The organism is Enterococcus sp. MMGLQ5-1 (assembly GCF_013155265.1).
Classification (GTDB): Bacteria; Bacillota; Bacilli; order Lactobacillales; family Streptococcaceae; genus MMGLQ5-1.
This window is the reverse complement of record NZ_JABJXU010000002.1, coordinates 1-230,686: the sequence shown is the minus strand read 5'-3', so window position 1 is coordinate 230,686 and position 230,686 is coordinate 1. Positions and strand designations below refer to the sequence as shown.

Sequence of the window (230,686 nt, the reverse complement as noted above, 5' to 3'; positions counted from 1 at the left end):
CATATCGAAGTAATGGTTCGTCAAATGCTGCGCAAGGTACGTGTTATGGATCCAGGTGATACAGATATCCTACCGGGTACCTTAATGGATATTTCTGACTTTACAGATGCTAACCATGAAACCTTGATTTCTGGTGTGACACCTGCAACAGCACGTCCAGTATTACTTGGTATTACCAAGGCGTCACTTGAAACGAATTCATTCTTATCAGCAGCATCCTTCCAAGAAACAACACGTGTCTTGACTGATGCCGCAATTCGAGGTAAGAAGGATCACTTACTAGGCTTGAAGGAAAATGTTATCATTGGTAAGATTATTCCTGCTGGTACTGGTATGCGTCGCTATCGCAATATTGAGCCAGAAGCTAAAGTAGAAACAATCCCATCTATTTCGGATATTGAAGCAGAGCTTGCTGATGTGCAGGACTATGCGAGTCATTTTGAAGCAGATGATTTAGTTTAATTTTAAAATAGAAGATACCTCTTGCGTAATTGTGAGAGGTATTTTTTTATATTAAAGAAATAAAAAACATTTTTGAAAACGCTTGCAATTATACTGGAATATGCTATAATACAAAGTGTAAGGGGTTAGGATTCCCAAACAAAAAGGCAGTTAGAAGAAACCTTAAAGCAGGTGGCTGCGAGAGATATCAGATGTAACATCCAGGAGCGATATCTGATATGGAAGAGAAGATAGAGAAAGTGGTGGGAATTTGAAGAACGCCTTATGTTCAACAAAGAGCCATCTGATAGGTTAATCATTCGTGTAAGTAATAAAATCACGTCGGAATGAAATTAGCTTATTGGATGGTCTTTTTGTTACTTTAAAATTTTTAATGAAAACGCTTGCATTTATTTTAAAATGTGCTATAATATAAATTGTAAGGGGTATAAGAATTCCCGAACAGTCAAAGTAATTGTTTGACTGTAAATACCAAGGTTGTTTATAAAAATCCTTTGGTGAACATATTATTGAAAGTGGTGGGGATTTGAAGCACTCCTTAATCATTAGGCTATTCGACTGATTGATCATTCGCTAAATACAAGAAAGTAAAGTTGTATGAAGGAGAGAAAATTAATCGAATAGCTTTTTTTATGCAATAGATGCTAACATTTTTAATAATTTTATGTTAAGATGAAGTCACATTGATTATAGACTGTCTGGGGTGCTACATAGCTGAGATAATACCCATTGAACCTGATCTAGTTAGAACTAGCGAAGGGAGTATAGTAATTGAAATTGTTTAGCCAAGGGCTAGGCTTTCTTAAAGTATACTTAAATCATGCCGCCAGTACAGTAACTGTACTGGCTTTTTGTCATTGCTAAACTCACTAAGCTTCAGGAAAATTGCTTAGCAATTTATTGGTTTAGTTGACTTATCGATGATAAAAGAATGTCTCATGAGCGCGTTGTCAAGCACTCGAAGCTAGATTATTTAAAAGGCTGAGAGAACTCACTTGCACAGCTGATAATAAGACTAAATAAAATTTTAATGGCGTTTGCTCACATAAATAATTTTTTCTTGTACTGAGTATTTCACGCCGTTAAGGCTAGATTATTGGCAAAGGAATAGGATTATTTTTAGCGTAAAATCTAGTTGAGCCTATAATTCGATGAATATTAATTTTGGAGGATTGATTGAATGTCATATACTGAAGATTTAAGGAAGGGTGTCGATTATTGGTGGGAAAAAAGCTTTAAGCATCCATTCATTCAACAGCTCGTTGATGGTACACTGGAGCCAAATATTTTTCGTTTTTACTTAATTCAAGATCATTATTATTTAGCGCATTTCGCTAAGGCGCATTATCGACTAGCGATGAAAACAAAGGATAAAGCAGTTAAACAATTAATGTTGGAAGGTAATGAAAGCTTGGCGGCAGGTGAAATAAGTGTCCGGGAATCGTTCTTTGAAGCTTTAGAAATTAAAGCAAGCGAGCTACAAGCGATGGAAATTGCGCCAACAAACTATGCTTACGTATCACATATCTATCGTCAATTTGTTGAGCAAGATGAGCTAGCTGTTTTAACAAGCCTTTTACCATGTGCATGGCTTTATACAGAAATAGGGCAACGCTTTAAAAATAAAAAAAGCCCTGAACCAATCTATCAGTCCTGGCTGGATACTTATGGTGATGATGAAATGATGGATTTTATTAATGATTATTGTTCAGTAGTTAATCAATTGGCTGAAAATGCCAGTGAAGCTAGCTTGATTTCTGCTGAACAAGCCTTTATCAAAAGCAGTATTTATGAATATAATTTTTGGGAAATGTCAATTCAGCAGGAAAAGTGGGATTCGCTAAATCAAGTGGAGGTAGGGATTCAATATGGAGATTAATCAAACGCCACAGGCTCTGACCATTGCTGGCTCTGATTCTGGTGGTGGTGCAGGTATTCAAGCCGATTTGAAAACCTTTCAGGCACGTCAGGTTTTCGGAATGTCAATTATTACGGCACTAACTGCCCAAAATACATATGGTGTGAAAGGTGTCTACGAGATACCACCTCGTTTTATCACTGAACAATTTGAGGCGTTGGCTGCCGATTTTGAGCTTGGCGCTTGTAAAACGGGGATGCTTGCAACTGCTGAAATCGTTCAAGCTGTTGTTGAAAATTATCAGAGGGTTAATTTTGGACCATTAGTTGTTGATCCAGTGATGGTTGCCAAGGGTGGTAGTCGTTTATTGAGTCCATCGGCGATTGATGCGGTTAAAAATGATTTGCTGCCGATTGCAGAACTTGTAACGCCAAATATACCTGAGGCGGAAGCATTAGTTGGTTACTCAATAAATACTGAAAAGGCAATAATTCAGGCGGCTTATGATTTAAAGCGTCTAGGGGCTAATCAGGTGATTATTAAGGGCGGTCACAGTCAGGATTCGTTAGCCTCTGATTTCGTACTTTTTGCTGACGGTAGTGAAATGTGGTATCAGACACCTAGAATCGATACTTTACGAACTCATGGGACGGGCGATACTTTTGCTTCATGCATCGTTGCTGAGCTGGCTAAGGGAACCCCAGTTAAAATGGCCGTTAAGATTGCTAAGGCTTTCATTTATGCAGCCATTAGTCAAGCAATTTCAGTCGGTCATGATCATGGGCCAACTAATCATTGGGCAGCTATTGACTTAGAAATTGTTGAAATGAGTAAAGCATGCCTTCATGATTCAAGGTAAGTTTTGGTGCAATGGTTAGTTATGGATTCAAAAGTTGATAAAATTATTTATGGAAAGAGGCTTATTTATGTATGATGCTGTTCAAAAGGCAATCACCGCAGTCTGTGTGGAAAATCCAATGGTTCATTCAATTACTAATAGTGTTACGGTTGATTTTGTCGCAAATGCCCAATTAGCTGTCGGTGCGGCAGCAGCAATGACCGAATTTACTGGTGATTCAGCCTTACTTACGCAATTTTCTAGGGCAACCTATATCAATATGGGGACTTTATCAGATGAGCGTCTGATTTCAATTCCAGAGGCAATTCAAGCAGGAGCTTCAGCTGATGTGCCACTCTGTGTCGATCCGGTTGCAGTTGGTTTAGGTATGAAAAGCGATGAGCTGATTATTCAGCTAAAAAATTCAAAGCCTGCATTATTTCGTGGCAATGCTTCAGAAATTATTGCTGTTGCCAAATTATGGGGATTAAGTGATGAAAACAGTCAGGGACCAAAAGGTGTTGAGTCAGCTGATGCGGTTGATAGCGCAAAATCAGCTGCCATTGCCATTGCGAAATACACAGGAGGTGCTGTTGCCGTTTCAGGAGCGATTGATTTAGTGACTGATGGTATTAAAATTTTCCGAATTAATGGTGGAAATGCATTAGCAACCAAGGTGACTGGTTTTGGCTGTTCTTTGGCAGGTGTTTGTGCGGCCTACTTAACGGTTACATCCCCCTTGGTAGCAGCATTAACGGGAACTTTGATTTATAATCTTGCACAAAATGAAGCTCGTTTAGTTGCCAAGGGTCCTGCAAGCTTTAAGGTTGCATTTATTGATAGCCTTTATCAGCTGACACATAAGTCAAATTTATTCAATAGCTTGGATTATACAGAATATGTTGATGAGTCGGAGGCTAAGCATGCCTAAATCATTTGATTTAACCGCCTATCTTATTATCGGTTCAGAAAATACCCTCGGGCGTCCTCTATCTGATGTTGTCTGCGCCGCCCTAGAGGGCGGTATTACATTTTTACAGCTGAGAGAAAAGCATTTAGCTACACGTGATTTTATTGAATCAGCAGTAGCAATTGCTCAAATCGTGACTCAATTTAATCAAGAGAATAAAAAATCAGTTAAGTTTGTAATAAATGATCGTCTTGATGTCGTTTTGGCTGCCAAGGAACTTGGTGCTCAGGTTGATGGGATACATATTGGACAAGATGATATCTCACCTAAAATTGCTCGAAAATTATTAGGCGAAGCGGCAATTATTGGACTGACCTGTGATTCATTAGATTTAGTTTTGGCTGCAAATCGAGAATTTATTAAGACGATTGATTATATTGGTGCAGGACCAATTCATGCAACACCGACAAAAATAGACTGCGGACATGGCTATGTTCAAGGTGTACAAGGGATTGCTAGCTTGGCATTAAAATCAGAGCTGCCGCTCGTTGCGGGTGGTGGGATTAAAGAAGCAGACCTTGAAGCACTTGCAAAAACTCAGGTAGCAGGCTGGTTTGTTGTTTCGGCCATTACAACAGCAGAAGACATTTTCTTGACCACTCAAAGCTTGATTCAGTTATGGCAGAAATATCGTAGTGAGCTTGTTTAGATATTGATCTTTGATTCATCCAGAGTATTAATTAATGAATTTTTAATTAATTAAAAAAACGATAAAACTATAGCTTAATTTGTGGGATAAAGTTAAGATAGTAATAGTTAGTTGACGCCTCAATTTAAGCTAAAGCTAATTGAAAATCTATTAATAATATTTTTGGAGATAGAAAAAGGGGATACTTGAATGACTTTAAAAAAGGTTAAAATTGATCAATTGAATTTCAATCCTTTCACAAAAATCGGTAAGGAATGGTTTTTGATAACTGCTGGTGATTCGATAAAAAATTGTAATACAATGACTGCGAGTTGGGGAACGATGGGGGTTCTCTGGCATAAGAATATCGTGACGGTGTATATTCGACCACAACGTTATACTAAGGAATTTATTAATCAGTTTACTCATTTTAGCTTATCTTTTTTTGACGCTAGTCATCGAAAGGATTTAAATTATCTAGGTAAGGTTTCTGGACGTGAAAAGCCGGATAAAATTACTGAAGCCAATTTGCAGCCAATTGAAATTGAGCAAACAATTAGCTTTAAAGAGGCTAATTACATTTTTATCGTCAAGAAGCTATATCACGATCAATTAGAGCCGGACTCATTTCTTTTTGATGATTTAACGACAAAATATTATCCAGAGCATGATTTTCATGAAGTTTTTGTAGCTGAAATTGAAGCGGTTTATACTCAAGAATAGTTGAATCGTGAGGTAATTTTATGAAAGATTATGAAAAGTTAAGTCAAGCGTACTACAATAAGATCGCAGATCGTTTTGATTATTCAATGGATGGTCTATTTAGCTATCCATTTAAAAAGCTAATTACACATGAGCTAGCAATTAATTCTGGTGAGCGGGTGTTAGATGTCGGGTGTGCGAATGGACGATTGTTAGCATTTTTGAATCGAAAGCGAATTATTAACGGCTATGGAATTGATATTTCTGAGCAATTTATCGAGATTGCTCGGAAAAATTATCCTCAATTCAAATTTTATCAGGGGAGTGCTTTAAAGCTCCCATTCCCAGATGATTTTTTCAATGTTTTGATTTGTTCGGCTAGCTTTCACCATTTTCCAGCGCCTGATGTTTTCCTTGAAGAGGCCAGACGAGTTTTGCGCAAGGGTGGGCGGCTTATTATTGCAGAAATTAATATTCCGATATTTCTGAACTTGTATAACCAATATATTGATAAATATAATCAAGAGGGTGACGTTAAGGTTTATTCGGTCAAGGAATTGAAATCACTTTTAAATCAGGCTGGCTGGCAGATTATCAAAAAGCGGATCTTCTTTCAGGTACAATATTACGAATTGATTTCAAACGGTCAGTCTGCGACGATGACCAGTAGCTGATACTGATTTTACTAAAATAATCAATAGATTATTAGGCAGCCGTCTTCGGACGACTGCCCTTTTGGCTTGCCCAAACTACATAGAATGCTGTAGTTTGTGTGCCTCTATTGCGAAAATGCTTTTGCAAATATAAAGGAGATTTCATTTTAGAATAAGATTTTTTATCATTTCAAGATAAATAAAAATTAAAATAATACTTTAAAACGATAGCTTTTTGTTATCGTTTTTTTGTTTTCAGCAAGCATCTTATTGATAGACAAAAATTATCTTTTTGATAAAAATGCGATATCATAAACGGTTTAAAAAATAATAAATTGCATTTTGCTAATGAATCAATTAAATAACAAAATTTTGAGGCGGTTAAAAGATGGAAAATCTATCACATGATTATTTTTATATATTATTCATCGGTAACTAGTTCATGTTTTAATGAATCAAACCAAGAGAGAGGAGATATGCATTGAAAATTAGGACTCCAAATGAATATATTGTTCGTGAGAGCATATTAAGTGATTTAGGCAATTATGTCAAAAAGTATGGCGATCGTATCGTTATTATTTCATCTAGCAATGGCTTTACACGTTTTCAAGCTCAATTTGAAGCTAGTCTTGATAAAAATGAAATCAGCTGGAAAAAATTTATATTTTCAGGTTTTCCAACCTTCGACAATGCCCAAAGCTTATCAACCTTTGCAAAGACGAATCAAATCCAAGCAATTATTGCATTAGGTGGTGGTCAAATAATAGATACGGCGAAAATAGCCGGGAGCTATGCCGAAATACCTGTGATTGCTGTACCAACAATTGCTGCAACCTGTGCCTCTTGGGCGGCAGTTTCAATTGTTTATGATGATAGGGGGATATATCAGACTGCTTATTTTAATCAAAGCTGCCCTGTGTATGTCTTAGTCGATTTAAGAGTTATCTTTTCTGCATCTAAGCGTTACTTATTTTCAGGAGTGATTGATACTTTTGCCAAGTGGTATGAAATCTCACCCTATCTAAAACATGCCAATCCAGCAGATGCTTCACTAAAAACTGTTGTCAGCATTGCAAAAGAGGCATTTTCTATTTTAAAAAGACAAACTGACTTGGCACTTAGTGAGGCGGCAGATGGTATTTATAATGAAAATGCTCAGGCTGTAATTGATGCCATTATTTTTCAAGCAGGATTAACAGGGAGCTTGGAATCGGGTAAATTGTATCAAGGAATTGCTCACCCATTTTATGATGCCTCTACACAGATTATCAATTCAAATCGCTATTTACATGGGGAAAAGGTTGGGTTTGGTTTATTAATTCAAAAGTATTTAGAACGAGCCGATGAAGTGGAATGGCAAGAAACCTTAGCATTATTCAAACATTTTAATAATGTTCTGACATTGCAAGATTTAGGTATCACTGATCAAGAGGTTCAATTGATCGCTAAGCATATATGGGAAAATCGGAGGGAACAGCTTTTAGCCTTAAATTTAGCAGCAAGCCAAGAAGAAATCGCAGAAGGTATAATTCAAGCAAATCAAAGAATTGAGAAATGGTTGGTGCAAAATGGGTGAGATACAAATAAAAAATACTTTGCAAGGATTAGAAAACAAGTATATCAAACGTGAATTAAAAGATAGTAACGAGAGTAAGGAGCAATTATTTATTCAACTTGATCGTAACGAAAATAACTTTGGATTTTCAAAACAGGTACCAGGTGCAATCAATCAGGCTATTTCAGAAAGCTATATCTATACTAATGTCTTTGGTGAGCCCTTGAGGACTGAGTTAGCACATTATCATCAAGTTTTACCAGATAATATCCTTGTTGGTAATGGTTCATTTGAATTAATTTCACTCATTGCGCAGGTGTTTCTTGATTCGACTTCAATAAGCCTAACGGCTACGCCCACCTTTGCTTGGTATCGAGCTGCTAGCTTGCTTGTTGGTGCGAAAGTTAAAGAAATTGCCTTAAAAGAGCACGCATTTCCGCTAAGACAGCTTATTGAGCAGGTTGACAGCGATGTAAAGCTTATTTGGTTATGCAATCCTAATAATCCAACCGGTACATATTTTTCATATCATGAGCTAAATGATTTTTTAAAGGAAATACCTGAAAATAGCTTAGTTGTTGTCGATGAGGCGTATATTGATTTTGTCACAACGAATGAGAATTATTCTGTTGCTAAATTAATCCATAAATATAAAAAATTAATTATTCTAAGGACATTTTCCAAAATACATGGTTTGGCAGGCCTTCGTGTTGGCTATGCACTTGCAGATAATTCTATTATTGAACAATTGTTTTCGTTCAAAATCCCGCCAAATACCAATCGTTTAGCTTTAGCCGCTGCAAGAACAAGCTTGAAGGATAGGACTCATTATCAATATGTTCAACAGGCTGTTAATGTCGAAAAAAAGTATTATTACGATGAGCTGTCAAAGCGCCAAATTCGATTTATCCCATCGGTAGCTAATTTTATTATGATAAATTTTGAATTGGATTCTGAAGAAGTCGTTGCTTTTTTTCAAACAAATCATCTTTTAGTTCGTGGTGGTAAAGAATATGGCTATGATCAATGGGTTCGAGTGACAATAGGTAAACATTCTGAAAACGAAAGGTTTTTCAAGGTATTAGATCAACTAATAGATAGAGTGAAGGTGAAAAAATGACAGTTATACGCGTTAAGAGCACCGCTGAGGTATTCGATGTTTATCGAATTCGTTATCAGGCATCGGTTATTGGACAAGGTATTCCTCAAGAGTCAGAATTTGATGAGCAATTTGGTCAAACCTATCCCTATCTCTTAATCCGAAATGAGCAGGCGCCAATCGCAACAGCACGACTAAATTTTACCAATAAAGCATATGCCAAAATTGAACGAGTTGCTGTCTCACCAAAATTTCAAGGGCACGGCTTTGGTCGTCAATTGATTGAAGCGGCAGAGGAGTGGATTTTGGAATTGGGATTTAAAAAGATTGTAATTACGTCACAGCTTAGCGCGGTCGAATTTTATCGAAGCCTAGGTTATCAAATTGGTACATTAATCAGTGATAATGCTGAAATTCAAACAGTTTATACAGAAAAGCAATTAGTCTAAATTATAGAATGGAGTAAGAAATGGTAGATTTAAAACACGTTTCAACACATGAATCTGAGCATGAAATAACAAAGGATGGTTCCTTTAACCGTCAAAAAAATCGTTTTACCACAGCGTTTGGTCATGGTGCAGGAGAATTACCAGTTGAAGCTGGTCGTTACCGCTTACTTTGGGCAGAAATATGTCCATGGGCGCATCGTTCAGTGATTGCTCGGGAATTATTAGGCTTGCAAGACGTGATTTCATTAGGCACCGCAAGTCCAGTAAGAACTACTCAGGGCTGGGAATTTTCATTAGATGCTGATGGTGTAGATCCGATTTTAGACATTCGATATTTACCGGAAATCTATTTGGAAACAGATCCTGACTATGACGGTCGTGCGACTGTACCGACTGTGGTAGATGTTAAGACTAGAAAAGTTGTTAATAATGATTATTTTAGATTAACTAATTATTTAGAAGATGCATTTAAACCCTTTCACAAGTCTGGCGCACCTGACTTATATCCAGTGCAGTTAAGAAAAGAAATTGATGAATTGAATGAGGTTATCTTTCATGATATTAATAACGGTGTTTATAAAGCTGGTTTTGCGCATTCGCAAGCAGCTTATGAGAAGGCTTATGACCAGCTTTTTAAGCGCTTAGATGAATTGGAAGAGCGATTGTCGAAAGGTCGCTATTTATTTGGTAATCAATTGACTGACTCTGACATTCGGCTATATGTTACCCTAGCTAGATTTGATGTGGCATATTATTCAGTATTCCGAGTTAATCGCAATCGTCTTATTGATTTTCCCAATTTATGGAATTACGCAAAAGACCTGTATCAAACTGAGGGCTTTGGTAGTACGACAAATTTTGATGCGATTAAACGAGGCTATCAATTAGGCAATCACGCTAATAATCCTTATCAAATTTTAGCCAAGGGACCAGATATTTCGGTCTGGAATCAAAAGCATGACAGAGAAAAATTTAATGATTAAGGGAGAAACAATTGAAAAAAGCTTTAAAGGTTTTCATGAGTTTACTGATTTTTGTATTTAGCTTTTCACTAATTAGCTGTAGCAAAAAATCAACGATTAGTGATAAGCCAAAAATTACGATTGCAACTGATGCTGACACTAAACCGTTTACTTATTCTGATGGTGAAAATGTTACAGGCTATGACATTGAGGTTGCACGTCAAGTTTTTACCAAGGCTGGTTATGAGGTTGAAATTATTGTAACTGATTTTGATTCAACTTTGGCAGGACTTGATACTGGCAGATATCAAGTCGTTGCAAATGATATTGGCTATAATGAAGGGCGTGCGGATAAGTACTATTTTTCTTATCCATTGTCCAAATCAAATAATGCTGTCGCTACTAAAAAGGATGTTAAGGCTGTAAAATTATCTGATTTAGCTGGCAAAACAACAGAAGTTCTACCAACAGCCAATTTCACTAAAACACTTCAAACATATAATGAAAATAATCCAAACAATCAATCAATATTACAATACGTCGATGCAAATTACCCAATTGCAAGCCGTTTATTAGATGTTGAATCTGGTAAGATTGATTTTATTTTATATGATGCGATTTCATTAAAAACGATTATTCAGGATCAAGGCATTGATTTAAGTGTGCAAAATATTGAATCCGAAACACAGGATACGCATGATGGTTATGAGTATTTTGTTTTTTCAAAGGATAAAGCGGGAAAAAAATTACAAGAGCAAGCCAATCAGGCACTTAATGAATTACGAAGGGATGGTACGCTGAAGTCACTTTCCGAAAAATTCTTTGCTGGTGATTTTGTTCCCGATGCAGAGGCATATAACTAATATTTAAAAATTCAGAATGGATGAGAAAAGGAGAAATTATGAAAAAGGGACTATTTAGAAAAGGTATTTTATTATTCGGTTGTATTTTTGCAGTAGCCTTAATTGTAACAGGATGTACTAATAAAGAAGCAGCAGAAACTGCAGAAACGAATAAAGAAACTGTTTTAGTAGGGACGGGTGCTTATCCGAGACCCTATACCTATGAGGACGATAATGGGAAATTAAAAGGATTTGATATCGATTCATTACGCGCTATTTTTAAGGGCAGTGACGAGTATACAGTAGATTTCCAAAAGGGAGAATTTGAATCTGTTCTAGCTGGTGTAGATACAGATCGTTATCAAATCGGCGCAAATGCCTTTTCAAAGACGGCGGAACGAGAAGAAAAATATCTATTTTCAAAACCAGTTTATCGTAATCCATTGGGATTGGTCGTTCCAAAGGATTCAACAATAGACAGCATTGATGACATTGCTGGATTAACAACAACTGGCGAAGCTGCTGTTAGCTATTCTATTATCATTCAAAAATATAATGAGACGCACGCTGATAACCCAGTTACTCTCAATTATACTGACAAGGACTTATCCTTACAATTTCAAGACGTGGCTGATGGTAAATCGGATTTTAAGCTTGAAAGTGCAATTATCGCAAAATATACTTTAGAATCGCACGGCTTAGATAAGGATTTGAAGGTAATTGAATTACCAGAGGATGCGGTTAAGGATCGATCTGCATTTAGCTATTACATTTTCCCGAAAAATGAAAGTGGTGAAAAATTGGTTAAGTATGTTAATGAGCGTATAGAAGCGGTACGTGAAGATGGTACTTTGAAAAAACTAAGTGAAACATATTTTTCTGGCGATTTTGTACCGACAGAAGCAGAATTTAATTCTAAATAAGGGTTTATTGTAGCTTTAACGACCAGCATCTAGCAAATTAGATGAAATTTAGTAAAAATAAAAATCATTTCATCTAAATTTCCCTAAATTTGTACGATGCTAAACGGTCGTATCAGCTTTATAGACAATCTGGCTTTAACGACCAGCATCTAGCAAATTAGATGAAATTTAGTAAAAATAAAAATCATTTTATCTAAATTTCCCTAAATTTGTACGATGCTAAATGGTCGTATCAGCTTTATAGAAAAGGATGATTTTATGGAAATCGATACGCTTGTAGTAACTGGTATTTCATCAAAGGAAAATCCGCAGCATGCCGTTGTACCACCAATTTTTTTAACAACTACCTATGCTCAGGCTGGATTAGAGGAATTTGGTGCTTATCAATATTCAAGAGCACATAATCCAACCAGAACTCAATTAGAAACACTCGTAGCAAGGCTTGAGCAATCCGAATTTGCCTTTTCCTTTGCTTCAGGAATGGCAGCTAGTAGCGCTTTTTTTAGCCTATTTCAGCCAGGAGATAAAATTTTAATTAACAGTAATATTTATGGTGGTACATTTTCTTATCTTAAAACATATTTACCGCAATATCAGATTGATTACGAGTTAATTGATGACTTGAATGAGCTGAGTACAGCGCATTTTTCAAAAAATATCAAGGGTATTTTTATTGAAACACCCTCAAATCCACTGCTACGCGTCACAGATATTGCAAGAGTCAGTCGGCTTGCTCATCAGCAGGGGGCAATTGTCGCTGTTGATAATACTTTTTTGACTCCCTATTATCAAAGGCCGCTCGAACTTGGTGCAGATCTTGTCATTTATTCAGCAACAAAATATTTTGGCGGGCACGCTGATGTGATTGCTGGCTTAGTTACAACAAATGATGCGAGCCTGGCAGATAAAATTCGTTTTTATCAAATAAATCAAGGCGCAATTCTAAGTCCATTTGATGCATATTCCTTGATTAGAGGTATTAAAACACTTGCCATTCGTCTGGACCGTCAAGCCCAAAACACAAAGGCAATTATTGAATTTTTAACTGCACACCAAGCAATTGATCAGCTTTATTTTGCTGGTAGTTTTTCTGATAATGAACAAACAATTCAAGCACGCCAAGCAAGTGGAATAGGTGCTGTGATTTCATTTTCTTTAAAACCAGCCTTTTGTGTTAAAAAATTCTTATCAGCGCTCGAACGTTTTGACTTAGCAGCTAGTTTAGGTGGTGTTGAGAGCTTGATTGAGCATGTTGCCAGCATGAGTCATCAATCATTTAGTCAGGAAATCCTAGAAAAATTAGGAATAACAAACCAGCTGGTTCGTTTAGCGGTTGGTATTGAAAATAAAAATGATTTAATTGCTGATTTAAAGCAAGCATTAGGTCAAGCAGAAAAAGAGGTATGAAATGAGTTATCATAAAAAAATTACTGATTTAATTGGTGAGACACCGTTATTGAAGCTAGAGAATCCAGATAGCAATCAGTATGCAGATGTTTTTATTAAGCTTGAATATTTTAATGTCGGTGGTAGTGTTAAGGATCGGATTGCACTAAATTTAATTGAAACGGCAGAAAAATCAGGCATTCTAAAAACTGGGAAAACAATTGTTGAAGCAACGAGCGGTAATACAGGAATTGGTCTGGCGATGGTGGCAGCAGCTAAAAATTATCCTTTAATTGTTATTTTACCAGATGCAGTTAGCAATGAACGCAAACAGCTTATTCGCGCCTATGGTGGAACAGTGCTAGAAACACCAGCAATTGGTGGGATTAAAGCAAGCTTTGATAAGCTAGAAGCGCTACTTGCAGAGAATTCTGATTTTCTATCGCTTAGACAATTTGAAAATGAAGCAAATCCAGCAATTCACTATCAGACAACAGGTCCAGAGATTGTTGCTGACTTAGGGCAGCTTCCTGACGCTTTTGTTGCTGGCGTTGGTACCGGTGGTACTTTAACCGGTGTAGGCAAATATTTACGTGAACAGTCAAAGGATATTCAAATTTTCGCAGTTGAACCCAAGGATTCAGCCGTTTTAAGTGGCGGAATAGCGGGACCCCATAAAATACAAGGTATTGGGGCAGGATTGATACCACCAATTTTGAATCAAACAGTTTATGACTCGGTGATTCAGGTATCAAATGAACAAGCAATTGATCAAGCTCGCTCAATCGCTAAGAATACTGGCGTATTACTTGGTTTTTCATCTGGTGCTGCCATTTATGCGGCTTATGAAGCTGCTAAGCAGTTAGGGTCGGGGAAAAAGGTAGTTGCGATTGCTCCAGATAACGGCGAACGCTATCTATCAACTGATTTGTTTGAGTGATATAGCTGATAAATAATTTGACAACGAACCAAATTTTTTTAGCTAGTCCAGCTTCAACGGCTTTGCAAGTAGCTGCATGCAATTTCATTTTGAAAATCAAAATGAAATGTAGACAATGTACTTTTGAGTTAAGCATTTGCTTCAGTATATGTTAAAGGCTTAAAAAAGAAAGTCTACCGTTCGTAGTTATCAAGGTGAACCCGTTTCAGCTTTTTTTAGATAGGAGTAAAAATGTCAGGAAAAATTTTCGATATTGAGGCTGTTTGGTCAGCATTTCCCAAGCTGATTAAAATGATTCCAGTAACACTTGAAATTACCTTTATTTCAATGTTGATTGGACTCGTACTAGGCTTAATCTTTGCAGTAATTAAGATGAATAAAATTCCAGTCCTATATCAAATCTTGTTGGTATTTGTCAGTTTTATTCGAGGTACTCCAATTGTAGTTCAATTATATTTAACTTATTCCGGGATTCCTTTATTCTTAAAATATTTAAATTCAATCAATGGCACAAATTATAATATTAACGCTGTACCCGCATTGCTTTTTGTATTAGTTACTTATGCATTGAACGAAGCAGCCTATCAGTCGGAGACGATTCGATCAGCCTTGCTTTCGGTGGATCGAGGTCAAATTGAAGCTGCGGAGAGCTTAGGTATGACTTATCCTCAAATTTTAAGACGTATTATTTTACCAGAAGCAACAGTGGTTGCTGTGCCACCATTGGCAAATGCATTAATGGGCTTATTAAAGGGCACCTCACTGGCATTTGTTGCAGGCGTGGTTGAGATGACTGCTCAGGTTAAAATAATCGCAGGTAATAATTTTAGATATTTTGAAACCTATATTGCCGTTGCCTTAATCTATTGGCTATTAAATATCGTGATTGAATTTTTGGTTCATCTGTTAGAAGATAAACTGGATATTAAAGATTCACGTGGGAAAAATAAGCTTGGAAAAAATCCGTTCAGTTCTAAGGGAGGTGGAGATACTGTTTTTAGTTGAAAATCTAACAAAAAAATTTCATGACAATGTGGTATTAGATAATTTAACATTATCGTTTGAAAGAGGTGACGTGATTGCCTTGATTGGTTCATCTGGTGCTGGTAAATCTACGTTTTTAAGAAGCCTAAACTATCTTGAAAAGCCTGATAATGGGTGCTTAACTTTAGAAAATCAGACCTTTGATTTTTCAACCATTAAAAAGCAAGAAATTTTAGAATTAAGGCAGCAAACAGCAATGGTTTTTCAGCAATTTAACTTATTTGAGCGTAAAACAGCACTTGAAAATGTAAAGGAGGGCTTAAAAATTGTCAAAAAACTTTCGGATAAGGAAGCGGGGGAAATTGCTAGCTTTGAATTAGATAAGGTTGGCTTATCTGATCGAAAAAACTATTTTCCAAAGCATTTATCAGGCGGGCAAAAGCAGCGTGTTGGGATTGCAAGAGCTTTGGCGATGAATCCGAAATTATTATTATTAGATGAGCCAACCTCAGCTTTGGATCCAGAATTAGTCACCGAGGTGCAGATGACCATTCAAAAAGCGGCCAAAGAAGGTCAAACAATGCTTTTAGTTTCGCATGAAATGGCGTTTGTTAGAGAGGTGGCGACTAAGGTTATTTTTTTAGAAAATGGTCAAATCATCGAGAGTGGGTTGACTGATGATGTTTTTAATCGACCAGAAAATGTGAGAACGAGAGAGTTTTTATCGCAAAATCAGCAAAAATTTGAGCCAGAGTTTGTTTTATAAAAAGTTTATTTGACATGACTTGGAGGTGTAAATGTTAGAAAATTGGCAAACCTTTGAGGATGAGCTAGTAAAAATTCGTCATCAGATACATCAAAATCCAGAATTATCCAATCAGGAATTTGAAACTACGAAGCTTATAAAAAATCAATTAGATAAATGGCATATTAAAATAGTTGATACCGTTTTAAAAACGGGGGTTATTGCTGAAATTGGTGATGGCAGTAATGGCGCAACGATTGCCCTTCGAGCAGATATTGATGCCCTACCAATTATTGAAAAAACAGGCTTAGCATATTCATCCAAAAATATAGGCGTTATGCATGCCTGTGGTCATGATTTTCACCTAACTAGTTTGCTTGGGGCAGCAAGGCTATTAAAGGCTAATGAAGGTCAGCTTAATGGGTTAGTTCGCTTGATTTTTCAACCTGCCGAAGAGAATTATCGAGGTGCTCTAAAAGTAATCAAGGCGGGGCATCTAAAGGATGTTAAGGCGATTATTGGGGATCATAATCATCCGCAGCTTTTACCAGGGGAAATTGGTTTGATCACAGGAGGCATTATGGCAGCAGTTGATCAATTTATGGTAAAGATTATTGGCGTCGGTACTCATGCAGCTAATCCACACTTAGGGAAAGATGTTATTGTCGCTATGAGTCAGATGATTAATCAATTACAAGCAATTGTCGCTAGAAATGTTTCTCCAGCAGATGCTGTCGTGATTAGTGTTACTCGTATTGAAGCAGGTAATACATGGAATGTTTTACCTGATACTGCAGTATTTGAAGGAACAATTCGTAGCTTTAGTAATCAAAATCGACAATATGTCAAGGACCGCTTTAGTACAATTGTTAAGCAAACCGCTGAAATATATGATGTTTCTACTTCGATTCGCTGGATTGAAGGGCCCGGCGTTACAAATAATGATATAGAGCTGACTAATGTTATTGTTGCAAATTCTAAAAAATTTGCAAAGGTGTTTAAAGCAGCGCCTTCAAATGGCGGCGAAGATTTTGCAGACTATCAAGCAATTCTTCCGGGTGTTTTTGCTTTTATTGGCAGTAACGGCAAGCCTAATGCTAGTGGCTGGCATCACAGTGATTTTACGGTTAGAGATGAGGGATTAAAAACAGCCGTTTTATATTACGTTGAGAATAGTTATCGTTTACTTGAATATTTTGACGAAAAGTGAGGAATCTAATGGTTGAAAATAAAGTGAGTCAGTCAATTGAAATTGCAAAGGATGGTCGGTTTATTCGACAAACGAATCAATTTATTGCCAAATTTGGTGATGGTGCAGATGAACTGCCAGTTATTGCGAATAAATATCGCTTACTATGGGCACCTGTTTGTCCCTGGGCGCATCGGGCAGTGATTGTTCGGAAGGTTTTAGGGCTTGAAAAAGTGATTAGCCTTGGTACAGCTGATCCAATACGACCGAAGCTTGAACATACAGACTGGTCATTTACATTAGATGAGGGTGATGTTGATCCGGTTCTTGGCATTCATTATCTGAGCGAAGTGTATCTTAATGCTGATCCAGAGTATACGAAACGTCCAACAGTACCAGCACTTATTGATATTGAAAGTAAAAAGGTTGTTGAAAATGATTATCATAATTTAACCTATTATTTTGAACGAGACTGGAAGAAATTTCATAAGAAGGATGCCCCTGATCTATTTCCAGTTGAGCTAGAGGCGCAAATTCGTCAGTTAAATGATATTATTTTTCATGAAATTAATAATGGTGTTTATAAGGCAGGCTTTGCGAAAAGCCAGGCTGCTTATGAAGCTGCCTACGATACTGTTTTTGAACGTTTAGATTGGCTTGACAAGCGACTAGCGAATCAAAGATACCTACATGGCAATCAGCTGACAGACAGTGATGTAAGATTGTATAGCACTTTAGCACGCTTTGATGTTGCCTATTATGCTGCTTTCAATGTGAATAAAAAACGATTAATTGATTATCCAAATCTTTGGGGGTATGCAAGAGATTTATATCAAACCTATGGTTTTGGTGATACAACAGATTTTGCAGCAATAAAAAAGCATTACTTCTTATCGATTCATTTAAAACCACAGGAGTCACATCAAAAAATTTTACCAAAAGGACCAGATGTTTCAGTCTGGTTAGAGCCTAGCGACAGAGTGACAAAATTTAGTTAGGAGTGCCTATGTCAGTAGATAAAGAGTTAACTTTTGTGATAGAAGATAGTAAAATTGATTATCAGCAGGTCAAAAATTTATTGCATCATTATGGTCTAACTGACCTACCAGCTGAAAAAATTGAGTTAGCCTTTAAGAATAGCTTGTATCAAGTTTTTGTACTAGATGCCGATAGCTTAGTTGTCGGCTGTGGACGTGCGATTTCAGATGGCGTTTCGCACGCCGAAATTTATAATATCGCCTTGCTAGAAAAATACCAGCATAAAGGCATAGGTCAACAAATCATTCAAAATTTGATTAAGCAAGCTCATGGACAAATTATCACATTATATACAGCACCATGGTCAGTTGATTGGTATATCAAGCAAGGGTTTCGAAGGCTTAATACCGGCTTAATAAGATTTAGAGCTCATGAAATTGAATGGATGACAGAAAAGAAATTTATTGAATAAAATATATGATACACTGTTAAAATAGTATGCTAGCTTGATTATCGGTAAGCAAACAAATGAGTGATTGCGTACGAGTTGATAGTTAGGATTGACAATTCATCATTTCTTTTATATGATGGATTTATTGATAAACGGATGGTTATTATAACTTATGGTATAAGCCAAACCCAAACAAAATAATTTGGTCTTTTATTGACCTGATCATTTTTGTTTGGGTTTTTATATTTTATAAACAATTTATTTAAGGAGGCAATAGTGGATCAAAAAGTGGTATTTTTAGATGTTGATGGAACAATTGTAACTTATGAGAATGTGATCCCAGCCAGTGCTATCGAGGCAATCCGAGCAGCACGGCAAAATGGGCATCTCGTTTACATGAATACAGGTAGAAGTCGTGCTGAAATCCCTGAGGCGCTTTGGGAGATTGGTTTTGATGGTCTAATCGGTGGTAATGGGAGCTATGTGGAGTCTCAAAATCAAATCATTATGCATCAAGTGATTTCTGAAGCTGATAGTCGAGCAATTGTTGATTGGTTAATCGATCGCAAGCTTGAGTTCTATATTGAAACGAATGATGGCCTATTTGCAAGTCATAATTTTAAGGAGCGTAGTCAAAGCACCTTTTATGAATATGCAAGGGGTAAGGGAATGGCGGAAAGTGAGGCTAAGGCGCTAGATGCCACGACTGCATTGCACGGGGTGGTTTTTGACGGTAATTTATATCGAAATGATGTGAATAAGGTTAGCTTTATTTTAGAAAGCTACGAGGACTACTTAGCAGCAAAAACCGATTTTTCACATTTAAAGGTTGGTACCTGGGGTGGATTAGGTGAAAAAGCTTTATTTGGTGACATAGGTGTTGCTGGTATTGATAAAAAAATAGCGGTTAAAGCATTAGTTGAGTCTCTTGGTATTGATCTTAGCCAAACAATCGCCTTTGGCGATGCTAAAATAGATATCCCAATGCTTGAAGTAAGCCAAATCGGCGTTGCAATGGGGAACGGTGGGGCTGAAATAAAAGCAATGGCGGATTATATCACCGATGATGTCGCTGAGAATGGTTTAAAGAATGCATTCGTTCACTTTGATTTAATTTAATTTTAAAATTGATAGGAAACTGAGTTCAACTCGGTTTCTTTTTTTCCTTAGTAATACGGAAAAAGTACAACTGGCGAAAAAATGTAAGCGTTTTATAATTGAATTGTAATACAAATAGATTTTAGCTAGGGAGTGATTAGCAAATGAAAAAAAGGTTAGCTAAAGATTTTTTATGGGGAGGTGCCGTAGCCGCTCATCAGCTAGAGGGCGCGTGGAATGTTGACGGTAAAGGAATGAGTGTGGCCGATGTCATGACTGTCGGAGGTGTGAATCAGCCAAGAGAAATTACTAAGGGTATTGTGGCAGAAAAAAATTATCCTAATCATGAGGCAATTGATTTTTATCATCAGTATAAAACGGATATCGCCTTATTTGCTGAAATGGGCTTTAAATGCTTTCGGACCTCTATTGCTTGGAGTAGGATTTTTCCAAATGGTGATGATGAAGCACCCAATGAGGCAGGCTTAAAGTTTTATGATGATTTGTTTGATGAGTGCTTAAAATATGGAATTGAGCCAATCATTACTTTATCACATTTTGAAATGCCCTATGCCTTAGTTGAAAACTATGGTGGCTTTAGAAATCGCCAAACAATTGATTTCTTTGTTAGATTTGCAGAAGTATGCTTCAAAAGATATCGTGATAAGGTCAAATATTGGATGACCTTCAATGAAATTAATAATCAAGCGAATTTTAACGAGGATTTTGCGCCATTTACCAATTCAGGAATTGTCTATAAAGCTGGTGAAAATAGGGAAGCAATTATGTATCAGGCTGCTCATTATGAACTCGTAGCTTCAGCAAGAGCTGTTAAAATTGGGCATCAAATTAAGCCCGATTTTGAAATCGGCTGCATGATTGCCATGTGTCCGATTTATCCAGCGACTTGTCATCCAAAGGATATCTTAATGGCACAGCGGGCAATGGCTAGCCGCTATTACTTCGCAGATGTGCACGTTCATGGTAGTTATCCCAAATGGCTAATTAACTACTGGGAAAGAAAGGGTTATCGCTTAGATATTACCAGTGCTGACTTAGAAGAGCTTAAAGCAGGCACTGTTGATTATATTGGCTTTAGCTATTATATGTCCTTTGCAATTGCTCATCAAGCAGGGCAGCCAGACTTTGAATATGATGAGAGCAAGTCACTGATCCGTAATGAATTTGTTGAAGCATCTGATTGGGGGTGGCAGATTGATCCTGAAGGCTTGCGCTACGCTTTGAACTGGTTTACGGATATGTATCATTTACCCCTGTTTATTGTTGAAAACGGCTTTGGTGCCTATGATCAGGTCGAGCTAGATGGTTCAATTAATGATGACTATCGAATTGATTATTTAAAAGCTCATATTGCGGAAATGAAAAAGGCTGTCCTAGAGGATGGTGTTGATTTGATAGGCTACACACCTTGGGGCTGTATCGACTTAGTTTCTGCAGGTACTGGGGAGATGGATAAGCGCTATGGCTTTATTTACGTGGACAAAAATAATGATGGTGAAGGTACACTGGCTCGTCGAAAGAAAAAGTCTTTTGCTTGGTATCAAAGGGTGATTGCAACAAATGGTGACTCGTTATAATATTCAGAATTTTAAGAAGGGTAGTGATGAAATGAAAAAAGCATTAATTATTTGTGCCGCTGGTATGTCATCTTCGGTAATGGCCAAAAAGACAACCGAGTATTTGCAAACAAAAGGAGAGTCAATTGAAATAGATGCGGTGTCTGCGACTGAAGGCAATAAAATGATTGCCAATAGTGATTTTGATTTATTTTTAATCAGTCCCCAGACAAAGATGTATTTTAAGCAATTTGAAGCAGAAGGACAAAAGGTTGGTAAACCAGTTATTGAAATTCCTTTTCAGGCTTATATTCCAATCCCGATGGGTATCGAAAAAATGGGTGATTTGGTTTTAAAAAATATTAAATAAGCTTGTAGCTAATCATGAAGCAACTAAAAAAGGGGTGATTTTGTGCTTAAGGATAAAGAAATTGAACTTATTCAATTACTCTATCAGTCTAGAAATTCACATATTACATCAAAAATACTGGCGGAAAAATTGAAAATTTCTGATCGAACTGTCCGGACTTATATGAAAAACATTGAGGCCCTAATTGAAGTCAATGGTGCCAAAATTAAGTCTAAGCAAGGCTTCGGTTATTGTCTAGAAATAATTCAGCCGTTAGAATTTGAAGCCTTTTTGAAGAAAAATAAACCACAACACATTTTAACCAAAGAGGAAAGAGCGATTGCTCAAACTGTGAATCCGCAAAATTACCTTTTAAATCAATTGATTCTGAATAACGCCAATTTAAGATTTGACGATCTAATAGATTTATTATTTGTTAGTCGTTCCACCTTATCAAAGGAATTTTCTAAAATCAAAGAGCTGTTAGAGCCATATCACTTAACATTGCATTGGAAAGCAAAATCAGGCGTTTTTGTCGTTGGTAGCGAACGTGATAAGCGGCATTTTATCATGTCATATTTTTTCAATCAAAATTATATGACTCTATTAGAAAGTCATATCGGCAACCAATCCTTTTTCAAGGAAATTCAGCTAGAACAAATCACAATGATTGTGATTGAAGAATGCCGTTTTGAAGGCTTGAAGGTTTATGATTTCATCATTCAGAACCTAGTCTTGCATCTTGCTTTAAGTATCAAAAGATTTCAAAACGAATTTACGATTAAGACAAATGAAATAATTAGTTTAGATGAAAACAGTAAAGAATATCAGGTTGCGAAACGAATTGTTAATCGAGTTGAGCAATTACAAAATATTGAATTTCCAAAGGAAGAGGTTTATTTTTTAGCACTGCACTTATTTTCTAAGCTTAATCGTCAGGAGAGTGAGATTAGTGATAGTGACTCGATGCAAGAGCATCAGCTGGAAAATGAATTAAAGGCAACACTCTTGGCAATTGAGCAAAAGCAGCATTATCCAATTTCAAATGATAATCAGCTCCTTGAAGCACTATTAACACATATTTATACTCTAAAACTAAGAATTATAAATGATATTAAAATGATTAATCCGCTGCTGGATAAGATAAAAAATGATTTCGATTATGAATTTATGATTACCAAGCAATATTTTAGTCAGCTCGATTTTTTTTCAACTTATGAAATTTCAGAAGATGAGTGGGCATATTTAACCTTGCATTTAATGGCAGCTATTGAGCGCAATAAGATTGCGACAAAGATAAAGGTAATAGTCATCTGTGCAACTGGTTTTGGGAGCGCACAGCTTTTACAAACGCGTTTAACTAAGGAATTCAAAGAGAGAATCGAGATCATTGGTATTTATGGTTATTTCGAGCTAAGTCTGGAGGTTGTTCAATCGGCTGATGCGATTATTACGGCAATTGATTTATCACAGCTTGTTTTTGCAGTTCCGGTGATTCATGTGAGCGTCTTCTTTGATGAAAGTGATATTTCAAAGGTCAGATTAGCGCTGGATCGACTAGAACCACAAAAAAAATCAAAAATTTATAATCATCAATCGAAAATGTTAGTTGAAAAAACACAATTATTTCACCAGGTTTTCTCAGAGGCAGCTTTTTTAGTGGTGGACGAACCCACTACTCGAGACATTGTTATTAAGCAATTACTTTTACTTTTAGAGCAGGCTGAGTCCAAGGATTATCTTGAGCAAATGCTGACACAGATTCATACAAGAGAACAATTAGGAACAGTAGCCTTTAGCTCGCAAATTGCAGTACCTCATCCAGTAGTACCACAGGGGCGGTTTCCCAAAATCGCAGTCGCCATCGTTCCAAAGGGAGTCCGTTGGGATGAAAAATTTCCTAAGATTCAATTAATTTTTTTATTATCACCCTCACAGTTTGATAATAGCTATTTTACTATTTTTACTAAGGCGGTTGTTGAGTTACTTGATATGGCTGAAGTTAGAGAAAAGATGATTCACGTAAAAAGCTTTTCTGAATTTCAAGATATATTTATGAAATTAATCTAAGAGAAAGGAACAATTGACATTTATGAATGAAAATATACAGGTTGTTGCTTTTGAATTAATCCTTCATAGTGGCAATGCAAGAACATTAATTCATGAAGCATTTGCAAATATGGAGTGCGGCGAATTCGATGAAGCTGACACAAAATTAGAGGCCGCAAATGATGAATTATTACTTGCACATCAGGGGCAAACAAAATTACTACAGGATTATGCTTCTGGCCAAGAAATAGTTATGGAAATAATTATGGTACACGCACAGGATCATCTTATGACAACAATGACATTGAAGGAAATTGCATTACGGATGAAAATCCTTTATCAAAGAACGAATACTTGATTAGTTAATAGCGTCAGTTTGCAAGAAAGGAAATGATGATGAAAGGTACAGGAACTAAATCAATTAATCAAAGAAAATATGAAAATGATCGCCAAAAAATGAGCTTACGAAGTATGTATTTTAATCGTTTTTTATTAATTCGTTATACTAGCGCATTATTTATTTTTATTAATTTATATGGCTGTATATTACTTGGATTAAGTGGTTCAGCTGGTATTGTGATACCGGCAATTTTATTAATTCTCGGTTTTATTGTTATGTGGGAGCAGATGAAATTATTTAGTACACCTAAAAATACGGCAAGCAAAACAAAGTATTTTTATCGCATTCAGCTTGTTGGCTGCATTCTGGTGCTAGCTAGCATTTTTACCCCATTTTATTCAGTTTTTTTTACCTTTCTCAAGGCTAGCATTCAAATAAAAATAGCTGTTGCCTTTTTTACGGTTATCCTTGCCCTCATTTCAGCTGGCGTACTTTATAGGCTAAAAAAAATAGAGAATTTAGAAGATCGTCAATATCAACGCATTATTGCATATCAAAAGGCAATCAAATCATAAAATTTTTATTAATTAACTTTCTGGTAAGTAGTCTTTAAAATTTAAAATTATAAGGAGGCAATAAATGGATAAAATTTTTGGTGTTTTGGAAAAATATTTGATGGGACCCATGGGGAAGATTTCATCCTTCAAATTTGTACGAGCAATTATGGGTGCCGGTGTCGCAAGTATTCCGTTTACAATTGTCGGTTCAATGTTCTTGGTTTTTAATATTTTACCATTAACCTTCACAGGTTTAGAGGATTTTTTTAATAATACTTTTTTTAATTTCAGCGATCTTTATATGATTGCAAATAAGTGCACAATGGGTATTTTATCGCTTTACTTTTCAATTGTAATTGGTTATGAATACACTAAGACTTTTGAAGAGGAAGGCGTAAATGTTAATCCGTTGAATGGCGCTTTACTGTCAGTCGCCGCATTCTTTATGTGTATTCCAGAATTAGTTTTTGAGAAGGGAAAATTTGTATTAGTACAAAGCATTACTGATTCTGAATCAGTAATTGGAGGCTGGCGTGTTGGTGGCTCAAGCTTAGATCGTTTGGGCACCTCTGGTATTTTCACAGCGATTATCATGGGTGCAATTGCTGTAAATCTCTATGTATTGTGTGTTAAGAAAAACCTAGTTATCAAAATGCCAGAGGCAGTTCCACCAGGTGTTTCACGAGCCTTTACTGCCTTAGTTCCAGCCTTTGTCATTACCTTCTCTGTTTTAATCATCAATGGTATCTTGGTAGCACTTGGAACTGATGTCTTTAAAATGGTTGCTATCCCCTTTGGCTTTGTTACAAATATGACCAATACTTGGCTAGGAATCGTTGTGATTGAATTCTTGATTCATGCACTGTGGGTGGTTGGGATTCATGGCGCGAATATCATTGGTGCCTTTATTACACCAATTATCTTAACCAATATGGAGCAAAATATTTCTAATGGGGCTCGAATTCCCTTTGCAGGTGAGTTTAATAATTCGTTTGTCATCATGGGTGGTAGCGGTGCAACTTTAGGCTTATGTATTTTTATTCTGATATTAGCAAAAAGTGAACAATTAAAGGTTCTCGGTAAAGCATCGATCGTTCCGGGGTTATTTAATATTAATGAGCCACTTATTTTTGGGCTACCAATTGTTTATAATCCGTATTTAGCTGTGCCGTTTTTCTTAGCACCAATTAGCTGTGCCTCTGTTGCCTATTTTGCAATTAAGGTTGGCTTAGTTAATCCAATTATTGCGCAAGTGCCCTGGCCTTCGCCAATTGGTCTAGGTGCATTTATTGGAACCGCAGGTGACTGGCGAGCAATTATTCTAGCTGTCCTAATGGGGATTTTAGCTTTCGTTATTTATTTCCCGTTTATAAAAATGTATGATACTAAATTGGTAAAAGAAGAACAAGCCAATTTAGCTGCAGAATAATTAAAATTTATTTTTTCATAATGAGGATAGCCTATACATATAGCCTATCCTTTTTGCACTGAGCTTAATCATTAATTTAGTCATAATAGTCATTATTCTCGTAGCATTTTTTGTTATAATAAAAATGAAATTAAATGGATTGCGCAGCAAATAAAACTTATAAGAAATTAAGGAGTTAAGAATAATGACAGAAAAACGTCCAATTATCGCTTTAGATTTTGCAACTCAAGATGAGGCTGCTCAGTTTTTAGCAGGCTTTCCGAAAAACGAGGCATTGTTTGTTAAAATTGGGATGGAGCTTTTTTATCAAACGGGTCCTGCGATTGTGACTTGGCTAAAAGGCTTAGGTCACGACGTCTTTTTGGACTTAAAATTACACGATATCCCAAATACCGTTGGTCAAGCAATGAAGGGAATTGCCAAGCTCGGTGTTTCGATTACTAATGTTCATGCTGCTGGAGGTGTTGAAATGATGCAGGCGGCAAAGGCTGGTTTAAAGGCTGGTACAATAGCTGGTCAAGCGATTCCTAAGCTAATAGCAGTTACCCAATTAACCTCAACTAGTGAAGTGGCAATGCGTCGCGACCAATTAATCGAAGTGCCGTTAATTGAAAGCGTGAAGCACTATGCTACCAGAACAGCTGAAGCGGGCCTTGATGGTGTTGTTTGTTCTGCGTTAGAAGTGGCAGCGATTAAATCAGTCACGCCATCCGGCTTTTTTTGCTTAACACCGGGTATTCGACCTCAATCGGCAGCGATTGGAGATCAAAAGAGAGTCGTAACGCCTTCACAGGCTAGGAGGATTGGTTCAGATTATATTGTGGTAGGTCGTCCAATTACCCAAGCGGAAAATCCCTATCAAAGCTATTTAGAAATTCAGGCAGAATTGCAATCAATAAATGATTAAAGCCGAACTTTGTACATACAATAACTAAAAATATTCGTTATCAAGTACGCACCGCTTGATTTTCTGCTAAAATATTACTGTTAGTGGTTTTAAGCTGGTAAAAGGCTTTAACCATGAATAATGGATTTTAAAGGAGCTCTTACATGATAAGCATTGTAATGGGAAGTATTAGTGATTGGTCAACAATGAAGCACGCCTGTGAGGTGCTCGATGAGTTGGAAATCGCCTACGAAAAGCAGGTCGTATCTGCACACCGAACACCGGATTTGATGTTTGATTTTGCCAAAAATGCGCGTGACAATGGGATTAAGGTAATCATTGCTGGTGCAGGTGGTGCGGCGCATTTACCGGGAATGATTGCTGCGCAAACAACATTGCCAGTAATTGGTGTGCCAATTGAATCAAAGGCATTAAAGGGAATGGATTCCTTGCTATCGATTGTGCAGATGCCTGGTGGTATTCCAGTCGCTACGACAGCGATTGGCAAAGCGGGTGCAATTAATGCGGGCTTACTTGCTGCACAAATTTTGTCAATCGAAAATACAGCAATTGAAGCAAGCTTGACTAAGAGAAGAAAGAAAATGGCAAAAGAAGTGATAGAAAGTAGTGAGAAACTTGTTTAAATTAAAACCGGGCAGCACCATTGGCATAGTAGGTGGTGGTCAATTAGGTAGAATGATGGCAATTAGTGCACGCTACAAAGGGTATCGTGTTGGCGTTTTAGATCCAGTTATTGACTGTCCAACCTCACAGGTAGCTGATTTTCAAATTATCGGTGCCTATGATGATAAGGAAAAATTAAGGGAGCTTGCTGCCAATTCCGATGTTGTGACTTATGAGTTTGAGAATGTAGATGTTGATGCAATTAATCATATTATTGAATTGGTACCAGTGCCACAGGGTGTTGATTTATTAGCGATTTCTCAGGATCGACTATTAGAAAAGGAATTCCTTGAATCACAAGGCATTGTCATTGCACCTTATGCAACCATTATTCATCCAAGCGATGTTGCGAGTTCAGTTGCTAGCTTAGGCCTTCCTGCAGTTCTAAAAACAACACGAGGTGGCTATGATGGTAAGGGTCAGCACGTGATTTATTCTCAATCAGATATTGCGCCTGCCTTGGAGCTTCTCCGTTCAAGCACCTGTGTGCTTGAAGCAATGATTGCCTTTGAAAAAGAAATTTCAATCATTATTTCCGGCAATGGCAATGGTGATTATACTGTCTTTCCAGTTTCAGAAAATATTCATCGAAATAATATTTTATTTGAAACAATTGTGCCAGCAAGGGTTGATGACGAGGTCGCAGCAGAAGCTAAACGAATCGCTAGACAAATTGCCGAAGGCCTTAATCTTGCTGGTACACTTTGTGTTGAAATGTTCCTCACTCAAGAGGGTGCAATTTATGTAAATGAAATTGCCCCAAGACCTCATAATTCTGGTCATTATTCAATTGAGGCTTGTTCGCAAAGTCAATTTGACACGCATATTAAGGGGATTTGCGGCTTAGAGCTAGGTGATGTTCATTTATTATCACCAGCCCTGATGGTCAATATTCTAGGTGATGAATATTATCAAACGATTGATTTAATTGATGACAAGCCGAATTGGAGCTTTCATTACTATGGTAAGTCTGAGGCTAAAAAGGGTAGAAAAATGGGGCATCTCACCATTTTAACTAAAAATATTTCGGATACGCTAGAAGAAGTTTATCAGACAAAAATTTGGGAATAAGGTATAAGAACTTAGTGATAAATAATTAAATGCTACTTATATAATGTTATTAATAATATTAATATCAATTATTTTATTAATTATAAAATGGAGGAATTTTAAAGTGATCGATCGTTATACTCGCCCAGAAATGGGAAATATCTGGACAGAAGAAAATAAGTATCGTGCCTGGCTAGAGGTTGAAATCTTGGCAGATGAAGCGTGGGCAGAGCTTGGAGAAATTCCAAAGTCAGATGTGGTAAAAATTCGTGAAAATGCTGACTTTGATGTTGCTCGCATTTTAGAGATTGAAAAGGAAACTCGTCATGATGTCGTGGCCTTTACACGTGCTGTTTCTGAAACGTTAGGTGAAGAAAGAAAATGGGTTCACTTTGGTTTAACCTCAACAGACGTAGTCGACACTGCCTATGGCTATCTCCTCAAGCAAGCGAATGATATTTTACGTGAAGATTTGGTGAAATTCACAGAGATTATTGGTGAAAAGGCAAAGGCACATAAATATACAATTATGATGGGAAGAACCCATGGTGTGCACGCAGAGCCTACCACCTTTGGTTTAAAATTAGCCCATTGGTATTCTGAAATGAAGCGCAATATTGAACGCTTTGAGCATGCAGCAAAAGGAGTTGAGGCTGGTAAAATTTCTGGTGCAGTAGGTACTTTTGCTAATATCCCTCCCTTTGTTGAGGCTTATGTTTGCGACAAGCTCGGCATCCGTGCTCAAGAAATATCAACGCAGGTTTTACCAAGAGATTTACATGCTGAATATGTCTCGTCAATGGCTTTGATTGCTACTTCAATTGAAAGAATGGCGACCGAAATTCGTGGCCTACAAAAATCCGAGCAACGCGAAGTTGAAGAATTCTTCGCCAAGGGTCAAAAGGGCTCATCAGCAATGCCTCACAAGCGTAATCCAATTGGCTCAGAAAACATGACTGGCTTGGCAAGAGTGATTCGAGGTCATGTTGTTACAGCCTTTGAGGATGTTGCACTTTGGCATGAGCGTGATATCTCGCATTCTTCTGCTGAACGGATTATCTTACCTGATACAACCATTTTATTAGATTATATGCTTAATCGTTTTTCAAATATTGTTAAAAATTTAACAGTTTTTCCAGAAAACATGAAGCGAAATATGAATGCAACCTTTGGCTTGATTTATTCTCAGCATGTTATGCTAAGCTTAATTGAAAAGGGCATGACTAGAGAAGCTGCTTATGATCTTGTTCAACCAAAAACAGCAGAAAGCTGGGACAATCAGGTTGATTTCAGACCATTACTTGAAGCAGATGAACGTGTAACCAATCAGTTATCTGAAGCTGATTTAGACGCAGCATTTGATCCAACCTATCATTTGAAACGGGTAGATGAAATCTTTGAGCGTGTTGGCTTGAGCGAAGGTAAATAAAGAGCTGGAAATGTGCTAAGCATTATTATGCTGATAATTTTAAAGCGGCGACACTAAATATTTAGAAACTTTCGACCATCAAAATAATATGAGTTTAGTGAGTAGCAATCTTGGCTACTCACTTTTTTTATTATTCAGTTTCACTTTATTATCCTACGAAATTTTAATTGCTTGCGTAAAGCTCGGCTTTTTTTGTTTTAATCAAAATCAATCGTTTTTTAGCTAGTAACAAAAGAAATTAAAAATATCAAAGATAATAGTAGCTTTTATTATATTTCCCTTATCTTAAAAGGATGCTGTGATAATCTTATTATAAATTATTAAAAATGTTATTTATTAAATCAATTAATAGATTTATGGGATTATTAATGTTTAAGGTTGCTGTTGATCATTATATCGACTTATTGACATACCAGCTAATTATGAAGCGCAATATTTTAGGGCAGGAGGTAGTGAAAAATGATGGGACAAATGCTGTTTAACAACGTAGAAAAAGGGGCAAGTTGTTGACTCGTCAAAAAATCATAAACCAAGGTGCTTACTCCCCCTGATTAAGACTGCATAAATAGACAAGTCCTGCGTTTAATCAATCAGATGCTTTCTGTCTGACCGAATGACGTATCTATTTGAGCAGTACTGAGTGAGGAAGACTGCCAAACAAGCTAATTTCACGTATATTTATTCAGGTATATTTCTACAACAACAAGATATTAAATCAATTTCTCTCAGAGAAATGCGGACAAGCAAGACGTACTTGCATCGTTACTTTGCTAGTTGATTTAGCCAATTAACGCTAAACGGTAATTTCAACTTTTTAGATAATGTTTGGAAATTCGTCTATTTTCCTATGGTATTGAAGCTGTCGCATTGTCTCCCGTAAATTCCGAACATGCAAAAAGGATTGGAACCATTGTCCCAACCCCTTATATTATTTTGAATTATGATTTTTTTATTCTTTATTATCGATATCTTGAGCTCTGAACATTTGATTATAGCGTTCTTCATCTTCTTGATTATCTCGAATAACTTTAGACAAAGTAAAGGAAGAGGAGATAAGCCCAACAGAGCCCATCAAATAATAGCCTTTAACCATCAGGGGTTCTTTCAAGGTATATAAACCAATTAAAATAAGAATACAAAAAAATAAAAATGCACCCCAAGCCATCATGACAAATGCTGGTGTATTTCGATAGGCCTTTTTCTTAATATTATTCATATTGATTAAAACCCAAAGCTTTGTGCATCTTGTGCATCACGTTCCGCTACAGTATCCGCATATTTGTTGAGCTGTTGGTTAATATTTTCAAGTAGCTCTTCGAATTTCTGAACATCTTTATAAAGCTCATTATACTGCTCAAGATAGGCTTGAAAAGCTTGACCTTTCCATTCTTCTGCAATTGTTGAATTCATGCTGTTAACAGTTTGAATAGCCTGTTCGATTTGTTCCTTAGAGCTAATATAAACCTGCGCTTGTTGTTTCAGCTCTTCTGGTGTAACGCTAATTTGTGACATAAATGCCTCCTAATAAGTTGATAAATATATAATAACATATTAATTTATTATTTTAAACTTATTTATACTAAAACAGCGTAATTATCATGATATCACCCGGTATTTTTGGGAATGCATGAGACACTGGTAATCACTTCGATAAACCCAGTGAAAGTAATAATTAAAGGGGTAGCTGAAGTATTTTATTGCTATACTCTAGTAACAGAAGGTTGTTAGATATAACAGAACAAAGAAACCCGATTGTTTAAATGATAGTAGAACGACGGTGATGGTTCTTAAAGACTTGCGTAGACTAATAACTTTATCAAGGCTTGATCATCGCTTTTTACTGCTGGTGTAAAATTAGGAGTGCTAAGCATTTTTTATTTTCCAGTATATCCTTTATTTCATTATTGTTTGTTGGGCGATCGCTTCTTTTCGATTTATGTCCGTTGTCATTTTAACTAAATCATATAATACGCGCTAGTGCCCTTATTATTAGGCATAGAGCTGTTGTTTTCAACGCTTAATTGTCTTATATTGTGCTAATATGAGCAAATTATTGAGCAGCTCTATCTTGATATAAAAAAGAGTAAGAAAATTTTTAAAAAAATATAAAATATTTTTTTAAGGCTTAATCAATTATTCAATAGGCAATAGATAAGTTCTCAGCTTTTGTGTTTTTACTAGAAATATAGTAACATTCTAAATAGCTATAAGACCTAGCCTAATAGGTTTAAAAGATGCTATTTAATAATTAACCTATTTAAAACTATACATCTCTTTTTGCTGAAAATTGACGATTATTTATTGAATTTTGATGGGGGCTGTTGTAATGAAGAAATGTAAAGTATTGTTATTTAATGATTTTGAGACTTTAGATGTCTTTGGTCCTGTCGAAGTGCTTGCATATATTAAAGATATTGATGTTGAGCTTAGTTCAATAACAGGTGGCTTGATTAAGGCCTATCAAGGCTATGAGGTAAAGACGACCAAGCTGGATAATTCGCCCTTTGATATTTTATTAGTACCTGGTGGGCAAGGGACAAGGCAATTGGTAGATGATTCAGCATTTCTAGCTATGCTCGATAAACAAATTGAATTAAGTGAATTCGTGCTTAGTGTTTGTACAGGTGCTGCTCTATTAGCTAAAACAAATTGGCTGGACAATAAAGCGGCCACAACCAATAAACAGGCTTTTAAATGGGTTTCAGCCCTGAATTCAACGGTATTGTGGCGTCGTAGGGCACGATGGGTGGTTGACAGTCCGATTTATACCTCCTCTGGTGTTTCGGCTGGGATTGATATGACCTTAGGCTTTATTGCAGAGCAGTACGGTTACAATATAGCCAAAGAGATTGCCAATTCAATTGAATATATATGGAATGAAGATGCTGAGCAGGATTTTTTTGCAGTAAAATAAGCTAATAATCTAAAAAAGGGGTTGAGACAAAAGTCCTAACCCCTATTGTATTGTTCGTAATTTGCGGGGGACAATGCGACAACGACTAAGCAGAAAATCTGCTAAGGCACATTGCCACTAGCTTTCCCGCTCGGGCGAAGTACGCCCGAGTAAATAAACGCGAAATTAGCTTGTTTTACGATTTTTCACGAGGCAATTTAGCATATTTTCTACGTCGTTAAACGTCTTTTGTCCCACCTCCTTTTAATTTTAGAAGCTTCGACCGCCACCGCCAAAGCTACCACCGCCAGTGCTATGTGTCCCACCGCCAAAGCCGCCACCATTGTTTGAAGGTGGCTTTGGAATAACACGAGTGGTCACAAACGAGCGGATGAGCTGATCGTTATTTTCAATTAGCTTAATATGGCTATTCTCTTGATAATCATAATGATAGTTACCAAGCTTAAGCTGGTATTTCAAGCGTGTAGTTATAAAAAATGCACCACTGGCAATTAGGCCAATTAGGGCGGCGATAGTGGCTTCTGTTAAGCTAATCGCTTTTTGAATGACCAATTTACCATTTGCTGAAATGTGATAGCTTTTACCGGGAATTCCTTCCTTGCGGTATTTGGAAACCCTCTCAGTAAATAATGTGACTGCGGCATCATACTGACTCGCCTTTAGGTCTTCTTGAATTTCATCTAGTGTAGTATTTAAACGGCTTTGAGTCCAAAAATCAATCATTAAACCACTTGTAGAAATGTGCATATTCCGAATATTCATATTGATTACCAAAACAATACCATTATTATTATAACCAACCTTGCTTGCTAAGTAATTATCCGAGTATGTTTGGTTATCATCGGTGGCATCATAAGTTGTTAAAATATAAATGCCTGAATGTAATAGCTCGGCTTCAGTAGTCATTTTTTCAAGTAGCTCAGCTTCAACGGAGTCATCGATTAAGCTGGCATCATCCTGTATGCCAACCTCGGCTGCAGAAGCCTTTGCAGCGAAGGTCAAGGAGAGTAGCAGTCCGATTAAAAAAAATATTTTTTTCATATTAAATACCCCACAATCAAACCAATCGCTAAGATTAAGGAAAATAATAGCAATGTATGGCAGACTAACTTGAAGTAGTTAACAGGAAGAATGCCAGAAATTTTCCCCGTTTGACCATTGATAGCAAAATAGAAAACTTTTTTATTATGATGATAAGTTAAAACCCATAATGGTAGCAAAAGGTAGCTTGGACTGATTTGATCATTAAAGTCAAGCTGTCCGTTGGATATACTTTGATAATCAGCATTGACTTGAGCTTGAATCAAATCCTGACCATAGCCCGCTAGCTCAGCTTTAACCTTTTCAGAGATGGTGTTGTATTCAATATCTCTTTTTTCAGCCTGAAAGCCAGCCAGATATGGCGTTTTAAAATCAACCAGTGCCTTAAAATCAAAGGGCTCAACATTTTCAAACATTTTTTGCTGCATATTTTTAGTCAAACCTGATTTAAGCAAGTGATAAAATTTTAAATAATTTTTTCGATGAACTGCGTATTCTTTAGTTTCCGTATATTCAACATCGCCGACCCGCCAAATTCTGATTTGTCTAGCATTTGCTGAAAAGTCACTATCTCCTTCAGATTGTACATACCAAAAGGGAAAATAAACGCCGCTTAGCTTTTCAATTTGTTCTTGATTGTAAAAGTTCTTATCAACGTAATGCTTACGCTTAATCCAATTTGTGAAGGCTGCTCTAGCCTCCTTTTGATCCATTTGAAATGGAATTAGCTTTTCTGGCGCAAATTCACCTGAAAGACGATCAACTAAAACAACTGGATTGTGGCAGTAGTAGCAAAAGGTTGCCGCGGTTGTAGCATCGGTATATATTTCAGCGCCACAGCTGCTGCAGCGATATAAGTCAACCTGTTGGGTCGAATCTATTTTAACAGTATCCGCTACATCAGCGTCTTCAACGATTTCAGGATTTGCTTTTGCAAAGCTAGTGATTTCAGCCTCAGTGAAAATACTCAAGCAATATGGACAGTGAAATTTTTGATCGTTTGGGCTGAAGGTTAAAAAACCGCCACAATTGGGGCACCGATGTGTTTTGGCATCAGTCATCTAATCACCCCAATGGTTTTGCAACAAAGGGCTGACCACAATTGGCACAAAATTTAGGAATACCTGCTGCCAAATTAACAATTGCACCACAATTGGCGCAAGCCATCTCAATTTTTTGCTGCTCAGCTGGTTCCGCCTTTGCTGACTGTTCGTTTGGCTTATTATTTTGTGCATTGTTTTGGAAAAAGGCACCTGAGCCAGCATTCATCCCCATTCCCATACCAAAGAATGCGTTGCCTGCGCCAGCAGCATTGCTACCAGCATCCTTTAGACCTTCAGCAATCGAGCCTTGGACGAAGCCTTCTCGAATTGAGGGATCGCCAAGCATAGCGCCTTTATTGCGCATATTGATTAATTCCTGTGAGTCTTGTGTATAAGAGATACTTTCGACTGCGACTGAAACAACTTCAATGCCTCGTAAGCTCTTCCAAGATTCATCAAGCGTCGTTGACATAAACTGAGATAATTCAGTTGATTTAGATGGTAAATAGGAAATGCGCATGCCCTGTGTAGATAGCTGATTAATCGAAGCTGTTAATGCCATGATGAATTCTGATAAAAATTGAGCATTGATGTCATCGATGGTAACACGATTTAAATTTCTTGGTACAGCATTAGCATAAAATAGAATTGGATCAGAAATTTTAATAGAGTAGTTACCAAAGGCGCGCACAAATAATTCAGCATTGTAAAAATTATCAAAATATTGTAAAGGACTCGGGGTGCCAAATTTAATCCCTTTGACTTCTGCAAGATTGATAAAAAAGACCTGTTGCTTTTGAGGTGTAACGCCACCAAATTTAAAGCGTTTAAATGCTTCGTCAATTGAGCCCTTTAAATTGCCAGCAAACATACTTGGTGCACTATCATTTTTGACGGTATAGTAGCCTTCCTCAGCTGAGTAATCAATAACCTTACCACCATCGACTAAAAGCATCATTGTGTTGACTGGAACATGAATTACAGAACCATCAGTTAAGAAATCAGCTGTCCCTTTTTTATTACTGCCCCGTTTATCGTCCCTGCGAACTGCAATACCATTAGTTAATAAGGTATCTTGTCCTAAATCATTAGGCTCGATGACCTCTAACCAGCTATCTGCTAAAGCGCCCCCAACCATGCCTGTTGCTGCCTTAATAATTCCCATGAATAGACCTCCCTAAGTTATTTTAGATACACTCTTCATTTTACACGATTAATTGAAATATAAGTAGTTATACAGAGTAAAAATCTTGAATGCTTAAATTTACTTTTAGAAAACGTTTTTTTAATTTTGCTCTAAAAAAAGTGACACTTTGATATGTTATAATGATATCTAAGTGAATATGAATTTAGAAATTTAGAGGTGGCTATGAGTTATCAGGCATTGTATCGAAAATATCGTTCTCAAACCTTTTCAGAGATGGTTGGGCAGGAAAATATCTCAAATGCTTTAAAAAATGAAATAAAGACGGGAAAAATTTCTCATGCTTATCTTTTTTCAGGTCCAAGAGGGACAGGGAAGACGAGTGCAGCCAAAATATTTGCGAAAGCTGTTAATTGTCCGAATCAGCAGGATGGCGAACCCTGTAATCAATGTGAAGTTTGCCAGCAAATTACCGATGGGATTTATGATGATGTCTTAGAAATAGATGCGGCTAGTAATAATGGTGTTGATGAAATCCGTGAGTTAAGGGATAAGGTCAATTACGCGCCAACACAAGGGCAATATAAGGTATATATTATTGATGAGGTGCATATGCTTTCTACCGGCGCCTTTAATGCTCTGCTTAAAACCCTAGAGGAGCCACCGGCAAATGTTGTGTTTATTTTAGCAACCACTGAATTACATAAGGTGCCTGCGACAATCCTGTCACGCGTTGAACGATTCCAATTTAATAGTATTCAGGTTGAACAAATTCAACAGCATTTAAGCCGAATTTTAGATGAAAATCAAGTTCGATATGAGGATGATGCCATTGTAGCTATAGCTAAGGCAGCTTTAGGTGGAATGCGTGATGCGCTTTCCTTACTTGATCAGGCCTTATCGTTAGATGATAAGCAATTAACAACCGACAATGCTTTAATTGTCAGTGGTTTGCTTTCTGAGCAATTTAAGGATGATTATGTTTCAGCCATTATCAATCATGATGCAAGCTCTGCGATTGAAAGCTTAAACCAGTTATATGATGAAGGTGTCCAGATCAATCGAATTGTGGATGAATTGCTGGCTTATCTTAGAGACCTGCTCTTATTTCAAAAGACAAAGCATTTACAAGTCGTACCGACAGAAAAATTTCAAATAAATAGTAAGGCAAGCACTGAATTAATTATTAAATTGATTAATCAAGCCAATCAAGCACTGGAAAATCTTCGTTTTTCGACTCAGCCGAAGTTAATTGCTGAGGTTTTAACAATTGAATTAGCCAATCAACAGCCATCGGTGCAGGCAAATGATGAGTCCCTTGAAGGTCATGCATTAATCCAAAATTTAAAAGAAGAAATTGATTCACTTCGTCGAGAGGTGAACCAATTAAAGCATAATCAAAGCCAAAATGCTGAAAAGCCTGCTGCCAGTCCAAAGCAATCAATCAAAAAACCGTTAGCTAAAGTAACCGTCTCTAAAGATGAAATTGTTGCAGTTTTAAAGGCTGCTGAAAAGCAAAAGCTTTTAGATGTCCTCCGTGTTTGGGATGAATTTTTAGCTCATTTATCGCCTGTTCAACGAGCGTTATTGAACGCTAGTCAGCCTGTGGCGGCGAGTCAACATGGCGTCGTGCTTGATTTTTCAGAAGAAATTTTGGCAAAAAAAGCGATGGAAAACGAACAATTACCTGATGAATTTGAAAACCTACTTAGTAATTTAGTTGGATTTTCACCTAAAATGATTGGGATTGGACATGATAATTGGTTACCTATTCGTGATCAATATAGAGCTCAATTCAGAGCAAACCAGAAGGTGCAAAATGATTCAGAGCAAGATGATGCAGTAAATGACAGGTTAAAAAAAGAGGCTAGTGCGCACCAAGCGTTTGTTGATGAGGCAAAAAATCTTTTTGGCGATATCGTGACTGATGTAGATGAGGTAAAATCATAAAATGAGATTTAGCTATCAGAGTATTATCAAAAAATTACTGAGGAATGCCGTAGAGAAGCTACTACCAGCAAGTGATGTTGGAAAGGATTTATTTGAAGGCTTTCAGCCCTTTGAAAGGATCAGGGTTAATCTGGTTCGAGTGGTTGATGGTGACACCTTAAAATTATCCTATAAAAATACTCAATTTCGAGTGCGTTTGCTGATTATTGATACACCAGAGTCAGTAGAGGCAAATCATCTTATAATGCCAATGGGTAAGGAAGTAGCCTATTATACAACGAAGCAGGCAGCTCAATCAAAAAAAATCGAGATTGCCTTCGATCTTGGACAGCGTAAGGACCGCTTCGATCGCTATTTAGTTTATCTATACATAGACGATAAGCTACTACAGGCTGATTTGCTTAAAAAGGGTTATGCGATTGTTCGTTATGTTGCTGAAGGAAATGATTCAAAGGTGGATGATTTTTTAAGCCTTCAACAAGGTGCACAGGCTAAAAAAAGGGGTGTTTGGCAAATTCCTGGCTATGTATACCGTCAAAATAAAAAAGAGTATAACTTTAAAAAATAATAGGAGATTCCATGGAAAAATCAATTTTTGGCATTTTTACACTGATTATGTTAATTGCCTGTTTAATTTTTGGCACCAAATCACTAAGACAGAAAAAATATGCTTTAGCAATTGTCTTTTATTTGAATGCGATTTCAAATTTAGTCAATTGTATCCATGCATTTAGCGGGATTATTTAAATATTTAATCAAATAGGCTGTAACAAAAGACGCTTAACGGCGTAAAAAAGGTGCTTATTCACTCTGACTGGATGGTGTTTCTATTTGAACAGTTTTAAGCTAGAAGGTCTGTTAGACAAGGTGCTTTCTAGCTATGATTAAAACTGTGAAAAATAGCCGAGTCATTCGTTTATACAGTCAGATGCTTTCTGTCTGACCGGATGAGAACAGTTTTAAGATAGAAGGTCTGTTAGGCAAGGTGCTTTCTAGCTATGATTAAAACTGTGAAAAATAGCTGAGTCATTCGTTTATACAGTCAGACGTTTTCTGTCTGACCGGATGACGTCTCTATTTGAACAGTTTTAAGATAGAAAGTCTGTTAGACAAGCTAACTTCATGTTTATTTAATCGGGCGTATTTCGCCCGAGCGGGAAATGTAATTGTTTGAGATGCTTAGCTAATCTAGCTTAATCGACTTAAAATGTTCGATACAGGACAAGAAAAAATAATTTGCGATAAAAGATATCGCTATAATTATTTTTAACTTGGACTCACATTTCAGAACAGCCATTTACGCTTTTTAGGCAATTTAGCCTGTAAATTATGAATATTATGAAAGGGTTGGGATTTTTTGTCCCGCTCCCTTTTTATTTTGAGCCGTTGCCTTAAAATAGCATTTTTTTATAATTTTATAGTAAACATTATTTTTAATATATAATAAATAGAGTATAATGAGTTAAAATATGAGAAGCTATATTAATAAGTTGCTATTTAAATATTAAGTAGGAGGTATATTGTCTTCTGATAACCAAGAGATTTTATCTAAACTCAAAGTGAGCGTGCAAAAATGGCGTCAGACATATCTAACAAAAACATTAAATGGTGTTTTTGTGAACAGTGCTGAGCTAGGTCCTGCGATTTGTGTTTCCGAAGGACAGGGCTATGGAATGCTGATTACTGTAAAGGCTGCACTATCTGACTGGTGTTACCAGTCAGATTTTGATTTGCTAGTAGCCTATTATTTAAAGCATCGAATTAGCCCTGCAAATCCATTAATGTCTTGGCGACAAGCACAATCGGAATTTGGCATGGTGACTGAAATAAGTAATCAGACCAATGCAACTGATGGAGATATGGATATTGCCTATGCCCTTTTTTTAGCTGCTGAGCTATGGGGCGATAACGGAAGATATAATTATTTTCAGCTTGCTTTAGAAATTTTGAACGCACTTTTGCAGCATTGCTTTCAGCATAAAAATAAGCTTTTAATGGTTGGCGCATGGGCAAAACAAGAAAAAAGCTATGATTGTTTAGTTCGAAGCTCAGATCTTAATCTGCATTATTTTGCATACTTTTATCAAAAAACGTTAAATGAGCACTGGTTAATGATTAAAGAAAAATCGGAATTTGTACTGGATTATGCTAGCCGTTTAACACTAACAGGGTTAATTTCTGATTTTTTGTGGGTAACTGCTGAAACAATTAAAGTTGCCAAGCCTAATTCATTAGAGGGTCCCCATGATAATGCTTACTATTGGAATGCTAATCGTTTACCATGGCGACTTTCGACTGCTGCTAACCTTGTGTCAGGGAAGGTTTGCTCTAAGATGTTGTCATTTTTTGAACAGCAGCCGATCATTTTGGCAGGTTATCAAATTTCAGGAATACCTCTTGTTACATATAGCTCGCCTGCTTTTTTTGCCCCTGTAGCTTTAGCTGCTTTACGTTGGTCTAATAATGATTTTTTTAAAAAAAGGACCTTTGAAAATGTTTTAAACACAAAAATTCAAGGAAAGTATTACGCTGATTCTATTAATTTGTTAGTATTATTGGAAATGTTGAAGGAGAGTTGATGATTACTCAAGGATTTATTTTTTTAGCGTTATTTATTGTATTATTATTTGTCATTTTTGGCTTATCCAAAAAAAATAATTTTTTTAGAAAAATTTTGATAGTTAGTTATATTATTTCAATGGCAGTCTATCTGATTTGGCGAATATTCTATACACTACCTGATATGAATGCAATTAGCTTTGTTCTTGGAATATTGCTTTTAATTGCTGAAATCGGTGGCTTCTTACTATCATTTGTTTTCTATTTTTTGTTTTTTAACGAGAATCAAAAGGAAAAGAAAAGCTTAGAGGATTTAAACAATCAATACCCAAGCATAGATGTCTATATTGCAACCTATAATGAAGATGAGCTCATTTTAAAAAGAGCAGTTCTGGCAGCTAAAAATATGCGTTATCCAAAATTGGAGCAATTGCAAATTTATATTTTGGATGACGGTAGTAGACCTACAATTGAAGCTTTGGCAAAGGATTTAGCTGTTAATTACATCAGTCGAGAAACGCATGAGCACGCTAAGGCAGGTAATCTTAATCATGCGCTAGCTTTGACAAAGGGCGAATTGATAGTAACCTTGGATGCGGATATGGTCCCGAGAGTAGATTTTTTAGAGAAGATGGTTGGTTATTTTGCTAATCCTAAAATGGGCTTTGTTCAAGCACCACAAACTTTTTTTAATGATGATCCTTATCAATTTAACTTTTATGCACGGGATTATTTAAGCAATGACCAAGATTTTTTTATGCGTCGTATTGAAGCTCAAAAGGATATTTACAATTCGGTTATGTATGTTGGCTCGAATGCAATTTTTAGTCGACAATGCCTAAAGGAGATTGGTGGCTTTTCGACAGGGGTTATCACAGAGGATATGGCAACCGGTATGCTAATTCAAGCTAAGGGCTTTGAAACACGTTTTGTTAATGAAAATCTTGCTAGTGGTTTAGCACCTGAAACCTTTGGCGATTTGATAAAACAACGTGACCGCTGGTCGCGTGGTAATATTCAAGTTGCTCGAAAATTTAACCCTTTAAAAATGAAGGGATTGAATATGATTCAAAAGCTCTTATATGCGGATGGCATTCATTATTGGTTTTCTGGTATTTATAAAATGATATTCCTACTTGCACCAATTTGGTTTATCTTACTAGGCTTTTATAGCTTAAATGCTGATTTCAATGGTATTATTTATTTTTGGTTACCGTCTTTTCTCGTATCTCAATTAGCTTTTAATCGCATTAGTCAGGGGAAGCAGGCGGTATTGGTCTCAAATGTTTACGAAACCGTGATGGCACCTTTCATGTCCTATGCAGTTATTGGTGAAGCAGTTTTTAGGACAAAGCATCAATTTGTCGTCACTAATAAAGGGAAAAATTCACATAAGGCTTTTTATAATTGGAAAATTGCTACCCCCATTTTAGTGCTTCTATGCTTATCATTAGCTGCTTTAATTAAGTGTATTTTAATATTAACTAACCATTTAACCTTTAATGGACCTGATCAAGCGATTTATATTAATTTCTTTTGGCTGTTATATAATCTAATCGCTTTAAGTCTTGCAGCACTCTTGCCGTTTGAGCGACCACGCTTTAGAAAAGCAGAACGCTTTTATTCTGATAAACCAGTTGAAATTTTTGATGAAGCAGCCGTTTCATTAGTTACAGGACAATTAATTGATTGGAATGAACTTGGCGCAAGAATAAAAATAAATGATAAGAATAAAGAGATTTTTAATAATGACCAAAAATTATTATTAAAAATAGATGGATACTTAATAAATAGTAAATTTATAAGAATTAGTGATTTATCTGAGTCGGCTTATAGTATTAGTATTATTTTTGAATCATTGTCCGAAAAAAACTATGCCTATATTGTTGAACAGACGTACGCTAAACCCTCTGATGAAATTCCATTAGAAGATAAAACAAATCGAATTTCATTAATTATTTATGCAATTTTAATACAAAATTGGCGAAGCTTTAAAAAGGTAATCCTTCGTCAATCATAATCCTTAAATTTTTAAAAGTTATGGAGGCAAAATGATTGTAAGTATTTTGGCTGATATGGCAGTTTTATTAATTGTTCTAATATTCTTTTTTCTAACCAGAGACGAAGCAGCAGTCAGCTCAATTGATCATTCACCTAAAAGAAGGTTAAATTATATTGTGATTGTTATAGTTGTTGGTTTATTATTATTACAATTCTCTGTTGTTGTTGACGGTGCACACTATGATTATCGATTTTTACTTTATGTTTTTTCGATAAAATACATTGGACCTCGGGTTACTCTGCCTAGTATTTTCATTATTAGCATTTTTCGTTTCCTGTGGAGTGTCAATCAAGCAGCAATTAACTCATTTATTTATGGTATGATTTTGATTGCCACGCTATTTTTTGTTTATCGATTCTTAGAAAAAAGAATTAATGATTTTGGTCAGCTCATTATACTTTCTCTTTATACGTTATTTGTCGGCGCCTTTATTAATTTAGTTGTTTATGGCAATTTTTTTAAGGATCATCAGATTTACCTTGTTTTAATCATTTCAAGCAGTGCCATGATTATTGCATTTTTATGGATTATTCACCAGATTCGGAGCATCAAGGAAAAATCTGAATTTGACTATTTGACAGGCTTAAAAAATAACCGAAGGTTTTATTTAGATCTTTCTAGATTAAAAAACGAATCGACCTACCACCTATCAATGATTGATATTGATTTTTTTAAATCAATCAATGATCAATTCGGTCATCTGACTGGTGACGAGGTATTGAAAGCAATTGCTAAAATTTTCATGTCCTATCGTTCGGATAAAGTGAGATTTTATCGGACTGGTGGGGAAGAATTTACTATGATTATTGAAAACTATAATGATGAACAGGCCAATGAATTGATGGCATCAGTTTTAACAAGCGTGGCAGCAATTGATTATGATTTAATTGATAAAAATGGTCAGCCAGTTGCGATTACGATTTCTATTGGTATCTCTAATTTAATTAACATTGAAGAGGCACGTTCAGCGATTCATAGAGCGGACCTAAATTTATATAAGGCCAAAGCAGCTGGCAGGAATCGCATTATATTTGATTGAAAAATATAATGACGAGAGGAGAATAGCTATGATTGAAATGAATTGTGTTAGCGAACAGCTTTATTTTGAATTTCAACCAATTGTCAAAGTGGGACAAAAGGGTGAATATCAATCTATTTATGCCAAGGAGGCCTTGTTACGCTCAAACGCTACAAAAAGCTTTCCAGCAAATTTTTTTAATGCTAGCACAGAATCTGAAAGGGAAACCCAACAATTATTTGATAAGTTTTATGAAATGGTTGTCAATTTTTTTGAAAATAATCAGAAAATAAGACTACATGTCAATATCGATCCTAAGCAGATTAAATTATCAATAACCGAGGCCAAATTACAAAAATGGCTACCTTTTGCTAAATCGGTAACAATCGAGCTAACTGAAGGTCAAATGACCGATGGCGTTCGGAATATTGAACAGCTTGCCTTAATTGAGACCTATCTTAATAAGATGCAAAACCTCGGGTTTCAAATTGCGCTTGACGATATTGGAACTGGGGAAAATAAAATGAACCTTGCTCAAGCATTAAAGGGCTATGCTGATTTAATTAAATTTACTTTATTACCCTATCACACTGGTCAATCCTATACTTGCTACGAAGAGTCGTTGCGAGAGTGGCAGCGCTTTTCTGAGACCAATCAGCTTCCCTTAATCATTGAAGGTATTGAGACGAAAGCACAAGCTGAATTTTTTGCAGCTCAAGGTATTCAACTACAGCAAGGATTTTATTGGGATGACTATATTAAGACTTTAAATGAATAGGCTCTATAATAAATTGGACTGATAAATATTTCGGTCCAATTTTTATTTATCTTAAAATGATAAAAAAACTGCGTGAATTTGGGTTTGTTTCTGGGAAATATGAGGTAATAGGCATGGGATTATATTTTGAATTATTTTTAAAACTGCAGCATTCCATGTAGTATGAGCAGCCTCAAAAGCAGTCATCTGACGACGGCTGCTTGATATCCATATTGATCATTTTTAGTAAAATTAGTCTGATTTGACATTGAACCTTTATTATTTTAGTTCAACCTTGCGTTTTTTATCATCAACAGCCCGCGAAACTTCTTCTGCCAGAATAGCTTCAAAAGTTGGCAGCTGTATAGCCGAGCCATATTTTTTAATTAAAGCAATTTTAATTAGTCGATAGGCTAGCTTTGCATTCCTAGACAAAATCGGCCCATGAAAGTAAGTGCCAAAGACATTTTTATAATGAACGCCCTCTGTACCGTCCTCGTTATTATTGCCTTGACCATACTTGATGATGCCTAGTGGTTTTTCGCCATCACCAAGAAAGGTTCGCCCCTGATGATTTTCAAATCCATAGTAGGTTTCATCAAACTCTTCATTATAAATTTCAATATCGCCAATAAAACGATTGTGATCTTGATTTAAAGTATAGTGTGGCATTGCATGGATGCCTTCAATTCTTCGACCGCTTGCCTCGATATAATATTCTCCAAGTAGCTGATACCCCCCACAAACTGCTAGAAGCGGTTTATCATCATTAATATAGGCTGTAATTTCCTTCTTAATATTTTGAATATCCTCGGATACAATAAATTGCTCATAATCCTGACCACCACCGAAAAAAGCTAAATCATAGTAGTCAGATTTAAAATGGTCTCCCAGCGAAACAATTTCAAAATTCATGCGAGCATTCATTTTTTCACCCACATATTTTAACATTAAAATATTACCGTTATCGCCATAAGTATTTAATAGGTTGCCGTAAAGATGGCAGACATTTAATTGATACTGAAAATTTTGATTCGCATCGCTTGCTAAGCTTTGAAAGACCATCCTACATTCCTCCTTTAATAAATCCATTTTCGGCCAAATCGCTACGCAAACCTAACATCGCGGTGTAAGTTGCTAAAATGTAGACATGCTCACTTGGTGCGGCTTTAATTTGATTGATAAGTGTTTCAAAATCAGTTCCGATTTCGCTGATTTGTGCACTGGAAATACCTGCAACTCGATAGCGTCGGGCGATTTCTTGGTGTCGTTGTCCACCGGCAATCACTAAAGGTACGGCCATTGCTTTAACTGACTCAAAGTTGGCGTCCCAAATCCAGCTCGTATCAATACCATCAGCATAATTAGCATTTAATAGGGTAACCAGGGTAAAAGGATAAGGCGCCTTAGCAATCATATCTAATACTTGATTAGTGCCAACTGGATTTTTAACTAAAATCAAAGTACACTGCTTATTGCCAATCTCAAATTTTTCCTGACGTCCAAAAACTTTTTCATCATAGCTAAGTCCGGCTTGGATGATTTCTGGTTTGATTTGATAGTACTCAGCAACCGCTGTGGCTGCAAGGGCGTTATATATGTTATATAAGCCACCAACCTCTAAATGGATTGGGATGCGATCAATTGTAAAATCTGAGCTTTCATTAGTCATTTTGTTTAATTCGGTCAGCTGATAGGACAATTCAGGTCGTTTAAAATCACAATTTGGACAATAGTATTTGCCTAGATTGGCGTATGTAATCATTTGATATTGTAAAATATGCTGACAGTTTGGACAGAGGACACCCTCGGTATTATAATGTGCCATTTGCTCATGATTGGCTAGGTGATTAAAGCCGTAATATCGAATTGGATTGACGATTTCCTTTGATGCAAAAATAGGAGAATCGCCATTCATTAAAATCGTGGCATTCGGTGCTTTAGCGGCACCTTTAACAATCAAATCATAGGTTGTATAAATCTCACCATAGCGATCCATTTGATCGCGAAAAATATTGGTGAACACAAATAAATTAGGGGTCAAATATTCGGTAACCTTGGGCAGACTAGCTTCATCAATCTCGAGGACGGCAAAGTTTTTTTGATTTTTATGCTTTTTAGCAGTCAAAAAGGTCGAAGTGATGCCTTGAATCATATTAGCACCAGTAGGATTGGTTAAAACGTTACCATAGGCTCTTTTTAAAATTTGAACAATCAAGGCGGTAGTTAATGTTTTACCGTTTGTGCCAGTCACAACTATGATTTCATAATCCTTTGCTAATATTTCTAAAATGGCAGGATCGATTTTTAAGGCTAGGCTACCAGGATATGAGCTGCCGCGTTTGAAAAAGGTTTTTAGAATTTTGCCGGCCGACTGGCCAACAAATTTAGCAGTACTTGATTTTAAAGACATAATTTACTCCGTTCTTTCACTCAATAATTCTATTCTACCACATTCATTTTGGCGAAAAAAGATTTGTATATTTTATGGTAAAATAGCTAAATGGAGGTGTTAGCTTGAAACAATTACTTTTTTTGGCAAAATATCAATTCCTACAAATTGGCGATTATCTTTTGCGACCGGTTCAATTACATGATAGTGAAGCAATGTTTGAATATGCAAGTAATCCAAAAATTACAAAATTTCTCAGTTTTAATGCCCATCAAACAATCGATGAAACAAAACGTATAATTGTCAGCTATTTCATGCAGGAACCATTGGGCAAGTGGGCAATTGAATCTAAAAAGGATGCTAAGATGATTGGGACGATTGAATTGCGCTTTAGCAGCCAATTAGATTGTGCAACCTTTGGCTACGTTCTTAATGAAAGCTACTGGGGCAGAGGTATTATGCCACTCATTTTGAATCAGTTAATTAAAATAATTTTTGATGAGCTACCAGTCCAAGAAATATATGGTGAATTAATCAAGCAAAACCTTCAATCAGAGCGTGTAATGCAAAAATGCGGTTTAAAATTTAAGCGGCAATTTAAGGGCACGATAAAAAATCGTTGTATTCAGTCTATAGCTGAATATGCAATTACTCGTCATCAATTTATGCTAAAAAGTCATATTAATAATTTATAATTGATAGTTTAAAATTATTCAAGGAGGAGAGCTTAGTGTTTGATACAGATAGTTTTAAGGTTTTTGAAATTGAGGGGCTAGCGCCGCGAATGATAGCAATTCGCCAAGAAATTCAACCGATTTTTCAAAGCATTGGCGAAATTTTAAAAGAACGAATTGCATCGTCAATTGGACAATCGTGCTTTTTACATATTGCTCAGCATCGAAGAAGAACAGCCTATGCACCAGACAATACGTGGTGTGCGATTTCAACGCAAAAAAGAGGCTATAAAATGGAACCGCATTTTCAACTCGGTATTTGGCAAAATTATGTCTACCTGTATCTGTCAATAATTGATCAGCCAAAATCAAAAATGCTTGCAGCGAATTACTTAGCGGAAAATCCAGCGCTATTGACACAATTGCCGAAGCAGTTTGTTTTTTCAAAGGATCATACGGTACCCAGTTTTCAATCAATCACTGAGCCAGCGTTTCAACAGGCCATTTTACGTTTTCAAAATGTCAAAAAAAGTGAACTCGAAATTGGTAAGGTTTTTTTAAAATCCCAATTTGAAGCTACCTCAGATCAGCAAATGATAACTGATTTTTTAAATGTGATTGATCAGCTGTTACCACTTTATCAAAAATTATTAATCGTTACTTCTGATTATTAAACGATTTTAGGAGAAAGCTATGTCAAAACATCAGGAAATAATTGATTATATTCAGTCTTTAAGCATTGGCCAAAAAATTTCAGTCAGAAGCGTTTCTAGAAAGCTAAAGGTTAGTGATGGCACAGCATACCGGGCGATAAAATCGGCAGAAAACGAGGGCTTGGTTTCAACGATTCCTCAGGTTGGCACTATCCGAGTGGAGCGTGAGCGTCAACGAAATATCGACGAGATGACCTTTGAAGAGGTTGTTAAAATTGTTGAAGGTAAAGTGCTAGGTGGCGCAGCAGGCTTAAAGCAAGAATTTAGCCAATTTTTAATTGCTGCGATGGAGCAGGAATCAATCAAAAGCTATCTTTCGCCCAATAGTTTAATGATTGTTGGTAATCGAAGTGGTATTCAAAGATTTGCCATTGAGCATCAAACGGCAGTGCTAATTACAGGTGGCTTTTCAGCTGATACAGCAGTCATTGATTTAGCCAACCAGCATAAAATTCCAATTATTCAAACCGAATTTGATACCTTTACAGTTGCAAGTAAGATTAATCGTGCGATTACAGATCAGCTCATAAAAAAAGAAATTTTAGTCATTGATGATATTTATCGACCATTTGAACGAATTAATTATTTACGTGGCACGCAGTCTGTTAAGGATTTTAATGAGCTAGCTAAAAAAACTGGTGAAACACGCTTTCCAGTAATTAATCAGCATTTTATGGTCATTGGCATCGTCAGTCAGCGCGACTTAAAAGGCAAGAAAAAAAGTGATGTCATTGATAAAATCATGACCAAAAATCCGATTGTTGCACGTAAAACAATGAGTGTTGCTAGTGTCTCACATCAGATGATTTTTGAGGATTTAGAAATGATGCCTGTTATTAATCAGGACTACACCTTAGCAGGCATTGTTGAAAAAAGAGAAGTCATTGCAGCAATGCGCACTAACATTAAAGCACCACAAGGTATGGAAACCTTAAGTGAGCAAATTTTAAATTCGATTGTTGAAAAGGATGGCGCCTATCAAATTCAAGTAACGCCCAAAATGATGAATGCTTTTGGGGATTTATCATTAGGTGTAATGACAGAGGTTTTAAGTGATATTGCTTTAAAGACAATGAATAAAAAAGCTGTTAAAAATGCGCTGATTGAGCAAATCAACTTTTATCGGCTGCACACGGCTCAATTAGACCAAGTGCTTGAAATATATCCAAAAGTAATTGATACTAGTAGGAGGACGGCAACGATTGACTTTGAGGTCTATCATTTATATCAAATTATCAGTAAAGCTGTTATGATTTTACAAATTGCGGAGAATAATTAACAAATAAAAATTAATAGTGGAATTGTTAGTATTGCTCAGTGATGGAGGTAGCGATGAATCTTAATTGTTATATTGCGCAACAATTTGCTAATCCAAGCGGTTTTGGCGGTAAAATAATTACTGCGATTATGAATCAACAAAATATGCCAATGTATGAAGCGACAATTGCCTTTTTATCTCCCAAAATAAATGATGAAATTTTAGATATTGGTTGTGGTAGCGGTTTAGTTTTAAATAAACTCGCCAAGCAGTACGATATTAAGCTTGTAGGGATTGATATTTCGCCAAGTATCCTAAAAATAGCAATGAGAAGAAATAAGCTATTTGTGGCTAAAGGAAGGCTATCCTTTCAACATGGAGACATATTAGCATTGAAATTTCCAGCAAAAAGTTTCGACAAGATTTATTCAATTAATGTTTCTTACTTTTGGGATGATTTAGCACCTAATTTTAAAGAGATTAAGCGAGTTCTGAAAGCAAAAGGGCTTTTCATCAATACAATTTATACTAACCAAACGCTTAAAAACTTTTCGCATACCCAGTTTGGCTATCGGAATGATACTGTTGCAGATTTAATGGCTGTTGGTGAGTCTCAAGGATTTAAAGTGACTGTCAATTCAATATTGAACGGCAAAGCATTGTGCTTTGTTTATCAATTGAAATAAAAATATCATTATTTATTATTGTTTATTTACAGTATTACAATAACCAATCAATTTTTAGGAAGGAACAATCAATATGTCTTTATCTGAACAAATCTTATCAAAAATAAAAGAATATCAAAAAATCATTATTCATCGGCATATGAATCCAGATCCAGATGCATTAGGCTCACAATTGGGATTAAAAGCGCTTATTAAAACCAATTTTCCAGAAAAAAAGGTGTTCGCTGCAGGAGGACCAGTTAATGATTTGGATTTTTTGGGAGTGATGGATTCGGTTGAAATTGAAGATTATCAAGATGCATTAGTAATTATTTGTGATACAGGCAATACGCCTAGAATTAGCGGAGCTGAATATCAATATGGCGCTTACCTGATCAAAATCGATCATCATCCGAACGATGATCCCTATGGTGATTTATTATGGGTTGATACGACCTCAAGCTCTACTAGTGAATTAATTGCTCTGTGGGCAAGAGAACTGAATCTAAAGCTTACTCAAGAGGCGGCACGTCTACTTTATGCAGGTATCGTTGGCGATACAGGTAGATTTTTATATCCAGCCACGACCTCAAGAACGCTTCAATTAGCTGCGGACTTAATTTCAACAGGCTTTGATTTTGCCAAGCTAAATCAGCAGATTGATGGTATCAGCGTTAAAGTTGCCCGCTTAATTGGTTATGTTTATGAAAATCTAATTTGTGATGAATATGGTACTGGCAAGGTCATCTTATCACAGGCGATACTTGATGAATTTCAATTAGCAGATCATGAAACCTCAGCGATTGTTGGTGTACCTGGACGAATCGAAACTGTATTGACTTGGGGCATTTTTGTTGAACAAAAAGACGGTCATTACCGTTGCCGCTTGCGTTCAAAGGGACCAAGGATTAATGAGGTGGCTAAGCGCCATGATGGTGGTGGTCATCCATTAGCAAGTGGGGCCAATGCCAAGGATTTAGCGGAAGTCGAAGCAATTTATAAGGAATTGCAAGTATTGACCAAAGAATTTAATTATAAAGGGGAATAATAATGAGTTTACCAGCATGTCCAAAATGTCAATCAGTTTATACCTATGAGGATGGAAGTGGCTTGATTATCTGTCCAGAATGCGCATTTGAATTTAAAGCCGAAGATTTAGCTGCTGCTGAGATTAAAGATGCAGTCGGCAACGTATTAAGCGATGGTGATACGGTAACAATTATTAAAGATTTACCAGTTAAAGGTATGCCTAAGCCAATTAAAAAGGGCACGAAGGTCAAGAATATTCGTTTAGTTGATGCCGATGAAAATAACGGGCATGATCTTGCTGCTAAGGTCGATGGCTTTGGCGCAATGAACCTAAAATCTTCAGTTGTTAAGAAAAACTAGTTAATAATATTTAAGGCAAGCTATAAAGGAGAAAAAATGGACCCAATTTCTAAGGATTTAATCAAAAATATTAGCAATCAATACCAAGAAAACGACAAGTATCGTGCAGTTGAAAATGCAATCACAAAAAACGGTATTTTAAATAGTATCGAACAGACCGCAGCTCATCGTGAGAATTTACCAATTTTTAGTGTTGATGTCAAAACTGGTCCCGTTACCAACCAGAAGCAATCGGGTCGTTGCTGGATGTTTGCGGCGATGAATACCTTTCGTCATCGTGCCTTGGAAAATTTAAAGCTCAAGGAATTTGAATTTTCACAAAGCTATACTTTTTTCTGGGATAAATTTGAAAAATCTAACTGGTTCTTTGATGCTATCTTAAGCACTGCCGATCAGCCATTAACTGATCGAACAGTCAAATTTTTGCTTGATACACCTCAGCAAGATGGTGGGCAATGGGATATGATGGTTTCTATTTTTCAAAAATATGGTGTCGTACCCAAGTCAATCTATCCGGAAAGTGTGGCATCTTCGTCAAGTCGTGAGCTAAATCAATACCTTAATAAGCTATTAAGACAGGGTGCAGAAAGATTGCGTCGCTTAGTCAGTCAACAGGCCACCCTCGAACAGCTTACCGAGACTAAGACAGAGCTATTAACTGAAGTTTATCATTTACTTTCTGCCGCCTTGGGCACACCACCAGAAACTTTTGATTTTGAATATCGAGACGATGACAGTGAATATCATCGCATCGAAGCAATTACGCCAACCGATTTCTATCAAAAATTTGTTGGCGTTAATCTCGATGATTATGTAAGCATCATTAATGCACCTACTGAGGATAAGCCCTTTCATCAATCCTTTACCGTTGAATTGTTGGGTAACGTGGTTGGTGGAAAGGAAGTAAAGTATCTTAACTTACCAATGTCAGAATTTAAGGCCTTGGCAATTCAGCAGCTAAAATCAGGAGAATCTGTTTGGTTTGGCTGTGATGTTGGTCAATTTTCTAATCGAAAAGATGGCATTATGTCAATGGATATCTATGATTTTAAGACTGCTTTGGATATCGAGTTTACAGCAAGCAAAGGCGAAAGACTTAATTACTCTGAAAGCTTAATGACGCATGCTATGGTTTTGACCGGGGTTGATTTAGTGGATGAAAAGCCAATTAAGTGGAAGGTCGAAAACAGTTGGGGTGATAAGGTTGGTGATAAGGGCTTTTTCGTTGCAAGTGATCAATGGATGGACGAATATACTTATCAAATCGTGATTCATAAAAAATTCTTATCGGCTCAACAGCTTTTAGAGTTTGAGCAAGCACCAGAAGTGCTTACACCTTGGGATCCAATGGGTGCACTCGCTTAATGATAACATTTGCAATTTAAACGAGCTTTTTTTATAATTATGGGATATGATTATTCATATCCTTTTTGTCCTTGTCACTTACGCTTCGAAAATTGTTTGCAATTTGAGGTAGTTAGTGACAAAGGTATGTATTTGAACAGTAATCCAAGGTGTTTTAAAAACTTAGTTCAAAGACTCAATACCAAATCAAAAAGGAGATTATTAATAATATTGATTATTTATTATGGGAGTGGTTTATGGAGTTATTTTTAAAATTATTTATGTCATTTATTATTTACTCATTTATCGGTTGGCTCTGGGAAACCTTTTATTGCTCACTTAAGGCCAAGCATTTTGTATATCGCGGTTTTTTATTAGGTCCTTATTGTCCAGTTTATGGCTTTGGTGTGACACTTGTTTTACTGTTAGCCCCAAAGGGTAATGAGCCTTTGCTAAGCCTATATTTTAATGTAATCGTTATTGTGACCTTTGTTGAATTTATTGCAAGCTATTTATTAGAAAAAATCTTTAAATTGACACTTTGGGATTATAAGGATATTCCCTTCAACATTGAGGGTCGAGTTGCAATTCCAGTATCACTATTTTGGGGAGTTGGCTGCTTATTTTTAATTAAAATTATTAATCCAATGATTAATGATTTAATTGGTAATTTTTTAGAAATGACGAATAATTGGGGCGCTTATATTCTGTTATTGCTTTTCGCTTCTGATGTTGTTTCTACAATATCCTTCTCTTTGAAGGACAAGGTGTTAATTGCAAATGCTTTGCCAGATCATGCTGAAAATCAAAGTATTAAAGAGTTTAGATTTAATAATCTCTTTAAGCATCGCAATCATAAAAATCGGCAAACACTTAAGGCATTTATTGAGGATATTAAAATCAGAAGTCCACACATTAAGCATTTAAATCGTTTGATTAATAACTATCCAAATATTGATTTTGTCAAAAAGTTAAAAAAATAAATTAAAAAGGAGCTATTGTTATTTCAATGGTTTCTTTTTTTATTTATTTAAAAGCTTAGCAAATCTAAAGAAATAGGCTTAAATAGCTTTAAGTAAAGATAGGGTTTTACGATACGCTTCTATCAATTATAATAATATTATTAATAAAATTAAAATGTAATTTGAAAATAATTAGAATTTAAGGTAGAATATGCTTATCTATTTCAAAGATTAGGAGAAAAAATGAAAATAATTATTATCGGTGGATCACATGCAGGTATTGCCTGCGCAATAAGAGCAAGAGAAGAGTTTCCAACGGCTGAAATCACAATCTACGAGAAGCAAAAAAAAATTGGTTTTATTGCGCAAAGTATTCCGCTTTATTTGTCAGGCAATGTTAATTTTTTAAAGATGTCGAGTTATACAACAGCTACTGAGCTAGAGGGTTTAAACATTGAGGTATTGACGCAGGTTGCGATTTTAGATATTGATAGTGAAAATAAATCACTCTTATTCTTTGATTTGGTCGACCATATCGAAGGTGAGGTAAGCTATGATAAGTTGGTGCTAGCAACAGGCTCATATCCATCATTGCCTTTGGTGAAAGGCGTGTTTAGAGATAAGCTTTACGTGATTAAGAAATCGGATGATGCTGAAAAAATTAAAAAATTTATGAATGAATCACGTAGTGTCATTATTATTGGAGGCGGCGCTGTTGGAGTGGAGTTGGCTGAATTGATGAAAAATGCACATATAAAAACAACACTGATTCATCCTTCTGGGTATATTTTAAATCGCTATCTAGATGAAGCGGTCGCACTTGAGGTACAAAAATCCTTAATTAATCGTGAGATTGAAATTTTTACAGATACAATCGTTACCAGCATTCAGGAAGAAACAGTGGATCTTTTGACAAAGCAAAAAAAAATAAGTCATGTTTATACTCAGGATGGTCGTAAGCTGATGGCTGATGGCGTTATTTATGCGACAGGTTTTCGTCCAAGCACCTTCTTGGTTGCCGACAAGGTCACATTAGGCGATAAGGGCGCAATTGTGGTAGATGAATATATGCAAACGAGTCAGCCAGATATTTTTGCCATTGGAGATTGCGCAACTACAAGATTAACTAATGTTAAAAAGCCTCAATACATTCCTCATGTTAGCGATGCCATTCGTCAGGGAGAAATTGCCGCAGTCAATTTAGTAGCACCTAAAATTAAACTCAATCAGTCTCAGGGCACTTACAAATTAAATTTTGCTGACAATATTGTGCTTTGCATGACCGGTTTGACCCTGAAAAAAGCCAGATTAGAGGGGTTTGATTGTGAAATGGTATTTATTCACGACCAGTATGTTAATAGCGATGAATATTATGAGCTTTGGCTAGTTTACGAGAAAGAAAGTCGGCGGATATTAGGCATGCAAAGTCGGGGGACAGCACCAGAAATTGCTGCACAGGCCGATATTATTTCACTTGCCATTCAAAATCAGATGACCGTTGATGAAATTGAGTATACGGACTTTTATTATAAACATGGGTTTAAAAATCCAAGAAGCTTTACTAAAATTATCGCCGATGAAATACGCCATCAAGCAAACCAGCATTCTAGTAAAGGAGGCTGAATTTGACAAAATCAAAAATAAATGACCTAGACTATTGTTATGCAGTTTGGCAAATTTTGATTGGTTTAGAGGAAAATAGCTTTGAGCGAAATGAAAGAATTAGAGCTTTTCAGGTAAAAATTCGCTCGAAAGAGACCTCATTTTTTTGTAGTATTGCTCTAGTGCCGATTGTCGTTTTATGGCTAAGGTTAATTCGACTAGAAATTATTTCCTATAATGAGAATGCTTCATTCGTAAATTTGAGTACACGTCTGTTTGGCTTATTAATAATCAGTACTTTTTTGTATTTATGCTGTTTTCTAGCTATAAAATTCCTAAGTAAGCATTTTCCAATTTCATTATTCAAGCTTAAGCTTGAAAAAGCTAGTCGTCGTCAATTAATTGCGGACCTTAAGCAAATAGATTTAGAAAATACTGCTTTGCTTAATGAGCTAAACGCCGAACAGCCTCGTCTACCAGATAATTTTTTAGCTGCCGAGCTGCTTGAAATACTGATTCGTTATTTTGAAACAGAGCAGGCATTGACAATAAATGAAGCCATTTATTCATTAAAGCAGGAATTAAATAATACGGGCTATCATTCAAAGCTCTTGCCACAAGAAACGCTGCCAGAAAAAGTAAGCAGCTATTTAACCCAACAGAAGCAGCTTTTTGAACAAATAGAGAGAGGAGAAATCTAATGTGTCAGTCGGAAAATAACCCTAATCTTAAAAATGAACGTTCTTTACAGACAACCAATTTTATCCAAGATGATTTTTTTGAAAAGGGGCACTGGTGGTTAAAATTTAGGCAGGTCCTTTTAAATTTAGTTTTTAGTCTTTTCCTAATTTTACCAATTCTAATTTTATTTAATTCAATTTCAGAAGAAAGAATTTGGTCAGCAATTTATTTTTGGCAATATGCTGATGGTTTTCAGCTATCAAACTATTTAAAATCTTTTATTTGGATTGCGTTTACTGTTATTCTTGTATTCAGTCTCATTTTTTTATTTCGAAATAATTATCAAGAAAAGTATCTGTATCCGCAGCAGATGACCTATGATGAAGCAAAATTGGAAAAAAGAAAAAGAATTTTAGAGCAATTATATAGTGAACGTTTTGGTACAAGGGATTCGAGATATAAAAGCAAGTATTATGTCGTTAATAGCGAGCAAAATTTTTCTGATACATTGATAACGGATATTTTTAAACAAGAAGGGGTGGCGATTAAGTAATGCGTTTTTTAACCCTTTTTGTTCAATTAATTACTTTGTATCCAATTGTTGGTGCAATTGCTTGGACAATTGGTGGTTTATTTTATCGAACGCTCTATGTTGGCAAGTATTTAGCGCACGATTTCAAACGATTATCTTTAGCAGATGCACCGTTTATTTCAATTATGATTCCATGTCACAATGAGGAGGTAATGATTGAAGAAACAATTGATTATTTGATGAATCAGCTAGATTACCAAAATTACGAGGTTTTAGTCTGTGATGACGGCTCGAAGGATACGACACCCGAAATTTTAGCACGACTAAGCATGAAATATCCTAAATTAAGAGTGTTACGTATCAATAAAAATCAAGGAAAGGCGCATGCCTTTAATTTAGGGCTTTCGTTTTGTCGGGGTGAGTATATTTTAAGCAATGATGCCGATACAGTACCTGCAAGTCATGCTTTATGGCAATATATGAATTATTTTCTAAGACAGGGAGGACAGAATATTGCGGCCGTTACTGCCAATATGGATGTGCAAAATCGCTCACTTTTAGTTGAGAAGTCACAAACGGTTGAGTTTTCAAGTATTGTTGGCGTTATTAAACGGTCGCAGATGGGCGTTCTAGGCAATATGTATGCTTATTCGGGGGCAAATACAATGTATCGAAAGGCTGCAATTTTGGATTGTGGTGGCTTTCGACAAGATCGGGCAACTGAGGATATATCAATTGCATGGGATCAGCAGTTTAACGGCTGGCGGGCTGTTTTTGCGCCTGAGATTATGTTTTACATGAATGTGCCAAATACCTTTAGTATGCTTTACAATCAGCGCAAACGCTGGGCAAAGGGTGGTACAGAGGCATGGCTAACTAATTATAAACGAATTTTCAGGCGACCAATTAAGCATTTACCAAAAATTGTTATGCTGTTGGATCAAACAGGCAGCATTATCTGGAGCTTTTATTATTTAATTTTTACGCTTTGGTTAATTATTAAAATCTTTTATTTTATGATAACAAATAACACTGAAGAGCTTGTCCATACATTAGATATGGTTTTCATTTTTTCAGCTTTTATTTCAATGGTTGGTATTTGGCAACTGGTTGCTGCGTTAGCCTTAGACAATCATGGCGCAAAGCTTAAGTATTTAATTTTCGCACCCGGTTATATGGTCTGGTATTGGCAAATGAATGCCATTACTATTGTGACTACCTTTATTCCCGCAATCAAGGCAGTACTTGGCTTTGCTGGTAAGGGAACTTGGGTCAGTCCAACGCGAACTAAGATGACGAAAGGAAAGAATGAGTAATAAAGTGCCTAGCGATATCGATGCCACGTACGACAGATACTTCTTTTTTTAATAACCATGTGACTGCTTTCTTTTTATTATTGACTTTGTTAATAGGTTTGCTTTTTTTGTTTTTGGTCTTTAAACAAAATTACGAGCATTTTAAACAGCAGCTTCAGCAGGAAAAAGAAGAAAAATTACAAAAAATAATAAAAAAAGAGTTTAGAAATAGCAGTTTAGTTTGCCTAATTATTTTATTAGTAATAGTTTTGCTGATTGTAAAAATTGGCTCAGGCTAAGTTTAAAATTGGCAATAAAATAGTTCAAATAAGAAATATTGTTAAAATAAATTGCTAAGTTGTTCTTGTGATTTTGTAATAATATGTTCATTGTTTATTGATAAGAAACAATATTCTCTGTATTCATCTTATTGATACATTTGTGATTGATCCCTTAAAGTTGTAGACTATTTATATTAGTTTTTATTTAAAAATTAGATAGTTAATTTTTTAAGGAGATGAAATGATTATGAATATTTCAAAAGTTGCTGATTTGATGGATTTAACACCTGTAACCTTAAGATATTATGAACGTGTTGGGCTAATTCCTCCAGTTAATCGGAAAAATGGAGGTGTTAGAGACTATCAAGATGAAGATTTAAATTGGGTTGAATTTATCAAATGTATGAGAAATTCGGGGCTTTCGGTTGAAGCATTGATTCAGTACACCTCCTTATATCAGCTTGGTGATGTTACGCTTGATGATAGAAAAACAATTTTAGTTAATGAGCGAGCAAAATTAATTGAAAAGTATGAGGCGCTTGGCAGCACGATTAAGCGTTTGGACCGAAAAATTGAAGATTATGATCATGATAAAATGCGCCAATCTGAAAAGAGGCTATCAGATTGGAAGAAGGCAAATCAGCCTTAGATCGCTCTTAAAATCAATTATGTATATTTTATTATTAATAAAAAACTCACTAAAACTTCTAATTAATGTTTTAGTGGGCTTTTTTGGGCTGCAGTCACTTTAGTGATTTTATAATAGCTATTCGATTTTAGAATATTTATTTAATAATTAATCGATTAATAAATTTAAAATTAATTAATCATTTTTATTGACTTAACCTTGAGGTTAAGTATTAATATTATGATTGTGTATAATGCTTGATTTATTAATATGTGGCTGTATAGTGGCCTTTTTTTACTTTTTACCAGATAAAAATGAAAAATAACAAGATAATGGTAGAATAGTACAGGCTTTAGTTTTGATTAGAATAATAGAATTAAAAGAAGTGAGGTATGATAAATGCGTGTATTAATTATTGGTGCGAATGGAAAGATTGGACGACAATTGGTATCTGAAATGCAAAGTGATTCTAATTTTTCACCTGTAGCGATGGTTCGTCAAACGAATCAGTATCAAACTTTATTAAGTCAAGGTGTTGAGACTGCATTAGGAAATCTGGAAAGCTCTGTTGACTCGCTCTCTAAGCTCATGATTAAAAATAAAATCGAAGCTGTTGTGTTTACCGCGGGCTCTGGTGGACATACGGGTGCTGATAAAACAGTATTAATTGATTTAGATGGTGCCATCAAATCAATGAAAGCTGCTAAGGAGTCGAAAATAGAGCGCTTTATCATTATCAGCTCATTTGCAAGTAACCTATGGCATGATAATCATGTGCCAGAGTCCGTAAAGTCACTTGGCTATTATAGTGCAGCCAAGTTTTATGCGGATGAATGGCTGAAAAAATCAGGCTTAGACTATACGATTATTCGTCCAGGTCGTTTAACAGATAATCAAGCAACCGGACATATTCAAATTGGTCAATTAACTGAAGCTTCAGAGGTATCTCGTGCGGATGTTGTGAGTGTGATTATTGAGGTTTTGAATAATGAGCAAACAATCAAAAAGGATTTCGACGTAGTTAATGGTAGTACGCCTATTGCATTAGCTTTAAGGGAAATGATTTAAAATCAATTGATAAATGTTATTTTAGATTAAGGAGAAAGTTATTCTATGGTATACGCTCTTGAAATTAAAGATTTAAAGAAAAGATATAATTCTGGCGTGGAAGCATTAAAGGGAATTGATCTGACTGTCGAAAAAGGAGATTTTTATGCCTTATTAGGACCTAACGGGGCTGGCAAATCAACTGCGATTGGGATTATTACCTCACTTGTAAACAAAACGTCTGGAATAGTAAAGGTTTTTGGCTATGATATTGATCATGAATTAGTTAATGCCAAGCAGCAAATCGGTTTGGTGCCCCAGGAATTTAATTTCAATCCCTTTGAGACGGTTGAACAAATTGTTGTCAATCAGGCTGGTTATTACGGTGTTTCAAGAAAAGAAGCGCTCGTTAGAAGTGAAAAATATTTAAAGCAATCGAACTTGTGGAAAAAAAAGAACTCGCCTGCACGAATGCTGTCTGGTGGTATGAAACGACGTTTAATGATTGCCCGCGCATTAATGCATGAGCCGCATTTATTGATCTTAGATGAGCCAACAGCAGGTGTTGATATCGAGCTTAGGCGAGAGATGTGGGATTATTTAAGATTATTAAACGATAATGGTACAACTATTATTTTGACAACGCATTATCTGGAAGAAGCGGAGATGCTTTGCCGAAATATTGGCATTATCCAAGCTGGCGAGCTAATTGAGAATACGAGTATGAAGGATTTGTTAGCTAAGCTACAGTTTGAGACGTTTATTTTTGATTTAGCGCCTAATCATCAAGCAATTGAAATTGTGAATTATAAGCATGCGTTTGAAGATGCGCAAACCTTAGTAGTAGAGGTAGAACGTAATCAAGGCATTAATAGCATATTTGAACAGCTTTCTAAGCAGAATATTAAGGTGCTCTCCATGCGTAATAAGTCCAATCGATTAGAAGAATTATTTTTAAGTATTACTGAAAAAAAAGATACTCTGGAGGCTGAACATGTTTAACTTATATTTTACGGCATTAAAAAGCCTTGCCATTAAAGAGACAAATCGCTATTTACGTATCTGGCTACAAACCTTGGTGCCGCCTGTCATTACAACATCACTCTATTTTATTATTTTTGGCAATTTAATTGGTGGACGTATTGGGGAAATGTCTGGATTCTCGTATACTGCATTTATTGTGCCTGGATTAATTATGATGTCCGTCATCACGAGCTCCTATTCAAATGTTTCTTCCTCATTCTTTTCTCAAAAATTTCAAAAAAATATTGAAGAGATATTAGTAGCACCAGTACCAACGCATGTCATTATTTGGGGCTTTGTGATTGGTGGTGTTGGCAGAAGTATTCTAGTTGGAATTTTAGTCACAATAATATCATTACTTTTTGTACCGTTACAGGTTTATTCATGGTTATTTGTTTTTGTGACCCTGATGATGACTGCAATATTATTTTCGCTAGCTGGTCTATTAAACGGTATCCTTGCCCGGTCCTTTGATGATGTATCGATTGTTCCAACCTTTGTTTTACAGCCGTTAACTTACCTAGGTGGTGTTTTTTATGCAATTTCAATGCTACCACCGTTCTGGCAGGCTATTTCTAAAATTAATCCAATTGTTTATATGATATCTGGATTTAGGTACGGCTTTCTCGGTCTAATTGATGTTCCAATTTCTTTATCAATCACTGTTTTAATTATTTTCGTTATTGTTTTATACAGTATTTGCTGGCGATTGATTGAAAAGGGACGTGGGTTAAGAAGTTAATACTTGTCTTAACCGACGGAGTAGTATTCCTATTTTTTGTTATTATTAATATTGACAATTTATTTTCTTATTTTTTTCTGCTATATAAACTGCGTCGTATTAATCATTATTATTAGCGGTAGAAAAGCATTGAAAAATAGCAAAATTTCTGTTATAATACAAATACATGTTGAGAATGAACGTGAGTGGTCTTTAGGCGACTCACTTTTTTATGCATTTTTCCTATTTGATGAAGGAGTCAAAAAGGAAAGCGGTATTATCATGGAAAATCTGTGCAGTTTGATTTATTAGGTGTTTTGGAGGTGAAGTATGAGTCAAAAAATAATTAATTTGGTGACAGAGCTTGTCTTACCAATTATTGAGGAGCATGAATTTGAGCTATCAGCAGTTGAATATGAAAAAATGGGTCAAGATTATATTTTGAGAATATTAATTGATAAACCGGGTGGTATCACATTAAATGATACGGCAGATATTTCTGAAGAAATTGCACCGCTTTTAGATCAAATTAAACCCGATCCTTTTCCAGAGCATTATATGCTGGAGGTGGCGTCCCCGGGCGTTGAGAAACCAATTAATAAAGCAGCTGATTGGGAAAGCGCACTTAATCAATATATCCATGTCAGCCTCTATCAAGCAATTGAAGGTGCGAAAATATTTGAGGGTGACCTGATAGAAAATAACGACGAAAAAATTGTTCTGTCTTATCTTGATAAGACACGTACGAAAACAGTAACGATTCCCAAAAAACTAATCTCCAAAGCGAGACTAGCGATTAAATTTTAAGATAAGGACGAAAGAAATTGAGTAAAGAATTAATCAATGCACTAAATATTTTGGAAGAAGAAAAGGGTATCAAAAAAGAAGTTGTAATCGAAACTTTAGAAAATGCTTTAGTTGCGGCATATAAAAAACACTATGGTCAGGCACAAAATGTTGAAGTTAAATTTAATGAAAAACGTGGCACGATTAAGGTTTATGCCGTTAAAGAGGTTACAGAAGAGGTTTTTGATTCTCAATTAGAAATTTCAATTGAAGAGGCTTTAAAAATTAATCCGCATTATGAATTGGGCGATAAAATTAAATTTGAAGTAACACCTAAGGATTTTGGTCGAATTGCTGCACAAACTGCCAAACAGGTTGTTGTTCAACGCTTACGTGAGGAAGAACGTTCAATCATTTATAATGAATATTCTCAATATGAAAAAGAAATTTTAACAGGCACTGTTGAACGTAAGGATCATCGTTTTATCTATGTTAATTTGGGTAAAATTGAAGCAGTGCTATCTAAAAAAGATCAAATGCCAAATGAAGAATATAATGCACATGATCGAATCAATGTTTATGTTTATAAGGTTGAAAATACGAGTAAGGGGCCTCAGGTCTTTGTCTCACGTTCTCATCCAGATTTGCTTAAGCGAATGTTTGAAAAAGAAGTACCTGAAGTTTTTGATGGTACCGTCGAAATCGTTAATATTGCGCGTGAAGCAGGTGATAGAGCAAAGGTTGCTGTTAGAAGCCACCTTGAAGGTGTTGATCCTGTCGGCACAATCGTTGGGGTTAAAGGTAATCGAGTACAAACGATTGTCAATGATTTGAAGGGAGAAAACCTTGATATCATTGCCTGGGATGAGGATCCAAGGATTTTTATTACCAACGCACTAAATCCTGCTAAGGTAATTGATGTTATTTTACATGAAGACCAAGGGAAATCGGCGACAGTTATTGTGCCTGATTCGCAATTGTCATTAGCAATCGGTAAACGTGGACAAAATGCACGCTTAGCAGCTAGAGTGACTGGTTATAAAATTGATATCAAGCCTGAAAGCGAAGTTGACTATTTACCCGAAACTGAGATTACAGAGGAGGAATAGCCTTTGAAAGCAAAACGAAAAATTCCTTTAAGAAAATCAGTTGTATCTGGTCTACAATTGCCTAAAAAAGAATTGATCCGTATTACACGCAATAAAGAGGGCATTGTGGCAATTGATCCAACTGGAAAAGCAGCAGGACGCGGTGCTTACATTGGTATTGAGCCTAAAGAAGCTGAAATGGCAAAGAAAAAGGATATTTTAAGTCGTGTTTTGGAAGCAAAAGTCAGCGATGAATTCTATAATGAATTAATTGAATATGTGACGCACCTAAAAGCACGTCAAGAATTATTTAAAGATGATGATGAATAATAAGAAACTAAGTCTACTTGGAATGGCTCAGCGCTCTGGTAATACAGTTAGCGGTGAAGAATTGGTTATAAGAGCAATTCAAGCTGGAAAAGCAAAATACATTTTTCTAGCTAAGAACATTGGACCTTCCACTAAAAAGAAAATAGAAAATAAAAGTAAATATTATCAAGTTCCAGTTAATAACGAATTTGAATTTGAAGAATTATCGACTGCTATTGGTCGGGCAAGGAAGGTTATCGCGATTACGGATAGCGGATTTGCCAATAAATTTAAAACTTTATAAGTGGTATTTACCTTCGACAGACAGCTTGGTTTCCAAAATTTACGAAAGTGAAGGTGGAAAATTTGACAAAAATTAGAATCTACGAAATCGCAAAAGAGCTCGATAAAGCGAGTAAAGAAGTGGTTGAAAAAGCGCATCAGCTTGGTATTGATGTGAAGAATCATATGGGTGCTGTTGATTCGGCACAGGCAAGTCAAATCAAAAATAGTTTTAAACCGGCAAAGACGATTGCCAAAAAAGTTGATTCAAACCCCCAAGTCAATCAAAAGAAGACTGTTGAACAACCAAAACATGCACAGAAGACAACAGCAAAATTTGAAGTAAAAAATTCCCAACCTCAGCAGGCTGCTAAAAATCATTCAGGCAATCAGCAGCAAAGGACTGAACAGAAAGCGAATCATTTGAATAAACCACAAAATAATCAAAATCGACAACAAACAAATACTGCCAACAAGCAGAACCAAAATAATCGAAACACCAATAATAATGCTAATCGCAATCAGCAAAGCAATAATAATACGGTTGGTAATAATAACAGCAATAACAATCGTAACAATAATCAAAATCGCAATTCTAATCAAAACCGTAATAATAATCAAAATCGATACCAGCAAGGCAATCAAAATTACAAAGGTAAGCGTGGTAAAAAAGGTAAAAAGAATTTTCAGCCAGCTAGTAATAAGCCTGCAGTGCCAGCACGTAAATTCCACGAATTGCCGAAGGTATTTGTATACTCGGATGGCATGACCGTTGCTGAAATTGCCAAAAAAATCAAGCGTGAGCCTGCTGAAATTGTTAAAAAATTATTTTTAATGGGTATTATGGCAACGCAAAATCAATCGCTTGATGCTGAAACGATTGAATTGCTGGCAATGGATTATGGTATGGAAACTGAGCAAAAGATTGAAGAAGACATTGCTGATATCGAAAAATTCTTTGATGAAATCACAGCTAATTCTGATAATCTTGTAGAAAGACCTCCTGTTGTAACCATTATGGGACACGTTGACCATGGTAAAACAACCTTATTGGATACCTTGCGTAAGTCTCGTGTTGCGAGCGGTGAGGCTGGTGGTATTACACAGCATATTGGTGCCTACCAAATTAAGGTTGCGGGTAAACCGATTACTTTCTTGGATACGCCAGGACATGCTGCCTTTACTTCAATGCGTGCGCGTGGTGCTTCGATTACTGATATTACAGTTTTGGTGGTTGCAGCAGATGATGGTGTAATGCCACAAACGATTGAGGCAATTAATCATGCGAAGGCTGCCAATGTACCTATTATTGTCGCTGTCAACAAGATTGATAAGCCCGGTGCAAACCCACAGCGTGTGATTCAAGAGCTTTCTGAATATGAATTAATTCCTGAAAGCTGGGGCGGGGAGACTATCTTTGTTGAAATTTCGGCAAAATTTGGTCAAAACATTGATGAATTACTTGAAAATATTGTCTTATTAGCGGAGGTTGAAGAGTTAAAGGCTGATCCGACACGAAATGCGATTGGTACAGTAATTGAAGCTAAGCTAGATAAAGGCAAGGGACCTGTTGCGTCACTTTTAGTTCAACAAGGTACTCTGCGTGTTGGTGATCCTATCGTAGTTGGTAATACCTTCGGGCGTGTCCGGACGATGACTAATGATATTGGCCGTCGCGAAAAGAATGCAGGTCCTTCAGCGCCAGTTGAAATTACTGGTTTAAATGATGTCCCTCAAGCAGGTGATCACTTTGCGGTCTTTGAGGATGAAAAATCTGCTCGTGCTGCTGGCGAGGAACGTGCCAAACGTGCGTTAATGGAGCATCGTAAAATTTCAAGCCGTGTATCCTTAGAAAATCTATTTGATACCTTAAAAGACGGTGAAATCAAGGAAGTTAATGTTATTATCAAGGCTGATGTTCAAGGCTCAGCGGAAGCTCTGTCAGCATCACTTCAAAAAATTGAAGTAGAGGGTGTTCGGGTAAAAATTGTCCATTCGGCTGTTGGGGCGATCAATGAATCTGATGTAACCTTGGCTGAAGCAAGTAATGCGATTATCATTGGCTTTAATGTTAGACCAACACCACAGGCTAAGGTACAAGCCGAAGCAGATGAAGTTGATATTCGTCTTCACCGAATTATTTATAAGGTAATTGAAGAAATTGAAACAGCTATGAACGGCTTACTTGATCCTGAATATGAAGAAAAAATCATTGGAGAAGCTATCGTTCGTGAAACCTTTAAGGTTTCCAAGGTTGGTACAATTGCAGGAATTTATATTACAAGTGGTCGCTTAAAACGTGAAGCAGGTGTTCGTCTAATTCGTGATGGTGTTGTTATTTATGAAGGTAGCTTTACATCCTTGAAACATTTCAAGGACGATGTAAAAGAGCTTAAACTAAATACCGAAGGTGGCGCAATGCTTGAAAACTTTAATGATGTCAAGATTGATGATATTATTGAGGCGTTTGAAATGGTAGAAATTAAGAAATAAAAAAGATTTACTAGATAGAGGTGTAAAATGGCACAATTTCGTGATCGGAAGCTTGCGACCGAATTAATGCGTGAAATTAATGATATCTTGAATAAACGTGTGCGTGATCCACGTACCTCAGGCGTAACAGTAACAGATGTTCGTGTTACTGGTGATTTATCACAGGCTACTGTTTACTATAGTATTCTATCTGATTTAGCAAGTGATGCAGATAAAACACAGGCAGGACTAGACAAAGCTACCGGCTTGATTAAACGAGAGCTAGGCGCACGCTTGAAGGTCTATAAAATACCTGATATTCATTTTGAAAGAGATGAAAGTGTTCAATATGGTAGTAAGATTGATGAAATGCTGAAAAAATTAAATCAGCAGGATTAAAGGCTTAAAAACGAGAGAATTAATCATTTAACTCAAAAATTGATTTGAGTTAAAAGTAGATTAGTCCTCTCGTTTTAATTTTATGTAAAAAAAGTTAATATTTTAGTTTTACATAATTAAAATTATGTAAAAAATAAGTTAAAGCTTATCTAAGGCATTTTTCTGTTCATCGTCGACAATATGCGTATATAAATCAGTCACCTGTGTCGAAGCATGACCTAATTGATGACTAACTAGAACCTGTGAATTGGTCGCTGCATATAAGCGCGTTGCCAATGTATGCCTTAGCTTGTGAGGTGTTACTCTGACCTTAAACTGTTCAGAGTATTTAGCGACCATTTTTTCAATGCTTGAACCGTCCATTCGATTGGCTTGACCTTTGTAGTCGGTTAGAAACAGTGCCGTATCCTTTTTATCTGCATGATAGCGACTCTGCCTTTCGGCTAGATAAGTCTTAAGATGGGGTTCAGCAAAGCCTGCGATATTGACTGTGTCACGCTTGCCACCCTTTCGCGTAATCTCAATACGCATTGTTTTTAAATTTAAATCCTTAATATCAGCATTGACAGCCTCAGAAAGTCGAATACCGCTGGCAAGAAGTAGTGCCACGATTGCTAAATCACGTGCCTTATTTTTATTAAAAAAGGTTGCTGCGCGTACTGAAAGCTTTTTTGGATATTCATTTTCAATGAAAGCTAAAAATTCTGCTGTCTCATCACCCAAAAAGAGTTTTTGCTTGATATTCTCTGCACGATTAGCTAAGGTCTCCTTTTGCTTTTTAGTTGCTACTTTTTTCATGACATTGCGATAGAAGTAGGGCTCACCATGCTCATTTTCAACCTCCTCGGTTAAATACTTGTATAAAGAAGAAAGTGCTGATAAGGTACGGTTAATCGTTGTTTGGCTGATTCCAAATTTATGATCATTTGAATTTAACACTGGTCGTTCGCGTAAATAAAGAACATAAGCCTCCAGATTTTTTTTTGATAGATGCTCTAGCAAAGCTAGCGATATCTCAGAAGTTTTTTCAACCTGATTGGCAATATCTGAATCAATTAACCAGAGGAAAAAACGTTGATATTCCTTTAAATATTCATACAATGTATTCAGGCTATATGGTACCGCGGATTTAGATTGATAATATTCTAGGACAAACCAGGGCATTTCTTTTTTAAGTTGCTCGATGTGATAGAGCAGTCGTTCACGTTTCATTTAATTCACCTCAAATCTATTTTACTATAACGGCTCTTAATTTTCAAGAAAATTATAGTTTTTCGGAAAGATGAATAGAGGATGATTAATAGCGCCTAAAGCAGAAAAACAATCAGCAACACTAAGCTAATGCTGCTAATTGTTTTTATTTTAGATTTCGGTTTCCTTAATTGATTCAGCAGGATTTTTATGGAATTTAATCATTTCATTAACAAAAACTGGCACAATTGATAAAACAATAGCCAATAGCCAATGATTTAAACTAATTCGAACTAAACTAAATAAATCCTGTGTGATTGGAAATAAAGCCACTGCTGTTGTGATAAGAATTGCTAGAACAGCCATTTCAAATAATGATTTATTAGTAGACAAAGGTACTTTAAAGATTGATTTAGAGCTTCTGACATTAAACACATGAAGAATCGACGAATAGGCAAGCACTAGGAAAGCTACTGTTTGACCAACCTCAGGGCTAGCATTAATCCAAGGGCTCATTGAATCAACAAAGGCGCCTAGATAATAAGCAAACAGCGTAACGATGGTGAAAATTAAAGCATTTAAACCAATTGCTTGCCATAAGCCTCGAGCAAAGACCCCTTCATTTTTCGGAATTGGCGGCTCATCCATAATTCCCTTTTCAGCCGGCTCATGTCCCAGCGCAAAGCCGGGTAGCCCATCGGCAACCACATTAACAAATAATAATTGAACGGCGGTAAATGGTGCACCCCAATTGAAAATCATAGCCAATAGCACGATAAAAATTTCTGAAATATTACAGCTAAGTAAGAAATTAATGGCTTTTCTGATATTACGATAAACCGCACGACCCCTAGCAACCGTATCAACAATTGTTGCAAAATTATCATCAGTTAAAACAATATCGGCAGCGCTCTTAGCCACATCTGTACCAGTTATTCCCATTGCACAGCCAACATCACTGGCCTTTAGGGCAGGGGCATCATTGACACCATCACCGGTCATGGCAACAACAGCACCTGTTCTTTGCCATGACTGCACAATTCTAATTTTATCCTCAGGTGTCACTCTCGCATAGACTGAGAGTTTTTTAACCTGCTGATCCAATTCTTGATCGGATAATTTAGCAAGCTCTGCCCCGCTTAATGCCTCGTCTGCATGATTTAAAATTCCGAGTTCTCTAGCAATTGCGCTTGCAGTCACAACATGATCACCAGTAATCATCACTGTTTTAATACCAGCCTTACGTGCTCGCTTAATTGCCCCTTTACTTTCAACTCTTGGTGGATCAATCATACCGATTAAACCAAGCAACCGCAAATCTTTTTCTAAGTTTTCTGATGATAAATCTTCAGGTAAAGCTTCAAAAACACGATAGCCTACCGCAATCACTCGCAATGCTTTTTTTCCAAAGCGATTATTAACAATTGATGCTTGTTCGATATCTCCTGAATGGAACAATGGTAACAGGACATCAAAAGCCCCTTTGGTAACTGACAAATATTTGCCATTCGCTTGATGAACCGTTGTCATCATTTTTCGCGAGGAATCAAAAGGTAATTCAGTCACTCTTGGAAATTGTTCATCTAGCTCAGCTTTTGTATGATAATTTTCCTCAACAGCACGGACAATTGCAATTTCAGTTGGATTACCACTATAAACAGTATCCTTATTTTCGCTATCTACGACCACATTGCTACAAATTGCACCCATTTTGAGTACTTCCATTGCCTCTTCAGTCATACTCTCCTCGGTGTCAACAACCTCATCACCATGTGTCCAAACACGGCGAACAGTCATCTTGTTTTGGGTCAGGGTTCCAGTCTTATCTGAACAAATAACACTGGCTGTACCAAGTGTTTCAACTGCTGGTAATTGACGGATAATCGCATTTCTTTTAGCCATTTGCTGAACACCATGAGCTAAGGTTAGTGTAACAATCACCATTAAGGTTTCCGGAACAGCTGCAACAGCAAGCGAAACCGCTGTCATAAACATTTCTAAGGTTGGCTCGCCCTGTGCTTGACCAATTGCGAAAACGATTGCCGCTGCGACTAAGGCAATCACACTAATTCGTTTCCCTAATTGAGACAATCTAATTTGTAATGGAGTTCGTCCTGGTCGATTATTGGATAATAAATCAGCAATCTTTCCCATCTCGGTTGCCATTCCGGTAGCTGTCACAACCGCTAAGCCACGTCCGTTTGTGATTGTACTGCCCTTGTAAACACGATTCAGCTGGTCACCTAGTCCATCACCAGCCTGAAATTGATAATCGATTGATTTTTCAACTGGCTCACTTTCGCCAGTTAAGGAGGCCTCGTCAGCCTTTAGCTGATTTGACTGCTTAATTAAGCCGTCAGCACTAATTGAAGCGCCTGTTTCCAAGACAAGAATATCACCAGGAACAATCAATTCAGCATCTATTTCAATTGTGCTGCCATCACGAATCACCTTTGCAAGCTGCTTATTCATATCCTGTAGGGCGGCTAAAGATTTTTCAGCATTACCTTCTTGAACAATAGCTAAAACGGAATTGATAATTACGATTGAAATAATTAGAATGCCTTCAAAATAATCACCGTGGTGACTAACAATTGAATTATAGAAAGAAATAATTGCCGCAACAATTAAAATCATCGTGGTAAAGTCGGTTAAACTATGGAAGAATTTCTTAATTATGGAATCTTTTGGGGGCTCGGCAAATTGATTTTTGCCGTACTGTGCTAATCTTGTCTCAGCAGTTTTACTGTCTAATCCACGCTCTAAATTGGTTTCAAGAACCTCCGGCGGAATCTCTGTGCTTCTTATTTTCTCCGTCATCTCACATCTCCTTAGGTAGTAGATTTATTATATTGCTTATATATAAATATAGCATAAATATTTTTCAAAATGTAATATTTTACATAATTTAAATTAAAGATTAACAAAATGTAAATAGCGATAGAAAATTTACATAATTTATTTTATGTAAAAAACCAAACACTTAAATCAAAAGATTTACGCATTTGGTTTTGAAAATTTTAAAGCCAATTTACTATTTAAAATAACTTAATGCCTGATCCAATGTTAGGTTTGATTTTGCTTGCTCGTCCAAATCCTCAATGATTTCACCATTTTTCATTACGAGTAAACGGTTCCCATATTTTAAGGCATCCTCCATATGATGGGTAATCATAAGTGCTGTCAGACCGAACTGTTTTACTAGTTTATCTGTCAGCTGCATTAATGAAACACTTGTTTTGGGATCCAATGCCGCAGTATGCTCATCTAATAATAATAAATCAGGCTGCTTGATTGTAGTCATCAGCAGGCTGAGCGCTTGCCTTTGACCACCTGATAAATCACCAGCAGGATCGTTAAGGTGGCTTTCCAGACCGTTCCCAATTTCTACCGCCAACTTTTGAAACTGTGTTTTAATTTGTTCAGAATTTGAAATTGATAAATGTCTTTTTTCACCACGCTTCGCAGCAATCTGTAAATTTTCAAGGACAGTCATTCTTGGTGCAGTCCCCATTTTAGGATCCTGAAAAACATGACTAATATACCTTGCCCGCTTCTCCTCGGAAAGCTGAGTAATGTTTTGATTTTTTAAAAAGAGCTGACCAGTAGTTGCGGTTAGGCTACCCGAAATTAAATTAAAGAGTGTACTTTTGCCTGCACCATTTCCACCGATGATTGTAATAAAATCTCCAGAATGTACTTTTAAATCAGTTGGTTTAAGTATAATTTTTTCTTCACTAATTCCATTAATAATTTTCTTACTTACCTGATTCAGCTTTACAATTGGCTCAGTCATTTTACACCTCTCGTCAAGAATTTTTTCCGTATTTCTGGAAACATTAAACATAACGCTAGAATAATTGCACTAAACATTTTTAAATAGTTAGAATTCAATCCAGCCTTAATTACTAATAAAATTAAAAGCTGATAAATAATGCTTCCAATTACAATTGTAAGTAGGCGTTCAAACATTGTTACCTCTGCAAAAAATACCTCTGCAATAATAATGGCAGCCAGACCGATTACAATAACACCTACTCCCTTGGTAATATCCGCATAGCCATCATTCTGAGCAATTAATGCACCAGAAAGCGCAATCACTCCATTCGATAAAACGAGTCCTAAAAGCTCCATATGGTCTGTATTAATACCAAATGACTTAGCCATTATTTTATTATCTCCAGTAGCAATATAGCTTTGTCCTAAATCAGTTTTGAAAAACCAAAAAAGTAGTCCAATCACAATTACTAGAGCAATGAGCCCCAAAATAATTGCTTGTAAATTAGGATTATCAATAAAAGCTAAGCTTTCCTGAAGCTTTGGTTGACCAAGCAAGCTTAAATTAGCCCGTCCCATTACAAATAGCATAATTGAATTACAAGCAGTCATCATCAGAATACCAGACAAAAGTGTCGGAATTTTCCCCTTGGTGTAAAGTAAACCAGTAATCAGACCAGCTCCCATTCCCGCTAGAACACCGAATATTGTTGCAATAAATGGACTAAAGCCGTGTGTAATTGCAGTTACCGCAACAGCGCCACCTAAAGGAAAGCTACCCTCAGTTGTCATATCTGGAAAATTTAAAATTCTAAAGGTGGTAAATATACCTAGCCCTAATACTGCCCATAGTAGACCTTGAGCGACAGAAGAAAGTATCATTTGAACTCCTTATTGTTTATCATTTTTCTTAAAAAAAGTAGCCCTTCGACTACTTTTAGTATACCTATTATTTTTACATATTTTATATTATGTAAAAATTAATTATTATAAATTTCTTTTGCTTCTTTTTTTAATTCATCAGGAATTGAGATACCAAGCAGCTCTGCCTGCTTTTCATTGATATAAATATCACCCGTTTTAAATGAATAGACAGGTAAATCTTTAACTGCCTTACCATCTAAAATTTCAGCAGCCATTTCGCCTGTCTTTACACCAAGCTCATACTGGTCGATACCGACCGCAGCTAAGCCGCCTTGCTCAACCATCGTATTGACAGATGGAATAATTGGCGTCTTGCTTTGGTTTGCGACATTAACCACTGTCTGCATTGCCGAGGCAATTGTATTGTCTACTGGAATGTAGATAACGTCAACATCATTGACCATCGAGGATACTGTTGAATTAATTTCATTTGTAGAGGGCACTGCGTAATCCTTTACGGTAAAGCCCTTTTCTATTGCTACTTTTTTTAATTGCTCAATTTCATATTTTGAATTATCCTCACCTGAAGAATACAATGCCCCAATCACCTTAGCATCAGGTAATAGCTTGCTAATTAAGTCAATCTGTCCAGCTGCTGGTGTTTTATCGCTAACCCCAGTTACGTTTCCACCAGGCTTATTTTCATTATCGACTAATTTAGCGCCAACTGGATCAGTGACTGCTCCTAAAACTACGGGTATATCAGAGGTTGCATTTGCTAGGCTTTGAGCTGCCGGTGTTGCAATACCAATTAAAACATCAGATTTCTTATTGATGAGCTCCTCAGACATTGTTTGGAGCTTCGATTGGTCAGCCTGTCCGTTTTGGAAGACAATTTTTAAATTCTCTCCTTCGGTGTAGCCCTTATTTTTAAGGCCTGCTTGAACACCCTTATAAATTTCATCTAATGCCGGATGTGTGACATACTGTAAAACACCGACTGTTTTTTCTTGATTACTGGCTTGATCATTATTTTTAGACTGATTACCCCAAATCGCCATACCTGCAACAATAACAATAATTGCAATAATTACCCAAATAATTTTTTTGTTTTTCATATTGTTGATTACTCCTACTAATTAGTTATTTGTTAATGGATAAAGTATTTATCTGATTTACGAAAGCGGTTAAGTCACTTGGCAGCTGCTGAAAATCCTTGTGCTGACTGACTTCTCCATTTTCAAAGAAAATGATACTCACCTGATTATCAGGCAGCTGATAGCTCTCCTTTAAATTTTTATCAGTATAAAACATTTGATAAAGATAAACCTTTTGTTTTAATGACTTAATTTCATTGGATGCTTGAAAAAAATTTAAAAAATCCTTGCCTGCTGCGCTATTGGGTTTAAGAAAAACAACCATGGCAGCAACCTTATCATCAACCAGCTGATCAACCTGCCGATAATTAATATTTTCGATTTGTTTGCTATTAAAGGTTGAAATTCTAACGCTAGCAGTTTGCTCTGAACGGATATGATTTCTTACTCTTGAAAATGTAAAAGCTGAAATTATTGCAATAAGGATACAAGTACCAATCACCAATTTTTTTCGATTCAAAATATCACCTCATTCTACTAGCCTCTAGTATACCTTAAAAATAATAGAGATTAAAGCCGAAAAGATGCGACAATTGTCAAAAAGAATTATTAATTATTATAAATATTTGATGAATAATACCATAAAATCAAGAAATATATTTAATTTAATTAGGTCATATAAAAGGATTGAAGAAAATAACAACAAGGCTTATGATATAATTATTAGGCTTTTAAAATAATTAACTGGTTACAGGAGGCGAAAATGGCATTCGATGGCGTTTTTTTACACGCAATGACAAAGGAATTAAATCATATTTTAATTGGTGGTAGAGTACAAAAAATCCATCAGCCCTTTGATAATGAACTAGTATTAACAATTCGGAATGAAAGGCAAAATCACCGTTTATTACTTTCAGCACACCCTAGCTTTAGTCGAGTACAGCTAACAACAGAAGCGTTTGAAAACCCAAATCAACCGACTAATTTTGTAATGCTACTCAGAAAATATCTAGCAAATGCTGAAATCATAGCTATTGAACAGTTTGAAAACGATCGCATCTTGAAATTTGATTTTAAGCAAAAAGACGAGATTGGCGATGCAATTAGCCTCCAATTAATCATTGAAATTATGGGAAAGCATTCCAATATTATCTTAATTAACAAAAAGACATGTAAAATCATAGAAGCTATCAAGCATATTGGTATCTCCCAGAATAGTTTTAGAACGCTCCTACCCGGCGCTAGCTACATTGCACCACCAAGCCGAAATCAGTATAATCCTTATACAATTACTGAAGTTAAATTATTTGAATTACTAAAGACGACAGATGAGCTCTCAAGATTATTTTTTCAACAAACCTTTCAAGGCATTGGTAAAGAAACAGCTGAAGAGCTAGTTCACTTAATGGCTTCGGAAGAAAAAATAAAAAAATGGCATGCTTTTTTTAATACAAGCCTTGAGGCATCTTATTACGAAACGCCTGATAAGGTTTATTTTAGCCCGTTTTCATATCAGCAGTTAGAACTTTTAAAAGACTTTAAAAAGACTTTTAAAAGCCTCAGCTTGTTATTAGATTATTATTATCAAGAAAAGGCTAGGAAGGATCGAACACAACAGCTTGCTCATCAGCTAATTAAAAAAATCACCAATGAGCTTGAAAAAAATCGGAAAAAATTAAAAATATTAAAATTTGAAATTGTTGAAACAGAAAATGCTGAGGATTTTAGACAAAAAGGAGAATTGTTAACAACGTACCTCCATGAGATTCCAAAGGGAAGTAACCAGTATAAAGTTTTTAATTATTATACGAATGACTATTTAACCATCCCACTGGCAATAGATAAAACACCAAGTCAAAACGCCCAAAAATATTTTCAAAAATATCAGAAGCTAAAGGCATCAATTAAATACCTTAATGAGCAAATGCATTTAGCTAAGCTTGATATTGAGTATTTAGAATCAATTGAAACATTGTTAGCCAATGCTACACCTGATCAAGTTGCTATTATTCGTGAGGAATTAGTAAGTGTTGGCCTAATTAAAGAAAAGGGTAAACGGCGAAAACAAGAAAAAGCAAAACCAATGAAATTTATTTCCAGTGATGGCGATACAATTTTAGTTGGTAAAAATAACATTCAAAACGATGAATTGAGCTTTAGAAAGGCTAAAAAAACAGATATTTGGTTGCATGCTAAGGATATCCCTGGGAGTCATGTCATTATCCAAGCTCACAATCCATCAGATACAACAATTACCGAAGCTGGTGTAATTGCCGCATATTACTCAAAATTCAGGCAAAGTAATTTAGTACCTGTTGACGTGATTGAGGTCCGAAAATTAAACAAGCCGACAGGTGCAAAACCAGGCTTTGTGACCTATCGTGGTCAAAAAACAATTTTTGTAACACCAGATATTAAATTGATTGAAAGCTTACAAATCCGTTAATAAAGTTTTAGAATATAAAAAAAAGCTTGATATCAAGCTTTTTTTTATATTCTAAATATTGACTCCAGCCTTAAAATTTACCATTTTCAAAATAGTGCTTTAGCAGTGTTACAAAATTTTCAGCAATCTCTGAAAGCTTCTTATTTTTGTGCTTTAACAATACAAGCTCATTCATATCACTATCTTTTAGTGGTACTACCACTATTTGATGTCTAGAATGCTGATCAATTAAGCCACTACCAGAAGCATAGGCATTTGTTCGCTCTAAAATACCATTTAGTGTTGCCCGGTCGGTAGTATAAATGACCTTTTCTTCATCCTCAGTGTCTACTAAATCTTCAGAATAATAAAGATATTGATTAGATTCCTGAGTAAAACGAACCTGTGGTAGTCCTTTTAGGTCATCAATTGAAATTTCTTTGTGATACGCTAGTGGATGATGATTACCCAAGAATACGTGCGTTTGGAAACGCGTAATCACCTCATAATCAAGCTTGCTTTTTTCAATCATCCTTAAAATGCCGGGTGCATTAGTGGCATTCAGGTAAATAATGCCAATCTCACTGCGATAATGCTCTACTTCTTCTAAAATTTTTAAGGTTGTATTTTCAAAGATTCTAAACTCTGAAAAGCTTGGAAACTTAATCATCAAGTCAGTAATAATTGGCGCTAAAAAATCATAGTGCTGTGAAGCTAAAGAAAAATGCGCCTCATCTATTTCTTCTTTTAAATATTTATCCTCTAAGTCCTGAAAATTATTTAAAATAATTTGTGCTTTTTCATAAAACTCAATACCCTCAGCTGTTAAAACCGCACCACGTTTATTTCGATCAAATAATTTTTGACCGATTTCATTTTCTAATTCCTTAATCGCATGGGAAAGACTTGGTTGGGCAATAAAAAGCTTTTTTGCAGCTTCACGGAAGCTGCCATTATTAGCAATCGCCATCACATATTTCATTTGTTGAATATTCAAGTAGACCTCCTTAAAATGCTGAAATTTTGATATCAGTCGCTAGATACTAATGACCTATTAGCTTATAAGCTCAGTGGTGCAGATTAAACGACCTGCTTTAGACTTAAAAAATTACGCAGATTCAATCTTATTTTCGTATACAATTTTGCCCTCGCAAATTGTATATCTAACATTACCAAGTAATTTTTCACCGATAAAAGGGCTGTTCGCCGACTTTGAGGCAAAATGATTACTGACAACGCGTTCTTCTAAGTCAAAAATCACTAAATCTGCCAGACTACCCACCTCTATGCTTCCAGCCTCCTCAAACTGATAAATTTCAGCCGGACGTGTACTCATTTTATGAATCAGCTCAATTAAACTGAGATAACCCGGCTCCACCAAATACTTTAAGCCTAATGATAACGCTGTTTCCAGACCAGTCATACCACTGGGCGCCTTAGTTATTGCTTGATTTTTCTCATCCTGATGGTGTGGCGCATGATCTGTTGCAATCACGTCAATCACACCATTTTTTAAGCCTTCAATAACCTTTTGACGATCTGCTTCAGTTCTTAAGGGTGGGTTTAATTTGGCATTGGTCCCTTTAGTTAGAATTTCAGCTTCAGTTAAAGAAAAGTGCTGTGGTGTTGCTTCGGCAGTGATATTAGCACTCAAGCCCTTACCAAATTGGATGACATCTACTGAATAATGATGACTTAAGTGTTGAAAGTGAATTTTTGCACCTGTTTCTGCTGCTAACAAAACATCTCTTGCCACCATTGAGCTTTCAGAAATACCGGGCGCACCATGGATACCACATTCATGCGCAACAGCGCCCTCATTAATCCCTAGATTATCAATTAGGGAAGGATCTTCCTCATGTAAGCTTAAAACTGTCCCTAGAGCTTCTGCTTGAAGCATTGCCTCTCTAACAAAACCAGCGTTGGTCAAGGGGACGCCATCATCACTAAAGCCAACAGCACCTTGCTTTAGTAAATTAGTCATATCAGTCAAGCTTTCACCGTCAAAGTTTTTAGAGATTGAAGCGACTGAATGAACATGAATGGCTTGTTTTTTGGCTTCATTTAAAACAAATTCGAGTGTTTCACTGTTATCAATTATTGGACTGGTATTCGCCATCATCACGACACGCGTAAAGCCGCCATGAGCTGCTGATAGGCTACCTGTATGAATTGTCTCTTTATGCGTTTGTCCCGGCTCTCTAAAATGAACGTGGATATCAACTAATCCTGGGGCGATAATTAGTCCATCAGCATCAATAATATCCGCTTTAGGAGCAGCTAAATTTTGACCAATTGCAGTTATTTTTTGACCATCAATGAGAATATCGCAAATCTCATCACGATTATTTTTAGGATCAATCACTCGACCATTTTTGATTAGTTGCATCATTTTCCTACTTTCTGCTAATAATAAAATCTATTCACTCGCACTAAAATGCTTTGCGACAATCTTTTCTTCAGGATAAGCGTGCTGTAATGCATTATTAACTGTCATTGGTACATCACCAAAGCCGGTAATGATAAAATCCAATTTACCATCATAATCACAAGCATCTCCCAAAGCGAAGATACCAGAAACCGAGCTCATCATATCTGGATTAACCTTTACTTTTTTACGTTTGGTCAAATCTAGTCCCCACTGATCAATTGGTCCAAGATCAGATAAGAAGCCGTAATTAACGATTAGCTGGTCAAGAGCAATTGTTTCGTGAGCCTTTGACTTAGTATTTTGAATTTCAACCTCATTTAATTGTCCGTCAGTACCAATTAATTGACTGATTTGGTAAGGAGTATACAGCTTGACCGATGAGGCAAATAAACGCTCCAACGAAGACTCATGTGCCCTAAATTTATCACGACGATGGATTAGACTAACTGAGCTTGCAATTTCTTCAAGCATCAATGCCCAGTCAACTGCTGAATTACCGCCACCTAAGATTACAACATTTTGATTGGTTAGCGCTTTTATATCATTAACATAATATCTCAGGCTGCGCCCTTCATAGCTGGTAGAATCAGGTAATTCCAACCTTCTTGGCTCAAACGCCCCTTTACCAATTGCGAGGATTATAGATTTTGAATAGTGCTTCCCCTTATTAGTAACAATCTCAAAGATATTATTTTCCAGCTTATAATAGGCTTCGACTGTCTCATTCAAGCAGACAGCTGGCGCTTTATCATTCATTTGTTCAACTAAATCATTAATAAAATCGCTCGCCTTAATTTTTTTGAAGCCTGGTAAATCATGGATAAATTTTTCTGGATAAAAGGCGGCTACTTGCCCACCAAGAGCACCTAGACTTTCAATTAATTTAACACTTGCTGATCTTAAACGCCCATAATAAGCGGCATAAATACCGACAGGTCCGCCGCCGATTACTGTAATATCATATATTTCATTCATTATTTTCTCCTATAAGTATACCATTTAAAATTTAAAACACTAATGTTAGTTTAGCATGGTTTATTCATAAAAATAAAATAATGAATCTATAATTTTTATAAAATTGCTTAAGCTTGTTGCCAATTTGCTTGGTCAGCCTTGAAGCGTTTAAGTAATTCTAGCTCCTCTGCATCAACATAGCCGCTCTCTTTAGCAATCTCAATTAAGGTAGAGTAATTAGATAAAGTGATAAATGGAACCTCTGCCTTTTCAAAATTTGCTTGCCCCTTTGCTAATTCATAGGTGAAAATAGCTGCAACACCTAAAACCACTGCCCCTTCTCGTTGGGCTGCTTGTGCAGTTGCAATCACGGAGCCACCTGTAGAAATTAAGTCTTCAATAATTACCATTTTTTGACCGGGCTTAATGCGTCCTTCTATTTGATTACCTTTACCGTGATCTTTGGCCTTTGAACGAATATAAACCATTGGTAAATCAAGTAAGTCCGCAACCCAAGCCGCATGCGGCACACCACCTGTAGCTGCGCCTGCAATCACTTCGACATCCGGAAATTCTGCTTTTATCGCTTCAGCAAAACCTTGTGCAATTTGTTTTCTAACTTTTGGATAGCTAATTGTAATTCGGTTATCCGTATAGATTGGGCTTTTAATGCCACTTGCCCATGTAAATGGTGCTTTTGGTGATAAAAAGACCGCCTCAATTTCTAATAAATCTTTGGCAATCGCTTTTGCATAATCAGTCATTTTTTCTCCTTAAATTTTATGATAGCTTTAATTATTTTGCTGCACGAATCTCGTCTCGAAGCGCCTCTAAGGTTAAGACACCGTATTTGTCCATTTCAGCTAATAAATCATTGATAATATTAGGACAGGCAAGTGGTTCAGTAAAATTATAAGTACCGACCGCTACGGCGCTAGCACCTGCTATGAAAAACTCTAAAACATCAGCTGCGCTTGTGATTCCCCCCATTCCAATAATGGGTAGGTCGGAAATTTGGGCAACCTGGTGGATTAATTTAAGCGCAACTGGTTTAATTGCAGGTCCTGATAAGCCACCAGTTACATTTGCTAAAATGGGTTTTCTAGTTTTCAAATCAAAGCGAACACCCATTAAAGTATTTATCATTGAAAACCCATCTGCACCACCCGCTTCAATTGCTTGAGCAATTGGTACAATATCGGTTACATTTGGTGATAATTTAACATAGATTGGCAAGTCGGTTACTGACTTACATGCTGACGTCAGCTCCTTAGCCACCATAGGATCTGTCCCAAATGCTTGTCCACCATGCTTAACATTAGGACATGAAATATTTAATTCAATTGCCTTAATAATGTCTGCTTGTCCAATTTTTTGACAAACCTCAACGTAGTCTTCAACCGATGCACCAGCAACATTGGCAATTACTGGTGTTTCAAACTGCTCTAAAAAGGGTAGCTTTTCTTCTAAAATCACATCGATACCCGGATTTTGCAAGCCAATCGCATTTAGCATACCACTTGGTGTTTCAGCAACTCTTGGTGTTGGATTTCCAAAGCGTGCTTTGGGTGTCGCTGCTTTGATAATAATTGCACCCAGTTGATTCAAATCATAGAATTTTGCATACGCCTCACCAAAGCCAAAGCATCCACTTGCTGGCATCACAGGATTTTTTAAATCTAGACCGGGTAATTTTACAGCTAAGCGATTCATTAAATTACCACCTTTCCTGTTTTAAAAATCGGTCCTTGGTCACAAACCTTGACTGATTTTGTTTGAGTGCTATCACCATCAATATGGCAAACACAGGCATAACAAGCACCAATCCCACAGGCCATTCTTGCTTCCATTGATAAATAAGCTCGGGGATGATTTCTGAAGCGCTCATTAACCATGTGAAGCATACCTGGCGCGCCACATGCGTAGACTGCATCAAAGTGCTGCTCCAATAAGAGCTGTTCTATTACAACACCAGCATGCCCTGCTGTCCCAAAGCTACCATCGTCTGTTGTAACAAATAATGAACCAAGTTCGGCAAACTTATCAAGATGGAACATTACGTTTTGACTGGCAAAGCCTAGCACAGTTGTTAGCTCAGCATCCTTTAATTTTAATGCCTTGGCTAATTGGTACATTGGAGGGGTTCCAATCCCACCACCAATGATTAAAATTTTTTCCTTTGTCCTTACTGCCTCAATATCAAAACCATTCCCCAAAGGACCGATGACATCAATTTCATTTCCAGCTTTTAGTTCAGACAGCTGTTTTGTCCCAGCACCTTCAATCCGATAAATAATTTTACACTGATTGAGCTCAATATTAATTTCATGAAGACTAATTGGTCTACGCAAAAGTAAAGCTGAGCTAGGAATTTTAATATTTAAAAATTGACCCGGCTTTCTCATTTGCTGAACCAGCTTTCCAGTCAGGGTCATTTCAAAAATATTGAATGCAAGCTCAGTTTGAGCTAAAATTGTTAATTTACCTTGTAAATTCATCTTGAACCCCTTTTAAATATTGAATCAATTTATGACAGCTCGCAACTCATTAAAATAGACTTCTAACGGCTCTCATATTATTAAATATAGTTATAGACAAGCCTGATATTAGCTCAGAGCTTGTCTATTAGGTTACTTACTTAAAAAATATAATTAGATTGAAATTGTACTGAAGGATTGACTTTCAAGTACCTTCAAGATTGCATTTGCAGTGTCTAAGGCCGTAAATAAAGGTACACCATGCTCTACCGCTTCACGACGAATGGTGAAGCTATCCTGATTTGTTAAATCACGCTTATTATCCATGGTATTGACAACGGCCTGTATTCTACCAGAACGAATTAAATCAATAATATTCTCATTGGTTTCAGTTACCTTTGAAACGCGTTGAACTCTTAGACCTGCCGCTTCAAAGTATTTTGCGGTACCAGCTGTTGCGAGTAATGAATAGCCAATTGCATCAAAGCGCTTCGCAAGCTCAAGGCTTTCAAGCTTAGTTTCATCGGCCACTGTGAATAAAATTGCGCCAAAGCTTGGTAAATGTAACCCAGAAGCTTCAAAGGCCTTATAAAGTGCTTTTTCTAAGGTAATGTCACTGCCCATTACCTCACCAGTTGATTTCATTTCTGGTCCTAAATATGTATCGACCTTTTGAAGCTTGGTGAATGAAAAGACAGGTGCTTTCACGTGAACTTGATTTGATTCATGGTAAAGGCCATCCTCATAGCCTAATTCCTCTAGCTTAGTTCCTAAGATTGCTTTTGTCGCAACCTGAGCCATTGGGATACCAGTAACCTTGCTTAAAAACGGCACTGTTCTTGAGGCTCTAGGATTAACCTCAATGACATACACTTTATCTTGATGAATTACAAATTGAATATTCATCATCCCTAAGCAGTTTAAGCCGATTGCTAAACGCTTTGTATAGTCCTCAATTGTCTCTTGAATCTCTTTAGATAAGGTCTGTGGTGGATACACTGCCATTGAGTCACCTGAATGGACACCGGCTCTCTCAATATGCTCCATTATGCCGGGAATTAGCACTGTTTTACCATCACAAATGGCGTCTACTTCGCACTCCTTACCAACAAGGTAACGGTCTACTAAAACTGGATGATCTGGCGAAGCCTTAACGGCAGTTCTCATATAGTTTTCTAAGTCGGTCTGATTGCTAACAATTTCCATCGCACGACCACCTAAAACGTATGAAGGTCTTACTAAAACTGGATAACCAATTTGATTGGCAATGGCAACTGCTTCTGCTTCAGAAACCGCTGTATCACCCGGTGGCTGAGGAATATCTAATGCTTTCAATGCTGCTTCAAATAAATCACGACTTTCAGCGCGGTCTAAATCTTCAATTTGAGTACCTAAAATTTTCACACCGGCTTTAGTTAATGGCTCAGCAAGGTTAATTGCAGTTTGTCCACCAAACTGTACGACTACACCAACCGGCTGCTCTAAATCAATAACGTTCAAAACATCCTCAATAGTCAACGGTTCAAAATAGAGCTTATCTGAAATCGAGAAATCAGTTGAAACTGTTTCAGGATTAGAATTCATGATGATTGCTTCGTAACCAGCAGCCTGAATAGCTTTAACAGAATGAACGGTTGCATAGTCAAACTCAACACCCTGACCGATCCGAATTGGTCCAGAGCCCAGCACTAAAACAGAGGGCTTCTCAGTCCGTTGTGATTCCTGTTCAGTTTCATAACTTGAATAGAAATAAGGTGTCGCAGATTCAAACTCGGCTGCACAAGTATCTACCATTTTATAGACAGGTATAATTTGATTTTCAATCCGTAGCTGACGGATTTCGTCAATTGATTTTTGCCAGATTTGAGCGATTTTTTGATCAGCAAAGCCATTGATTTTGGCTTCCTTAAGCTTTGATAAATCACCGATATTTTGTGCCAAGGCAACCTCAATTTCATATAAATGAAACAGCTTATCAAGGAAGAATAAGTCTATTTTAGTCAAATCATGTAATTCATGAATTGAAAACCCACGCTTAATTGCTTCTGTTAGGTAGAATAAACGATCGTCCTGTGCCTTAACCATTTTTTCCACTAATAAATCATCCGTTACTTCTGAAAGCTCAGGCATTTCACTGTGACAAACACCGATTTCTAATGAGCGAACAGCTTTTAGCAGGCTTTCTTCAATATTTCGACCAATTGCCATCACTTCACCAGTTGCCTTCATTTGAGTACCAAGACGACGATCGCCTTTTTCAAATTTATCAAAGGGCCAGCGTGGGATTTTAGCAACAACATAATCAAGTGCTGGCTCAAATTGCGCATAGGTTGAATTAGTAACCGGGTTTTTCATTTCATCCAATGTTAAACCAACAGCAATTTTTGCAGCAAGCTTGGCAATTGGATAGCCAGTGGCTTTAGAAGCCAATGCCGATGAGCGTGATACCCGTGGGTTCACCTCAATAACGTAATAATTGAAGCTATCTGGATCAAGGGCAAGCTGAACATTACAGCCGCCTTCAATTTTTAAGGCACGGATAATTTTTAATGAGGCATCCCGTAGCATTTGGTACTCGTAGTCCGACAAGGTTTGACTTGGCGCAAACACAATTGAATCACCAGTATGGATACCGACAGGATCAAAGTTTTCCATGTTACAAACCACGATTGCGTTGTCGTTTGAATCACGCATCACTTCGTACTCAATTTCTTTAAAGCCAGCAATTGATTTTTCAATTAAACATTGGGTAGCTGGCGATAATTTCAAACCATTTTCTGCAATAATTTTCAATTCTTCTTCATTATCACACATACCACCACCAGTACCACCTAGGGTGAAGGCAGGGCGAACAATCACTGGATAACCGATTGTATCGGCAAAGGCAATCGCTTGCTCTACTGTATTGACTATTTCAGATTCTGGAATTGGTTGATCTAGCTGCTCCATTAATTGCTTGAATAAATCACGGTCCTCGGCTTGATCAATCGCAGACAATTTAGTTCCAAGTAGTTCAATGTTTAATTCATCTAAAATACCAGATTTTGATAAATCAATGGCCATATTTAAGCCTGTTTGACCACCAAGCGTTGGTAAAATAGCATCTGGACGTTCCTTGCGCAAAATACGTGAAACAAATTCAAGCGTAATTGGCTCAATATATACTTGGTCAGCAATTTCCTTATCAGTCATAATGGTTGCTGGATTACTATTTACAAGCACCACCTCATAGCCCTCTTCTTTTAATGCGAGACAGGCCTGTGTACCAGCGTAGTCAAATTCTGCTGCTTGGCCAATAATAATTGGTCCCGAGCCGATAACCATAATTTTATGAATGTCTTTTCTTTTAGGCATTATTCCAACCCCTTCTTCGTCGCTTTAAATGCATCCATCATTTCCATAAATTCGTCAAATAGGTGAGCCGCATCATGCGGTCCAGGTGCTGCATCTGGGTGATATTGAACTGTAAAGGCTGGAAACTTACGATGTCTAACCCCTTCAACCGTACCGTCGTTTACCTCAACGTGTGTAACTAGTAATTTTTTATGATCAATTGATTCTTCATCGACTGCAAAGCCATGATTTTGTGAGGTAAAATCAATTCGTCCAGTTGCAATTTCACGTACTGCATGATTAAAGCCTCGATGGCCGAATTTCATTTTATAAGTTTTGGCGCCATTCGCTAAAGCGAATAATTGATGTCCCAAGCAGATACCGAAAATCGGGAACTTACCCTGAATGCCTCGAATCATTTCAATTGCTTCAGGTACATCTGTTGGATTACCCGGTCCATTGGTCAGCATTACGCCATCTGGATTTAAATCAATGATTTCTTGTGCTGTTGTATGATAAGGCATGACTGTTAAATTACATTCCCTTTTTGAAAGCTCACGCAAAATCGAGTGCTTTAAGCCAAAGTCTATTACCACGACGTTACGACCAACTCCCGGTGATGGATATGGTGTTTTTGTTGAAACCTGTGCAACCTGATTAGTCGGTAAAACAGTAGCTCTTAATTGATCCTGAACATGGGTCACGCTATCAGCACTACTCACAATCGATGCTTTCATTGTACCGTTTGTTCTAATAATTTTTGTTAATTTACGAGTGTCTATCCCTTGAATCCCCGGAATACCCTTGCGGCTTAAAAATTCATCGAGGCTTAATTGATTTCGCCAGTTACTAGAAAGGCGCGCAACCTCATGAACGACAACGCCTTTAGTAGTTGGTGCAATTGATTCATAATCATCACGATTAATACCATAATTACCAATTAATGGATAGGTAAAGGTTAAAATCTGCCCATTGTAGCTTTGGTCAGTAATTGATTCTTGATAGCCAGTCATTCCTGTATTAAATACAATTTCACCAAAAACATCGACATCAGCGCCGAAGCCCTTGCCTTTGAAAATTGTACCATCTTCTAATATTAAGAGTCTTTCGCTCATTTTTCCTCCCATAACAAGTCGCAGTCATACTATAAATTGTTACTAATCTAAGATTTGCCATTCAATACTGCTTCTAAAATTGCCATTCTAACAAAAACGCCATTCGTCATTTGCGTTGTAATACGTGATTTTAAACCTTCAACGAGGGAATCTGCGATCTCCACGCCGCGATTAACTGGCGCTGGATGCATGATAATTGCTTTTTCCTTCATCTGACGCTCTCTTTCAAGCGTCAAGCCATATTTTTGATGATATTCTACTTTTGAAAAGCTTTCCTGCCCATCGTGTCTTTCATGCTGGACACGAAGTAGCATCACAACATCCATCTTGGGAATTAATTCATCAATTTCTAAATATTGTCCATAGACGTTAAAGCTATCATCATACCATTCGGGCGGACCGGAAAAATAGATATCAGCACCTAGCCTTTTTAACATTTGCATATTACTTTTGGCTACTCGTGAATGTGTAATATCGCCGATAATTGCAATCTTTAAATTTTCAAAATGCTTAAATTCCTCATAAATTGTCATTAAATCAAGTAGGCACTGTGATGGATGCTGACCGCTACCATCTCCGCCATTAACAATTGATGACTGAATTGTTTTGCTTTGAATGAGTTCGTGATAATAATTTTCTTCACTATGTCGAATGACGCACACGTCAGTTCCCAGAGCTGATAGGGTCAAAATTGTATCATAGAGTGTCTCGCCTTTTTGAATGGAGGAATGCCCAGCATCAAAATCAATGACCTTTAAATTCATTCTTTTTTCTGCAACAACGAAGCTATTCTTAGTTCTTGTACTATTTTCAAAAAACAAATTTGAAACAAAATACTCTGGCTTTTCTGGACTAAATCTTGCCGTACCCTTTTTAAAGGCTTCACCTCTTTTAATCAAGCCTAAAATTTCAGCATCTGTTAGCGATTCAACTGTTACAAAATGCTTTAAACTAATGCGCTCATTCTGATTCATAGCATTTATCCTTTCTCTTTAGGTAAGGCTAAATTTAAGATAATACCAAGGAAGGTTGAAAATGCAACACCTGTAATTTCAAGTCCTGGAATTTTAAGAGTCAAATTACCAATACCAGCTACTAAGATAATTGAAGCAATTAATAAGTTACGTTTACTATCAAAATCGACCTTGTTTTCAATAAGAATTTTTAAACCGCTAGATGCAATGACACCAAACAAGACAATTGAGACACCACCAATCACTGCAGTCGGGATTGATTCAATTAAAGCGGCAATTTTACCAACAAAGCTTAGAATAATTGCAAGCCCTGCTGCACCTGCGATTACCCAAACACTATGTACCTTGGTGATTGCCATTACACCGATATTTTCACCATAGCTTGTCACAGGAGGTCCACCGATAAAGCCTGCAATAATCTGAGCTACGCCATCACCAGTTAAGGTACGATCTAAGCCGGGATCTTTGAAGAAATTACGCTTAGTAAGGGTATTTAGAACCATTAAATGCCCGAAATGCTCAGTCATTGTGACTAAGGCAATTGGTGCCATCGTTAGAATTGCACTTGGATAAAATTTAAAATCATACATTGCAAACATAATTTCAAAGCTTGGCATTCTCAACCAATTGGCATTGGCAACCGTCTCAAGGTGCACAACTGCTTCACCTGTGACTGCGCCATAGATCAGCGCAAATAAATAACCAAACACAATCCCCAGTAAAATTGGAATCAGTGAAATAAAGCCCTTGCCATACATATTGAAAATAACAATACTGAGTACAGTAACTAAAGCAATAATGACACTTGTTAAGGAATAAGCACCATTAACATTCATTGCATCACTAACTGCCGTGCCCGCTAAGCTTAAACCAATTACCATAATAATCGGACCTACTACCACAGGTGGTAAGATTTTATCAATCCAAGCTGTACCACTCTTTTTAACAATTAATGCGACAATCAGATAAACCAAACCACTCGTGATGGCACCCTGTGCGACTGCGCCATAACCTTCGTTTTTAAGTAAGGTCTGCATTGCCAAGATATAGGCGAAGCTTGAGCCCATATAAGCGGGGATTTTAAATTTTGTAATTGATAAGTGAGCGAGTGTCCCAAGCCCAGATGAAATTAAGGCGACACTTGGATCAATCCCTACCAAGATAGGTACTAAAACCGTTGCCCCAAACATAGCAAATAAATGCTGAAAACTTAACCCAAACCACAGTAGCCCATGCGGTCTATCCTGTATATCATATAATGGCTTATTATCCACGAACCTTTGCCTCCCAAATTATAATGTCGTTTTATTATTTAAAAACTACCTAGTCTTTAACAATCAAGATACGGTCTTGACCATCAATCTCTTCCATTTCCACCGTAATATCCTCTTTCAGTGAGGTTGGAATATTTTTGCCGACATAGTCCGCTCGAATTGGTAGCTCACGATGACCACGATCCACTAAAACTGCTAATTGAATTTTTGATGGTCTGCCTAAATGAACTAAGGCATCAAGAGCAGCTCGAATCGTTCTACCTGTGAAAAGCACATCATCAACTAAAATAATTTCTTTACCAGCAATGTTTTCCGGGATACTTGTTGTATCAATAATTTCTTCATCAGATTTATCATCTCGGAATGGTTTCGTATCTAGCTCACCAACACTAACCTCGATGTGCTCTAATTGTCGCAAGCGTTCGGCAATTCGGTTAGCAATATAAATACCTCTTGTTTTTATACCAACTAGAACGATATTATCGATTCCCTTGTGGCGTTCGATGATTTCATAGGTCATCCGCGTAATCGCACGCTTCATTGTAATTGAATCTACTACTTCTTTTTGCTTCATTCAAGCCTCCCAATATATAAAAAAAAGCATCCTACCAGAGAAGCTCAGCAGGATACTTTGACATAGTTATACTTAAAAAGGGTACAGTGATGCCCTTTGTCAATCCTTCTTAGCCTCTCTGGACTATCATTAAAGGTGTTTCATATTTAATTCTTATAACATCATAACTTAAATTTGAATGATTGAAAAGCATTTTATTCATTTTTTTGATAATTTTAATCGTTTATTTGCCTTTTATGATTTCGCGAGAAAAACATTATTGATAAGTAATGTAAATTATTAATAACCAATCAACGTTATCATTGCTAAAACATCATTGTAGAATTATCTAGTTAGCCCATCTAAAATAGGCTTTACTCATTTTCAGTTCTGCGTAGCTGGTCAAGTGTTTTTTGAAAAATTTCAGGTACTGGCGCTTCAAAATGCATCACTTCACCTGTTTTTGGATGAGTAAAGCCTAAAATACCGGCGTGTAAAAACTGACCATTGCCCTTTAAAGTTTTATGAGGTGCATAAAGTGGATCACCCGCGACCGGATGATTAATATACTGCATATGAACTCTAATCTGATGTGTTCTGCCAGTTTCAAGCTTTAAGCGAACTAGTGTGTAGCTTTCAAAGCGTTCAATCACTTCAAAGTGCGTGATTGCAGTACGACCACCAGCGACGACTGCTTGTTTCTGACGATTCTTTGGATCCCGACCGATTGGTGCTTCGATTTTCCCTCTGTCATGCTGAAAAGTACCATGGACAATCGCTAGATATTGACGTTCCGTTGATTTTTCACGCAGCTCCTCTGATAAAGCGTGATGCGCATAATCATTTTTAGCAATCATTAATAAACCGGAGGTATCTCGATCAATCCGGTGAACGATACCCGGCCTTAATTCACCGTTAATACCTGACAAATCCTTAATATGGTACATTAATGCGTTAACAAGTGTTCCGTTTGGATGCCCCGCCGCAGGATGAACGACCATGCCTTGCGGTTTATTAGCAACTGCGACATCCGAATCCTGATAGACGATTTCTAGTGGGAGATTTTCAGGCTTTAATTCAATCGTTTCAACTTCAGGCACATTGATCTCAATCAAATCACCCGTTTTAACCTTATAATTACCTTTAACTGCATGCTGATTAACTAGGGCATGCCCATTTTTCAACCAATCTGCTAACTGACTTCTAGAATATGCCGTTTTTTCTGCGAGCACTTTGTCAATGCGACCACTTTCATTTATAATTTTAATTTTCATTTTTAATTTTCCTTAACTATGTATGTTCTTAATTTTCATCGAATTTCCATAAATAAATGCAGATTAATAAGACACCAACGACTAAGCAAGAATCTGCAAAATTAAAGATTGGAAAATTGATGAAGTCGAGTTGGAACATATCAACCACAAAAGCTAAGCGCAGGCGATCAATAAAGTTACCTAAACCACCAGCGATTGCCAAAGCAATGCCAATAGTCATTAATTTGCTTGAATGACGGTATTTGAATAAAAAATAAATGCCGAATCCTAAGGCGATAACTGTGATGATATAGAAAAACCACATTTTACCCTCTAAAATAGACCAAGCAGCACCGTTGTTTTGCACGTAGGTCAGGCTAAAAAAATTGGGAATCAGATTAATTTGCTCACCTAAGTCAATTTGATTGACGACTGAAAATTTAATCCATTGATCTATCCCGACTAGTAAAATAATAATAATAACTGGTAAAAGCATCATTGCTCCTTTATCTATTTAGAAAATTGATTAATTCAACTGACGAATATACTTATTGCCCTGCTCATTACTTAAATCGGCAAAATCATGATAGCTCATGATGATTTGCCCTAAAATCATACCCAACTCATCATAACATATGTCTATCTTTTCAGAAAGTTGATCCGTTGATATAAAATGGTAACTATCTGTAATTGAGATTAACTTTGTCGTTCTTAATCTTTTACCTTGTTTAATAATATAAAAATAATTTATTTCTAAATAATTAGTAATTGCCAGTACATTTTCCAAGTTGGCAACTACTAAAATATCACCATCACTGGAATATAGATTGGGCTCAGTAATCATCAAGGGGATTAATGTTATCTCAATATCCTGACGGGCAAATTTTTCAGGCAAAATTAAATCGAATGGTATAAAAATAATTACCACCTCCATTTAGAGATTATAACAAAAATTGGAGAATAAAAAAAACGGCCGGAAAGCCGTTTCACAGAATAATTTATAGATTTTAGTACAAAAATTAGCTATTTTTTATAACCAAAGCTCCGATTGTATTAACAGCTCTTTCGGACTGGTTGACGATTGCTTCAAATTTATTATAGAGGTCACGCCATTTAATAATCTCAATAGCGTTGGACTCAGTTAGATACATTTCTTTTGTTAAGCCAGAATAAAGCAGGTCAGCTTTTCGTTCAATATCATTTACATTTTTTATCAATTTTTTTAGCGTTTTTGAGTTTTTAAATTTTGGAAACTCAGTTGTGGCTTGACAAACGCCTTCGGTTGCTTCTTTGATTAGACTTGAAAATTCTAAGGTTTGAGGTCTTAAGGATTTAACAACTAAATTTTCTAGCAGATAGGTAACCTCATTAATATTATCAATAATATCATCTAATGAATTGGTCAATGAAACGATGTCTTCTCGATCAATTGGTGTGATAAAGGAAATCGCCAGCTCGTCAATAATTTTAGCGACAATTGCATCAGCCTTGCGCTCCAGCTGATGAATCGCTTCGGCTTTTTCGATTGCCTGATGATATTCATAATCTGTTAGTATTTGATAGAGCAGCTCTGAGCTTTGATTGATTTGCGTAGAAATCTCATTCATTGCTTCAAAATAGTTAAATTGCTTCTTTCTTGCCATTCAATTACTCCTTAAAAAGTTAATATATTCAATATTAATTAAACATTTTAGAAAATTGCCACAAAAATTTTAGCCATCAAAAAGGCAACGATTCCGCAGCCCGGAAAGGTTAAAACCCATGCTAAAACCATTTCCTTAACGATTTGCCAGTCAACGCTACTAATTTTTTTGCTTGCAGCAACCCCCATAATCGCCGTAGTCTTGGCATGGGTAGTTGAGACAGGGATTCCTAGACTAGTCATCAATTGAATACAAATTGCCGTCGATAAATCAGCCGAAAAGCCTTGATAGGTTTCTAGCTTGACCATATCCATTCCAACAGATTTAATAATCCTAGCCCCACCAATACTCGTGCCAAAGCCCATGGTCAAGGCACAAATGACAATAATATAAATTGGAATTTCAGCATTCGGTTCTGCCACATGATTTAAGGTAAGCCCAAGCATAAAGACACCCATAAATTTTTGTCCATCCTGTGCACCGTGTAAATAAGCATTGGCAGCTGCGCCAAAGGCTTGACCTACCGAAAAGAAGCGAGTGGTCTTACGACGTTGCACATTTTTAAAGCAAAAAACAATGATTTTAGTAATAATAACACCACCAAAAAAGCCAATTAGGACTGAAGCGAATAAACCATAGATTACCTTAACCCATTCATTAAGATTGACTGCTGAAAAGCCACCTAAAGCAATCGCTGAGCCTGTTAAACCAGCAATTAAAGCGTGAGATTCACTGGTCGGAATACCAAAATACCAAGCTGCAGTTGCCCAGAGCACAATTGCAAATAATGAAGCTGCTAATGCGACCTGTGGGGCAGTTTTAGGCAAACTAGCATTGCTTGAAAAATCAACCATATTAAAAATTGTTGTTGCAACCTTAGCGCCCATCAAGGTAGATACTAATGCACCGAGTAAATTCATTACTGCTGCCATTAAAACAGCGAAACGGATTGATAAAACACGTGTTGAAACAGCGGTTGCAATTGCATTGGGTGCATCTGTCCAGCCATTGACAAAAATTACCCCTAAAACAAGCACAATCGTAATAATTAAGGCAATATTCATTGAATCCTCCGATAATCATAAAATACTCAATTAGTATAACATAAATGTAAACGGATTCGTGGAAAAAATTTACAATAAGTTTACATTCCGCCGCTTCAAATATTCATTCACCAAAATAAAATTATTTAAGATAATTACAAAAATATCAGCATAAAACACTAAATAAACTTGCGAATCATACTAATTTTATATATAATTGTAATGTTGTAAAAAAATACTTATTTGGAGGTGTCTTAATGCCAAACATTAAATCAGCAATTAAACGCGCTGAAACTAACGAAACAGCAAACTTACGTAATTCTGCTCAAAAAACAGCATTGCGCTCTGCGATTAAAAAATTTGAAACTGCCGTTGCTGAAGGTTCTGCTGATGCAGCTGAATTCTACAAAGCAGCTACAAAAGCAATTGACCAAGCAGAAACTAAAGGTTTAATTCATAAAAACAAAGCAAGCCGTGATAAATCACGCTTAGCAGCTAAATTAGCAAAGTAATTGAAACCTTAAAAAAAGCATTGCTTCTCATAGCAATGCTTTTTTATTTTTAATAAGATAAGTGAATATCTTCACTTTTCAGCACAAAATATAGACAAATACTCGAAAGATAATCAAGCGTTCGTCTACATTTTGTGCTGCTTTGATGCGGTATTTTTATTGCGAATTTGGAATCATTTCTTAGAAACAATCCCTAAATCACGTTTTAGACGTCGTTTTTTGTGAAAACGGGATTGTTTAGAAGTTGTCGCATTGACCCCATAAATTAGGAACATTAAGATAAAGGTTAGGACTTTTGTCACAATCCCTTTTGGCTTTAATACATTTTTAATAGTGACTGTTTCACTCTTAAAATTAAGCAATGCTAGCAGCAATTTCAATACTTCAGTGTCTTTTAGGTTTTTTGGGGCTCTCATTAATCGGCAAGGTGACGATAAAGCAAGCACCTTCACCTAGTATAGAGTCAATTTCAATTTTACCATGATGCAGTAAAACCCCATGCTTAACAATAGAAAGCCCTAGGCCTGTACCAGAAATTTGTGAGCTATGACTTTTATCGGCTCGATAAAAGCGTTCAAAAATCCTCTCCTGTTCACGCTTGTCAATCCCTGGTCCATCATCTTTGACCTTGATGACTAAATCATTGGTCATTCGATAAATGCTCAGGCTAATTTGCCCACCTTGCCCACTATACTTACTTGCATTTTCAATTAAATTATATAAAATATCTTGAATAACACTTGGATAGCCATAAAAATGGACAGGTTCAATTTCAATTGCTAATTCCTGATGCTTTTTAGCCAACGTTAAATGCATCGAATTATTTATTTGAGAGACGATTTTTTCCCATGGAACAATTTCTTGATCAAGTAAATCGTTGTTTTCAATGCCTGATAGCTTCAAGGTATCATTGACTAAAGCCAACAAGCGCTGAGCCTCATCATAAATTTTGCCTGCAAAGCGTGTACAATCCTCAGGCTGTACAATACCTGCATGAATGATTTCAGCATAGCCTGAAATGCTTGTCAGTGGTGTTTTAAGCTCGTGAGTGACGTTGCTGGTAAACTCTCGACGCATCTCCTCTTGTGAAGCTGAATCGGTAATATCAAAAATAAACATCACTGTGCCAATAAAATTATTTTTTTGGAATACAGGATTCAAGAGTGCTTGATAGGTATGATGCTTGGTTTTAAATTGAATTTCCTGACTATTATTTTGATGTATATTTTCTACTGCATCAATAAAAAGCTGGCTTCTTTCAATTTTAATAAAATAATCATTAAAATCATCGCTTTTTATCCTAAAAATAGCCTTAGCAATGGGATTGGCCATTAATAAACGATCTCGACCATCTAATACAATTAGCCCCTCTTTCATATGGGTGGTAATCAATGCTAGCTCACGCTCTTTTTGAGACAAATCTTCCAATTGCTGATGAATTTTCTTGTTTTGAGTGATTAAACGATTCAAAAAGGGCTGTAATTCTGGATAGACTTGACTTTTTTCAGGCTGTATTAAATCTACCGCATCGATGGGCTGAATAATTCGTTTAGAAAGCCGCTTTGAAAGTAGATAGCTCAATAAAGAAACCAATAATAAAATAATAATTGCTGGTGTAATTAGCTTTAGATAATAATTTAAAAAGCTTGTTTCGGTAGTCGATAAGCGTAGCACAGTATTATCGTCAATTAACGTCGCATAATAAAAATTTTTACTTAATAACGTGTCTGATTCACGCCGACTTTGTCCAATCCCCTCTAATCGAGCTGCCTGAACCTCTGGTCTATGATTATGATTATCCATCTGACTAATTTTTGCGCGATTATCGTATAAAACAGTCCCATTTGAATCAATTAGAGTAATGCGATCGGTCACTTTAATTGACTTTAAACCATCTAGCCCATTCCTTAGATAAAGCTCTTTAACAACACTAGTTTCTTCTGCTAACTCAGTAAAAAATCGTTTTTGCAGCTGTGAAAAAAGTATTAGGCTAATTGCAGAAATTGTAATTAATAAGGTTATTAATGTCAGTGAGAGGCTTTGTTTAAATATCTGCTTTTTCAAGGTGTCCTCCTTTCACTTTTTAAAATTGTTTAAGGCCATAAATATTTTTTATGATAGCTTAATCAGTATAGCCTAATTTGACTAATTTGTGAAAGGCATCTATCAATTCGGATTTTTCATAATATGATAAAAAATAGCCACCCGAGGATGGCTAATGTCAATTTGCCCTAAATTTATAGAGCCTCAAGGATTAAAGCGATAGCCAAAGCCACGAATGGTTTCAATTTGATTGCCATAATCTCCAAGCTTCTGTCTCAAAGATGCAACATGAACATCAAGCGTTCGGCTTTCGCCGTCATATTGATAGCCCCAAATCATATCAAGTAATTGTTCACGACTAAAGGCCGATTTTGGATTTTTAACAAATAGGTTTAATAATGTAAACTCCTTTTTTGTTAAATTAATCGGTTGACTGTCTAGGAGGAATTCATGGGCAACTTGATCTAATTTCAATGGACCATAGGCAATTGGATTAAGTAGTCCTTCTACCTCTTTATTTTTTAAATATTTATTACGACGCAAAAGTGCATTAACACGAGCGACCAGCTCCATTGCCCCAAAAGGCTTGGCTAAGTAATCATCTGCCCCTAAATTCAAGCCAGTGACCTTATCAAATTCACTTTCCCGAGCACTTAATATTAAAATCGGTAACTCACTTGTTTCAGGCGCTGCTCTCAATTCTTTTAAAATTGTCAAGCCGTCCTTGCCCGGCAGCATTAAATCTAAGATGACTAAATCCGGCTTTTCATTTGTAATTGCCGCCTCTAAAGCAATACTGTCCTCATAGCCATAGGTTGGTAAAACCAAGTTTGTTAAGGTATAACAAACTAATTCACGAATATTGTCATCATCCTCTACGATATAAATCATTACTACTCCTATCATCCAAGCTATCGCCCCGCATAATACTAACGATAACCCCAAAGCATCAGCTTAATTAACTATACAGTTGGATTAATCAGCTGTTGTAGTGTAACGTTTGCAACATTTTTAGCATGATCTCCAATGCCTTCCATGTATTTAGCAATCATTAATTGATTAAGTGCAGATTCAAGATTATCTGGAATTGATTGGGCAAGCTTTTCTTTTATTATAGCAAAAAGTTCATTCACCTGTTGGTCTTTGGTAATTGTTTTTTGCGCAAGCTGTTCAGAGGCCTTTGTATAGCCATCAATACTAAGCGTAACCATATCTCTGATTTGATTGAAGAGCTGCTTAAATTCTGGTAGCAAACCTTCAACACCAGAGGCTAAAAAACCAATGCTTAAGGTTTGATCGCTAATCCGTTCTAAATCATTAATAATTTTAATCGTACCATAGATCTGCCGTAAGTCTTGTGCAACAGGCTGCTCTAATAAAATTAATCGTTGACAGCTGTTTTCAATCTCTGTTTCAAGGCGGTCAACCTTTTTTTCGATGCTCTTTAATTCGGGAATTTCATCTAACTCATCGTCAAACAGGATTTTTTCAACATGACGCAAACCTTCCTCGCAGAAGCCACCCATTTTGATTAATTCGACATTGATACGATCTAATTCCTTTAAAAATCGACGCTCCATTAGCCAAACCTCCCTGTAATATAATTTGAAGTTGTTTGTTCCTTAGGTGTACTGAATAATTGACTTGTTTCTTGACATTCAATCAGCTCGCCATTTAGGAAAAATGCCGTTTGATCAGAAATACGAGAAGCTTGCTGCATATTGTGAGTTACAATTACGATTGTATAAAGCTTCTTTAAATCCATGACAAGCTCTTCAATTTTAGCAGTTGAAATTGGATCTAAGGCACTTGTTGGCTCATCCATCAATAAAATATCCGGCTCTACCGCTAAGGCTCTAGCAATGCAAAGCCTTTGCTGTTGACCACCAGAAAGCCCTAGCCCGCTTTCGTGCAGACGATCTTTAACCTCATCCCACAGGGCAGCACGCTTTAATGCTTCTTCGATTCGTTGATCTAATTGTGCTTTACTTAAATTTTCATGTGTTTTAGGTCCATAGGCGATATTATCGTAGATTGACATTGGAAAGGTGTTAGCCTTTTGGAAAACCATACCGACATTTTTACGAAGCTCATCTACAGTTGATAATTTATAAATATCTTGACCATCTAATAGGACGTTTCCTGTAATTTTACAGCTTGGAATAAAGTCATTCATCCGGTTTAATGACTTCAGTAAGGTAGACTTACCGCAGCCAGAAGGTCCGATAAAAGCTGTAATCTGGTTAGCTGGAATTGCTAAATTAATATTTTTTAGAGCTTGTGAATCACCATAGTATAAATCAAGATTCTCAATTTGGATAGTTGCCATTAATAATTGTCCTTTCTCGCAGAGCTGTCGGCTATTTTTGACAAGCTCACTAAGCTAGCTTAGTAAAAAATAAAATATACATAATTTAAATAGATTAATTGAATTTGAATAAGTTTATTAATAATTATCTAACCCAATTAACCTAATAAATTACATTTAAACATACCGTTAACTTATCCTCGCTTCAAAGCCTTAACGACAAAGGAGGCTAAGAAATTCAATATTATTACGAGGACTAATAGGATTACTGCCGTTGCATTCGCTTCTTGAACATGAGTCCCTTCTGATAGCAACGCAAACATATGAATCGCTAAGGTTCGACCAGAGGACATTGGTGTTGCGACTTGCGCTAAGGTACCAGCAGTGTAGATTAATGCTGCTGTTTCACCAACAATTCGACCGACGCTTAGAATAATACCACTCGAAATACCGGGTAAGGCTGCAGGTAAAATAATCCGGAAAATTGTTCTAACCTTACCTGCACCTAAAGCGTAGCTACCTTCACGGTACATTTGAGGGACAGCGAGTAAGGATTCCTCAGTTGTTCGAATAATAACTGGTAGCACCATAATGGCTAAGGTCAAACAGCCCGCTAGCATTGAATAGCCCATTTTAAAGGCGATGACAAAGCAAAGATAGCCAAATAAGCCAAAAACAATTGAAGGGACACCAGAAAGTGTTTCAGTCGTGATTCTTAAAAATTTAATTAATTTGGAATCTCCTGCAGAATATTCAACAAAAAATACCGCTGCCGAGATGCCAATTGGACAGGAGAAAAGCAAAACCATTAATACAAAGCTTAATGTATTAATCAATGCTGGCATTAATGAAACATTTTCTGAGTTATAGGTAAAGTCAAAAAGAGAGGCATGGATATTTGGAATACCTGCCATTAAGATATACCCAACCATCCAAAGAATAACACCTGCCACCAAAAGCATATTAAACCAAACAATCAGCTTAAGAATCAAGGCGGCTGTTTTTCCCTTCCGCTTCGGCTTATCCAAGATTTGTTTTGATGTATTAGGAGTGTCCATTTGCTTGCCCCCTTCCTTTAAAGATAGTGACGATTAAATTAACAATCAGGATTATAATAAATAAGACTACTGCAGTCGCAATCAGCATTTCACGATGTAAATCAGTTGCATAGCCCATTTCCATTACAATATTGGTTGTCAAGGTTCTGACACCCGAAAAGATACCCGTAGGGATGACTGCTTGATTACCTGCGACCATCATTACGGCCATTGTTTCACCAATTGCACGACCAAGACCAAGAATCAATCCTGCTACAATTCCCGATTTCGCTGCCGGTACCATAATTCTAAAGACGGTACGTTCGTGACTAGCGCCTAAAGCAACTGAGCCTTCATAATAAATGTCAGGAACGGCACGCAAAGCATCTTCACTTATATTAATAATAGTTGGTAAAATCATAATACCTAATAAAATAGAGGCAGTCATTACACCTTTACCACTACCATTAAATGGTTGGAATAAGGGTACAAGCACAACTAAACCAAAGAAGCCGTAAACAATGGAAGGAATACCTGCCATTAAATTAATCATTTGTTTTAAAACTGGATAGATCTTTTTAGGACAAAAAAATGCTAAATAAATCGCACCAAGTACACCAGAGGGTGCACCAATTAATAGAGCACCGATTGTAACATAAAATGAACCAACCAGCATTGGAAAAATGCCAAAATGATTATTGCCGGGCTGCCAAACGGTTCCCGTAATCATTTTGATAAAGCCAACCTTTTGAATGGCTGGCACGCCGTTAATCAATAAAAAGAAACTGATTAGGGCTAACGCTAAGGTTGATGTCAAGGCGCTTAAACCAAACCAACCCTTAAACCCTTTTTCTTTAATTGACATAAAAACCTCCTGGACAATTTATAATAGAAAAGGCAGAAATCAACTGAATGATTACTGCCTCACTCTAACTACTTTTTAAATTATTTTACTTCAGACCACTTAGTGATTTCACCAGTGTAAATCGCTTTTACGTTATCAGCAGAGATATCGTCGATTTTTTGGTCATTATTTACAATAACTGCAATGCCATCCAATGCGATCACTGTAGCAGTAAGTCCTGTTTCAGTATCTTTAAGCTCACGAGAGACCATGCCGATATCAGCAATGCCTTCTTGCGTTGAGCTAACACCTGTTGTCGAATCACTTTGTTGAATGTCGATTGTGACGTTAGGATTTAATTTTGTGTATGCTTCCTTTAATTTTTCCATTACTGGTGTAATTGATGATGAACCAGCAACAGTAATTTTACCGCTGACATCTGATGCTGAGTAGTCATCTCCTTTTTCTTTAGAGATATAGCCATTATCCTCAACTACTTTTTGACCATCTGAGCTTAAAATATATTTGATAAAGTCTTGTGAAATTTTATTGCTTGTATCCTTTTGAACGATGTTGAAAGGACGAGAAATCTTGTAAGTACCGTCTTTAACAGTTTCTTCTGAAGGCTCTACACCATCAATTTTAACAGCTTTAACAGTATCGTTTAAAGAGCCTAATGAGATATAACCAATTGCATTTTCATTACCAGCAATTGTTGTCAACATCACTGAAGTGCTGTTTGTAACCTCTGCTGACGAAATTGTTTTATCAACCTTCTCACCACTTGAATCTTTTTCCTCAATGCCGAATAGCTCAATAAATGCACCGCGCGTACCTGAACCATCCTCGCGTGTTACAATTGAAATCGCTGCATCCTTGCTTGAGCTACTGCTAGCAGAATCGCTATCGGTATTTGATCCACAACCTGTTAATGCTAAAGCAGCTACTGCAACTGCAGAAAAAAGAAATTTCTTTTTCATCATAATCCTCGTTTCGTTTTTTAAATTCATATTTTTGATACAAATAGAGTATATAAAATGAATGTAAATTTTATTATCAGGAAAATGTAAAAAGTATGTAAAATGTTCATTATCAATTATTAATTAATAATTGATAATGAACAAAATTGTGGATTACTAAAAAAACGGCTCTACAATAAAGATAATAAACTAGAGAAAATGCTTTAAAATGAAATCACGCTGATATTTGAGAATAATCTAATCTTTCTGGGAAACAATACCGTTTTCAAAATAAAACGGCAACATTCAAGGTGGCTGCTGTTTGAGGAAGGTAAATGTGTATTGAGCCTTTGAACTAATTTTTTTAAAACGCCCTTCGGTTGCTTGTATTGAAATACCTCACAAAAATGAAAGATTTTGCGGTTTTGGCAAAATACCAGTTTTGTGAGAAGAGTCAAAAGAACGCAGTGAACAAAGAATTAGAAGACTTTTTAAGTAATTAAACATCGCAACACTATTCATTGATTCATGCTGTACCAATGAATAGATAATTCTTCTAATTCTGGTGAACGAAGCTGTTTCAGGTGATGTCACTATTCTAGCTTCAATGACCAGCACCTAGCAAACTAGAGAAAAAGTACGCACGAGCGATAGCTTGTTTACGTCTTTTTCTCTAGTTTGCTAGGTGCTAATCGGTTATTTCAGCTTTTTTAATAATCTAGCTTTGAGTGCTTGACGATGCTCTCCCGAGACATTCATTTATCATCGATAAGTCAAATAAACCAATAAATTGGCAAGTTTCCTTTATCTTGAAAATGAATTGTCTACCGTTCGAGCATGTCAAAACAAGCACTCTCAGCTTTTTTAATAACTGCCTCAAATTTCATACTGAAATTTTCGGAGAGTAAGTGTTCTTTGAGCCTTTGAACTAAGTTTTTTAAAACGCCCTTCGGTTGCTTGTAAAAACAAGTTCAAATGCATACCTTTGTCACTAACTGCCTCAAATTGCAAGCAATTTTCGGAGAGTAAGTGACAATGGCAAAAAGGCAGTCATCCGAAGATGACCGCCAAACATTTATATTGTTCATTTTAGTAAATATCAGTTCAAAACTAACAAAGGGCTGTCTCAGTTAGCCATCAAATGATAGCTAGCTGATATTAATTATCTGATTCTCTCTAAATAGGCTTGATAGTTTTCTGTATGTAACAGCTGATTGGCATTTTTGACTCGTGCCTTAGTTGGCGGCTCGACACCCTCAAGCGGATATTTCCAGCCCATTTCCTTCCATTTATATTCACCCATTGTATGATAAGGTAAAACTTCAAATTTCAAGACATTGCCAAGCGTTTTAACATATTCGCCCAAGGCGATTAAATCCTCATCAAAATCCGTTTCGCCTGGCACTAGGACATGTCGAATCCAAACTGCCTTATTGATACTTGCCAAATATTCAGCAAAGGCTAAAATATTTTCGTTCGTATGCCCTGTTAATTCTTTGTGGCGTAAACTATTAATTTCCTTAATATCAAGCAACACCAAATCCGTATATTTCATTAATTCAGCAATTTTTTGATCAATTTCACTTGTTGGATCATCCGCATAGGGCTTGGCACAGGTATCTAAGGTTGTATGAACACCAAGTGATTTAGCCTTGCGAAATAGTGCTGTTACAAAATCAACTTGTAAGAGTGCTTCACCACCACTTACCGTTATTCCGCCCTTTTTTCCCCAGAATGAACGATATTTTAAAGCCTCTTCTAAGCAATCATCAACGGTTCGCTCAGTTGCGTTATCATTTTTCATCGCCCATGTATCAGGATTATGACAAAATTTGCAGCGCATCTTGCAGCCTTGCATAAAAAATATAAAACGAATGCCCGGACCATCTACGGACCCAAAACTTTCTGTCGAATGAATTAAACCGGTTACTTTTCCATCTTCCATTTCATTCACCTCAACTCTATTTTACCCTTATGTAAGCGCACACGCAATATTAATGAACTAAAAATGATTGCTTCATAAATTATTAATTGCTAATTCTTAATTATTCAAGCTATGATTTCGACGTCCTACTTGTTGGGTCCAATCGTCTTTCAACAATACCTAATAACCAATCAGCAATAATGGCCATCAATGCTGTTGGCAAGGCACCAGCCAAAATAATCGCAGTACCATCCGTTGCATTTGTGCCTCGAATAATAATATCACCAAGACCGCCTGCACCAACAAAGGAACCAATTGCTGTAATTCCAATCGCAATTACCAGGGCATTTCTAATACCTGCCATAATTACAGAAATCGACAAGGGTAATTCCACCATATATAGTCTTTGTAATGAGGTCATTCCCATCCCTTTACCAACATCTAAGGTATTCACATCCACTTGAATCATCCCAGTATAAGTGTTTTTAATGATTGGTAGCAATGAATAAAGGAAAATTGTGACAATTACAACATTAACTCCTAAACCCAGTCCAATCATCAAAATTGAAAGCATGGCAAGGGAAGGTACAGTTTGGATGATATTTGCCAAACGAATAATCCAATCAGCCAGTTTACGCTTCTTAGAAATTGCAATCCCAATTGGAATTGCAACAATACTTGCAAAAAGTACACCATAAATTGAAATCAAAAAGTGACGTAGAAATTGTGAAAAAACATAACCGCCATTTTCTTGAAAATAATAAATGAGCTGTTCTAATAAATTCATCTTATCCATCTAATCACTTCCCTTCAAAATAATTATTATCTTCTAAAAATCGTGTGGCAACAACTGATGGCTCAACCAGATTATTATCAGCCTCATAGTTTAATTCCTGCATTTTTTTAGTCGTAATTACACCAGATAAGCGGTTAATTGCAGCTCTTAACTCAGGTACTTCTTTTAAAAGCTTATCATCAACAATTGGTGCTGCATCATAAGGTGGGAAGAACTTTAAATCATCCTCCAGCATTACTAAATCGTAGCTGCCAATACGCCCATCGGTCGAATAGCCTAGTACAACATCCATTTTACCAGCAGCAACAGCATCGTAAACTAGTCCAATCTGCATTGGCAGAATTGATTTAAATTCAAAGTCATAGGCAGCCTTAAAGCCTTCATAGCCATCACCCTCTCGTGTAATCCACGAAGTATCTACACCAGCCAATAATTGATCAGAAACCTTTTTTAAATCGCTAACTGTTTTTAAGCTGTATTTTTCTGCCGTATCTTTTCTAACTAGAAAAACATAAGTATTATCAAAGCCATAAGATGGAAACCAGGTTTGATGATAACGCTTTTCAAATTCACTTTGCACTAAATTAAAGGCCTTTTTAGGATCCTTTTCAGGCTTTAATTTTAAAGTAGTGGTGACATCAGTTCCTGTATAGCGAGCAGCAGAAATGCTGGCATCTCCATTCAGCATCGCTTGATGATTGATTGTTGTTGTCGCTAAATTATTGATAATGGTTGTATGCTTGTCGGTATAATGCTCTACCATACCAGCGACAATTCCAGCCAATATTTGTGATTCAGAGGTAATACCACCCGTAATCGCAATCGTATCCTCATTTGAGGTTGACGTTAAGCCCGGCAGTGAACAGCCAGTCAAGGAAAATAGAAGCGCCATCAACCCAATTAATAATTTTTTCTTTTTCAAGAATTTTCACCTGCTTTCAACGTACTTGGTGTTAAACGACGCTCTAACATGCCAAGTAAGATATCTGCAATTAGGGCAAGAATCGTAACTGGAATGGTACCAGCAAAGATTAGTTTCGGTTGATAGTTATTTAGACCACTAAAAATAAGGTCACCTAAGCCACCAGCCCCAATATAAGAGGCAAGCGTTGCCCATGCAATCACATAAACCGCAGCTAAACGAATCCCCGCCATAATAGTTGGCATTGCTAATGGAAGCTCTACTTGAAAGATTGATTGCGTATTTGTCATCCCCATTCCTTTAGCAACATCCTTATAATTCCAGTCAATGCCCTTCATACCAATATATGTATTTCGTAAAATTGGCAACAAGGAGTAAACAAATAGTGCAATAATCGCTGGTAATTTCCCCACCCCAAAGATTGGAATCATTAAAGCAAGTAATGCCAGTGAAGGTACCGTCTGCAAAGCACTTGCAAGACCAATGACAATATTAGCAATTTTTGGCAAGCGAGTAAGCACAATCCCTAACGGTACCGCAATAATCACACCTAAGCATAGTGCAAAAAATGAAATTTCGATATGTTCGATACTTTTAGAGACAATATTGGCACCATACTGATTGATAAAGTTTTGCATCCTTATCCCTCCTCAATATTTGGTGCATTTACTGCTTCAACTGCGCCAGAGATCGATTGTTCTTCACCCCAAATAACATCATAGACAATGTCAACTAACGATGCCCTTGTTAAAATCCCAACAAGACGTTTTTTATCATCAACTACTGGCACATACTTAACACCACGTTTCAAAATACGTTGTAGGGTATCTCTAAGCATGGTTGAATCCTTCACATAAAACACGTTGTGATTTAGGATATCACCAACGCTCGAAGCCTTACCACGCATTCTATTGAGTGTTTCAACATCAATGTAACCCTTTAAAACATTTGAATTATCGGTTACCAATAAGGTATCAACCCGTTTTTCACGCATCAGCTTAATTGCTTCCAGCAACGATTTTTCTGGTGTAATCGTAATGGCTGTATTGAGCATCACTTCACTGACCTTCGTTGTATCCGGTTTAGCCTGCAATAATCGATCCTCACCAAGGAGCTCCTCAACAAATTCATTTGCCGGATTTTGCAAAATATTTTCTGGTGTATCAAATTGAATCACCTTACCGCTATCCATGATTACAATTTTATTAGCCAGTTTTAATGCTTCATCCATATCATGTGTTACAAAAATAATTGTTTTCCCAAGCCGCTCCTGCAAATCCTTGACTAAATCCTGCAAGGCATCACGAGTGATTGGGTCTAGTGCACCAAAAGGCTCATCCATTAAAATAATATCTTGGTTTGCAGCTAATGCTCTGACCACACCAATCCGCTGCTGTTGTCCGCCAGATAACTCACTTGGATAGCGATCAAGCATTTCTTTAGGGAGCTCGACGAGCTCAATCATCCTTTCAGCAGTCTGATTGCGTTCTGCATCACTTACCTTTAATAATTTTTGTACCAACGTAATATTTTCACGAATTGTCATATGTGGCATTAGACCAATACTTTGAATCACATATCCGATTTTTCTTCTTAGATTAACTGGATTTTCACCTTTAATATCCTTACCGTTAATTAAAATTTTACCCTTGGTCGGATCAGTCATCCGATTAATCATCCGCATTAACGTCGTCTTTCCGCTGCCGCTTGTACCAATAAAGCAAATAAATTCACCTTTTCCAAATGAAAGATTGGTTGTGTCAACTGCAATTTTATTACCGTTGTAAATTTTTGATACGTCTTGAAACTCTATCATTTTTTCACCTCAAACTATATTTTTTCATGCACGCCTATTATTAAGTATGAAGTAAAATTAATAAATAAACAAATAATATACTATATATCAATAAAATATGTTATTAATAAATGCGTTCCAAAGCCTAATAAAAAGGGCATTCAGCTTATTTTAAACTGATGCCTTTTTTATTTATGATAATCTTAGTTTACAGCTTCAATTATTGGTAAAATACGTTTAATACCAATATCATTCAGTTCATCAATCACCGAAGAGCCATTACTAATTCGATCATTACTTCTATAAGTATCAGGCAATAATTCAATTAATCGGCCTGAAACTGTTTCAAAATGTAAGCGTTCCTCAACCGCATTCATCATAAATAGGCGATGCGGTTTGTTCTTGAGCTCCTTTAAAACAAGTAGGCCACGATTCGCACGACTTGTGATTGGCAGCTCCGACAAATTAAATACCTTAAAATTACCACGTTGCGTTAAGAGCATTAAGCGTTCTACCTGTGCATCAATTAAAAACGCCGATACAGTATAGTCATCAGCTTTTAAATTGATAGCTTTAACTCCAGCAGATTTGGTACCCTGCAAAGGCACATCCTCCAAGCCAAATTGTAAGGCATAGCCCTTTGCCGTTGCAATCATAACTGTATCTAGGACATTCAAAATTGGCGTCGCTAAGATAACACTATCGCTTGTCCCCTTAAGCTTAATTGCTTGCAGCATTTTACTTCGATAGGTACGCCATGGACTGAAATCACTCAATTTAACTCGTTTAATCATACCTTGGTGTGTTACAAAAAGCAGCTCTATTGGCTGTTCAAAGCTTGACACAATTTCAACAGCAACCACTTCTTCATTTGGCTGATAATTGGAAATATTTTGTGATAGGTGAGTGCCAACCTCTTTCCATTTTAAATCAGTTAATTCATGAATTGGTTTATACCAAACATTACCAAAATTAGTGAAAATTAAAATATGCTGCAGAGTCGATGCTTTGGCAAGCTTAAAGAGAACGTCATCCTCTTTTCGACCTATTTCAGAAAGCACACTTGAATTAAAGCTACGCAGACTTGTTCGTTTAATATAACCCTGCTTTGTTACCGAGACCACCACCTCTTCCTCAGCGATTAAGCTTTGCGCTTCGATTTTAATTTCAGCAACCTCAGCCTGAATAACCGAACGGCGCTCCGACTTAAATTTAGCTTTTACCTGACGAAGCTCTTTTTTCAAAACGTTCAATAAAGTAGTTTCATCATTAATAATCGCCTTGAGCTCTTTTATTTTCGCTTGTAAATCTGCATATTCTTTTTCTAAAGCCAAAATATCGGTGTTGCTCAACCGATAAAGCTGTAAAGTAACAATCGCCTCAGCCTGTGCTTCAGTAAATTCATAGGCAGCAATTAAATTTGCCTTAGAATCTCCCTTATTATCTGATGAGCGAATAATCGCAATGACTTCATCTAAGATATCAATAACCTTGATTAGTCCCTCAACAATATGCAAGCGTTTATTGGCTTTATACAAGTCAAATTGACTTCGCTTAACAATCACTGATTTTTGATGCTTAATATATGATTTTAATATTTTAATCAAACCGACCTGTTTAGGCGTGCCTTCGTCGATTGCCACCATATTAAAATTATAATTAATCTGCAAATCAGTATATTTAAAAAGATAATTTAAAATAGTTTCAGCATCTGCTTCTTTTTTTAATTCAACGACTACTCTTAGACCATCTCGGTCAGACTCATCACGTACCTCTGCAATGCCATCAATTTTTCGATTAACTCGAATTTCATCCATTTTTTTTACTAAAACAGCTTTATTAACCTCAAAAGGGATTTCAGTGGCAACAATTTGTTGCTTGCCTCCTTTAATCGTTTCAATTGCCGTTTTAGAACGGACAACAATCTTACCTTTGCCGGTCTCATAAGCACGTTTAATCTCATCCGCACCTTGAATAATTGCACCTGTTGGAAAATCTGGACCATGCACAATAGCCAATAGCTGATCAAGGGCTGCCGTCTCGTGATCGATTAAATAAATCGTACCATCAATAATTTCCGCAAGATTATGCGGTGGAATCTCGGTGGCATAACCTGCTGAAATCCCAGTTGAGCCATTGACTAATAAATTTGGATATTTGGCAGGTAAAACAGTCGGCTCTTTTTCAGTATCATCAAAATTCCAAATAAACGGAACAGTTTCCTTATCAATATCTTCAAGCAACTGATTGGCAATTTCTGATAATCTTGCCTCAGTATAACGCATTGCAGCAGAAGGATCACCATCCATTGAGCCGTTGTTACCATGCATCTCAATTAACTCTTCACGCATTTTCCAGTCTTGACTCATCCGGACCATTGCATCATAAATCGATGAATCACCATGCGGGTGAAAATTCCCCATCACATTTCCGACCGATTTAGCAGATTTTCGATAAGCCTTATCAAAGGTATTGCCATCCTTATTCATCGAAAACAAAATCCGACGTTGGACAGGCTTTAGGCCATCTCGAATATCTGGTAGGGCACGCTCTTGGATAATATATTTAGAATAACGGCCAAAGCGATCACCCATTACTTCTTCTAAGGTTAGCTGTTGAATTCCTTTTTCAGACAATTAGTTCACCTCCAAGCTCTCTAAATCATCACTTAAAGTAAAATCGACATGACTTTCAATCCATTTTCTGCGTGGTGGCACCTTATCACCCATTAAAATAGATACTCGACGCTCTGCTTGAGCTGCATCATCAATCATAACCTGAATTAAGGTTCTAGTTTCAGGATTCATGGTGGTTTCCCAGAGCTGATCGGCATTCATTTCCCCAAGCCCTTTGTATCGCTGCAAAGTTGCACCTTTTCCAAAGCTTTTTTGGATTTCCTTTAAGTCTTCATTTGTCCATGCGTACGCAATTTCTTCTTTTTTGCCACGCCCTCTTGAAAGCTTATATAAAGGCGGTAAAGCAATATATACCTTACCTGCTTCAATTAACGGTCGCATATAGCGATAAAAGAAGGTTAAAAGTAATATCTGGATATGCGCACCATCAGTATCTGCATCGGTCATAATAATTACTTTATCGTAATTAGCATCTGTAATTGTAAAATCATTACCAACACCTGCACCAATCGTATAAATCATTGTATTAATTTCTTCATTCTTTAAAATATCGGTAATTTTAGCTTTCTCAGTATTAATGACCTTACCACGTAATGGTAAAATTGCTTGAAATTTCCGATCTCTGCCCTGTTTGGCCGATCCTCCTGCTGAATCACCTTCGACAAGATATAATTCATTTTTCTTTGGATTTTTAGACTGAGCAGGCGTTAATTTACCAGATAATACCTCAGCTTTTTTTCTTTTTTTACCATTTCGACTATCGTCACGTGCCTTGCGGGCAGCCTCCCTCGCTTCACGAGCCTTAACAGCCTTGCGAATTAAGTTTTGTGCCAGCTCATCGTTTTCCATTAAAAAGAAAGTCATGCGATCTGTGGTGATTTGCTCAACAATTTGACGTGCAGTTGGAGTTCCAAGCTTATCTTTAGTTTGCCCTTCAAATTGTAAATAAGCCTCTGGCACAAGTAAGCTTAAAACGCCTGTCAGGCCCTCTCGAAAATCACTGCCTTCAAGATTTTTGTCTTTTTCTTTTAGAATACCAACCTTTCGCGCGTAATCGTTAAAGGTTTTAGTTAAGGCCGTTTTCAAGCCTGTTTCATGAGTACCACCATCTTTTGTGCGAACATTATTAACGAAACTTAAAATATTGTCTGAATAACCATCGTTATATTGTAAAGCGATGTCCAAAACAAATTCGTTCTGCTCACCCTCAATTTCAATGACTGGTGATAAGGTATCCTTATCTTCATTTAAGTATTCAACAAATGCTGTTAATCCAGTATCATAATGATAAGTTTCAGAAATATGAGGCTCTTTTCTTAAATCACTTAGACTAATTGTCACATCCTTCAGCAAAAATGCACTTTCGTGGAGGCGATTTGAGAGCGTTTCAAAGTCAAAATGAGTCGTCGAAAAAATACTCGCATCTGGCATGAAATGAACACGAGTTCCAGTTTTTCGTTTGGTCTTCCCTTTTTTTATCAGCTTTGTGACTGGCTTACCACCATTTTCAAAGCGCTGCTCATATTCACACCCATCTCGAACAATGTTAACAACAAGCCATGAAGAAAGTGCATTAACGACAGAAGAGCCCACACCATGCAAGCCACCCGATGTTTTATAGCCACCCTGACCAAATTTACCACCGGCGTGTAAAACGGTAAAAATAACTTCTACTGTCGGTTTTCCCGTCGCATGCGTACCAACTGGCATCCCACGGCCTTCATCCTGTACTGAAATAGAACCATCCGGATGAATTATTACTTCGATTTGGTTACCAAAGCCAGATAATGCTTCATCAACTGCATTATCGACAATTTCATAAACCAAATGGTGCAAACCATGGCTATCTGTGGAACCAATATACATTCCCGGCCTTTTCCTAACCGCATCTAAGCCCTCCAAGACCTGAATGGCATCATCATTATAATTATTCAAATTTGTTTGAGACAAATAATTCCTCTCCTTTGTTTCTTAATTAACCATATTCTAACTTTTTATCATCCTAATCTATTCTTTGCAAAAATCAGATTATAAGCCAAATTTTAATCCTAATCTATCCTATCATACCACTTTCAAAAAAAAATGCCTAAAAATATTTGAAAGCAACGTTTTTTTTGATACACTTTCAAAAGGGTATTTTAGTTCTTCTAATTCTTTACCTTAAATGAATTAAAACTATTTTATAGAGAGAGTGTAACCATGAAAATTATTTTACTATGTCTAATTGCCTATCTACTTGGTGCAATTCCTAATGGTGTCTGGATTGGCAAGCTATTTTTTAAGACAGATATTAGAAATCAAGGCAGCCAAAATATCGGAACAACCAATACCTTTCGAGTGCTCGGCAAAAAAGCTGGAGCTGCCGTTTTTATCTTGGATGTTCTAAAGGGCGCTATTGCTACCGCACTGCCATTATTCTTTAATTTAAATATTTCACCATTATATTTTGGCTTACTGGCAATACTCGGGCATACTTGTTCAATATTTATCCGCTTCAAAGGCGGCAAGGCCGTGGCAACAAGCGCTGGTATGCTCATTGTCTATCAACCAATTTTATGCTTAATTTTATTAGCTATTTTTCTAATTACACTCTACCTAACCAGCATGGTAAGCTTTGCTAGTGTGACCGTTTGTATCTCTGCAGTTATACTTGTTTTTATTCTGCCACTACTGCATACACCATTTTTAAGTGAATTTAATTGGTTATTTAATTTTATTGTTTTAGGCTTGGCAAGCTTTATTATTTATCGGCATCAGGGAAATCTTAAACGGATTCGCCAAAAAAATGAAAATACAGTTAGTTTTGGATTGAACCTGACCAAACAAAAGACTTTTAAAAAACTTTAATTAGTTTTTTAAAAGTCTTTTTATTTACTCGCTAATTTCCTTTTTTAGAAAAACAGAAATAACGGTTCGGATGACAACTAATAATCCTAATTTTAAAATATCCTCCATTGTTGGATGAATAATTGATTCAATAATGTCAGCTGCAATCACAATCTCTAAGCTTAGTAAAACGTAAATGCCCAAGGTTGAACGGACATGGCTAACACGTTCTATTTTTGAACTACTTTTATCAAATTCTGCTTTTAAATATTCAACACCAGCAACATAAAGTCCCCTGATTAAAATCAAAATTGAAATGACGCTAATTAAAGCCGCAATATATTCAAAAAATCGAATCATTATTTCTGGTATCATAATTTAAAAAATCCTTTCAAGCATTTCATTTATGGTATGCTTATTAAATAATTTAATAAAGGTGGTAAAAATGAAAATCTTAATAGATGGTGACGGCTCTCCTGTAAAAAAAGAAACAATTCAGATTGCTAGCCAGTATCAAATAGCTGTGCTCTTAATTACAACGCATGACCATTATTCTAGCCAAGCAGATTCAAGGTATTTAACAACGATTTATATTGAAAAAGGCGCCGATGCTGTTGACTTTGAAATTGTTAAACGCGCCAAAGCGCTTGATATTGTCATTACACAAGACTATGGCTTAGCCTCCTTACTGCTCGCTAAAAATGTTCAAGTCATTCATCAAAATGGTTTTCAATTTACTCAATCTAATATTGACCAGCTTTTGATGCAACGCTATCTCGGACAAAAAATTAGGAAGGCTGGCGGAAAAACCAAGGGTCCCAAAAAATATACCGCTGAAGCTCGAGAGGCCTTTCAAAAGCTTTTACACGAGCTAATTCAAAAAAATATAATATAAATCGCTAATCTATTTCTGGGAAAAGATAATCAACCATCATTTTAGTCACACGACGTCCTTGCCCCTGATAAGGAAAGATATGCATTTGCATCATTGGATTCTGATTTGCTTCAATAATTTTATAATTTGAATCATCAGCTGCCACCTCTTTATCTCGAATTATAATGTCAACACCAGTTACAACAGTTTTTAGCACCTCTGCTACCGCCTCGGCAATTCGATGATAGCTTACGTCCACCTGATCGGTCATATCAATTGAATCACCACCAGTAGAAATATTAGAATTTTCACGTAAATAAACAATTGCATCTTTTTTAGGAATGCTATCAATTGTCAAACCTTGCTCTTTGAGCATTAATCTTTCTATGCCACCTAATTGAATCTTTTCCAATGGAAAGCGATGATTAGTGCCTCGGTAAATGGCTTCATTTTTTTGTGCCACTAGCTCACTGATGGTATGGATACCATCCCCCTGTACGTTGGCAGGAACTCTTAATAAAATCGCACGAACCTTGCCATCCAGAACATAAAAACGATACTCGGTTCCTTCCACAAACTCTTCAATCAAGACCTGCTGATCCTCTTTAAAGGCGAATTCTAAAGCTGCTTTATAATCTTCATAGGCAATTGATTGTTTAAAGATAGAAATACCTAAGCCATAGTTTGTGCTTTTTGGTTTAATGACGATTGCTTGATGCTTGATAATCGGATAAATCGCTAGTGCTTGCTCAATTTGACTAAATTCATACCCCTTTGGCACTTGAATGCCAACTTCACCTAATAGCTTTTTAGTCACCAATTTATTTTCCATCGCCAAGGCAGAAACATAATTGTCATAGGCAGTCATATTGCCATTTTTGATTAATTCATGATGCTTGCCATAGCTTAAACGAATAAATTGATCTGCCTTATCTAAAATTTCAACTTTCAGTCCCTTTTGAATGGCATCAAATAAAATATTTTGAGTAGACAACTCCATTTGCGTAAAGCCAGCTAATTGAAATGGTCGTTTAAAAGCGCGTTCAAAATTAATATCGGTAATTTTTAATAAATCTCTTTCAAGCATCCGACTTGCTAATGTATATTCCGGGTGGTCAAATTTTCTAATATAATGATCAATTAACTCCAGTAGCTCAGCTCTGGCTTTGATATTACGATAAAAGCGCTTCATTTCATATAAAACGGCTTGCCCCTCCTCGATATAGGCAGTTGGCTCATTTGGATGCTCTAAAGCTACAGCAGAGTTAATTTCATCGCCTTGATGATAATCATCAGCTTCTGCTTTAAATATTAAAAATAAAGCAAAATAATGAATAAAATCGAGCATTTTCTTACTAATACCGTATGGTTCAAATGGATTTAAATCAAAGCAGCGCAGCTCAACATAGTGAACACCACTTTTCTTCAATTCAACTAAATTTTTTGCACCACGTAAGCGTACTGCGCCATAGTATTCTTTTTCGTGGATTAAGGCACCTGAATCAACCTGTTTAAGGATATGATCAGCATAGCCAGCAACAGAATCAAGCGGGATGGTTTTAGTCAAATGATTGACGTAACCAAAGCTGCTATTTCTTACTGAACGAACAGGTTGTTCGAGCGTTTCACCCTGATTTAAAAAGCTTTTTGCTGCAAAGGGTGTCGCGCCATAAAAATAAGTTAAAATATAGCGATATCTTGTAAATTGACGTGCTAGCTTTAAGTAAATTTCATTTTTGAAATCTTGAAATTCGCACTTATCTGTTGCTGCGCTATTTTGATATAAAAAGGTTAATAGCTGATTAGAAAATTCAAAATTATAATGAATCCCGCTAATAATTTGTTTATTCTTACCATAAGCTTTAACTAAATAATTGCGATAATCAACATCTTCTTGGCAATCGAGCTTAGCAACTGAAATTTGATCTATTGTAAATTCTGGCGGCATTGACGCTGGCCATAGCCTTTCATCAGCAGTACGATAAAAAACGTCGTGAATTGCCGCTAAATAATCCATCACCTCTTGACTCGAATGGCACGGTGGTGTGATCAACTCAATTTGATTTTCTGCAAAATCGGTTTGAATATACGGATGAAAGCTTCGATTTCCAAATTTTTTGGAGTGTTCAGTTTGCGATAGCACCCCTAAATCAGTTACTCTGACACTCTCTTTTTCAATGCCAAGAATCATTTCATGATATAAGGCCGAAAATTGCTCATTATCAATGGCCGATGTTAAATTTAGCTTCATCTTAAATCCTTCCGTAATCCTCTATAATTTCATTCATTTTTGTACCATCTGAAAGTCGTTTTAGTGCCTGCTTGGCAGGATTCTCCAGCAATGCGACTCGCTTAATCAGTGGCTCTAGATAAACAGCCTCATCTAAACCACGTTTATCCAAGCCCTCTTTGGCAATATCAAGTATCAAACCAGTCAATTTGGCGATTGATAAATCCGTTTCATCTGACAATTTTGTTGTTGAAAAGTGACGTCTTGCTTTCTCAATTGACAAATCAGCTTGTTGAACTAAGGGCTGATTCTTAAGTAATGTCGTAACCTCTGGCAATTGATTAAAAATACCTAAATGAAATGCTGCAACAGTCATCCTTTCATTTAGTGGCTGCTGACAGCAGCTTCTAAATTCAACTGTACCGCGTGCTGTCAAATCTTGATAGTTATAGCTACGATGATTTTTAATATCTTCTATATCTGGCGTAATCACAATTGAATCACCCCTTAGCCCAGTGCCGATGATTTCATCATAACCAAAATATGCCTGAACTGTAATTGGTGGAAAATAATAGGTTTGTTTATTTCTCGTAACTTGAAAAATAACAGATTCAGCTAAGTAATCAAGATATTCATCAATTGATTCAAACCACTTTGGGAAAACACCAACATTATTAGGGAAAATACCATGCATCGAATTTTCCCAGAAAATATCACGAGCAACCGTCGTCTGCCAATGCTCTCCCCAGAAATATGAATTGCCGAAAAGCCAAGCCTTGATTGGTTCGATTTGGTTAAAAACATTTAAAACCTGCAATAAATTGGCTGCTGTCACATCTAATTGTACTTGAGAACCTGAAATAAAGCTCCCATATTGTGGGTATTGGTGAAAAAAATGAGCTGGCACATCATCGTATTGCGAATAGCTTGCCAAATATGCCGTTAACATTTGATAACGAGCTGACTTCACAGGCTGTGCATCATTTAAATGCCATTTAGGATTGACGCCCATTCCAGTTAACTGATGATTTTTTTGATTAAGATATGCTTGAATCCACTTTAAATATTGCCTCATTCTTTGATCAGCCTGATGTAAATCCAAAACAGGACTCAAAGCAAATTCAAGATTATTATAGCTAACCTCAAAAACGATTATATCCTTTGCTTTTTCAGCCTGTATTTCAATTGGATAGCCATCATCATCACGCTTAATGATAATAAATTGATGCTTTGCGACTAATTCAACAAGTAGCTGACGCACAAAATTAATATCAACAGCCTCATTGGCTAGATTGACGATTGGGTATTCTAACTCAATGCCAATTAAAGACTTTTGTTCCTTAGGTAAATTACTAATATATCGATTATACAATAATACCTTGCCAATTTGATCTATCATACGCTCCACCAATCATCCAATATTAATTATTACCTCATTATATCATTTCCAGAAATTTTCAGGCACTTTTTCACCTTAGCGGGTGATTGAAATAATGGTATTAGTGATAGTTTTTATTAATCAGTGCAGGTTAATTACTAAAAAATAAAGGAGTCAACCGATTATAATATCTGCTGATTCCTTTATTAATAAACGAAAAAGTTGAGAGTGCTTGCTCTGACATGCTCGAAACGCGCTAAATGCACGGTGATTTTATTTCCGACTGTGTCGGCAGAATACTACGTATTATAAAACTATGATACAAAAAACACGCAACGCTGAAAGGCAAATCTTTCGATTCCGCTTTGGGTTTTAGTTGATTTATCGTTGATAAGTAAGTGGCTCAACAGAGCATTGTCAAGCACTTGATGCCAGATTAAATTAAAATACTTTAGCAATTCTTGTCAAAGCTTCCTTTACAAGTTCAGTGCTTGTCGCAAGATTCATCCGCAAATGACCGCTCCCGCCTTGACCAAAGGAAATACCCGAATTCAGGTATACCTTGGCTTCTCTAAGCATTTTTTTCTCTAATGCCTTATCATCTAAGCCATAAGCAGAAAAGTCTAACCAGATTAAATAAGTGCCTTCAGGCTTCATCGCCTTGACCTTAGGTAAATTTTCTTCAGTAAAAGCAGTAACAAGCTCAATATTTTCTTCGATTTTGGCTTTTAAGCCAGCTAACCAAGTTTCACCATTTTGATAAGCTAGCTCAGTAGCCACCTGCCCAAAGCTGCTTACCTCATGCTGATTATTTTTTAATTGAACATTTTTAAATTTTTCACGCAGATCTTGATTTGGAATAATGGCATATGCATTCTTTGTACCTGCAATATTAAAAGTTTTAGTTGCAGAGCCTAAGATAATTGAAAAATCCTGATAGTCCGGTTTAATCGTTAAAAACGGATGATGCTGGTTACCAAATAAGGCAAAGTCCTGATGGATTTCATCACTCACTAATTTAACCTGATACTTTTGGCAAAGTGAACCGATTTTTTCAAGCTCCTCCGCTGTCCAAACTCGACCACCGGGGTTATGCGGACTACAAAAAACATAAAGCTTCACCGCTTCATCCTTTAATTGTGCTTCTAATTTTGTAAAATTAATTTCAAAATGACCGTTTATCTCTTCCAAATCGTTTTCAATCAATCGACGCTGATTGAGCTTAACTGTTCGAGCAAAGGGTGGGTAAACTGGTGTATTGATTAGCACTGCATCACCTGGCTCGGTAAACGCTTGAAGCGCAACAGAAATCGCTGGTACGACACCTTCAATAAAAACAATTGAATCTTTTTCAAGCTTTAGCTGATGTTGATTTGCCTGCCAATCAATAACTGCTTGAAATAGCTGCGAACTATTTAAGGTGTAGCCAAAGACGCCACCCTTAGCCAGCTCTGTTAAGCCTGCGGTTACCTCTGGAACAGTTTGAAAATCCATATCCGCTACCCAAAGCGGCAAGACATCCTGAGCCACACTATCCCACTTTAATGAATTTGTACCTCTACGTGCTACTGCCTTTTCAAAATTTTTCATGACATATCGCCTTTCTTTGTTACCTGATTATTAGATGTTTAAAATGCTGCAAGAACTGATTGTTAAAGAGCTCTTCTTAGATTTCTAAAGCCTGCTTTAAATCAGAAATTAAATCAGTCACTGATTCAATCCCAACTGACAGTCTTAATAAATCGGCTGTCAAGCCATAGCTTTCTCGAACTTCCTTTGGAATATCTAAATGCGTCTGAGTTGTAGGATAGGTGATTAAGCTTTCAACACCACCTAAGCTTTCAGCAAAGGTAAATAATTTTAAATGATTTAAAATGCTTGGAATTTTCTGTTCATCTTTTACCTTGAAGCTAATCATTCCAGCCTTACCAGGATACAACACACACTTGACAGCAGAATGTCCTTGTAAAAATCGCACAATTGCTTGCGCATTTTCAGTTGCCTGTTTCATTCTGAGTGCCAAGGTTTTCAAGCCTCTCATTACTAAAAATGAGTCGAATGGCGACAAGACTGCACCCTTAGTATTTAAACTATATCTTAATTCACTAGCAAATAGCTCATCTTTTACGATCACAGCACCCGCAAGGACATCATTATGGCCGCTTAAATATTTAGTGGCAGAATGCAACACCACATCTGCGCCAAGTGTTAATGGCTGCTGATAAACTGGTGTATAAAAAGTATTATCAACAACAACCTTAGCGTTAAACTGATGTGCTAAATCAGAAATTTTTTGAATGTCAAATTCAAACATCAAAGGATTAGTCGGTGTTTCAAGATAAACCACTGCTGTTTTTTCGTTAATCAGCTCAATCAGCTCTGCTTCGGTTGTTGCGTAATCAAAGGTGTAAAGCCCGTTTGCCTCAAGCTGATTAAAATATCGAAAAGTACCACCATATAAATCACGCACACAAACAAAGTGTGAGCCGATTGGAAACGCTTCGGTCGCTAAAACAATTGCGCTCATACCACTGCTTGTTGCAAATGCATAATTACCGGCTTCAATTGCAGCCAAACCTAGCTCTAACTGCTCACGGGTTGGATTTTGTGTTCTAGTATAATCAAAACCTGTTGACTGACCAAATTCAGGGTGCTGGTAGGTTGTTGAAAAATGAATCGGTGTTGCCAATGCACCTGTAACCTTATCGGTACGAGTGCCAATTTGTGCTAAAATTGTCTCTAAATCTTTGGTCATTTTTTTGCCTCCACTAAATATATTTGTTTATTGAACCTAGTGTAACAAAAAAAATTGAAAATGTTTATTATTTTCAGAATATTTTCAATTAAATATGAAAAAGATGATACCAGCATTTATTTAAAGAAATATTATCTTGGTAAAAAACGGCAAAGATTAGGATGATGTAGCTTTTGAAGAGCTTTCAACAAACAATAAGATGTTGAACATACTTGACAAAAGCTAGTATAGCTCTAAATTTATGCACTAAGGATATCAGGTCAAAGCTGCACTACTATTAAGTATAAAAATCATCTACAATCAGAAAAACAACTGGTGAAATAATCAGTTGCTTTTTTAGGTATACGAATTATATTTTCCTTCAACAGCCTCTAGTTATAGCATTGCTGAAAAAATAGTTAGACATATTTCAAATTAGCAATCAGTTCTCTTTAATCTATATTTTGCCAGTAAAATACTTTTAATATTAAATGCTCCAAGAGGAATTATACTAAAAATGGAATGCTTATTACTTGGAAAAAGCATAAGTCATCAATCATTTAGTTGCAAATATATCATGAATATTATTCAAGCATAAAAATAAACTCAATAATTAAATGAAAAATTAGGAGTGAATTTATTAACTTATTTTTGTATCAATTAAACTAAATTTAACGCCATACGTTTTATTAAATCTTTATGCTTGTGGCTTCACCATCAGCACGCTTCCAAACTAACCATGTATTGCAGCGCCACCTATTATCAGCTTTACAGTTAAATTTAAGCAACCAAAAAAATATCTGACGCTAGCTGATAATCAACAATACGATTTGAATCTCGTTCTCTTAACATTGGAGCCGTTCTACCATCATCAATATCGATGACCGTGCCACCATATTTTGAACCCATAAATAAAGCGAATCCAGCTTCAACGATCACGGCTAGAAAAAAGATAACTGCTAAAACCTGCGCAAGCGCTAACTCCAACAGCTCCTATTTTTATACAGCACTATACAGGGATTTCAGCCTTTAAAATTAGCTTTACGTTCTGAAATGAGTTTTTTTAACACTTCTAAATCGTCTAATTGAACATCTTTATCTGATATCGTAAAATCCGCTAGCATCATCACTATTATCGCTATTACCATGGCTATTATTATACAATCGCCTAATATAAAAAACACCTTCTATTTTTATATAATAAGAATATATTTTTATTGTATCATAAAAAATAAAAAGTATCTTGGTAGTTGATTGTAAATAAAAAATAACATCTATTTTTAAATATAGGCATTCGTTATTACTAATATCATCAATGACTAATGTCCTAAATAGTTAAACTCCCGCCTCTTTTACCTATATAATAAAAAATAAATGCTTACAGCCCTTGAGCCATAAGCATTTGAATCGTCTAATTATTTAATAGCATCTTTTAAAGCTTTACCTGGCTTGAATGCAGGTACTTTAGAAGCTTTAATTTGAATTTCTTCACCAGTTTGTGGGTTGCGACCTTTACGAGCAGCACGTTCACGAACTTCAAAATTACCAAAGCCGATTAATTGTACTTTTTCGCCTTCAACTAAAAAGTCAGAAACTGAAGAAAATACTGCATCTACAGCTGCACCAGCGTCTTTTTTAGTTAAACCAGCTTTTTCAGCAACCTTATCGATTAATTGTTGTTTGTTTGCCATGTAATAATACACCTCCAAAAATATTGAGCATTTCGCTCGATGATTAAAGCGTTATCTAATCATCTATTAAAAAATAGCATATACTTAAGGTAATATCAAGGAAATTAGTGTTTTTAAGCCAAAATTCTTTTATTTTCGCTTTCTAGCGATTAAATGAATTGGTGTTCCTTCAAAAATAAATGCCTTACGAATTTGATTTTCTAAAAATCTCAGATATGAGAAGTGCATCAGAGACTCCTCATTGACAAAAATAACAAAAGTTGGCGGCTTAATTGCTACCTGAGTTGCATAAAATATTTTTAATCGTTTGCCCTTATCTGTAGGTGTCGGATTAACCGCAACAGCATCCATAATCACGTCATTCAAAATACTCGATGAAATACGTAGATTTTGCGAATGACTTACCTCTTCTATCATCTTAGGCAGGCGATCCAATCTTTGTTTAGTTATTGCTGAAACAAAAATAATAGGTGCATACGCTAAATAGACAAACTGTTCACGAATATCCTTTTCAAAATCACTTAGCGTATGATTATCCTTTTCTAAAGTATCCCATTTATTAACAACAATAATCATGCCTTTACCAGCCTCGTGGGCAAAGCCAGCAATTCGTTTGTCATATTCCCGAATGCCCTCCTCTGCATTCAGTACCATTAAAACAACATCGCTGCGTTCAATTGCTCTCATAGCACGCATCACAGAATACTTTTCTGTTGACTCATAAACCTTACCGCGCTTGCGCATTCCAGCCGTATCAATCATTTGAAACTCTTGACCATCAGCATTAGTAAAATAAGTATCAATCGCGTCACGTGTTGTTCCAGCAACATCAGAAACAATAACTCGATCTTCACCTAAAATTGCATTAATTAGTGATGACTTGCCGACATTTGGACGACCGATTAAACTAAATTTAATTAAATCTAAATCCTCTTCTGCTTGTTCTACAGGAAGGCTATGAACAATTTCATCTAAAACGTCACCAGTTCCGATACCATGACTGGCAGATACAGGATAAGGATCACCCAACCCTAATGAATAAAATTGATAAATTTCTTGGCGCATTTCAGGATTATCTACCTTATTTACCAATAGGATAACTGGCTTTGAGCTTTTATAAAGTATTTTAGCGACGTATTCGTCAGCATCAGTAATACCTTCTTTGGCACTCACAACATGAATAATCACATCAGCCTCATCAATTGCAATTTCTGCCTGATGTTTAATTTGCTGCATAAATGGCTCATCTTTCATTTCCAGACCACCAGTATCGATTAAACTAAATTCTCTACCAAGCCATTCAGCCTTAGCGTAGATTCGATCACGTGTAACCCCTGGAATATCTTCAACAATTGAAATTCTCTCTCCAGCGATTCGATTAAAAATTGTCGATTTGCCAACATTTGGTCGGCCAACAATGGCAACAGTTGGTAATGACATAATAACTCCTTTAAATTCTATATTTACATTAATTTTTTATTTTTTAAATTTTGAAGTGTAGATGGTGTTGCATCACCACTAAAATAATTCGCAACCCGTTCACTCCATAAGGTTGCTTGCCTACCACCACCATAAGCTGATTGTATTTCATCAAACGACTTAATAAATGAATCCGGTAGAATTTGATAGGTTTCATCAAAAACAACGTTTTCATAAGGCAACCTTGGCTTAACCTCGTGATGCTCATCTGGTACGCCTAAGCTAATCGCAATCAATGGGTACGTATAATCAGGTAGCTCCAGTAGCTCTGAAATGGCTTCAGATTGGGTTCTCAGCATGCCGATGATGACACCACCTAAGCCTATGCTTTCAGCCGCTAAAAGCGTATTTTGAGCTACTAAGGCAGCATCAACAGAGGTTACTAATAATCTCTCTACACCTTCAGGGTTAAATGACTTCCCTCTTGCCTCAGTTACTTGCTTAGCGCGATAAAAATCACCTACAAATACTAGAAATACTTCTGCTGAAAGAATACTAGGCTGTCCAAGTAAATCATAAATTTGCTGTTTTTTTTCTGTTTTTTTCACGATAATAATCGAATAGCTTTGGAAATTCATCCAAGTTGAAGCACTTCTTCCAGCATCAATAATAGCTCTTAGGGCTTCATCTGAAATTTTTTCTTTTTTAAATTGACGAACCGAAAAATGTTGGTTCATTTGATTAATTATTGGATTCACGTCGATTTTCCCCCATCAAATAAATTTCTTTCGAAAGATAGCGAATGCGCTCCATTACACGCTTTGCCGGCCACAGCTCCTCTTGACCTCGAGCAGCATGCGCCAATTTATGCTCTAGCTCTGCCATATTTAGATTAGATGTAAAGAAAGTTGGTAAATTTTCCTGCATCCGATGTGTTAAAATTGGCTGTAATACCTCATCTCTAATCCATGCTGAACCATTTTCAGCACCAATATCATCAATCACTAAAATTTCAGCCTGATTGAGCTCCGAAATTTGCACATCCACCTTGTCTTCCTTAATTGCACTTTTAATTTTTTGAGCGAAGGTTGGAAAATGAACGAGCAGGGTCGATAGCTCACGCTTAGATAGCTCATTAGCTAACGAAGCCATCAAATATGTTTTACCAACTCCAAAAGTACCATACAAATATATTCCCTTATGAAATGTTTCTGGTGCTTGAGCAAAGCCTTCAACAAAGTCCAAAATGGCGTTCAGTATTTCACGACGCTCTGGTGTTCTTTCAATATCTGAAAAATCAACGTTTTTTAAGGTAGCAGGTAAATGCAAGGTCATAATCCTATTTTTTAATTCTGCAGCTTTTTGCTGTTCGATTAAATCCAAGGTTGGCTCATAGGCGACATCAACATAATGGTGATTTAAAACAAGCTTTGGCTGATAGCCAACTGCCACACGGTTGTTGTCATGATTTAAAAATTTCTCACGTTCAATCACATATTCGTAAAGCTTTGAAAAACTATTGGCAACTTCCTGTTCTGTCAGCTCATTTGAGGTGATAAAATGTTTAATTTCTTGATCACTTAATACCTTATTGCGAATCACCTCTTGATATTTTTCTTGCCAATTAGGTATCTTAGCTGTCAAATGGTCAAATGATTTTTGAATATCGTCCATCATGCACCTCCTTCCTTAAGCTTTGCAAATCGTGCATCCAAGGCATCCATTTCTTCTTTTGAAACCTCTAGTTTAATTTCTTGATCCACCCATTTTGGAATTTGACCGACTGTATTCTTTGAATGATTGTTTGCTTGATTTGCCTTCACACGCGCAGGCTTCGTATTATGCTGCTTAATTCTGCTCATCGCTCCCATAGAAGTTTGAACATTATTTTGGAGCCAATCAAGCAGCACAGTATCTAAATATTTTTTGACAAGCTTAGGCTGCTTTTCTCGACCTAAGCTTAAATAGACTGCCATATTAATTAATTCTGAATTAATTTTTGGATTGGCAAGCAATTTTTGAATGATAATTGTCTCATCATCAGTAACATACCCATTATTTTGATATTTAATGGTTGCTAAAAAATCCTGTGGATTAACCGATTGAGCAATCTTAACTACCTGCCGCTCCGCATCTGTCAAATCATCGGCAGTCTGGTCAATTACTTGCTCATTTTTGAAATTTTTAGCAATATTTTCAGAATAACTAGTTTTGTTATCAATTTCCTTTTGATCCTGCCCTAGAATAAAAACCTCGCCAAATCTTTTTGAAATTTTCTCAGCATGGATTGCCGGACTGCCCTTGATTGCTTCAAATTCATATTCACCAAGACATGATTTTAATAATCGGCAAAGCACTGGCTGAGCTAAGAAGTCATCAAAGGAAAGTGACGGCTTGGGTTTTAATATAAAACGATCTCCCTCTTGATACGTTGCTAAAAGCTGAATGCCCTCAAGCTGTATTCTAGCCTGCTCAAACGCCGAAAATGATAAATGAAGATGTTGAAGTATAATACTTACCCGCAATTCTTTTTTTGCAAAAAAGCAATACTGATAGAGGCAAATGGCATCATTGCCGATGATTGGTAAATACAAAGAAAATAGGGCATTTAAGCTTTGTAATTCAGCTTTTCCCTTTTCAATGATAATTATGCTATTGGATTTCACTTGAAAACCTCGTAATCTAACGAAGCTAAAATTAAAGCTTCAATTTAAACTCTTTCATTTTTTATTTTTTTCAAGCTTAGAGCTATCATTATTATTGCTATTGCGAATTTGCTGCATCATATCCTCTAATTCCTCTAAAAAAACACTCATATCTTTAAACTGGCGATAAACACTAGCAAAACGAATATAAGCAACCTCATCAACCTTTGCTAGCTCCTCCATCACATACTCACCAACCTGATTGGTTGAAATTTCGTTTTCTCCAATTGCCAACACCTTTTTTTCGACCTTGTCAACAATTTCAGTCATTTGATCCATTGAAATCGAGCGTTTTTCAGCGCTTCTAACAATTCCACGTAGTATTTTTTCGCGCTTAAATTCCTCACGCTCACCATTCTTTTTAACCACTAATAATGGCGTTTGTTCAATTCTTTCAAACGTTGTAAATCTAAAGCCACAATTTTCACATTCACGTCTACGGCGGATTGCACCACCATCTTCTAATTGACGACTATCCACCACTTTAGAGCGATTATCTTTACATTTAGGACATTTCATGAGCAGTTCCCCCTTACATTAGACTAGTTTGGTTAATTATAACATATCTCATTCATCAGTCGCTGCTTTTTAAAATCTTTAGCATAGAATTTAGCGAATAATAGCAATCTTTTCTTAAACAATTACTAAACTAAAAAAATTTTGAGTGTATATTTCAAGTTTCAAAAAGACTTTTAAAAAACTTTAAACAGTTTTTTAAAAGTCTTAATCTAATTATTGGGCAACTAATGCTCTTAATGAGGTATCGACCCTCTCTGCAGCTAGTCTACCTTCACGGATTGCCCAAATCACTAAGCTTGGACCTCGCTTGGCATCACCAGCAACATAGACACGTTCATTATCCGTTGTATAGTCATCTAAAATTTCTTTGACATCAAATTGCTCAAATAAGCTTTGCTCAGCACCTGTAAAGCCCATTGCTAATAAAACCAAATCCGCCTTAATCGTTTTTTCAGTGCCTTCAATTGGTTGGAAATTAGGACCAACCTTAACTGTTTCAATTGCAATTAATTGTCCACGCTCAGCACCAATAAATGAAGTCGTTGAGGTAGAAAATTCAGTCAACATTGTATCTTGTACAAAATTAGCTTCTTCTTGACCATAGCCCAATCGATTGACCATTGGATATTCTGGCCAAGGATTAGCATCGCCTCGGTGCTCTGGTAGCTGTGGTGTAATTTCCAGCTGTGTAACTCGTGCTGCACCCTGTCTAACAGCCGTACCGATACAGTCATTACCTGTATCACCTCCACCAATAACAACAACGTGTTTGCCTGCCAAAACCTGATTAACCTTATCTTTACCATGGCGCAAAACATTTTTAGTAGTTTCCGTCAAGTAATCTACCGCAAAGCGAACACCCTGTAGCTGACGACCGGGTATATTTAAATCACGAGGTACACTGGCACCGCTAGCAATAATTACTCGATCAAAGGCAGTGTATAACTCTTCAGCAGTGATATCAATACCAATTTCAGTATTAGCCACAAAATTAATACCAACCTTTTTCATAACCTCGATTCGACGTTCTATCACGTCCTTATCAAGCTTCATATTTGGAATACCATACATCAGCAAGCCACCAAAGCGATCGCTACGTTCGAATATGGTTACGGTATGACCCAATTGGTTTAAGCGCCAAGCAGCAGATAAACCAGCAGGTCCAGAGCCAACAATTGCAACTTTAAAATTAGTTCTTTCAACCGGATAGCCGGTTGCTTCCACCCAGTCATTATCAAATGCCGTATCAATAATAAAGCGTTCATTGTCATGGATGGCCACCCCAGCACCATTTAAAGCCTCCGTACAGGATTTTTCACATGGCGCAGGACATACTCGACCGGTCATTTCAGGTAGTGGATTAGTTCGTGCCAAACGTTCAAATGCTTTTTTAAATTCACCACGATAAACTAGGTCATTCCATTCTGGAATTAGATTATCATTAGGACAGCCCGCAACAGCACGCTTACCACCATAGAAAACACCTGAATGACAGAATGGAATACCACAATTCATACAGCGAGCTGCTTGCTCAATTCGCGCTTCCTCAGAAAGCGGCGTTTGTAATTCCTCCCAATCATTAATCCGCTCTTCAACTGGACGGTATGGGTTGTCAATTCTTTTATACTTCAAAAAACCAAAAGGATTTGCCATTATTTACCACCTCCGACATAAGTTGCTTTCTTTCCAGTTGTTGCGACTTCAAAACTTTGGAATAATAATTCATCGCCTGTAAGCCCCTCTGTTTCAAGCGCTTCAGTAATATCATTAATTTTATGGAAATCAGTCGGATAAACCTTAACAAAATTTTGAGATTCTACTTCCCAATTTGCCAACAATTTTTTCGCCTTATTAGAGCCAGTATATTCCAGATGATTTTGCACCAATTCCTTAAGTACACCGTCACCTGAGGTTTCACCAACCTTAAATAGGTCAACCATTTCGGCATTCAAATTCCCCGCCAATTTATCCTCTGGATCATAAACATAAGCAACACCACCAGACATACCTGCCCCAAAGTTGCGACCGGTTGAGCCTAGAATCACTGCAACGCCACCTGTCATATATTCACAGCCATGGTCACCAACGCCTTCAACTACAACTGAAGCACCACTATTACGAACACAGAATCTTTCGCCTGCACGACCTAAGAAGTAAGCTTCACCACGATTGGCGCCAAAGCAAGAAACATTACCAACAATTGGTGAGTTTTCGATATCATAGCTAGCATCTTTTGGTGGGACAACGATTAGACGACCACCGCTAAGCCCTTTGCCAATATAGTCATTGGCTTCACCGATTAACTTAAGCTCCATACCTTGTGTCGCAAAGGCGCCGAAGCTTTGACCAGCAATACCTGTATAACGGTATTTTAATAAGCCAGGTTGGACCTCATAGTTACCATAGCGTTCAGCAATCCAGCCGCCCATTCTGGCACCTACGGCACGATCCAGATTATTGATTGGATTATCAATTGTTACTTCAAGATTTTGATCAATCGCAGAGTTAGCAAAGCTGTCCAACTCTTTCCATTGACGCTTCTCATAGAAAGGATCAATTGCTTTTCTTTCAATACTGATTGAAGGACCAAGAATTCGAGAAAAATCAAGCGATTTTGCTTTCCCCTTTGCCACAAAGCGTGGCTTAAGCACTTCTGTTTGGCCAATTAATTCATCAACTGTTCTAAAGCCTAGCTCAGCCATAACCTCGCGTAATTCTTCGGCCATAAAGAACATCATATTAACAACATGCTCTGGTTTACCTGAAAAATGCTTCCTAAGCTCAGGATTTTGCGTTGCAACACCAACTGGACAGGTATTTAAGCTACAAACCCGCATCATGACACAGCCAACCGCGGCTAACGCAAGGGTGGCAAAGGAAAATTCTTCAGCACCTAAAATAGCGGCAATTGCAATATCACGACCAGTCATTAGCTTACCATCTGTTTCCAAAATCATTCGTTGACGTAAGCCGTTCATTGCTAATGTTTGATGGGCTTCTGCAAGTCCCATTTCCCAAGGTAAGCCTGCATCACGGACTGAGTTTCTCGGTGAAGCACCTGTCCCACCATCGTAGCCAGCGATGACCACAACATCTGCACCAGCCTTAACACAGCCAGTTGCAATCGTACCAACCCCAGTTGATGAGACTAGCTTACAGTTAACCTTGGCATAAGGATTGATCTTCTTTAAATCAAAAATTAATTGGGCTAAATCCTCAATCGAATAAATATCATGATGCGGCGGTGGTGAAATCAGAGAAACACCCGGTGTTGATCCTCGAATCTCAGCAACCCAAGGAAAAGCTTTCGTTCCAGGTAATTGACCACCTTCACCCGGTTTTGCACCTTGCGCCAGCTTGATTTGTAATTCTTCGGCACTCATTAAATATTCAGCATTAACACCAAAGCGACCAGAGGCAACCTGTTTAATTTTTGAATTTAGCCAAGTACCGTCAGCTTGTTTCTTAAAACGATTTCTATTTTCGCCACCTTCACCTGAGTTAGATTTGGCACCAATTGAGTTCATTGCTTCCGCAATACATTCATGTGCTTCTTTAGAAAGTGAGCCAAAGCTCATCGCACCAACCTTAAATCTTTTAACAATTTCTGACGCTGGTTCGACTTCTTCAATTGCCACACTTGGACGATTGGCTGAAAATTCCCACATTGAACGTAAGGTAGTCGGCGTTGATAGGGCTTCCTCATTCATTTGCTCAGTGTATTGCTTAAACAAGCTATAATCACCTGCACGGATTGCCGTTTGGAAGTTATAAATCGACTGTGGATTATATAAATGATGCTCGCCATCTGTTTTGTACTGGAATGAGCCACCACTTGGTAGGAAATCACGCTGCTTTTCACCAAAGGCGTATTCGTAGCGTTTCAGATATTCGGCTTCAATTTGGAATAGGCTCAAGCCACCAATTCGACTGACAGTACCAACAAAGAATTTATTGACAACCTCATCAGATAAGCCAACCGCTTCAAATAGCTGTGCACCATGATAGCCGGCAATGGTTGAAATCCCCATTCGGCTCATGACCTTAACAATCCCTTTTTCACAGGCTTTCCTGTAATTTTCAAGCAGTTTTTCATCAGTGCTAAAATCTTTAATCGTTTGATACGCACCATATGGGTGAATGGCACTTGCTCCATAACCGATTAGCGTGGCAAAATGATGCACCTCATTTACTTCAGCCGAATCAACAACAATTGAAAATGCGCCACCCTTGCCTTTATCAACCATATAATTATGCAAGCCAGAAACAGCAAGCAAAATTGGCATTGGCATTGTATCCGCACTGACACCACGATCGCTTAATACAATGATACTTGTGCCGTTATCTACTAGCTTTTCAACAGCCTTAAACATATCTTCGAGTGCATGGTGCAATCGTGTTGGTGTCTCAGGCTTCAAATTGTATAGGGTTGAAACAATGCTAACCTTATGCTTACGGTCTTTTAATTTCGCTAATTTTTCAAAATCTGCCGTTGAAAGCACAGGTGAGTCTACCTTAACCTTGACGCAGTTATCAGCCGAATCAACTAATAAATTACCATCACGACCAAGATACATTTCAGTACCAATAACTAATTTTTCACGGATTGCATCAATTGGTGGATTAGTAACCTGAGCAAATTGTTGCTTAAAGTAGGTAAATAAACTTTGTGGCTGATCGCTTAAAACGGCAAGTGGTGAATCAAAGCCCATTGATATTACTGGCTCTTCACCCTTTTCAGCCATCGCCAGAATTACTGTTCTAATCGCTTCATCAGTATAGCCAAAAATCTTCCAAACAGTTGCTAACTCCTCTGTTGTCAAATCTGCTGGTAATGGCTGTTCCTTTAAGTTATCAATGTGCAGTAAGCTTTTATCTAACCATTTTTGATAAGGATGCTGCTCTGCATAATATTTTTTAACGGCTTCATTTTTAGTAACTGTTCCTTTTTTGGTATCGATTAAAATCATATTACCAGGTCCAAGAACACCCTTTTCGACTACTCTCGAGGGCTCTAAGTCAACCACACCGCTTTCAGAAGAACAAACAATAAAATTATCCTTGGTAATAGAATAGCGTGAAGGTCTCAGCCCATTTCTATCTAAGCGAGCCCCAACAGTTTCACCATCAGTGAAAACGAGCGCTGCTGGACCATCCCAAGGTGCCATGAAGCTAGTTGCATACTCATAAAAAGCAGTTAGCTCTGGGGATAAGCCAGCCTGCTTACCCCAGGCCTCAGGAATCATCATTAGTAAGCTTTGTGGAATGTCCCTACCGTGGCGATAGAGGTACTCCATACAGTTTTCGAGCTTAGCTGAATCAGAATTTTCTTCATTATAAACCTCAACATTATGTGAAGTCATCCAATTTTCAGCGCCGCGCAGTGTATTGATTTCACCATTATGTGCTAAAAATCTAAAGGGTTGAGCACGATCCCAGCTTGGGAAAGTATTCGTTGAAAAACGTGAATGTGTTAATGCAATACAGCTTGTCATATGGGGATCTGATAGGTCTGGATAAAACAAGCGGACTTGGAAAGCATGCAGCATGCCCTTGTATACAAGCGTCTTTGCTGAGAGTGAGCAGATAAACATTTCTTCTGGTGAGAAGATTTTTTCTAGCTTTCTTCTAAGACGGAATAAACGATCTTCAAATTCTCTGGCGTCTGCTATTTCAATTGGTTTCTCGATAATAACCTGAGCAAAGCTTGGCATTACCTTCTGAGCACCCGGCCCACAATTATCAAAATTGAACGGCACATCTCTTGTAAAAATCACTCGGTAACCAGCGGTTTCAATTTCTGTAACAATTGCTTGAAGTAATTGTGTTTTTTTTATGTGATCTTTTGGCAGGAAAAACATACCAACCGCATAATCACCGCTTTTTGGCAATTCAATGTTTCTCTTATTGGCCTTGGTTCTAAAGAATTCATCAGGCATTGATAATAGAATACCAGCGCCATCACCAGTATCTGGCTCTGCACCAGTACCACCACGATGATTCATTCTTTCTAACATAGTCAACGCATAATCAATCAACTTATGTGATGGTACACCGTCAATTTGAGCGACAAAACCCATACCGCAGGCATCTGATTCAAATGAAGGATCCCATAATGTTGTTTGCATTGCTTCTTTCGCAGCTGATTTCATTTTTCACACCTCTTAAATATTTTCAGTAAATTTTTGTGAAACTAACATTGAATGTAACTTAAACTGATTTATTAAAATTCTACCTATATTTTAACTAAGTTTCAACAATTTTCTGAATTTTTTCCAAAAATTAAACAATTATAACGATAAAATAATATTTAGATTAAATTAAACGCATTTTTTATAACTGAATAATAATTTTAGGTTTATAGAATAGCATAAATACTTTTTTTCAAAACTATTTTAACATATTTTTAATGAAAATGATTGATATTGGAACTGATAAATAATTTATTGCTTTGAAATATCAGACTTATCACTCCAATTTACATCGTATTCGTGATAGAATAGAAAAGTAATATCATAGATGAGAGTAGGAATAAGAATGACTGATAAAAAAGCGTTATTTACGATATTCGGTGCAACTGGCGATTTAGCTAAACGTAAGTTATTTCCTTCATTGTTTAATTTATATCAAAAAGGAATTATTAATAAAAATTTTGCTGTAATAGGTACAGCAAGACGTGAATGGTCAAAGGCTCATTTTGAGCAAGTGGTAATCGATTCAATTGCAGATATTGATGCACCGATTCAATATAAAACTCAATTTGCTTCCCATTTTTATTATCAAAGTCATGATGTCACCGATCAGGCACATTATATTACTTTGAAAAAGCTTTCAGATGAATTAACTGAGAAATATCAAACAGCTAATAATAAAATATTTTATTTAGCAATGGCACCAAATTTTTTTGGTACAATTGTAACTCATTTGAAATCAGAGAATATTATTAATAAAAATGGCTTTGAACGTTTAATTATTGAGAAGCCCTTTGGTTCTTCATTGGCAACCGCACGGCAGCTCAATCAAGAAATCGCTACTTCTTTTGATGAATCACAAATTTATCGAATTGATCATTATCTTGGCAAGGAAATGATTCAAAATATTTCAGCAGTTCGTTTTGCCAATAAACTTTTTAAAGAGGTTTGGAATCGACATTTTATTGATAATATTCAAATCACCTTTGCTGAAAAATTAGGTGTCGAAGATCGCGGTGGCTACTATGATCATAGTGGTGCTTTAAAGGATATGGTTCAAAATCATATCTTACAGGTTCTATCCTTACTAGCAATGGAGCAACCAGAATCATATAATGAAGCAGCAATCCGAAAAGAAAAAATCAAAGCGCTAAGCGCCATTCGCAATTACCAGCCAAATGAAGTATTGGAAAATTTTGTTCGTGGCCAGTATGTTGCTGGTGAAATTGATCATCAAAAATTTATTAGCTATCGTGATGAAGCAAATGTTAATCCAGAATCAACGACCGAAACATTCGTGGCGGGTAAATTTGTGATTGATAATGAGCGCTGGCAAGGTGTTCCGTTCTTCTTTAGAACAGGCAAGCGATTAACCGAAAAGGGGACAAGAATTAATGTTGTTTTTAAACCGATTGAACACAACATCTTTGGTGGTGACCTAGAGCAAAATATTCTAACCATTTATATCCAGCCAACCGAGGGCTTTAGTCTGGCTTTAAACGGCAAGGAAATCGGGCAGGGCTTTGATATATCGCCTCTAAAATTAAGCTATCGCCATGATGCTGAGGTACTTGGCAACTCTCCTGAGGCATACGAAAAACTAATTCTTGATACCTTAAATGGTGACTCGACAAACTTTAGTCATTGGGAGGAAGTTGAGGCAAGCTGGAAGCTGATTGATGTCATTACAAGCGTCTGGGAAAATTCTGAGCAAGCTTTACCTAGCTACCCAGCTGGCACAATGGGACCAAATGAAAGCTTTAGTTTATTAAAGAAGCATGACACGCATTGGATTTGGCAGCCAGATATTTGGTATCGCGAGCGTGGTTTACTTGAAGATTAAACATAAAAGGGGTTGGGACATAAGTCCTAACCTCTTTTATGTTATTCGTAATTTACGGGGGACAATGCAATAACGACTAAGCGGAAAATCCGCTAAGGCACGCTGCCATAAGCTTTTCCGTAAGTCGCTGATGCGACAACTTCAATGCCATAGGAAAATAGACAAATTGCCGAATATTGTCTAAAAAGCTGAAATGCCTTGCTCAGAAAGTTGAACATAAGACTGAAAAATAGTAAAAGGCGCTCTTTGCCATGTCGACTTACTCTCCGAGAATTTCAGAATGAAATTTGAAGCAGTTAGTCGGCAAGGTATGCAATTGAACTAAACTTTTAAAGCTTTCCTTGGTCGCTTATAAAAGTAAGTTCAATTGTTGCCACGAATTATTTTTTCAGCTTATGCCGATACTTTCAAGCCGCTGAAGCTGGATTAGCTTGTGCATACTTTTTCTCTAATTTCCTAAACGCTGGTCATTGAAGCCAGATTGTCTAAAATGCTGAAATGACCGTTTAGCGTGAATGGGTTAAATCAATTAGAAAAGTAGCGATACAAGTACGTCTTGCACTTTTCTGAGAGAGTTGCTTTAACACCTATTTCTACGTCGTTAAATGGCTTTTGTCCCACTGCCTTTTATTTTAATAAATTCAGTTTCATTTGTTTATTCAATTAAGCCTCAATTGTCCAATAAGCAAATTGACTCGTCATAAAATAATCATAGACCCTTTGATGAATCATGCCACTCGTTATAAAACGTTCTGGTATCGTTAATTTTTCTAGCTCATCAAATTCAATTGCTTTGAGCTGCTCAAGGATTGGCGCTGCCATAGCCTTACCTTCAATATAAGGTAATTTCAAGCCATAGCAATTTTGACCTAGGCCTTCGATAATTTTAAAATCAGCAAGAGCTCTAACAAAAATGTCCGGACGCTTTTGAGTCACCTCTGCTTTTTTTAGAAACTTTAATAAAAAGGTCGTCATATACTTCAATCCATACTCTGGATTAACATCGCCTAAATATTGATTAATTTCCTGTTCTTTTTCGGTCAGCATTTCTTCATCCTGATGGCGAAAATATAAATATGGATTCAGTTCTGTCTCTGTTAGCTGATTTAAAAAATAAAAAACAACCTGATTAGTCTGATTATTTAATTGATCCAATCGATAAAGCTTGGGCTGAGCTTCAAGCAGGATATATTCAGGTTGAACCACCTGCAAATTTTTAAAATATTGTGAAAAAAAAACATTATTGAGCTTCAGCTCGCTCGCCTCAAGCAGAGAAATCTGAGCTTCAGCAATGCTTTTTACGATATCATCATCTTGAATAGCAATTAAATCAGAGCTTAGATAATAACGCTTATTTTCACGCTTAATCAACCCTAAATCGATGTAGTGATCAATTTTTCGATCGATTTGTGACACTTCAGAATATTTCGCTTTGATTTCTCGAAGCGATAGAACTGATTGATTTAAAAGCTCTAGTAAACTTTTTAGAAATATATCATACTTTAATCTTTTATCAGTTGTTAATAATTGCATTTTTACTCCTCAAACGAATGACAAAAAAATTGCTAGATACTCGAATGCTTAGCAAGCTAGTTCTAAAATAGAGCCTGTGGGCATTTCAAGTATCATAGCAACTCTATCGTTAGCTAATTATTGATTAAAGCTTTCGGTTAATTGTGGTACGACTTGTTTTTTACGTGAAACGGCACCTGCTAAAAAGGCATGATTTTCTTTTAGTTCAAAGTTAAAAGCTGCTTCAACTTTATCTTGGTGATTACCAATCGCCAAAATTTCCGAATTCGAATTAACAATATCAGTAATCATTAAAACAAAATCCGTCCAGCCATTTGTAACAATCGCCTCTTTAATCGCTGATTCTAACTCATCTTGACGTCCCAAAACTTCATTAATATCAACGGTATTGACTTGTGCCACACGAACATTTTGACCATTTAATTCAAATGTTTTAGCATCTAGGTCAATCAATTCGCTCGCTGATTTAGTTGCCAAATTCGTACCAGCCTTTAATAGCTCTAAGCCGTAGACTTCTAAATCAACACCAGCTATTTCTGCCAATTCCTTCGCTAAAGGAATATCAGTCTGATGTGTTGTTGGTGACTTTAATAATAATGTATCCGAAATAATGGCTGAAAGCATTAATCCTGCCAATTCCTTTGTAATTTCTAAATTAGCTTCTTTATACATCCGAGCAATAATTGAAGATGCTGAGCCTACTGGCTCCGCTCTAAAAAATAATGGATTCGCTGTTTCAAAATTGGCAATTCGATGATGATCGACCACACCGACAATTGTTAAATCACGAATATCTTCAATTGATTGCTGAAATTCATTGTGATCAGTTAATATGACTTCTTTAACACCCTCGTCACTCGCACGCTTCACAAGGCGCGGTGCAGCAATTTTAAAATATTCTAAGGCAAAAAGTGTTTCTTCATTTAATTCACCTAGCGCTACCGCTTCGGCATCTGCACCAGCAACCTGTCTTTCCCAGTTCGCAAAAGCAATACTTGAAGCTATTGCATCTGTATCAGGATTTTGATGTCCAAAAACTAAAATTTTACTCATGATCATACTCCTTAAAAATTTGTTAATTAAAATTCAAGACATAATGCTTCGATTTGTCGCTATCTGTTACTCAAAAGACCTAAGCACAAATCTTCAAAGCACTGAAAAGCAAACTAAATTTAAGCTACTTTATCCCTTGATTTTAATTATCCTCTACATTATGATAAACCTTTTGCACATCTTCGTCATCTTCCAAAGCTTCGATTAATCCCTCGAATTTTTCAGCATCTTCTCCAGCTAAAACTACCTCGCTTTGTGAAATCATTTCAAGCTCAGAAATCGTAAATGATGCAACACCGTTAGCTTTTAATACAGCCATTGCTGTATGCAAATCTTCCGGCTCTGTATAAACGATAATCTGACCTTCTTCTTCTGTCACATCACGAACGTCAATATCAGCCTCCATTAATAATTCAAGAATTGTATCAGCATCTTGATCTACTTGTTCAAAAGCAATGACACCTGTATTATCAAACAGATAGCTAACTGCACCAGAAACGCCCATATTACCACCATTTTTACCGAAAGCTGTACGAACATTAGCAGCTGTACGATTAACATTCGTCGTTAAGGTGTCAACAATAATCATTGAACCGTTTGGACCAAAGCCCTCATAACGACCTTCGGTAAAGGTTTCATCTGTGCTTCCCTTAGCTTTATCGATTGCCTTATCAATAATATGTCTTGGTACGTTTGCTTGCTTAGCACGATCAACAACAAATTTCAATTTCTGATTAGCCGCTGGATCTGGATCACCCTGCTTGGCTGCGGCATAAATTTCAATTCCAAATTTAGCATAGACCTTACTATTTGCTCCATCTTTTGCCGTTTTCTTAGCAACAATATTTGCCCATTTACGTCCCATTTTGACACTTCTTTCTATTATTTAATTTTTTTCAAAAATATTATATTCCCTAACGGTGTACCTTAATATTATACTGATTTTACCAAAAAATGAAAAGCCTAAGTTCTAATTGGTACACGCCCAAAGCTTTGTGACGGAATTTTAGGTGCTAAGAGCTGATAAATCGCGTCAACTCTTAAATCTAACTGATAAATTACATCATCTCGTCCGATTTTGGATAATACTGGTAGTTTGAATTGATTTTTATTGACTTTTAAATAATCTTGCCCGCATTTAGAAAATCCTAATATATGAATAAAGCCTTGCTTTCTTGCTGCCAAAATTTCACAATCCGATACATTAATTAAAATGTAGGACATTAATCTCGATAGGTAGGCGTAGGTATAGCGTTTAGACTTCAAGCCTTTAATTAATTCATCTAACGAATTAGCTGTTAAAATTACTTTTTTTAGCTTATACTCTAGCCCTTCCTTCATCTGATGAATACTAGCTAGTTCCCGAAGTGAAGCCGATAGAATGCGATATTTTAATAAATTAAAAATAGTTTCTGGAAAAATTGGTGTTCCATTTTGGTAATAGCTCCAAACATTACGAGGTACAACTTGCTGAATTTGTGAAAATTGATTATTGGCGGTCATTTGACGAATTGCTGTCGCGCTCGCCAAATGATCAACACGATTTAATTGATGATAAGCAACCTTTTCCCTTAAAATTGGTATAAGCCGCATCGGCTGTTTGAGCTTAGCATTTGCTTGGGCATAGCTTAACGCTAGCAGATGATTGGGTGTATTAAAAACAAAGCGATCACCGAGTAGCGCCTGCCAAATCACAGTCATTTTCGCAGGATAATTCAAATTATCAGGTAAATCAGCAAGGCGTTTGGCAATCCAATCCTGATTTATTAACGCCAATTGCCCAAATTTTTGGTAATCAAGCTGCTGGTTATCTGTACCAAAGCAGACGGCTTCACAGTTCAAGGCGGAAAGCAGCTCAATTGCGCCAGAGGCAAAATAATCTGCCGAAGCAACTGCGCTTGCAAAGGGCAGCTCAACTACTAGGTCAACACCATTTTTTAAGGCCATCTCCGCTCGTTGCCACTTATCAAATATCGCAGGTGCACCCCTTTGAACAAAATTACCACTCATCACAGCAATGACAGCATCAGCACCAGTCAATCTTTTAGCCGCTTCAATATGATATAAATGACCATTATGAAAAGGATTATATTCAACAATTATACCAACCGTTTTCATCAAGCAACTCCTAAATTTTTGATTGCAACGCTTTTAGTCAGACTACTGAGCTTTAAACTAAACATATTTAATATTTCTTACAAACGAAGAAGATTCTTTCACTTGTAGGTTTTGGTACGTGATCTTCAAAATCAGCATAAAGCCTAACATTCATAAAACCGCTTGATTCAAGCATCATTTGATAATAATCAATTTCATAAGTGCGTTCTTGATGAATTTCGTCAAAGCGATTGAAATGATTCTCGTCATTTTTGACAAAAAAAGTTAATTCGTGAACAATACTGTGTGATTTTTCACCAGGATAACTATCCCATAAAAAAGCAAAATCTTCTTCATTCTCATGAAAACTGTAATTTGGGAAAATATGGTCAATTTTATAAGTTGAATGCACATCAAAAATAAAGACGCCATCATCTTCCAAAGCGTTAAAGACACCGTCAAAGACCTGCTGTACCTCTTGCGCATTGCGCATATAGCAAATGGAATCTGAAAAACAAGTGATTGCCTGATATTTTTCACTGTCATCTAAATCAAGCATATCGCCAATCACCCAATTAACATTTACTGCCTCTTCAACAGCGCGATTATAGGCAACCATCAGCATTTCTTCTGATAGGTCTAATCCAGTGACCTGATAGCCCTCTTTGGCAAATTCACAGGCTAAGGCTCCAGTACCACAAGCTAGCTCGAGAATTGATTGAGTGGCCTCTGGCAATTTATTTTTAGTAAAGGCTAACCATTTTTGATATAATGACTCATCCATGACCTCATCGTAAACAAAAGCAAAAGTTTCATAAGCCTTCAACTAGCTCACCCACTCGTGAATATCTACCAAAGGCGCATCGGACCAAAGCTTTTCAATATTGTAATGCTCTCGTTCCTCTGAAGAAAAAATATGAACCACCACGTCAATTAAATCAATTAGAATCCAAGAATTGCCTGAACGACCCTCAACTCTGGCAACCTTACCGTGATTTGCTTCAATTTTTTCAATAATTTCATCAACGATGGCATTTAATTGTCGCTCATTGCCTGCCTCAGTGATTACAAAGTAATCTGTAACAGGACTGATCCCTGCCAAATCAAGTGCTACTGTATCTATTGCTCGCTTTGAATCCGCAGCCTTAATCACAATTTCTAACATTTCTTTGCTTGTCAAATTTTTGCCTCCACAATTTTTTTTAACATTAGTTTCAATATTTAGTAAAAGTTTCAAATTACTAAAATATCGCAAAATTTATATCTATTTTAACATATCTGATTAAGAATCACTAATCAAGTAGCGGTAGATTTTTACAAACCCGATTCATAAAAATAAAAAAACATATGAAATTACGTGATTAAACGAATTTAATATGCTTTATAATTGGCTTTTGGCCCCTTATTCTTGTTTTTTCCCTGCACAATATCGATTATAGGTTGCAATCGTTAACGGATAAATGGCAAGCCTTTGTTCAATCAAATAGCTCAAGGTATGAGCTGTTTCAAAGGCTACCGCATCATCTAAGCTTTTTTCAGCAATCTCCCTAGCACTTTGAACTCCTGGAAAATCACGTCCTAATTCAATATAATCAGCCACATATAGAATTTTATCTAAGGCTGACATTTGTGCCGCACCTGTAGTATGAATTTCAATCGCATGTAAAATCGTTTCATCCTTTAACGCAAGCTGTTCACGAATGATATATACCCCAACCATACCATGCCAAATATTATTATTCCAAGTTTTGAGATTGCCATCTAAATGATACTTTTCAATTGCAGCAATAAAATCACTATCCGGCAGCTCTTTGCAATAATCATGCAGCAGCCCGGCGATACTTGCACGCTCAGTGCATTCCCCATACTGCTCAGCAAGCATAATTGCAGCCTGTTCAACGCCAAGAATGTGTTTAAAGCGTTTTTCAGAAACTTGATTTTTTACTAGATTAACTAATTCAGCACGCGTATAGGGTAATAAATTTAATTGATATTCCAAATTATTCATTGATATACAGTCCTTGTTGATAAATATACGCCAATACCTTTGGCGGTACTAAAAAATTAGGTTCATTGCCAGAACGGATTAATTGCCGAATTTTTTGCGACGATATATCTAATTTAGGGATGTCAACCCAAATCACTGGATAGCTCGTACCACTTTTATAGCCGGGTCGCTGAACGCCGACAAATTGTACCATTTCAACCAATTGATCAATATTGCGCCACTTCGGTAAATATTCCACCATATCCCCACCAATGATAAAATAATAATCAATATCGGGATGCTGGCTGGTTAAGTCTTTCATTGTATCATAGGTGTAGCTTTTTCCCGCACGAGAAAGCTCAATTGTTTCTAAGGTCAAGCCTTGATGATTTTCTATCGCCAGCTCAATCATTTTTGCACGATGATGACTAGGAATCGTTGACTTTTCATCAACATGTGGCGGCAAATATTCAGGCATCAATAAAACCTCATCTAAGCCAAGCTGCTGCTTGACTTGGTCTGCAACAACTAAATGAGCTTGGTGAATTGGGTTAAAATTCCCACCCAAGATACCAACCTGCTTTCGATTTAAGTTGCCAGTCATTACTTCAATTTCAACCTTTGTAAATGGCGTTAAAAGTTCCATATTAGCTCCTTCTACAATAATCAAAACAATTCAAGTGCTATTTGATTTGATAAAGTTCGTTCGTTATTTTCCGATTTTCTTTTTTATCTGATTTCTTATAGGCCACGATTATTTTACCGATTTTTTGAATAACAGTCAGACCAAGCTGTACCTCAAGAATTTCAGCCACCTCATCAATAGCCTCATCTGTGTTTTGTAATAAAACAATCTTAATCAGCTCCCGCGCATCTAACGCCTGACGGATATTTGTTTTTATTTCATTATTTAGACCATTTTTACCAATTTGAACAATCGGGTTCAAATGGTGTGCTTGACCTTTTAGATATTTTTTTTGTTTACTGGTTAATTGCATTTTATTCTCCAATTCATTTTTTTACTCTGTCATATTCTAACATAATTATTTATTTTTAACTATGTCACAATGCCAATCAGTAAGCTCTAACATATTTAACAAAAAAATGGCACGCCTTAGTCTAGGGTGCCATTGCTTTAAAGACTTATTTACTTCTTTTTGATTTCACCATGTGGGAAATAGGTACCTTCAGGCATATCATTAATAAAAACGTGAATTGCTTCTTTAGGTGCTTTCGCAACGCGACTAACAACTTCAGTAACTTCTTTAGCTAGCTCAGCTTTTTGTTCATCTGAACGGCCTTCAAATAGATCAATTTTAACAAATGGCATTTAATAAGCTCCTTAATTTTTATTTTTATTATAGCATAATCTTAATTTGTTTAAAATTTTAAAACAAGGTCCAGCCTTATCAATAACATCTAAATACATGATATAATTTAAGATAAATCAAGAGTTGAGGTGACAAATGAAAATATTAAGTAGTCGTGATACCTTATCTAATATCTATTTTGATGGTCTGAAGATACGTCAAAAGTTTTTTGTAAAAGAGCAAGGGATACCTCCTGAATTAGAAATTGATCATCTGGAAGCCTATTGTATCCATCTTGTTTATTATAATGACCAAGATATCGCTTGTGGCGTGCTACGCCTTTACCCAGATGAAAAAAAACGACAGATACAAATCCAACGTTTGGCAGTGCTAAAGGCATATCGAGGACAGCAGATTGGTAAGGCGTTAATTTTATTTGCCGAACACTTTGCCCAGAATTTAGACTTTCAAATCATTGACCTACACGCCCAACTTCACGCCAAAATTTTCTATCAAAAATTGGGTTATCAGGCCTATGGTGAAATATTTAGGGATGCAGGCATACCGCATATTGCAATGAGAAAGGAACTAAAATGAATACAGCATTAATCCAAAAAATCAAAGAAGTGACTGAACTTCAAGGCACCTCGAGCTTTGAAGGAGAAATTAGAGCTTATCTGCGCCCTATTTTTGAAAAATATAGCAATCAAATTACTTATGATGGCTTAGGCGGCATTTTTGCAATTAAAAAGAGTAAAATAAAAAATGCACCGACCATATTAGTCGCAGCTCACATGGATGAGGTTGGCTTTATGGTTAGCGAAATTACCGACAATGGCTTTTTTAGGGTAGTTCCCATAGGTGGCTGGAATCCATTGGTGGTTCAAGCACAGCGCTTCACCCTCATTACCAAGAAGCAACAAAAGATACCGGTAATTTCTAGCTCGACACCACCTCATTTGTTAAGGGGTATTGATGGCAAGCCAACAATGCCAAAAATTGAAGCTATTTTATTTGATGGTGGATTTAGAGATGCCAAAGAGGTCGCCAGTTTCGGCATTCAAAAAGGTGATTTTATAATACCAGAAGCACAAGCCATCATAACCGCAAATCAAAAAAATATGATTGCTAAGGCTTGGGATAACCGATTTGGCATTTTGATGGTCTCAGAAGCTGTCAAAGCATTAGCCGACATCGATTTAGCAGTTAATTTAGTGATTGGCGCCAATGTTCAAGAGGAGGTCGGCTTACGCGGCGCACATGTTTCGACCAATCAATTCAAGCCAGACCTTTGCTTTGCCATTGACTGCTCCCCAGCGGATGATATTGATAAAAAAGAGGCAGATGGTGCCATCGGTGAAGGCCCAATCATTAGACTTTTTGACCCAGGACATATCATGCTACAAGAAATGAAGCATTTTGTTGTTGACACGGCAGAAGCCAATGCTATCCCCTATCAATACTACTTTGGCAAAGGCGGCACGGATGCAGGCGCAACCCACTTAAAACAAAATGGCATACCAAGCACAACAATCGGTGTTGTCGCAAGGTACATCCATTCCCATCAAACTCTTTTTAGTTTGGCTGATTTTGAGCAGGCACAAAAGCTATTGCTGGCGATTTTAAAAAATCTTGATGCTAAAACAGTTAATCAGATTAAGTGCTTTGAGTAAATATCACGCTTTAAAATAGGCGCTATAATCAATTGGACTGATAAATACTTCAGTCCAATTTTTATCTGTCTTAAAATGATAAAAAAGCAAATCTTCCCAAAATGAACCCGCACTTCTAGTTGTGAATAATCCAATATTTCCGAGAAACATTACCAATTTAGCAAAAAAGTGCACCGAATGTGTCAATTTGGCTTTGTTTGTGGAAAACATCAGCAAGCTCCATAACAGATAAAGCGTGAAGCGTAATTTAAAAGTATTTCTAAAGCTGTAGCCTTCTAGTCAGCTGGAGCAATACTAAAAAAACAGTCATTCGATGATGGCTGTCTAACATCCATAGTAATCCTTTTAGTCAAATCAGCCAGATTTGCCATTGAGCCTTAAAATAAAAAAGTCGCTATCAATTAAATTTGATAACGACTTTTTATATTTGATTTATTTTGTTACAGGTGCTTTTTTCAATAGTCCTAAGATGACACCTGACACAATCGCACCAATCACTACACTGACAATGTAAAGTAATGGATTGGTTGTTAAGGCGATTACGAAAATACCGCCGTGTGGTGCAAGTAGCTTAATACCAAATAGTCCGACTAAGCCACCGGATAATGCTGAGCCAATCACAAACGAAGGAATGGCACGAGCTGGATCAGATGCGGCAAATGGAATTGCCCCTTCGGTAATAAATGATAGTCCCATCACAATATTTGTTAAACCGGCATCCTGTTGCTCTTTATTAAATTTATCTTTAAATAATAATGTTGCAACAAAGATTGCTAATGGCGGTACCATACCACCAGCCATTACAGCAGCCATTACAACACTACCACCGGTCGAAATACTTGCAGCAAGCGTCCCTGTACCAAAGATATATGCCGCTTTATTCACGGGACCACCCATATCAATTGCCATCATACCGCCTAAAACTAAGCCCATTAAGACGGCGCTTGTACCAGATAAGCTTTCAAGGAAATTATTCAAGCCAGTGTTAATCGCAGCCATTGGAATATTAACAAATAACATTAAAAAGCCGGTTAAGAAAACACCTAAAACTGGATAAACTAAAATTGAAACAATACCATTAAGCGAACGTGGTACGTTGGCAAAAATTTTCTTAAGTAGGATTAAGACACCACCAGCTAAGAAACCACCTACAAGGGCACCTAAGAAGCCAGATGGCACACCTGCTAAGGCTAAGGTATCCTCACCACCTGAAGCAAATGGTACTTTACCAAAGGCTAAACCACTTGAGGCAATACTACCAGCCACAAAGCCTGATACTAAACCGGGCTTTTCAGCAATTGAATATGCAATGTAACCAGACAAGATTGGTAGCATAAATGCAAAGGCAGCACTACCAACATTTTTAAACCAAGCAGCAAGCTCGTTATAAGAACCCAGCTGTGATAATTGATCTTTTGGTACACCCATCGCATTATCAATTAAGAAGGCAATTGCAATTAAAATCCCACCACCAATAACAAATGGTAACATTTGAGATACACCACTCATTAAGTGCTTGTAAAATTTCTTACCTAAACCAACTGCTGCTTCATCTTCAGATTCTGAGTTCTCTCCTGAGCCTTCAAAAATTGGTGCTTTACCGCTGATTGCTAAATCAATTAATTCTTCTGTTTTACGAATACCATCAGCAACTGGACGATTTACTAAATGTTTACCTGCAAAGCGTTCCATCTCAACAGCTTTATCAGCAGCCACAATGACGCCATCTGCTTTGGCAATATCAGCGGCCGTTAAGCGATTGCCAACACCACTGGCACCATTGGTTTCAACCTTAATGTTAATTCCAAGCTCTGCTGCCTTCTTTTTAAGCGCTTCTTCTGCCATATATGTATGAGCAATACCAGTCGTACATGCTGTTACAGCAACTAAATATTTATCGCTTTTAATTTCTGGTGCTGGTTCTGGTTGAGCAACTTCCTTTTCTTCAGCTTCAAATAGGGCAATTACTTGGTCAGGTGTTTCTGTTGCTCTTAATTTATCAATAAATCCAGGTTTCATTAAATATTGAGATAATGAGGCTAAAGCTTTTAAATGCGTATCGTTTGCCCCAGCAGGTGCGGCAATCATAAAGAATACATATACCGGCTGACCGTCTAAGGCTTCATAATCAATTCCCGCTTTAGATTTCGCAAATAAAATGGTTGCCTCTTTAACTGCTTCATTTTTTGCGTGAGGCATCGCAATGCCTTCACCTAGTCCAGTTGAAGTTTGTGCTTCCCGATTCAAAATGCCAGTTTTAAATACTTCTTTATCTGTAATGCGACCAGCTTCATATAATTTATCAACCATTTCATCAATAGCCGAAGCCTTGTCAGTTGCTTGAAGATCCAGAATCATTGCTTGTTTAATTAATAAATCTGTAATTTTCATTTTTTCTCCTTTGTAAAAATATTTATAAATTTGAGCACAAATACTCAATCAACCCATAATTAATAAGATTAAACTAATAAAAATCTATTATTAATTTAATTTTTCGATAACAACCTGCTTAGAAATTTCTTTAATAAAATCAGCAGTTGCTAAATCATCAGAAAATGCGGTTGCACTCCCGCAAGCGACACCGTATTTAAAGCTCTCAATTGCATCACCCGTTTTATGAAAGGTACCAACAAAGCCTGCTATCATTGAATCACCAGCGCCTACAGAATTTTTGACCTGACCTTTAATCGGTTTAGCAAAATAATTACCTTCTTTAGTAAAAAGTAAGGCACCATCACCAGCCATTGAGACCATGACATGTTTTGCGCCATCTTTTAATAGGCGTTCACCATAGGGAATAATTTCAGCAATCGAATTTAAAGTAACATCATAGATATCACCTAACTCATGGTTATTCGGCTTAATCACTAACGGCTCTTTTGGTAGTGCATGAAGTAAGGTATCCCCTTCAATATCAATTACAAAATCAGCACCTGTTTCTTTGACCAGCGCAATTAATGCTTCATAAACCTTATTACCGAGGCTTCTCGGAGCGCTACCAGCAAAGACCACAATGTCATCAGCAGTCAATTTAGCTAACTTAGACTTTAAATCCTCTAATTCGTTTTGTGAAATATCAGGACCTGCACCATTGATTTCAGTTTCTAAATCTGATTTAACCTTAACGTTAATACGAGTATCTTCAGTAATAGACGTTAATTTTGAGCTGATAGCCTCAGCTTCTAAGGTATCCGAAATAAATTTACCCGTGAAACCACCAACAAATCCAAGCGCCACTGACTCTGAATTAATTTGCTTTAAGACACGGGAAACATTAATGCCCTTACCGCCTGCAAATTTATCATCACTCTCCATTCGATTGACTTCACCAAGCTTCAAGCTTTCCAAACGAACAATAAAGTCAATTGATGGGTTCAGTGTTACAGTATAAATCATTAAATCCTCCTCTAATTTTCTAAATATACCTTACTTACCAAGTATAATCGATGCCTTTTTGATTTGTAATTAATTCTGCTTCATCTAGACTAGCAATCTTACTAAATGTCACCTTATTTAATTTGGTTTCATCAGCCAGAATATAAGCATGCTCACACGCTTTTAAGACTGTTCTTTTCACCATCGCTTCTAATGGATCAGGTGTCGAATAACCAAAGCTTCGATGAACACCGTTGGCGCCAATAAAGGCACGATTGATTTGATACGATTCTAACTGTTTGATTGCTTGCATACCAACAATCGCATCTGTTGTATTCTTAATTGGTCCACCTAGAATAAATGTCTCAATACCTAAATTAATTAAATTTGTTGCATGATGCAGTGAATTAGTAACAACCGTTATTGAGTCATCCTTTAATAGTGGAATCATAAAGCTTGTCGTCGTGCCTGCATCGATATAAACAACTTCACCACTTTCAATTTGCTGACGTGCTTTTTGAGCAATTTCGATTTTTTCTTGCGTGTTTTTGCTCGTTTTCTCCAAATAGGTTGGTTCATCAATTGTTATCTTTTTTTCAGCACCACCATGTATTCGGACAAGTTTTCCCTGTGCCTCCAATCGTGCTAAGTCACGTCTAATCGTTGACTCAGAAGCATCATAGCGTTGAGCAAGCTCAGTAGTTGCAACACGAGAGCACTCCTCCAGATAGCGAATAATTAAATCTTCTCTCTCTTTTGTAAGCATTTTCATCACACCCTCAAGTTTATAATATCACCACTTTCAATTAAAATCAATCAAAAACACGCAAAAAAGTGTGATATAATTTTTGTTGTCAATTTTTATCATAATGATAAAAAATCAATCAATGAATCGTATCTAATTACATAAAAGGAGCAATTATGGGTAAATATCAGCTTGATGACAAACAAAAAAAGCTAAATCAAAAATATACTGGAACTGCAATAAAGCAAACTTCACAAAAAGAAAAAATTGAAGCGTTAAAACAAAAGGTAAAAAATAAAAAAGCTCAATAAGTAAAGTGGCCGATTGAAAAAAAGACAAAAGACGTTTAACGACGTAAAACAAGGTGCTTTTTCTCTCTAGTTAAAACTGTGAAAAACAGACGAGTCATTCGTTTATTCAGTCAGACGCTTTCTGTCTGACCGGATGACGTATCTATTTGAACAGTTTTGAGAGAGAAAGCCCGTCAAACAAGGTGCTTTTTCTCTCTGATTAAAACTGTGAAAAATAGACGAGTCATTCGTTTATTCAGTCAGACGCTTTCTGTCTGACCGGATGACGTATCTATTTGAACAGTTTTGAGAGAGAAAGCCCGTCAAACAAGGTGCTTACACTTTTTAGATAATCTAGCTTCAACTGCATACCTTTCCGACTAACTGCCTCAAATTTCATTCTGAAATTCTCTGAGAGTAAGTCGTCATGGCAAAGAATGCCATTATAATTATTTTCTGCCTATACTCACATTTCAGAACGTGCTGCTTACACTTTTTAGATAATCTAGCTTCAACGGCTTGAAAGTATCGGCATAAGCTGAAAAAATAGATAGGCAAAGAGCACCTTTTACTATTTTTCAGTCTTATGCTCAACTTTCAGAACGAGCCATTTACGCTTTTTAGACAATCTAGCTTCAACGGCTTGAAAGTATCGGCATAAGCTGAAAAAATAGATAGGCAAAGAGCGCCTTTTACTATTTTTCAGTCTTATGCTCAACTTTCAGAACGAGCCGTTTACGCTTTTTAGATAATATTCGGCAACTTGTCCATTTTCCTATGGCATTGAAGTTGTCGCACTGTTCCACGTAAATTACGAATAATGTTAAAAGGGCTGGGACTTTTGTCCCAACCCCTTTAACATAACTATTCATTTAAATTGTTCAAGTAAATAGCAGATTTAAATATTTCTCCGAGTCCAATTTTATTGAAGTCCGTTTATTTCGCTATCAAAATTGATAAATAATCATATGGCAAAATACTTATCTGATTTTGCACTTCTTCAACGGCGTTTACCACTGTACCCAATTTCAAAACAGCCTCAGGCATTAATTGCTCTTTTCCTGTAGGATTGGCAAATCGAATAACAAAGCCAGTATCATGAAAATATGATGGATAAATAGCAGAAATAATCAAATTTTCAGGCAGCTCTAATAACGAAAATTCTTCTGGAATAGTCAGCTTCTCTTGCAATGGCCAAATCTTATTGTCTAAGCGGTTAATAAAAACATTCAAGCTTTGCTTTTGATAAGAAATGGATTGCTGTAAACGATTTTCTGCCTGCTGTGCCACCTTAAATTCATCAAATTTGCCCTTTGAAATAGCGATTCCGAAGGTAAAATCACATTGCCCTATTTCTTGTGCCAGTGGAGTCTGCATCATAATATGACCTTCATTAGTCGTATCACCGGAAGCACGACCTGGGCGCCATTTAAGATTAGGCTTACCGAGCTCCCCAGTGGTTGCCATTAATGTAATGTAAAGCTTATTTTTGATGCGCTGATACTCCTTCAAGCCATCCGCAAACACTGTTAAATAATCATTGTCATTAACTACCGATATGCTTTTATCAAAAATTTCTAAATTCACTGGCCTTTCTACCATTTTTTCTTGCCAGTCAGCTGGTACAGGAATAGGTAAATTTTCAACAAAGCCATTTTGGATTTGAGCAATTGATTTTTCAGAGCTATCCAAAACATTGATTACTAAACGCAGCCGATGCGAATAAATCTTATTCTCAAGGATAATCTTACCTTCAATTACATTTTGACTATCAATACTCAAAGTCATTTGATAATTTATTTTTTCTTGATTTGGTTGACTCGCTAACCTATCCTCTAAATTTTTAGGTAAAATAGCATTACCATAAATTACTAAGGATTCCTGAACGGTATCGCTAAAGGATTTTGCATGCTCAAAATTTAGGCGAACTGCCTTATCGCCTTCAAGTGGTGAATAATCATAAGTATCACCATCATTCGCTGAATCTACCAGCTGAATAAAGTCTTGATATTCTATACCATTCGCCTTCAAACTTACGGTGCCAGCTTCATAGGAGAGCTGAAAATCTGGATTGCCTATCACTGTTCTCTCAGTATGCTTTGGAATTTCTAGCTCATTCTGGCTGTCATTAAACTCAACAATTGTATAGCCTAAAGCAGGTATTTGGGCTTCAATTTTTACATCAAGCTCATAATATGCTGGCTCATCAAAATATTCGTAGCCAATTGCAGTCATTCGGTAAGCATTTTTACGCTCTGGATAATATTTTTCATTCTCAATAACATTATAAGCACTGCCTTTAAATTGAATGGCTTTAGAGCTAGCTACAATGTGGACTGTTTTAGGTCCTCGATAATCAGTTGGCGTCGTATTAAATAGTAAGACTTGATTGGCTTTTAAAGACAGTGCATCGGCAATTCGTTTAAAAATTAAATTTTCAATGCCATCAGCAATTTCATTTGCTTGCTTAATACGGTGATTAATGTCTAGCATCACATTATCTGATACACAGCCACCGATACTGTCATGTGCTTGATTTTGTAGGACAAGCTTCCACAAGCGCCTCAATAAGCCTTTGCTAATACGGACACCATTTTTTTCAGCAATTACCATTAAGGGTTCAATCCGCTTTAGTATTTTCTGTTCAAGGTTAAAATTATTTAATTTCATCTGAGTTCTGACTGATCCAATCGAACGATGCACTCGAGCGTAAACAGGCTGCCTTAGCTCACCCTTATATTCTGGTAAATTCCGATTATTCCGCATTATCTCAACATACGATGGATAATCAGAAATTAAATTATCATACTTACTACTAGCATTTATTTCACTAATAATTTGATCAAAGTTTAAAACCATTGATTTTTGATCTACACCTGAAGGTACTAAAATATCTTCATTGTCTCCGTGGTTATGGAGCATTTCTACTGCAACATCTAGCTTTTCTGTAACAAATTTTGGTACATCAGCAATAGCATCCAAATTCATCATGCCAGTCATATAGCCGAACGGAAAATTCATTGCATAAACTAGCTTATCCCCCAGCCCCTTCCAAATAAAATAAGGGGAGGGAACCATTGTTTCAAAATTTAAACCACGCCAACACATAAAATTATCAATATTTGCTTGCTGTAATAAAGTCGGTAAATTCGCATTAAAGCCAAAAGTATCCGGTAAATAGCCAACCATCATTGGCTTTCCATATTTATTAAGCGTATCACTGATACCGATTATTAAGTTTCTAAGAATTGATTCAGCATCTACTAGCAATGCATCCGTTTGCGCATACCACGGACCAACAAATAGTCGCCCGGCCTCAATTAATTTTTGAATTCTCGGCAAGCTTTCAGGATTTATTTCTACGTACTCATCAACAATCGACGTTTGTCCATCCAAACAAAAATTGACCTTTGGATTCCTTTCTAATTCGTCTAAAACCTCAGTAAACACTTGATCTGACAAGACAATTGCATCTTCATTAGTGAAATACCATTCCCTGTCCCAATGTGTATGCTGAATCAAATGTGCTTTTACCATAAAAAATGGCCTACCTTTCTAATTTACTATTTGGGCTCGATTGTTTGTGCTTCTTTTTTGTATTTAATAGATTTTAGCGCATTGACCATTAATGCTGTTATAATTCCACCGACAGCAATCGAAACAATATACAATGGTATGTTTGAAACAAAAGGAATTGCCATAAATGTTGAAAGCATCGTTGCCTGTGTGATACCGAAAAAGCCATTCAATGCACAGCCTGCTGCAGTCCCAACGACAATGCTCGGAATAACACGTAGGGGATCTTTCACCGCAAAGGGAATTGTGCCTTCTGTAATACCTACTAAGCCCATAATCATTGCGGTCTTTGCATTATCGCGCTCAGATTCATCGTAAAGCTTTTTATTCAATAAGGTTGCTAAAAACATGCCAAAAGGTGGGATTGCAATCGCTAATAACATTGCTGTGCTTGCTCCAAAGCTACCACTTGAAAAGGAAGCCACACCAAAAGCATAAGCTATTTTATTGATTGGTCCACCCATGTCAAATGCCATCATCGCTCCAAGAATTGCAGACATTAATGCTGCATTAGCACCAGTCATTCCCTCCAGCCAAGCAGTCAGGCCGGTTGTCATCGCTTGGATTGGTGTTGCAAGAACATACCAAAGCAGCACGCCAACTACAAGCGTCGTCACAAAAGGGATTAGCATAATTGATTTCAAGCTAATAATTTGAACCGGTACTTTAACCTTCTTTAAAGCGTTGGCGATATAACCACAGGCAAGACCTGCAACCATCCCACCGATAAATCCCATTCCTAGATTTTGACACATCATACCAGTAATAAAGGCGGGTGCCAGCCCTGGACGATCAGCAATTGAATAGGCAATATATGCTGAAATCATTGGCACAATAAACTGTAGACCTGTTTGACCAATCATTCGTAAAACACCCCAGAAGGTATCAGTTTGGTCCCAAACACCTGTTCCACCAAAAATAACGGCAATCGAAGTTAGTAATCCTGCTGCTACGACTAACGGAATCATATAGGATACACCACTTTGAAAATGATTTAATATTTCTTTACCTTGTTTTTTAATATCCATTAATAATACCCCCTTATAAATAATTAGTTATGAATTAAAGCTAACGCCTGTTCTATTGTTTTCTCACCATCCCTTACTACTTCAGAGGTCCCAACGGTTAATATTTTCTTGCCTTCAAATCTTTCACGCTCAGAAACGTTCGTATCTACTGCGAAAATAACTACATCCGCTGCTTTAATGTCTGCCTCTGATAGCTTATTTTCCATTCCCATTGCACCTTGTGTTTCAACTTTAATCTCAACGCCATTTTTCTTAGCAAATTTTTCTAAATTTGCCTTTGACATATAGGTATGTGCGATACCTGCAATACAAGCTGTTACTGCTACCATTTTTGTCATTAAAATCTCCTCCTTATATTTAAAAGCTTAATGCTTTAATTAACGTGTCTTTATCCTGCGCTGCTTTAAGCCGCTGAACAAAATCATCATCCATCAGTTTTCCAGAAAGCTCCGCTAAAAAACGCAGATGCTCATTTCCTTTATCTGCCTCCTTAATTGCTAATAAAAAGACAAGATTGACAGGTTGCTTATCTAACGCTGCCCACTCAATCGGCTGCTTTAATTTAGCAACAATCACAGTAGATTCGATCACTGATGAGCTCTTACCATGTGGAATCGCAATGGCGTTTCCAATGCCTGTAGTCATGTGTGATTCTCGGTCAAAAACATCCTTTTTGAATTGCTCAATATCAGAAATAAAACCATTTATCACTAGAATTTCAGACAGCCGCTCAATTACTTCATTTTTTGTTTTGACATCCAAATTCATTAGAATATTTTTGTCATCAATTTTTTCGCTAAACATTAAATCGCCTCTTTCAATATATTTACTAATTCTTCAAAAGAGGAACTAGCTCGTAAGTTTACTAATAGCTGATGATTTGAAACAATTTCATTAAAAATTTCATAAATTCGATTTATTTCAGGCTTTACCTGCTCGTTGAGAGCAAAGAAAAATACAATATAAACTCGACTGCCATTCCAGTCAATCCCTTCTGGATTAATATAAATACTAATGACTGGCTCATTGACAAAGCTAATTTCAGCATGTGGCATTGCGAAGTCATTAAGCGCTGTTGAGGCAAGTATCTCTCTTTTAATCGCATTTTCGAGAATCCCTTTTTTACCATATTTAGCAGCTCGTAATTGCTGCGCAATCATTTCTAGGACATTTTGCTGTGTATCACCTATTTTTTTATTAAAAAAAGAAAATTTTTCATCTAGCAATGATAAAAAGGGGTTCTCGCGATTATAGGTCATTTTTAAATATTGCTTAATTCGATTAATATCCCCTTCTAGCATTAAGGGACTAACAACAATAACAGGAAAATCAGCGTTTTCAATTGGGATTGTGCTAACCACCAGTTCATCTCTAATAGTCTCGTGATGAAGTGCATTGATGCTTAATACCTTTTTAATTTTAATTAAATCAGATAAGCTTTGATTAATTCGCTGCTCCAATAATTTAGATGTACCATAGCCACTACTACAAACCAAAATTACTGCAAGCTGATTCGACCTACAGCGATCTAAAAAAGATTGAATATGAAGCGTCACATAAGCAATTTCAGCATCATCAAACTGAACCTGGAATTCATGCTCAATTTTTTCAAGTAAATCAACACTAATCATAAACGCCCTTTTAAAAGAGGCTTTAATTTTATCGGTATAAGGATTATAAATCTTAACACCTAAGCGTAGTCGTTTAATTGCGGCATTCAGATGAAGTATCAAATGATTAATCAGTTCTGAATCAACCTTTAAATCAGCAAGTGATTCTAACAAAATAGCCTTAAGCTGTTCACCCATATCCAAATAGGGTAGCTTTAAATCGTCTAAAGGATAATTCATTGCATTTTTTTCAATTGCGGAAATATGGATATCAATATAAGCCTGTTCATATTCTGGTATCTCAATTATGAATTCCTGTTCAAGTAATTGAACCAATAGAGCAGTATTTTCTAAAATTGGATTTTCGTGCTGGTCTGCTTGCAATAAAAAATGCTTGGATTCAATTCTTTCTATCGCAATCGCTAAGTGAATCGCTAACGTTTGAAATTCATAATCCGTAAACTGTAGTTTTGTCTGATTCATAAAATAATTAAGTAATCGACCCACTCGCTTCAAGATTTCTTGATTTAAAAAATAATTCGCCTCCCCAATCAAATTAATATTCAAATTTAAAAGTGCCGATTTATTAGTAGATGCCGTAAAGCCTCCCCAATAATAATTAACAACCTCTGACATTAAACGGCGCTTATTTTTTTCATCTGCTTGAATTTTTAGACCATTACGATTGGAAATTAAATTTATATCGTATTTATTCAATTTATGTCTAACCGCTTTGATTGTAGTTTCCATCGTTGACCGACTAACATAAAGGCCATCTGCCAAATCTTGAATTTTCAAAGATGAATTCGTGTTTAATAGCTTCGCAATCGTATCAGTCACTCGATCCTCTAGCGTATCTACCTTAGCAACCTCAAAGTCTGATAATAAGCTCATTACCTCATCTTTATTTCCTACTAAGGAAACTCCTTTTTTAGGCTGAACAATGATTTTTAAATTAGTGTGCGCCTTTAGTACCTCTTGAAGATTGCTAATTGCCTTTCCTACCGTTTTTGTCGATATTTTTAGCTCGGATGATAATTCTTGATAAGTTGTATGATCATTTTCCAGTAAAAAATTTAGTATCATGATTTGTCGATTATCAAGTTCCATATTTATATTGACACCCCCTAACTACACTTTCAGTTTATAACTAATGATAACGCTTTCATACAGGATAAATTACATTATTAATGTAGACATTGACTAAGTATATAAAAAATTTATTAAACATAGTTGTCAATTTCCTTTTTAAATGACGGTTTTTTTTGCCTCGACAAATAACGGTTTATAATTTCAGCCCATTTATTCAAATACTTTGAAATGTAAAAAAGAACTGGAATTTTAGCTTCCCAGTTCTTTCTTTATTCGATAAATTGTCTTAAATTTGTCTATTTTTTATTTAAATTACGCGATGCTTATTCCTACAAATAACATATATTTCGATTTTACAATGACAATTTTTAAGGCATTATTCTTCATCAGGTGGAGTTGAAAATGCATAAGCTAATATTCTATAGGTAATTACTATACTTTCAGAATCAACAATCCCTTCTCGATTATCTGGTATTTGGTTATAATTTTGCCAATACCTTACTCCACTGTAACTTCCATCTTCATTTATAGAACCAACTTGTGACACTTCATTTCCTTCCGCATCTAATATCTTGAATGTCATTTTCTCTGGCAAAGAATATGTTTCACCTATTTTGCTTTGTAAAACAATGTTAGGTACTTGTTCTCCTTGGTTGTATAGTTGTTGATTGTAGTCCAATTGCATATGATATTTATCCAAATTAGGGTATCTAGGAACAAGAGAACCATTCTTATACGTCATTAAATTATACAGAGTGAACGGATTCCCATCGCTACCAATAAACTTAATGGTAATTGTAGCTTCCTGTACTTCTTTACTGTAAACAAATCTTACTTCTTGCGTTTGCTGTCTAATTAACCCTTTAATATTACTTGGTAATTTTGTAGTATCTAATGTATATCCTTCAATTTTTAACTGATAATTGTCTGTTGAAGCATCATAGAGATCGCCTAGATTACCACTAATCGTTTGTGATTCATGTATCTCATTTCCTTCTTGATCCACATAATTAATAAGTATATTTCCTTCCACAACAGGCATTTTTGTATACACATATGTTACAACTTGAGTTGTTTCTCTAAAAACACCCTTTGGATTACCCTCTACTTCTTTGTAACTATAGCCTTCAATATCTTTGAGTATTGTTTCAAATGCTTCCCCAAGAGTTCCTTCTAAGGTTTCACTAGGTATTAGTGTATCTCCGTTCTCATTTTGATAATTAACGATTACTATTCCCTTTTTTTCAGGAATGGGAGCAGTATTGTTATCAAAAGTATGAATGTACCCTATATAAGTGTAACCTGTTATTACTTCTGGTTTTTTTGTCTCTTTCGTTCCTTTAGGCACAATTACAGATACAGGTTCTCTCAAATACTCTTGTTCGATTGCATACGCAAACGAACCTATGAACCCACTTCCGCCTAAGAAAATAAAGATTAATAAAAGATGCTTTCTCTGTTTCTTTTTCCAAATAAAAAAGACAATACTTCCCAAAATAAAAATAGAACCTAAAATAACCAATCCCTTATTAAGGCCAGTATCCCCTGTTTTCAGCAGCATTTTATTTCCAGAAACATTACTATTTTGATTCTGTTCAGTTTTTAAATCTTTTTTTTGATAAACAAATAAATAGTTTTCACTATCGTGTAGAGTGGTTTCACTAGGATCCCCTTGTATGATGTTATTTCTTTGTTCATCTGTCAACGTATCAATTGAAGCATAATTATACACAATAGTACTGGTTGAATCGTCTTCAGTTGCCAGTACAATTGAGCTACTAAAAAAAGAAATAAAAAAAACAAAACCTACTAACAAGCATATAATCTTTTTCTTATGCATAGCATATAAGTCCCCCCTTAAAGATATTGTTAATTAATTTAAACATAAAATTATAAAATTCACAATAAATAACTTTATCCTACGATAAAATCGATTAGAAAGAAATATAGAGGGTCTATTTTTTTTAGTGAATCAATTAAATGAACAGGGTGTGAGTTTTCACAGTACATAAGAAAATATATCATCATGGATAAATCAAGTTCTACTATTCAATTAATTTTTCACTTTTTGCGGAATTTGAACGAAATTTAATATTGGAATGACTAGCAGCTGTAAGAGTACGGGGGCATTTTGGTAACTGTCCTGAAAAACTTAAACAAGGATTTACTTTTAAGAGGGCAGTCGCATCCATTCAAAATATGACTGGAGCAAACGATATGAGCATTTATCGGATAAGGAAGAAACTGGAAAGTTAAAATTCCAGTTCTTTTTTACATTTCAAATTATTTGAATAAAGGGACATAAATTATAAGCCGCCATTTATCAAGGCACCCCCGCAATTTAAAAAAGAAATTGACAAACATAGTTTATACTTTAATAATTAAGCATCAGCTTCAAATCTTTTTCGTTCTTAAGCTATCTTAAAGCTAAAAATATAATCAAAAACATACTAAGGTATTCTCCTTAATATGTTTTTAGCTAATATTTATAATTGTAGCAATCATCCAAAAATAAAAAGGAGATGGTACAAAAGACATTTAACGACGTAAAACAAGGTGCTTACTCTCTAGGATTAAAACTGTGAAAAATAGACGAGTCATTCGTTTATACAGTCAGATGTTTTCTGTCTGACCGAATGACGTATCTATTTGAACAGTTTTGAGAGAGAAAGCCCGAAAATTACAAACATTAAGATAGGGGTTAGGACTTTTGTCCCAACCCCTATATTTATATTAGAAGCTGCTTGAGCTTCAGGTTACCTAGGCTAAAAAAATCTATATGCATTAAAATTTAACAAGCCACTGCATTGCGGTAAAAATTAATCTTATTCTTTTCTAGCTTATAAATTTAAAAATTTTGAAACAATATTTTCAACGGTAAAACCATATTCCTCAAAGATTTTATCGCCCGGTGCTGAAGCACCCCACTTATCAACCGTTACTGTGCTGCCCTCTAAGCCAACATACTTGCCCCAGCCGTAGCTTGTACCGGCTTCGATTGCCAAACGCTTAGTCACTTCTTTTGGTAAAACACCTTCCTTGTACTCAGCGTCTTGTGCTTCAAATAAATCAAAGCTTGGTAATGAAATCACCCGAACATGCTTGCCCTGTTGTTTTAAGGCTACCTGTGCATCAATCGCTAGCTTAACCTCACTTCCGGTCGCAATTAGAATGCCATCTAAGGTATCCTCCTCTGCACTAACTACATAACCACCCTTAGCCACATTTTGACGCGCATTCTCTAATGTCCCCTCAAGAACAGGTAGATTTTGACGAGTTAAAATAAGCGCTGTTGGCTTGTCAGTCGTTTGAAGCGCCAGCTCCCAAGCTGCTACTACCTCATTGCCATCTGCTGGGCGAAGCACCTGTAGGTTTGGCATGGAACGGAGTGAAGCGAGCTGTTCAACTGGCTCATGCGTTGGTCCGTCCTCACCGACCGCAATCGAGTCATGGGTAAAGACATAGGTCACTGGCAGGCTTTGAATTGCTGCCATCCGAATCGCTGGTAAAAGGTAGTTTGAAAAGACGAAGAATGTGCCGCCGTAAACCTTCGTGCCACCATGCAGGGCAATCCCGTTCATCGTCGCACCCATCGCAAATTCACGCACACCAAACCAAATATTGCGGCCAGCGTAATTGTCCGCTTGGAAGTCCGTTTCTGCTGAGACCATCGTATTATTAGATGCTGAGAGATCGGCTGAGCCACCCCAGAATTCTGGTAGCTGCGCTGAAATCGCTTGAATCGTCTCTTTAGAGGTCACACGACTGGCTGCTGAGGTCCCGACCTCGTAGACTGGTAAATCTGAAAGTTCAGCCTTTTCTGCTGAAAAAGCCTTTAAATATTGCGCTGCTAATTCTGGATAAGCTGCCTGATATTCTGTAAATAAAGCATTCCAGTCCGCTTCTGCTTGTTCGCCACGTTCGTTTAAGGTTTCTGAAAAGCGTGTTGCCACTTCATCAGGCACGCTAAAGGCTGGATAATCCCACCCGTAGCTTGCTTTAGCGAAAGTAACACCCGCGTCACCTAAAGGCGCACCATGAACAGCCGAGGTCCCTTGATTTTCTGCGCCAAAGCCAATTACTGTTTTGACCTCAATTAGCGTTGGGCGTTCGGTTTCAGCCTTCGCCGCATTAATTGCCGCTTCGATTGCTGCCAAATCATTGCCATCTTTAACAAGAATATGTTGCCAGCCGTATGCTTCAAAGCGCGCACCGACATTTTCAGTAAAGGCCTTAGAGGTTGGTCCGTCCAATGAAATATCGTTCGAATCATAGAATAAAATCAGCTTGCCTAGCTTTAAATGACCTGCTAATGAAGCCGCCTCCTGTGACACACCTTCCATCAAATCGCCATCACCATTCAAAGCGTAGGTATAGTGATCAACGATTGGAAATTCCGGTTGATTATAGGTCGCAGCTAAATGTGCTTCGGCCATTGCCATCCCGACAGCGTTGGCAATTCCTTGACCCAACGGTCCTGTCGTTGCCTCGACGCCATCAGTGTGATTGACCTCTGGATGACCGGGTGTCTTTGAGCCCCATTGACGAAATTGTTTTAAATCGTCAATTGATAAATCGTAACCACCAAGATGTAATAAGCTGTAAAGCAAGGCTGAACCATGCCCTGCCGATAAGACAAAACGGTCACGATTCGTCCAGTTACGGCTGGTTTTGGCATTAACCTTCAAATGGCGTGACCATAGCACATAAGCCATTGGCGCTGCCCCCATTGGTAAGCCGGGATGACCTGAGTTAGCCTGTTGAATCATATCCATACTTAAGGTACGGATGGTATTTATTGCGAGTTGGTCTGTTGTGTCGAACATATCTTCTCCTAAATCCTTTATTTATTCTCAAGTAATTTTACTAAATTATTATCAAATTAACAAGTTGCCATTGATTCTAGCTTCTAATATCATTTTAAATATACCATAAAAATAGAAAGAATACGGATAAAGTCCATTGAATAATCAATTTTTATTACTAATTCATTGTATACACTTGATTCACATAAGCTAAATTTTCTTGATGATGAGTTACCATAATAACCGTTGCACCAGCTTGATTTTTTTGCTTGAACAATTCCAATACTTTTGCCTTTGATACATCATCTAAATCGTTTGTTGGCTCGTCAGCAATAATGATTTTCGGGTGATTCATGACGGCTCGCGCAATTGCTACTCGCCTTTGCTCACCACCAGAAAGATTAATAGGATACTCATCAGCCAAATCTTCAATACCTAATTGCGCTAATAAAGCGAGTGCTTGATTAATTTCCACACCCGCCTGGTGCTCTCTTTTGGATAAATAAAGAGGTAGTCTGAGATTATCTACTACACAAAGACTGGGAATCAGGCTCATGCCTTGAGAGATGAAACCAATATTATCATTGATAAATGCTGCTTTTTCAGCTTTTGGAATATTTGCAAAATCCAAACCATCATATTTAATTGCACCAGATGATTGTGTTAATAAGCCAGCCAAAAGATGTAAAAAAGTGGTTTTCCCACTACCAGAAGGACCAACAATTGCAATAAATTCACCAGCATTTATTTTTAAATCAATCGTTTGAAAAGCATTAAAATTTTTGCCACGCCGCAAATAAGTCTTGTTAAGATTTTCGATACTAATATTCATTATGACTCCTCTCGAATCAATGCTGAAATCTCTAGGCGATTAATTTTAATTAAACTATAAATAGATGAAATTAGTGTAATTAATAAAATCAAGCCGATTGTCAAGCTAATTGATTGATTTAGCTGAGTTAATGTTGGCAATAAAAATGGTGTTTCAATTTTTTGTTGAATCAATTGATTAAATAAATAAAAAATCAAAGCACCACTTGCAATACCTGCTATCACGCCAAAAATGCTGAGCATAGATAATTCGCCAAGTACAATTTTCATTAAATGTGTTCTTGTCATCCCAAGCATTCTGTAAATCGCAAATTCTTTCCGCCGCTCATTAATCATAATCATAATTAAAATAACAATAATCAACAAAGAAAATCCGACAATTAAGCCTGTCAAAAGGCGAATTAATTTTAAAACATTGCCTAAATTATTAGAGGTTGTTTCAATGATATTTTCGGATTTAATAACTGAAATATTTTGGTCTGCTAAATTTAACGTTAAGCTTCTAGAGACCAAAAATGGCGTTGTATCTGCTTGAACATCAATTAAAACTGTTGAAATTGATTGATTATAATCGATTAAGGCTGTCTCGCCTAATTTTTCAGCACGCAGCTTAGCCATTTTCCGAGCTGTATTTTGATTCATAAAGGTAGTTGTATCATACCCCATTCCTGTTCTTGCCAATTTAGCAACTACTTTAAAGCTTTGATTAAAAAACTTTAAGCTTGACCCCGCTTGACCACTAATTGAGTTACCAATAATGATTTCATCGTCCTTTAACGTCGTAATGTCATAAACCTCTGAAATCCAAGGGCTTACAACAAAGTCAGTTGAAGCATCTAAACCAATTAGCTGAATACTACTTGAACAACAAGCCGCATCAAGAGTACCAACATCAATTTGTGTCGTTACCTTTCCAACGCCTGTTGTTTTTTTGATTTGCGCAACCATTGATTGATCTAAATAATAAGTGCTTGGCTTCCCTTTTAATAAAAAACCGGATAAATCACTCTCGCTTGCCTTAGGTACAATTAAAATATCGGCTCCTAAACGTTTTTCCGTGCTATTTAAACCATTGCCTAAACCAAAGCTCATCATTGACGAAAAGAAAATCAAAAAGGCAATAATCGTCAGCAATATCGCTAATCCAATTGAACGGATTGGCTTATATTTTAAGTTTTGGTGAATCATAAGCTTGACATTTATCGCCTTATTTTTCATGGCGTTCTATCCTTGCGTAAAGATAGCCAATCAGACTTAAAACAATTGTCAAAACGCCAAGTAAAATTAAAATTGGGCGAGTCATGGTATGACAATGCATCATTGGACTATCACAAACACCGATTAATATTGTCGGTGTTGCAATAATCAAAGCACCAAAAATGCCGGCGGTAAGATAAAGCGCCTTAATATAAGGTACAGACTTACCTAAAAAAATCAGAATAGCAATGATGGCTAAGGCAATACCTAAGCCAATTGACATCATTGCTGTATAATGGCAGCGCATTACCATCTCTGAAGTAACCTTACAAACTGGAAAAATAAATTGTGGACCAATTGCTACTAATAGTCCGATTAATATGATTAAAATTGAAATTATTTTGCGTCTCATTTGAAATATCTCCTGTAGTTAAATAAATCTTTATTACTCATCAATCATTAATTGTTAATTGTCATTTGCTCAATGCAGCCTCAACTGCTTCTTTAAATTGATTATAAGAAATCGTCGCACCAGAAATCACTTCTACCTTTTCGAGCGATTGATTTTCCTCTAATTCTTGACTGTAGCTCTTCATCGCATTGACAGCAAGCTGTGCTTTATTGTAAAAATTTTGATCTGTAATTTCACCGTTTCGTTTACCATATTCACTATCTTTAATTGAACCGTCCTTTTGAATCGTTTGAAATTCAACCTGCTGAATTTTTTCATTCTCGATTTCAAGCTTTACTTTGGCATAAGCGCCTTCATCATCTTTACTGCTAGTCCCTTCATAGCTACCATCTTTTAAGGTGGTCTCCTTAGCATGACAAGCAGTTAGGCAAACGAGAAAAGAACAGCATACCATTAATCCTATTTTTTTTCTGATTCTCATTTAAAAACTCCATTACTTTAACGTTCGATAATTTGTGCAATTTTACCATGCTCAAGAATTACTGTTCTTTCAGATTCCTCAGCAACTTCAGGATCGTGCGTGACAACAATAATCGTTGCACCTTGCTGATGTAATTTTTTAAAAATATCAATGACAATTTGTTCATTTTTTTCATCTAAATTACCTGTCGGCTCATCTGCTAAAATTAACATCGGATAATTAATTAGCGCTCTAGCAATACAAAGTCGTTGCTGTTCCCCTCCTGATAATTGACTAGGAAAATGCTTTGTTCGATGGCTCAGTCCAACCTGATCTAAGGCCTGCAATGCTTCAACCTCATCTGGCATACTGTGATAATATTGCGCAATCATCACATTTTGCACCGCTGTTAAATAGGGTACCAGATGAAACTGTTGAAAAATCAAGCCGATTTTATCACGTCGGATGGCCGTTAAGCCCTTTTGCGTTTCTTTTGAAATATCCATACCGTCCAAGCTGACTTTACCCGATGTTGCCTTTGACATACAGCCAATAATATTCATCAGCGTTGTCTTGCCAGATCCTGAAGGTCCCATGATTGAAATCCAATCGCCAGACCTTACACTTAATGTCACATCTTTTAGTGCATACAAATCTTTGTACTGCATCGATACCTTTTCTAATTCTAGTACATTATTTCCTGTCATGATTATTCTCCTTTAAGTACGATTGCAGGATCAACATTCAACGCATTTTTAACTGGAATGAAGCAAGCTAGCATGGTAATCATCAATGAGATAAGAATAGTCAATGGTATAATCCAAATTGAAAAATCAACCAATCGTCCAAAAACCTGTAGACCAACAACCCTAGCAAAAAAGTAACCTAGCACTGCACCTAAAACACCACCAAAACAGCCTAAAAGGCAGGCCTCACCAAGAAACTCGCCAACAATCACCTGATTATCAGCACCTAGTGCCTTTTTTAAGCCAATCTCCTTGCGCCTTTCTTGAATAACAGACATCATTGTAGTGCCCACGCAGATAAGCGTGATTAATAAAACAATAGCCGTAACAAAGAAAATCAGAGCGGTCAGCTTTTTAGAAACCTTTGCTTCTGAGCTGGTTAGTTTTTTGGCTAACTGATAATTAATATGATTATCAGAAGTCTTAAGAATTTTTTTACCAATTCTGTTAAGCTGATTTTCATTTTGTGGAATACTGGCTTCAATTAGGTCATATTCTAAAATTTGGCTTGGAAAAAGGGTCTTAGCTATTTCAGAATTACCATAGGCAATCGCTTCCTCTTGCCCACCAGTTTGTAGAATGCCGACGACCTTTAAGCGACTTGTAATGTTTTGGGTAGCAGTCATTTCGCCAATAAAGCTATAGCTTTGCCCAAGCTTGAAACGAAATTGCTCAGCAAGTTCTTTACCGACCAATATTTCATCAGCTTGTACTGGATAATCACCTTCAACATACCAATATGGGTGCGTTTTTTGTACCTGCATAATATCTGTACTACAAAAAATTAGCGGGTTTTCATTTAATTTAATTGTTTGATATCGAAAGGCTGATAATCCTGTAACTGCTGTTTCTTCCAATGAGGCTTTAATCTGCTCATAGTCTTGCTCAGAAAGCCCACGTTCACTATCTGCCGAAAGAAAAATTAAATTTGCACCATATCGACGAAATTCCTGATTTAATTGTCTTGGCATATCTAAGTAAATCGCTGACAATCCAGAAACAACGGTTGCACCAATAATAATGGATAAGATAGCAATTAGCATTCGACTTTTTCGCTTTAAAATGGCAGCCGATATCATTTTTAAGTATAATTTTTGTTTTGTCATTTTTCACCTACCGTGCAGCACTTCTGCTGGTTTTAAAGTAAGGAGCATTCTGATTGCCTGCAGACTACCCAAAACCGTTACCGCTAAAATTAAAATAATGACAATTGGAATCACTTCTGTTTTCAACGCAATCGAAACACCAAAAACCTGATTGCCAATAATTTGCGCTAATAGATAGCCAAAGCTCATTCCAATGCCACCACCAAGCAAACCGACTATCAAAATTTCTGTTAAAAACCGTCGAATAATTGAGCCATTACTCGCTCCGAGCGCCTTAATCAAACCGATTTCCTGACTACGCTCAATCATGCTGGTCGTAACAATGCTCGTAATACCTAAAACAGAGCTAAGTAAGCTTAAGACAGTTATCAATACCATCAATAATTGGGTTTTATTTAAAATTTCACCCTCTGATTCTGCAACCTGTCGCAATACCTTAGCCTTGGAATTGCCAATCACTTCTTCAATTTGATATGAAATTGAGCTGACATAAGCTGTACAATACCAGGTTTCCCAATCTTTAACGGATAATAAATCAGGATTGACTGCCGCCCGTCTTGCTAATTCATTATCTGGTGTTGTGATGGCACTGACCTCAATTGATTCAACCTTACCCACTAGATTTGTTAGCTTTTGTAGGCTGCTCAATCCAACAAATAACTGATTTTCTGACTCATCACCAGTTTTAGCAATACCCGTAATTTGATAGCTCATTGTCTGATTGTTCACCAAAACCTGAACTGTTTGATTGACAGACAAGCCCAATTTTTGCGCTAATTTAGTACCGATAACTGCTTGATTGAATATGGCATCATTTGCCCATTCTCCATCAATCGTCCACCAGCTTTTCAAATTAATTAAACCAGTGGTAACCGAATCACCAGTTGGCAATGCTAAATTATTTTTAAACCAGGTGCCATTGACTACTACATTTTCTTGACTTTGATTATTCGCACTTAATTCAACCTTTTCTTCAAGATGCGGTGCAAAATTTTCAATATTATAGGCCCAAAAAATTGTTTTCAATTTAGGAATATCACTCTCTGCTAAATACTTTTTTCCGCCCTTTTCATCAATAGAAATGCCATATAAATCACTTAGTAATGAAGCGTCTTTTGGCAAAACATTAATATTTGCACCGTAAGTCTTTAATTCCTGATTAATTTTATCGCCAACATCAAGCATCATCATCAGCATTGCTTGTGCAAGTGAAGTACCAAGGATGATTGTCAGCATAACTAAGCCAAATTTTCTTTTTTGACGCCAAATTGCACCAAAAACCATTTTAATAAACATCTGCAGACTCCTCTTTTCAAAAACTACTACTCAAAGCGTGATTGTTCATTATCTAAGTCGACTTGCTGAATGATCATCTGATTATTTTCAATTGAATAATTAAGTGGCACTGGATTACAGCCACCCTTAAAGCCAATTGTTGAACGATTCATCACCACATCACATAATTTACACACAATTTCATCATTCCGCTCGTAGTAACCAGTAGCCCCACAAATATCACAGGCATCCAAACCGACACCGTAGCTCGTTTCATTTTTTAAGACAACGATAAAACGCATTTTGACATTTTCGTTGGTTGTATATTCAAAGCGATGCAGATGTCCATCATTGACCTGATTTAAGGGGATTAAAATTTGTGTGCCCTTGATAATCATTTCTTCTGCGGGTGCTAGCTCTGTTGCCTGACTAAGGTGCTTCTCTCCGTATTGAATTGAAGTTAGTAATAGTAGCGCACTTAGGAAGAAGCCGGCAAAATAATAGTAATAATAACGCTTCTTTATTCGCTTTTTTCTAATAATTGCTGAATTTTCACCTTCAATACGCATTCGTCTAACCTTCATCAGAAAATAGAAAGCTAATAAGCTAATTCCAATAAAAATTAGAATTTGAATTAATTGTAAGTAATTATTCATAAAAACAATGTATTTAAATAACCACGTTGAAAATGGAATCAATCTTCGCGCCAGCAATGGCTGAATTATCGCTGGAATTTGCAAAAGGATTTGTAAAATCAGAAAAATACTTAATATCAATACACAACTATTTTTCGATAGTACCCTTGCCAATTTCAACCAGCAATAATAAATAAGGACGGTTATAAATATTGCTAATAAACAACCAATGAATTTAAACAACGTATTTGTCGTTAAAAAGGCTTCACCATTGACATAAAGCTGATAGAAAACAAATAATGCATCGGGAACGGATAAAAGGATGGCGAATAAATTCAACCATCCGATGCTAAAAACAATAAGGCGCTCTGCAAAAACCTGATTTGCTTTATGCACATTTAATGCAAACAGCATCAGGCAAATAATCTCGCCGATAACCGCGCCGCTATTAACAAAAATTGTTAGGTATTCTTTATTTAACCAAACGGTAAATATCTTAATAATTAGTAATACTATTGAAAATAGTAAACCAAAAATCAAGCCAAGCTTAGTCGCTTTTTTTATTTTATTTTGCTCAATATTGAAAGCCCTTAAGCCCACTAACAAAAGTGAAAGATAGGCTGCAAGCGGTAATATAACCCAGATCATCCTTAAAAAAAATTTCAACATTATATCACTCTTTTCTCATTTAATACCAAGCTAAAATTACCATTCGCGAGGTACATAGTCGAAGTCCCACTCAGCTACTAATGGTTCTGACCAATATCTGCCCTCGACACCAGTTTCTTTATCCACGTGTAAAAGATAACCTTGTGCTTCTGGATTGGTAATTAAAAAACGGACCTTATAAGAGCCTGCATCACCAAACTTAACATTTGTACCATAATGTGGGCCATCAGATGCACTCATTGGCATAAAATTACCACTTGAAACATTACCATCCTTGTCTTCAATTTCATATTTAATCGTTAGGTAAGGTACAAAATCACCGACACCATATCCCAAATCATTTTCTAATGCCGAAATATCAGCCTCGATATGCATATCTGATTCTTCCTTTGATAATGCACTACCCGCAGGCTCCATGTCTACTGGTTGAAAATAAACTGCTGCTACGTTTAAAGGGCCTAATTCCTGATCGTCTCCGATTGGAAATTCTTCAAAGCCTGCCGTTTCAGCTGGCGCAGCAGCTTTCTTTTCTGTCTTACTCTCACTATTTGCTGTACTGGTTTTTTTGGTCTCACACCCTGTTGCCAATAATGTAATTGTCAATAAGCCCAAACCTGTAATCATTAATTTTTTCATTTTATACTCCTCTATTTTTTAATGTGCGATAAAAATTAATTTGATTTAGAAATTACCTGCTTCCCTTTTAATTGATACCAAATCAAACCAATTGTTAAAATTAAAATAATTATTTGTGGTACTAATGTTTCCAAGGTCGGATAGATGCCTAATAACGAAATCGCTGAAAAACCATCAATCGTCGACACACTGACTAAATTCCCTTCTTGCAGCTCCTTAATGCCGTTACCTAAGAAGGTGAAGGCCATCACAAATAATAAAATACTTGTTCCTCTAAAGAACGGCTTCATCGGAATTTTGATACTTAAAAAACGAATTGCTAAGTAGATAAATACTAATCCCACGGAACCAACTGCTAAACCTAACCAAATCATATTTTGGTATTGATTATCATCTGCCAATAGTGCTTGATAAAAAATAATTGTTTCCGCACCTTCACGAAATACAGCCAGAAATACAGCAAATGCCAAAGAAAATACACCACCAGTTGCAACCGAAGCATCAATCTTGCCTTCAATATAACGCTGCATGGCATCGGACTCTGATTTAGAAATCATCCAATTGCTGACTTGAAATAAAACAACAACCGCTACTAGCATTGTAAAACCTTCAATTAGCTCTTGATTTGCACCTGATAGACTGGTCAGCTTCATCAATGCTAATGCCATTACAAAGCTTGCGACACCTGCTGCAGCAATACCCAAGTATATAATTTTAAGCTTATCTTGCTGTTTCATCTTAATCAGATAAGCAATAATTGCCCCAACAATTAAAATTGCCTCAAAGCCTTCTCTTAGAATAATGACCAAGGAAGAGAAAAATGAAGTCCATGGACTTTTTTCAACACCATCTAATTGATTAGCATCTTCACGTAAATAAGTTATGAGCTGATCAATTTCTTGACGAACAACAGCCTTCTTTTCACCACTCGTTATTTTCTTTTTAATCGTACTAAATTGATATTCAACAACCGAGGCACGATTACCAGAAATATAAGACATTACTGTTTTTTCAAAGCCTAGCTTTTCATAATAGCTGTAATATGCCACATCAACCTCAGCTTTAGCCTTAGCCTTATCACCAGATTCATAGATTTGATATGCATTATCTAATACTTTTTCCATATCATCTACTACATGATTCCAGCTTTGATGCTTGTCCGCCGCTTCGGTCATTGTTGTCACTATCCCAAAAGACAATAATATTAAAAATAAAATTGCAATAATCTTTTTCATAATTCACCTCCTTTAATGAATTTCAAGCAAAATCAGTACTTATATTGATAAAATTTTAAGATTAATCAAATATTATCATTATTGATAATGATAATCATTATCAATAATGTATCAAAAAAAATAAAAACAGTATATTAATATTTAAATTATCTTGAGATTCAAAGTACAGCTTCTACTAGAACGAATTGATTGTAGCATAATTGAGAATCATTATCAATATTAAAATAGTTTTCGTTATGCTTATCCGCCCTCTGACATTAAAGAAGGCAAAAAAGAGCACTCTACTTGGTAGCACTCTATTGATATAATATTTTTTATGTCTAAATATTGGTTAAATTCAAGCATCTAGGACAAATATCTCTCGACAAATTTATTCCATAATCCAGCTGGTACATCAAAAATTTTTTCAAGCTTCAATGCCAGTTCTGGCGAAATCTCTACTTCTCCAGCCAATAATTTTTGTATTTCAGGCTCATCAATCGCTAGCTTTTCTGCTAATTCCTTCTTAGTAAGCTGACTTAATGATAAAAATGTTTCAAGCATTTGCCCTTTTTCTAACTGTGAAACCATTCACTACTCCTTATTCTAATATCCTATTTCAATAACAATATGATAACAAACTCAACTTAAGAAACAAATTGTTTGAGCTGTGATAAATTCTCAGCCTGATGAAAAAATTGAGAACTATCAATACTTGAGGTATCTAGTTTTTTTATTGCACTACTATCCGGTATCAAGACAACATTAATTGCTGAATTAATTGCAGCCGTAGCACCTTGAATGGAATCTTCACAGGCAAGCGCTGAGCTCGCAGAAACATCAGCTTTTTTTAAAACCTTCAAATAGACCTCTGGTGCCGGCTTATGGTGAATGACCTCATCGCCATAGCAAGGATAATCGATTGCCGCAAATAGCTCTAAATAATTTAACATTTTGGTCGCACGCGCCTTATTCGTTGAGGTTGCAAGCCCAATTTTAATTTGCTGGTCCTTTAAATATTCAATCATTTCAAGAGCATAGGGCTTCGGCTTTATATTGCCCGAGTATAACTGCTTATTGATATAATTTTCGCGTTCGACTTGCAGCTTCGATACATCAAGCCCTCTTTTGGCAATCGCTTTAGCCGTTTGTAGCCAGCTCTGACCTTGCCAGCTCGCAATCGTTGTTTCAGCAATTTGAATGCCATTATTTTGAAATACCTCAAGCCACCCTGCCCGATAAATTCGCTCGGAATCTATTAATAAACCATCCATATCAAAAATGACAAGTTTAGTTGTCACAAGTATCACCACATTTCTATAAATTTTTAGCTTGAAAAACAAAAAATTGAACTCACCTATTAATCAAATTAATTAATTTTTTATCATTCATAAATAATTCTATATTTTTATTAATAATTTTTAGTGCAAATACTTTAGTTGCAGGTAGAGTAAACCCGCCAGCTGCGTGTGGTGTAATAATTAAACGTTCCGTTTCCCAAAGTGGATCATCTGCTGGTAAAGGCTCCTCCTCAAAAACATCTAAGGCTGCACCGGCAAGTAATTGATTGTCCAAGGCTTTCTTAAGGGCTCTGGCATTAACTAAGCTCCCTCGGCTAACATTGATTAAAAAAGCATCTGATTTTAAATAGCTGAGTGTTTCCTGATTAATAAAATGATAATTATCAGCAGTCGAGGGCAGACATAAAACTAAAACATCTAGCTCAGCAAAGGCCGTTTTCAAATCCTTTTGTTGATAGATTTTTGAAAAAAATGATGGATTCTGCCGATGCTGATTGTCGATCCCGATAACTTCTGCACCAAGCAGCTGCAATTTTTCTGCTAAGGTATTACCAATATTGCCCAAGCCAACGACTCCAATTTTAGCACCATAAATTGACTTAATACTGCCCTCACCCTGCCAGAGATGCTTTCCTTGATTATTGAAATATAAATCCAATTTTCGCATTAGAGCTAGTATTAACGCAATGGCATGCTCAGCAACCGTTAAACCAAAAGCACCTCGGGCATTACTCAATAAGGTTTGAGCTGGTAAAACATTTGCCGCTAAATATTCATTAAAACCGGCACTACTTAGCTGTAACCATTTCAGCTTCCTTAGCTTTGAATTTAATAAATTAATCGGTGGATTACCAATGATAACATCTGCTGATTCAATTTCTACTTGTGTTAAAGCTGTTTTTTTCTTAAAAATAAAATGACATTGCTGATGCTGCTTAATAATTATCTCTTGCTCCGTTTGATTCATTTGTAGTAGAAACAAAATTTTCATTTTCATAAAATCCCCCTCCACATTAAAATACACTGCAGGATTATTATTTGGCATATACTATAATTAATAATCTAAATTAATTATAGCATCTCTTTGTATAAATTGAATCACGGATAGCTATAATCTTCAGCCTATCAATTGCTTGATTTCAATAAGCAATATGGATACTTACAATTTTGTAAGCTTATGTGAGTGCTTTGTAAGTAGCAATCCTGCTTTAAGTCAAGCTATAATTTAAGCATAGATTGGAGTGAGCGTATGAAAAAGGCAATTAAACTATTTATCGGTTTATTAATTTTAGTTAGCGTTGGCTTATTATTTTATTTTAAAATATATAATGGTAGTCAAATTGTTTATGCACAGGTTACTGAGGAACCAAAAATTGGGCGAGATGAAACCTTCAATAGTTATATCTATGAGTTATCAGCCTATCTGCCAAATGATTCTGAAGCAAAAGTAATCGAAATCAGTGAATCGAGATTTAAAGATGAAGACAACCACCAGCAGCCTTATCAAGTCGGTGATTATTTGAAAATCGAATGGAATAATTTTCGTAAAATCCAAATGTCAACGCAAATAATTAGTAGAAATGAAATACCTCAAAACATTGTAAAAAAAATGAAATAAGGAGATAAAAAATGAGTTTTTTAAAAGTCAATCATATTGAAAAAATTTATCAGCAAAAATTAGGTGGTCAAAAAACCACAGCTTTAAAGGATATTGATTTTGAAATGTCAACTGGTGAGTTTGTGACCATTATGGGTGAGAGCGGGGCAGGTAAAAGCACCTTATTAAATATTTTAGCAACCTTGGAAACACCAACCTCTGGTAAGATTACGCTTAATGATACTGAATTTTCCAAGATGAATGAAAATCAGCTTTCCAATTTTAGAAGAGAGCATTTAGGCTTTGTTTTTCAGGATTTCAACTTAATTGAAACCTTCAATGCCAAGGATAATATTCTTTTACCACTCGTTTTAAGAAAAGAGTCTAAACAGGTGATGCTTACACGTTTAGAAAATCTAAGCAGAACTTTAGAAATAAAAACGCTACTTGAAAAGTTTCCCTACGAGTTATCTGGTGGGCAAAAGCAACGAATCGCTGTGGCCAGAGCATTAATCACCAAGCCAGAAATCATTCTAGCAGATGAACCAACCGCTGCCTTGGATAGTAAAAATGCCAAAGTTCTAATGAAACTATTTCAAAAGGTTAACGAAGCTGGACAATCGATTTTGATGGTTAGTCACTCCGTTTTTGCTGCAAGTGAATCTTCACGTGTCCTATTTATTAAGGATGGTAAAATATATCATCAGCTTTATCGTGGTAATTATAGTGCAAATGAATTTTTAGTAGAAATCAATCAGGTAATGACTAGTTTATATGGAGGTGATCATGAATGAGCTATTTATGGCGCCTTGCAATTGATCACCTAAAACGAGGGAAAAAGGACTTACTGCCCTATTTAATTAGTTTAATTGTCATGGTTGTACTATCAATGACAATCGAATTATTAATTCTTTCACCGAGTATTAAAACACTCCAAGGGGCAAGCTCAATTATGATGCTGCTCTCTTTAGGCAAAATCGTTTTAATTATCTTTGCCTTTATCTTCGCTAACTACACACATCAATTTTGGTTTAACTCAGAACAAAAAGAAATTGGACTCTTTTTAATTCTAGGCATGAAGAAAAGAGATATTAGCAAGATTATTACTTATGCAAGTCTAGTAATTTTTTCAATAACGATGGTTATCGGTACAATTCTCTCATTATTTTTGGGTAAACTGATGCTAATGATTCTTGTTAATTTACTAAAAGGTAGTGATTTTTCCCTACAAATCAGTAGCAAAGCCATTATCAGCACAGTTATTATTTATGGCTTAATCTTTTTATGCCTATTATTAAAGGATATTTTTTCTATCCATTTTAAAAAAATTCAGACATTATTACGCCAAAAAGAAATTGGCGAAAAAGAACCCAAAGCACGATGGATACTTTCACTTCTCGGTATCGCTTGTATCGCTGCTGCTTATTATATTGCCATTACAATTAATAATCCAATTAGTGCCCTGATGCTGTTTTTCGTAGCGGTTATTCTCGTTATCTTCGGAACCTACCTATTATTTATTTTCGGTATCGTTGCCTATTTCAAGTGGCGAAAAAAAAGGCCGAGCTATTACCAGCCTAAAAACTTTATTCAAGTTTCAAGTATGCTATTTAGAATGAAACAAAACGCAGTTGGCTTGGCAAGTATTGCGATTTTAATGACAATGACACTAGTAACGGTAATGTCATCATCAGCACTTTACTTTGGTATGGACCAGCGAATAGATGACTTATTTCCGAAAAATGCTCAAATATCTAATTTTGAGCTTGATCGGCCTGATGCGCAAGACGAGGCTTTAATGTCAACGCTAAATCATTTAGCAGAAAAAAATCAAGTTAAAATTGAAAAACCAGCAATGCTAAAGGGTGTACTACAATTTACAGGTGTACTAAGAAATGATGGTACAATTGAGCACTTGGCAAAAAACTCAGCTACAAATGGTGTTTACGCATTTTCTGCCTCAACCATTGCTAACTATAATGATTTAGCGGATAAAAGTATTAAACTAAATTCAAATGAAGTTTTAATTTATAATTACCGTAATAAGAATAATCTGAAAACCATTAGCATTAATGGTAAAAAATTTAAGGTCGTTCAAAATTTAAATGAAATAAAAGGCTTCCCAAAGACGAGTATCCAATTCGTTTTTCCGGAGATGATCATTTTCTTTAGTGACGAAAGCCTTTATCCAGCGATTACTGATGGTTTTTATTATTTTAGCGGTGAAAAGGTAAATCCAAGCCAGCAAAATCAAACCATTTATGCAGATTTAAAGGGTAAGCCTAACGCAATCAAAAATTTAGTCAAGGCTGCTAATGAAAGTAATATTAGCATTGAAACTAAGGATGAAACCCAAAAGGGACTAAATGCCTTTTTCGGCGGCTTTCTATTTATCGGCATTTTACTAGGTATAAGCTTTATTCTCGCGACTAGTATTATCATTTACTACAAGCAAGTCAGTGCTGGACTAGAAGATCAAAAGCGTTTTGAAATTATGCAAAAAGTCGGATTAAGTAAGCAAGAGGTATGGCAGGCAATTCGTCGACAGGTTTCTCTAGTCTTCTTTTTGCCAGTGAGTGTTGCCGTTATTCATTTTCTAGTTTCTCTACCAATCATCATTGAGCTACTTAAGCTTTTCGGTGTTCAAATTACAGGTACTCTCTACTGGGTAATTGCCATTACAATAATGTGTATTGTTATCCTTTACTTTATCGTTTATCAATTAACCAGTAAGGTCTACTACCAAATTGTCGAAAGAAAATAAAAATTCAGTCCATTCATTAATCATGAATGGACTGAATTTTTATTTGAGTACCTACACCTACCTCTGAAGTAATCGAAATATTAAAATTTAAATTCTCTAATACCTGTTTCGTCTGACTTAAGCCAAGACCACTTGACTTTTCCGTCATATGCCCATTATACCCTGTATAACCAGCCTCAAAAATACGTGGTAAATCCTGCGATGAAATACCAATGCCTGTGTCTGTTACCGTTAGAGTATTATTTTTAAAATCAATTGTAATCTTACCCTTTTCAGTATATTTAACCGCATTATACAATATCTGCTCGAAGGCAAACTGGAACCATTTACGATCCGTTATTAAATCATGCTTGAAGGATTTCAAATCAACACGTAAATTTTTAGCAATAAAAAAGCGTGCATATTTTTTAATACTTTCAGAGATTAATTCAGTTAAATCAAAGGGTTCAAAGTAGTAGTCAGTAGATGACTGCTTTAAACGAATGATATTTAACATCAAATTCAAATAATGAAGCATTTCAGCAATTTCTAAATCTAAATCAGTAAATTCGCCTGTCTCATTCATTAGCTTAACTGCCGAAAGCGGCACCTTCATCTGATGACTCCACAACTCAACCAATTCTAGCAACGCAACACTTTCATTACGTTTTTCGGCCTTCAAATCAAAAATCGTTTGCTGTAATTGATTCACTAATTCTGCATAGCTAGCTTCAAGCATTGTACTTTTAGGTAAGCTATTGCTTAGTGATTCAGCATTAAACTGTGCCAACTGTCGCAAGCCTTTGATAAGTGCTTTTAGCCTAAAAGCAAGAAAAATAATCACTATCAGCAGGCTTAAGCCAAAAAAATCCTTTAGGGCATTTAAGGGTAAGCCCTCGATTTTAAAGGTAAAGAGTAGTAATAAAAACATAATCAAATAGCAGGTCAAGAAAAAACGAACGCTTTGCAAATAAGCCAAAAGGAGCTTTTTTTTAGGATTCAATAAAATACCCCTTCCCCTTTTTATTCTCAATTGGTTTCATTTGAACAGCTGCTGCTTTTTTTCTTAATCTTGAAATATTAACAGCTAAAATGTTAGAATCAACAAAATCGCCGCCCTCCCATAGCTTCTCAATTAGCGTATTATTGGTTACAACATGCCCTGCTTGTTGAATTAAAGCCTTCAAAATCATCGTCTCATTCTTGCTCAAACCAACCTTTAAATCACCATTTGAGAGCTCTCCTGTTTCAGTATTAAGTGCTACTTCACCAATATTTAAAATATGTGAATCAGCTATTGGAAATTGATAGGTTCTTCTCAATAACGCTTGTATCTTAGCAACCAAAACTTCACTATCAAAGGGTTTAGCAATATAGTCATCGGCTCCTAAATTCATCGCCATAACCATATTCATGTGATCATCACTGCTCGAGATAAAAATAATCGGGACAGTTGAGCTTTTCCGAATTTCCTGTGTCCAATAAAAGCCATTATTGAAGGGTAGCTTGATATCCATTAAGACTAAATCTGGTTGATATAAATTGAATTCGCTCAATATCTGATTAAATTCTTCAATTCCTTTAGCCTCAAACTGCCACTGTTCGAAAATTTTAATTAATAATCCCACAATTTTATTATCGTCCTCAATAATTAAAATTCTTTTCAATTTCATACCCACTTCTCTTTATTATTAAATCGTCCAACCTTAGGATTAAAATAAGCGTTAAAGGACGCTACTACTTACCAGTTTCATCAAGCCGGTAGACCAGATGACGCCGATTTTCCAGAGTCTGCATTCTTGCTCTGACAGCCTTCAAAAAATCAAAATCAATGGTTGCAAATAAAACCTCAGGCTGATCATCTGCACGCGCAATTACCTGCCCCCATGGATTAATAACCATACTGTTACCATAGGCTAGCATTCGTTTATTTTGTCCAAATTGATTAGCCGCGACCATATACACGCCATTTTCAATTGCTCTCGCTTTTAATAATGGCTCCCAATGATCCTTACCAGTCATCATGGTGAAATTTGCTGGATTAAGAATCAAGTCGGCACCCTGTAAGGCCATTAAACGGTATAATTCGGGAAATCTTAAATCATAGCAGATTGCCATGCCTAGCTTGCCTAGCTTTGTATCAATCACAGCTATTTCATTGCCGCTTTCAACACTATCACTTTCACGGTAAGTCTTCCCAAGTGGATCAACAATATCAAAGGTATGTATTTTTCGATATTTGCCGATACAAACACCCTGGTCATCAAATAAAAAGCTAGTATTAAAATGCTTCTTACTGTTTAGAATCAGCTCTGACCAGCTACCACCATGAATAAAAACGCCGAGCTCTTTAGCCAAACTGGAAATTAATTGATAGGTTGTCCCTGTTTCGTCTTCAGCGTACGGCTCTGTACTATCAGATATTAGATTGACCACTTCTGGCATTGTAATCAGTTTGGCTCCCTGCAATGCAGCATAACGAATTTTGGATTCAATTATCTTTAAATTCTCTGCAAGTTGATCTGAAGTATTGATTTGAATCAATGCCACTTGATATTTGTTTATCACCATTAGCCCCAGCTCCATTCAAATATTATTCTAAAAAAAGCATACTTTAAAAAATGAGTGAATACAATCCTTTAATCCAAAATCAAAGGATTAATCCTATATTATATGATTTAAATACTATCAAAAGACTTATTATTTAATTTTTTTAATTATTATTGCTATACTTAGTGAGTAACAAAGATATTATAATATTTTTAATTATAAGGAGGCATTTATAATGGGATGGATTTGGTCATTAATAGTAGGTGCGATTATTGGTGCAATTGCAGGCTCAATCACTAAAAAGGGTGAATCTATGGGCTGGATTGCGAATATCATTGCTGGTTTAATCGGCTCTGCCGTTGGTCAAGCACTATTTGGCTCATGGGGACCAAGCTTAGCAGGTATGGCGTTGATTCCATCAATACTTGGTGCAGTCATTCTAGTTGCTGTGGTTTCATTCTTCATTGGTAAAAAGTAAATAATTAGCATATGTTATAAATACCAGATTAATTAAATTAATCTGGTATTTTTTTAGTTTAGTTATTTTAAATTATTCATCAAACGTCGAGTATTCAAAGTATTTCAAGGCTAAAATTTCTAAAGTAATATTTAAGCCAGTCATCACCTGCATATGCATACTATGCTGACTAGGAATCTGACTTGACTCAAAATATAAATTATAATCTGCATGGTCTTGTAAATAGTTTTTACCGACCTCAGTAATGGCCGCAATTGGTACTTTATTCATTTTCAACGCAGGAATGATATCCTTAAGTGCGCTCGTCTCACCAGAAAGTCCAGCAATAAGCACTAAATCATCTTTGGTAATAAAGGTTTCACTAATTGCCAAATTCGTTTCACCACTAATCAACATATTACTGCGACCGCTAACAAGTAAATCCTTACCAAATTCTTTTAAGGCATTATTTTGCGAAAAACCAGTTGCAAAAAGAAAAACAAGTCTGGCTTTTTTAATTTGCATTAATAATGGAGTTAAATTAGTTTGATTCACAATATGAAATGTTCGATCAATATCCGACCTTAGCTTACTAACCAAATCCTCTGGTTCAATTATCGCCTCTTGAATTGATTTCCTTAGTGCAAATTTTAGCTCTGAAAACCCTTGAAATCCAACCTTTTTGGCAAGCCTTAGAACTGAGCTTTTAGAAGAAAGCAGGGCTTCTCCGAGCTCAACAATCGAAAAATTGACGACCTTCTCTTTATTTAAAATGATAAACTGTACCATCTCAAGTTCATTTGTAGTTAACTCTTTATAATGGCTTCTAACCTGCTGTTCAAAATTCAACATTCACCCCTATTAATCCAACTTTATTCTGATTAATTCTATTATACATGAAAAAGAATCACAAATAAGAGATTCTTAATTCTATTTTTTCAAATAAATTAAAGCTTCATATGGTCTTAATTCAAGTTTTTTTATTAATTTTTCTGCCGAATCAGGATAATTTGAGAGTAAAAGCTGTCCGTCAACTAGCTCATCAGCTAGCACGTAGTTGACCTTATCTTCACTAAATGAACAAATAACAATTAGCTTTTCGTGATTTAACGTCCGTGTATAGCCGTAGATTTCTGAATCATTCGGATTAATCAATTCATAGAAACCTTCAGCGATTATGTCATACGTTTTACGAAGCTGAATCAATTTTTGATAATGATAAAATACCGAATACTTATCATTAAGGGCTGCTTCAATATTAATCTCAGTATTATCGGGTGAATAATCAATCCATGGTATGCCCTCAGTAAACCCAAATTTATCGTCAGAGTTCCATGCAATCGGTGTACGCGCATTATCACGAGATTTCAAATAGACAATTTTCTTAATCGTCTCTTCTGTCTCGCCAGCATCTCGCATTTCGGCAATCATCGCCTTAGTTTCAATATCCTGATATTGCATAAGCGATTCAAAAGGCACGTTACGCATCCCAATTTCTTCACCTTGAAAAATATAAGGTGTCCCCTTCATCATATGCAAAAGCGTTGCTAACATTTTTGCAGATTCAACACGGTATTTACCATCGTCACCAAATCGAGTAACCGCTCGTGGTTGATCATGATTACTCCAGTATAGCGAGTTCCAGCCTTTACCTTCAAGCTTATCCTGCCATTCAGACATCACATCACGTAGATCACTCATCTTATAGCGGATATCGGAAAATTTACCATACTTACCATAATCTAGGTGCATATGATCAAAATGGAAAATCATATTCAATTCACGCCGTGTTGGATCCGTATATAAAATCGCCTGATTGCTTGTAGTATTCGCTGTTTCACCAACCGTTAGGACATCATACTTTGATAAAACCTTTGTATTCATTTCCTGCAAAAATTCGTGCACACGTGGTCCGTTAGAAGCACCAACATAATAGCTTTTACTGTAAATAGCACCCGGTAAGGCTTGAGGCCAGTCTTGACGTTTACTAATCAAGCTAATCACATCCATCCTAAAGCCATCAACACCCTTTTCAAACCAAAAGGTCATCATTTGATAAATTTTTTCACGTAAAATTGGATTTTCCCAATTTAAGTCAGGCTGCTCCTTAGCAAATAGATGCAGATAATATTGATTACGTGCTTCAACGAATTCCCAAGCGGAACCACCAAAGGTAGAGCCCCAGTCGGTGGGTGGTGTACCGTCTGGTTTTGGGTCCTTCCAGATATAATAATCAGAAAATTCATTATCCTTAGATTGCTTTGATTTTTCAAACCATTCGTACTGATCTGAAGTGTGATTTACAACTAAATCCATAATAATTTTGATGCCTAAATCGTGCGCAGCCTGCAATAATTCGTCAAACTCTGACATTGTGCCATAAATCGGATTAATTTGATAGTAATCTGAAATATCATAACCGTTGTCGACTAATGGACTTTGATAAATTGGATTTAACCAGATGACGTCAATACCAAGGTCAGCTAGATAAGGCAGTTTTTCTTTAATCCCGTTTAAATCGCCGATACCATTACCAGTAGTATCTTTAAAGGATTGCGGATAGACTTGATAAACAACACTTTTTCGCCACCAATCACTCATTTTACTCATCCTCATCATCCATTGTCTGTGCTTTGACAAAATCATTCACATAAATGAGTTGAGCCTGCGCTTCATCAACTGCCAGACGAATTGTCTCAGCCGATAGATAGTCATCGGTTAAAGCAAGAATAATTGACATGACAACTGGTAAATTCATCCCCGTTATTAAATGAAAATGTGGTAATTCGATAAATTGATAAAAATTTTGATTGACCGAACCACCTAATAGATCAGTAAAAACGATGACTTCACAGTTATCATCAATATCAGCCAATACTTGATTGATTTCATCTTGAATTGGTACATTGGTAAGATATGCTGAAATTGCCACTACTTCTGCTGTATTAGGTGCAATATATTCTAGTGTATCTTTTAAACCATCGGCAAAGCGATGGTGTGATGCAATAATAATTTTACGTTTCATTATACCCTCCATTACACTGTTAAAACACCAAAGAATGAACAAATTAAAGCAAAGATAATAACGGCAAAGATAATCTTAGTAATCGACACTTTCTTTCCAGCAATTAATTTATAAACAAAAAAAGTTAACAATGCAGGTAAAAGTGCTGGCATAATTTTATCAAGCACATCCGTTTGGATTGGCAGCTTGACCTTACCCGTTTTGAAAGTGATACCAACCGTCATTTTAATCACTGATGGAATTAAGGCACCGACAACGGTTAAACCCATGATTGAAGCTGCTTCAGTAAATATTGACAATTTATCACCAAGCGCTGTTACTAATTTTAAGCCTGAAGAATACCCAACCCTGAATAGCTTCAAACGGAAAAATAAGAAGAAGACATTCAGTAATAACCAAATAATCGTCCCGATTGGATTCCCTTGAAGCCCCATATAAGCCGCAATCGAGCCCATAATGGTTGGATAAAGTACCCAAACAAGCGTATCGCCGACACCAGCCAAAGGTCCCATCATCCCCGTTTTAAAGGCTTGAACCGCATCCTTTGACTTGATGCCATCCTTTTCTTCCATTGCAATCGAGGCACCTAATAAAAGATTAGCCATCCAGGTCGTTGTATTAAAATAATTAAAATGGTTATTTAATGCTTCAACATATTCATCATCATTTGGATAAATTTTTCGCAAAACCTTATTTAAACCAAAAACCACAGCAGGTCCTTGTTGATTTTCATAATTAAAAGTATTACATGCCATAAACATATATCTAAATGCAGCATAATCAATGTCTTTTTTCGTAACAACACCCTGTGTTTGATTTAATTTTTCATTATCACTCATCAAAATCATCCCCCTCAAAAGTTTCAGTATCATTACTTGTATTAGCAACTGGTGCTGACATTTTTTGCGTAAAGAAATAATAGGCAAAGGCAAGTCCTAGCAAGGAAATACCTAAGATTGGCAAGTTTAAATAAGCGGCAAAAACGAAGCCAATCACTAAAAAGGTCAAGTATTTTTTAACAGGCATAAATTGTAATAATAAAGCAATACCAACCACTGGCAACATACTGCCAGCAATTGATAAGCCGTCAGTAAACCAAGCAGGTACAAAATCTAAAATAAGCTTAACTAATTTATCGCCAAATAATACGCAAAGCGTCGTAGGAATTGCTGTAGATAAGCCAAAAATGACTGGTCCAATCCAAAAGGTACGGTTCATTGCTTTAAAATTTTTCTCATTCGCAAATTTTTGAGCACGATGTGTGACATAAGTATTTGCTAGCTTGGCAAAAACATCTAGCTGTAAACCAAGCATGCCAACAGGCACACCAACGGCAAGCGCTACCGCCTTCGCTTGCTCAATATCATTTGTCGTTTTAATGGCAACATAAATACCAACCAAGCTTGCAAGCCCCCAGTTTGGAACCGATGAGCCGCCAATATTAGCAACACCTAAATTCATCAATTGAAAAGTTCCGCCAATAATCATCGCTGTTTGCAGGTCACCCATAATCAAGCCAGCAAAAAATGCAACCATCACAGGAAACCAAGTTGTAATCACTAAGCCCTGCTGATCAAGCACCATCCAAAAACTTAATAAAATAATTAAAATACCTTGAATAATTTCCATTATCTATCACTTCCTTCATTAATTAATATATGTTTCTAATGGCTCCTCAGCTTCAGACGGAACAAAATGAAAGGTTACAGGTACACCAAGTGCTTTTAAAGCTTTTAAATCAGCAATTTCTTGCTCATTGACCGAAACCATTTTTTTAACGGTTTGCTTGTCTGGACCATCAAAAATAATACCGATATTAATTTTAGGCAGCGTCACACCCGCCTCTGCCATTCTTAACAAAGTTTCTGGCTCTCTTACAATTAAAAAAACATTGTGGCTTTCATATTTTCCAGCCTTAATATTATTGATAGCCGTTTCAGTGTCGATAATTGACATTCCAGTACCCGCTGGCTTGCTCATTCTCATCGCCGATTTTTGTACTTCATCTTTTGAAATTAAATCATCAACCACCATCAAGCGTTTAGCTTTGGTAGTTGCCGTCCATTGTGTCACGACAATACCGTGAATTAATCTTTGGTCAATTCTTGCTAATACTAAACCCATTTTTATACCTCTTTTCTTTTTTATGCTGATAAATCTTAAAAAAATTTGATTTATGAGATTCATCAATTTCAATTACAAATTGAGTATAATTTTGAATGAAAAGGTTTTCAATAGATTGGTGATGGTTTGGGACAACGCGCTCTAGATAGGGAATGGTGTCATAACAACGGGAAAATTCCCAAATGTTTAATAAAATAGCTTTAATCAATTGTTATTGTCAGATAAAATTTTTTAAAAGCCAGAGGATACCAATTATATTTCGGTGCAAAGGCTAGTGAAAGCTTAAATAATAAATAAAAAGGGCGCTTTCTCTCTGATTAAAACTATGAAAAATAGACGAGTCATTCGTTTATTCAGTCAGACGTTTTCTGTCTGACCGCATGACGTATCTATTTGAATAGTTTTGAGAAAGAAAGCCCGTAAAAAAAGGTGCCTTCTCTCTCTGATTAAAACTGTGAAAAATAGACGAGTCATTCGTTTATTCAGTCAGACGCTTTCTGTCTGACCGGATGACGTATCTATTTGAATAGTTTTGAGAGAGAAGGCCCGCCCAAAAAAGCCGTTTACGCTTTTTAGGCAACCCGGCTTCAATGACCTGCGTTTAGGAAATTAGAGAAAAAGTGCGCACAAGCAAATCCAGCTTCAATGCCTAGAAAGTTTCACATAAGTACACTCTGCGCTCGGGCAAAGTCTGCCTGAGTAAATAAACGCAGAGTTAGTTTATGTTTCAACTTTCTGAGCAAGGCATTTCAGCATTTTAGATAAGCTTGTTTACGCCTTTTTCCTAAATTTCTACAACGCTAAACGGTCATTTCAGCTTTTTAGACAATATTCGGCAATTTGTCTATTTCCCATGGCATTTAAGCTGTCGCTTCAGCGACTTACGGAAAAGCTTATGACAACGTGCCTTAGCAGATTTTTTGCTTAGGCGTTGACTAGTCGCTGTCGCATTGTCCCCACGTAAATTATGAACAATTCAAAAAGGGTTAGGACTTTTTGTCCCAACCCCTTTTATTTATATTAAGTGTTTTTATTTTAAGATTGATTGTAATTCAGAAAATTCTTCTGAGCTTAGAGTAATCCCCTTACCCATTTTTGAATGATCAGGGCTCCAGCTCCGAATATCATATTTCGGCTCTGCGCCATTCCAGCTAACCATGTTTAATTCTTTACGCCAACCCTTTGCATTTTCAGATAAAACACCTAACTCTTGTGTAATTTCAAATTTTAGATCTGCCATCATGTGCTCCTTTAACTATCTCTATTAATTATTACATCATTTTTGATAAAAATTAAATTTCAAAGCTCTTTTTTTGTTCAAAATGCTCCAAAATTAACAGGATTAAGATTAGAACTAACGGTAAGCAGACAATGATTAGCGCATATTCAAAGAGATAATCTGTTGAATAGGCGGCTGTAATTGCCCCAAACACAAAAAATAAAATTGCTAAAAAGGAATTTCTAGCTTTTTCTAATGTTTTGCTATCATTATCTAACAAACCAGTTGTTAAAAAAATTCCTAAATTTTTAACATTTCCTGTACTCATAATTGTACCATAGCTCATACCACGTAATCTTTTGAAACTCTCTGCTTGAATTGCTGCTAAAAAAGCAATCATCACGATAAGCAGCTCATGATTTAAACGAATTGAAAGAAAAGTAAGAATTACAAATCCGCTTAACTCAACTATACTTGCTGTTATATGCCATCTAAGATTTCGTTGTTGAGTATACCGCTTTACAAAAATACAGGTCATACTACCACAGAAAAAAGAGAGCACTGGAAATACATAAAGTATTGCTTTTTGATAATTACCCTCAATTAGATTAAGTGAAAAATAAATTAAATTACCAGATTGCATGCTTGCAAAACGACCGCCAAGCATTTTAAATGAATAAGCATCTAAAAAGCCACCAATAAAGGTTAGCGAAAGCGCAATCCTCAAGCCCTCATAAATTCGATATTCCTTTAAATTTGTCATTAGTCACACCATTTCTAACTTAATGTATCTATTATATCAATTAGTTTGCGAATTGTAATTGTAAATTCATGATTTTTCTGAAAATTTCAATAACTAGCTTGAGAAAATTCGGAAAGACTTAATAAGCATAGCATTGATACGGAATTAGTATAAAACAGCAGTAGACCTATGATAATGGGATTGTTTCTGGGAAACAATCCGAGAATTACATTAAGACGGCTACGTTTCAATGAAAATGACAAAAAGAAGGTGCTAGTAACACCTTCTCTTAAATATATGACTAACGAGAGATCATATTTTCTTTTTTAATTTCTTTCTTCGCAGTCGCCATCATCAAACGAATACGATTAAGCTGATTGACAACTGAAACCCCAGGATCATAATCAATTGGGGCAATATTTGCTTTAGGGTATTGACGGCGTAATTCCTTAATCATGCCTTTACCAACAATATGATTTGGCAAGCAGCCAAATGGCTGCAAGCAAACAATATTATTCACTTTATTTTCAAGTAATTCAATCATTTCACCAGTTAAGAACCAGCCTTCACCAGTATGATTACCAATTGAAATGACATTTGATGCCTCATTAGCAATATCGTAGATTGAATTAATACCATCAAAGCGTTCTGAATTAACTAAAGCCTTATGCATTGGCTTCTCAACAAATTCAATGAAATCAATCATTAATTTTGAAAGCTTACCAGATTTACTGCTCATATTAAGCTCTTCGGACTTCCAAATTTGATTATAGAGCGAGTAATTCATGAAGCCAATCAAATCTGGAACGACAGCCTCTGCACCCTCAGACTCAATAATTCCCACAATATCATTATTTGCTGTTGGCGCGTACTTAACTAAAATTTCACCAACAACACCAACACGTGGCTTACGTTCATCAGAAATTGGTGTGGTATCAAATGACTTGATAATCCGTTTCATATAATAGTTAAATTGCGTAAACGAACCATTCCTAACATTTTTCCTAGCCTTTTCTACCCAATAATCATAAAGCGCATTAACCTGTCCCTTTTCAAGCTCATACGGACGGGTGCGATAAATCACACGCTCAAATAAATCACCATACATGGCCGCTAGAAACATTCTTTTAGCAAAGGGAATCGTTATTTTAAACCCTGGTGTATCCTCAACACCCTTATTTCCCATTGAAACTGAAACAACTGGCACCTGTTCAAAACCGGCATCTTTTAATGCTTTACGAAGTAAAGGAATATAGTTTGTCGCCCGACAGCCACCACCGGTTTGCGACATCATGACTGATGTGTTATTTAAATCATAATCACCGGATTCGAGTGCCTTGATGAGCTGACCAATCGAAATTATCGCAGGATAGCAGGAATCGTTATTAACATATTTCAAACCAACATCAACCGCTTGGCGATCCATTGCTGGTAATGTTACCACATGATAACCGCTAGATTTAAAGGCTTCCTCGACTAATCCTTCTTGGTGGATTGGTGATAGCATTGGCATTAATAAAGTATGCTTCTTACGCATTTCCTTAGTAAAGGTAACGGGTTTATTTTGTTCAGCTAACTCAAAATGCTTCGGAATTTCAATTTTACGCTTATCACGCTCATTAACTGCTGCCTTCAAACTTCTCAAGCGAATTCTGATTGCACCTAAATTACTACCTTCGTCAATCTTCAATACAGTGTATAGCTTATGATAGCCGCGCATAATCTCTTCAACCTGATCAGTAGTCACCGCATCCAGCCCACAGCCAAAGGAGTTTAACTGAACTAACTCAAGATTTTTATTTTTGGCAACGAATTTTGCAGCCGCATAAAGCCGTGAATGATAGACCCATTGATTCACTACACGAAGGCCGCTCACTTCCTCGATATCACTGACCATATCTTCAGTTAACACATGGAAGCCTTCCTGCGTTATGACATTGGCAATACCATGATTAATTTCAGGATCGAGATGATAAGGACGTCCAGCAAGTACAATCGCTTTTTCATTATTTAGGCTAACCTTCATTAGCAAATCATCTGCTTTTTCGCGCAAATCAACCTTAAAGGCCTTCATTTCTTGAAAACCGTGACTAACTGCTGGGCGAACCATCGCCTCAGTAATCCCATCTGCAGCAAATGCCTTCGTCAATGCCAAGACAACAGACTCTTCATCAGCTAAATTAACAAAAGGATGTAAATAGCCAACCTCACCATCACGAATTGCATCAATGTTTTTTTCAATCACCTCGGGATAGCTTTGGACGATTGGACAATTGAAATGATTTTCCGCAGCTTTTTGCTCCTGCTGTTCAAAAATAACACTCGGATAAAATATTTTATCCACTTTTTTCTCAATTAAGCTCTCAATATGCCCATGAGCCATTTTTGCTGGATAACAAACAGTATCACTAGAGATTGTTTCCATGCCCTTTTCGTAAAGCTTTTTATCGCTACGAGGACTAATGACAACTCGAAAACCGAGATCAGTTAGAATGGTATGCCACAAAGGGTAGTTTTCATACATATTCAAAACACGAGGTATACCAATCGTACCATGCGCTGCTTTTTTCTTTGAAAGTGATTTATAGCTAAATAAACGTTTATATTTATAATCAACTAAATTAACTTTTTTCTTTTTAATTTCAATCTTGATTTGCATCGCCTTTTCAGCACCGCGTTCACAACGATTACCTGTCACAAATTTTCGACCATCATTAAAAACAGTCAAGGTAAGCGAACACTGATTCTCACAAAGTCCGCAATTGACAAATTCCTTAGTGGTTGTAAATTCAGCTAGCTCCTCTGACGAAAGCAGCGTTGTTTCTGGATGCTCTTCTGCCCGCTCTTGAGCAATTAAAGCACAGCCATAAGCACCCATTAAGCCTGCAATCGATGGTCTGACTACTTCTCTGCCAGAAACCTTTTCAAATGCTCTTAAAACTGCCTCATTGTAAAATGTACCACCTTGTACAACAACCTTTTCACCCAAATCTTCAGGCTTTTTAATTTTAATTACTTTATAAAGGGCATTTTTTATTACTGAGTATGACAAGCCTGCTGAAATATCCGCGACCGTCGCGCCTTCTTTTTGAACCTGTTTAACCTTTGAATTCATAAAAACAGTACATTTAGAGCCTAAATCGACCGGATGCTTGGAAAGTAATGCTACCTTGGCAAATTCTTTCACATCATATTGCATGGACTTGGCAAAGGTTTCAATGAATGAGCCACAGCCTGATGAACAGGCTTCATTTAATTGGATTGATGATAAGGCTTGATCAGTAATCGTCATCGCCTTCATATCCTGACCGCCAATATCTAAAATAAAATCAACGCCCGGCTGAAAGAAATTAGCAGCCTTATAATGAGCCATTGTCTCAACTTCACCAAAATCAACCTTCAAAGCATTTTTAATCAAATGCTCGCCATATCCTGTCACACAGCTTTGGGCAATATAAACATCAGCCGGTAACTTTTCATATAATGTTTGAATTACTTCAATGACGTTTTCCAAGGGCTGACCATTATTATTACCATAATAATCAAATAAAATAGCACCCTCATCATCTGTTAAAACGACCTTCGTTGTTGTTGAACCAGCATCAATCCCTAAATAGGCAGCACCATGATGTGCGCTTAGTGCTTTAAAGTTAGCCTGAGCTTGATTATGACGTGCCCGAAATTCAGCTAATTCAGCCTCATCATTAAATAATACCTCTAAAGTATTTTGCGGTACTAAGCTTTCCGAATGGTCTGTTTCTAAACGTTCAATAATTGTTGAAAGCTTTAAGGCAATTTGTTCTTCTTCTAAAGCTGCGCCCATTGCAACAAATAGCTGCGAATTATCAGGAAATACAATATTTTCTGGGGCAATATTTAAGGTTTCGACAAACCGACGGCGTAATTCGCTCATAAAGAAAAGCGGGCCACCTAAAAATGCAATATTACCTTGTATTTTACGCCCGGCAGCTAAACCAGCTATTGTCTGATTGACTACTGCTTGAAATATACTTGCCGCAATGTCTTCACGACGCGCACCTTCGTTAATCAAAGGCTGGACATCCGTTTTTGCGAAAACACCACAACGTGAAGCGATTGGATAAATCGTTTGATAATTTTTTGCAAGCTCATTAACACCATTAGCATCCGTCTTTAAAAGCTGGGCCATCTGATCAATAAAGGCACCAGTACCTCCTGCACAGGTTCCATTCATCCTCTGCTCCAGGGCACCATCAAAAAAGGTAATCTTGGCATCCTCGCCACCAAGCTCAATCACCACATCCGTCTGAGGAATAAGCTTTTCAACAGCCATTGTCGCAGCAATAACCTCTTGAACAAAGGGGATATCTGTTACCTCAGAAAGCCCAATACCACCAGAGCCTGTAATCGCTATTGAAGCCTCCACATCACCAATTAAAGTCCGCGCTTCTTTTATTACCTTGATTGCCGCCGTTTTAATATCAGAAAAATGACGCTCATATTTTGAAAAAATAAGCTTATCACTTGGATCAAATACCACAAGCTTAACTGTTGTAGAACCGACATCAATTCCTGCTCTATACATAATTACTCCTAAATTTTTACCTGCTCTGCTTTTAACATTATGTTTTTACTTTTTAAACAACACAATGTTTGATAAAATACTATATATCTATATTGAAGTGATTTAAGAAAAATAGCAACCATCAATATTTGCTAAAAAGTTTTTTAAACAACGAATAAATAATTTTTGTTGTTTAAAAATCAAAAAAAAGGGGGATTAATAATGGATTTAAGAATTAAACGGACGAATAAATTGATTAATGAAGCATTTATAAAGTTAATCGCTGAAAAAGGGTTTGATAAGGTTACAATTCAAGATATTGCTGAAGAAGCGATGATTAATCGAGCAACTTTTTATGCACATTACAAGGATAAGCAGGATCTTTTTGATCAAATTCTAGACGAATTTATGAAGCGTTTTTCTTTTCTATTGAAATCTTCTGAAATTGTTCAAGCAGATAACGTTGAAGTCAAGCATATTAAAAAGCTGCTCACTCGATTTTATGATAATCTAAAAAAAAATCCTGCAGTGGCAAAAGCTTTAATATCTAGTAGTAATAAAGAAATAATTACTGAAAAATTTGTCAAAATGCTAAATGAACAGTATGATGATATTTTCAAAACAGTTGAAGTAAAAAATAATGGTGCTAATGTGCCCATTGACTTTGTTATTGCTTATCTAACAAGTATTTTTGTCGGCACACTTGTTTGGTGGGTCCAAAATCAAGATCAAATTGAGCCACAGCGCTTAGCCGAGCTAGTCATCAAATTGGTAAGCAATGGTCATTTAACCGTTCTTGGCATTAATGTAATTCATGAAAAAAATTAATTTATCTAAAAAAAGCAGACATTTATTATCATGTCCGCTTTTTTAGCTATCTCTATTAAGGATTTATTCCTCAACTAAATCTGGATAAATTGCTTTGGCCAGTTGCTCTACACCATCCAATGACTGATAGCTATAGCCAAATAAATAATTATAATCCATAATATAAATTGCTTTATTTTTCACTGCTTTCAGGCTCGAAACCTTGGAGCTACTAAGTAGACCCTCTACCATTTTTTGAGCGCCATCCGTTTCATCCCATGTTGGAATAATTAAAATATCGGGGTCTGCTTCAATTAAAGCCTCAACATTTAATTCAGTTTCATCCACATCATTAAATACGTGTTTCATTTTTAACATTTTAAACAGGCTTAAGGTAAAGCTTTCGTCCTTCAAAGAATAGACAGAAATATTTTCTGGATCATTAGAATGAATATAGGCAAAGGTTTTCTGCGTTTTAATCCCACTTAATGAATCCTCAAGCTTATCCTGACGTGCTTTAATCTCTGAAGCAAAGCTTGAAGCCTTTTCCTGCACATTAAAAATTTTACCTAGATTATCTAAATCATCATAAATAGAATCAAAGGTACCACCGTTAACTGAGGTTGCCATCACATAAGTATTAATTCCCATCTCATTTAAGGAATCAACAGTACCAGTTCCCCATTCTGCATTATCGAAAAGGCCACTTCGTCCAAATACTAAGTCAGGATTAGCGCTTAAGGTTACTTCCTGTGAGATGTATGAATCACCAAGATTTTTTAACTTAGAAAATTGATCAGCAACCGATTCATCAGCCTCACCAAAGACACCACCGACACCACTAATTGAATCCTGTAAGCCTAAATGTAATAACAGCTCTGCCATTGGACGAACATTAGCAACTACACTTTTTGGAGCACTATCAAAGGTTTGGTCCTTTTTAGTCCATTTAGAACCGCTCTCTGCTCTCGTATAGTTTTCAATTGTCAGAGGATAGGTTGTTTTGCCATCTGTAGAATCTCCACCTTTATCCTCAGTTTGATTATTTGAGCTACAGCTCGCCAAAAATAAAATAGCTATCAAACTAGCCACCAAATATAGAACCTTTTTCATTATATCTCCTTATAATTATATTTTTTATTTTATAAATAGTAAGCAAAGCCTAAATGTTTCGTAATTGGATTTTCATAGACTGAGCAATGAACACCATAAATTTTTTCAATTAGCTCTGGGGTTAATACTTCCTTTGGCACACCACTTGCGATAACCTCACCATCCTTTAGAGCATAGATATAATCACAATAGGCAGCGGTCAACTCCAAGTCATGCAGCGCAACCAAAACAGTCACATTTAATTGTTTTACTAGCTCTAAAATTTCCAATTGAAAGCGGATGTCTAAATGGTTGGTCGGCTCATCCAAAATTAAACACTTAGGCTCCTGAACAATTGCCCTTGCTAAAATAATTCTTTGCTTCTCACCACCAGAAAGTGATTGATAGCTTCTCTTAGCATATTGCGTTAAATTAGTTTGCTCAAGTGCTTGCTTAACAATTTGAAAGTCCTTTGCATTGTCGTTTTCAAGCATTTTCTTGTGCGGTGTTCGACCAAGTAAGACCATTTGCTCAACTGTTAAATCAAAATTTAGGGCATTAAACTGTCCAACGACACTCATCTGCTGTGCTGCCTTTTTATTGGAAGTCTTTAGTATATCCAAATCATCAAGATATACCGATCCACTACTTGGCACAACACTTTTATAGATACTCTTTAAAAGAGTTGATTTTCCGGAGCCGTTTGCACCAATTAAACCAACAATTTTTTTTGCTGGTACCTCTAATGAAATTCCCTTAACAATTTCTTGCTTTGCAATTGCAACGCTAATTTTTTCAACGCTTAATTTCATTCATTACCTCCAAAATTGTAACCCTTGCGGACAATGATATAGATAAAGAGTGGTGCGCCAATTAAAGAAGTAATGATTCCAATTGGTAATTCAATATTTTTAATAATCACTCTAGAAATCAAGTCTGCCCAAATCATAAATAAAGCACCAAAAATTGCTGTAATTGGTAAATTACGTTTAAAGTTAGAGCCAAAAAGACCTCTGACAATGTGTGGCACAATTAGACCAACAAAACCAATCATGCCTGAATTAGCAACTATTACCCCCGTTACAAGTGAGGTTAATCCCATATAAATACGTCTATATTTACCAAGTGGTACCCCTAGTGTACTGGCTGCTTCGTCACCCAAAAGCATAACATTTAAAATACGTGATTGCGTCATAAAAAAAATAACAATAAGCGACACGACAACCACAACAAGTGGTAGCTTTGACCAGCTTGAAGAAGCGAGACTCCCCATTAGCCAAAAAGTCAAGGTTTTGATACCTTCGACATTATTGGCACCGACAGAAACAATCAAATTTGAAACGGAGCCAAATAGGGCACTGATTACTGACCCTGATAAAACAAGCTTGACGCTTGTCATTCTGCCACCAATGCTTGATAGAAGTAATACAGTAAAGGTTGCTGCCATTGCGCCTAAAAAAGCGCCAATACCAACACCAAATTGTGACAGCAGTCCCGATGAACCAAAGCCAATAATAATCGCAAAGGTTGCACCAAGCGATGAGCCAGATGAAATACCTAAAATATACGGATCAGCTAGCGGATTCTGGACAACAGCCTGCATCACAGCACCACTTGTGGCCAAGCCCATCCCAACCAATGCAGCTAAAAGCACGCGTGGAAAACGAATAAACCAAATAATATTGGTTGCCTGCGGCGGTATCTTATCAATTTGACCAATATTACCGTTAGATAGCTTATAGAGCACAATCTGCAAAACATCCTCTAATGAGATCGAGGCCTGACCATTACTAACCGAAATCCCAATTGAAAATGTGATTAATATAATAAAAATAAAAGACCAGAATAATGTAAAACGAAATGTTTGATCCTTTAGCACAACAGAAATTACCTCCCAGATAAATTAGAATTTTAATAATCTCTAATTTTAAGTCACCCTATAATTGATAATGATTATCATTATCGCCTACTAAATTTATCAATAATAAATATTAAAGTCAATATCAAATAATAAAATTATATAAACTAAATAATCTATCTGACGAATGTCGCAAAAAATGATATGCTATCCATGAGGTGTAATATGACTATTTCAACAAAATTTTTTCGCTTGTTCCAAAAAAGCTATCGCAAATTTATTGCTAGTAAATTTAGTTCAATTCAAATTATTGTCACTTACTATGTCATCCTAACTTTGATTGCCTTGCTCCTTTTTTCATTACCAATCTTTAGACAGCCAAACTCAGATGTGCCCTTAATTGATTTAATTTTTATGGCTATATCTACTGTCAGCGTTACTGGTTTATCAACCTTTGACATTCATACTGTTTTTAATCAATACGGTGTCATCTTATTAGAAGTTTTATTTCAAGTCGGCGGCTTTGGCATTATGATGATTTCAACCTTCTTTTTTATTATATCTAAAAGAAAAATTACACTCCGCCAAAGACAGTTGATTATGACTGATATGAATCAACCACGACTATCTGGTGTGGTTCGTTTAATCAAGCGAACACTAATTATTTTAATCTCGCTACAAATCTTTTTTGGTCTTGCCTTTGGGACTTACTTTTATTTAAATAATGACTTTGCGACGATACGTGAAAGTCTATTTTGGGGTATTTTCCAATCCGTATCCGCCGTCACAAACTCTGGATTTGATGTCACTGGTGAGTCCCTGCTGCCATTTGCCCAGCATAATAGCTTTTTATTATGGATTATGCTGCTGATGTTCATTGGCAGCATTGGCTTTCCAGTGCTCTTAGAAACAACCGATTTTGTCTCCTATCAGTTTCAAAAAAAACGATTGCCATATCGCTTCAGTCTTTTTACCAAGATTGCAGTCACCAGTTTTTTAGTTCTGTTTATCGTTGGCGGAATTGTAATTTATAATTTTGAAAATAACCATCTTTACCAATTCATGGGTACGCCCGAAAAGGTACTGAATGCCTTTTTCTATTCAATGAGCACACGAAATGCGGGGCTCCAAATTAATCACCTCAGTGATTTTCAACCAAATACCTTGTTATTTATGAGTGTCTTAATGTTTATCGGCGCCAGTCCTAGCTCAGTTGGTGGTGGGATTAGAACAACGACTGTTGCCATTGTCTTTCTCTATTTAATTGCCTTTTTAAAGGGCGAAACAAATGTTAATCTGTTTGGGAGACGAATTGATCAAAGTGACATTCAAAAATCAGTCGTCGTGCTAAATTTATCGCTGATTTTTTGCTTTGCTGCTGTTTTAATTCTAATGGCAACTCAGCCTAGCTTAAGTATGATTTCAATCGTCGTTGAGGTTGCAAGTGCCTTTGGAACCACAGGACTTTCATTAGGGATTACCGACCAGTTAGACACTATCGGCAAAATCACCATTGCGTTATTGATGTTTATCGGTCGTGTCGGTACACTCTACATTTTAATGCTCTTTGTACCTAAGCAAACTCGTGACCTAGGCTATGAGTATCCAAGTGAAAAAATTATTATTGGCTAATCCTTAATAATTAAACCCGAATAATTCATCTAAATTTTCAAATAATAGCTGATGTTTAGCTACAATCTGCTATTTTTAAGGTATAATGGGTTAGAAAAAATTAGAAAGTGGTGTTTAAGTGAAAGCAATCGTAACTGTTATTGGTAAGGATAAGGTCGGTATTATTGCCGGTGTCTCAGCAAAATTAGCTGAATTAGAAATTAATATTATTGATGTAACTCAAACAATTTTAAACGACTACTTCACCATGATGATGATGGTCGAAGCCAAAGAGGGCATTAGTGTCAAAGAGGCTAGCGTTGCACTTAAAGAGCTCGGAGAAAAGCTCGGTGTTTCAATCCATATTCAGAACGAAGAAATTTTCAATGCAATGCATAAATTATAATCTAGTAGGATTATCAATACATTAATAAATTATGTGCTTTGAAATTATGTGTTACTAACTAACAAATTACTATGGGGTGAGATTCTTTGGAAACAACGCAAATACTAGAAACAATTAAGATGATTGAGGAAGAAAACCTCGACATTCGAACGATTACAATGGGGATTTCGCTTTTAGATTGTATTGATTCAAATATTGATCTTGCCTGCGAGAAAATCTACCAAAAAATTACAACCAAGGCTAAAAATTTAGTGGCTGTTGGCAAGGCAATTGAAGACGAATTTGGAATTCCAATTATCAATAAGCGTGTTTCCGTTACGCCTATCTCAATTATCGGTGCTGCTACTGATGAAAAAGACTACGTTAAATTCGCGCTAGCACTAGATCGCGCGGCCAAAAAAATTGGTGTAAACTTTATTGGTGGCTTCACTGCGCTTGCTCAAAAGGGCTATCAAAAAGGGGATAAAATCTTAATTGATTCCATTCCACAAGCACTTGCGCAAACTGATTTTGTCTGTTCTTCAGTTAATGTTGGCTCAACTAAGACAGGTATCAATATGGACGCTGTTCGTGACATGGGCATTGTGATTAAAAAAGCAGCTGATCTAGATGACATGAGCTGTGCAAAATTAGTCGTTTTTGCCAATGCCGTTGAGGATAATCCCTTCATGGCTGGTGCTTTTCATGGTGTTGGTGAGGCTGATGTCGTGATTAACGTAGGCGTATCTGGTCCCGGCGTAGTCAAACGAGCCTTAGAAAAGGTTCGCGGCAAAAGCTTTGATATCGTTGCTGAAACAGTTAAGCAAACTGCCTTTAAAATTACACGGATGGGTCAATTCGTCGGCGAGCAAGCTAGCAAACGCTTAGGTGTTGAATTCGGTATTGTTGATTTATCACTAGCACCAACCCCAGCAGTTGGTGACTCAGTTGCTCGTATTCTTGAGGAAATGGGCTTAGAGCAGGTGGGTACCCATGGTACAACAGCCGCTTTAGCGCTATTAAATGACGCTGTCAAAAAAGGTGGTGTGATGGCCTGTAACCATGTTGGCGGTTTATCAGGTGCATTTATTCCAGTTTCTGAGGATGAAGGTATGATTGCTGCTGTCAATGATGGCTCACTAAATCTTGAAAAACTAGAAGCAATGACTGCCATCTGCTCAGTTGGACTAGATATGATAGCCATTCCAGGTGATACAAATGCTGCTACCATTTCTGCCATGATTGCAGACGAGGCTGCAATCGGTGTCATTAATCAAAAAACAACTGCCGTTCGGATTATTCCAACTAAGGATTCAAAGGTCGGCGATCAAATTGAATTTGGTGGACTGCTAGGTACAGCACCAGTGATGAAGGTTAATTCCAAAAAATCAGATTTATTTATAGCGCGAGGCGGTCATATCCCTGCGCCAATCCATTCATTTAAAAATTAATTCGTTAAACTCAAAAAGACTTTTAAAAGCTTAAAGCTTTTAAAAGTCTTTTTTTGAAATGGGCTTTATAATAAATTGATCCGATAAATATTTCAACCCATTTTTTATTTATATTGAGCAGAAAAAAAGTCATATCGTCCTAAAACACGTGAACTTGGGATTGTTTCTGAAAAGCAAGAAGCTTAATTTAGAAGTTTTTTCTAAAACCTCAGCACTCTATGTAATTTGAGCACCACTAACTAAAGGACAGTATCCTCCTGGCATCCATATTAATCAGTTTAGTCAAATCAGTCCGATTTAACATTGAACCTTTAAGTTTAAACATTCAAAAAAGAGCTGATTTTCATCAGCTCTAAAATATTATTTATCACTTGGTTTCCTGCCGTGAATTCCTTTTTGGCGTTGAATCTCTTTTAGCTTTTCAGGTGTAACATCCTTTCCAGCCTCATCAACCACTTTAATACCTTCAATGTGCTGACGCAGATTAGCTTTTAATGATTTGACATACTCTGTTCTCAAGGCCTTCTGCTCCACCTTTTCAGCTTCTGTTAGCCCCTCTTGCTTCGCTTTAGCAGCAAGCTCATTAATCCGTGCCACTTTTTTGTCGTCCATTATTTACCTCCTTTATGGATCACTCTTCTGCTAAATAGCCAATTATTTAACACTAATTTTACTAAAATCAGCAACTTTTAAAATTAGCTTTTTAACCAATGATAAGGTTGCTAAGCGATTCGCTTTAACTTGATTATCCTCAACCATAACCATTGTTGAATCAAAATATAGTTCAATTACTGGTGATAATTCAAATAGTCGAGCAAGCAATGCTTTCAAGTCTAGGTTTTCTGAAGCAATTTGAACAGCTTTTTCATATAAGTCTGATTCAAATTCATTTTCAAATAATTCAGGTTTGACAGAGCTATCGACTGTTTCTTTAACTAAATTTAAAACACGACTTAAATTTTCAACATAGAGCTTATAATCTGGTGCTGATTGAGTTGCTTGAATAGCTTCAATCACCGTTTTAAGTGCTTCGATTGACTTATGTTCAGATGCCAAGACTGCAGTAATTAATTGACGTGGATACCCCTCATCCAATAATTGACGCTCAATTCTAGCTCTGATAAATTCTGCAACCGATTGCTGATTTTGATAGCCTTCAATTGCCTGATAAATTTCAACAGTAAGCTGATTCAAATCAATTTGCCAACCGAATGCCTCAATAATCCGAACCACACCAGCAGTAGCCCGTCTCAGTGCATAGGGATCATTAGAGCCGCTTGGAATCAAATCAGCAGTAAAGAAGGATAACAAGGTTTCTAACTTATCACTAATTGCTAAGACTGCGCCCTCTATTGATTGAGGTAAATCACTATCCGCCCCGTCAGGTAAATAATGTTCGCGAATTGCTTGGGCGACTTCTGGTTTTTCACCCTGTAATAAGGCATATTTTTCGCCCATAATGCCTTGCAATTCATCAAATTCACCAACCATATTGGTAACTAAATCAAATTTATAGATTTCACTTGCACGCTGAATATTAGCAGCTACTGCCTCTGAAAGCCCTAAACGTTGACTAATTATGCTGGCAATCTTTCCAGCCTTGACCATATGCTCATAGGTTGAGCCGATTTTTTCATGAAAAGTTACAATTTTTAATTTTTCGACTAAATCGGCAATTTTTAACTTCTGATCCTCATGCCAGAAAAATTCAGCGTCTTCTAAGCGGGCAACTAATACTTTTTCGTTACCACGAATGACATTATCTATCGCCGTATCATTGCCATTGCGTACAGAAACAAAATGTGGTGCTAATTCACCAGATAGCTGTCTCACCTCGAAAAACCGCTGATGACCGCGCATTGAGGTTACTAGAACCTCTTCTGGTAGCGCCAAATATTTCGGATTGAAGCTACCTAGAAAAGCCGTTGGATATTCCACCAAATTATTAACCTCTTCTAGTAAGGATAAATCAGTTTCAATCACTAAATCATTAGCCTTGGCAAGCTTAGCAATTTGCGATTGAATTAATACCTTGCGCTCTTTTTCATCAGCCAATACAAAAACACTTTTTAAATCTTCCAGATAGCTATCTGCTGATTGAATACGCACCTCTTGTCCTAAGAAACGGTGACCTCGACTAATGCGATTTGCTTTGATATTAAAAATTTGTAATGGCAGTATTTCATTGTCTAATAGTGCTACTACCGTATGAATTGGACGAATATAGCTAAAATCAAAATTTGCCCAGTGCATTGATACTGGGAAGGTTAAACGTTCTGCAACCTCTGCTATTTTAGGTAATATTTGTGCGGCTGGTTTACCTTCCTCTGATTTTTCAACATAAAGATAGTCTATGCCTTTTAATGTTTTGAAAATTAAATCTGATTCTGAAGCGCCCTGACTACGCATAAATCCTAAGGCTGCCTTGCTCCAATTTCCAGCGTCATCCTGTGCAATTTTTTTGGCAGGACCTTTAACTAGCTTGGAAACAGCGGTTTGCTTATCAGCTAAATGATTAACTTTAATCGCAAGTCGTCTTGGTGTTGAAAAAGTTTCGATTGAGTCATAGGATAAACGGACATCATCTAAGAATTTCGCCGTCTTTTCAGCAAGCTGTTCAACACTACTTGTTACCAAATAAGCCGGCATTTCCTCTAAACCAATCTCTAATAAAAAAATCTGACTCATCCTATTCGCCCTCCGCTTTTAATAATTCTTGTCGTGTCATCTCATCCAATAATGGATAGCCAAGCTTTTTACGTTCCGCTACAAATTGCTTCGCAACCGTTTTAGCTAAATTTCTGATACGAGCAATATAACCAGCACGCTCAGTAACCGAAACCGCACCGCGTGCATCAAGCAGATTAAAAACATGAGAGCATTTCAAGACATAATCATAGGCTGGGTGCACCAATCCTTCAGAAATCGCCCGCTTGCTTTCAGTTTCAAATTCCTCAAATAACGTTAATAATAAATCCTGATTACTAATTTCAAAGCTATATTTTGAATGCTCGAATTCCGGTTGCTTAAAGATTTCACCATATTTAACACCTTCAACCCATTCAATGTCATAAACATTGTCAACATCTTGAATATAGCTAGCGAGACGCTCTAGGCCATAGGTTACTTCTGAGGTCACAGGTTGAGTCGGTAAGCCACCGACCTGCTGAAAGTAAGTAAATTGAGTAATCTCCATGCCATCCAGCCATACCTCCCAGCCAAGTCCTGCTGAGCCTGTTGAAGGATTTTCCCAGTTGTCCTCAACAAAACGAATGTCGTGTGCCAAGGGATCAATGCCTAATAATGACAAGCTTTCCAAATATAGCTCTTGAATATTATCCGGACTAGGCTTCATTACTACTTGAAATTGGTGATGCTGATACAATCGATTTGGATTTTCGCCATAACGACCATCCGCTGGGCGCCGAGAGGGCTCGACATAAGCGGCATTCCAAGGCTCAGGTCCAATTGCACGTAAAAAAGTATACGGACTCATTGTACCCGCACCCTTTTCAACATCATATGCTTGCATGAGCATACAGCCCTGCTTTGACCAAAATTTTTGTAAAGTTAAAATAATATCCTGAAAAGTTAACGCTTGACCCATAATTGCCTCCTATTATCCTTTAAATTTGATTTACATTTGAAATAATATCCGAATGTTACTTTCACTTATTTCTGAAAACTACCACGAAATTATCAGAAAATTGTTATTCACGTTGGTATTTAGTCTAGCTCTAACAGCCTGACTACCTCCTATTCTTCTATGCTAATAAATAGAGAATACTTATAATTCTGATGAACGAAGCTCCTTCCGTTGATGCCACTAATCCAGCTCAAGAACTACAAAGTTTGTACGGTACTAATCGGTCATTAGGGCTTTTTAGAGGAAACACTGTGAGCGTGACCGCTCAAGTGTGCCATGCTGGACGGCTTACTATTTTAAAACATTATTGGTAAGCCTATGCGCTAAAGCATAATCCATCATGGCAATGGCAAAAAGGCCCTGCACACAAAAAAATGTGTGCAGGGACGATTTCTCGCGGTTCCACCCTACTTCTGACAATCTGTCAGCAGCTTACTTACTTGCTAAAAAGTGCCTGATTTTCATAGATAATACCCGGCTCACACTATCCCAAGTTCGCTAAAAACAGAGCTATAAAAATACCCATTCTTCTAAAAGCAATATCTGTTTAATATCATACGCATTTGTATGACAGATGTCAAACTAAATCATTCTATGCATTCTAAGTCCTATTATCATCTCATCAGTTGTATTAAAAGAATTCACTCAAACCTTAAACAGATTGGACTGCCATCAACAGGATCAACCCCTAGATAAGCATTTATATTGAACAGATCTTTCAATACCAGCTCTGTCATAACTTCCCTAGCTGTACCTTGATAACAAATGGCACCATTTTTCATTCCAATCATCCAATCTGAAAAGCGTGCTGCTAAATTCAAATCATGTAAAACCATGATAACTGTTAGGTCCTTCTCTTTATTTAGACGTTTAAGCAGGTTCAATATTTCTAATTGATGACCCAAATCTAAATATGTAGTTGGTTCATCTAATAAAATAATAGGTGTTTTTTGTGCTAGCGCCATCGCAATCCATACACGTTGCTTTTGACCACCGGATAAATATTGAACATTTTCATCCGCTAGTGCTAATAAGCCAGTTTCTCTTAATACTTCATCAATAATCTGTTCATCCTGATTCGTTTTCTTTTGTAAAATACCTTGGTAAGGATATCTGCCAATCGAAACAACGTCATGGACTGTCACATCCTCTGGTGAGGTGGCGCCTTGTGGCAAGAAGGCCAGCTGCTGTGCAATCTCCTTGGTAGAAAGCTCTGCTAAATTTCGTTGATTTAAAAATATTTCCCCAGAATCATGTGCCAAAATTCGACCTAATCCCTTTAATAAGGTCGATTTTCCACAGCCATTTGGTCCAATAATAACAGTTATTTTCTTTTCAATAAAAGCAATATCTAAATTTTCAATAATTGACTTTTGCTGATAGCTAAGCTTTAAGCCACTAGCTGATAGTACTTTCTTTGCCATTATTATTTCCTTTCATTTGAACTAAACCAGCGCAAATACCGACTAATCGTCGTAAAAACGACAGACATGTGATTTTCATCTTCTGCCAAATAAAATGACACTTTTTCAGCAAATTGATTAGCCTGAAACCAAGAAGCTGCCCTTTTTGCGAGTGGCACCATATCACCTTCCCTTGAACCAACACTAATCATCACCCGTCGATTTCTTAGTATATTACCATTAATCTGGTTTAGCTTCTCAAAATATGCCTCTTGATCCCACCAAAGTGACGGACTGACCGCTAAATAATCTGTTAAAAAAGACATTTCTTTTCTCAATAGGCATTCCAAAACACATAAGCCGCCTAATGAATGACCATAAAAGCCTACTTTTCGTGAGTCAATTGAAAATTCATCCGAAATCAACTGATGAATTAGCTTTACGACCTTAAGAAAGAGCTCAATACCACCACCAGCAGGCAGCTGACTACGAATATCTTGAGGATCAGCTACCTTTTTTTGGGCTGGCGTATAATCAATAAAACGACGATCACGACTAAATGGGGATTGATCACGATAACAGATACCAACAATAATCATTGGCTGAACGCCGGTTTTTGGAGAATTTCGCGTTTGCAGCTTAACGGCTTCAGCGATAGTTTGCGTAAAGGCATCGCCATCCAAAACATATAAGACTGGCAGTTTTTTATCAGCTTTAATGGACTCTGGATAATATATATCTAAATAATAATTATCAACTTTTTTATTAATTAATTTCATTATCTTAATCTGCTCGCTTTCGTTTCTTGTTTTGATTGAAAAATACTAAAATTAAATATGGAATACCTAATAATCCCATCATAGCATTTAAAGGTAATTCATTTGGTGCAAAAGCATTTTTGACAAAGGTATCACAAAAAATAACAAGACTCATACCGTTAATAAAAATAAATGGCAGCAACCATTTAGATTGGCGTTTGACCAATTTCATAGTTAGATGTGGTACTAATAAGCCGACAAACGTGACATTACCTGCAACAACTACACTCGCACAAATTAAGATGGACGCTACAAAGATAAAAGCAATGCGCCAGCGACCACTTGAAAAACCAATGTTTTGCAGCTGCTCATCAGAATATCTTAACAATTCTAATTGCTTACTAAATATAAATACCAAGGGCAAAGTGACCAGAATCCATGGTAATAGCTGCCCAACCAGCTGCCAGTTCGCTTGACTAATAGAACCCTCCAACCAGTTATTCACCCTTGAGTAGTCATCCGCATTAATTTTTAAAGAAAAATAGGTCGTCAGGGCAGCAAAGCCCGTACTAATCCCAATACCATTCAAAATAAATCTTGGCATGCTGACCCCAAAACGATTCAGCGACAAAAAGAAATTAAGCATTAACGCTATTATTGCACCAATTAAACCGAATAATACTAAAGAGATACTTTGGGCTGACGTCGCATCAGAAAAATAGCTACCAACTAAAAAATAATAAAAAACACTACCAAAGGCCGCACCTGAATTAACACCTAACAAACCCGAATCTGCAATTGGATTTCGAGTCATCGCCTGTAAAATATACCCTGCAACCGATAAAGCACCACCAACCGATGCTGCCAAAATTAATCTAGGTATTCTAAATTCCCAAATTATTAATTTTGCTTGCTCACTACCAGTATTATAAAATAACAAATCAAATAATTCCTTCTCGGAAATATCGTAGCTGCCAGAAGTTAACGAAAAATAAATCGCTAATAATAGGATTAGGAGCACTAGCAGCTTAGAAAAAAATTTAGACATTATTGACTCCCTGCTCCTCTCCTTATTAAAAATAAAAAGATTGGTACACCCATTAAGGCAATCACGACACCAACAGGTGTTTCAAAAGGATAATTAACATACCTTGATAAATAATCACTGATCAGAACAATTAAAGCACCAACCAATGGCACAAAGAAGACAGCTTTGGAATAACGCTTACCAATTACTAATTTAACCATATGTGGCACAATCAAGCCCACAAATGCAATACGACCAACGATTGCGACACTGACTCCTGTTAGGATAACAACAATTAGGCTAAAAAAACGATACCAGCGTTTTCGATTCATTCCTAATGCAACTGTAAGTGCCTCACCATAAGCATAAACATCCATCTGTCTTCTGAAAATCAATACTAATAAAATTAGGATTAAAAGTATCGGTAAAAAATAAATAACATCTGAAAGAGAAACTCGATAAAGCCTGCTATTGTACCAAGCGCTAACTGATTGGGCTATATTAAAATAGCTCACTAAAAAAGTTGTAATACTATTAAGCAGCATACTAATCACGATACCAATTAGTGGAAATGAAAGCTTAGATTGATTGATAAAGGCAAGACGGTAAAATGCAGTGATAAGCAGATAAGCAAAAAAAGAACCCAAAACTGAAAAAATCATGCGCTCAATCATGGTGGACTGAGGCATGAAAATCATACTGACAACAATAACTAGGGCTGAACCATCACTAACACCCATTAATGATGGATCTGCCAAATCATTTTGGTACTGTAACTGCATGATAAAGCCACTTAAAGAAAGCGCAGCACCAACTAAAATTGCAACCAAAACGCGCGCAACTCGAGACAAAATGATCACGTGCTCCTGGTTTGACATATCATAATTAAATATTGCAGTTTTTAATATAGAGAATGCATTATTCATTTCAAAGGTCAAGGCAAGAAAACTAAACAAAGCAATTAGTACGCAAATTATTAGTATCCATATAAACGACCTAGTTTTCATTGCTTAATTTCCTCTCTAATCAATCACATCATCCTTTATTGCTTTAAGCATTACTTCCTTACTTAAATAAGTACCACCCTGATAACCACCGTCTACAATATTATAATAAACTTTATTATTGGCAACTGCAGGTACACTTTTCCAAATTGGATTTGCCTTCAAATCATCTAAAGCAGTTGTAAAGCCTTCATTTTCTGAATCAATAAATTGGACTAAAATAATATCAGCATCTATTTTTGCTACCTGCTCTGTTGAAATTGTTGTTTGTGAAGTTATGCTTGATACTTCAGTTGGTATAGCAAAGCCTAAATCATTATAAAGCATTGGGTTATAATAAAAGTCGGGACCATAAATACACAGCTCGCCCTCTCTAATCCTGATCATTAGGATTTTCTGATCAGAAATACTACTGTTTGCTTCTTTAAAAGTCGATAAATCATCATTATAATCTGAAACTAACTTCTCCGCTTCAGCTGATTTGCCTGATAGCGTGCCTAATAATTTCAAATTGTCAGCCCAATCAGCCGATTTATGAGAAACATTAATGGTCGGTGCAATTTTATTTAGATTATTGGTCACCTCATCATCAAATTTCGTACTGCCTAAAATCACATCTGGCGATAATGCAGTTACAGACTCTACATCCGGTCCAAATTTATCGCCAACGTTTGTTACCTTATCCCCTAGCTTATCTTTTAAATAGCTTGGCATTTCACCAGAAATTGTTACCGCACCAATTGGCTGCACATCAAGTGCCGCAGCATCCTCCATTGCTTCAAAGCTTGCAGTTACAATTTTGTCTGTTGGATATTTAACAGTATATTCAGTTCCTAAATATTTAACTGTCCCTTCTTTAGCTACCGCGCTTGACTCACTCGTACTAGTATCCGTCTTAGAAGCACTGTCATTTTGACTACAACCGGCTATAAACAATGAAAGCACCATAGTACTCACCACAAATAATTTTTTCTTCAAAATAAACCTCCAATAATATAGTTGCGACTGATAATCATTATCATTTGTCTTTTTGATTTTAGCATTAAATCGATTACTTGACAACCTGAACTGTAGGAAGCTTAATTAAATAAAATCATTAATATTTGCATAAACATAGAAAATGGGCTACGATTATAGTGCATTTTCAAACGATGAAGGAGTTTTAAATATGTCTCTAACCACACAACAGAAAATAGATACTATTAAGGAATTTAACGCTAATTTTGAATTATTAGACATTTCAAAATCGGAGATTGCCGTTGCCTTAAATACAAACTCAGAAACGATAGAAGAAATCCTCAATTTAGCGGTTAAGTCAATCGAAGCGCCATGGATTCTAAAGAATTATCTCGAAAAGCAGCTAAATAATAAGGGAATAAAATCAATTCCATTTAGTGCTTTGAAGGGTGATTACCATGATTATTGGTTTTTAGACAGCCAGAAAATCGAATTAGGAAGTCTTTAAAATCAGATAAATCAATAATACAATTTATAATTCAAAAAAGTAGCAATTAATATTGTGCCGTGCTATGCCAAACAAGAAAGCTAGCTTTGGGCTCTCACAATAAATAAATGCTACTTTTATATTAGTTTTTTTAGAGCGTGGATACGGCTTCTATTTATAGCTTATTTTTCATACCAGCCAACTGGACCTGGTTTAAGATTAATATTAATCTGCTTAACCTCCTGATATTCTGCTAAACCATGAACTCCTAATTCTCGACCAATGCCACTCATCTTATAGCCACCCCAGGGTGCTTCATTAAATGTTGGATTATAAGCATTAATCCAAGTAATCCCTGCTCGAATTTCTTTAATTACGCGTAAGGCACGAGCGCCATCATTTGTAAATACGGCACCAGCTAAGCCATAAATTGTATCATTGGCTAGGCTTATGGCCTCTGATTCGGTCTCAAAGGTTTGAATGGTTACAACTGGTCCAAATATTTCTTCCTTAACAATTGTCATCTCGGAGGTACAATCATCAAAAATTGTTGGCTCAATAAAGAAGCCTTTCTGGTAGTCACCAGTCGTGAGCTGCTTACCACCACAAACTAATTTTGCACCCTCTGCTTTTCCCTTTTTAATATATGACAAAACAGTTTTCAAATGTTTTTTAGAAACTAATGGTCCCATATCTGGATTATCTAAGCCGTTACCAATCTTAATCGCATTCGCACGTTCAGCTAAACGCTTGACAAATTTATCCTTGAGTGATTTTTCAATAATGATTCTTGAGCCTGCTGAACAAACCTCACCTTGATTGAAAAAAATACCAATCATTGCCCATTCGACTGCACCTTCCAAATCAGCATCGGCAAAAATGACATTTGGCGACTTACCGCCTAGCTCTAGTCCAATTTTTTTAACATTACTTGCTGCAGCACGCATAATACCCTGTCCCACCTCTGTGCTTCCAGTAAACGTAACCATATCTACATCAGCACTTTCGGCAAGTTCTTGACCAACACGACTGCCTGAACCAAGCACTAAGTTAACCGTGCCCCTCGGCAAGCCGACTTCGTCAAATATTTCAAATAATGCAATCGTTGATAATGGAGTTTCAGTACTCGGTTTAAAGACAATGCTATTCCCTGCCGCAAGTGCTGGTGCTAGCTTCCAAGTCGCCATGAGTAGCGGATAATTCCATGGTGTGATTTGACCACAAACACCAACCGGCTCATGAATCGTATAGCTGTGCATCTTACCAAAACCATCATTCACATCATATACGCCACCGTGAGGTGCTTTGATTAAGCCAGCATAGTATTGAAAACAATGATAAGCGTCATCAATATCCCCCTCTGCTTCTCGTAGTGGCTTACCATTATCAATCGTATCTAAATATGCTAGCTCGGCCCTTTTCTCATCAATTTTTGCAGCGATTTTCAACAGTATTTCTGAGCGATCCTGACTACTCATATCCCGCCACTCTCGCGTTTGATAAAAGGCAGTTTTAGCCGCATTAATGGCCGAAATAGCGTCAGAGCGCGTACTACTTGTTACCTCTGTAATTACCTCACCATTCGCTGGATTTATCACAGGAATGGTTTCACCACTGGCTGATTCTAGCCACTCACCATCAATATAATTACGTTTAATTGCCATCATTCACTCTCCTTTTCTTACATACAAAGATCATTACATTTCTAAAATTTTATGATAATGCTCAGGTCGACGATCGCGAAAAACACCCCAATTTCGCCGATCTGCTGCTGCAGTTTCTAAATCTATTTCAGTAACAAGAGTCATCTCTGAAAAACGATCTGCCTGCTTGATAATTTCGCCAAATTGATTCGTAATAAAAGAAGAGCCATAAAATGTCATACTTGTTTCATCCGTTTCCGTGCCAATCCGATTAGAAACAATAATCGGAACCAAATTGCTAGCTGAATGTCCTTGAATGCAACGCTGCCAATGCCCCTGACTATCTCTTCCTAGTAAGGGCTCGGAGCCAATCGCTGTTGGATAAAAAATTAATTCAGCACCCATTAATGCCATACAGCGTGCACTTTCAGGAAACCATTGATCCCAACAAATGCCGACCCCAATGTTCGCATAGCGTGTTTCCCAAACCTTAAAGCCAGTATCGCCCGGTGCAAAATAAAACTTTTCCTCATAGGAATGTCCATCTGGAATATGTGTTTTACGATAAGTGTCCAAAACTTGACCGTCGGCATCTATGACAACCAGCGAATTAAAGCAAGTATTATTGTCTCTTTCAAAAAAGCTAATCGGCAATACTACCTCTAAAGACTTGGCTAGTTCAGAGAAATGGCGAATCGCTTGATTTTCTGAACTCGGCTTAGCCAAATCAAAATATTGATAGTCTTCACGTTGGCAAAAATAGGGTGTTTCAAATAATTCTTGCAGTAAAATAATTTGTGCACCCTCCGCCTTGGCTTTACGAATTAATTTATCAGCTTTCTGAATATTCTCAGAAATATTCCAAGAACAGCTCATTTGTACCGCGCTTACTGTAACCTTTCTCAAGGTAAGCCTCCCTTCTGTCATTTTAAAAATCGACCACTCACATTGGAACTTGCTGCGTAATGCAATGGATATTACCACCACCCAAGAGAATTTCTCTGCTCGGCACCTGAATAATTTGATATTCAGGTAATAAAGCTTCAAACTGCTTTAATACGATTTTATCTAATTCAATGCCAAAGGCTGGTAAGATAAGGGCATCATTACAAAAGTAAAAATTGATATAGGAGCCACCCAAATAATCACCTATCCGCCTTGGTATCGTTCCTTTAATTATATCAATTCCGTCAATATCTGCTTTTTCAACATATAAATCAGTTGGAATTGGCACCTTATGGACAACTAATTTTCTACCTTTTGCATCAGACAATTGTGTTAATAATTGATAATCAGCCATTGAATATTGATACTGCATGGTTTCACTATCCTCAGGAAATCCTAATACGAGCTCCCCTGGACGAATAAATGCACAGATATTATCAACATGCGCATTGGTCTCATCCTGATAAATACCATGTGGTAACCAAATTACCTGCTCAACATTTAGATAAAGCCTTAAATATTCTTCAATTTCAGCTTTACTCAATTCTGGATTTCGACCAGCACTTAATAGGCAAGTCTCTGTCACAATTGCTGTTCCCTCGCCATCCACATGAATTGATCCGCCTTCAAGTACGAAATGCTCTAAAGCGTAGCTGTGACAGCGTTCCAATTGAGCCATCTTACCTGCAATTTGATTATCTTGATCCCAAGGAAAGTATAGGCCATCAACCAAGCCACCCCACGCATTAAATTGCCAATCAACTGCTCTAAGCTCAGACTTTGAATCCTTTAAAAAAGTAGCACCAGAATCCCTAGCCCAAGCATCATTACTAGACATTTCTACTACAATAACACGCGCATCGAGCTGCGCTCTAGCGTTCATATATTGCTTAGCGCTCACTAGCATGACTACTTCCTCAAAGTTGGCAATCGCCTCTGCTACCTCAACAAAGCACTTTTGTGCAGGCTTGGCACCTAAGCGCCAATTGTCCGTTCGCTCAGGCCAAATCATATAGGTTCGGCGATGTGGACTAAACTCTGCTGGCATATAATAACCATCAGCCTTTGGTGTGGTTAGCTTAACCTTATTTTCAGTCATAAAAACTCCTTATTTAATGAAGCTCTCTTTAGCATCCTCAAGCGCAATTGTCATTCGCTCAATCACCTGATCAATTTGTTCAAAACTGATGGTTCCAGCAGGCTCAAAACGAATACATTTTGAATTAACGAGTGTGCCAGCAGTCATAACACCTTGTGAAAATAAGGATTTAGCCACATGATAGCCAATTTCGTCAGATATAAATTCAACTGCAATCATCAGCCCAACACCACGGACAGCTTCAATCACGGCTGGGTATTTTTCGCCTAATACTTGAAGCTTACTAATCAGATAACCACCTTTTTCTTGGCACTGTCTAGGTATATCCTCTTTTAACATATAAGAGATAGTTGCTAAAGCAGCTGAACAGGCTAACGGATTACCACCAAAGGTTGGCGAACCAAGTAACCAAGGATTATCAATTAAATTTTGAACCCACATTTTAGGTCGACAAATGATCCCAGTAATCGGCATAATCCCACCACCGAAGGCCTTACCATAAGTCATAATATCTGGCACAACCTCCTCAGCCTCACAGCGCCACATAGTACCCGTTCTACCCATTCCACATTGAATTTCATCAAAAATTAAAGCAATCCCATATTCATCGCAAATCTCACGAACGGCCTTTAAGTAGCCCTTTGGCGGTATAATCACGCCCGCTTCTCCTTGAATAGGCTCTAAAATGACAGCAGCAATTTTTTCGCCAACTGCAGTTAAATTTCTGACGGCTTTTCGCATATCCTCTGCATTGCCGTATTCAACGTGCTGAACCTGCTGAACCATTGGTGTATAAGGGATTCGATAGGTTCCTTTACCTCCCATTGAGACCGCACCCATTGATTTACCATGAAACGCACCGACGGTTGAAATATACCAGCTGCCTCCAGTAGCAATTCTAGCAAGCTTTAAAGCCATTTCTACTGCCTCTGCACCGCCATTAGTAAAGAAGCAATATTCCAAATCACCTGGAGTAATATCAGCAACTGCTTTTGCAAGATAACCACGCAAAGGATCTAGTAATTCCTGCGAGTGTAATGCTTGATGGTCTAATTGTGCCTTAACCGTATCCAAAATGGCATCATTGCGATGACCACAGGTATAAATACCAAAGCCACCTAAGCAATCAATAAATTCCTCTCCTTTTAAACCATAACAATAGGAGCCTTTATCAGTCCATTCAACAACGGCTGCATCCGTGGAGACAGATTTTCGATATTTGAGCCAGCCGGGACTGACATAGTGATTAAAATAGTCTATCGTTTCTCTTGTAATGGTTTCCTTTTCAGTATCTGTCAAAGTATCGCTATGAATATACCCTAAAACCTTATCTAAATCTGCAATAACTTCTGCTTTACTCATTATGAATCACCCTTCTTTTTTCATGATTTTTTGTATTTAATTTCACCATTTACAATGGTGTAGTCAACCTCAATTTTTAATAATTCTTCTGCATTTATGTTTTCAAGATTTGTCGAGAGTACTACTAAATCTGCGAACTTCCCCTTAGTAATTGTGCCAATTTTTTCTGAAAAACTGCAAGCCTGACTCGCAGCTTTAGTTTGAGCAGCTAAAGCCGAAGTCAAACTGATTTTTTGATCAGGAATCCAACCTCCCTCTGGTTGACTAACTTTAGTTTGACGGCTCATTGCAAAGTAAAGATTATCCAAAGGCGTCACATCAACAACAACTGGTGAGTCTGTCCCGAAAGCGATTGGTACCTCCTCCTTTAAAAAATCATTAAAGGGCCACATTTTCTGACTTCTTTCAAAGCCAATGTCTTGATCAACCGTCTCATAATCCATTAGACAATGACTGGGCTGGACTGAGGCAATTAAGCCGGCTGCTTTAAGCCTTGGTATATCCATCGGATCAATTATTTCAAGATGCTCTAAGCAATGATAACCCGTTTTTAACTGACCATACCTTTTGGCAGCAAGACTAAAATAATCAATTGCTGTGGAGATGGCAGCATCACCAATGGTATGTATCCTCAAAGGCAGTTGGTTTTTACTAGCTAAATCTATTTTCTTTTGCAAATCAGTCGGTGAAATCGTTGTTTTACCAACCGAATTGCTATGCTCATAAGATGATTTCATATAAGCAGTATGCGTGCTAATCACCCCATCAAAAAAGTGTTTCCCGCCTGCAATTCTTAAAAAGTCACTTTGATATTGGAAACGCCATTCTTTTATCCGAGTAAAATTATCTAGCATCATTGGAAACAAATGTGCTCTAACCGATAAACGCCCACTTTTTTCCAGCTCGCTATAAACTTCAGGATAAATTTGATCATCAATCTGCTGAGCTGTTTCATCTGCCAATAAGGCTAAATCACAAACTGAGGTAATCCCCATCGAAAGCTGCTGTCGAAAAAAATGCTCATAATATTTAGCCTTATCCGGCACTGCTTCTTGAAAAATTTGACTCATACAGGACATTGCCAAGCCTTCTAAAATAACACCTGTCTCACATTTTGTGATTTCGGATTTAACGACCGAATCACTCAGTAAAGTTGAATCATCTAAGTTAAGCCGTTCAAGGCCACAACTATTTAACCAAATGGTATGTAAATCTGCTGAAATCATCATCACAGGCCGATTGGGGAAATAGGTATCCAAGCTGGCCTTAGTTGGCAATTGATTGCTCTTCCAATCCGGACTATACCAGCCCTTACTAATCAGCCAATCATCCTTAGGCAGACGAGCTATCTCAAAACGTTTTCTAAGTTGTTTGACACAATCCATCTCAGATTTACCAGTAATTAAATGAATTTTGCCACCATGGACAAGAGCCGACATAAAAACGTGAAGATGCGCATCAATAAAGCCTGCACATACTGTTCGAGCACCAATATCTAGCAATTTACTCTGCTTCAAAATCACTTTCGGGATGGTTTCTTCATCACTATAAATGCCATTAATTATGCCATCTACAACCATAATCAATCCACTTTGAAATAAATTGCTTTCTCCAGTGAAAATGGATGAACTCTTTATTAATAATATATTTTCCATTGAAATACCACCTTCACTATTAAGCGTAAAACAATTAAAATTTTATTTTTTTTTCATTTTCTTGATTTGTCTAACTTGAAAAATCGCATTAAACAAAATGACCGAAACCATAATTAGCATCATAACTGTGGATAGCGCGTTCACCTCTGGTGTGACACCGGTCTTAACCATTGACAAAACTTTAAGTGGTAAGGTCGTACTGTCTGGTCCAGTCGTAAAGAAGCTAATGATGACATCATCCAAAGATAATGTAAAGGCTAGCATTGCTCCAGAAACAATTGCTGGAAAAATTAACGGCAGGGTAATTCGGTAAAAGGCTACAAAAGGTGAAGCACCTAAGTCTAATGCTGCTTCTTCAAGTGCATCATCCAAGCCAGATAATCTTGCTCGTACGGTAATTAAAACAAATGGAATACAAAACGTAATATGCGATAAGATAAGTGTGTTTAGGCTCAATTGGATTTTAGCAACCGTAAAGATAGATAGAAGAGCTATTCCTAAAACAACTTCTGGAATTACAATTGGGATGTATAGAATTTTGTCCAATAGTTTTTTACCAGGAAATTGATATTTATGTAGTGCAAAAGCCCCAAGTGTACCAATAATTGTTGCAATTAAGGTGCTCACAACACCAACATACAAAGAGTGCCATAGTGCTTCCATTAAAGGACGATTATCTAACATCGTGCTGTACCAAGAAGTTGTAAAGCCTTCAAATAGGATATTCATTTTAGAAGTATTAAATGAAAAAATAACGACTACAACAATTGGTAAATACAAAAATAAACATACTAAGCCAATAAGAATATTTTTAAATAGTTTCCCTTTTTGTCCTTCTGCTTCCATGCTATCGCCCCCCTAAATCTGCCATATTCCCACCACGTTTTTCATAAATATATAAAATTAATAACGTAATAATAATCAACATGATTGAAATCGCAGCACCCAGAGGCCAATTTCTTGCTACCATAAATTGATTTTTAATGAGGTTGCCCATCGTTAGCGAGGTACCACCACCCAAAATATCTGAAACAAAGAAATAACCTAATGAAGGAATGAAAACCATAATTGAACCAGCAAAAATGCCTGGCTTTGTTAATGGGAAAATAATTTTTAAAATAACATCTTTTCGCCTACTACCCAAGTCATAGGCCGCTTCAATTAAACTATAATCAATTTTTTCCATTGAATTAAATAAAGGCAAAATCATAAACATTAATAATAGATAAACCAAACCAATGATAACGCCTGTATGATTATAAATTAACTCCAGTGGTTCTTTTATCAATCCTAATTTCAGTAAAATACTATTGACTACTCCTGTTTTTCTTAATAGGGTCACCCAGCCAAACAAACGAACTAATGAATTAACCACTGAGGGAATTATAATTAAAGCCATAAAAATGGTTCGAGTTATTTTTGATTTTTGAACAATAAACAAGGTAAACGGATAAGCAATAATTAGACAAATAATTGTTGTCATTAGCGCAGAAAATAATGAGGTACCATAAATTTTCAAATATTCCGCTTGAAAAACCATTAAATAATTTTCTAATGAAAAGCCTGGTTCAACACCACCATATAGGCCTCGTGCCATAAAGCTCATCATAAAAACATAAAATAAGGGTACGACAACAAATAAGATCATCCAGAAGGCTACTGGCATAATACTGACAATTTTTAATAAAAATACACCTGGTATGGCGCGCTTCTTTTCATTTGAATTTCCCATTAGTCCTCCCTCACTTCTGATTCACAGAACTAAAATCTGGATTGTCGATTATTTCAAAAACATCATGATTGACTGAAGGAATAATCATCGCATCCTCAGGGTTCCAATAGACGTATACCTTTTCACCAACTGGTAATAATTTTTGCTCGGATAAATAATTCATCTTGATCTCTAAACCATTGGTCAAGGTAATTAGTGATTTATTCATTGAACCTGTAAAATAATGTTCACTAATCTTACCAAATAATGAAAAGCCCGCCACTTGTTCAGTAGAAACCTTTATTTTTTCTGGTCGAACCGAAAGATAAATAATCTCATTTTGTTGAATCCCTTGACTACTTTGAACTAAGACCTGACCTGCTTCAACCTGTATCTTGGCACAAGTACCACCACTATTTTCAACCGCACCATAGAAAATATTTGATTCTCCAATGAAATCAGCTACAAACTTTGAAGCTGGATGATCATAAATCGCCTTCGGTGTATCCAATTGTTCTAAATTCCCTTGATTCATAATGGCAATTCGGTCACTCATTGTTAAAGCTTCCTCTTGATCATGCGTTACATAGATAAAGGTAATATTCAGCTTACGCTGTAATCTTTTTAATTCAAGCTGCATTTGTTTACGAAGCTTCAAATCCAACGCACTCAACGGTTCATCTAAAAGTAAAACCTTCGGTCGATTAATTAAAGCACGCGCGATTGCCACACGCTGCTTTTGTCCACCAGATAATTGATCTATCTTTCGATTACCATAGCCCTCTAATTGGACCAGCTGCAGCATTTCTTCAACACGCTCATTAATTTCAGCACGAGCAACCTTACTCATCTTTAAACCAAAGCCAATATTTTCAGCAATAGTCATGTGTGGAAATAAAGCATAGCTTTGAAAAACGGTATTCACTTGTCTCTTATAAGGGGGCATTTTGGCAACTGATTCCTCTTCTAAAAATATTTCACCAGATGTTGGGGACTCAAAGCCAGCAATCATCCGTAAGGTTGTCGTTTTACCGCAGCCAGAAGGTCCAAGCATGGTCAAAAATTCACCAGATTGAATCGTCATATTTAAGCGTTTAATTACCTCTACATCCCCGTATTTTTTATTGATACCATTTAATTTGATAATTTCCTTCATTACATTTTGCCACCCCTTCAAAATTAGGTCATCACAGCTCTTTATCCCTATCGCCACAAAATCCAATTTGTGTCAATATTACAAAAGGATACTAAAGTGCTTTATCTCCACGCTCACTTGTGCGAATGCGCATTAAATCTTCAATTGCATAAACAGCAACTTTCCCATCACCAACCTGACCGCTTGCAATTTGCTCATGAATTGAAATCAAGACATCTTCAATAATTTCATCACTAACATAGGCAATCACTTGAATTTTTGGCAGTAAATTAATACGGAAATTGCCCCCCTTAAAGAAGGTACTTTCCTGATCACCTTTTTGGTTACCACAGCCCATTGCACTAATAACGGTCATTCCAGTACACCCCTTTTCAAAAAGAATCTCTTTGACCTTTTCTAAAGATTCAGGCTTAATTGTAATCTCTAATTTTTTCATTTTTTTACTCCTTCATTAATGGTAATAGTACTTTAATTAAAGCTAGCTATTTTTAATTAATTTTTAAATTCACTCCATACAGCATCTACTTTTTCTGTCGCATCTCCAACGTCTAATACCGTTTCTGACCGTTTGAATACATCCTCTGGTATCATTTTAGCTTTGTTTTCCTTGTATTCGTCGGGTAGTAGATCTACAGCCTTCGTATTTGGATTGTAGTATGGAAATTGTAAGGAAATTTCTGAGCTTACCTCAGGCTCTAAGATATAATTAATAAATTTTTCAACATTTTTAGAATTCTTTGCGCCCTTTAGCTCCATAAAGGCATCATAGGCAAAATAAATATTCTCTTTTGGATAGTAAACTTTTATTGCCGGATCGGCATCCATCGCTAAAGCAATTTCACCACCATAGATTAACCCAACAGATACCTCGCCATTAATCAATGAGGTCTTAGGACTTGTACCATCAAATATTTTAATGTTTGGTTTCAAGCTCGCAAGGTACTTACCAGCTGCAGCCAAACCTTCATCGCTCGTATCATTAATGTCATAACCAGCCTGCATTAAGGCAATCCCAACAATTGCTCGGGCATCTTCAACTGTAACTATTGAATCCTTATACTTTTCATCGAGCAGCTGAGAATAGCTTGTAAATTCTTCACTCACTAAATCTGTATTGGCAGCAATTGCAATCACTGTACCCAAATATGGTACCGAGTATTCCCCCTCTGGATCATAGGCCTGATTGCGAGAAGCATCATCCAAATTATCAATATTTGTTAGAGCTGCCTGATCTAATTTCTCCAGCATATCCAAGCTCTTAAAGGTTTGAACATACATACCGGGGGCTAACACCATGTCATAAGTCCCCTCTGCCGACGATTGAACCTTCGCTAACATCTCATCAGGATCAGAAAATGTCGTATAATTAACCGTTACATTATTTTCACTCTCAAAGTTGCTAATCACATCTTCTGGTACATATTCTGACCAACCAATCACATTCAAGGTCTCTTTCGATGCTTCTGAACGATTTGAACTCGAGCAGCCACTAATAGTGACAATACCTGCAATTAAACAAATAGCAAATAACAATTTTTTTTTCATTTCACCCTCCTGTAAATGTAACAATTAGTAACATATCATCATGGATATTATTATATAATTGTTTGAATATTCTTTCTATTCATCAAATTGACCATCTTTATACGTAAAATTTTACTTTTTTTATCATAAATAAGTAATTTTATACTTATAATGAGTAATTATTATTTGACAAGCATAGATTCAATGTTATAATTTTTGACATAAGGTGGTGGTTTTTTGGAAAAATTTACTAAGAATAATTTACTGATACTAAATAATATTATTCATCATATATACAGCTACGATCAACAGCTTGAAATGTATGAAGTATTATTTAAGAAATTAAAATTACTAATTGATTTTTCAGGTGCAACGCTTTATCTGACCACGAGCTACGATGAAACAGTAATTGAAAAATCTGTATCCCACAATGTTGCAGCAGCCTTTTGCGAACAATATATCAAGGGCTATCAAAATATTGATTATTCTAAAGGACTAATGTTTACGGGGAAGAGTATCGCTTATCGTGAATCAGATATTATTCCAGACAAACAAAGAGTTGAAACTGAGTATTATCATACCTTTTATGCCAAATATAATTTTCATCATTCACTCCACCTCAATATTTCCTCAAACAATCGATTTTTAGGTGTTCTATCACTCTTTAGACAAAAAAATCATGCCAATTTTAGGCATGATGACATTGAGGTATTAAATTTATTAACTGATCATTTGGAATATCGAATGAATAAGGACTATCTAAATGATATTGCTGGTGATCATAAATTGACTGTCAGCCAAACAGTAATTGATTATGGATTAACTAGACGAGAGGAAAAGGTTTTACGACAGCTGATTGCAGGACTTGATAACGAAGCGATTTGTACTAGTCTTTGTATCACAAATAACACACTAAAAAAGCATATCCTAAACATCTATCGAAAGCTCAATATTAAAAATCGTGTTCAATTATTCAAAAAAATAAAAGAAAAAGAATAAAAAAGACTATACAAACCTCACTTAAATAGGTAGTATAATCTTTTTTGCTCTATTTTTTAACTAACTCTTTTTTCCGAAGTACAATGTATTCCTTATCAAATTCATGTGCCAGCGCATTAACGGCCTTCAAAAGCTCTTTGCGTGTGATAATTCCAATAAACATATTATCTTCAGCCACTACGGGTAAAAACGGCTCATCAACCAAGTGATGCAAAATTTCTTCTAAAGTATAATCTGGATTGACAGTATTCACTTCTTTAACAACTTCCAAAACATGATAATTAGCTAATTCTTCCATCGACAGATTATTTTCTAGCATAAAGCTAATAATCTCGGTTAGACCGACAATGCCAACAAACTTTTCATCCTTATCAACGACTGGAATTTTCGCATATTTATTTTTTGATAAAACTAATACCGCATGATTAAGCTTATTGGTATCGACAAAGATTGCTACGTTGTCCATTGGTATTAAAAAAGTCTCCTGCTGTGCCAATAAAAATTTTTCAATTGCTTTATCTACCATTCATTACTCCTCAGCTATCACTTTACAGCTCAATTACCTTTGTCATATCCTCTAAAATTTGATGCTCACGATTTAAAAAATTAATAGTTACTGTTTGATTCAAGAAGGCTACAATTGCATATGTTGGGACAAATGGATAGCCTCTTGGCTGGCGAACACTGCCCGGATTAATACAAAGCTCATTATTCACTTTTTCAACAGTCGCAATATGCGTATGTCCAAAAAGTGCAATGTCACAATCGTGCTCTTGTGCTAACAAGGATAAACGGCTTAAACCATAATTTACAGAATATAGGTGACCATGCGTTACTAAAATTCGATGTCCCTCAACATTGCGGACACTTACCTCTTGATATGCAGCATCATAATCACAATTTCCAGTGACTACTGTTATGCCCTGCCAAATTTGATCATTTGCCGGCAACTCAGAGTCACCACAATGAAAAATCGCTGTGGCAGAATTAATATATTTAGCTTTAATCTCTTCTACAATATCGCGATCACCATGTGAATCACTCATTACAACAAACATAGACAACTCCAATCATTATTTAGTTTAAGATTGCCACCAAGCTTCCCAGACCATTGCTAGCTTTTCCAGCGCCTTGGCACGATGTGAAATCTGATTTTTCTCTTCATTAGTTAATTCAGCTGCAGTTTTACCAGTATTACCAACTAAAAATAACGGATCATAGCCAAAGCCATTATCCCCTTTAGGAATCGTAGCAATTTGACCTAGCCAATCTGCCTCTACAATCAGAGTTTCCTTATTCGGATGTGCTAAAGCAAGCGTGCTGTGAAATTTCGCGCCCCGCCGTTCAGCAGGCTGCGTTGCCAGCTCATGTAATAACTTCGCATTATTGCGCTGATCTGTTGTTGGCTCACCAGAAAAACGGGCACTAAAGACACCCGGCATCCCACCTAAAACATCAACCATAATCCCCGAATCATCCGCCAAAACAGCCAGACCAGTCAGTTCAGCAATCGTTTCTGCTTTCAATCTGGCATTTTCTTCAAAGGTCATCCCCGTTTCTTCGACAACTGGTAGCTCTGGATAGTCTGATAAGGTCTTAATTTCAATGCCCTTCGGTTCAAAAAGTGCTTTAAATTCTTTCGCTTTGCCTGCATTATGCGTAGCAATCAAAAGCTGGTTTGGTAACGTATCATCAGTTTCATTTTGAACGATTTGAGTTAAATCAACCTTAAATAGTTGATTTTGTTCAACACCACCTTTAGCTAATTCTAGCCAATAAACCTTTGTGCCTTCTGCAACCAATGAAAAATTGTTTTTTGTTATTAATACAAAATTTCTCTGATTATGTTCATTAATCATTGATAAAATAAATTCAATCAAAATATTTTCAGATTTTAAGCTAATAATTTCAATAGTCAAACCAAAATCATCAGTAGTCAGTTGTTCAATTAAGCCTAAAAGAGAATTAATAGCTAATTTTTCGCTTGCATCAAACCACTTTAATGTTGTCTCATTGGCAATTTTTCCAATCAGCCAATTATCTGTATCACGATATTCAAACATCAACTCTAACGCTCCTCATTTATTTGTAAATCCGATAATTCGATATGCTGAATTAACAACGATTTCTGATTTAACCAATCCATCGCAATTTCTCCGAACAGCTTTACAGAAGCCGTCGTATAAAACCGATGACTTTTTGGCATAGACTGTTCGGCAGCCATATCAAAATAATCTAAAAGCACTGAAAGCTCAGCGACAGTCTCTATACCACTATCAATTAAGGTGATATGATCTCCCATCACGTTTTGAATAATAGGCCGTAATAAAGGATAATGCGTACAGCCTAAAATTAAAACATCTTGCTTTGTTCGTCTTAATGGGCTTAACGATTCTGCGACTACTTTTTTGGCAACCGGGCTTTGGTAACCACCTGATTCAACCAAAGGCGCAAATCTTGGACAAGCTAATTCAGAAACCACAATTCCGCTATCTTTTGCTTGAATTGCCTGAGTATAACGATGTGATTCGATAGTAACGGCCGTTCCAATCACTGAGATATGTCGATTTTGCGTGGCCTTAATCGCAGCACGACTACCGGGTAAAATTACGCCGATTACGGGAATAGTTAATCTCGCCTTCAAAATATCCAATGTCGCCGCGGTTGCTGTATTGCAAGCAATCACCAGCATCTTAATATTTTGTTTCAATAGAAAATTGACAAGCTCAGTTGTAAATTGCACAATCTGCGATTTTGGACGTGGACCGTAAGGCGCCCTTGCTGAATCTCCAATAAATAGAACGGTTTCATTTGGTAATTGTTTAAAAACTTCTCTAACAACAGTCAAACCGCCAACACCTGAATCTAAAAATCCAATTGGACGATTATCCATATATAACTCCTTAACATTTAAGCAAATCGTAAAAATTTTTTAACAATTTGTTCAAAAAATAGCCTAGATTATAATCAATACATTCCATATCATACCATAAAGAGAAGCAATTTTCTGAACTCAAAGTATAAGAATACTTAAATTAAAAACTAATATTAATAACAAACTAACCTAAGCGGCAAATGTGCTATTTGTGCCTACTACTATATTTTTAAAGCGCCCTTCGGTTGCTCAAAACGAAGTACCTTACCAAAATGAAAAAATTTTGTGGTTTTAGAAGATATCATTTTTTGACAAGAGCTAGCAAGACGTAGTGAACATAGAATTTAGCAGTCTTTTGAGTAATCAAACATCAAAACGCGAACAGCATTTCCCCAATGCTTCATCAATAAATTAATAGTCTATCTAAATTTTAATCCATAAAGTAAAGCTGCTTTTGACACTATCACAAATCTAGCTTCATCGACTTGACTGCTTTCTATTTTTCTAAGCCAATACATTGGCAAGAAAAATAAATCGTCGCATCTATAACTTCTAAGCTCTATAGGACTTAGAAGTGTGGACAACGTGTTTCAGAGACAAAATTTGACCTGTTAGAGAACGATACTTTTAAACTTCATCTGCCGTTCTTTAAGGTGCTAAAGCACCTTGCTCAGAAAGTTGAAACATAAGCAGCTCTCTGCGTTTATTCACTAAGAAGAAGTCATCCGAGCGCCAAGTAGGCTTATGTGAAACTTTCTAAATGTTTTAGCCAAATTCGCAATTGTCAGACCGTGCCCTTTCAGCTTTTTAGCGAACTGCCTCAAATTTCATACTGAAATTTTCGGAAAGTAAGTGGCAATGGCAAAAAACAACCGCAAAAAAATGCGATTGCTCGGATAAATTATTTCTTTTGGTTAGATTGTGAATTCATTTGGCGCAAAATTTGTTGCACTTTCGCTTCTTTCGGCTTTTGACCCATCTGTGACATCATCGTACGAATCATATCTTCATTAACTGGCGGATTTTCTTTAAAATAATTTTTCATGTATTGACGAGCAATAAAAAAACCGCCAACAACTCCACCGATTAAAGCAATTACAATTAATAAAATAGCTAGACCTAAGTTCACGTTTCGACCCCTCTCTAAAAAACTAAAACGACTACTTTCAAAGCTCTGTATAAGCAAAAATAGATACTTTTCAAGCGTTTTTTTAGCCGTTGAAGCTAAATATTCTCAACTTCACTAATATATATTTTAGCCTAATTTTAGCTAAAATAAAAGGCTTAATCATCAAGTTCAGGCTAAAGACTTAGGATTTTTTAGGTACTTAATCATTTGATAATCATCTAAAAAATAGGGTCCTAATGGTTGTTTAGTCTTTTTGACAATATTAAAGCCTAAATGCTGGTAGATTTGAATCGTTTTCGCATTATCCTTGTTAACATTCAAATACAAGGCACTTTTTCCAAGCTTAATGGCGATTTGCTCTAAATATGCCAAAATCGTACTTAAATACCCTCTGCCTCTTACCTTTTCGACCAAATACAATTTTGAAAGATATAAAGAATCCAAACAAACATCGTAGGCGATATAACCAATATTTTGAGCCTCCTGATGAAGCAAATAATAAATACGCCCCTCTTTTATCTCCTTTAAAATAATTTCAGAAGACTGATAGTGAGTCAGCATATAGTCCACTTGCTCCTGCCCAATAATTTTAGGAAAATAGGATTGCCAAATTTGCTCAACGGTCGGATACAGTAAATCAACATCTACTTGGGTTTTAATTGGAATAAGTGATATATCCTTTAATTCTATCATTATAATGCCTTTCTATTATTATAAATGTATTACTAGCTCAACAGCCAAAGCTAAAATTACCGCACCCTCAAACAATTGCAAATTTTGAATAGAATACTTGAAGGTCTCTTGCTTGGATTGCTTTTTTAAAAAATGATTTGTGTTTTGATAAATCAGAGGTAAAGCAATAACTAAAAGCAAAGTAGTAACTGGTAAAATTTTTAAGATAACGGCAAATATAGCAAGAAAGAAAGCTACTAGATAAACCAGTTTAAAAAGATTTAAACTTCTCGGAATCCCTAAATAAGATGGCAAAGTATAGCGCTCGTTTTTAATATCTTGGTTCAAATCGGAAATATTATCTGCTAGCATCACATTAAAATTCATTAAGCCGCAAAACAGACCGACTAAAACTAAGCTTAAAATAATTTTTAAATCGCCAACAATATTAAATTTAAAGCCCTCAAAGCTCACGTTAAAATAATTAAACTGATAGCTATTAATGTAAACCGCAATAAAAAAGCTACCCAAGCCTTCTGCCAAGCAAGCTAAAATTTCTCCTAATGGAAACCTAGAAAATGCAAACGGACCATAAGTATAAAAAATTGCAACAATAAAGCAGATACCACCGATTGGTAAGAGCATTAAATTAGTCATAAAAGTTAAAATAATACCTATAACAATGTCAATCGCTAATAAAACAAAACAAATTTTCCACGCTAATTTTTCAGGAATTTTATGTGTGCTAAGGATATTTTGCTTTTCCCGATACTCAATATCAACAGCTTTCTTATAATCCATCAAATTGTTCCATGCTGAAACAAAAAAATTGATTGAAATTAAGCCGATAATTAAAAGAAAACTTCTCAGAATATTAAATTGATTAAAATAATACTTAGCAAATAATAAGCCAACCAAAATCGGCATTAAGCCAACCGGTAGCGTTTTCAAACGAACAAAATTAAAAAAAGTTTTTGCTGTCATAATCCACCTCCTATCAAATTATAACAAAAATCAAATGATAATAAAGTAATTTTTAACGACATATATCTATTAACTAGCAAGGCAAAAGGATTAAATATTAACTACAATACTCAGTTTATTTTTCAAAACGTACGCTATGCTAGAGTTGATCCATTTAGATTATTAAACGGTAAAAAATAACTTTTAAATTTTTTTTAATTCTATAATTTAAATAAAAAAAAGTGTATAATTTTATTATGTTTTGAAATATTTATTAATAAAGAGAATAATTCTTACAGCTTACAGTTTTTTTATAAAAAAATTGTGGCATCACGCTTGGAAATTAACAGATAAGCAGTAAAATATAGATAATTACTCGCAGATTCTTACGAGTTAAATTATAATTAATAAATTTTTTTAAAAGGAGAAAATATGAAAAAATTTAAATTATTTGGTGTTCTTTTATTAAGTATTACCATATTGGGAGCTTGTTCAAGTAACAAAAAAAAGGCGGACAGTACAAAAGAAAGCCAGACGTCACAGGCTTCAAAAAAGGAAAAGCAAGCAAGCTCTCAAGCTAGCGAATCTTCAGCTACAGAGAGCATCGCTTCGCAATCAACTGACAATACGGCAGTAACAGAGCAACAGGAAGAAACAGCACCCCAACAGCAAAATAGTACAAATGAGCTTGATTTAGATATTGATGCAATCAAAAATGGAGATATTAGTACTTTAGTGGGCAAATGGGAAAATGGAAAAGGAGAAATTATCATTATAGATGCAAATTATGCTGTTACCCTCGGTTCAGCCGAAGGGATGGAGAGTACAAATAGTTTCATCAGCCCACCAGATGATTTAGAATCATATGCAAATGCGCCGTATGTTAACGTTCACTCGGGTTACACCGGCTTTTTCATCTCTCTTTTTAAAATTGGCTTTTCTAATCCGCTTGGAGATCAATCAGACATTAGCCGCCCTAGAATTGTAGGCGGACAGCAAGCGATTAATTATAGCCCTGACACATATTACTATAGAAAACAATAGCCTGCTTTCAACCGATTTCTTATAAATTCATTGTCTCAGCCAGCGATTAAAACGCTGGCTTTGCTTATATGCTAGCGCAATTATAAGTTCCCCTTTGCATATTTTAATCCCTAGCCGACCCTTTTCTTCCATAGCTGATAATAAAATTTTTATAATATTTTTTAAATGCATAAAACTATAAAATAACGATTTGATTTATTTATTAATCAATAATCAAGCAAAAAAGGCTGTTTCATTTCAGCCTTTAAAATTATAATTTAGTTGAATCTTGCATGCTAATAATATTTTTTATAAATTTTAAATATCAATTTGAGTCTTCTTAGCTGATATAAATTGTAAAAATGTAATTCCAATAATCATTACTATTCCCAAAATACCATAGGCATTAAAAGAAATATTCAAAAATAAAATTCCTAAAATAGTTGCAGACAGGGGCTCAACAGAACCTAAAACACTTGCTTGAGTAGCGCTAATATAGGTAAGACTTTGTAGAAAAAATAAATATGCCAGCATAGTTCCAAAAATCACAACAAATAGTATCTCTATAAAGGCTATTAATGAAATATGCGGTCGCATCGTCCAAATTTGATAATACAAGCCTACTATAATTCCACCAATCAACATCGCCCAACCAACAATTGGTATCGAACCATATTTCTTTAAAAGTGCTTTTGGCATCAACATATAAATAGCTGCTGCTATTGCAGACAATATCCCCCATATTACTGCATCGAGGGGTATGGAAAGTGAACCTAAATCTCCCTGAGTAACTAGTAAGATAGTTCCTAAAATAGCAACTATTACTGATATTGAATCTATGCGTTGTGGTAATCTTAATGTTTTAACTGCCAAATAAATAATGATTATCACTGGCGATAAATATTGTAATATAGTAGCAGTGGCTGCATTACCAGTACTTATCGCCATAAAGTATGCTAACTGCACAAAGGTCATTCCTAAAATGGAAAATGACATTAAATATATCGTATCCAATTTATTATTAAAAATAGAAAATATTCGCTTCTTTGATATCATTCCATACCCCAGCAAAAGAATTCCGGAACAAAACATTCTGACTGAAACAAGCCAAGTAGGGTTCAAACGATGATATTCAAATAAATTTTGAGCAACAACTCCCGAACATCCCCATAATAATGGTCCTAAAACTGCTAAAAGCAATCCCTTATATTTATCTTTCATTAAACTGCGCTCCTCCATCAAGCTTAAATATACACATTATTTAATAATAATATCATCCAAGGATATAAATAACCATCTTTAAAGAAAGCCGATAAAAAACCACCTCCTAAAAGATGGTTTATCTATCTTTATTAAATTGATTACTACTTCCCCAAATCCCTCCGAGGATACCCACGATAATTACAGAGAGCCACCAAAACACTCTTTTCTTCTTTTGATTCATGATACATCACCTCTTACAGTTATAATACAAACTATCAAAAATGAAGTCAAACAAAAACCCATCGTGCGCGGCGTTAAAAATATTTTGAAATTTCTTTTAAAGCATTTTTAATCAAAATAATTTTAATTCTTTAGTAATTTGAGCTTTACTTTTATAATCAAAAGAAAAAGTTTTTATGGATATATTGTTGCTATATGACATATCAAAAATTTGATAATCATCAAAATCAGTGATATTAGGTGAGTTATCCATTGATTTGCTTAAGCGCATATTTCTAATTTCTCTGTTGAGCAATTTTTTACTTCATTTTCTTAAAATATGAGAAGAATCAATTGCAATGATTTTTCTACCATGAGCACATTACCTGTATTTTCCCTTCTACTCTCATTCGTAATAATGTGATCAAATAAAACAATTCGTGGAATATCTTCAATAATAGTCAAATTTGATAATAAAACTTTTGATATATCTAGTGTAACCTTGAAATATTGACTAGCAAAACAAACACATTCTTCTACTACTTTCTGACTCAATAGATAATCATTTTTATCTATAAATTCTTTGTCAGGTTCAAGCAATTCGCAATTTAATAAAACATTTCCATTGCACTCATCATTAATAAATTTTATTATAAATGAATTGCCATCTTGGTCTTCAATTATATTGGCTTTGAATAGCCATCTCCTACATTTTAATATGATTCTTTGCAAGAACTGCGTAAAAAATCACCTTTTTAAACGGGTTAAAACGCCCATTTAAAAAGGTGATTTTGTTTAAAATTTATGCTTATTATTTATTTATAAAACTCTTTTGCGTAATACGATAAACCTCGTTAATTCGGTAACCAACATCCTTTTTATTTAAGATAATTGGTTCATTTAATCCAACCTCAGTTTGAATTTTACTACGGATTTTCATGACAAGATTACTTAAAAATGGTTGTTTAATTAGCTCTTATTTATCAAGGTTTTCATCTAATTTCATTACGTTGTTTTATCAACAAAAATTAGTATTATTTAAAATTTATCAATGCATTAAATTTCTATCAATTTTAACACTACTGCGTAAAATACTGCGTAAAACTCATGGCAAGCAAAAAAAGACTAGATTATTCTCTAGTCTTTTAAATTTGATTCACGTTCTGAAATGAGCTGCTTTAATTCCTCGAGATCGTCTAATGTAACATATTTTTTAATAGCTGTGGTATACTATAGTCATTAAAAACAAAAAAAGGTAAGGTGAAGTAATGCGGATATTAATTGGAACAGTATTTGGTTATTTTTCGATTTTTTTAATTATCGCTCTACTATTTTTCTTTATATTAGAACCCTTTTTAAAATCTAAATATGAACTAAAGTCCATTTACTCATTCTCGTGCTTAATTTCTTTAATTTTATGTTTTCTTTTTGTTAGAATAAATATATTTTAATTATTATCTTCAGGAGAAGTTGTTGATTTCTCCTGTTTTTGTTTTAAAATTTCTCTCACTTCTTTGGGAAGTTCAATATTTAAGTTTTCTACTGATACACCTAATTTTTCAGATAAATCAATGATTTTTTCAGCATTTTCTATATCTTTAGTTAAATTTTCTCTCTTCTTCTCTTCTTTTTTTATTTTCAATTCTTCTTTTTCTACTTTAATCTTTTCTTTTTGTGGTATTATGCCCTCAGTCTTAACAGATATTTCTGGTAAAATACCACCACCTAAGCTGATTTCTCCACCATATGGCATTTGACACAAGCCAAATATTACGGTCGCAACCCCTATTCCTGCAAAAGTTTTAGAAACAATTTCTGATTTCCCTTTAGATTGAGCATTTATTTTAATATCAACATCTTTATCACCTGACAGAAGTTCATAAATCTGAGAATAGTTATAGATGAAATTTCCTAAATCAATCATATTAATATTTTCTTCAATATTGATGTCATAAGTTAAGTGAACCAACTCGTCATCATCAATATAAGCACTATATAGTGCTCTATTGATAAATGTTTTATATTCATTTATGTTATTAACCGTTTGTTGGCGATAAGAAAGTTTTAAAATTTTTGGATCTGCATCTTTTTTTTGAAAAGATTTTATCCACTTAACTTTTTTACGCTTAGTAAATGGACAACTATTGGGATCTTGCAATATAGAATCTTCAAAATACAGGTCACTTATTACTTCTCCCATCATATAAAATTCTGAATTTAAACTTGGTATAACTACCATATCTCCAATTTTTATATCATGGATGAAACTTAATATCTGATTTGCGGTTCTACCTGGTTGCTTATCTTCTTTATATAAATCTTCAATTTTTTTCTTTAATTCATCAACGTTAGTCCCTATTTTTGATAAAACGTTATCATTTATTCCATTCCAACCTAATCCAATAAAACTACCAGAATTAAAATCTTCATAGTAAGAACCAGAATCCGTTCGCACTAACCAATAATCAGAAGATGTTTTTAATTTTGGTAATTTTTCTGCAATCAATTTCCCCAACTCTAGTATTTCATTCATTGAAATTCCTCTTCTCATTTAATATAATTTGCTAACTAAATTAAATCAAAAGAAAGCCATGAATACAAGTGATTTCAGGCTTTCAATCAGCAAATTATATTCTCGAGGAATATGTATATATTATACCATGAATAATATTACAATGGTAAGACATTTTAACGCGAAAATATAACGTATATTTATACATTATACATTTTTTATACGTTTTATTGTATAAAAATAAAATATAATATTTTTTTATTTATATAACCAAAATACCACCATCATCTCTGACAGTGATAGGAATTTATGAAAAAGATTAATTATTATTTTATTAATAACCCAATAATAAACGTAATTATGGGAATTAATATACCATATTTTTTTATAGGATCTGTTTTATTTATTTCCGTAATATCATTATACAGGACAATAGATACTTCTTTAATAATGTATAAAATATAAGCTAAACTGGAACTTATGGCTAAATTAGACATTATAACTTCTACAATTTCATCGTATCCTGAATATATTACTCCACAAATTGAAACTACTAATGTCATTATTAAGAGTAACAAATTAATATTCTTAATTTTTTTCATAATGTAAATTTGAAAAATAATACCGAATAAAATTATCCCTAAAATAAAAAATATTAAACTAACAATAATAGCACTGTCCTTGACTTTTTGACCAGATACTGACTTTATAAATTCTCTTGATTTTGGATAGGCATAAATATTTAACATCAATCCCATTGAGATAAATAAAAAAGACTGGAATATTTTATCTTTTGTACGAGGTGTTTTTTTGGTTTTAAACTCTTCTTCGACCATTATTTTTTCCTTTTTCTTTTTATTTTATCAAATTTTAAAAATATAATCTAATAATTCTCCAACTCCAACAATCGCCTGTTTTGTTTAACAATACTAGATTCAAATACAAACAAAAACGTCCTTGTAAATTAATACAAGGGCGTGGGTGTTAATCTGTCAATGCTGGAATTTTGTCGTAATCTTCAATACATGCTTTTGCTTCTTTAACGTTAACCGCTGGATTCCACTGTGCTAAGCGCAAATGAAACGGTACGTCTTTTGAAGACTGCTGCCTAAATACTGGCTTACCAGTCGTATATTTATTGATAGTATCTAACCACTCATAATCACGTCTAGTTGGTAGATTAATGAATCCTGTTTCCATCGACCAGAACCACACACTGTCTTTTACAAAAGGTGCTTTGAAACTATCATCTTTGATTCTTACAATTGCTTGAATTGCCATATCACTTTCCCTCTTTCTTTTTTCTTCAGCTAATCGTTTTTTCTCAGCTTCTGCTTTCTTTTGGCGTTCTATCTCAGCGATAATACGCAGTGCTTCTTCCTCTTCCGCTTTTCTAATCGCTTCAGCTGCAGCTCGATTCTGTGCATCAATTTCAGCTTGTGTTTCTTGTGGCGTTTTAAGAATCTTACGACCATCACAACCGATTGACCAACCGAGATATCTTACTGGATTTGTACCACTGAACCAGTTAGCCAACTCTTGCAATGAGCCATAAGGATATCTAGCACCTCGGTGTACCTCACTATCGTGAATCTGCATTGCACCATTCTCACCAATGAAAGCCAACGCCACGTGACCATATCCAGCCCAATAACCACTTGTAATTTCCCAGAATAAAACAACCCAGACATTCGTTGGAAAATTCGTATCGTTCCTAATCCAACCTCTGGACTGTGCTGCACTGTATGCAATCTGTGCGCTATATGTTCGCTCTGTTGCGTTGATAGCATTATCAACATACTGTAAGCACATGCCAGCGGATGCGCCAATATCTATATTCGGGATATACGTCTGTTCGTAAGCCATAGCTTCCTCCTTTCAAAAAGACACAAGCTATTTGCTCGTGTCATCGTTGTTTTTAATTACATCAATAAATTTTTGAAAAACTTCTGTCGGCGTGCCTAGTTTCTGATAATTTTCAAAAATAGATTTAATTTCCATTAATAAATACCCAATATATAGAGTGTAAAGCAATGCTGTACCTAAATTATTAGGAATCAAAATAGATAACGGAATGAAAAAAAGTAAGAGTACAATACTAGATATCTTTCTCAAAATACCGTTAATACCAATCTTACTTTTAAATTCAATACTTGGATTAATAATCGCTC

General features: G+C 36.3%; 217 protein-coding genes, 1 pseudogene and 1 riboswitch (1 of these 219 cut by a window edge). Of the genes and pseudogenes, 81 read left to right on the top strand and 137 right to left on the bottom strand.

Translation table 11 applies throughout. The annotated features are described in order from the left end of the window. The 31 genes from rpoC to purB all read left to right on the top strand — a co-directional run. Window positions 1-462: the 3' end of a DNA-directed RNA polymerase subunit beta' gene (gene rpoC, locus HOY35_RS04060; protein WP_172210624.1), read on the top strand. The gene continues 3,198 nt to the left of window position 1, outside the view; only the last 462 of its 3,660 coding nucleotides appear in the window; its start codon lies off the left edge, out of view; it ends in the stop codon at window positions 460-462. Window positions 463-1,151: 689 nt separating this feature from the next. After that, window positions 1,152-1,242: riboswitch (TPP riboswitch) on the top strand. Between the two features lie 400 nt (window positions 1,243-1,642). Beyond that, window positions 1,643-2,341, top strand: coding sequence for a thiaminase II (gene tenA / locus HOY35_RS04055; protein ID WP_172210625.1), 699 nt, complete (start codon window positions 1,643-1,645; stop codon window positions 2,339-2,341). Further along, window positions 2,331-3,179: a bifunctional hydroxymethylpyrimidine kinase/phosphomethylpyrimidine kinase gene (gene thiD, locus HOY35_RS04050; RefSeq protein ID WP_172210626.1), complete on the top strand. Its 849-nt coding sequence runs from the start codon at window positions 2,331-2,333 to the stop codon at window positions 3,177-3,179. The genes tenA and thiD overlap by 11 nt, the downstream gene beginning before the upstream one ends. A 67-nt stretch (window positions 3,180-3,246) precedes the next feature. Then, window positions 3,247-4,089, top strand: a complete 843-nt coding sequence (locus HOY35_RS04045; RefSeq protein ID WP_172210627.1) for a hydroxyethylthiazole kinase — start codon at window positions 3,247-3,249, stop codon at window positions 4,087-4,089. Continuing rightward, on the top strand, window positions 4,082-4,777 hold the full coding sequence (gene thiE, locus HOY35_RS04040; RefSeq protein WP_172210628.1) for a thiamine phosphate synthase: 696 nt from the start codon (window positions 4,082-4,084) through the stop codon (window positions 4,775-4,777). The genes HOY35_RS04045 and thiE overlap by 8 nt, the downstream gene beginning before the upstream one ends. Before the next feature lie 189 nt (window positions 4,778-4,966). Next, on the top strand, window positions 4,967-5,479 hold the full coding sequence (locus tag HOY35_RS04035) for a flavin reductase (RefSeq protein WP_172210629.1): 513 nt from the start codon (window positions 4,967-4,969) through the stop codon (window positions 5,477-5,479). Between the two features lie 20 nt (window positions 5,480-5,499). Further along, a complete protein-coding gene (locus HOY35_RS04030; protein ID WP_172210630.1) occupies window positions 5,500-6,132 on the top strand; it encodes a class I SAM-dependent methyltransferase in 633 nt (210 codons plus the stop codon). 460 nt (window positions 6,133-6,592) lie between these two features. Then, the gene (locus HOY35_RS04025) at window positions 6,593-7,687 is read left to right on the top strand and encodes an iron-containing alcohol dehydrogenase family protein (protein WP_172210631.1); all 1,095 of its coding nucleotides are present in this window, start codon (window positions 6,593-6,595) and stop codon (window positions 7,685-7,687) included. Then, the gene (gene hisC / locus HOY35_RS04020; RefSeq protein WP_172210632.1) at window positions 7,680-8,786 is read left to right on the top strand and encodes a histidinol-phosphate transaminase; all 1,107 of its coding nucleotides are present in this window, start codon (window positions 7,680-7,682) and stop codon (window positions 8,784-8,786) included. The genes HOY35_RS04025 and hisC overlap by 8 nt, the downstream gene beginning before the upstream one ends. Next, complete coding sequence (locus tag HOY35_RS04015) at window positions 8,783-9,214, top strand: GNAT family N-acetyltransferase (RefSeq protein ID WP_172210633.1); 432 nt, start codon at window positions 8,783-8,785, stop codon at window positions 9,212-9,214. The genes hisC and HOY35_RS04015 overlap by 4 nt, the downstream gene beginning before the upstream one ends. A 20-nt stretch (window positions 9,215-9,234) precedes the next feature. After that, on the top strand, window positions 9,235-10,197 hold the full coding sequence (locus HOY35_RS04010; RefSeq protein ID WP_172210634.1) for a glutathione S-transferase family protein: 963 nt from the start codon (window positions 9,235-9,237) through the stop codon (window positions 10,195-10,197). Window positions 10,198-10,208: 11 nt separating this feature from the next. Continuing rightward, complete coding sequence (locus tag HOY35_RS04005; protein WP_172210635.1) at window positions 10,209-11,039, top strand: transporter substrate-binding domain-containing protein; 831 nt, start codon at window positions 10,209-10,211, stop codon at window positions 11,037-11,039. 38 nt (window positions 11,040-11,077) lie between these two features. After that, window positions 11,078-11,941 (top strand): transporter substrate-binding domain-containing protein, encoded by an 864-nt coding sequence (locus HOY35_RS04000; RefSeq protein ID WP_172210636.1) that lies wholly within the window; start codon window positions 11,078-11,080, stop codon window positions 11,939-11,941. Between the two features lie 258 nt (window positions 11,942-12,199). After that, window positions 12,200-13,348, top strand: a complete 1,149-nt coding sequence (locus HOY35_RS03995) for a PLP-dependent aspartate aminotransferase family protein (RefSeq protein WP_172210637.1) — start codon at window positions 12,200-12,202, stop codon at window positions 13,346-13,348. A 1-nt stretch (window position 13,349) separates the two neighbouring features. Continuing rightward, window positions 13,350-14,267, top strand: a complete 918-nt coding sequence (cysK, locus tag HOY35_RS03990) for a cysteine synthase A (RefSeq protein WP_172210638.1) — start codon at window positions 13,350-13,352, stop codon at window positions 14,265-14,267. 231 nt (window positions 14,268-14,498) lie between these two features. Then, window positions 14,499-15,272 (top strand): amino acid ABC transporter permease, encoded by a 774-nt coding sequence (locus HOY35_RS03985; protein WP_172210639.1) that lies wholly within the window; start codon window positions 14,499-14,501, stop codon window positions 15,270-15,272. Further along, the gene (locus tag HOY35_RS03980) at window positions 15,259-16,017 is read left to right on the top strand and encodes an amino acid ABC transporter ATP-binding protein (RefSeq protein ID WP_172211009.1); all 759 of its coding nucleotides are present in this window, start codon (window positions 15,259-15,261) and stop codon (window positions 16,015-16,017) included. The genes HOY35_RS03985 and HOY35_RS03980 overlap by 14 nt, the downstream gene beginning before the upstream one ends. A gap of 31 nt (window positions 16,018-16,048) precedes the next feature. Further along, entirely contained in the window at window positions 16,049-17,206 is a 1,158-nt protein-coding gene (locus HOY35_RS03975; RefSeq protein WP_172285803.1) for an amidohydrolase, read from the top strand. Between the two features lie 8 nt (window positions 17,207-17,214). Beyond that, window positions 17,215-18,183 carry a glutathione S-transferase family protein gene (locus HOY35_RS03970; RefSeq protein ID WP_172210641.1) on the top strand — a complete coding sequence of 323 codons (969 nt, stop codon included), beginning with the start codon at window positions 17,215-17,217 and terminating at the stop codon, window positions 18,181-18,183. Between the two features lie 8 nt (window positions 18,184-18,191). Next, entirely contained in the window at window positions 18,192-18,635 is a 444-nt protein-coding gene (locus HOY35_RS03965) for a GNAT family N-acetyltransferase (protein WP_172210642.1), read from the top strand. A 255-nt stretch (window positions 18,636-18,890) separates the two neighbouring features. Next, window positions 18,891-19,733 (top strand): Cof-type HAD-IIB family hydrolase, encoded by an 843-nt coding sequence (locus tag HOY35_RS03960; RefSeq protein ID WP_172210643.1) that lies wholly within the window; start codon window positions 18,891-18,893, stop codon window positions 19,731-19,733. Window positions 19,734-19,876: 143 nt separating this feature from the next. Then, window positions 19,877-21,310: a 6-phospho-beta-glucosidase gene (locus HOY35_RS03955; RefSeq protein WP_172210644.1), complete on the top strand. Its 1,434-nt coding sequence runs from the start codon at window positions 19,877-19,879 to the stop codon at window positions 21,308-21,310. A 31-nt stretch (window positions 21,311-21,341) separates the two neighbouring features. Beyond that, entirely contained in the window at window positions 21,342-21,659 is a 318-nt protein-coding gene (locus HOY35_RS03950; protein ID WP_172211011.1) for a PTS cellobiose transporter subunit IIB, read from the top strand. A gap of 42 nt (window positions 21,660-21,701) precedes the next feature. After that, window positions 21,702-23,708, top strand: a complete 2,007-nt coding sequence (locus HOY35_RS03945; RefSeq protein WP_172210645.1) for a BglG family transcription antiterminator — start codon at window positions 21,702-21,704, stop codon at window positions 23,706-23,708. Between the two features lie 22 nt (window positions 23,709-23,730). Continuing rightward, the gene (locus HOY35_RS03940) at window positions 23,731-24,045 is read left to right on the top strand and encodes a PTS cellobiose transporter subunit IIA (RefSeq protein WP_172210646.1); all 315 of its coding nucleotides are present in this window, start codon (window positions 23,731-23,733) and stop codon (window positions 24,043-24,045) included. A 38-nt stretch (window positions 24,046-24,083) separates the two neighbouring features. Beyond that, window positions 24,084-24,602 (top strand): hypothetical protein, encoded by a 519-nt coding sequence (locus HOY35_RS03935; RefSeq protein WP_172210647.1) that lies wholly within the window; start codon window positions 24,084-24,086, stop codon window positions 24,600-24,602. 73 nt (window positions 24,603-24,675) lie between these two features. Continuing rightward, window positions 24,676-26,013 (top strand): PTS cellobiose transporter subunit IIC, encoded by a 1,338-nt coding sequence (gene celB / locus HOY35_RS03930; RefSeq protein ID WP_172211013.1) that lies wholly within the window; start codon window positions 24,676-24,678, stop codon window positions 26,011-26,013. A 184-nt stretch (window positions 26,014-26,197) separates the two neighbouring features. Further along, complete coding sequence (gene pyrF / locus HOY35_RS03925; protein ID WP_172210648.1) at window positions 26,198-26,920, top strand: orotidine-5'-phosphate decarboxylase; 723 nt, start codon at window positions 26,198-26,200, stop codon at window positions 26,918-26,920. A gap of 143 nt (window positions 26,921-27,063) precedes the next feature. Next, window positions 27,064-27,543 carry a 5-(carboxyamino)imidazole ribonucleotide mutase gene (gene purE, locus HOY35_RS03920; protein WP_172210649.1) on the top strand — a complete coding sequence of 160 codons (480 nt, stop codon included), beginning with the start codon at window positions 27,064-27,066 and terminating at the stop codon, window positions 27,541-27,543. After that, window positions 27,527-28,654, top strand: coding sequence for a 5-(carboxyamino)imidazole ribonucleotide synthase (gene purK / locus HOY35_RS03915; protein ID WP_172210650.1), 1,128 nt, complete (start codon window positions 27,527-27,529; stop codon window positions 28,652-28,654). The genes purE and purK overlap by 17 nt, the downstream gene beginning before the upstream one ends. Window positions 28,655-28,757: 103 nt before the next feature. Beyond that, window positions 28,758-30,062 carry an adenylosuccinate lyase gene (purB, locus tag HOY35_RS03910; protein ID WP_172210651.1) on the top strand — a complete coding sequence of 435 codons (1,305 nt, stop codon included), beginning with the start codon at window positions 28,758-28,760 and terminating at the stop codon, window positions 30,060-30,062. A gap of 949 nt (window positions 30,063-31,011) precedes the next feature. Here the strand turns inward: purB and HOY35_RS03905 are convergent. Together HOY35_RS03905 and HOY35_RS03900 are read right to left on the bottom strand one after the other, a co-directional pair. Beyond that, a complete protein-coding gene (locus tag HOY35_RS03905) occupies window positions 31,012-31,278 on the bottom strand; it encodes a YiaA/YiaB family inner membrane protein (RefSeq protein ID WP_172210652.1) in 267 nt (88 codons plus the stop codon). Window positions 31,279-31,283: 5 nt separating this feature from the next. Then, window positions 31,284-31,574 carry a WXG100 family type VII secretion target gene (locus tag HOY35_RS03900; protein WP_172210653.1) on the bottom strand — a complete coding sequence of 97 codons (291 nt, stop codon included), beginning with the start codon at window positions 31,572-31,574 and terminating at the stop codon, window positions 31,284-31,286. 814 nt (window positions 31,575-32,388) lie between these two features. On the opposite strand from HOY35_RS03900, the gene HOY35_RS03895 reads away from it, so the two are divergent. Then, entirely contained in the window at window positions 32,389-32,976 is a 588-nt protein-coding gene (locus HOY35_RS03895) for a DJ-1/PfpI family protein (protein WP_172210654.1), read from the top strand. Window positions 32,977-33,225: 249 nt separating this feature from the next. Here HOY35_RS03895 and HOY35_RS03890 read toward each other — a convergent pair whose 3' ends face one another. The 3 genes from HOY35_RS03890 to HOY35_RS03880 are packed head-to-tail and all read right to left on the bottom strand — an operon-like array spanning window position 33,226 to window position 36,225. After that, on the bottom strand, window positions 33,226-34,017 hold the full coding sequence (locus HOY35_RS03890; RefSeq protein ID WP_172210655.1) for a YgcG family protein: 792 nt from the start codon (window positions 34,015-34,017) through the stop codon (window positions 33,226-33,228). After that, a complete protein-coding gene (locus tag HOY35_RS03885) occupies window positions 34,014-35,078 on the bottom strand; it encodes a TFIIB-type zinc ribbon-containing protein (RefSeq protein ID WP_172210656.1) in 1,065 nt (354 codons plus the stop codon). The genes HOY35_RS03890 and HOY35_RS03885 overlap by 4 nt, the downstream gene beginning before the upstream one ends. 4 nt (window positions 35,079-35,082) lie before the next feature. Continuing rightward, window positions 35,083-36,225 carry an SPFH domain-containing protein gene (locus HOY35_RS03880; protein WP_172210657.1) on the bottom strand — a complete coding sequence of 381 codons (1,143 nt, stop codon included), beginning with the start codon at window positions 36,223-36,225 and terminating at the stop codon, window positions 35,083-35,085. Between the two features lie 204 nt (window positions 36,226-36,429). Between HOY35_RS03880 and dnaX the strand changes: the two genes are divergently transcribed. The 7 genes from dnaX to HOY35_RS03845 all read left to right on the top strand — a co-directional run bounded on the left by dnaX (window position 36,430) and on the right by HOY35_RS03845 (window position 44,571). Continuing rightward, window positions 36,430-38,154 carry a DNA polymerase III subunit gamma/tau gene (gene dnaX / locus HOY35_RS03875; RefSeq protein ID WP_172210658.1) on the top strand — a complete coding sequence of 575 codons (1,725 nt, stop codon included), beginning with the start codon at window positions 36,430-36,432 and terminating at the stop codon, window positions 38,152-38,154. Between the two features lies 1 nt (window position 38,155). Further along, window positions 38,156-38,722, top strand: a complete 567-nt coding sequence (locus HOY35_RS03870; protein WP_172210659.1) for a thermonuclease family protein — start codon at window positions 38,156-38,158, stop codon at window positions 38,720-38,722. An 11-nt stretch (window positions 38,723-38,733) separates the two neighbouring features. Continuing rightward, window positions 38,734-38,901: a hypothetical protein gene (locus HOY35_RS03865; protein WP_172210660.1), complete on the top strand. Its 168-nt coding sequence runs from the start codon at window positions 38,734-38,736 to the stop codon at window positions 38,899-38,901. A 773-nt stretch (window positions 38,902-39,674) separates the two neighbouring features. Next, entirely contained in the window at window positions 39,675-40,733 is a 1,059-nt protein-coding gene (locus HOY35_RS03860; protein ID WP_172210661.1) for a glycosyl hydrolase family 8, read from the top strand. After that, window positions 40,733-42,733, top strand: a complete 2,001-nt coding sequence (locus tag HOY35_RS03855) for a glycosyltransferase family 2 protein (protein ID WP_172210662.1) — start codon at window positions 40,733-40,735, stop codon at window positions 42,731-42,733. The genes HOY35_RS03860 and HOY35_RS03855 overlap by 1 nt, the downstream gene beginning before the upstream one ends. Before the next feature lie 31 nt (window positions 42,734-42,764). After that, window positions 42,765-43,814, top strand: a complete 1,050-nt coding sequence (locus HOY35_RS03850) for a diguanylate cyclase (RefSeq protein WP_172210663.1) — start codon at window positions 42,765-42,767, stop codon at window positions 43,812-43,814. A 28-nt stretch (window positions 43,815-43,842) separates the two neighbouring features. Further along, complete coding sequence (locus HOY35_RS03845) at window positions 43,843-44,571, top strand: EAL domain-containing protein (protein WP_172210664.1); 729 nt, start codon at window positions 43,843-43,845, stop codon at window positions 44,569-44,571. Between the two features lie 258 nt (window positions 44,572-44,829). Here HOY35_RS03845 and gatD read toward each other — a convergent pair whose 3' ends face one another. Further along, complete coding sequence (gene gatD, locus HOY35_RS03840) at window positions 44,830-45,615, bottom strand: lipid II isoglutaminyl synthase subunit GatD (RefSeq protein WP_172210665.1); 786 nt, start codon at window positions 45,613-45,615, stop codon at window positions 44,830-44,832. A gap of 1 nt (window position 45,616) precedes the next feature. Continuing rightward, window positions 45,617-46,963, bottom strand: coding sequence for a Mur ligase family protein (locus HOY35_RS03835; protein ID WP_172210666.1), 1,347 nt, complete (start codon window positions 46,961-46,963; stop codon window positions 45,617-45,619). Window positions 46,964-47,067: 104 nt separating this feature from the next. Here HOY35_RS03835 and HOY35_RS03830 point away from each other — a divergent pair, with 104 nt between their 5' ends. The 22 genes from HOY35_RS03830 (at window position 47,068) to rbfA (ending at window position 67,093) form a co-directional block, all read left to right on the top strand. Continuing rightward, a complete protein-coding gene (locus HOY35_RS03830; protein WP_172210667.1) occupies window positions 47,068-47,637 on the top strand; it encodes a GNAT family N-acetyltransferase in 570 nt (189 codons plus the stop codon). Window positions 47,638-47,672: 35 nt separating this feature from the next. Beyond that, window positions 47,673-48,290: a DUF1054 family protein gene (locus HOY35_RS03825; protein ID WP_172210668.1), complete on the top strand. Its 618-nt coding sequence runs from the start codon at window positions 47,673-47,675 to the stop codon at window positions 48,288-48,290. A gap of 19 nt (window positions 48,291-48,309) precedes the next feature. Beyond that, window positions 48,310-49,608 carry a DRTGG domain-containing protein gene (locus tag HOY35_RS03820; RefSeq protein ID WP_172210669.1) on the top strand — a complete coding sequence of 433 codons (1,299 nt, stop codon included), beginning with the start codon at window positions 48,310-48,312 and terminating at the stop codon, window positions 49,606-49,608. 53 nt (window positions 49,609-49,661) lie between these two features. Then, window positions 49,662-50,273: a class I SAM-dependent methyltransferase gene (locus HOY35_RS03815; protein ID WP_172210670.1), complete on the top strand. Its 612-nt coding sequence runs from the start codon at window positions 49,662-49,664 to the stop codon at window positions 50,271-50,273. Between the two features lie 73 nt (window positions 50,274-50,346). Next, the gene (locus tag HOY35_RS03810; RefSeq protein ID WP_172210671.1) at window positions 50,347-51,300 is read left to right on the top strand and encodes a bifunctional oligoribonuclease/PAP phosphatase NrnA; all 954 of its coding nucleotides are present in this window, start codon (window positions 50,347-50,349) and stop codon (window positions 51,298-51,300) included. Window positions 51,301-51,302: 2 nt separating this feature from the next. Continuing rightward, window positions 51,303-51,641: a zinc ribbon domain-containing protein YjdM gene (locus HOY35_RS03805; RefSeq protein WP_213173244.1), complete on the top strand. Its 339-nt coding sequence runs from the start codon at window positions 51,303-51,305 to the stop codon at window positions 51,639-51,641. A 36-nt stretch (window positions 51,642-51,677) separates the two neighbouring features. Further along, window positions 51,678-53,006, top strand: a complete 1,329-nt coding sequence (locus tag HOY35_RS03800; protein WP_172210672.1) for a C1 family peptidase — start codon at window positions 51,678-51,680, stop codon at window positions 53,004-53,006. 236 nt (window positions 53,007-53,242) lie between these two features. Next, window positions 53,243-53,968: a hypothetical protein gene (locus tag HOY35_RS03795; protein ID WP_249641467.1), complete on the top strand. Its 726-nt coding sequence runs from the start codon at window positions 53,243-53,245 to the stop codon at window positions 53,966-53,968. Between the two features lie 222 nt (window positions 53,969-54,190). Continuing rightward, entirely contained in the window at window positions 54,191-55,570 is a 1,380-nt protein-coding gene (locus tag HOY35_RS03790) for an FAD-dependent oxidoreductase (RefSeq protein ID WP_172210674.1), read from the top strand. Window positions 55,571-55,572: 2 nt separating this feature from the next. Further along, window positions 55,573-56,250, top strand: a complete 678-nt coding sequence (locus HOY35_RS03785) for a hypothetical protein (RefSeq protein ID WP_172210676.1) — start codon at window positions 55,573-55,575, stop codon at window positions 56,248-56,250. Then, window positions 56,250-56,783, top strand: a complete 534-nt coding sequence (locus tag HOY35_RS03780; RefSeq protein ID WP_172210678.1) for a hypothetical protein — start codon at window positions 56,250-56,252, stop codon at window positions 56,781-56,783. Before HOY35_RS03785 ends, HOY35_RS03780 begins: the two co-directional genes overlap by 1 nt. Next, window positions 56,783-58,078, top strand: coding sequence for a glycosyltransferase (locus HOY35_RS03775; RefSeq protein WP_172210680.1), 1,296 nt, complete (start codon window positions 56,783-56,785; stop codon window positions 58,076-58,078). The genes HOY35_RS03780 and HOY35_RS03775 overlap by 1 nt, the downstream gene beginning before the upstream one ends. 507 nt (window positions 58,079-58,585) lie before the next feature. Further along, a complete protein-coding gene (locus HOY35_RS03770) occupies window positions 58,586-58,987 on the top strand; it encodes a MerR family transcriptional regulator (RefSeq protein WP_172210682.1) in 402 nt (133 codons plus the stop codon). 378 nt (window positions 58,988-59,365) lie between these two features. Further along, window positions 59,366-60,034: an SDR family oxidoreductase gene (locus HOY35_RS03765; protein WP_172210684.1), complete on the top strand. Its 669-nt coding sequence runs from the start codon at window positions 59,366-59,368 to the stop codon at window positions 60,032-60,034. Window positions 60,035-60,079: 45 nt separating this feature from the next. Then, window positions 60,080-61,015 (top strand): ABC transporter ATP-binding protein, encoded by a 936-nt coding sequence (locus HOY35_RS03760; RefSeq protein ID WP_172210686.1) that lies wholly within the window; start codon window positions 60,080-60,082, stop codon window positions 61,013-61,015. Further along, entirely contained in the window at window positions 61,008-61,778 is a 771-nt protein-coding gene (locus HOY35_RS03755; protein WP_172210688.1) for an ABC transporter permease, read from the top strand. The genes HOY35_RS03760 and HOY35_RS03755 overlap by 8 nt, the downstream gene beginning before the upstream one ends. A gap of 309 nt (window positions 61,779-62,087) precedes the next feature. Continuing rightward, window positions 62,088-62,564, top strand: a complete 477-nt coding sequence (gene rimP, locus HOY35_RS03750) for a ribosome maturation factor RimP (protein ID WP_172210689.1) — start codon at window positions 62,088-62,090, stop codon at window positions 62,562-62,564. A gap of 17 nt (window positions 62,565-62,581) precedes the next feature. Further along, window positions 62,582-63,652 carry a transcription termination factor NusA gene (gene nusA, locus HOY35_RS03745; protein ID WP_172210691.1) on the top strand — a complete coding sequence of 357 codons (1,071 nt, stop codon included), beginning with the start codon at window positions 62,582-62,584 and terminating at the stop codon, window positions 63,650-63,652. 3 nt (window positions 63,653-63,655) lie between these two features. Next, window positions 63,656-63,961, top strand: a complete 306-nt coding sequence (locus HOY35_RS03740) for a YlxR family protein (RefSeq protein ID WP_172210693.1) — start codon at window positions 63,656-63,658, stop codon at window positions 63,959-63,961. Continuing rightward, the gene (locus HOY35_RS03735; RefSeq protein WP_172210695.1) at window positions 63,954-64,244 is read left to right on the top strand and encodes a YlxQ-related RNA-binding protein; all 291 of its coding nucleotides are present in this window, start codon (window positions 63,954-63,956) and stop codon (window positions 64,242-64,244) included. Before HOY35_RS03740 ends, HOY35_RS03735 begins: the two co-directional genes overlap by 8 nt. A 62-nt stretch (window positions 64,245-64,306) precedes the next feature. Continuing rightward, the gene (gene infB, locus HOY35_RS03730) at window positions 64,307-66,715 is read left to right on the top strand and encodes a translation initiation factor IF-2 (protein ID WP_172210697.1); all 2,409 of its coding nucleotides are present in this window, start codon (window positions 64,307-64,309) and stop codon (window positions 66,713-66,715) included. Window positions 66,716-66,742: 27 nt separating this feature from the next. After that, a complete protein-coding gene (gene rbfA / locus HOY35_RS03725) occupies window positions 66,743-67,093 on the top strand; it encodes a 30S ribosome-binding factor RbfA (RefSeq protein ID WP_172210699.1) in 351 nt (116 codons plus the stop codon). A 138-nt stretch (window positions 67,094-67,231) separates the two neighbouring features. Here the strand turns inward: rbfA and xerS are convergent, their stop codons facing one another. From xerS to HOY35_RS03695, 6 genes are all read right to left on the bottom strand, one after another. Then, window positions 67,232-68,305 carry a tyrosine recombinase XerS gene (gene xerS, locus HOY35_RS03720; protein ID WP_172210704.1) on the bottom strand — a complete coding sequence of 358 codons (1,074 nt, stop codon included), beginning with the start codon at window positions 68,303-68,305 and terminating at the stop codon, window positions 67,232-67,234. Between the two features lie 150 nt (window positions 68,306-68,455). Further along, window positions 68,456-71,104 carry a calcium-translocating P-type ATPase, PMCA-type gene (locus tag HOY35_RS03715; protein ID WP_172210712.1) on the bottom strand — a complete coding sequence of 883 codons (2,649 nt, stop codon included), beginning with the start codon at window positions 71,102-71,104 and terminating at the stop codon, window positions 68,456-68,458. A 214-nt stretch (window positions 71,105-71,318) separates the two neighbouring features. Next, on the bottom strand, window positions 71,319-72,080 hold the full coding sequence (locus HOY35_RS03710) for an ABC transporter ATP-binding protein (RefSeq protein WP_172210721.1): 762 nt from the start codon (window positions 72,078-72,080) through the stop codon (window positions 71,319-71,321). After that, complete coding sequence (locus tag HOY35_RS03705) at window positions 72,077-72,943, bottom strand: ABC transporter permease (protein ID WP_172210723.1); 867 nt, start codon at window positions 72,941-72,943, stop codon at window positions 72,077-72,079. The genes HOY35_RS03710 and HOY35_RS03705 overlap by 4 nt, the downstream gene beginning before the upstream one ends. A 98-nt stretch (window positions 72,944-73,041) precedes the next feature. Further along, window positions 73,042-74,043, bottom strand: a complete 1,002-nt coding sequence (trpX, locus tag HOY35_RS03700; RefSeq protein WP_172210725.1) for a tryptophan ABC transporter substrate-binding protein — start codon at window positions 74,041-74,043, stop codon at window positions 73,042-73,044. A gap of 25 nt (window positions 74,044-74,068) precedes the next feature. Next, entirely contained in the window at window positions 74,069-74,542 is a 474-nt protein-coding gene (locus HOY35_RS03695; RefSeq protein ID WP_172210727.1) for a hypothetical protein, read from the bottom strand. Window positions 74,543-74,785: 243 nt separating this feature from the next. Here HOY35_RS03695 and HOY35_RS03690 point away from each other — a divergent pair, with 243 nt between their 5' ends. Next, entirely contained in the window at window positions 74,786-76,468 is a 1,683-nt protein-coding gene (locus tag HOY35_RS03690; RefSeq protein WP_172210729.1) for an NFACT RNA binding domain-containing protein, read from the top strand. A 70-nt stretch (window positions 76,469-76,538) separates the two neighbouring features. On the opposite strand, the gene HOY35_RS03685 is transcribed toward HOY35_RS03690, so the two are convergent. The 16 genes from HOY35_RS03685 to HOY35_RS03610 form a co-directional block, all read right to left on the bottom strand. Then, window positions 76,539-77,444 (bottom strand): LysR family transcriptional regulator, encoded by a 906-nt coding sequence (locus HOY35_RS03685; RefSeq protein WP_172210731.1) that lies wholly within the window; start codon window positions 77,442-77,444, stop codon window positions 76,539-76,541. Between the two features lie 111 nt (window positions 77,445-77,555). After that, window positions 77,556-78,836: a dihydroorotase gene (locus HOY35_RS03680; RefSeq protein WP_172211019.1), complete on the bottom strand. Its 1,281-nt coding sequence runs from the start codon at window positions 78,834-78,836 to the stop codon at window positions 77,556-77,558. A 30-nt stretch (window positions 78,837-78,866) separates the two neighbouring features. Then, complete coding sequence (locus tag HOY35_RS03675; RefSeq protein WP_172210733.1) at window positions 78,867-79,853, bottom strand: NAD(P)/FAD-dependent oxidoreductase; 987 nt, start codon at window positions 79,851-79,853, stop codon at window positions 78,867-78,869. A 107-nt stretch (window positions 79,854-79,960) separates the two neighbouring features. Further along, window positions 79,961-80,596 (bottom strand): orotate phosphoribosyltransferase, encoded by a 636-nt coding sequence (gene pyrE / locus HOY35_RS03670; protein ID WP_172210735.1) that lies wholly within the window; start codon window positions 80,594-80,596, stop codon window positions 79,961-79,963. Window positions 80,597-80,627: 31 nt separating this feature from the next. Continuing rightward, window positions 80,628-81,545: a dihydroorotate dehydrogenase gene (locus HOY35_RS03665; protein ID WP_172210737.1), complete on the bottom strand. Its 918-nt coding sequence runs from the start codon at window positions 81,543-81,545 to the stop codon at window positions 80,628-80,630. Next, a complete protein-coding gene (locus tag HOY35_RS03660) occupies window positions 81,545-82,330 on the bottom strand; it encodes a dihydroorotate dehydrogenase electron transfer subunit (RefSeq protein ID WP_172210739.1) in 786 nt (261 codons plus the stop codon). The genes HOY35_RS03665 and HOY35_RS03660 overlap by 1 nt, the downstream gene beginning before the upstream one ends. 153 nt (window positions 82,331-82,483) lie before the next feature. Next, window positions 82,484-85,663 carry a carbamoyl-phosphate synthase large subunit gene (gene carB, locus HOY35_RS03655; protein WP_172210749.1) on the bottom strand — a complete coding sequence of 1,060 codons (3,180 nt, stop codon included), beginning with the start codon at window positions 85,661-85,663 and terminating at the stop codon, window positions 82,484-82,486. Continuing rightward, complete coding sequence (locus HOY35_RS03650) at window positions 85,663-86,757, bottom strand: carbamoyl phosphate synthase small subunit (protein WP_172210751.1); 1,095 nt, start codon at window positions 86,755-86,757, stop codon at window positions 85,663-85,665. The genes carB and HOY35_RS03650 overlap by 1 nt, the downstream gene beginning before the upstream one ends. A gap of 47 nt (window positions 86,758-86,804) precedes the next feature. Further along, window positions 86,805-87,731 carry an aspartate carbamoyltransferase catalytic subunit gene (locus tag HOY35_RS03645; protein WP_172210753.1) on the bottom strand — a complete coding sequence of 309 codons (927 nt, stop codon included), beginning with the start codon at window positions 87,729-87,731 and terminating at the stop codon, window positions 86,805-86,807. A 5-nt stretch (window positions 87,732-87,736) separates the two neighbouring features. Beyond that, a complete protein-coding gene (locus tag HOY35_RS03640) occupies window positions 87,737-89,005 on the bottom strand; it encodes a solute carrier family 23 protein (RefSeq protein ID WP_172210755.1) in 1,269 nt (422 codons plus the stop codon). 49 nt (window positions 89,006-89,054) lie between these two features. Beyond that, window positions 89,055-89,579, bottom strand: a complete 525-nt coding sequence (pyrR, locus tag HOY35_RS03635) for a bifunctional pyr operon transcriptional regulator/uracil phosphoribosyltransferase PyrR (RefSeq protein ID WP_172210757.1) — start codon at window positions 89,577-89,579, stop codon at window positions 89,055-89,057. Between the two features lie 353 nt (window positions 89,580-89,932). Continuing rightward, the gene (locus HOY35_RS03630; protein WP_172210759.1) at window positions 89,933-90,832 is read right to left on the bottom strand and encodes an RluA family pseudouridine synthase; all 900 of its coding nucleotides are present in this window, start codon (window positions 90,830-90,832) and stop codon (window positions 89,933-89,935) included. 28 nt (window positions 90,833-90,860) lie between these two features. Next, window positions 90,861-91,307 carry a signal peptidase II gene (gene lspA, locus HOY35_RS03625; RefSeq protein WP_349627488.1) on the bottom strand — a complete coding sequence of 149 codons (447 nt, stop codon included), beginning with the start codon at window positions 91,305-91,307 and terminating at the stop codon, window positions 90,861-90,863. A 30-nt stretch (window positions 91,308-91,337) separates the two neighbouring features. After that, entirely contained in the window at window positions 91,338-91,745 is a 408-nt protein-coding gene (locus tag HOY35_RS03620) for a hypothetical protein (RefSeq protein ID WP_172210763.1), read from the bottom strand. Between the two features lie 85 nt (window positions 91,746-91,830). After that, on the bottom strand, window positions 91,831-92,454 hold the full coding sequence (locus HOY35_RS03615) for a DUF47 domain-containing protein (RefSeq protein WP_172210765.1): 624 nt from the start codon (window positions 92,452-92,454) through the stop codon (window positions 91,831-91,833). A gap of 47 nt (window positions 92,455-92,501) precedes the next feature. Beyond that, complete coding sequence (locus HOY35_RS03610) at window positions 92,502-93,518, bottom strand: inorganic phosphate transporter (RefSeq protein WP_172210767.1); 1,017 nt, start codon at window positions 93,516-93,518, stop codon at window positions 92,502-92,504. Window positions 93,519-93,754: 236 nt separating this feature from the next. Between HOY35_RS03610 and rpsT the strand changes: the two genes are divergently transcribed. After that, window positions 93,755-94,009, top strand: coding sequence for a 30S ribosomal protein S20 (gene rpsT, locus HOY35_RS03605; RefSeq protein ID WP_172210769.1), 255 nt, complete (start codon window positions 93,755-93,757; stop codon window positions 94,007-94,009). A 384-nt stretch (window positions 94,010-94,393) separates the two neighbouring features. Here rpsT and HOY35_RS03600 read toward each other — a convergent pair whose 3' ends face one another. From HOY35_RS03600 to parE, 14 genes are all read right to left on the bottom strand, one after another. After that, complete coding sequence (locus HOY35_RS03600) at window positions 94,394-96,073, bottom strand: ATP-binding protein (RefSeq protein WP_172210771.1); 1,680 nt, start codon at window positions 96,071-96,073, stop codon at window positions 94,394-94,396. 183 nt (window positions 96,074-96,256) lie between these two features. Next, complete coding sequence (locus HOY35_RS03595) at window positions 96,257-96,943, bottom strand: winged helix-turn-helix domain-containing protein (protein ID WP_172210772.1); 687 nt, start codon at window positions 96,941-96,943, stop codon at window positions 96,257-96,259. Between the two features lie 71 nt (window positions 96,944-97,014). Then, window positions 97,015-97,632 carry a phosphate signaling complex protein PhoU gene (gene phoU, locus HOY35_RS03590; protein ID WP_172210774.1) on the bottom strand — a complete coding sequence of 206 codons (618 nt, stop codon included), beginning with the start codon at window positions 97,630-97,632 and terminating at the stop codon, window positions 97,015-97,017. Continuing rightward, on the bottom strand, window positions 97,632-98,381 hold the full coding sequence (gene pstB / locus HOY35_RS03585; RefSeq protein ID WP_172210776.1) for a phosphate ABC transporter ATP-binding protein PstB: 750 nt from the start codon (window positions 98,379-98,381) through the stop codon (window positions 97,632-97,634). The genes phoU and pstB overlap by 1 nt, the downstream gene beginning before the upstream one ends. 173 nt (window positions 98,382-98,554) lie before the next feature. Next, entirely contained in the window at window positions 98,555-99,418 is an 864-nt protein-coding gene (pstA, locus tag HOY35_RS03580) for a phosphate ABC transporter permease PstA (protein ID WP_172210778.1), read from the bottom strand. Beyond that, window positions 99,405-100,262 (bottom strand): phosphate ABC transporter permease subunit PstC, encoded by an 858-nt coding sequence (gene pstC, locus HOY35_RS03575; RefSeq protein ID WP_172210780.1) that lies wholly within the window; start codon window positions 100,260-100,262, stop codon window positions 99,405-99,407. The genes pstA and pstC overlap by 14 nt, the downstream gene beginning before the upstream one ends. 80 nt (window positions 100,263-100,342) lie before the next feature. Further along, window positions 100,343-101,221 (bottom strand): substrate-binding domain-containing protein, encoded by an 879-nt coding sequence (locus HOY35_RS03570; protein ID WP_172210782.1) that lies wholly within the window; start codon window positions 101,219-101,221, stop codon window positions 100,343-100,345. A 1,141-nt stretch (window positions 101,222-102,362) separates the two neighbouring features. Further along, window positions 102,363-103,145: a pyruvate formate-lyase-activating protein gene (gene pflA / locus HOY35_RS03565; protein ID WP_172210784.1), complete on the bottom strand. Its 783-nt coding sequence runs from the start codon at window positions 103,143-103,145 to the stop codon at window positions 102,363-102,365. A 109-nt stretch (window positions 103,146-103,254) separates the two neighbouring features. Next, the gene (locus tag HOY35_RS03560) at window positions 103,255-103,920 is read right to left on the bottom strand and encodes an ABC transporter permease (protein ID WP_283770040.1); all 666 of its coding nucleotides are present in this window, start codon (window positions 103,918-103,920) and stop codon (window positions 103,255-103,257) included. A 4-nt stretch (window positions 103,921-103,924) separates the two neighbouring features. Beyond that, on the bottom strand, window positions 103,925-104,812 hold the full coding sequence (locus HOY35_RS03555; protein ID WP_172211023.1) for an osmoprotectant ABC transporter substrate-binding protein: 888 nt from the start codon (window positions 104,810-104,812) through the stop codon (window positions 103,925-103,927). A gap of 26 nt (window positions 104,813-104,838) precedes the next feature. Further along, complete coding sequence (locus HOY35_RS03550; RefSeq protein ID WP_172210786.1) at window positions 104,839-105,480, bottom strand: ABC transporter permease; 642 nt, start codon at window positions 105,478-105,480, stop codon at window positions 104,839-104,841. Window positions 105,481-105,482: 2 nt separating this feature from the next. Then, on the bottom strand, window positions 105,483-106,658 hold the full coding sequence (locus HOY35_RS03545) for a betaine/proline/choline family ABC transporter ATP-binding protein (protein WP_172210788.1): 1,176 nt from the start codon (window positions 106,656-106,658) through the stop codon (window positions 105,483-105,485). Window positions 106,659-106,840: 182 nt separating this feature from the next. Beyond that, the gene (gene parC, locus HOY35_RS03540) at window positions 106,841-109,273 is read right to left on the bottom strand and encodes a DNA topoisomerase IV subunit A (protein ID WP_283770041.1); all 2,433 of its coding nucleotides are present in this window, start codon (window positions 109,271-109,273) and stop codon (window positions 106,841-106,843) included. Continuing rightward, a complete protein-coding gene (parE, locus tag HOY35_RS03535) occupies window positions 109,274-111,223 on the bottom strand; it encodes a DNA topoisomerase IV subunit B (RefSeq protein WP_172210790.1) in 1,950 nt (649 codons plus the stop codon). 249 nt (window positions 111,224-111,472) lie between these two features. On the opposite strand from parE, the gene plsY reads away from it, so the two are divergent. Continuing rightward, window positions 111,473-112,120 carry a glycerol-3-phosphate 1-O-acyltransferase PlsY gene (gene plsY / locus HOY35_RS03530; protein ID WP_172210792.1) on the top strand — a complete coding sequence of 216 codons (648 nt, stop codon included), beginning with the start codon at window positions 111,473-111,475 and terminating at the stop codon, window positions 112,118-112,120. A 24-nt stretch (window positions 112,121-112,144) separates the two neighbouring features. Here the strand turns inward: plsY and HOY35_RS03525 are convergent, their stop codons facing one another. Further along, complete coding sequence (locus tag HOY35_RS03525; protein WP_172210794.1) at window positions 112,145-112,474, bottom strand: DUF1622 domain-containing protein; 330 nt, start codon at window positions 112,472-112,474, stop codon at window positions 112,145-112,147. 70 nt (window positions 112,475-112,544) lie between these two features. Here HOY35_RS03525 and HOY35_RS03520 point away from each other — a divergent pair, with 70 nt between their 5' ends. Next, entirely contained in the window at window positions 112,545-112,994 is a 450-nt protein-coding gene (locus tag HOY35_RS03520; RefSeq protein ID WP_172210796.1) for a YaiI/YqxD family protein, read from the top strand. 4 nt (window positions 112,995-112,998) lie between these two features. On the opposite strand, the gene gshAB is transcribed toward HOY35_RS03520, so the two are convergent. From gshAB to gltB, 13 genes are all read right to left on the bottom strand, one after another. Next, window positions 112,999-115,224, bottom strand: a complete 2,226-nt coding sequence (gshAB, locus tag HOY35_RS03515; RefSeq protein ID WP_172210798.1) for a bifunctional glutamate--cysteine ligase GshA/glutathione synthetase GshB — start codon at window positions 115,222-115,224, stop codon at window positions 112,999-113,001. 1 nt (window position 115,225) lies between these two features. Beyond that, entirely contained in the window at window positions 115,226-116,602 is a 1,377-nt protein-coding gene (locus HOY35_RS03510) for a glutamate-cysteine ligase family protein (protein ID WP_172210800.1), read from the bottom strand. 420 nt (window positions 116,603-117,022) lie between these two features. Then, complete coding sequence (locus HOY35_RS03505; protein ID WP_172210802.1) at window positions 117,023-118,171, bottom strand: MalY/PatB family protein; 1,149 nt, start codon at window positions 118,169-118,171, stop codon at window positions 117,023-117,025. 76 nt (window positions 118,172-118,247) lie between these two features. Beyond that, entirely contained in the window at window positions 118,248-119,336 is a 1,089-nt protein-coding gene (locus HOY35_RS03500) for a PLP-dependent transferase (protein WP_172210804.1), read from the bottom strand. A 759-nt stretch (window positions 119,337-120,095) separates the two neighbouring features. After that, on the bottom strand, window positions 120,096-120,302 hold the full coding sequence (locus HOY35_RS03495; protein ID WP_172210806.1) for a hypothetical protein: 207 nt from the start codon (window positions 120,300-120,302) through the stop codon (window positions 120,096-120,098). A gap of 428 nt (window positions 120,303-120,730) precedes the next feature. Beyond that, entirely contained in the window at window positions 120,731-121,006 is a 276-nt protein-coding gene (locus HOY35_RS03490) for an HU family DNA-binding protein (RefSeq protein WP_172210808.1), read from the bottom strand. A 129-nt stretch (window positions 121,007-121,135) separates the two neighbouring features. Next, window positions 121,136-122,446 (bottom strand): ribosome biogenesis GTPase Der, encoded by a 1,311-nt coding sequence (gene der / locus HOY35_RS03485; protein WP_172210810.1) that lies wholly within the window; start codon window positions 122,444-122,446, stop codon window positions 121,136-121,138. A 23-nt stretch (window positions 122,447-122,469) separates the two neighbouring features. After that, window positions 122,470-123,183 (bottom strand): nitroreductase family protein, encoded by a 714-nt coding sequence (locus HOY35_RS03480; RefSeq protein ID WP_349627487.1) that lies wholly within the window; start codon window positions 123,181-123,183, stop codon window positions 122,470-122,472. Then, window positions 123,167-124,099: a primosomal protein DnaI gene (dnaI, locus tag HOY35_RS03475; RefSeq protein WP_172210812.1), complete on the bottom strand. Its 933-nt coding sequence runs from the start codon at window positions 124,097-124,099 to the stop codon at window positions 123,167-123,169. Before dnaI ends, HOY35_RS03480 begins: the two co-directional genes overlap by 17 nt. Continuing rightward, window positions 124,099-125,091 (bottom strand): DnaD domain protein, encoded by a 993-nt coding sequence (locus HOY35_RS13640; protein ID WP_172210814.1) that lies wholly within the window; start codon window positions 125,089-125,091, stop codon window positions 124,099-124,101. Before HOY35_RS13640 ends, dnaI begins: the two co-directional genes overlap by 1 nt. 54 nt (window positions 125,092-125,145) lie before the next feature. Beyond that, a complete protein-coding gene (gene nrdR / locus HOY35_RS03465) occupies window positions 125,146-125,649 on the bottom strand; it encodes a transcriptional regulator NrdR (protein ID WP_172210816.1) in 504 nt (167 codons plus the stop codon). Window positions 125,650-125,862: 213 nt separating this feature from the next. Then, window positions 125,863-127,302 carry a glutamate synthase subunit beta gene (locus HOY35_RS03460; protein ID WP_172210818.1) on the bottom strand — a complete coding sequence of 480 codons (1,440 nt, stop codon included), beginning with the start codon at window positions 127,300-127,302 and terminating at the stop codon, window positions 125,863-125,865. After that, on the bottom strand, window positions 127,302-131,801 hold the full coding sequence (gltB, locus tag HOY35_RS03455; protein WP_172210820.1) for a glutamate synthase large subunit: 4,500 nt from the start codon (window positions 131,799-131,801) through the stop codon (window positions 127,302-127,304). Before gltB ends, HOY35_RS03460 begins: the two co-directional genes overlap by 1 nt. 385 nt (window positions 131,802-132,186) lie before the next feature. On the opposite strand from gltB, the gene zwf reads away from it, so the two are divergent. Continuing rightward, window positions 132,187-133,683 carry a glucose-6-phosphate dehydrogenase gene (zwf, locus tag HOY35_RS03450; RefSeq protein WP_172210822.1) on the top strand — a complete coding sequence of 499 codons (1,497 nt, stop codon included), beginning with the start codon at window positions 132,187-132,189 and terminating at the stop codon, window positions 133,681-133,683. Window positions 133,684-134,346: 663 nt separating this feature from the next. Here the strand turns inward: zwf and HOY35_RS03445 are convergent. The 10 genes from HOY35_RS03445 to HOY35_RS03400 all read right to left on the bottom strand — a co-directional run bounded on the left by HOY35_RS03445 (window position 134,347) and on the right by HOY35_RS03400 (window position 141,683). Then, a complete protein-coding gene (locus tag HOY35_RS03445) occupies window positions 134,347-135,216 on the bottom strand; it encodes a DUF1803 domain-containing protein (protein ID WP_172210824.1) in 870 nt (289 codons plus the stop codon). A 117-nt stretch (window positions 135,217-135,333) separates the two neighbouring features. Further along, window positions 135,334-136,269, bottom strand: coding sequence for a manganese-dependent inorganic pyrophosphatase (locus tag HOY35_RS03440; RefSeq protein ID WP_172210826.1), 936 nt, complete (start codon window positions 136,267-136,269; stop codon window positions 135,334-135,336). A gap of 142 nt (window positions 136,270-136,411) precedes the next feature. Then, the gene (locus tag HOY35_RS03435) at window positions 136,412-137,134 is read right to left on the bottom strand and encodes a YebC/PmpR family DNA-binding transcriptional regulator (protein ID WP_172210828.1); all 723 of its coding nucleotides are present in this window, start codon (window positions 137,132-137,134) and stop codon (window positions 136,412-136,414) included. A gap of 98 nt (window positions 137,135-137,232) precedes the next feature. Then, a complete protein-coding gene (locus HOY35_RS03430; RefSeq protein ID WP_172210830.1) occupies window positions 137,233-138,387 on the bottom strand; it encodes a nucleotidyltransferase in 1,155 nt (384 codons plus the stop codon). A gap of 67 nt (window positions 138,388-138,454) precedes the next feature. Next, window positions 138,455-139,150 carry a class I SAM-dependent methyltransferase gene (locus HOY35_RS03425; protein WP_172211029.1) on the bottom strand — a complete coding sequence of 232 codons (696 nt, stop codon included), beginning with the start codon at window positions 139,148-139,150 and terminating at the stop codon, window positions 138,455-138,457. Window positions 139,151-139,192: 42 nt separating this feature from the next. After that, window positions 139,193-139,546, bottom strand: a complete 354-nt coding sequence (gene rsfS, locus HOY35_RS03420) for a ribosome silencing factor (RefSeq protein ID WP_249641468.1) — start codon at window positions 139,544-139,546, stop codon at window positions 139,193-139,195. A 222-nt stretch (window positions 139,547-139,768) separates the two neighbouring features. Continuing rightward, window positions 139,769-140,374 (bottom strand): bis(5'-nucleosyl)-tetraphosphatase (symmetrical) YqeK, encoded by a 606-nt coding sequence (gene yqeK, locus HOY35_RS03415; RefSeq protein ID WP_172210832.1) that lies wholly within the window; start codon window positions 140,372-140,374, stop codon window positions 139,769-139,771. Beyond that, entirely contained in the window at window positions 140,367-140,999 is a 633-nt protein-coding gene (locus tag HOY35_RS03410) for a nicotinate-nucleotide adenylyltransferase (RefSeq protein WP_172210834.1), read from the bottom strand. The genes yqeK and HOY35_RS03410 overlap by 8 nt, the downstream gene beginning before the upstream one ends. Before the next feature lie 37 nt (window positions 141,000-141,036). After that, window positions 141,037-141,351, bottom strand: coding sequence for a ribosome assembly RNA-binding protein YhbY (gene yhbY / locus HOY35_RS03405; protein ID WP_172210836.1), 315 nt, complete (start codon window positions 141,349-141,351; stop codon window positions 141,037-141,039). A 149-nt stretch (window positions 141,352-141,500) separates the two neighbouring features. After that, the gene (locus HOY35_RS03400) at window positions 141,501-141,683 is read right to left on the bottom strand and encodes a 4-oxalocrotonate tautomerase (RefSeq protein WP_172210838.1); all 183 of its coding nucleotides are present in this window, start codon (window positions 141,681-141,683) and stop codon (window positions 141,501-141,503) included. Between the two features lie 136 nt (window positions 141,684-141,819). Between HOY35_RS03400 and HOY35_RS03395 the strand changes: the two genes are divergently transcribed. Further along, a complete protein-coding gene (locus HOY35_RS03395) occupies window positions 141,820-142,260 on the top strand; it encodes a GNAT family N-acetyltransferase (RefSeq protein WP_172210840.1) in 441 nt (146 codons plus the stop codon). Beyond that, on the top strand, window positions 142,257-143,336 hold the full coding sequence (pepA, locus tag HOY35_RS03390; protein WP_172210842.1) for a glutamyl aminopeptidase: 1,080 nt from the start codon (window positions 142,257-142,259) through the stop codon (window positions 143,334-143,336). Before HOY35_RS03395 ends, pepA begins: the two co-directional genes overlap by 4 nt. Window positions 143,337-143,339: 3 nt before the next feature. Here pepA and HOY35_RS03385 read toward each other — a convergent pair whose 3' ends face one another. The 4 genes from HOY35_RS03385 to HOY35_RS03370 form a co-directional block, all read right to left on the bottom strand. Continuing rightward, window positions 143,340-143,546, bottom strand: coding sequence for a hypothetical protein (locus HOY35_RS03385; protein ID WP_172210844.1), 207 nt, complete (start codon window positions 143,544-143,546; stop codon window positions 143,340-143,342). Between the two features lie 222 nt (window positions 143,547-143,768). After that, complete coding sequence (locus HOY35_RS03380; protein WP_172210846.1) at window positions 143,769-145,727, bottom strand: fructose-specific PTS transporter subunit EIIC; 1,959 nt, start codon at window positions 145,725-145,727, stop codon at window positions 143,769-143,771. Between the two features lie 90 nt (window positions 145,728-145,817). After that, a complete protein-coding gene (gene pfkB, locus HOY35_RS03375; RefSeq protein ID WP_172210848.1) occupies window positions 145,818-146,732 on the bottom strand; it encodes a 1-phosphofructokinase in 915 nt (304 codons plus the stop codon). A 34-nt stretch (window positions 146,733-146,766) separates the two neighbouring features. After that, a complete protein-coding gene (locus tag HOY35_RS03370) occupies window positions 146,767-147,477 on the bottom strand; it encodes a DeoR/GlpR family DNA-binding transcription regulator (RefSeq protein WP_172210850.1) in 711 nt (236 codons plus the stop codon). Between the two features lie 155 nt (window positions 147,478-147,632). Here HOY35_RS03370 and HOY35_RS13595 point away from each other — a divergent pair, with 155 nt between their 5' ends. Beyond that, window positions 147,633-147,767 carry a hypothetical protein gene (locus HOY35_RS13595; protein ID WP_283770042.1) on the top strand — a complete coding sequence of 45 codons (135 nt, stop codon included), beginning with the start codon at window positions 147,633-147,635 and terminating at the stop codon, window positions 147,765-147,767. A 915-nt stretch (window positions 147,768-148,682) separates the two neighbouring features. On the opposite strand, the gene HOY35_RS03365 is transcribed toward HOY35_RS13595, so the two are convergent. The 6 genes from HOY35_RS03365 to HOY35_RS03340 form a co-directional block, all read right to left on the bottom strand. Beyond that, window positions 148,683-151,283: an alpha-mannosidase gene (locus tag HOY35_RS03365; RefSeq protein WP_172210852.1), complete on the bottom strand. Its 2,601-nt coding sequence runs from the start codon at window positions 151,281-151,283 to the stop codon at window positions 148,683-148,685. A 26-nt stretch (window positions 151,284-151,309) separates the two neighbouring features. Then, window positions 151,310-152,350 (bottom strand): PTS fructose transporter subunit IIC, encoded by a 1,041-nt coding sequence (locus HOY35_RS03360; RefSeq protein ID WP_172210854.1) that lies wholly within the window; start codon window positions 152,348-152,350, stop codon window positions 151,310-151,312. Window positions 152,351-152,373: 23 nt separating this feature from the next. Next, window positions 152,374-152,688: a PTS fructose transporter subunit IIB gene (locus HOY35_RS03355; RefSeq protein WP_172210856.1), complete on the bottom strand. Its 315-nt coding sequence runs from the start codon at window positions 152,686-152,688 to the stop codon at window positions 152,374-152,376. A 19-nt stretch (window positions 152,689-152,707) separates the two neighbouring features. Further along, window positions 152,708-153,154, bottom strand: a complete 447-nt coding sequence (locus HOY35_RS03350; RefSeq protein ID WP_172210857.1) for a PTS sugar transporter subunit IIA — start codon at window positions 153,152-153,154, stop codon at window positions 152,708-152,710. Then, window positions 153,154-155,070, bottom strand: a complete 1,917-nt coding sequence (locus HOY35_RS03345) for a BglG family transcription antiterminator (protein WP_172210859.1) — start codon at window positions 155,068-155,070, stop codon at window positions 153,154-153,156. The genes HOY35_RS03350 and HOY35_RS03345 overlap by 1 nt, the downstream gene beginning before the upstream one ends. Before the next feature lie 358 nt (window positions 155,071-155,428). After that, entirely contained in the window at window positions 155,429-156,892 is a 1,464-nt protein-coding gene (locus HOY35_RS03340; RefSeq protein ID WP_172210861.1) for a MucBP domain-containing protein, read from the bottom strand. 76 nt (window positions 156,893-156,968) lie between these two features. Here HOY35_RS03340 and HOY35_RS03335 point away from each other — a divergent pair. Then, window positions 156,969-157,152 (top strand): annotated as a pseudogene (locus HOY35_RS03335) (recombinase family protein); the annotation flags it as partial. A 740-nt stretch (window positions 157,153-157,892) separates the two neighbouring features. Here the strand turns inward: HOY35_RS03335 and tkt are convergent. The 14 genes from tkt to HOY35_RS03265 all read right to left on the bottom strand — a co-directional run bounded on the left by tkt (window position 157,893) and on the right by HOY35_RS03265 (window position 171,336). Further along, window positions 157,893-159,878: a transketolase gene (tkt, locus tag HOY35_RS03330; RefSeq protein ID WP_172210863.1), complete on the bottom strand. Its 1,986-nt coding sequence runs from the start codon at window positions 159,876-159,878 to the stop codon at window positions 157,893-157,895. 157 nt (window positions 159,879-160,035) lie between these two features. Then, window positions 160,036-160,689, bottom strand: coding sequence for an ABC transporter ATP-binding protein (locus HOY35_RS03325; protein ID WP_172210865.1), 654 nt, complete (start codon window positions 160,687-160,689; stop codon window positions 160,036-160,038). Next, window positions 160,689-161,906: an ABC transporter permease gene (locus tag HOY35_RS03320; RefSeq protein ID WP_172210867.1), complete on the bottom strand. Its 1,218-nt coding sequence runs from the start codon at window positions 161,904-161,906 to the stop codon at window positions 160,689-160,691. Before HOY35_RS03320 ends, HOY35_RS03325 begins: the two co-directional genes overlap by 1 nt. After that, the gene (locus tag HOY35_RS03315; RefSeq protein ID WP_172210869.1) at window positions 161,896-162,297 is read right to left on the bottom strand and encodes a DUF4418 family protein; all 402 of its coding nucleotides are present in this window, start codon (window positions 162,295-162,297) and stop codon (window positions 161,896-161,898) included. Before HOY35_RS03315 ends, HOY35_RS03320 begins: the two co-directional genes overlap by 11 nt. A gap of 61 nt (window positions 162,298-162,358) precedes the next feature. Further along, window positions 162,359-162,778, bottom strand: coding sequence for an FMN-binding protein (locus tag HOY35_RS03310; RefSeq protein WP_213173243.1), 420 nt, complete (start codon window positions 162,776-162,778; stop codon window positions 162,359-162,361). A gap of 17 nt (window positions 162,779-162,795) precedes the next feature. Further along, window positions 162,796-163,464, bottom strand: coding sequence for an ABC transporter ATP-binding protein (locus HOY35_RS03305; RefSeq protein WP_172210871.1), 669 nt, complete (start codon window positions 163,462-163,464; stop codon window positions 162,796-162,798). 2 nt (window positions 163,465-163,466) lie between these two features. Beyond that, entirely contained in the window at window positions 163,467-164,609 is a 1,143-nt protein-coding gene (locus HOY35_RS03300; RefSeq protein ID WP_172210873.1) for an ABC transporter permease, read from the bottom strand. Window positions 164,610-164,612: 3 nt separating this feature from the next. Continuing rightward, complete coding sequence (locus tag HOY35_RS03295; RefSeq protein WP_172210874.1) at window positions 164,613-165,905, bottom strand: ABC transporter permease; 1,293 nt, start codon at window positions 165,903-165,905, stop codon at window positions 164,613-164,615. 26 nt (window positions 165,906-165,931) lie between these two features. After that, window positions 165,932-167,188, bottom strand: coding sequence for a DUF2318 domain-containing protein (locus tag HOY35_RS03290; protein ID WP_172210876.1), 1,257 nt, complete (start codon window positions 167,186-167,188; stop codon window positions 165,932-165,934). 36 nt (window positions 167,189-167,224) lie between these two features. Then, on the bottom strand, window positions 167,225-167,824 hold the full coding sequence (locus HOY35_RS03285) for an iron transporter (RefSeq protein ID WP_172210878.1): 600 nt from the start codon (window positions 167,822-167,824) through the stop codon (window positions 167,225-167,227). A 35-nt stretch (window positions 167,825-167,859) separates the two neighbouring features. After that, window positions 167,860-169,059 (bottom strand): FTR1 family protein, encoded by a 1,200-nt coding sequence (locus HOY35_RS03280; RefSeq protein ID WP_172210880.1) that lies wholly within the window; start codon window positions 169,057-169,059, stop codon window positions 167,860-167,862. Window positions 169,060-169,404: 345 nt separating this feature from the next. After that, on the bottom strand, window positions 169,405-169,629 hold the full coding sequence (locus tag HOY35_RS03275; protein ID WP_172210882.1) for a helix-turn-helix domain-containing protein: 225 nt from the start codon (window positions 169,627-169,629) through the stop codon (window positions 169,405-169,407). A 56-nt stretch (window positions 169,630-169,685) separates the two neighbouring features. Continuing rightward, window positions 169,686-170,339: an HAD family phosphatase gene (locus tag HOY35_RS03270; RefSeq protein ID WP_172210884.1), complete on the bottom strand. Its 654-nt coding sequence runs from the start codon at window positions 170,337-170,339 to the stop codon at window positions 169,686-169,688. A 52-nt stretch (window positions 170,340-170,391) separates the two neighbouring features. After that, entirely contained in the window at window positions 170,392-171,336 is a 945-nt protein-coding gene (locus HOY35_RS03265; RefSeq protein WP_172210886.1) for a D-2-hydroxyacid dehydrogenase, read from the bottom strand. A 252-nt stretch (window positions 171,337-171,588) separates the two neighbouring features. Between HOY35_RS03265 and HOY35_RS03260 the strand changes: the two genes are divergently transcribed. The 3 genes from HOY35_RS03260 to HOY35_RS03250 are packed head-to-tail and all read left to right on the top strand — an operon-like array spanning window position 171,589 to window position 174,700. Continuing rightward, window positions 171,589-171,957, top strand: a complete 369-nt coding sequence (locus HOY35_RS03260; RefSeq protein ID WP_172210888.1) for a hypothetical protein — start codon at window positions 171,589-171,591, stop codon at window positions 171,955-171,957. Between the two features lie 11 nt (window positions 171,958-171,968). Then, window positions 171,969-172,730, top strand: a complete 762-nt coding sequence (locus HOY35_RS03255; protein ID WP_172210890.1) for an ABC transporter ATP-binding protein — start codon at window positions 171,969-171,971, stop codon at window positions 172,728-172,730. Beyond that, entirely contained in the window at window positions 172,727-174,700 is a 1,974-nt protein-coding gene (locus HOY35_RS03250; RefSeq protein ID WP_172210892.1) for an FtsX-like permease family protein, read from the top strand. Before HOY35_RS03255 ends, HOY35_RS03250 begins: the two co-directional genes overlap by 4 nt. 16 nt (window positions 174,701-174,716) lie before the next feature. Here the strand turns inward: HOY35_RS03250 and HOY35_RS03245 are convergent, their stop codons facing one another. The 3 genes from HOY35_RS03245 to HOY35_RS03235 all read right to left on the bottom strand — a co-directional run bounded on the left by HOY35_RS03245 (window position 174,717) and on the right by HOY35_RS03235 (window position 177,250). Next, entirely contained in the window at window positions 174,717-175,682 is a 966-nt protein-coding gene (locus HOY35_RS03245; protein WP_172210894.1) for a HAMP domain-containing sensor histidine kinase, read from the bottom strand. After that, complete coding sequence (locus HOY35_RS03240) at window positions 175,672-176,346, bottom strand: response regulator transcription factor (protein ID WP_249641469.1); 675 nt, start codon at window positions 176,344-176,346, stop codon at window positions 175,672-175,674. Before HOY35_RS03240 ends, HOY35_RS03245 begins: the two co-directional genes overlap by 11 nt. A gap of 70 nt (window positions 176,347-176,416) precedes the next feature. Further along, complete coding sequence (locus HOY35_RS03235; RefSeq protein ID WP_213173242.1) at window positions 176,417-177,250, bottom strand: carbon-nitrogen hydrolase family protein; 834 nt, start codon at window positions 177,248-177,250, stop codon at window positions 176,417-176,419. A gap of 214 nt (window positions 177,251-177,464) precedes the next feature. Here HOY35_RS03235 and HOY35_RS03230 point away from each other — a divergent pair, with 214 nt between their 5' ends. After that, complete coding sequence (locus tag HOY35_RS03230) at window positions 177,465-177,707, top strand: GlsB/YeaQ/YmgE family stress response membrane protein (protein WP_172210898.1); 243 nt, start codon at window positions 177,465-177,467, stop codon at window positions 177,705-177,707. 72 nt (window positions 177,708-177,779) lie between these two features. On the opposite strand, the gene HOY35_RS03225 is transcribed toward HOY35_RS03230, so the two are convergent. The 9 genes from HOY35_RS03225 to HOY35_RS03185 form a co-directional block, all read right to left on the bottom strand. Then, window positions 177,780-178,538, bottom strand: coding sequence for a MurR/RpiR family transcriptional regulator (locus HOY35_RS03225; RefSeq protein ID WP_249666049.1), 759 nt, complete (start codon window positions 178,536-178,538; stop codon window positions 177,780-177,782). Window positions 178,539-178,616: 78 nt separating this feature from the next. Continuing rightward, window positions 178,617-180,287, bottom strand: coding sequence for an alpha-glucosidase (locus tag HOY35_RS03220; protein ID WP_172210902.1), 1,671 nt, complete (start codon window positions 180,285-180,287; stop codon window positions 178,617-178,619). Window position 180,288: 1 nt separating this feature from the next. Beyond that, entirely contained in the window at window positions 180,289-180,711 is a 423-nt protein-coding gene (locus HOY35_RS03215) for a PTS sugar transporter subunit IIA (RefSeq protein ID WP_172210903.1), read from the bottom strand. Between the two features lie 11 nt (window positions 180,712-180,722). Continuing rightward, window positions 180,723-181,559 carry a PTS system mannose/fructose/sorbose family transporter subunit IID gene (locus HOY35_RS03210; RefSeq protein ID WP_172210905.1) on the bottom strand — a complete coding sequence of 279 codons (837 nt, stop codon included), beginning with the start codon at window positions 181,557-181,559 and terminating at the stop codon, window positions 180,723-180,725. Further along, window positions 181,543-182,340 carry a PTS sugar transporter subunit IIC gene (locus tag HOY35_RS03205; RefSeq protein WP_172210907.1) on the bottom strand — a complete coding sequence of 266 codons (798 nt, stop codon included), beginning with the start codon at window positions 182,338-182,340 and terminating at the stop codon, window positions 181,543-181,545. Before HOY35_RS03205 ends, HOY35_RS03210 begins: the two co-directional genes overlap by 17 nt. Window positions 182,341-182,358: 18 nt before the next feature. Next, on the bottom strand, window positions 182,359-182,835 hold the full coding sequence (locus HOY35_RS03200; protein ID WP_172210909.1) for a PTS sugar transporter subunit IIB: 477 nt from the start codon (window positions 182,833-182,835) through the stop codon (window positions 182,359-182,361). Window positions 182,836-183,865: 1,030 nt separating this feature from the next. Further along, window positions 183,866-184,075 (bottom strand): YdbC family protein, encoded by a 210-nt coding sequence (locus HOY35_RS03195; protein WP_172210911.1) that lies wholly within the window; start codon window positions 184,073-184,075, stop codon window positions 183,866-183,868. A gap of 52 nt (window positions 184,076-184,127) precedes the next feature. Further along, window positions 184,128-184,817, bottom strand: a complete 690-nt coding sequence (locus tag HOY35_RS03190; protein WP_172210913.1) for a YoaK family protein — start codon at window positions 184,815-184,817, stop codon at window positions 184,128-184,130. Window positions 184,818-185,097: 280 nt separating this feature from the next. Then, a complete protein-coding gene (locus HOY35_RS03185; RefSeq protein WP_172210914.1) occupies window positions 185,098-189,360 on the bottom strand; it encodes a 2-hydroxyacyl-CoA dehydratase in 4,263 nt (1,420 codons plus the stop codon). A gap of 201 nt (window positions 189,361-189,561) precedes the next feature. Here HOY35_RS03185 and HOY35_RS03180 point away from each other — a divergent pair, with 201 nt between their 5' ends. Then, window positions 189,562-190,167 carry a TetR/AcrR family transcriptional regulator gene (locus HOY35_RS03180; RefSeq protein WP_172210916.1) on the top strand — a complete coding sequence of 202 codons (606 nt, stop codon included), beginning with the start codon at window positions 189,562-189,564 and terminating at the stop codon, window positions 190,165-190,167. A 63-nt stretch (window positions 190,168-190,230) separates the two neighbouring features. Here the strand turns inward: HOY35_RS03180 and HOY35_RS03175 are convergent, their stop codons facing one another. The 3 genes from HOY35_RS03175 to HOY35_RS03165 are packed head-to-tail and all read right to left on the bottom strand — an operon-like array spanning window position 190,231 to window position 193,117. After that, window positions 190,231-191,259, bottom strand: coding sequence for an ABC transporter substrate-binding protein (locus HOY35_RS03175; RefSeq protein ID WP_172210918.1), 1,029 nt, complete (start codon window positions 191,257-191,259; stop codon window positions 190,231-190,233). A 29-nt stretch (window positions 191,260-191,288) separates the two neighbouring features. Next, a complete protein-coding gene (locus HOY35_RS03170) occupies window positions 191,289-192,050 on the bottom strand; it encodes an ABC transporter ATP-binding protein (RefSeq protein WP_172210920.1) in 762 nt (253 codons plus the stop codon). Beyond that, complete coding sequence (locus HOY35_RS03165; protein WP_213173241.1) at window positions 192,047-193,117, bottom strand: iron ABC transporter permease; 1,071 nt, start codon at window positions 193,115-193,117, stop codon at window positions 192,047-192,049. The genes HOY35_RS03170 and HOY35_RS03165 overlap by 4 nt, the downstream gene beginning before the upstream one ends. Before the next feature lie 192 nt (window positions 193,118-193,309). Between HOY35_RS03165 and HOY35_RS03160 the strand changes: the two genes are divergently transcribed. From HOY35_RS03160 to HOY35_RS03150, 3 genes are all read left to right on the top strand, one after another. Beyond that, window positions 193,310-194,728: a TrkH family potassium uptake protein gene (locus tag HOY35_RS03160; protein WP_172210922.1), complete on the top strand. Its 1,419-nt coding sequence runs from the start codon at window positions 193,310-193,312 to the stop codon at window positions 194,726-194,728. Window positions 194,729-194,846: 118 nt separating this feature from the next. Then, window positions 194,847-195,113 carry an ACT domain-containing protein gene (locus HOY35_RS03155; protein WP_172210924.1) on the top strand — a complete coding sequence of 89 codons (267 nt, stop codon included), beginning with the start codon at window positions 194,847-194,849 and terminating at the stop codon, window positions 195,111-195,113. A gap of 86 nt (window positions 195,114-195,199) precedes the next feature. After that, a complete protein-coding gene (locus tag HOY35_RS03150) occupies window positions 195,200-196,543 on the top strand; it encodes a PFL family protein (RefSeq protein ID WP_172210925.1) in 1,344 nt (447 codons plus the stop codon). A 360-nt stretch (window positions 196,544-196,903) separates the two neighbouring features. On the opposite strand, the gene HOY35_RS03145 is transcribed toward HOY35_RS03150, so the two are convergent. The 8 genes from HOY35_RS03145 to HOY35_RS03110 all read right to left on the bottom strand — a co-directional run bounded on the left by HOY35_RS03145 (window position 196,904) and on the right by HOY35_RS03110 (window position 205,359). Further along, a complete protein-coding gene (locus HOY35_RS03145; protein ID WP_172210927.1) occupies window positions 196,904-197,155 on the bottom strand; it encodes a DUF896 family protein in 252 nt (83 codons plus the stop codon). Between the two features lie 42 nt (window positions 197,156-197,197). Further along, complete coding sequence (gene glyS / locus HOY35_RS03140; RefSeq protein WP_172210929.1) at window positions 197,198-199,231, bottom strand: glycine--tRNA ligase subunit beta; 2,034 nt, start codon at window positions 199,229-199,231, stop codon at window positions 197,198-197,200. 1 nt (window position 199,232) lies between these two features. Next, the gene (gene glyQ, locus HOY35_RS03135; RefSeq protein ID WP_172210931.1) at window positions 199,233-200,150 is read right to left on the bottom strand and encodes a glycine--tRNA ligase subunit alpha; all 918 of its coding nucleotides are present in this window, start codon (window positions 200,148-200,150) and stop codon (window positions 199,233-199,235) included. 680 nt (window positions 200,151-200,830) lie between these two features. Beyond that, window positions 200,831-201,613: an ABC transporter ATP-binding protein gene (locus HOY35_RS03130; RefSeq protein WP_172210933.1), complete on the bottom strand. Its 783-nt coding sequence runs from the start codon at window positions 201,611-201,613 to the stop codon at window positions 200,831-200,833. A gap of 2 nt (window positions 201,614-201,615) precedes the next feature. Next, complete coding sequence (locus HOY35_RS03125) at window positions 201,616-202,371, bottom strand: alpha/beta hydrolase (protein ID WP_172210935.1); 756 nt, start codon at window positions 202,369-202,371, stop codon at window positions 201,616-201,618. A 4-nt stretch (window positions 202,372-202,375) separates the two neighbouring features. Then, window positions 202,376-203,398, bottom strand: a complete 1,023-nt coding sequence (locus HOY35_RS03120) for an iron ABC transporter permease (RefSeq protein WP_172210937.1) — start codon at window positions 203,396-203,398, stop codon at window positions 202,376-202,378. Next, window positions 203,398-204,384 (bottom strand): iron ABC transporter permease, encoded by a 987-nt coding sequence (locus tag HOY35_RS03115; RefSeq protein ID WP_172210939.1) that lies wholly within the window; start codon window positions 204,382-204,384, stop codon window positions 203,398-203,400. Before HOY35_RS03115 ends, HOY35_RS03120 begins: the two co-directional genes overlap by 1 nt. A 15-nt stretch (window positions 204,385-204,399) precedes the next feature. Beyond that, window positions 204,400-205,359 carry an iron-siderophore ABC transporter substrate-binding protein gene (locus HOY35_RS03110; protein ID WP_172210941.1) on the bottom strand — a complete coding sequence of 320 codons (960 nt, stop codon included), beginning with the start codon at window positions 205,357-205,359 and terminating at the stop codon, window positions 204,400-204,402. A gap of 190 nt (window positions 205,360-205,549) precedes the next feature. Here HOY35_RS03110 and HOY35_RS03105 point away from each other — a divergent pair, with 190 nt between their 5' ends. Then, a complete protein-coding gene (locus HOY35_RS03105) occupies window positions 205,550-205,846 on the top strand; it encodes a DUF2316 family protein (RefSeq protein WP_172210943.1) in 297 nt (98 codons plus the stop codon). A gap of 161 nt (window positions 205,847-206,007) precedes the next feature. On the opposite strand, the gene HOY35_RS03100 is transcribed toward HOY35_RS03105, so the two are convergent. The 10 genes from HOY35_RS03100 to HOY35_RS03055 form a co-directional block, all read right to left on the bottom strand. Next, on the bottom strand, window positions 206,008-207,492 hold the full coding sequence (locus tag HOY35_RS03100; protein WP_249641470.1) for an aldehyde dehydrogenase family protein: 1,485 nt from the start codon (window positions 207,490-207,492) through the stop codon (window positions 206,008-206,010). A 30-nt stretch (window positions 207,493-207,522) separates the two neighbouring features. Further along, window positions 207,523-208,374: an N-carbamoylputrescine amidase gene (gene aguB, locus HOY35_RS03095; protein ID WP_172210945.1), complete on the bottom strand. Its 852-nt coding sequence runs from the start codon at window positions 208,372-208,374 to the stop codon at window positions 207,523-207,525. A gap of 37 nt (window positions 208,375-208,411) precedes the next feature. Beyond that, window positions 208,412-209,512: an agmatine deiminase gene (aguA, locus tag HOY35_RS03090; RefSeq protein ID WP_172210946.1), complete on the bottom strand. Its 1,101-nt coding sequence runs from the start codon at window positions 209,510-209,512 to the stop codon at window positions 208,412-208,414. A 9-nt stretch (window positions 209,513-209,521) separates the two neighbouring features. Then, a complete protein-coding gene (locus HOY35_RS03085) occupies window positions 209,522-210,874 on the bottom strand; it encodes a putrescine aminotransferase (RefSeq protein WP_172210948.1) in 1,353 nt (450 codons plus the stop codon). Window positions 210,875-210,894: 20 nt separating this feature from the next. Next, on the bottom strand, window positions 210,895-212,529 hold the full coding sequence (locus HOY35_RS03080; RefSeq protein ID WP_172210950.1) for an amidohydrolase: 1,635 nt from the start codon (window positions 212,527-212,529) through the stop codon (window positions 210,895-210,897). A 42-nt stretch (window positions 212,530-212,571) separates the two neighbouring features. Further along, entirely contained in the window at window positions 212,572-213,375 is an 804-nt protein-coding gene (locus HOY35_RS03075) for an ABC transporter permease (RefSeq protein ID WP_172210952.1), read from the bottom strand. 1 nt (window position 213,376) lies between these two features. After that, entirely contained in the window at window positions 213,377-214,261 is an 885-nt protein-coding gene (locus HOY35_RS03070; RefSeq protein ID WP_172210954.1) for an ABC transporter permease, read from the bottom strand. A 10-nt stretch (window positions 214,262-214,271) separates the two neighbouring features. After that, complete coding sequence (locus HOY35_RS03065; protein ID WP_172210956.1) at window positions 214,272-215,396, bottom strand: ABC transporter ATP-binding protein; 1,125 nt, start codon at window positions 215,394-215,396, stop codon at window positions 214,272-214,274. A gap of 91 nt (window positions 215,397-215,487) precedes the next feature. Then, on the bottom strand, window positions 215,488-215,832 hold the full coding sequence (locus HOY35_RS03060) for a P-II family nitrogen regulator (RefSeq protein ID WP_172210958.1): 345 nt from the start codon (window positions 215,830-215,832) through the stop codon (window positions 215,488-215,490). Window positions 215,833-215,888: 56 nt separating this feature from the next. Then, a complete protein-coding gene (locus HOY35_RS03055; RefSeq protein WP_172210960.1) occupies window positions 215,889-216,941 on the bottom strand; it encodes a spermidine/putrescine ABC transporter substrate-binding protein in 1,053 nt (350 codons plus the stop codon). A 216-nt stretch (window positions 216,942-217,157) separates the two neighbouring features. Here HOY35_RS03055 and HOY35_RS03050 point away from each other — a divergent pair, with 216 nt between their 5' ends. Continuing rightward, complete coding sequence (locus HOY35_RS03050) at window positions 217,158-217,919, top strand: helix-turn-helix transcriptional regulator (RefSeq protein WP_172210962.1); 762 nt, start codon at window positions 217,158-217,160, stop codon at window positions 217,917-217,919. Between the two features lie 49 nt (window positions 217,920-217,968). On the opposite strand, the gene cbpB is transcribed toward HOY35_RS03050, so the two are convergent. From cbpB to HOY35_RS03015, 7 genes are all read right to left on the bottom strand, one after another. Continuing rightward, entirely contained in the window at window positions 217,969-218,445 is a 477-nt protein-coding gene (gene cbpB, locus HOY35_RS03045) for a cyclic-di-AMP-binding protein CbpB (protein ID WP_172210973.1), read from the bottom strand. A 22-nt stretch (window positions 218,446-218,467) separates the two neighbouring features. Further along, window positions 218,468-218,977 carry a metallophosphoesterase gene (locus HOY35_RS03040; protein ID WP_172210975.1) on the bottom strand — a complete coding sequence of 170 codons (510 nt, stop codon included), beginning with the start codon at window positions 218,975-218,977 and terminating at the stop codon, window positions 218,468-218,470. A gap of 24 nt (window positions 218,978-219,001) precedes the next feature. Further along, on the bottom strand, window positions 219,002-219,982 hold the full coding sequence (locus tag HOY35_RS03035) for a nucleoside-triphosphate diphosphatase (RefSeq protein WP_172210977.1): 981 nt from the start codon (window positions 219,980-219,982) through the stop codon (window positions 219,002-219,004). Window positions 219,983-219,987: 5 nt separating this feature from the next. Next, window positions 219,988-220,812, bottom strand: coding sequence for a glutamate racemase (gene racE, locus HOY35_RS03030; protein ID WP_172210979.1), 825 nt, complete (start codon window positions 220,810-220,812; stop codon window positions 219,988-219,990). An 883-nt stretch (window positions 220,813-221,695) separates the two neighbouring features. After that, a complete protein-coding gene (locus tag HOY35_RS03025; protein WP_172210981.1) occupies window positions 221,696-221,923 on the bottom strand; it encodes a YneF family protein in 228 nt (75 codons plus the stop codon). Between the two features lie 168 nt (window positions 221,924-222,091). After that, a complete protein-coding gene (locus tag HOY35_RS03020) occupies window positions 222,092-222,616 on the bottom strand; it encodes an N-acetyltransferase (protein ID WP_172210983.1) in 525 nt (174 codons plus the stop codon). Window positions 222,617-222,634: 18 nt separating this feature from the next. Then, entirely contained in the window at window positions 222,635-223,579 is a 945-nt protein-coding gene (locus HOY35_RS03015; protein WP_172210985.1) for a UbiA family prenyltransferase, read from the bottom strand. Window positions 223,580-223,990: 411 nt separating this feature from the next. On the opposite strand from HOY35_RS03015, the gene HOY35_RS03010 reads away from it, so the two are divergent. Further along, window positions 223,991-224,602 carry a DUF6287 domain-containing protein gene (locus HOY35_RS03010; RefSeq protein ID WP_172210987.1) on the top strand — a complete coding sequence of 204 codons (612 nt, stop codon included), beginning with the start codon at window positions 223,991-223,993 and terminating at the stop codon, window positions 224,600-224,602. Between the two features lie 297 nt (window positions 224,603-224,899). Here the strand turns inward: HOY35_RS03010 and HOY35_RS03005 are convergent, their stop codons facing one another. The 6 genes from HOY35_RS03005 to HOY35_RS02985 all read right to left on the bottom strand — a co-directional run. After that, entirely contained in the window at window positions 224,900-225,802 is a 903-nt protein-coding gene (locus HOY35_RS03005; protein WP_172210989.1) for a DMT family transporter, read from the bottom strand. Between the two features lie 1,012 nt (window positions 225,803-226,814). After that, complete coding sequence (locus tag HOY35_RS13590) at window positions 226,815-226,943, bottom strand: hypothetical protein (RefSeq protein WP_283770044.1); 129 nt, start codon at window positions 226,941-226,943, stop codon at window positions 226,815-226,817. Between the two features lie 507 nt (window positions 226,944-227,450). After that, on the bottom strand, window positions 227,451-228,536 hold the full coding sequence (locus HOY35_RS03000; RefSeq protein ID WP_172210991.1) for a hypothetical protein: 1,086 nt from the start codon (window positions 228,534-228,536) through the stop codon (window positions 227,451-227,453). 305 nt (window positions 228,537-228,841) lie between these two features. Further along, window positions 228,842-229,351, bottom strand: coding sequence for a hypothetical protein (locus tag HOY35_RS02995; protein WP_172210992.1), 510 nt, complete (start codon window positions 229,349-229,351; stop codon window positions 228,842-228,844). 148 nt (window positions 229,352-229,499) lie between these two features. Next, window positions 229,500-230,381, bottom strand: a complete 882-nt coding sequence (locus HOY35_RS02990) for a hypothetical protein (protein ID WP_172210994.1) — start codon at window positions 230,379-230,381, stop codon at window positions 229,500-229,502. A 27-nt stretch (window positions 230,382-230,408) separates the two neighbouring features. After that, on the bottom strand, window positions 230,409-230,686 hold a 278-nt coding region (locus HOY35_RS02985; protein ID WP_172210996.1), incomplete at its 5' end, for a phage holin family protein.

Coding starts and splice junctions, on each gene's coding strand:
- HOY35_RS04010 (WP_172210634.1), top strand. CDS start 9,235: ATGGTAGATTTAAAACACGTTTCAACACATGAATCTGAGCATGAAATA.
- HOY35_RS03360 (WP_172210854.1), bottom strand. CDS start 152,350: ATGGATATTAAAAAACAAGGTAAAGAAATATTAAATCATTTTCAAAGT.
- plsY (WP_172210792.1), top strand. CDS start 111,473: ATGAAAATTATTTTACTATGTCTAATTGCCTATCTACTTGGTGCAATT.
- pyrE (WP_172210735.1), bottom strand. CDS start 80,596: ATGACTGATTATGCAAAAGCGATTGCCAAAGATTTATTAGAAATTGAG.
- HOY35_RS03545 (WP_172210788.1), bottom strand. CDS start 106,658: ATGATAGAGTTTCAAGACGTATCAAAAATTTACAACGGTAATAAAATT.
- HOY35_RS03225 (WP_249666049.1), bottom strand. CDS start 178,538: ATGTTGAATTTTGAACAGCAGGTTAGAAGCCATTATAAAGAGTTAACT.
- zwf (WP_172210822.1), top strand. CDS start 132,187: ATGACTGATAAAAAAGCGTTATTTACGATATTCGGTGCAACTGGCGAT.
- HOY35_RS03340 (WP_172210861.1), bottom strand. CDS start 156,892: ATGCATAAGAAAAAGATTATATGCTTGTTAGTAGGTTTTGTTTTTTTT.
- HOY35_RS03665 (WP_172210737.1), bottom strand. CDS start 81,545: ATGAATCGCTTAGCTGTAAAATTACCCGGTCTAGATTTAAAAAATCCT.
- dnaI (WP_172210812.1), bottom strand. CDS start 124,099: ATGGACGATATTCAAAAATCATTTGACCATTTGACAGCTAAGATACCT.
- HOY35_RS13590 (WP_283770044.1), bottom strand. CDS start 226,943: ATGAAAATCCGTAGTAAAATTCAAACTGAGGTTGGATTAAATGAACCA.
- HOY35_RS03815 (WP_172210670.1), top strand. CDS start 49,662: ATGAATCTTAATTGTTATATTGCGCAACAATTTGCTAATCCAAGCGGT.
- HOY35_RS03210 (WP_172210905.1), bottom strand. CDS start 181,559: ATGATTTTGATGAGTGATAATGAAAAATTAAATCAAACACAGGGTGTT.
- HOY35_RS03570 (WP_172210782.1), bottom strand. CDS start 101,221: ATGAAAAAGAAATTTCTTTTTTCTGCAGTTGCAGTAGCTGCTTTAGCA.
- HOY35_RS03620 (WP_172210763.1), bottom strand. CDS start 91,745: ATGGAGGTGGTAATTATTTTTATACCATTCGATTTAATTTTGCCTGAA.
- HOY35_RS03445 (WP_172210824.1), bottom strand. CDS start 135,216: ATGCAATTATTAACAACTGATAAAAGATTAAAGTATGATATATTTCTA.
- HOY35_RS02990 (WP_172210994.1), bottom strand. CDS start 230,381: ATGGCTTACGAACAGACGTATATCCCGAATATAGATATTGGCGCATCC.
- HOY35_RS03305 (WP_172210871.1), bottom strand. CDS start 163,464: ATGACAGGAAATAATGTACTAGAATTAGAAAAGGTATCGATGCAGTAC.
- HOY35_RS03345 (WP_172210859.1), bottom strand. CDS start 155,070: ATGGAACTTGATAATCGACAAATCATGATACTAAATTTTTTACTGGAA.
- HOY35_RS03220 (WP_172210902.1), bottom strand. CDS start 180,287: ATGAGTGATTGGTGGCGAAAAAGTGTTGTTTATCAAGTCTATCCGCAA.
- HOY35_RS03170 (WP_172210920.1), bottom strand. CDS start 192,050: ATGAAATTAAGCGTTGAAAAAATTAGCGTTGCAATTGCAAAGCAAGAA.
- tkt (WP_172210863.1), bottom strand. CDS start 159,878: ATGTTCGACACAACAGACCAACTCGCAATAAATACCATCCGTACCTTA.
- HOY35_RS03185 (WP_172210914.1), bottom strand. CDS start 189,360: ATGTATAGAGCAGGAATTGATGTCGGTTCTACAACAGTTAAGCTTGTG.
- HOY35_RS03650 (WP_172210751.1), bottom strand. CDS start 86,757: ATGAGCGAAAGACTCTTAATATTAGAAGATGGTACAATTTTCAAAGGC.
- HOY35_RS03690 (WP_172210729.1), top strand. CDS start 74,786: ATGGCATTCGATGGCGTTTTTTTACACGCAATGACAAAGGAATTAAAT.
- HOY35_RS03300 (WP_172210873.1), bottom strand. CDS start 164,609: ATGACAAAACAAAAATTATACTTAAAAATGATATCGGCTGCCATTTTA.
- thiD (WP_172210626.1), top strand. CDS start 2,331: ATGGAGATTAATCAAACGCCACAGGCTCTGACCATTGCTGGCTCTGAT.
- HOY35_RS03315 (WP_172210869.1), bottom strand. CDS start 162,297: ATGAGACGCAAAATAATTTCAATTTTAATCATATTAATCGGACTATTA.
- HOY35_RS03645 (WP_172210753.1), bottom strand. CDS start 87,731: ATGAATCAGAATGAGCGCATTAGTTTAAAGCATTTTGTAACAGTTGAA.
- rpsT (WP_172210769.1), top strand. CDS start 93,755: ATGCCAAACATTAAATCAGCAATTAAACGCGCTGAAACTAACGAAACA.
- HOY35_RS03995 (WP_172210637.1), top strand. CDS start 12,200: ATGGAAATCGATACGCTTGTAGTAACTGGTATTTCATCAAAGGAAAAT.
- der (WP_172210810.1), bottom strand. CDS start 122,446: ATGTCATTACCAACTGTTGCCATTGTTGGCCGACCAAATGTTGGCAAA.
- HOY35_RS04015 (WP_172210633.1), top strand. CDS start 8,783: ATGACAGTTATACGCGTTAAGAGCACCGCTGAGGTATTCGATGTTTAT.
- HOY35_RS03895 (WP_172210654.1), top strand. CDS start 32,389: ATGAAGAAATGTAAAGTATTGTTATTTAATGATTTTGAGACTTTAGAT.
- HOY35_RS03675 (WP_172210733.1), bottom strand. CDS start 79,853: ATGAATGAAATATATGATATTACAGTAATCGGCGGCGGACCTGTCGGT.
- HOY35_RS03055 (WP_172210960.1), bottom strand. CDS start 216,941: ATGAAAAAAAAATTGTTATTTGCTATTTGTTTAATTGCAGGTATTGTC.
- HOY35_RS03120 (WP_172210937.1), bottom strand. CDS start 203,398: ATGTCTAAATTTTTTTCTAAGCTGCTAGTGCTCCTAATCCTATTATTA.
- HOY35_RS03810 (WP_172210671.1), top strand. CDS start 50,347: ATGTCTTTATCTGAACAAATCTTATCAAAAATAAAAGAATATCAAAAA.
- HOY35_RS03355 (WP_172210856.1), bottom strand. CDS start 152,688: ATGACAAAAATGGTAGCAGTAACAGCTTGTATTGCAGGTATCGCACAT.
- HOY35_RS03260 (WP_172210888.1), top strand. CDS start 171,589: ATGAAAAAGGCAATTAAACTATTTATCGGTTTATTAATTTTAGTTAGC.
- purE (WP_172210649.1), top strand. CDS start 27,064: ATGATAAGCATTGTAATGGGAAGTATTAGTGATTGGTCAACAATGAAG.
- HOY35_RS04045 (WP_172210627.1), top strand. CDS start 3,247: ATGTATGATGCTGTTCAAAAGGCAATCACCGCAGTCTGTGTGGAAAAT.
- HOY35_RS03660 (WP_172210739.1), bottom strand. CDS start 82,330: ATGAATTTACAAGGTAAATTAACAATTTTAGCTCAAACTGAGCTTGCA.
- HOY35_RS03490 (WP_172210808.1), bottom strand. CDS start 121,006: ATGGCAAACAAACAACAATTAATCGATAAGGTTGCTGAAAAAGCTGGT.
- HOY35_RS13595 (WP_283770042.1), top strand. CDS start 147,633: ATGGGTAAATATCAGCTTGATGACAAACAAAAAAAGCTAAATCAAAAA.
- HOY35_RS02995 (WP_172210992.1), bottom strand. CDS start 229,351: ATGGTCGAAGAAGAGTTTAAAACCAAAAAAACACCTCGTACAAAAGAT.
- pstA (WP_172210778.1), bottom strand. CDS start 99,418: ATGGACACTCCTAATACATCAAAACAAATCTTGGATAAGCCGAAGCGG.
- glyQ (WP_172210931.1), bottom strand. CDS start 200,150: ATGGGTCAAGCGTTAACTTTTCAGGATATTATTTTAACTTTACAAAAA.
- xerS (WP_172210704.1), bottom strand. CDS start 68,305: ATGAAACGTGAACGACTGCTCTATCACATCGAGCAACTTAAAAAAGAA.
- HOY35_RS03290 (WP_172210876.1), bottom strand. CDS start 167,188: ATGTTGAAATTTTTTTTAAGGATGATCTGGGTTATATTACCGCTTGCA.
- HOY35_RS03145 (WP_172210927.1), bottom strand. CDS start 197,155: ATGGACGACAAAAAAGTGGCACGGATTAATGAGCTTGCTGCTAAAGCG.
- HOY35_RS03350 (WP_172210857.1), bottom strand. CDS start 153,154: ATGTTTAGCGAAAAAATTGATGACAAAAATATTCTAATGAATTTGGAT.
- HOY35_RS03035 (WP_172210977.1), bottom strand. CDS start 219,982: ATGTTTGAATATCGTGATACAGATAATTGGCTGATTGGAAAAATTGCC.
- dnaX (WP_172210658.1), top strand. CDS start 36,430: ATGAGTTATCAGGCATTGTATCGAAAATATCGTTCTCAAACCTTTTCA.
- HOY35_RS03105 (WP_172210943.1), top strand. CDS start 205,550: ATGTCTCTAACCACACAACAGAAAATAGATACTATTAAGGAATTTAAC.
- HOY35_RS03975 (WP_172285803.1), top strand. CDS start 16,049: ATGTTAGAAAATTGGCAAACCTTTGAGGATGAGCTAGTAAAAATTCGT.
- HOY35_RS03065 (WP_172210956.1), bottom strand. CDS start 215,396: ATGAAGGAAATTATCAAATTAAATGGTATCAATAAAAAATACGGGGAT.
- HOY35_RS03900 (WP_172210653.1), bottom strand. CDS start 31,574: ATGTCACAAATTAGCGTTACACCAGAAGAGCTGAAACAACAAGCGCAG.
- HOY35_RS03435 (WP_172210828.1), bottom strand. CDS start 137,134: ATGGGACGTAAATGGGCAAATATTGTTGCTAAGAAAACGGCAAAAGAT.
- racE (WP_172210979.1), bottom strand. CDS start 220,812: ATGGATAATCGTCCAATTGGATTTTTAGATTCAGGTGTTGGCGGTTTG.
- yqeK (WP_172210832.1), bottom strand. CDS start 140,374: ATGAATAATTTGGAATATCAATTAAATTTATTACCCTATACGCGTGCT.
- lspA (WP_349627488.1), bottom strand. CDS start 91,307: ATGCTTTTACCAGTTATTATTATTATTTTACTAGTCGGGATAGATCAA.
- HOY35_RS03805 (WP_213173244.1), top strand. CDS start 51,303: ATGAGTTTACCAGCATGTCCAAAATGTCAATCAGTTTATACCTATGAG.
- HOY35_RS03885 (WP_172210656.1), bottom strand. CDS start 35,078: ATGACTGATGCCAAAACACATCGGTGCCCCAATTGTGGCGGTTTTTTA.
- HOY35_RS03505 (WP_172210802.1), bottom strand. CDS start 118,171: ATGAAAAATTTTGAAAAGGCAGTAGCACGTAGAGGTACAAATTCATTA.
- HOY35_RS03230 (WP_172210898.1), top strand. CDS start 177,465: ATGGGATGGATTTGGTCATTAATAGTAGGTGCGATTATTGGTGCAATT.
- hisC (WP_172210632.1), top strand. CDS start 7,680: ATGGGTGAGATACAAATAAAAAATACTTTGCAAGGATTAGAAAACAAG.
- HOY35_RS03820 (WP_172210669.1), top strand. CDS start 48,310: ATGTCAAAACATCAGGAAATAATTGATTATATTCAGTCTTTAAGCATT.
- HOY35_RS03370 (WP_172210850.1), bottom strand. CDS start 147,477: ATGCTTACAAAAGAGAGAGAAGATTTAATTATTCGCTATCTGGAGGAG.
- HOY35_RS03680 (WP_172211019.1), bottom strand. CDS start 78,836: ATGCAACTAATCAAAAATGGTCGAGTGATTGATCCTAAAAATAATCGT.
- HOY35_RS03320 (WP_172210867.1), bottom strand. CDS start 161,906: ATGAAAAATAAGGCGATAAATGTCAAGCTTATGATTCACCAAAACTTA.
- HOY35_RS03175 (WP_172210918.1), bottom strand. CDS start 191,259: ATGAAAAAGGTTCTATATTTGGTGGCTAGTTTGATAGCTATTTTATTT.
- HOY35_RS03735 (WP_172210695.1), top strand. CDS start 63,954: ATGAATAATAAGAAACTAAGTCTACTTGGAATGGCTCAGCGCTCTGGT.
- gatD (WP_172210665.1), bottom strand. CDS start 45,615: ATGGTCTTTCAAAGCTTAGCAAGCGATGCGAATCAAAATTTTCAGTAT.
- HOY35_RS03410 (WP_172210834.1), bottom strand. CDS start 140,999: ATGGAACTTTTAACGCCATTTACAAAGGTTGAAATTGAAGTAATGACT.
- HOY35_RS03850 (WP_172210663.1), top strand. CDS start 42,765: ATGATTGTAAGTATTTTGGCTGATATGGCAGTTTTATTAATTGTTCTA.
- HOY35_RS03215 (WP_172210903.1), bottom strand. CDS start 180,711: ATGAAACGTAAAATTATTATTGCATCACACCATCGCTTTGCCGATGGT.
- HOY35_RS03755 (WP_172210688.1), top strand. CDS start 61,008: ATGTTTAACTTATATTTTACGGCATTAAAAAGCCTTGCCATTAAAGAG.
- HOY35_RS03560 (WP_283770040.1), bottom strand. CDS start 103,920: ATGGATAAGATGAATTTATTAGAACAGCTCATTTATTATTTTCAAGAA.
- HOY35_RS03115 (WP_172210939.1), bottom strand. CDS start 204,384: ATGAAAACTAGGTCGTTTATATGGATACTAATAATTTGCGTACTAATT.
- HOY35_RS03125 (WP_172210935.1), bottom strand. CDS start 202,371: ATGAAATTAATTAATAAAAAAGTTGATAATTATTATTTAGATATATAT.
- HOY35_RS03235 (WP_213173242.1), bottom strand. CDS start 177,250: ATGGTGATAAACAAATATCAAGTGGCATTGATTCAAATCAATACTTCA.
- HOY35_RS03080 (WP_172210950.1), bottom strand. CDS start 212,529: ATGGAAAATATATTATTAATAAAGAGTTCATCCATTTTCACTGGAGAA.
- trpX (WP_172210725.1), bottom strand. CDS start 74,043: ATGAAAAACAAAAAAATTATTTGGGTAATTATTGCAATTATTGTTATT.
- HOY35_RS03205 (WP_172210907.1), bottom strand. CDS start 182,340: ATGGAAATTATTCAAGGTATTTTAATTATTTTATTAAGTTTTTGGATG.
- phoU (WP_172210774.1), bottom strand. CDS start 97,632: ATGGAGCGTCGATTTTTAAAGGAATTAGATCGTATCAATGTCGAATTA.
- HOY35_RS03285 (WP_172210878.1), bottom strand. CDS start 167,824: ATGAAAAAATTAATGATTACAGGTTTGGGCTTATTGACAATTACATTA.
- HOY35_RS03200 (WP_172210909.1), bottom strand. CDS start 182,835: ATGGGTTTAGTATTAGCAAGAATTGACCAAAGATTAATTCACGGTATT.
- pfkB (WP_172210848.1), bottom strand. CDS start 146,732: ATGATTTATACTGTAACACTGAACCCATCAATTGACTTTATTGTTCGT.
- HOY35_RS03395 (WP_172210840.1), top strand. CDS start 141,820: ATGAAAATATTAAGTAGTCGTGATACCTTATCTAATATCTATTTTGAT.
- HOY35_RS03015 (WP_172210985.1), bottom strand. CDS start 223,579: ATGACAGCAAAAACTTTTTTTAATTTTGTTCGTTTGAAAACGCTACCG.
- HOY35_RS03935 (WP_172210647.1), top strand. CDS start 24,084: ATGAAAGGTACAGGAACTAAATCAATTAATCAAAGAAAATATGAAAAT.
- pstC (WP_172210780.1), bottom strand. CDS start 100,262: ATGTCAATTAAAGAAAAAGGGTTTAAGGGTTGGTTTGGTTTAAGCGCC.
- HOY35_RS03800 (WP_172210672.1), top strand. CDS start 51,678: ATGGACCCAATTTCTAAGGATTTAATCAAAAATATTAGCAATCAATAC.
- HOY35_RS03795 (WP_249641467.1), top strand. CDS start 53,243: ATGGAGTTATTTTTAAAATTATTTATGTCATTTATTATTTACTCATTT.
- HOY35_RS03790 (WP_172210674.1), top strand. CDS start 54,191: ATGAAAATAATTATTATCGGTGGATCACATGCAGGTATTGCCTGCGCA.
- HOY35_RS03440 (WP_172210826.1), bottom strand. CDS start 136,269: ATGAGTAAAATTTTAGTTTTTGGACATCAAAATCCTGATACAGATGCA.
- HOY35_RS03500 (WP_172210804.1), bottom strand. CDS start 119,336: ATGACCAAAGATTTAGAGACAATTTTAGCACAAATTGGCACTCGTACC.
- pyrR (WP_172210757.1), bottom strand. CDS start 89,579: ATGAAGCAAAAAGAAGTAGTAGATTCAATTACAATGAAGCGTGCGATT.
- HOY35_RS03760 (WP_172210686.1), top strand. CDS start 60,080: ATGGTATACGCTCTTGAAATTAAAGATTTAAAGAAAAGATATAATTCT.
- HOY35_RS03890 (WP_172210655.1), bottom strand. CDS start 34,017: ATGAAAAAAATATTTTTTTTAATCGGACTGCTACTCTCCTTGACCTTC.
- HOY35_RS03325 (WP_172210865.1), bottom strand. CDS start 160,689: ATGAATATTAGTATCGAAAATCTTAACAAGACTTATTTGCGGCGTGGC.
- rbfA (WP_172210699.1), top strand. CDS start 66,743: ATGGCACAATTTCGTGATCGGAAGCTTGCGACCGAATTAATGCGTGAA.
- HOY35_RS03510 (WP_172210800.1), bottom strand. CDS start 116,602: ATGATAGATCAAATTGGCAAGGTATTATTGTATAATCGATATATTAGT.
- HOY35_RS03275 (WP_172210882.1), bottom strand. CDS start 169,629: ATGGTTTCACAGTTAGAAAAAGGGCAAATGCTTGAAACATTTTTATCA.
- HOY35_RS03835 (WP_172210666.1), bottom strand. CDS start 46,963: ATGTCTTTAAAATCAAGTACTGCTAAATTTGTTGGCCAGTCGGCCGGC.
- HOY35_RS03965 (WP_172210642.1), top strand. CDS start 18,192: ATGTCAGTAGATAAAGAGTTAACTTTTGTGATAGAAGATAGTAAAATT.
- HOY35_RS03195 (WP_172210911.1), bottom strand. CDS start 184,075: ATGGCAGATCTAAAATTTGAAATTACACAAGAGTTAGGTGTTTTATCT.
- HOY35_RS03705 (WP_172210723.1), bottom strand. CDS start 72,943: ATGATACTTTCTTCTGTCGCTCAAGGTCTACTATGGGCAGTATTAGGG.
- aguA (WP_172210946.1), bottom strand. CDS start 209,512: ATGACTGAAAATAAGGTTAAGCTAACCACACCAAAGGCTGATGGTTAT.
- HOY35_RS03770 (WP_172210682.1), top strand. CDS start 58,586: ATGAATATTTCAAAAGTTGCTGATTTGATGGATTTAACACCTGTAACC.
- nrdR (WP_172210816.1), bottom strand. CDS start 125,649: ATGAAATGTCCTAAATGTAAAGATAATCGCTCTAAAGTGGTGGATAGT.
- HOY35_RS03385 (WP_172210844.1), bottom strand. CDS start 143,546: ATGTTTTCCACAAACAAAGCCAAATTGACACATTCGGTGCACTTTTTT.
- HOY35_RS03550 (WP_172210786.1), bottom strand. CDS start 105,480: ATGCAAAACTTTATCAATCAGTATGGTGCCAATATTGTCTCTAAAAGT.
- HOY35_RS03880 (WP_172210657.1), bottom strand. CDS start 36,225: ATGGGAATTATTAAGGCAGCAACAGGCATGGTTGGGGGCGCTTTAGCA.
- HOY35_RS03610 (WP_172210767.1), bottom strand. CDS start 93,518: ATGAATATTGCCTTAATTATTACGATTGTGCTTGTTTTAGGGGTAATT.
- HOY35_RS03970 (WP_172210641.1), top strand. CDS start 17,215: ATGGTTGAAAATAAAGTGAGTCAGTCAATTGAAATTGCAAAGGATGGT.
- cysK (WP_172210638.1), top strand. CDS start 13,350: ATGAGTTATCATAAAAAAATTACTGATTTAATTGGTGAGACACCGTTA.
- HOY35_RS03380 (WP_172210846.1), bottom strand. CDS start 145,727: ATGAAAATTACAGATTTATTAATTAAACAAGCAATGATTCTGGATCTT.
- HOY35_RS03100 (WP_249641470.1), bottom strand. CDS start 207,492: ATGATGGCAATTAAACGTAATTATATTGATGGTGAGTGGCTAGAATCA.
- HOY35_RS03525 (WP_172210794.1), bottom strand. CDS start 112,474: ATGATACCAGAAATAATGATTCGATTTTTTGAATATATTGCGGCTTTA.
- HOY35_RS03520 (WP_172210796.1), top strand. CDS start 112,545: ATGAAAATCTTAATAGATGGTGACGGCTCTCCTGTAAAAAAAGAAACA.
- carB (WP_172210749.1), bottom strand. CDS start 85,663: ATGCCTAAAAGAAAAGACATTCATAAAATTATGGTTATCGGCTCGGGA.
- HOY35_RS03460 (WP_172210818.1), bottom strand. CDS start 127,302: ATGGCAAATCCTTTTGGTTTTTTGAAGTATAAAAGAATTGACAACCCA.
- pflA (WP_172210784.1), bottom strand. CDS start 103,145: ATGGAAGATGGAAAAGTAACCGGTTTAATTCATTCGACAGAAAGTTTT.
- HOY35_RS03715 (WP_172210712.1), bottom strand. CDS start 71,104: ATGACGGAGAAAATAAGAAGCACAGAGATTCCGCCGGAGGTTCTTGAA.
- HOY35_RS03950 (WP_172211011.1), top strand. CDS start 21,342: ATGAAAAAAGCATTAATTATTTGTGCCGCTGGTATGTCATCTTCGGTA.
- HOY35_RS03020 (WP_172210983.1), bottom strand. CDS start 222,616: ATGATAGAATTAAAGGATATATCACTTATTCCAATTAAAACCCAAGTA.
- HOY35_RS03070 (WP_172210954.1), bottom strand. CDS start 214,261: ATGGGAAATTCAAATGAAAAGAAGCGCGCCATACCAGGTGTATTTTTA.
- thiE (WP_172210628.1), top strand. CDS start 4,082: ATGCCTAAATCATTTGATTTAACCGCCTATCTTATTATCGGTTCAGAA.
- HOY35_RS03615 (WP_172210765.1), bottom strand. CDS start 92,454: ATGGCAAGAAAGAAGCAATTTAACTATTTTGAAGCAATGAATGAGATT.
- HOY35_RS03765 (WP_172210684.1), top strand. CDS start 59,366: ATGCGTGTATTAATTATTGGTGCGAATGGAAAGATTGGACGACAATTG.
- HOY35_RS03775 (WP_172210680.1), top strand. CDS start 56,783: ATGCGTTTTTTAACCCTTTTTGTTCAATTAATTACTTTGTATCCAATT.
- HOY35_RS03060 (WP_172210958.1), bottom strand. CDS start 215,832: ATGAAAAAATTAGAGATTACAATTAAGCCTGAATCTTTAGAAAAGGTC.
- HOY35_RS03190 (WP_172210913.1), bottom strand. CDS start 184,817: ATGACAAATTTAAAGGAATATCGAATTTATGAGGGCTTGAGGATTGCG.
- HOY35_RS03130 (WP_172210933.1), bottom strand. CDS start 201,613: ATGGCAAAGAAAGTACTATCAGCTAGTGGCTTAAAGCTTAGCTATCAG.
- gshAB (WP_172210798.1), bottom strand. CDS start 115,224: ATGAAGCTAAATTTAACATCGGCCATTGATAATGAGCAATTTTCGGCC.
- HOY35_RS03180 (WP_172210916.1), top strand. CDS start 189,562: ATGGATTTAAGAATTAAACGGACGAATAAATTGATTAATGAAGCATTT.
- pstB (WP_172210776.1), bottom strand. CDS start 98,381: ATGGCAACTATCCAAATTGAGAATCTTGATTTATACTATGGTGATTCA.
- pyrF (WP_172210648.1), top strand. CDS start 26,198: ATGACAGAAAAACGTCCAATTATCGCTTTAGATTTTGCAACTCAAGAT.
- HOY35_RS04030 (WP_172210630.1), top strand. CDS start 5,500: ATGAAAGATTATGAAAAGTTAAGTCAAGCGTACTACAATAAGATCGCA.
- HOY35_RS04035 (WP_172210629.1), top strand. CDS start 4,967: ATGACTTTAAAAAAGGTTAAAATTGATCAATTGAATTTCAATCCTTTC.
- HOY35_RS03985 (WP_172210639.1), top strand. CDS start 14,499: ATGTCAGGAAAAATTTTCGATATTGAGGCTGTTTGGTCAGCATTTCCC.
- HOY35_RS03000 (WP_172210991.1), bottom strand. CDS start 228,536: ATGAATGAAATACTAGAGTTGGGGAAATTGATTGCAGAAAAATTACCA.
- HOY35_RS03955 (WP_172210644.1), top strand. CDS start 19,877: ATGAAAAAAAGGTTAGCTAAAGATTTTTTATGGGGAGGTGCCGTAGCC.
- HOY35_RS03040 (WP_172210975.1), bottom strand. CDS start 218,977: ATGTTTGTTGTAATGAGTGATTCACATGGTGATCGCGATATTGTAGAA.
- HOY35_RS03430 (WP_172210830.1), bottom strand. CDS start 138,387: ATGAAAACGGTTGGTATAATTGTTGAATATAATCCTTTTCATAATGGT.
- HOY35_RS03855 (WP_172210662.1), top strand. CDS start 40,733: ATGATTACTCAAGGATTTATTTTTTTAGCGTTATTTATTGTATTATTA.
- HOY35_RS04000 (WP_172210636.1), top strand. CDS start 11,078: ATGAAAAAGGGACTATTTAGAAAAGGTATTTTATTATTCGGTTGTATT.
- HOY35_RS03710 (WP_172210721.1), bottom strand. CDS start 72,080: ATGACTGAGCCAATTGTAAAGCTGAATCAGGTAAGTAAGAAAATTATT.
- HOY35_RS03160 (WP_172210922.1), top strand. CDS start 193,310: ATGAGGTGTAATATGACTATTTCAACAAAATTTTTTCGCTTGTTCCAA.
- HOY35_RS03365 (WP_172210852.1), bottom strand. CDS start 151,283: ATGGTAAAAGCACATTTGATTCAGCATACACATTGGGACAGGGAATGG.
- HOY35_RS03075 (WP_172210952.1), bottom strand. CDS start 213,375: ATGGAAGCAGAAGGACAAAAAGGGAAACTATTTAAAAATATTCTTATT.
- HOY35_RS03905 (WP_172210652.1), bottom strand. CDS start 31,278: ATGAATAATATTAAGAAAAAGGCCTATCGAAATACACCAGCATTTGTC.
- tenA (WP_172210625.1), top strand. CDS start 1,643: ATGTCATATACTGAAGATTTAAGGAAGGGTGTCGATTATTGGTGGGAA.
- HOY35_RS03250 (WP_172210892.1), top strand. CDS start 172,727: ATGAGCTATTTATGGCGCCTTGCAATTGATCACCTAAAACGAGGGAAA.
- gltB (WP_172210820.1), bottom strand. CDS start 131,801: ATGAAATCAGCTGCGAAAGAAGCAATGCAAACAACATTATGGGATCCT.
- HOY35_RS03595 (WP_172210772.1), bottom strand. CDS start 96,943: ATGATTTATATCGTAGAGGATGATGACAATATTCGTGAATTAGTTTGT.
- HOY35_RS03940 (WP_172210646.1), top strand. CDS start 23,731: ATGAATGAAAATATACAGGTTGTTGCTTTTGAATTAATCCTTCATAGT.
- HOY35_RS03555 (WP_172211023.1), bottom strand. CDS start 104,812: ATGGCGCTTCTATTTTCCTTGACTGGCTGTTCACTGCCGGGCTTAACG.
- glyS (WP_172210929.1), bottom strand. CDS start 199,231: ATGAGTCAGATTTTTTTATTAGAGATTGGTTTAGAGGAAATGCCGGCT.
- HOY35_RS03865 (WP_172210660.1), top strand. CDS start 38,734: ATGGAAAAATCAATTTTTGGCATTTTTACACTGATTATGTTAATTGCC.
- HOY35_RS03295 (WP_172210874.1), bottom strand. CDS start 165,905: ATGTTTATTAAAATGGTTTTTGGTGCAATTTGGCGTCAAAAAAGAAAA.
- HOY35_RS03310 (WP_213173243.1), bottom strand. CDS start 162,778: ATGAGAATCAGAAAAAAAATAGGATTAATGGTATGCTGTTCTTTTCTC.
- HOY35_RS03630 (WP_172210759.1), bottom strand. CDS start 90,832: ATGAAAATTAAAATTATAAATGAAAGTGGTCGCATTGACAAAGTGCTC.
- HOY35_RS03265 (WP_172210886.1), bottom strand. CDS start 171,336: ATGAAAATGAAAATTTTGTTTCTACTACAAATGAATCAAACGGAGCAA.
- HOY35_RS03780 (WP_172210678.1), top strand. CDS start 56,250: ATGTGTCAGTCGGAAAATAACCCTAATCTTAAAAATGAACGTTCTTTA.
- HOY35_RS03280 (WP_172210880.1), bottom strand. CDS start 169,059: ATGAAAAAGATTATTGCAATTTTATTTTTAATATTATTGTCTTTTGGG.
- HOY35_RS03845 (WP_172210664.1), top strand. CDS start 43,843: ATGATTGAAATGAATTGTGTTAGCGAACAGCTTTATTTTGAATTTCAA.
- HOY35_RS03085 (WP_172210948.1), bottom strand. CDS start 210,874: ATGAGTAAAGCAGAAGTTATTGCAGATTTAGATAAGGTTTTAGGGTAT.
- HOY35_RS03400 (WP_172210838.1), bottom strand. CDS start 141,683: ATGCCATTTGTTAAAATTGATCTATTTGAAGGCCGTTCAGATGAACAA.
- rimP (WP_172210689.1), top strand. CDS start 62,088: ATGAGTCAAAAAATAATTAATTTGGTGACAGAGCTTGTCTTACCAATT.
- HOY35_RS03005 (WP_172210989.1), bottom strand. CDS start 225,802: ATGAAAGATAAATATAAGGGATTGCTTTTAGCAGTTTTAGGACCATTA.
- HOY35_RS03425 (WP_172211029.1), bottom strand. CDS start 139,150: ATGGATGAGTCATTATATCAAAAATGGTTAGCCTTTACTAAAAATAAA.
- cbpB (WP_172210973.1), bottom strand. CDS start 218,445: ATGGTAGATAAAGCAATTGAAAAATTTTTATTGGCACAGCAGGAGACT.
- HOY35_RS03010 (WP_172210987.1), top strand. CDS start 223,991: ATGAAAAAATTTAAATTATTTGGTGTTCTTTTATTAAGTATTACCATA.
- yhbY (WP_172210836.1), bottom strand. CDS start 141,351: ATGCAATTAACCAGTAAACAAAAAAAATATCTAAAAGGTCAAGCACAC.
- HOY35_RS03870 (WP_172210659.1), top strand. CDS start 38,156: ATGAGATTTAGCTATCAGAGTATTATCAAAAAATTACTGAGGAATGCC.
- HOY35_RS03255 (WP_172210890.1), top strand. CDS start 171,969: ATGAGTTTTTTAAAAGTCAATCATATTGAAAAAATTTATCAGCAAAAA.
- pepA (WP_172210842.1), top strand. CDS start 142,257: ATGAATACAGCATTAATCCAAAAAATCAAAGAAGTGACTGAACTTCAA.